This is a genomic window from Pseudomonas sp. DWP3-1-2 (assembly GCF_049896285.1).
Taxonomy (GTDB): domain Bacteria; phylum Pseudomonadota; class Gammaproteobacteria; order Pseudomonadales; family Pseudomonadaceae; genus Aquipseudomonas.
In genome coordinates, this window is the sequence record NZ_JAFCTZ010000005.1 from 1 (window position 1) to 228,390 (window position 228,390).

At 58.7% G+C, this 228,390-nt stretch carries 204 protein-coding genes, 1 tRNA gene, 1 other RNA gene and 4 pseudogenes (1 of these 210 only partly in view); 110 read left to right on the forward strand and 100 right to left on the reverse strand.

Going from position 1 to position 228,390, the window contains the following annotated elements; all coding sequences use genetic code 11:
- The first annotated feature begins 483 nt into the window (after window positions 1–483).
- Together rhtA and ACP7B0_RS13420 are read left to right on the forward strand one after the other, a co-directional pair.
- A complete protein-coding gene (gene rhtA / locus ACP7B0_RS13415) occupies window positions 484–1,371 on the forward strand; it encodes a threonine/homoserine exporter RhtA (protein ID WP_426141892.1) in 888 nt (295 codons plus the stop codon).
- A gap of 180 nt (window positions 1,372–1,551) precedes the next feature.
- A complete protein-coding gene (locus ACP7B0_RS13420) occupies window positions 1,552–1,836 on the forward strand; it encodes a hypothetical protein (protein ID WP_426141893.1) in 285 nt (94 codons plus the stop codon).
- Between the two features lie 60 nt (window positions 1,837–1,896).
- Here ACP7B0_RS13420 and ACP7B0_RS13425 read toward each other — a convergent pair whose 3' ends face one another.
- Window positions 1,897–3,705, reverse strand: a complete 1,809-nt coding sequence (locus tag ACP7B0_RS13425) for an aminopeptidase P family protein (RefSeq protein ID WP_426141894.1) — start codon at window positions 3,703–3,705, stop codon at window positions 1,897–1,899.
- Between the two features lie 967 nt (window positions 3,706–4,672).
- Between ACP7B0_RS13425 and ACP7B0_RS13430 the strand changes: the two genes are divergently transcribed.
- From ACP7B0_RS13430 to ACP7B0_RS13500, 15 genes are all read left to right on the forward strand, one after another.
- A complete protein-coding gene (locus ACP7B0_RS13430) occupies window positions 4,673–5,461 on the forward strand; it encodes a hypothetical protein (RefSeq protein ID WP_426141895.1) in 789 nt (262 codons plus the stop codon).
- Between the two features lie 65 nt (window positions 5,462–5,526).
- On the forward strand, window positions 5,527–6,648 hold the full coding sequence (locus tag ACP7B0_RS13435; protein ID WP_426141896.1) for a DegT/DnrJ/EryC1/StrS family aminotransferase: 1,122 nt from the start codon (window positions 5,527–5,529) through the stop codon (window positions 6,646–6,648).
- A gap of 5 nt (window positions 6,649–6,653) precedes the next feature.
- On the forward strand, window positions 6,654–8,168 hold the full coding sequence (locus ACP7B0_RS13440) for a lipopolysaccharide biosynthesis protein (protein WP_426141897.1): 1,515 nt from the start codon (window positions 6,654–6,656) through the stop codon (window positions 8,166–8,168).
- A 3-nt stretch (window positions 8,169–8,171) separates the two neighbouring features.
- Window positions 8,172–9,107, forward strand: a complete 936-nt coding sequence (locus tag ACP7B0_RS13445; protein WP_426141898.1) for a glycosyltransferase family 2 protein — start codon at window positions 8,172–8,174, stop codon at window positions 9,105–9,107.
- Window positions 9,097–9,549 (forward strand): low molecular weight protein-tyrosine-phosphatase, encoded by a 453-nt coding sequence (locus ACP7B0_RS13450; protein ID WP_426141899.1) that lies wholly within the window; start codon window positions 9,097–9,099, stop codon window positions 9,547–9,549. The genes ACP7B0_RS13445 and ACP7B0_RS13450 overlap by 11 nt, the downstream gene beginning before the upstream one ends.
- Entirely contained in the window at window positions 9,550–11,766 is a 2,217-nt protein-coding gene (locus ACP7B0_RS13455) for a polysaccharide biosynthesis tyrosine autokinase (protein WP_426141900.1), read from the forward strand.
- A 37-nt stretch (window positions 11,767–11,803) separates the two neighbouring features.
- The gene (locus ACP7B0_RS13460; RefSeq protein WP_426141901.1) at window positions 11,804–12,604 is read left to right on the forward strand and encodes a WbqC family protein; all 801 of its coding nucleotides are present in this window, start codon (window positions 11,804–11,806) and stop codon (window positions 12,602–12,604) included.
- 5 nt (window positions 12,605–12,609) lie between these two features.
- Window positions 12,610–13,125: a transcription/translation regulatory transformer protein RfaH gene (gene rfaH / locus ACP7B0_RS13465; RefSeq protein ID WP_426141902.1), complete on the forward strand. Its 516-nt coding sequence runs from the start codon at window positions 12,610–12,612 to the stop codon at window positions 13,123–13,125.
- 87 nt (window positions 13,126–13,212) lie between these two features.
- Window positions 13,213–14,214 (forward strand): glycosyltransferase, encoded by a 1,002-nt coding sequence (locus tag ACP7B0_RS13470; protein ID WP_426141903.1) that lies wholly within the window; start codon window positions 13,213–13,215, stop codon window positions 14,212–14,214.
- Window positions 14,211–15,458 (forward strand): glycosyltransferase family 4 protein, encoded by a 1,248-nt coding sequence (locus ACP7B0_RS13475; RefSeq protein WP_426141904.1) that lies wholly within the window; start codon window positions 14,211–14,213, stop codon window positions 15,456–15,458. The genes ACP7B0_RS13470 and ACP7B0_RS13475 overlap by 4 nt, the downstream gene beginning before the upstream one ends.
- Before the next feature lie 94 nt (window positions 15,459–15,552).
- A complete protein-coding gene (locus ACP7B0_RS13480) occupies window positions 15,553–16,863 on the forward strand; it encodes a hypothetical protein (protein ID WP_426141905.1) in 1,311 nt (436 codons plus the stop codon).
- A 107-nt stretch (window positions 16,864–16,970) separates the two neighbouring features.
- On the forward strand, window positions 16,971–18,089 hold the full coding sequence (locus ACP7B0_RS13485; RefSeq protein ID WP_426141906.1) for a glycosyltransferase family 4 protein: 1,119 nt from the start codon (window positions 16,971–16,973) through the stop codon (window positions 18,087–18,089).
- 136 nt (window positions 18,090–18,225) lie between these two features.
- Window positions 18,226–19,443, forward strand: a complete 1,218-nt coding sequence (locus ACP7B0_RS13490; protein WP_426141907.1) for a glycosyltransferase family 4 protein — start codon at window positions 18,226–18,228, stop codon at window positions 19,441–19,443.
- A gap of 13 nt (window positions 19,444–19,456) precedes the next feature.
- A complete protein-coding gene (locus tag ACP7B0_RS13495) occupies window positions 19,457–20,869 on the forward strand; it encodes an undecaprenyl-phosphate glucose phosphotransferase (protein ID WP_426141908.1) in 1,413 nt (470 codons plus the stop codon).
- 156 nt (window positions 20,870–21,025) lie between these two features.
- On the forward strand, window positions 21,026–22,114 hold the full coding sequence (locus tag ACP7B0_RS13500) for a polysaccharide biosynthesis/export family protein (RefSeq protein ID WP_426141909.1): 1,089 nt from the start codon (window positions 21,026–21,028) through the stop codon (window positions 22,112–22,114).
- A gap of 129 nt (window positions 22,115–22,243) precedes the next feature.
- Here ACP7B0_RS13500 and ACP7B0_RS13505 read toward each other — a convergent pair whose 3' ends face one another.
- From ACP7B0_RS13505 to ACP7B0_RS13515, 3 genes are all read right to left on the reverse strand, one after another.
- Complete coding sequence (locus ACP7B0_RS13505) at window positions 22,244–22,849, reverse strand: LysE family translocator (protein WP_426141910.1); 606 nt, start codon at window positions 22,847–22,849, stop codon at window positions 22,244–22,246.
- Between the two features lie 133 nt (window positions 22,850–22,982).
- A complete protein-coding gene (locus ACP7B0_RS13510) occupies window positions 22,983–23,258 on the reverse strand; it encodes a hypothetical protein (RefSeq protein ID WP_426141911.1) in 276 nt (91 codons plus the stop codon).
- Window positions 23,259–23,324: 66 nt separating this feature from the next.
- Window positions 23,325–24,254, reverse strand: a complete 930-nt coding sequence (locus tag ACP7B0_RS13515) for a LysR family transcriptional regulator (protein WP_426141912.1) — start codon at window positions 24,252–24,254, stop codon at window positions 23,325–23,327.
- A 128-nt stretch (window positions 24,255–24,382) separates the two neighbouring features.
- Between ACP7B0_RS13515 and ACP7B0_RS13520 the strand changes: the two genes are divergently transcribed.
- The 3 genes from ACP7B0_RS13520 (at window position 24,383) to ACP7B0_RS13530 (ending at window position 27,679) form a co-directional block, all read left to right on the forward strand.
- Complete coding sequence (locus ACP7B0_RS13520) at window positions 24,383–25,084, forward strand: CoA transferase subunit A (protein ID WP_065834703.1); 702 nt, start codon at window positions 24,383–24,385, stop codon at window positions 25,082–25,084.
- 71 nt (window positions 25,085–25,155) lie between these two features.
- On the forward strand, window positions 25,156–25,812 hold the full coding sequence (locus tag ACP7B0_RS13525) for a CoA transferase subunit B (RefSeq protein ID WP_426141913.1): 657 nt from the start codon (window positions 25,156–25,158) through the stop codon (window positions 25,810–25,812).
- 448 nt (window positions 25,813–26,260) lie between these two features.
- Window positions 26,261–27,679 (forward strand): short-chain fatty acid transporter, encoded by a 1,419-nt coding sequence (locus tag ACP7B0_RS13530; protein WP_426141914.1) that lies wholly within the window; start codon window positions 26,261–26,263, stop codon window positions 27,677–27,679.
- A gap of 69 nt (window positions 27,680–27,748) precedes the next feature.
- On the opposite strand, the gene ACP7B0_RS13535 is transcribed toward ACP7B0_RS13530, so the two are convergent.
- Window positions 27,749–28,315, reverse strand: a complete 567-nt coding sequence (locus ACP7B0_RS13535; RefSeq protein WP_426141915.1) for a YbhB/YbcL family Raf kinase inhibitor-like protein — start codon at window positions 28,313–28,315, stop codon at window positions 27,749–27,751.
- Between the two features lie 103 nt (window positions 28,316–28,418).
- The gene (locus ACP7B0_RS13540) at window positions 28,419–29,147 is read right to left on the reverse strand and encodes a CTP synthase C-terminal region-related (seleno)protein (RefSeq protein WP_426141916.1); all 729 of its coding nucleotides are present in this window, start codon (window positions 29,145–29,147) and stop codon (window positions 28,419–28,421) included.
- A gap of 52 nt (window positions 29,148–29,199) precedes the next feature.
- Here ACP7B0_RS13540 and ACP7B0_RS13545 point away from each other — a divergent pair, with 52 nt between their 5' ends.
- A complete protein-coding gene (locus ACP7B0_RS13545; protein WP_426141917.1) occupies window positions 29,200–30,126 on the forward strand; it encodes a LysR family transcriptional regulator in 927 nt (308 codons plus the stop codon).
- Window positions 30,127–30,153: 27 nt separating this feature from the next.
- Here ACP7B0_RS13545 and ACP7B0_RS13550 read toward each other — a convergent pair whose 3' ends face one another.
- Both ACP7B0_RS13550 and ACP7B0_RS13555 read right to left on the reverse strand, forming a co-directional pair.
- Window positions 30,154–31,089 (reverse strand): 2-hydroxyacid dehydrogenase, encoded by a 936-nt coding sequence (locus ACP7B0_RS13550; protein ID WP_426141918.1) that lies wholly within the window; start codon window positions 31,087–31,089, stop codon window positions 30,154–30,156.
- An 88-nt stretch (window positions 31,090–31,177) separates the two neighbouring features.
- Window positions 31,178–32,521: a diguanylate cyclase domain-containing protein gene (locus ACP7B0_RS13555; RefSeq protein ID WP_426141919.1), complete on the reverse strand. Its 1,344-nt coding sequence runs from the start codon at window positions 32,519–32,521 to the stop codon at window positions 31,178–31,180.
- Window positions 32,522–32,771: 250 nt separating this feature from the next.
- Between ACP7B0_RS13555 and ACP7B0_RS13560 the strand changes: the two genes are divergently transcribed.
- Complete coding sequence (locus ACP7B0_RS13560; protein ID WP_426142173.1) at window positions 32,772–33,926, forward strand: glycerophosphodiester phosphodiesterase; 1,155 nt, start codon at window positions 32,772–32,774, stop codon at window positions 33,924–33,926.
- A 95-nt stretch (window positions 33,927–34,021) separates the two neighbouring features.
- Window positions 34,022–35,365 (forward strand): CDP-diacylglycerol--serine O-phosphatidyltransferase, encoded by a 1,344-nt coding sequence (gene pssA / locus ACP7B0_RS13565; protein ID WP_426141920.1) that lies wholly within the window; start codon window positions 34,022–34,024, stop codon window positions 35,363–35,365.
- Window positions 35,366–35,457: 92 nt separating this feature from the next.
- Here pssA and ACP7B0_RS13570 read toward each other — a convergent pair whose 3' ends face one another.
- Both ACP7B0_RS13570 and ACP7B0_RS13575 read right to left on the reverse strand, forming a co-directional pair.
- A complete protein-coding gene (locus tag ACP7B0_RS13570) occupies window positions 35,458–39,033 on the reverse strand; it encodes a molybdopterin cofactor-binding domain-containing protein (RefSeq protein WP_426141921.1) in 3,576 nt (1,191 codons plus the stop codon).
- Window positions 39,030–39,536: a (2Fe-2S)-binding protein gene (locus ACP7B0_RS13575; protein WP_426141922.1), complete on the reverse strand. Its 507-nt coding sequence runs from the start codon at window positions 39,534–39,536 to the stop codon at window positions 39,030–39,032. Before ACP7B0_RS13575 ends, ACP7B0_RS13570 begins: the two co-directional genes overlap by 4 nt.
- Window positions 39,537–40,096: 560 nt before the next feature.
- Between ACP7B0_RS13575 and ACP7B0_RS13580 the strand changes: the two genes are divergently transcribed.
- The gene (locus ACP7B0_RS13580) at window positions 40,097–41,410 is read left to right on the forward strand and encodes an MFS transporter (protein ID WP_426141923.1); all 1,314 of its coding nucleotides are present in this window, start codon (window positions 40,097–40,099) and stop codon (window positions 41,408–41,410) included.
- Window positions 41,411–41,440: 30 nt separating this feature from the next.
- Here ACP7B0_RS13580 and ACP7B0_RS13585 read toward each other — a convergent pair whose 3' ends face one another.
- Together ACP7B0_RS13585 and ACP7B0_RS13590 are read right to left on the reverse strand one after the other, a co-directional pair.
- Window positions 41,441–42,415 carry an aldo/keto reductase gene (locus ACP7B0_RS13585; RefSeq protein ID WP_426141924.1) on the reverse strand — a complete coding sequence of 325 codons (975 nt, stop codon included), beginning with the start codon at window positions 42,413–42,415 and terminating at the stop codon, window positions 41,441–41,443.
- 10 nt (window positions 42,416–42,425) lie between these two features.
- A complete protein-coding gene (locus ACP7B0_RS13590) occupies window positions 42,426–43,694 on the reverse strand; it encodes an NTP/NDP exchange transporter (protein WP_426141925.1) in 1,269 nt (422 codons plus the stop codon).
- A gap of 193 nt (window positions 43,695–43,887) precedes the next feature.
- Here ACP7B0_RS13590 and ACP7B0_RS13595 point away from each other — a divergent pair, with 193 nt between their 5' ends.
- Window positions 43,888–44,232 carry a hypothetical protein gene (locus ACP7B0_RS13595; protein ID WP_426141926.1) on the forward strand — a complete coding sequence of 115 codons (345 nt, stop codon included), beginning with the start codon at window positions 43,888–43,890 and terminating at the stop codon, window positions 44,230–44,232.
- Between the two features lie 72 nt (window positions 44,233–44,304).
- Here ACP7B0_RS13595 and ligD read toward each other — a convergent pair whose 3' ends face one another.
- The 4 genes from ligD to ACP7B0_RS13615 all read right to left on the reverse strand — a co-directional run bounded on the left by ligD (window position 44,305) and on the right by ACP7B0_RS13615 (window position 49,556).
- Window positions 44,305–46,938 carry a DNA ligase D gene (gene ligD / locus ACP7B0_RS13600; protein ID WP_426141927.1) on the reverse strand — a complete coding sequence of 878 codons (2,634 nt, stop codon included), beginning with the start codon at window positions 46,936–46,938 and terminating at the stop codon, window positions 44,305–44,307.
- 26 nt (window positions 46,939–46,964) lie between these two features.
- Window positions 46,965–47,870, reverse strand: coding sequence for a Ku protein (locus ACP7B0_RS13605; RefSeq protein ID WP_426141928.1), 906 nt, complete (start codon window positions 47,868–47,870; stop codon window positions 46,965–46,967).
- Between the two features lie 94 nt (window positions 47,871–47,964).
- A complete protein-coding gene (locus ACP7B0_RS13610) occupies window positions 47,965–49,158 on the reverse strand; it encodes a CaiB/BaiF CoA transferase family protein (RefSeq protein ID WP_426141929.1) in 1,194 nt (397 codons plus the stop codon).
- Between the two features lie 50 nt (window positions 49,159–49,208).
- A complete protein-coding gene (locus ACP7B0_RS13615) occupies window positions 49,209–49,556 on the reverse strand; it encodes an antibiotic biosynthesis monooxygenase (RefSeq protein ID WP_426141930.1) in 348 nt (115 codons plus the stop codon).
- A gap of 93 nt (window positions 49,557–49,649) precedes the next feature.
- On the opposite strand from ACP7B0_RS13615, the gene soxR reads away from it, so the two are divergent.
- Window positions 49,650–50,111, forward strand: a complete 462-nt coding sequence (gene soxR / locus ACP7B0_RS13620) for a redox-sensitive transcriptional activator SoxR (protein ID WP_426141931.1) — start codon at window positions 49,650–49,652, stop codon at window positions 50,109–50,111.
- A gap of 342 nt (window positions 50,112–50,453) precedes the next feature.
- Here the strand turns inward: soxR and ACP7B0_RS13625 are convergent, their stop codons facing one another.
- Together ACP7B0_RS13625 and ACP7B0_RS13630 are read right to left on the reverse strand one after the other, a co-directional pair.
- Complete coding sequence (locus tag ACP7B0_RS13625; protein WP_426141932.1) at window positions 50,454–51,881, reverse strand: FAD/NAD(P)-binding protein; 1,428 nt, start codon at window positions 51,879–51,881, stop codon at window positions 50,454–50,456.
- A 181-nt stretch (window positions 51,882–52,062) separates the two neighbouring features.
- On the reverse strand, window positions 52,063–52,626 hold the full coding sequence (locus ACP7B0_RS13630; RefSeq protein WP_426141933.1) for a helix-turn-helix domain-containing protein: 564 nt from the start codon (window positions 52,624–52,626) through the stop codon (window positions 52,063–52,065).
- A 104-nt stretch (window positions 52,627–52,730) separates the two neighbouring features.
- On the opposite strand from ACP7B0_RS13630, the gene ACP7B0_RS13635 reads away from it, so the two are divergent.
- From ACP7B0_RS13635 to ACP7B0_RS13665, 7 genes are all read left to right on the forward strand, one after another.
- The gene (locus ACP7B0_RS13635) at window positions 52,731–53,654 is read left to right on the forward strand and encodes a DMT family transporter (protein WP_426141934.1); all 924 of its coding nucleotides are present in this window, start codon (window positions 52,731–52,733) and stop codon (window positions 53,652–53,654) included.
- Window positions 53,655–53,812: 158 nt separating this feature from the next.
- Entirely contained in the window at window positions 53,813–56,743 is a 2,931-nt protein-coding gene (locus ACP7B0_RS13640) for a monovalent cation/H+ antiporter subunit A (protein WP_426141935.1), read from the forward strand.
- On the forward strand, window positions 56,743–57,087 hold the full coding sequence (locus ACP7B0_RS13645) for a Na+/H+ antiporter subunit C (protein ID WP_426141936.1): 345 nt from the start codon (window positions 56,743–56,745) through the stop codon (window positions 57,085–57,087). Before ACP7B0_RS13640 ends, ACP7B0_RS13645 begins: the two co-directional genes overlap by 1 nt.
- Window positions 57,084–58,769 (forward strand): monovalent cation/H+ antiporter subunit D, encoded by a 1,686-nt coding sequence (locus ACP7B0_RS13650; RefSeq protein ID WP_426141937.1) that lies wholly within the window; start codon window positions 57,084–57,086, stop codon window positions 58,767–58,769. The genes ACP7B0_RS13645 and ACP7B0_RS13650 overlap by 4 nt, the downstream gene beginning before the upstream one ends.
- Window positions 58,766–59,254, forward strand: coding sequence for a Na+/H+ antiporter subunit E (locus ACP7B0_RS13655; RefSeq protein ID WP_426141938.1), 489 nt, complete (start codon window positions 58,766–58,768; stop codon window positions 59,252–59,254). Before ACP7B0_RS13650 ends, ACP7B0_RS13655 begins: the two co-directional genes overlap by 4 nt.
- Window positions 59,251–59,529 carry a K+/H+ antiporter subunit F gene (locus ACP7B0_RS13660; RefSeq protein WP_426141939.1) on the forward strand — a complete coding sequence of 93 codons (279 nt, stop codon included), beginning with the start codon at window positions 59,251–59,253 and terminating at the stop codon, window positions 59,527–59,529. Before ACP7B0_RS13655 ends, ACP7B0_RS13660 begins: the two co-directional genes overlap by 4 nt.
- A gap of 8 nt (window positions 59,530–59,537) precedes the next feature.
- Window positions 59,538–59,900: a Na+/H+ antiporter subunit G gene (locus ACP7B0_RS13665; protein ID WP_426141940.1), complete on the forward strand. Its 363-nt coding sequence runs from the start codon at window positions 59,538–59,540 to the stop codon at window positions 59,898–59,900.
- A gap of 40 nt (window positions 59,901–59,940) precedes the next feature.
- On the opposite strand, the gene ACP7B0_RS13670 is transcribed toward ACP7B0_RS13665, so the two are convergent.
- The gene (locus tag ACP7B0_RS13670) at window positions 59,941–60,408 is read right to left on the reverse strand and encodes a hypothetical protein (protein WP_426141941.1); all 468 of its coding nucleotides are present in this window, start codon (window positions 60,406–60,408) and stop codon (window positions 59,941–59,943) included.
- 482 nt (window positions 60,409–60,890) lie between these two features.
- Here ACP7B0_RS13670 and ACP7B0_RS13675 point away from each other — a divergent pair, with 482 nt between their 5' ends.
- On the forward strand, window positions 60,891–61,124 hold the full coding sequence (locus ACP7B0_RS13675) for a hypothetical protein (protein WP_426141942.1): 234 nt from the start codon (window positions 60,891–60,893) through the stop codon (window positions 61,122–61,124).
- A gap of 127 nt (window positions 61,125–61,251) precedes the next feature.
- Entirely contained in the window at window positions 61,252–61,488 is a 237-nt protein-coding gene (locus ACP7B0_RS13680) for a DUF2789 domain-containing protein (RefSeq protein ID WP_426141943.1), read from the forward strand.
- 150 nt (window positions 61,489–61,638) lie between these two features.
- Here ACP7B0_RS13680 and ACP7B0_RS13685 read toward each other — a convergent pair whose 3' ends face one another.
- Both ACP7B0_RS13685 and ACP7B0_RS13690 read right to left on the reverse strand, forming a co-directional pair.
- Window positions 61,639–63,120: a T6SS phospholipase effector Tle1-like catalytic domain-containing protein gene (locus tag ACP7B0_RS13685; RefSeq protein ID WP_426142174.1), complete on the reverse strand. Its 1,482-nt coding sequence runs from the start codon at window positions 63,118–63,120 to the stop codon at window positions 61,639–61,641.
- A gap of 323 nt (window positions 63,121–63,443) precedes the next feature.
- Entirely contained in the window at window positions 63,444–65,144 is a 1,701-nt protein-coding gene (locus ACP7B0_RS13690; protein ID WP_426141944.1) for a methyl-accepting chemotaxis protein, read from the reverse strand.
- 129 nt (window positions 65,145–65,273) lie between these two features.
- Between ACP7B0_RS13690 and ACP7B0_RS13695 the strand changes: the two genes are divergently transcribed.
- Window positions 65,274–67,619 carry an ATP-binding protein gene (locus ACP7B0_RS13695; protein ID WP_426141945.1) on the forward strand — a complete coding sequence of 782 codons (2,346 nt, stop codon included), beginning with the start codon at window positions 65,274–65,276 and terminating at the stop codon, window positions 67,617–67,619.
- A 22-nt stretch (window positions 67,620–67,641) separates the two neighbouring features.
- Here the strand turns inward: ACP7B0_RS13695 and ACP7B0_RS13700 are convergent, their stop codons facing one another.
- Window positions 67,642–68,046: a TraR/DksA family transcriptional regulator gene (locus ACP7B0_RS13700; RefSeq protein ID WP_426141946.1), complete on the reverse strand. Its 405-nt coding sequence runs from the start codon at window positions 68,044–68,046 to the stop codon at window positions 67,642–67,644.
- Between the two features lie 556 nt (window positions 68,047–68,602).
- Window positions 68,603–69,622 carry a Gfo/Idh/MocA family protein gene (locus ACP7B0_RS13705; RefSeq protein ID WP_426141947.1) on the reverse strand — a complete coding sequence of 340 codons (1,020 nt, stop codon included), beginning with the start codon at window positions 69,620–69,622 and terminating at the stop codon, window positions 68,603–68,605.
- A gap of 427 nt (window positions 69,623–70,049) precedes the next feature.
- Between ACP7B0_RS13705 and ACP7B0_RS13710 the strand changes: the two are divergent.
- Both ACP7B0_RS13710 and ACP7B0_RS13715 read left to right on the forward strand, forming a co-directional pair.
- Window positions 70,050–70,730: pseudogene (locus ACP7B0_RS13710) on the forward strand (PAS domain-containing protein); the annotation flags it as partial.
- Window positions 70,731–70,841: 111 nt separating this feature from the next.
- Window positions 70,842–71,276, forward strand: a pseudogene (locus ACP7B0_RS13715) (methyl-accepting chemotaxis protein); the annotation flags it as partial.
- A gap of 72 nt (window positions 71,277–71,348) precedes the next feature.
- On the opposite strand, the gene ACP7B0_RS13720 reads toward ACP7B0_RS13715, so the two are convergent.
- The 4 genes from ACP7B0_RS13720 to ACP7B0_RS13735 all read right to left on the reverse strand — a co-directional run bounded on the left by ACP7B0_RS13720 (window position 71,349) and on the right by ACP7B0_RS13735 (window position 75,344).
- A complete protein-coding gene (locus ACP7B0_RS13720; RefSeq protein WP_426141948.1) occupies window positions 71,349–72,365 on the reverse strand; it encodes a lysylphosphatidylglycerol synthase domain-containing protein in 1,017 nt (338 codons plus the stop codon).
- Window positions 72,362–73,648 (reverse strand): cardiolipin synthase ClsB, encoded by a 1,287-nt coding sequence (gene clsB, locus ACP7B0_RS13725; RefSeq protein ID WP_426141949.1) that lies wholly within the window; start codon window positions 73,646–73,648, stop codon window positions 72,362–72,364. The genes ACP7B0_RS13720 and clsB overlap by 4 nt, the downstream gene beginning before the upstream one ends.
- Complete coding sequence (locus ACP7B0_RS13730) at window positions 73,645–74,358, reverse strand: endonuclease/exonuclease/phosphatase family protein (protein ID WP_426142175.1); 714 nt, start codon at window positions 74,356–74,358, stop codon at window positions 73,645–73,647. Before ACP7B0_RS13730 ends, clsB begins: the two co-directional genes overlap by 4 nt.
- Window positions 74,359–74,426: 68 nt before the next feature.
- Window positions 74,427–75,344: a DUF72 domain-containing protein gene (locus ACP7B0_RS13735; protein WP_426141950.1), complete on the reverse strand. Its 918-nt coding sequence runs from the start codon at window positions 75,342–75,344 to the stop codon at window positions 74,427–74,429.
- A 350-nt stretch (window positions 75,345–75,694) separates the two neighbouring features.
- On the opposite strand from ACP7B0_RS13735, the gene ACP7B0_RS13740 reads away from it, so the two are divergent.
- On the forward strand, window positions 75,695–76,201 hold the full coding sequence (locus tag ACP7B0_RS13740) for a DUF4142 domain-containing protein (protein ID WP_426141951.1): 507 nt from the start codon (window positions 75,695–75,697) through the stop codon (window positions 76,199–76,201).
- A gap of 63 nt (window positions 76,202–76,264) precedes the next feature.
- Here ACP7B0_RS13740 and ACP7B0_RS13745 read toward each other — a convergent pair whose 3' ends face one another.
- The 10 genes from ACP7B0_RS13745 to ACP7B0_RS13790 all read right to left on the reverse strand — a co-directional run bounded on the left by ACP7B0_RS13745 (window position 76,265) and on the right by ACP7B0_RS13790 (window position 87,617).
- Window positions 76,265–76,894: a CGNR zinc finger domain-containing protein gene (locus ACP7B0_RS13745; RefSeq protein WP_426141952.1), complete on the reverse strand. Its 630-nt coding sequence runs from the start codon at window positions 76,892–76,894 to the stop codon at window positions 76,265–76,267.
- Between the two features lie 93 nt (window positions 76,895–76,987).
- The gene (gene bglX / locus ACP7B0_RS13750; RefSeq protein WP_426141953.1) at window positions 76,988–79,306 is read right to left on the reverse strand and encodes a beta-glucosidase BglX; all 2,319 of its coding nucleotides are present in this window, start codon (window positions 79,304–79,306) and stop codon (window positions 76,988–76,990) included.
- The gene (locus ACP7B0_RS13755) at window positions 79,299–80,909 is read right to left on the reverse strand and encodes a glucan biosynthesis protein (protein WP_426142176.1); all 1,611 of its coding nucleotides are present in this window, start codon (window positions 80,907–80,909) and stop codon (window positions 79,299–79,301) included. Before ACP7B0_RS13755 ends, bglX begins: the two co-directional genes overlap by 8 nt.
- Before the next feature lie 117 nt (window positions 80,910–81,026).
- On the reverse strand, window positions 81,027–81,668 hold the full coding sequence (gene cysC / locus ACP7B0_RS13760; RefSeq protein ID WP_426141954.1) for an adenylyl-sulfate kinase: 642 nt from the start codon (window positions 81,666–81,668) through the stop codon (window positions 81,027–81,029).
- Between the two features lie 26 nt (window positions 81,669–81,694).
- Entirely contained in the window at window positions 81,695–82,939 is a 1,245-nt protein-coding gene (locus ACP7B0_RS13765) for an MFS transporter (RefSeq protein WP_426141955.1), read from the reverse strand.
- Complete coding sequence (locus ACP7B0_RS13770; protein ID WP_426141956.1) at window positions 82,936–83,730, reverse strand: class I SAM-dependent methyltransferase; 795 nt, start codon at window positions 83,728–83,730, stop codon at window positions 82,936–82,938. The genes ACP7B0_RS13765 and ACP7B0_RS13770 overlap by 4 nt, the downstream gene beginning before the upstream one ends.
- The gene (locus ACP7B0_RS13775; protein WP_426141957.1) at window positions 83,711–84,877 is read right to left on the reverse strand and encodes a hypothetical protein; all 1,167 of its coding nucleotides are present in this window, start codon (window positions 84,875–84,877) and stop codon (window positions 83,711–83,713) included. Before ACP7B0_RS13775 ends, ACP7B0_RS13770 begins: the two co-directional genes overlap by 20 nt.
- A 54-nt stretch (window positions 84,878–84,931) precedes the next feature.
- Complete coding sequence (locus ACP7B0_RS13780; protein WP_426141958.1) at window positions 84,932–85,660, reverse strand: SDR family NAD(P)-dependent oxidoreductase; 729 nt, start codon at window positions 85,658–85,660, stop codon at window positions 84,932–84,934.
- Complete coding sequence (locus ACP7B0_RS13785) at window positions 85,657–86,400, reverse strand: sulfotransferase family protein (RefSeq protein WP_426141959.1); 744 nt, start codon at window positions 86,398–86,400, stop codon at window positions 85,657–85,659. Before ACP7B0_RS13785 ends, ACP7B0_RS13780 begins: the two co-directional genes overlap by 4 nt.
- Window positions 86,397–87,617 carry a transaldolase family protein gene (locus ACP7B0_RS13790; RefSeq protein WP_426141960.1) on the reverse strand — a complete coding sequence of 407 codons (1,221 nt, stop codon included), beginning with the start codon at window positions 87,615–87,617 and terminating at the stop codon, window positions 86,397–86,399. Before ACP7B0_RS13790 ends, ACP7B0_RS13785 begins: the two co-directional genes overlap by 4 nt.
- A 519-nt stretch (window positions 87,618–88,136) precedes the next feature.
- Between ACP7B0_RS13790 and ACP7B0_RS13795 the strand changes: the two genes are divergently transcribed.
- A complete protein-coding gene (locus ACP7B0_RS13795) occupies window positions 88,137–88,673 on the forward strand; it encodes a cytochrome b (protein ID WP_426141961.1) in 537 nt (178 codons plus the stop codon).
- A 63-nt stretch (window positions 88,674–88,736) separates the two neighbouring features.
- Here ACP7B0_RS13795 and ACP7B0_RS13800 read toward each other — a convergent pair whose 3' ends face one another.
- The gene (locus tag ACP7B0_RS13800) at window positions 88,737–89,309 is read right to left on the reverse strand and encodes a cysteine hydrolase family protein (protein ID WP_426141962.1); all 573 of its coding nucleotides are present in this window, start codon (window positions 89,307–89,309) and stop codon (window positions 88,737–88,739) included.
- A gap of 362 nt (window positions 89,310–89,671) precedes the next feature.
- On the opposite strand from ACP7B0_RS13800, the gene ACP7B0_RS13805 reads away from it, so the two are divergent.
- Window positions 89,672–89,761 (forward strand) — tRNA-Ser (locus ACP7B0_RS13805).
- 146 nt (window positions 89,762–89,907) lie between these two features.
- On the opposite strand, the gene ACP7B0_RS13810 is transcribed toward ACP7B0_RS13805, so the two are convergent.
- On the reverse strand, window positions 89,908–90,606 hold the full coding sequence (locus tag ACP7B0_RS13810; protein WP_426141963.1) for a pentapeptide repeat-containing protein: 699 nt from the start codon (window positions 90,604–90,606) through the stop codon (window positions 89,908–89,910).
- 674 nt (window positions 90,607–91,280) lie between these two features.
- Between ACP7B0_RS13810 and ACP7B0_RS13815 the strand changes: the two genes are divergently transcribed.
- From ACP7B0_RS13815 to ACP7B0_RS13830, 4 genes are all read left to right on the forward strand, one after another.
- Window positions 91,281–91,946, forward strand: coding sequence for a lipopolysaccharide kinase InaA family protein (locus ACP7B0_RS13815; protein WP_426141964.1), 666 nt, complete (start codon window positions 91,281–91,283; stop codon window positions 91,944–91,946).
- Window positions 91,947–92,104: 158 nt separating this feature from the next.
- Entirely contained in the window at window positions 92,105–92,398 is a 294-nt protein-coding gene (locus ACP7B0_RS13820) for a DUF6388 family protein (RefSeq protein ID WP_426141965.1), read from the forward strand.
- Between the two features lie 188 nt (window positions 92,399–92,586).
- The gene (locus ACP7B0_RS13825; protein ID WP_426141966.1) at window positions 92,587–93,276 is read left to right on the forward strand and encodes a crotonase/enoyl-CoA hydratase family protein; all 690 of its coding nucleotides are present in this window, start codon (window positions 92,587–92,589) and stop codon (window positions 93,274–93,276) included.
- Between the two features lie 142 nt (window positions 93,277–93,418).
- The gene (locus ACP7B0_RS13830) at window positions 93,419–94,390 is read left to right on the forward strand and encodes a magnesium and cobalt transport protein CorA (protein ID WP_426141967.1); all 972 of its coding nucleotides are present in this window, start codon (window positions 93,419–93,421) and stop codon (window positions 94,388–94,390) included.
- Between the two features lie 214 nt (window positions 94,391–94,604).
- Here ACP7B0_RS13830 and ACP7B0_RS13835 read toward each other — a convergent pair whose 3' ends face one another.
- The 3 genes from ACP7B0_RS13835 to ACP7B0_RS13845 form a co-directional block, all read right to left on the reverse strand.
- Window positions 94,605–95,324 (reverse strand): amidotransferase, encoded by a 720-nt coding sequence (locus ACP7B0_RS13835; RefSeq protein ID WP_426141968.1) that lies wholly within the window; start codon window positions 95,322–95,324, stop codon window positions 94,605–94,607.
- A gap of 154 nt (window positions 95,325–95,478) precedes the next feature.
- Window positions 95,479–97,623: a 3-hydroxyacyl-CoA dehydrogenase NAD-binding domain-containing protein gene (locus ACP7B0_RS13840; protein WP_426141969.1), complete on the reverse strand. Its 2,145-nt coding sequence runs from the start codon at window positions 97,621–97,623 to the stop codon at window positions 95,479–95,481.
- Window positions 97,624–97,668: 45 nt separating this feature from the next.
- Window positions 97,669–98,874 carry an acetyl-CoA C-acetyltransferase gene (locus ACP7B0_RS13845; protein ID WP_426141970.1) on the reverse strand — a complete coding sequence of 402 codons (1,206 nt, stop codon included), beginning with the start codon at window positions 98,872–98,874 and terminating at the stop codon, window positions 97,669–97,671.
- 642 nt (window positions 98,875–99,516) lie between these two features.
- Here ACP7B0_RS13845 and ACP7B0_RS13850 point away from each other — a divergent pair.
- Window positions 99,517–99,669: a hypothetical protein gene (locus ACP7B0_RS13850; protein WP_426141971.1), complete on the forward strand. Its 153-nt coding sequence runs from the start codon at window positions 99,517–99,519 to the stop codon at window positions 99,667–99,669.
- Window positions 99,666–100,490, forward strand: a complete 825-nt coding sequence (locus tag ACP7B0_RS13855) for a c-type cytochrome (RefSeq protein WP_426141972.1) — start codon at window positions 99,666–99,668, stop codon at window positions 100,488–100,490. The genes ACP7B0_RS13850 and ACP7B0_RS13855 overlap by 4 nt, the downstream gene beginning before the upstream one ends.
- 87 nt (window positions 100,491–100,577) lie before the next feature.
- On the opposite strand, the gene ACP7B0_RS13860 is transcribed toward ACP7B0_RS13855, so the two are convergent.
- The 8 genes from ACP7B0_RS13860 to ACP7B0_RS13895 form a co-directional block, all read right to left on the reverse strand.
- Window positions 100,578–101,396, reverse strand: coding sequence for a transglutaminase family protein (locus ACP7B0_RS13860; protein WP_426141973.1), 819 nt, complete (start codon window positions 101,394–101,396; stop codon window positions 100,578–100,580).
- Window positions 101,393–102,352, reverse strand: coding sequence for an alpha-E domain-containing protein (locus tag ACP7B0_RS13865; RefSeq protein ID WP_426141974.1), 960 nt, complete (start codon window positions 102,350–102,352; stop codon window positions 101,393–101,395). The genes ACP7B0_RS13860 and ACP7B0_RS13865 overlap by 4 nt, the downstream gene beginning before the upstream one ends.
- 12 nt (window positions 102,353–102,364) lie before the next feature.
- Window positions 102,365–103,774 carry a circularly permuted type 2 ATP-grasp protein gene (locus tag ACP7B0_RS13870; RefSeq protein ID WP_426141975.1) on the reverse strand — a complete coding sequence of 470 codons (1,410 nt, stop codon included), beginning with the start codon at window positions 103,772–103,774 and terminating at the stop codon, window positions 102,365–102,367.
- A gap of 460 nt (window positions 103,775–104,234) precedes the next feature.
- Window positions 104,235–104,573: a ribonuclease E inhibitor RraB gene (locus ACP7B0_RS13875; RefSeq protein ID WP_426141976.1), complete on the reverse strand. Its 339-nt coding sequence runs from the start codon at window positions 104,571–104,573 to the stop codon at window positions 104,235–104,237.
- A 245-nt stretch (window positions 104,574–104,818) separates the two neighbouring features.
- Window positions 104,819–105,055: a hypothetical protein gene (locus ACP7B0_RS13880; RefSeq protein ID WP_426141977.1), complete on the reverse strand. Its 237-nt coding sequence runs from the start codon at window positions 105,053–105,055 to the stop codon at window positions 104,819–104,821.
- A 180-nt stretch (window positions 105,056–105,235) separates the two neighbouring features.
- Window positions 105,236–107,317 carry an LTA synthase family protein gene (locus ACP7B0_RS13885; protein ID WP_426141978.1) on the reverse strand — a complete coding sequence of 694 codons (2,082 nt, stop codon included), beginning with the start codon at window positions 107,315–107,317 and terminating at the stop codon, window positions 105,236–105,238.
- 540 nt (window positions 107,318–107,857) lie between these two features.
- Window positions 107,858–108,718 carry a polyamine aminopropyltransferase gene (gene speE, locus ACP7B0_RS13890; protein ID WP_426141979.1) on the reverse strand — a complete coding sequence of 287 codons (861 nt, stop codon included), beginning with the start codon at window positions 108,716–108,718 and terminating at the stop codon, window positions 107,858–107,860.
- Between the two features lie 210 nt (window positions 108,719–108,928).
- Window positions 108,929–109,120 carry a PLDc N-terminal domain-containing protein gene (locus tag ACP7B0_RS13895; RefSeq protein WP_426141980.1) on the reverse strand — a complete coding sequence of 64 codons (192 nt, stop codon included), beginning with the start codon at window positions 109,118–109,120 and terminating at the stop codon, window positions 108,929–108,931.
- Window positions 109,121–109,278: 158 nt separating this feature from the next.
- On the opposite strand from ACP7B0_RS13895, the gene ACP7B0_RS13900 reads away from it, so the two are divergent.
- Window positions 109,279–110,205, forward strand: coding sequence for a ZIP family metal transporter (locus tag ACP7B0_RS13900; protein WP_426141981.1), 927 nt, complete (start codon window positions 109,279–109,281; stop codon window positions 110,203–110,205).
- Here ACP7B0_RS13900 and ACP7B0_RS13905 read toward each other — a convergent pair whose 3' ends face one another.
- Window positions 110,206–110,730, reverse strand: a complete 525-nt coding sequence (locus ACP7B0_RS13905; protein WP_426141982.1) for a hypothetical protein — start codon at window positions 110,728–110,730, stop codon at window positions 110,206–110,208.
- An 87-nt stretch (window positions 110,731–110,817) separates the two neighbouring features.
- Window positions 110,818–111,354 carry an ankyrin repeat domain-containing protein gene (locus tag ACP7B0_RS13910; protein ID WP_426141983.1) on the reverse strand — a complete coding sequence of 179 codons (537 nt, stop codon included), beginning with the start codon at window positions 111,352–111,354 and terminating at the stop codon, window positions 110,818–110,820.
- A gap of 493 nt (window positions 111,355–111,847) precedes the next feature.
- Between ACP7B0_RS13910 and ACP7B0_RS13915 the strand changes: the two genes are divergently transcribed.
- On the forward strand, window positions 111,848–112,126 hold the full coding sequence (locus tag ACP7B0_RS13915) for a DUF3509 domain-containing protein (protein ID WP_426141984.1): 279 nt from the start codon (window positions 111,848–111,850) through the stop codon (window positions 112,124–112,126).
- Between the two features lie 167 nt (window positions 112,127–112,293).
- On the opposite strand, the gene ACP7B0_RS13920 is transcribed toward ACP7B0_RS13915, so the two are convergent.
- The 6 genes from ACP7B0_RS13920 to aroC all read right to left on the reverse strand — a co-directional run bounded on the left by ACP7B0_RS13920 (window position 112,294) and on the right by aroC (window position 117,504).
- A complete protein-coding gene (locus ACP7B0_RS13920) occupies window positions 112,294–113,016 on the reverse strand; it encodes a helix-turn-helix transcriptional regulator (RefSeq protein WP_426141985.1) in 723 nt (240 codons plus the stop codon).
- A gap of 264 nt (window positions 113,017–113,280) precedes the next feature.
- Window positions 113,281–113,964 carry an acireductone synthase gene (gene mtnC / locus ACP7B0_RS13925; protein ID WP_426141986.1) on the reverse strand — a complete coding sequence of 228 codons (684 nt, stop codon included), beginning with the start codon at window positions 113,962–113,964 and terminating at the stop codon, window positions 113,281–113,283.
- A gap of 12 nt (window positions 113,965–113,976) precedes the next feature.
- On the reverse strand, window positions 113,977–114,525 hold the full coding sequence (locus tag ACP7B0_RS13930; protein ID WP_426141987.1) for a 1,2-dihydroxy-3-keto-5-methylthiopentene dioxygenase: 549 nt from the start codon (window positions 114,523–114,525) through the stop codon (window positions 113,977–113,979).
- A gap of 76 nt (window positions 114,526–114,601) precedes the next feature.
- Complete coding sequence (locus ACP7B0_RS13935) at window positions 114,602–115,216, reverse strand: methylthioribulose 1-phosphate dehydratase (RefSeq protein WP_426141988.1); 615 nt, start codon at window positions 115,214–115,216, stop codon at window positions 114,602–114,604.
- Complete coding sequence (locus ACP7B0_RS13940; protein ID WP_426141989.1) at window positions 115,213–116,373, reverse strand: MFS transporter; 1,161 nt, start codon at window positions 116,371–116,373, stop codon at window positions 115,213–115,215. Before ACP7B0_RS13940 ends, ACP7B0_RS13935 begins: the two co-directional genes overlap by 4 nt.
- Before the next feature lie 39 nt (window positions 116,374–116,412).
- Window positions 116,413–117,504 carry a chorismate synthase gene (gene aroC, locus ACP7B0_RS13945; protein WP_426141990.1) on the reverse strand — a complete coding sequence of 364 codons (1,092 nt, stop codon included), beginning with the start codon at window positions 117,502–117,504 and terminating at the stop codon, window positions 116,413–116,415.
- A gap of 142 nt (window positions 117,505–117,646) precedes the next feature.
- Here aroC and ACP7B0_RS13950 point away from each other — a divergent pair, with 142 nt between their 5' ends.
- Together ACP7B0_RS13950 and ACP7B0_RS13955 are read left to right on the forward strand one after the other, a co-directional pair.
- Complete coding sequence (locus ACP7B0_RS13950; RefSeq protein ID WP_426141991.1) at window positions 117,647–118,606, forward strand: alpha/beta hydrolase; 960 nt, start codon at window positions 117,647–117,649, stop codon at window positions 118,604–118,606.
- Between the two features lie 117 nt (window positions 118,607–118,723).
- Window positions 118,724–119,521, forward strand: coding sequence for a hypothetical protein (locus tag ACP7B0_RS13955; protein ID WP_426141992.1), 798 nt, complete (start codon window positions 118,724–118,726; stop codon window positions 119,519–119,521).
- A 147-nt stretch (window positions 119,522–119,668) separates the two neighbouring features.
- On the opposite strand, the gene prmB is transcribed toward ACP7B0_RS13955, so the two are convergent.
- Window positions 119,669–120,577, reverse strand: a complete 909-nt coding sequence (gene prmB / locus ACP7B0_RS13960; protein ID WP_426141993.1) for a 50S ribosomal protein L3 N(5)-glutamine methyltransferase — start codon at window positions 120,575–120,577, stop codon at window positions 119,669–119,671.
- 240 nt (window positions 120,578–120,817) lie between these two features.
- On the opposite strand from prmB, the gene ACP7B0_RS13965 reads away from it, so the two are divergent.
- The 5 genes from ACP7B0_RS13965 to ACP7B0_RS13985 all read left to right on the forward strand — a co-directional run bounded on the left by ACP7B0_RS13965 (window position 120,818) and on the right by ACP7B0_RS13985 (window position 124,024).
- Window positions 120,818–121,408 (forward strand): cysteine hydrolase family protein, encoded by a 591-nt coding sequence (locus ACP7B0_RS13965; RefSeq protein ID WP_426141994.1) that lies wholly within the window; start codon window positions 120,818–120,820, stop codon window positions 121,406–121,408.
- Window positions 121,409–121,635: 227 nt separating this feature from the next.
- Entirely contained in the window at window positions 121,636–121,956 is a 321-nt protein-coding gene (locus ACP7B0_RS13970) for a hypothetical protein (protein ID WP_426141995.1), read from the forward strand.
- Between the two features lie 72 nt (window positions 121,957–122,028).
- The gene (locus ACP7B0_RS13975; protein WP_426141996.1) at window positions 122,029–122,586 is read left to right on the forward strand and encodes a Smr/MutS family protein; all 558 of its coding nucleotides are present in this window, start codon (window positions 122,029–122,031) and stop codon (window positions 122,584–122,586) included.
- A gap of 444 nt (window positions 122,587–123,030) precedes the next feature.
- Window positions 123,031–123,576, forward strand: coding sequence for a GTP cyclohydrolase I FolE (folE, locus tag ACP7B0_RS13980; RefSeq protein ID WP_426141997.1), 546 nt, complete (start codon window positions 123,031–123,033; stop codon window positions 123,574–123,576).
- 76 nt (window positions 123,577–123,652) lie between these two features.
- On the forward strand, window positions 123,653–124,024 hold the full coding sequence (locus ACP7B0_RS13985) for a glutaredoxin family protein (RefSeq protein WP_426141998.1): 372 nt from the start codon (window positions 123,653–123,655) through the stop codon (window positions 124,022–124,024).
- 46 nt (window positions 124,025–124,070) lie between these two features.
- Here the strand turns inward: ACP7B0_RS13985 and ACP7B0_RS13990 are convergent, their stop codons facing one another.
- Genes ACP7B0_RS13990 through ACP7B0_RS14000 form a run of 3 tightly spaced genes read right to left on the reverse strand, consistent with a single transcriptional unit; the run spans window position 124,071 to window position 126,313 of the window.
- Window positions 124,071–124,463, reverse strand: a complete 393-nt coding sequence (locus ACP7B0_RS13990) for a lysozyme inhibitor LprI family protein (RefSeq protein WP_426141999.1) — start codon at window positions 124,461–124,463, stop codon at window positions 124,071–124,073.
- Window positions 124,464–124,508: 45 nt separating this feature from the next.
- Complete coding sequence (locus ACP7B0_RS13995) at window positions 124,509–125,111, reverse strand: glutathione S-transferase family protein (RefSeq protein WP_426142000.1); 603 nt, start codon at window positions 125,109–125,111, stop codon at window positions 124,509–124,511.
- A 35-nt stretch (window positions 125,112–125,146) separates the two neighbouring features.
- Entirely contained in the window at window positions 125,147–126,313 is a 1,167-nt protein-coding gene (locus tag ACP7B0_RS14000) for a PLP-dependent aminotransferase family protein (protein ID WP_426142001.1), read from the reverse strand.
- 82 nt (window positions 126,314–126,395) lie between these two features.
- Here ACP7B0_RS14000 and ACP7B0_RS14005 point away from each other — a divergent pair, with 82 nt between their 5' ends.
- Together ACP7B0_RS14005 and ACP7B0_RS14010 are read left to right on the forward strand one after the other, a co-directional pair.
- Window positions 126,396–126,875 (forward strand): MarR family winged helix-turn-helix transcriptional regulator, encoded by a 480-nt coding sequence (locus ACP7B0_RS14005; protein ID WP_426142002.1) that lies wholly within the window; start codon window positions 126,396–126,398, stop codon window positions 126,873–126,875.
- 154 nt (window positions 126,876–127,029) lie between these two features.
- A complete protein-coding gene (locus tag ACP7B0_RS14010) occupies window positions 127,030–128,220 on the forward strand; it encodes a benzoate/H(+) symporter BenE family transporter (protein ID WP_426142003.1) in 1,191 nt (396 codons plus the stop codon).
- Between the two features lie 77 nt (window positions 128,221–128,297).
- Here ACP7B0_RS14010 and ACP7B0_RS14015 read toward each other — a convergent pair whose 3' ends face one another.
- The 4 genes and pseudogenes from ACP7B0_RS14015 to ACP7B0_RS14030 form a co-directional block, all read right to left on the reverse strand.
- Window positions 128,298–129,179, reverse strand: coding sequence for a methyl-accepting chemotaxis protein (locus ACP7B0_RS14015; RefSeq protein WP_426142177.1), 882 nt, complete (start codon window positions 129,177–129,179; stop codon window positions 128,298–128,300).
- A pseudogene (locus tag ACP7B0_RS14020) lies at window positions 129,159–130,268 on the reverse strand (HAMP domain-containing protein); the annotation flags it as partial. The pseudogene ACP7B0_RS14020 and the gene ACP7B0_RS14015, both read right to left, overlap by 21 nt.
- Before the next feature lie 303 nt (window positions 130,269–130,571).
- Window positions 130,572–131,504, reverse strand: coding sequence for a S66 peptidase family protein (locus ACP7B0_RS14025; protein ID WP_426142004.1), 933 nt, complete (start codon window positions 131,502–131,504; stop codon window positions 130,572–130,574).
- A gap of 175 nt (window positions 131,505–131,679) precedes the next feature.
- Window positions 131,680–132,441 carry an SDR family oxidoreductase gene (locus ACP7B0_RS14030; protein ID WP_426142005.1) on the reverse strand — a complete coding sequence of 254 codons (762 nt, stop codon included), beginning with the start codon at window positions 132,439–132,441 and terminating at the stop codon, window positions 131,680–131,682.
- A gap of 228 nt (window positions 132,442–132,669) precedes the next feature.
- On the opposite strand from ACP7B0_RS14030, the gene ACP7B0_RS14035 reads away from it, so the two are divergent.
- Window positions 132,670–133,674 carry an NADP-dependent oxidoreductase gene (locus ACP7B0_RS14035; RefSeq protein ID WP_426142006.1) on the forward strand — a complete coding sequence of 335 codons (1,005 nt, stop codon included), beginning with the start codon at window positions 132,670–132,672 and terminating at the stop codon, window positions 133,672–133,674.
- Window positions 133,675–133,802: 128 nt separating this feature from the next.
- Here ACP7B0_RS14035 and pyrF read toward each other — a convergent pair whose 3' ends face one another.
- Window positions 133,803–134,510: an orotidine-5'-phosphate decarboxylase gene (gene pyrF / locus ACP7B0_RS14040; RefSeq protein WP_426142178.1), complete on the reverse strand. Its 708-nt coding sequence runs from the start codon at window positions 134,508–134,510 to the stop codon at window positions 133,803–133,805.
- Between the two features lie 282 nt (window positions 134,511–134,792).
- Between pyrF and eat the strand changes: the two genes are divergently transcribed.
- Together eat and ACP7B0_RS14050 are read left to right on the forward strand one after the other, a co-directional pair.
- On the forward strand, window positions 134,793–136,160 hold the full coding sequence (gene eat / locus ACP7B0_RS14045) for an ethanolamine permease (RefSeq protein WP_426142007.1): 1,368 nt from the start codon (window positions 134,793–134,795) through the stop codon (window positions 136,158–136,160).
- Window positions 136,161–136,247: 87 nt separating this feature from the next.
- Entirely contained in the window at window positions 136,248–136,415 is a 168-nt protein-coding gene (locus ACP7B0_RS14050; protein WP_426142008.1) for a DUF2897 family protein, read from the forward strand.
- Between the two features lie 52 nt (window positions 136,416–136,467).
- Here ACP7B0_RS14050 and ACP7B0_RS14055 read toward each other — a convergent pair whose 3' ends face one another.
- Both ACP7B0_RS14055 and ACP7B0_RS14060 read right to left on the reverse strand, forming a co-directional pair.
- Complete coding sequence (locus ACP7B0_RS14055; RefSeq protein WP_426142009.1) at window positions 136,468–137,265, reverse strand: substrate-binding periplasmic protein; 798 nt, start codon at window positions 137,263–137,265, stop codon at window positions 136,468–136,470.
- A 134-nt stretch (window positions 137,266–137,399) separates the two neighbouring features.
- A complete protein-coding gene (locus ACP7B0_RS14060; RefSeq protein WP_426142010.1) occupies window positions 137,400–138,029 on the reverse strand; it encodes a TetR/AcrR family transcriptional regulator in 630 nt (209 codons plus the stop codon).
- Between the two features lie 263 nt (window positions 138,030–138,292).
- On the opposite strand from ACP7B0_RS14060, the gene ACP7B0_RS14065 reads away from it, so the two are divergent.
- Both ACP7B0_RS14065 and ACP7B0_RS14070 read left to right on the forward strand, forming a co-directional pair.
- Window positions 138,293–138,835: an exonuclease domain-containing protein gene (locus ACP7B0_RS14065; protein ID WP_426142011.1), complete on the forward strand. Its 543-nt coding sequence runs from the start codon at window positions 138,293–138,295 to the stop codon at window positions 138,833–138,835.
- 90 nt (window positions 138,836–138,925) lie between these two features.
- Window positions 138,926–139,207 carry a pyrimidine/purine nucleoside phosphorylase gene (locus tag ACP7B0_RS14070; protein ID WP_426142012.1) on the forward strand — a complete coding sequence of 94 codons (282 nt, stop codon included), beginning with the start codon at window positions 138,926–138,928 and terminating at the stop codon, window positions 139,205–139,207.
- Between the two features lie 125 nt (window positions 139,208–139,332).
- Here the strand turns inward: ACP7B0_RS14070 and ACP7B0_RS14075 are convergent, their stop codons facing one another.
- Window positions 139,333–141,111, reverse strand: coding sequence for an ABC transporter transmembrane domain-containing protein (locus tag ACP7B0_RS14075; RefSeq protein WP_426142013.1), 1,779 nt, complete (start codon window positions 141,109–141,111; stop codon window positions 139,333–139,335).
- Window positions 141,112–141,397: 286 nt separating this feature from the next.
- Between ACP7B0_RS14075 and ACP7B0_RS14080 the strand changes: the two genes are divergently transcribed.
- Entirely contained in the window at window positions 141,398–141,574 is a 177-nt protein-coding gene (locus ACP7B0_RS14080) for a PA1571 family protein (protein ID WP_426142014.1), read from the forward strand.
- An 88-nt stretch (window positions 141,575–141,662) separates the two neighbouring features.
- Here ACP7B0_RS14080 and pdxB read toward each other — a convergent pair whose 3' ends face one another.
- From pdxB to rlmM, 3 genes are all read right to left on the reverse strand, one after another.
- Complete coding sequence (gene pdxB / locus ACP7B0_RS14085) at window positions 141,663–142,817, reverse strand: 4-phosphoerythronate dehydrogenase PdxB (protein WP_426142015.1); 1,155 nt, start codon at window positions 142,815–142,817, stop codon at window positions 141,663–141,665.
- Between the two features lie 82 nt (window positions 142,818–142,899).
- A complete protein-coding gene (tusA, locus tag ACP7B0_RS14090; protein ID WP_426142016.1) occupies window positions 142,900–143,154 on the reverse strand; it encodes a sulfurtransferase TusA in 255 nt (84 codons plus the stop codon).
- A 231-nt stretch (window positions 143,155–143,385) separates the two neighbouring features.
- Window positions 143,386–144,453 (reverse strand): 23S rRNA (cytidine(2498)-2'-O)-methyltransferase RlmM, encoded by a 1,068-nt coding sequence (gene rlmM, locus ACP7B0_RS14095; RefSeq protein WP_426142017.1) that lies wholly within the window; start codon window positions 144,451–144,453, stop codon window positions 143,386–143,388.
- Between the two features lie 266 nt (window positions 144,454–144,719).
- Between rlmM and acnA the strand changes: the two genes are divergently transcribed.
- The gene (acnA, locus tag ACP7B0_RS14100) at window positions 144,720–147,464 is read left to right on the forward strand and encodes an aconitate hydratase AcnA (RefSeq protein WP_426142018.1); all 2,745 of its coding nucleotides are present in this window, start codon (window positions 144,720–144,722) and stop codon (window positions 147,462–147,464) included.
- A 421-nt stretch (window positions 147,465–147,885) separates the two neighbouring features.
- Window positions 147,886–148,746, forward strand: coding sequence for a shikimate dehydrogenase (locus ACP7B0_RS14105; RefSeq protein ID WP_426142019.1), 861 nt, complete (start codon window positions 147,886–147,888; stop codon window positions 148,744–148,746).
- A 3-nt stretch (window positions 148,747–148,749) separates the two neighbouring features.
- Here ACP7B0_RS14105 and ACP7B0_RS14110 read toward each other — a convergent pair whose 3' ends face one another.
- Both ACP7B0_RS14110 and quiC read right to left on the reverse strand, forming a co-directional pair.
- Complete coding sequence (locus ACP7B0_RS14110) at window positions 148,750–149,421, reverse strand: TetR/AcrR family transcriptional regulator (RefSeq protein ID WP_426142020.1); 672 nt, start codon at window positions 149,419–149,421, stop codon at window positions 148,750–148,752.
- Between the two features lie 88 nt (window positions 149,422–149,509).
- Complete coding sequence (gene quiC / locus ACP7B0_RS14115) at window positions 149,510–151,417, reverse strand: 3-dehydroshikimate dehydratase QuiC (protein WP_426142021.1); 1,908 nt, start codon at window positions 151,415–151,417, stop codon at window positions 149,510–149,512.
- A gap of 613 nt (window positions 151,418–152,030) precedes the next feature.
- On the opposite strand from quiC, the gene ACP7B0_RS14120 reads away from it, so the two are divergent.
- The 3 genes from ACP7B0_RS14120 (at window position 152,031) to ACP7B0_RS14130 (ending at window position 156,020) form a co-directional block, all read left to right on the forward strand.
- Window positions 152,031–153,368, forward strand: coding sequence for an MFS transporter (locus ACP7B0_RS14120; RefSeq protein ID WP_426142022.1), 1,338 nt, complete (start codon window positions 152,031–152,033; stop codon window positions 153,366–153,368).
- A gap of 193 nt (window positions 153,369–153,561) precedes the next feature.
- Window positions 153,562–154,353, forward strand: a complete 792-nt coding sequence (locus tag ACP7B0_RS14125) for a CPBP family intramembrane glutamic endopeptidase (RefSeq protein WP_426142023.1) — start codon at window positions 153,562–153,564, stop codon at window positions 154,351–154,353.
- A 101-nt stretch (window positions 154,354–154,454) separates the two neighbouring features.
- Entirely contained in the window at window positions 154,455–156,020 is a 1,566-nt protein-coding gene (locus ACP7B0_RS14130; protein ID WP_426142024.1) for a methyl-accepting chemotaxis protein, read from the forward strand.
- Between the two features lie 226 nt (window positions 156,021–156,246).
- On the opposite strand, the gene ACP7B0_RS14135 is transcribed toward ACP7B0_RS14130, so the two are convergent.
- Window positions 156,247–156,471: a hypothetical protein gene (locus ACP7B0_RS14135; RefSeq protein WP_426142025.1), complete on the reverse strand. Its 225-nt coding sequence runs from the start codon at window positions 156,469–156,471 to the stop codon at window positions 156,247–156,249.
- A gap of 549 nt (window positions 156,472–157,020) precedes the next feature.
- Here ACP7B0_RS14135 and ACP7B0_RS14140 point away from each other — a divergent pair.
- The gene (locus tag ACP7B0_RS14140) at window positions 157,021–157,539 is read left to right on the forward strand and encodes a hypothetical protein (RefSeq protein ID WP_426142026.1); all 519 of its coding nucleotides are present in this window, start codon (window positions 157,021–157,023) and stop codon (window positions 157,537–157,539) included.
- A gap of 56 nt (window positions 157,540–157,595) precedes the next feature.
- On the opposite strand, the gene ACP7B0_RS14145 is transcribed toward ACP7B0_RS14140, so the two are convergent.
- Complete coding sequence (locus ACP7B0_RS14145; RefSeq protein ID WP_426142027.1) at window positions 157,596–159,188, reverse strand: autotransporter outer membrane beta-barrel domain-containing protein; 1,593 nt, start codon at window positions 159,186–159,188, stop codon at window positions 157,596–157,598.
- A gap of 1,210 nt (window positions 159,189–160,398) precedes the next feature.
- Between ACP7B0_RS14145 and ACP7B0_RS14150 the strand changes: the two genes are divergently transcribed.
- The 4 genes from ACP7B0_RS14150 (at window position 160,399) to ACP7B0_RS14165 (ending at window position 167,772) form a co-directional block, all read left to right on the forward strand.
- Complete coding sequence (locus ACP7B0_RS14150; protein ID WP_426142028.1) at window positions 160,399–162,063, forward strand: hypothetical protein; 1,665 nt, start codon at window positions 160,399–160,401, stop codon at window positions 162,061–162,063.
- A gap of 216 nt (window positions 162,064–162,279) precedes the next feature.
- A complete protein-coding gene (locus ACP7B0_RS14155; RefSeq protein ID WP_426142029.1) occupies window positions 162,280–164,142 on the forward strand; it encodes an addiction module component in 1,863 nt (620 codons plus the stop codon).
- Between the two features lie 80 nt (window positions 164,143–164,222).
- Window positions 164,223–167,195, forward strand: a complete 2,973-nt coding sequence (locus tag ACP7B0_RS14160) for a hypothetical protein (RefSeq protein ID WP_426142030.1) — start codon at window positions 164,223–164,225, stop codon at window positions 167,193–167,195.
- Window positions 167,196–167,313: 118 nt separating this feature from the next.
- On the forward strand, window positions 167,314–167,772 hold the full coding sequence (locus tag ACP7B0_RS14165; protein ID WP_426142031.1) for a hypothetical protein: 459 nt from the start codon (window positions 167,314–167,316) through the stop codon (window positions 167,770–167,772).
- A gap of 1 nt (window position 167,773) precedes the next feature.
- On the opposite strand, the gene ACP7B0_RS14170 is transcribed toward ACP7B0_RS14165, so the two are convergent.
- Complete coding sequence (locus ACP7B0_RS14170; RefSeq protein ID WP_426142032.1) at window positions 167,774–168,463, reverse strand: alpha/beta family hydrolase; 690 nt, start codon at window positions 168,461–168,463, stop codon at window positions 167,774–167,776.
- Window positions 168,464–168,553: 90 nt separating this feature from the next.
- Here ACP7B0_RS14170 and ccoN (ACP7B0_RS14175) point away from each other — a divergent pair, with 90 nt between their 5' ends.
- The 14 genes from ccoN (ACP7B0_RS14175) (at window position 168,554) to hemN (ending at window position 182,820) form a co-directional block, all read left to right on the forward strand.
- Window positions 168,554–169,978: a cytochrome-c oxidase, cbb3-type subunit I gene (ccoN, locus tag ACP7B0_RS14175; RefSeq protein WP_426142033.1), complete on the forward strand. Its 1,425-nt coding sequence runs from the start codon at window positions 168,554–168,556 to the stop codon at window positions 169,976–169,978.
- A 10-nt stretch (window positions 169,979–169,988) separates the two neighbouring features.
- On the forward strand, window positions 169,989–170,597 hold the full coding sequence (gene ccoO, locus ACP7B0_RS14180; protein WP_426142034.1) for a cytochrome-c oxidase, cbb3-type subunit II: 609 nt from the start codon (window positions 169,989–169,991) through the stop codon (window positions 170,595–170,597).
- A gap of 3 nt (window positions 170,598–170,600) precedes the next feature.
- Complete coding sequence (locus tag ACP7B0_RS14185; RefSeq protein WP_426142035.1) at window positions 170,601–170,819, forward strand: cbb3-type cytochrome oxidase subunit 3; 219 nt, start codon at window positions 170,601–170,603, stop codon at window positions 170,817–170,819.
- Entirely contained in the window at window positions 170,816–171,766 is a 951-nt protein-coding gene (gene ccoP / locus ACP7B0_RS14190; protein ID WP_426142036.1) for a cytochrome-c oxidase, cbb3-type subunit III, read from the forward strand. The genes ACP7B0_RS14185 and ccoP (ACP7B0_RS14190) overlap by 4 nt, the downstream gene beginning before the upstream one ends.
- A 490-nt stretch (window positions 171,767–172,256) precedes the next feature.
- A complete protein-coding gene (gene ccoN, locus ACP7B0_RS14195; RefSeq protein ID WP_426142037.1) occupies window positions 172,257–173,699 on the forward strand; it encodes a cytochrome-c oxidase, cbb3-type subunit I in 1,443 nt (480 codons plus the stop codon).
- A complete protein-coding gene (gene ccoO / locus ACP7B0_RS14200) occupies window positions 173,699–174,307 on the forward strand; it encodes a cytochrome-c oxidase, cbb3-type subunit II (protein ID WP_426142038.1) in 609 nt (202 codons plus the stop codon). The genes ccoN (ACP7B0_RS14195) and ccoO (ACP7B0_RS14200) overlap by 1 nt, the downstream gene beginning before the upstream one ends.
- A 5-nt stretch (window positions 174,308–174,312) precedes the next feature.
- The gene (locus ACP7B0_RS14205; protein WP_426142039.1) at window positions 174,313–174,501 is read left to right on the forward strand and encodes a cbb3-type cytochrome oxidase subunit 3; all 189 of its coding nucleotides are present in this window, start codon (window positions 174,313–174,315) and stop codon (window positions 174,499–174,501) included.
- The gene (gene ccoP / locus ACP7B0_RS14210) at window positions 174,498–175,475 is read left to right on the forward strand and encodes a cytochrome-c oxidase, cbb3-type subunit III (protein ID WP_426142040.1); all 978 of its coding nucleotides are present in this window, start codon (window positions 174,498–174,500) and stop codon (window positions 175,473–175,475) included. Before ACP7B0_RS14205 ends, ccoP (ACP7B0_RS14210) begins: the two co-directional genes overlap by 4 nt.
- Window positions 175,476–175,833: 358 nt before the next feature.
- Window positions 175,834–177,249, forward strand: a complete 1,416-nt coding sequence (gene ccoG, locus ACP7B0_RS14215; protein ID WP_426142041.1) for a cytochrome c oxidase accessory protein CcoG — start codon at window positions 175,834–175,836, stop codon at window positions 177,247–177,249.
- A gap of 12 nt (window positions 177,250–177,261) precedes the next feature.
- Window positions 177,262–177,801, forward strand: coding sequence for a FixH family protein (locus tag ACP7B0_RS14220; protein WP_426142042.1), 540 nt, complete (start codon window positions 177,262–177,264; stop codon window positions 177,799–177,801).
- Between the two features lie 163 nt (window positions 177,802–177,964).
- Window positions 177,965–180,412, forward strand: a complete 2,448-nt coding sequence (locus tag ACP7B0_RS14225) for a heavy metal translocating P-type ATPase (protein ID WP_426142043.1) — start codon at window positions 177,965–177,967, stop codon at window positions 180,410–180,412.
- A 25-nt stretch (window positions 180,413–180,437) separates the two neighbouring features.
- Window positions 180,438–180,653: a cbb3-type cytochrome oxidase assembly protein CcoS gene (gene ccoS / locus ACP7B0_RS14230; protein ID WP_426142044.1), complete on the forward strand. Its 216-nt coding sequence runs from the start codon at window positions 180,438–180,440 to the stop codon at window positions 180,651–180,653.
- Window positions 180,654–180,680: 27 nt separating this feature from the next.
- Entirely contained in the window at window positions 180,681–181,364 is a 684-nt protein-coding gene (locus tag ACP7B0_RS14235; RefSeq protein ID WP_426142045.1) for a sulfite exporter TauE/SafE family protein, read from the forward strand.
- A 73-nt stretch (window positions 181,365–181,437) separates the two neighbouring features.
- On the forward strand, window positions 181,438–182,820 hold the full coding sequence (gene hemN / locus ACP7B0_RS14240) for an oxygen-independent coproporphyrinogen III oxidase (RefSeq protein ID WP_426142046.1): 1,383 nt from the start codon (window positions 181,438–181,440) through the stop codon (window positions 182,818–182,820).
- 37 nt (window positions 182,821–182,857) lie between these two features.
- Here the strand turns inward: hemN and ACP7B0_RS14245 are convergent, their stop codons facing one another.
- On the reverse strand, window positions 182,858–183,337 hold the full coding sequence (locus ACP7B0_RS14245) for a chemotaxis protein (RefSeq protein ID WP_426142047.1): 480 nt from the start codon (window positions 183,335–183,337) through the stop codon (window positions 182,858–182,860).
- A 154-nt stretch (window positions 183,338–183,491) separates the two neighbouring features.
- Here ACP7B0_RS14245 and fnr point away from each other — a divergent pair, with 154 nt between their 5' ends.
- Window positions 183,492–184,226, forward strand: a complete 735-nt coding sequence (gene fnr, locus ACP7B0_RS14250; protein WP_426142048.1) for a fumarate/nitrate reduction transcriptional regulator Fnr — start codon at window positions 183,492–183,494, stop codon at window positions 184,224–184,226.
- A 66-nt stretch (window positions 184,227–184,292) separates the two neighbouring features.
- Complete coding sequence (locus ACP7B0_RS14255) at window positions 184,293–184,838, forward strand: adenine phosphoribosyltransferase (protein WP_426142049.1); 546 nt, start codon at window positions 184,293–184,295, stop codon at window positions 184,836–184,838.
- A gap of 53 nt (window positions 184,839–184,891) precedes the next feature.
- Here ACP7B0_RS14255 and recR read toward each other — a convergent pair whose 3' ends face one another.
- The 4 genes from recR to dnaX all read right to left on the reverse strand — a co-directional run bounded on the left by recR (window position 184,892) and on the right by dnaX (window position 189,289).
- A complete protein-coding gene (recR, locus tag ACP7B0_RS14260; RefSeq protein ID WP_426142050.1) occupies window positions 184,892–185,494 on the reverse strand; it encodes a recombination mediator RecR in 603 nt (200 codons plus the stop codon).
- 63 nt (window positions 185,495–185,557) lie between these two features.
- The gene (locus tag ACP7B0_RS14265; protein WP_426142051.1) at window positions 185,558–186,592 is read right to left on the reverse strand and encodes an NADP-dependent oxidoreductase; all 1,035 of its coding nucleotides are present in this window, start codon (window positions 186,590–186,592) and stop codon (window positions 185,558–185,560) included.
- A gap of 155 nt (window positions 186,593–186,747) precedes the next feature.
- Window positions 186,748–187,074 (reverse strand): YbaB/EbfC family nucleoid-associated protein, encoded by a 327-nt coding sequence (locus tag ACP7B0_RS14270; RefSeq protein ID WP_426142052.1) that lies wholly within the window; start codon window positions 187,072–187,074, stop codon window positions 186,748–186,750.
- A gap of 64 nt (window positions 187,075–187,138) precedes the next feature.
- Window positions 187,139–189,289, reverse strand: coding sequence for a DNA polymerase III subunit gamma/tau (dnaX, locus tag ACP7B0_RS14275; RefSeq protein ID WP_426142053.1), 2,151 nt, complete (start codon window positions 189,287–189,289; stop codon window positions 187,139–187,141).
- Between the two features lie 226 nt (window positions 189,290–189,515).
- Here dnaX and acpA point away from each other — a divergent pair, with 226 nt between their 5' ends.
- On the forward strand, window positions 189,516–191,192 hold the full coding sequence (gene acpA, locus ACP7B0_RS14280; protein WP_426142054.1) for an acid phosphatase: 1,677 nt from the start codon (window positions 189,516–189,518) through the stop codon (window positions 191,190–191,192).
- Between the two features lie 104 nt (window positions 191,193–191,296).
- A complete protein-coding gene (locus ACP7B0_RS14285) occupies window positions 191,297–191,797 on the forward strand; it encodes a peptidoglycan recognition protein family protein (RefSeq protein WP_426142055.1) in 501 nt (166 codons plus the stop codon).
- On the opposite strand, the gene ACP7B0_RS14290 is transcribed toward ACP7B0_RS14285, so the two are convergent.
- Together ACP7B0_RS14290 and ffs are read right to left on the reverse strand one after the other, a co-directional pair.
- Window positions 191,792–192,334 carry a DinB family protein gene (locus ACP7B0_RS14290; protein ID WP_426142056.1) on the reverse strand — a complete coding sequence of 181 codons (543 nt, stop codon included), beginning with the start codon at window positions 192,332–192,334 and terminating at the stop codon, window positions 191,792–191,794. The two genes, ACP7B0_RS14285 and ACP7B0_RS14290, sit on opposite strands and share 6 nt — an antisense overlap.
- 141 nt (window positions 192,335–192,475) lie before the next feature.
- Window positions 192,476–192,572, reverse strand: an RNA gene (gene ffs, locus ACP7B0_RS14295) — signal recognition particle sRNA small type.
- A gap of 185 nt (window positions 192,573–192,757) precedes the next feature.
- Here ffs and ACP7B0_RS14300 point away from each other — a divergent pair.
- A complete protein-coding gene (locus ACP7B0_RS14300; protein ID WP_426142057.1) occupies window positions 192,758–193,243 on the forward strand; it encodes a GNAT family N-acetyltransferase in 486 nt (161 codons plus the stop codon).
- 76 nt (window positions 193,244–193,319) lie between these two features.
- On the opposite strand, the gene ACP7B0_RS14305 is transcribed toward ACP7B0_RS14300, so the two are convergent.
- The 5 genes from ACP7B0_RS14305 to ACP7B0_RS14325 all read right to left on the reverse strand — a co-directional run bounded on the left by ACP7B0_RS14305 (window position 193,320) and on the right by ACP7B0_RS14325 (window position 202,421).
- Complete coding sequence (locus ACP7B0_RS14305) at window positions 193,320–194,486, reverse strand: zinc-binding metallopeptidase family protein (RefSeq protein ID WP_426142058.1); 1,167 nt, start codon at window positions 194,484–194,486, stop codon at window positions 193,320–193,322.
- 174 nt (window positions 194,487–194,660) lie between these two features.
- Window positions 194,661–197,024 (reverse strand): NAD-dependent DNA ligase LigA, encoded by a 2,364-nt coding sequence (ligA, locus tag ACP7B0_RS14310; protein ID WP_426142059.1) that lies wholly within the window; start codon window positions 197,022–197,024, stop codon window positions 194,661–194,663.
- 148 nt (window positions 197,025–197,172) lie between these two features.
- A complete protein-coding gene (zipA, locus tag ACP7B0_RS14315) occupies window positions 197,173–198,015 on the reverse strand; it encodes a cell division protein ZipA (protein WP_426142060.1) in 843 nt (280 codons plus the stop codon).
- A 253-nt stretch (window positions 198,016–198,268) separates the two neighbouring features.
- Complete coding sequence (gene smc, locus ACP7B0_RS14320) at window positions 198,269–201,757, reverse strand: chromosome segregation protein SMC (RefSeq protein ID WP_426142061.1); 3,489 nt, start codon at window positions 201,755–201,757, stop codon at window positions 198,269–198,271.
- Between the two features lie 4 nt (window positions 201,758–201,761).
- Window positions 201,762–202,421, reverse strand: coding sequence for a GntR family transcriptional regulator (locus ACP7B0_RS14325; RefSeq protein ID WP_426142062.1), 660 nt, complete (start codon window positions 202,419–202,421; stop codon window positions 201,762–201,764).
- A gap of 274 nt (window positions 202,422–202,695) precedes the next feature.
- On the opposite strand from ACP7B0_RS14325, the gene xdhA reads away from it, so the two are divergent.
- From xdhA to guaD, 4 genes are read left to right on the forward strand one after another with little or no spacing between them, the layout of a single operon-like run.
- The gene (xdhA, locus tag ACP7B0_RS14330) at window positions 202,696–204,150 is read left to right on the forward strand and encodes a xanthine dehydrogenase small subunit (RefSeq protein ID WP_426142063.1); all 1,455 of its coding nucleotides are present in this window, start codon (window positions 202,696–202,698) and stop codon (window positions 204,148–204,150) included.
- Window positions 204,143–206,608 (forward strand): xanthine dehydrogenase molybdopterin binding subunit, encoded by a 2,466-nt coding sequence (gene xdhB, locus ACP7B0_RS14335; RefSeq protein WP_426142064.1) that lies wholly within the window; start codon window positions 204,143–204,145, stop codon window positions 206,606–206,608. The genes xdhA and xdhB overlap by 8 nt, the downstream gene beginning before the upstream one ends.
- Before the next feature lie 12 nt (window positions 206,609–206,620).
- Window positions 206,621–207,460 carry a xanthine dehydrogenase accessory protein XdhC gene (xdhC, locus tag ACP7B0_RS14340; protein WP_426142065.1) on the forward strand — a complete coding sequence of 280 codons (840 nt, stop codon included), beginning with the start codon at window positions 206,621–206,623 and terminating at the stop codon, window positions 207,458–207,460.
- A gap of 10 nt (window positions 207,461–207,470) precedes the next feature.
- Window positions 207,471–208,790 (forward strand): guanine deaminase, encoded by a 1,320-nt coding sequence (guaD, locus tag ACP7B0_RS14345; protein ID WP_426142066.1) that lies wholly within the window; start codon window positions 207,471–207,473, stop codon window positions 208,788–208,790.
- A 797-nt stretch (window positions 208,791–209,587) separates the two neighbouring features.
- Here guaD and ACP7B0_RS14350 read toward each other — a convergent pair.
- Window positions 209,588–210,346, reverse strand: a complete 759-nt coding sequence (locus ACP7B0_RS14350; RefSeq protein ID WP_426142067.1) for a GntR family transcriptional regulator — start codon at window positions 210,344–210,346, stop codon at window positions 209,588–209,590.
- A 263-nt stretch (window positions 210,347–210,609) separates the two neighbouring features.
- Here ACP7B0_RS14350 and ACP7B0_RS14355 point away from each other — a divergent pair, with 263 nt between their 5' ends.
- A complete protein-coding gene (locus ACP7B0_RS14355; RefSeq protein ID WP_426142068.1) occupies window positions 210,610–211,236 on the forward strand; it encodes a LysE family translocator in 627 nt (208 codons plus the stop codon).
- A 160-nt stretch (window positions 211,237–211,396) separates the two neighbouring features.
- Here ACP7B0_RS14355 and uraH read toward each other — a convergent pair whose 3' ends face one another.
- On the reverse strand, window positions 211,397–211,750 hold the full coding sequence (gene uraH / locus ACP7B0_RS14360; protein WP_426142069.1) for a hydroxyisourate hydrolase: 354 nt from the start codon (window positions 211,748–211,750) through the stop codon (window positions 211,397–211,399).
- Window positions 211,751–212,132: 382 nt separating this feature from the next.
- On the opposite strand from uraH, the gene puuE reads away from it, so the two are divergent.
- From puuE to ACP7B0_RS14390, 6 genes are all read left to right on the forward strand, one after another.
- Window positions 212,133–213,068, forward strand: a complete 936-nt coding sequence (gene puuE, locus ACP7B0_RS14365) for an allantoinase PuuE (RefSeq protein ID WP_426142070.1) — start codon at window positions 212,133–212,135, stop codon at window positions 213,066–213,068.
- Entirely contained in the window at window positions 213,065–213,580 is a 516-nt protein-coding gene (gene uraD, locus ACP7B0_RS14370) for a 2-oxo-4-hydroxy-4-carboxy-5-ureidoimidazoline decarboxylase (RefSeq protein WP_426142071.1), read from the forward strand. The genes puuE and uraD overlap by 4 nt, the downstream gene beginning before the upstream one ends.
- 57 nt (window positions 213,581–213,637) lie before the next feature.
- Window positions 213,638–214,633 (forward strand): allantoicase, encoded by a 996-nt coding sequence (gene alc, locus ACP7B0_RS14375; protein ID WP_426142072.1) that lies wholly within the window; start codon window positions 213,638–213,640, stop codon window positions 214,631–214,633.
- Window positions 214,634–214,666: 33 nt separating this feature from the next.
- Window positions 214,667–215,170, forward strand: coding sequence for an ureidoglycolate lyase (locus tag ACP7B0_RS14380; protein WP_426142073.1), 504 nt, complete (start codon window positions 214,667–214,669; stop codon window positions 215,168–215,170).
- A 48-nt stretch (window positions 215,171–215,218) separates the two neighbouring features.
- Window positions 215,219–216,508 (forward strand): urate hydroxylase PuuD, encoded by a 1,290-nt coding sequence (locus ACP7B0_RS14385; protein ID WP_426142074.1) that lies wholly within the window; start codon window positions 215,219–215,221, stop codon window positions 216,506–216,508.
- 545 nt (window positions 216,509–217,053) lie between these two features.
- The gene (locus ACP7B0_RS14390; protein ID WP_426142075.1) at window positions 217,054–217,839 is read left to right on the forward strand and encodes an outer membrane protein OmpK; all 786 of its coding nucleotides are present in this window, start codon (window positions 217,054–217,056) and stop codon (window positions 217,837–217,839) included.
- A 110-nt stretch (window positions 217,840–217,949) separates the two neighbouring features.
- Here ACP7B0_RS14390 and ACP7B0_RS14395 read toward each other — a convergent pair whose 3' ends face one another.
- Both ACP7B0_RS14395 and ACP7B0_RS14400 read right to left on the reverse strand, forming a co-directional pair.
- The gene (locus ACP7B0_RS14395) at window positions 217,950–218,180 is read right to left on the reverse strand and encodes a hypothetical protein (protein WP_426142076.1); all 231 of its coding nucleotides are present in this window, start codon (window positions 218,178–218,180) and stop codon (window positions 217,950–217,952) included.
- An 18-nt stretch (window positions 218,181–218,198) separates the two neighbouring features.
- A complete protein-coding gene (locus ACP7B0_RS14400; protein WP_426142077.1) occupies window positions 218,199–219,107 on the reverse strand; it encodes a DUF808 domain-containing protein in 909 nt (302 codons plus the stop codon).
- 145 nt (window positions 219,108–219,252) lie between these two features.
- Between ACP7B0_RS14400 and ACP7B0_RS14405 the strand changes: the two genes are divergently transcribed.
- The 6 genes and pseudogenes from ACP7B0_RS14405 (at window position 219,253) to ACP7B0_RS14430 (ending at window position 224,977) form a co-directional block, all read left to right on the forward strand.
- Window positions 219,253–219,858 carry a TetR/AcrR family transcriptional regulator gene (locus tag ACP7B0_RS14405; protein ID WP_426142078.1) on the forward strand — a complete coding sequence of 202 codons (606 nt, stop codon included), beginning with the start codon at window positions 219,253–219,255 and terminating at the stop codon, window positions 219,856–219,858.
- Window positions 219,859–220,379: 521 nt separating this feature from the next.
- Window positions 220,380–221,066 (forward strand): annotated as a pseudogene (locus ACP7B0_RS14410) (cache domain-containing protein); the annotation flags it as partial.
- Between the two features lie 123 nt (window positions 221,067–221,189).
- Window positions 221,190–221,924 carry a methyl-accepting chemotaxis protein gene (locus ACP7B0_RS14415; protein WP_426142179.1) on the forward strand — a complete coding sequence of 245 codons (735 nt, stop codon included), beginning with the start codon at window positions 221,190–221,192 and terminating at the stop codon, window positions 221,922–221,924.
- A gap of 176 nt (window positions 221,925–222,100) precedes the next feature.
- On the forward strand, window positions 222,101–222,934 hold the full coding sequence (locus tag ACP7B0_RS14420; RefSeq protein ID WP_426142079.1) for an ion transporter: 834 nt from the start codon (window positions 222,101–222,103) through the stop codon (window positions 222,932–222,934).
- A gap of 118 nt (window positions 222,935–223,052) precedes the next feature.
- Window positions 223,053–224,051, forward strand: coding sequence for a sulfate ABC transporter substrate-binding protein (locus ACP7B0_RS14425; RefSeq protein ID WP_426142080.1), 999 nt, complete (start codon window positions 223,053–223,055; stop codon window positions 224,049–224,051).
- Window positions 224,052–224,230: 179 nt separating this feature from the next.
- The gene (locus ACP7B0_RS14430) at window positions 224,231–224,977 is read left to right on the forward strand and encodes a hypothetical protein (RefSeq protein WP_426142081.1); all 747 of its coding nucleotides are present in this window, start codon (window positions 224,231–224,233) and stop codon (window positions 224,975–224,977) included.
- 235 nt (window positions 224,978–225,212) lie between these two features.
- Here the strand turns inward: ACP7B0_RS14430 and ACP7B0_RS14435 are convergent, their stop codons facing one another.
- The 6 genes from ACP7B0_RS14435 to ACP7B0_RS14460 all read right to left on the reverse strand — a co-directional run.
- Window positions 225,213–225,458 carry a hypothetical protein gene (locus tag ACP7B0_RS14435; protein WP_426142082.1) on the reverse strand — a complete coding sequence of 82 codons (246 nt, stop codon included), beginning with the start codon at window positions 225,456–225,458 and terminating at the stop codon, window positions 225,213–225,215.
- Window positions 225,459–226,034 carry a hypothetical protein gene (locus ACP7B0_RS14440; RefSeq protein ID WP_426142083.1) on the reverse strand — a complete coding sequence of 192 codons (576 nt, stop codon included), beginning with the start codon at window positions 226,032–226,034 and terminating at the stop codon, window positions 225,459–225,461.
- A gap of 193 nt (window positions 226,035–226,227) precedes the next feature.
- Complete coding sequence (locus ACP7B0_RS14445; RefSeq protein WP_426142084.1) at window positions 226,228–226,623, reverse strand: hypothetical protein; 396 nt, start codon at window positions 226,621–226,623, stop codon at window positions 226,228–226,230.
- An 11-nt stretch (window positions 226,624–226,634) separates the two neighbouring features.
- On the reverse strand, window positions 226,635–227,840 hold the full coding sequence (gene ccmI, locus ACP7B0_RS14450) for a c-type cytochrome biogenesis protein CcmI (RefSeq protein WP_426142085.1): 1,206 nt from the start codon (window positions 227,838–227,840) through the stop codon (window positions 226,635–226,637).
- Window positions 227,837–228,307: a cytochrome c-type biogenesis protein gene (locus ACP7B0_RS14455; RefSeq protein WP_426142086.1), complete on the reverse strand. Its 471-nt coding sequence runs from the start codon at window positions 228,305–228,307 to the stop codon at window positions 227,837–227,839. The genes ccmI and ACP7B0_RS14455 overlap by 4 nt, the downstream gene beginning before the upstream one ends.
- Window positions 228,304–228,390: the 3' end of a DsbE family thiol:disulfide interchange protein gene (locus ACP7B0_RS14460; protein WP_426142087.1), read on the reverse strand. Its footprint extends 450 nt past the window's final position; 87 of the gene's 537 nt are visible here — the last part of the coding sequence; its start codon lies beyond the right edge, outside the window; it ends in the stop codon at window positions 228,304–228,306. The genes ACP7B0_RS14455 and ACP7B0_RS14460 overlap by 4 nt, the downstream gene beginning before the upstream one ends.

Consider the following 228,390-nt stretch of genomic DNA (forward strand, 5'->3'; position numbering starts at 1 on the left):
CGGTTGGTCAAGAGCTTTCGTCTCAACCGAGGCGCGCATTCTACGCTAACCTCTGTATCTGTCAAGCGGTTATTTTCTGAAGCTTTCAAAGTTTCCTTTGCAACTTCAACCACTTGCGCCTCGTTCAACTTGACGTTGCTCGTTAGCGGGAGGCGAATTCTACAGCGTTACAACCTGCTGTCAACTGCCTTTTTTCACCGCTTTCGATCAACGCATCGAAGCCTCTTCCTCGCCAACCAAACTGGCTAACCACTTGATTAACAAGAGGTTTTCCGTTTCGTCTGCTCCGGAAGAGGTGCGAATTATAGAGAGATTCGAGGGAGCGTCAACCGTTTATTCAGGCTTTTTAGCCAAAAGCATTTCAAGCGCGAAATCCGCTTTAATAAAGGGCAGCTATTGAGCACTATATTGCTCAATAGCGCTTTCTTAAGCATCATACGCGTCAATGCGCTACCTGCCTGATCACTGCGGACCCTTCTTCAAATGATTAACAACCCTCACAAGCTCTCCTCCATGCTTTTCCCCATCGGGTTGCTATTAATAGCCATGGCATCCATACAAACAGGTGCATCACTGGCCAAAAGCCTGTTCCCTATCGTCGGGGCTCAAGGCACCACCACCTTGCGGCTCGTTTTCGCCAGTGTGATTCTTCTGCTTGTCCTGCGACCATGGCGCGCGCGCTTCACGTCTAAATCCCTGCGCACGATCTTTGTCTACGGCATTGCGCTGGGCGGCATGAACTTCCTCTTCTATATGTCGCTGCGTAGCGTCCCGCTGGGTATCGCAGTCGCGCTGGAATTCACCGGACCGCTGGCTGTCGCGCTGTACTCATCACGTAAAGCGATAGATTTTGTATGGATTGCGCTGGCGGCCTGCGGTTTGTTGCTTTTGATCCCCATGGGGCAGACCAGTGCAAACCTTGATCTGGTCGGCGTCGCCTACGCTCTGGGCGCAGGTGTTTGCTGGGCCGCGTACATCCTGTTCGGGCAAAAGGCAGGAGAAGACAACGGTATTCAGACTGCCGCTCTGGGTGTCTTGATTGCGGCGATATTCATTGCCCCTATCGGGATGGTGCACGCAGGATCTGCGCTGCTCGATATCGGCCTGATCCCGACGGCCATTGGCGTGGCGATTCTGTCCACCGCGCTGCCCTACAGCCTGGAAATGGTCGCTCTGACGCGAATGCCTGCGCGTACGTTCGGCACCCTGGCGAGTATCGAGCCGGTATTCGGCGCCCTGTCCGGGATGCTTTTCCTCCATGAACACCTGACGCTTTTGCAGTGGCTTGCCATTGGCGCGATTATCCTTGCCTCAGCAGGGGCGACGTTGACGTCACAGCGCGCAACGTCGCAATTGGTGCCAGTTGATTGACGGATGTTTTGCCTGAAAATGAGATGTTGCTAGCATTTGTGACGTCGTTGAGCCATGTTTAGCGCAGGGTTATGTCTTTGCTGGATTTGAAATCAGGAAAGGCAGTACGCCGCCCTGCGGCAAGCAACTGAATTTCAGGCTGGGCGCCAGCGCTGATCGACGGCCAGGTTAAGGAAGGGAATGAAACACATTTTTATAGTGTTGGCGCTCTTGATAGCGACAGGATGCGTGGCCACATCAAAGCCGGTTAAGCAAACCAAGCGCGGGATTCACATTAACTGTTCCGGCCTCTCTTCTTCATGGGATAAGTGCTACGAGATGGCGCAGAGCTCGTGCTTATCGCAGAAATACAGGGTCATCGCAAAATCAGGAGAAGCCTCGAAAGAAGAAGGCGACTACCTTTTCGGGCTCAACCCGGCAGGCTATACAAGCCGCAGCATGATCATCATCTGCAAAAAACCCTGACCCCCCTGCGCAAATGCCTGCCGACTGCGCTTCGACCGAAACCGAAGCGCAGGCTGTCCGTCAAATGCTGGCCGTTCGAGTGTTGAGCCACTGCAGCGCCGCACCCTGCAATAAAGGTGTCAATCGCTGGCGCACCTCAGCGTGATAGTCGTTTAACCATGCACGCTCGTCTTCGGCCAACAGCGCGATATCCAGACAACGGGTATCGATCGGACACAACGTCAGCGTCTCGAACTTCAGAAACTCACCGAATTCGGTCTTGCCCGCCTGACGGTTGATCACCAGGTTTTCAATTCGAACCCCCCAACGACCTGGACGATAAGTACCCGGCTCGATCGACGTGATCATGCCTTCCAGCATCGCTGTCTGCGGTGTCGTCGGAGCCTGATAGGCGATGACTTGCGGGCCTTCATGCACATTCAGAAAGTAACCCACGCCGTGCCCGGTGCCATGACCATAATTAACGCCGCCCGCCCAGATTGGCGCTCGGGCAATGGAATCCAGCAGCGGTGACAGGATGCCTTTAGGGAAGCGCGCCCTGGACAACGCGATGACGCCCTTCAATACACGCGTGCAATCCTGCTTCTGCTCGGCGCTTGGCGTTCCCACCGGCACCATGCGTGTGATGTCGGTAGTGCCGCCCAGGTATTGCCCGCCTGAATCGATGAGCAATAACCCGTCGCCGGTGATTTCAGCAAACTCGGACTCAGTGGCCCGGTAATGGGGCATGGCGCCATTTGCATTGAATCCGGCAATGGTGGCAAAGCTGGCAGACACATACCCGGGACGCTGCTGACGCGCCTCACCGAGTTTTTCGTCAATGGTCAGCTCGCTCACAGTCTCGCGCCCCAGTGCCGACTCCAGCCAGCTGAAAAATTCGCACAACGCTGCGCCGTCTTGCTCCATGGCCTGGCGTATATGCCGAGTGTCAGCTTCGCTCTTCTGTGATTTGAACAACGTGGTGGGGTTCAAGCCTTCAACAAAGGTGACTTCGCTGTCCAGATAATCGAGTAGCCCACACGTCACCCGTGCCGGGTCAATCAACAGGCGGGAGTCCTTGGGTAATGCGCGCAATGCGGCACCGATCTGGGTGTATTCCAGCAAGGTCACGCCATCGGTCTCCAGACTGCGGCGTACCGCTATGTCGACTTTGGCGGAGTCAACAAAAAGACTGACGCTATTGGGGCCGATCAGCGCAAAGGAAATGAACACCGGGTTGTAGGAGACATCGGCACCACGAAGATTGAACAACCACGCAATGTCGTCCAGCGTTGCCAGAAAATGCCAGTCAGCGCCCCGCTCATTCATGACCTGGCGCAATCGAGCCAGCTTTTCGGCACGAGTCACCGATGCCTGGGGAGGCAGATGTTCGTAGATCGCATGGGTCGGTAACGCCGGGCGGTCTTGCCAAAGTTCAGTGAGCAAATCCAGATCAGTGCGCAACCTCGCTCCCCGATCATAGAGCTTGCTGGCCAGGGTTCGCGAGGATGCCACCGCCAGAACCGCACCATCCACTGCAACCACGCTTTCAGCTTTGGCTTGCTCGGCCAGCCACTCCAGGGGACCTTGCTGCCCGGGAACCAGTTTCACCAATTCGATGCCACTGCCCGACAGCTCTTTTGTGGCCTGCTCCCAGTAGCGGCTATCGGCCCAAAGCCCGGCGAAGTCCTGGGTAATGATGAGCGTCCCGACTGATCCCTGAAAACCGGAAAGCCATTGCCGCCCCTGCCAATAGCCAGGCAGGTATTCGGACAAATGCGGGTCAGCCGAAGGCACCAGATACGCATCAATACGCTCCCGGCTCATCAATGCACGTGTCTGTGCCAGACGTTCTGACACCACGCCGCTGGTTGTGGATTGCGTACTCATGGATTCTCCTGCTGTCCCGAAAAGTAATCGCTTGCGGGGCAGATAATGGAGCACCGCTGACGAGTGAGCAACCGCCTGGAACAGCGGTTGCACACATGAGGCTCTTGATCTGCGCGTGGCCATGATGGACATGGAGCACGTAAGCGGAGCAGCCCAATGATCGATCTCCCACCACCTTCTATGCCAAACGCACACTTAATAACGTCGTTCTATATGGAATACGGCGGCATCGCACACGTCTTGAGCCTCTGCGCTCGCTGTATATCAACATATACATCGAACGAGTGATAACGCCCCGCGGAGAAACACTCTTTTGAACACGGATAACCGTCACATGGGCTGAACACAACTCACTCATGCACTTGGCGACTATCTTCTGGCGTTAATAAAACGACTCAATGATGGCAAAAACATAATAATTCTCGCTCTGTAAATGTGACTAAAAAACGTCACCGCACCGTAGAGGTGCACGCGATGTTTTTTTGACTGCTATATAATTCAATGAGTTAGAAGAAATAAAAAACCGCTTATCAAAAAATTAACAGAAACTTGACGAAATAATTTGACAGAAAGGCCGACGCCGTCGATATATATGCCTGTCAGACATTTCCTAGCCAGTGCAGCACCGCCACAGAGCGATGCGCAGGACTGTTCGGCCGACACACGACATCTTCTGCCCAAGACATTAGTTATTCAGTACGGCGCGTTATTTGCGTCGGTGGGTGTCTTTTGACTCATGGAAATTGAATAAATACTGAGCTTGCTCGGTATGGCGGTAGCTTGGCCGGACGCCCTGCCCCGCACACCTGACTTCATTCAAGCACTTGCAAGCCTGTTGTCGATGTTGAACCGGTCCGGATTCATTGAGTTCGGGCGGTAGCGTGGCTGAGAGGGCGCCATTTGAGATGAACAAAACAGGCACGCCCCACGGCGAGCCTTTTACTTCGGACCCTCAAGGGTGTGGATCATGCCACTTTCATTGCCTATGGATGACCAGCAAGTAAAGCAACTGGCAGCGCAGATAAACGCCAATGGCTTTGCCCGGTTACGCGACGTCATCAGCCAGCCTGATTTGCAACAATTACGGGGCTTTACTGACGCCCATGCTCAGTTGCACCACGGCGAATACTTTGCCTATCACGGCGAGAAAGCGTTGTCGCAGAGCCTGCTCGGCAACATCTGGAGCGACCCCGGTTTCAAACGCCTGGTGAACGATCTTTACCGCGAAGCGGCTCACCAGGAGGCACCAAGTGACCGAATTTTCCCGGTGCTGCGCTGCGTGCAAGGCAACGTGGGACAGAAGGAGTCCAACTGCTTTCACTTTGACGCCAGCCTGGTCACGGCATTGGTGCCTATCTTCATTCCCGGTGAGGGCACTGAGCGCGGCGATCTGATGGTGTTCCCCAATCTGCGCAAAGTGCGCACCAGCGTGCTGCTGAACGTGATTGAAAAAGCACTGGTTCAGAACCGTCTGACGCGCAAGTTGATGACGCTGGCCATTGATCGCGGCTGGCTCAAGCCTCAGACCATCCCCCTGGTGCCCGGCGATATCTATCTGTTCTGGGGCTATCGCTCGTTGCACGCCAACAAAGCCTGCGGGGCAGGCATCAAGCGGGCGACCGCCATCTTTCATTTCGGAGATCCCCATGCAGGCAGTCTGGCCACCCGGCTGATTCTGCAGTTCAACCAGCGGCGCGCACGGCGGCTCAGCGACAAAACCGGCACGCCGCCTTCGGAGTCGACACTCGGCCAATAACCCCGGCCCCGCCGATTCCTGAGCAATTGCAATACCTGCGTTCAACGTGAGACATGGAGGCTTCGATGATCAACGTAACCAAGACTTATTTAGGCGACATCGGCAAGTTCAAAACCTACGTAGAAGGCATCTACGCACGGGGCTGGCTGACTAACCACGGGCCGCTGGCGACAGAACTGGAAGAACGCCTCAAGGATTATCTGGGCGTCAAACACATCATTCTTACCAACAACGGCACACTGGCCCTGCAGGTCGCTTATCGGGCGTTGAACCTGAGCGGAAGCGCCGTGACCACCCCCTTCAGCTTCGTGGCCACCAGCAGTTCGTTGCAGTGGGAAGGTATCAGGCCGATTTTCGCCGATATCGACCCGAACACCTGGAACATCTCCCCGGACACTATCGAAAGCCGCATCGCCCCCGACACGACTGCCATCGTTGGCACTCACGTGTTCGGCAATCCCTGTGCCGTAGAGCGCATCGAAGAGATCGCTCGCCGGCGTCATCTGAAAGTGGTCTACGACGGCGCCCATGCGTTCGCGGTGCGGCATGCCGGACAGTCCGTCCTGAACTGGGGTGACATCAGCACCCTGAGCTTCCACGCCACCAAGCTGTTTCACACCGTCGAAGGTGGGGCGATCATCACCAATGATGAAGACATCGCCAGGCGTGCCTATCTGCTCTGCAATTTCGGAATTGCAGACGTCGACAAAATCGACGGCATCGGCATCAACGCCAAGCTCAATGAGTTCTCGGCGGCCATGGGCCTGTGTGTGCTGGACGACATCGAGAACATTCTTGAAGAGCGCGCCGAAATCGCCTACCGCTATACCTCCCGGCTGGAAAACTATCTGGACCTGCAACTGGCGGAAGCCAACAGTCAGCTCAACCACAGCTATTACCCGGTGGGCTTGCGGGACGAACCGCAGTTGCTGCGTGTGCGCGCCGCACTCAATACCCGGGATATCAATCCTCGTCGTTACTTCTACCCTTCGCTGGACACCCTCGAGTACCTGCAACCACAAACCCCGCAAACAGAATCACGCAGCTTGAGTGAGCGTGTACTGTGCCTGCCGATTTATCCAGGCCTGCAACGAGCGGATCAAGACAAGGTGATCAATATCATCATTGACGAGTGCAGCTTCAGCAATGCGCATTACCAAAGCCCTGCGCTCGCCCAAGTCATGTAACGGCCATGCAAAAGAAAGCGTCCGTCATCCGCAATACTGCATTGAGCTATGCCGGGCAGGCCTACGTCTTGCTGGTCGGCATATTGATCATGCCGTTCTACCTCGGCCATCTGGGGGCCGAGGCTTACGGTCTGATCGGCTTCTTTGCCGTCATGCAGGCATGGCTGCAATTGCTCGACGCAGGGCTCTCGCCCAGCCTGGTGCGCGCTGTCGCCCACCAGCAGGGTACGCCTGCCAGCGAGCGAAATTCGGGACAGTTGCTGCGCTCATTCGAGATTATTTTCCTGCCGTTGACCCTGATGTGCTGCATCGCGATTTACCTGTGCAGCCCCTGGATCGCCGTGCATTGGCTCAATGCCAAAGAGCTGCAACCACAGACGCTGATTCATTGCATCAGCCTGATGGGTGTTGTGATCGCCCTGCGTCTTTATTCCACGCTCTACAAAAGCGGTATTCAGGGGCTGGAGCAACATGCCTGGCTCAACGCGGCCAATATCATCATTGCGACCCTGCGCTACTTTGGCGGTTTGCTGCTGGTCAGCGTCTATTCCCAGGACCCGACTGACTTCTTCAGGTTTCAGGTGGCAGTAGGACTGATCGAAACGTTGTTGTTTGCCGGGCGTGCCTATCAGCAAATGCCCACCCCACACTGGCTCACCGGGTTCAACTGGGGACTGGTCAAACCCGTTATTCCGTTTGCCGCAAGCATGTCGTTCACCGCGGTGCTGTGGATCGTCCTGACACAGATAGACAAAGTGCTGCTTTCGGAACAACTGCCTCTGGATCAGTACGGTTATTTCTCCCTGGTTGCCCTGATCACCACCGGCATCATGATGCTGACCAATCCACTGGTGCAGACATTACTGCCGCGCATGACGGTGCTGATGGCCGAAGGTCGTCGTGATGATATGCATGCGTTGTTTCTGGCGGCCAATCGCTTCGTGTGCACGTTTCTGTTTCCTCTGGCTGCGGTGATCGCCCTGCACGCGCAGCCTTTGGTTTACGCCTGGACCGGCGATCAGGCCGCAGCGCAATGGAGCCAATCAGTCTTGTGCTGGTATGCACTGGGCAGCGCGATCATGGCGGTCAGTGCCTTCCAGTTTTATCTGCAATATGCCTACGGCCAGATGCGCCTGCACGTCTGGTACAGCGTGGTATCCGCAGTGATTGCCGTTCCTTTGATGTTCCTGGCCATCGACTATCAGGGTGCCTACGGTGCCGCACTGGCATGGTTTTTCTTGCGGATCGTGTCGTTCTCGGTGTGGCCCATGATTGTCCACACCCGACTGGCGCCCGGCATCCACGGGACATGGGTGCGCGACATCCTGCGCATCAGCGTCATGACCGTCGTTGGCCTGGCAGTCAGCGAACCGCTGTTTCGCCTGTTCGCGACGGACAACCGTTTCAGCATTTTCCTTGGCCTGGCGGCCAGCGGCCTGATCACCCTGATTCTGGTCGCGGCAAGCTACAAGCCGCTGGCGGCGAGGATCTTCATTTTGTTCAGCAAACCGAGTACATGAGCCATGGATGACAAGCCAACCCCCACGTCCACTGTCCCGTCCCAGCCACCGCTAGTGAGCATCATCTGCCCTGCCTACAACCAGGAAGCGTTTATCGCACAGACACTGGACAGTTTTCTGGCACAACAGACCACGTTCAGTTTTGAAATCCTCATCAACGACGATGCCTCCACGGACGGCACCGCGCGCATCATCGCCGAGTACGCTGAGCGCTATCCGACGATCATCCGCCCGTTTTACCAGACAGTGAATCAGTTCCAGTTCGGCAAACCCTGCGTGCCGGGTTTGTTCGCCAAGGCACGAGGCCGTTACATCGCCTACTGCGAGGCCGATGATTACTGGACCGACCCGCGCAAGCTGCAAATCCAGGTGGATTTTCTGGAGAGCCATCCGGACTACGTCATCACCTATCACGACGCGATGGCGTTCGACAGCCAGGGCGAAAGAGGCATCCAGTTGCAGGGCAAACTGCGCAGCGATGCCACCGCCCTGCAATTACAGAAGGCGCGCCAGATTTCGACCCTTACGGTGTGTTTCCGCAATGTGTTCTGCGCCTTGCCGCCGGAACTGCTGATGCCCGTCGCCCCCCTGAATGACATGTGCTGGTGGTCGTTGCTGGGGGCTCATGGCAAAGGGAAATTTCTCCCCCAGATCAAGCCCGCCGCCTACCGCATGCACCCAGGCGGGATTTTTTCGATGCGTACCCATAAGCGAAAACTGCACATGAGCCTGCAAACCTCCAGCAGCCTGGCCAACTACTACAACCGTCAGGGTAACCAGGAACTGTACGAGTACTTCCTGATGCAGACCATCGGCCTGGCCATTGCCGCACTGGCGCCGATGAACAAGTTGCAAGCGTTGTTGATGGTGGCGCGCAACGCCTTCATCAACCTTGGCAAGCGGCTCACGCCTTCGATCAGTAAGGGCCATGTTCAGTAAGGTGCTGGTGATTTGCATCGGCAACATCTGCCGCAGTCCCATGGCTGAAGCGCTACTGCGCCAGCGGGTACTGGCGAGCGATGTGCAGATTACCTCGGCGGGCACACATGCCATGGTCGATTCGCCCATTGATGCGCTGGCCCAGGCGGTCTTGCAGATGCATCAGGTACCCATCCACCCGCATCGCGCCAGGCAAGTGGATCGCACGATGCTGCATCAGGCCGAGCTGATTCTCTTGATGCAAAGCGCCCAACTCACAAGCGTCTTGCGACTGGCCCCCGAAGTTCGCGGCAAGACCTTTCTGATCGGCAAATGGCAAGGCCAGCTGGAAATAGCCGACCCGTACCGGCGACCAAAATTAGCCTTTGAACAGACCTACGAGCAACTCTCGCGATGCGTCGACGACTGGCTACCTTATCTTCAGTCAGGAGAAACAAGATAAATGACCGCTATGAACCGTTCTTCCCTGGACTACTACCAGGACACCCGGATCGATCTGGCAACTATCTTGCGCACGTTATTCGACCACAAGGGCCTGATCCTCTGGATCGTCGGCCTGTTCTGCCTGGTCGGGCTGACCTACTCGATACTTGCGACACCGATTTACCAAGCCAACGCGATGATCCAGATCGAGCCGAAAAAAATCGGTATCGAAGGCACGCCGGAAGTTTCCAGCAAGCCTATGTCGGTGTCCCAGGCGACCACCGAAATCGAACTGATCAAGTCACGTGCGGTGCTGGGTAAAGTGGTTGATGAACTCAAGCTCAACATTGTCCAGAAGCCAGACTACTTCCCGGTGATCGGTGCCTACATGAGTCGCACGTTCAAGCCTGAGCGTGAGGGCGAATTCGCTGAGCCTCTGTTTGGCATGACCCAATACGCCTGGGGCGGCGAAAAGATTGACGTCTTCCAGCTGGAGGTCCCTGAAGAGCTGCTGGGCGAAAAACTGACGCTGGTGGCAGGCAAACCAGGCTTTTTCTCGCTGTATGACAAGGATCGCAAACTGATTCTGAGCGGTGCCACCCAGCAGACTGTCGAAGGCCGTGGCGCCAAAATCCAGATCGCAACGCTGGAAGCCCGGCCGGGAACCGAATTTACGGTATCCAAGCAGCGCACCCTGACCACCGCTCTGGATTATCAGGATCGCCTGAAAATCACTGAAGCGGGCAAAGACTCCGGGATTATCTATCTCGCGCTTCAGGATCAGGACCCGGAAAGGGCCAACCGCATCGTCGATGAGGTCAGCCGCTTGTATGTCCGTCAGAACGTCGAACGCAGTTCCGCCGAAGCAGCCCAGCGCCTGGAGTTCCTGCGTTCCCAACTGCCTGGCGTGCGCAAACAGCTGGAAGCCTCTGAAACGGCATTGAACAACTTCCAGACCAGCGCCAAGTCGGTGGATCTGAGCATCGAAACCAAGGGGGTCCTGGATCAGGTCGTGCAGCTTGATTCCATGCTGTCGGAGCTCAAGTTGCGCCGCGTCGAACTGGAGCGTTTGTATACCCGCGCGCACCCGAACTACCGCGCCCTGATGACCCAGATGGGCCAGCTGGAAGCGCAGAAACAGGGGCTGCTGAAAAAAATCGAGACGCTGCCTGAAACCCAGCAGGAATTGCTGCGGCTGACCCGGGACATGCAGGTTACCAGCCAGACCTACACCCTGATGCTGAACAAGAGCCAGGAACAGGACATCCTGCGCGCCGGCAGCATCGGCAACGTACGGATCATCGATAACGCTGACGCGAACGTCGAAGAACCGGTCAAACCGATGAAAAAACTCATCGTGCTCCTCGCGACATTGCTGGGTGCGCTGGTCGCCATTTCCACCGTGTTTGTTCGCCAGGCGTTCTATCGCGGCGTGGACAGCGCTGAAGTCATCGAAAACATTGGCATGCCGGTCTATGCCTCTCTGCCGTACTCGCGCCAACAGGAACGCCTGGAGAAGAACAGTCAAAGCCGCACGGGGACCAAGGAATCCAGGCTGCTGAGCGTGTCGGCGCCGACCGAGCTGGCCGTGGAATCCCTGCGCAGCCTGCGCACCAGCCTGCATTTCGCGATGCTCGAAGCGCGCAACAATGTGCTGATGATCTCCAGCCCGTCGCCGGGCGCCGGCAAGTCATTCGTTTCCAGCAACCTGGCCGTGATCATTGCCCAGACCGGCAAACGCGTGCTGCTCATTGATGCCGACATGCGCAAAGGCTACCTGCACAAGGCATTCGGCCTGCAACCCAAGCACGGTCTTTCCGACACCCTGGCGGCGCGCCTGAAAAGCAGCGAAGTGATTCATCACACCGAAGTGCGCAACCTGGACTTCATTTCCTGCGGCTTTGCGGCGCCGAACCCCTCGGAGCTGTTGATGCATGACAACTTCAACAAGCTGCTCACCGAACTGTCGCCGCTGTATGACCTGGTGCTGGTGGATACACCACCGATCCTGGCCGTGACCGATGCCACCCTCGTGGGTCGCCAGGCGGGTACTTGTCTGCTGGTCACTCGCTTCGGCCTGACCACCGTCAAAGAGATCGAAGCCTGCAAGCGCAGACTCGGTCAGAACGGCGTAGTGATCAAGGGCGCGATCTTCAATGGCGTACTGCGCAAGGCATCCACAGCCGACTACGACTGTGCGGCGTATGGATACAACTACAGTCCCGTACGCAAATAACGAACACCGATCCCCCGACACACATAAGGAGTGACGCATGGCCAGGACCATTGCAATGATGCAGCCCTATATCTTTCCCTACCTGGGATATTTTCAACTGATCGCCGCAGCCGATGTTTTTGTCTTGGGGGACGACCTGCAATACATCCGTTCCGGATGGGTCAATCGAAACCGCATCCTGAGCAATGGCGAGGCGAAGCTGGTCACGTTCCCGCTGAAAAAAGATCGCTTCGAGCTGCCGATCATGCAGCGCCAGTTCGTCGACACCTTCCTCGAAGAAGGTGAGCGCCTCATCAACCTGATCACTCAGAACTACCGCAAAGCGCCCTATTTCGAACAGGTAATGCCCTTGATCGCACGCCTGATCCGCTTCCCGCAGCAGAACCTTGCGCTGTATGCCGAGCATGTGATCCGCGAGCTGTGCGCGTACCTGCATATTGTGACGCCGATCCTGCGCGGCTCGGACCTGAAGCTGAACTCGTGCACCGACAAGCAGGACCGGGTGATCAATATCGCTCATACCTTTGCGGCCACGACCTTTCTGAACCCCATCGGCGGTGCCGAACTTTACGACAGAGATCATTTCGCCAGGCATGGCCTGCTGGTGCGTTTCTTCAAGATGGACGATGTCGTCTACCGGCAATTCACCAAACCGTTCGTACCCAATCTGTCGATCATCGATGTGTTGATGTTCAACTGCGTCGAACAGGTTCAGGTGATGCTTGATTGCTTCAGCATCAGCGATGGCATCACGCGCAACCCTGAAGGCCTGCTGGCTGAACTTGTCAGCCAGCCGGACGCGGCACAGCCCCCGCTTACCCACAACGCAGCGGAGTGAACCTCATGTCTCTGTTCAATAGCCCTGCCCGCTGGTACCTGATTCAGACCAAGCCTCGCCAGGAAGCGCGTGCCGAGGAACATTTGCAGCGCCAGAACTTCGAGTGCTACCGCCCCATGAAGGCGGGTGGGCCGAAGAAGCGCACACCTAAAGTGGCCAGTGAGGAGGAGTTGTTCCCGGGCTACCTGTTTATTCGCATGGATCAGGTGCATGACAACTGGTACCCGATTCGCTCGACCCGGGGCGTGGCACGCATCGTCACGTTCGGTGGGCACCCGGTTCCGGTACAGGACGAGTTGATCGACCAGATCCGCCAACGTCTGCGTGAACCGGTGGCTGAAGTCGACTTCAAGCAAGGCGAGCGCGTGATGATCAAGGCCGGTGAGCTCTGCGACATCGAGGCGATTTTCCTGGCGTCGGACGGCGCCGAACGCGCCGTCATTCTGCTGAATCTGCTGCAACGGGAACAGAAAGTAGTGTTACCCATGAGCAGCCTGTTGCGGATGGAGGTTCGGGTTTAAGGCCATGTTTCATAACGCCCCGGTTGCACCTGTTCGCCGGGGGCGGGACGCCCGATGACCTTCGCCCATTTCTGACGGAACCTCACCATGACTCAACTCACGACCTTGGTGACGCTCACCTATGGTGACCGTTTCAATTATTTGCATACGCTTGTCAGCCGCTCGCTGGAAAGCCCGCTGATTGACCGCGTGATCATTGTCAGCAACGCATCGGTAGCGCCACTGGAAAACCTTCGCACCCTTTGGCCGGGTCAGGTGGACGTCATTTATCTGGACAAGAACACCGGCTCGGCCAAAGGCTATTCGGTGGGCATCAAGGCCGCCCTGGATGCCGGTGCAGAGTACATCTGGCTGATGGACGACGATAACGCGCCGACCCACAACGCGGTGTCGGCCCTGCATGCTTGCCTGCGCCAACTGGAAGAAATCGACGGGCGCGACAAGTCTGCGGTGCTTGGCTTTCGTCCAACCCACCAGGCCGACATTGCAGCGGGCGTGCCCGGCCGGTTCGCCATTCAGCGCCGCTCCAGCTTCTTCGGGTTCCACATTGCGCAGTTGCCTTACAAGATCTGGCGTCGCTTGCCTTGGGTTCAAACCCCAGGCAAACATCACAAGATTCCCATCGTGCAGTTGCCCTTCGCAACGTACGGAGGCCTGCTTGCCCATCGCAGCCTGTATGAGCGGATCGGCCTGCCTCTGGATGCCTTGATGCTGTACGCCGATGACAGCGAATACACCTGGCGCATCACGGCGCGCGGCGGACGCATACTCCTGGTGCCTGAGGCCCTGCTGGACGACCTCGAAGATTCGTGGAACATCAAGGCTCGCACCAGCAACATTTACGAAAGTTTCCTGCTGGGCGGCTCGGACCTGAGGGCCTATTACGGAGCACGCAACCAGGCGTGGTTCGACAAAAATATCTGGGCATCGTCCTCCGTGCTGTACAGCCTGAACCGCTGGGTGTTTTTCCGCCTGTTGCGCCTGATCGCCAAACGCCGCGGCGCAGAGCAACGCCTGCACCTGATTGAAAAAGCCATTCAGGACGGCGAGTCCGGCGTGCTGGGTCTCCATCAGTCGTACCCGCTATGAAGCTGTTATTCATCAGCAGCCTGTACGCCCCCAACATTGGCGGCGGCGCGGAAATCATTCTGCAACGCACGGTGGAGGGCCTGCACAAGCGGGGCCACCTTGTTTCGGTACTGGCAACCGGGCCCGAACCCGGATTGAAAGAGGAGATGATCAATCAGATCAAGGTGTACCGTGCCGGGCTGCGTAATTTCTACTGGCACTTTACCGATCAGCGACCGGGCAAGCTGCTCCGGCTAGGCTGGCATCTTCGTGATCGGTACAACGGCGGCATGCGCGAATATGTCAAACGCGTGATCACCCTCGAACAGCCAGACCTGGTGGTCTGTCACAACCTCCCGGGCTGGTCGGTATCGGCCTGGGATGAAATCACCGCAGCCGGCAAACCCATCGTTCAGGTACTGCACGACCTGTACCTGTTGTGTCCCAGCAGCAGCATGTTCAAGAACGGCCAACGCTGTCGCAGTCAGTGCGGTCGTTGTGAACATTTTCGCAAAGGCCATGACGTCCGTTCGGAGCAGGTCAGTGCGGTGGTCGGGGTAAGCCGCTTCATGCTCGATACGTTGCAGGCCAAGGGGTATTTCCAGAACGCCCGTGGCTATGTCGTGCATAACGCGAGCCCTCGCCCGGCCGTGCCGGTTAACCCAAAAAACCAGAGCCCGGTACCCAACAAAACACCGCTGCGCTTTGGTTTCATGGGTTCACTGTCCGAGCCCAAAGGGGTTCGGTGGCTGATCCAGCAGTTCCAGGCACTGCCGTTTGATGCGACGCTGCACATCGCCGGTCGCGGGCAACTGGACGACGAAGCCCGCTTCAAGGCCTTGGCTAAAGATTCGCCCCGAATCACGTTTGTCGGCTATCAGACGCCCGAAGCGTTTTATCAACAGATCGATGTGGCGATCGTGCCGTCGATCTGGAATGAGCCGTTCGGCATGGTCGCTGTCGAGGCGTGCGCGTATGCCAAGCCGGTCATCGCCAGTCGTATGGGCGGTCTTCCGGAAATCATTCAGGATCCACTCAACGGCCTGCTGTGCGACCCTGATGACCCGGACTCCCTGGGGCTGGCCATGCTCAAGCTGCATCAGCAACCGGCGTTGCTGGCGCGTTTGAGTTCACAGGCCAGGGTCAGCGTTGCCTCACTGCTGGACCTGGACCTGATGCTTGATAGCTACCAGAGCATTTTCGCCCAGACCCTTCTGGACAAGATCGTGCGACACGATGAGCCTTCGCTTTCCGACCCCGGCTAGGTCATTCCCGCGCGACGCCAAGGCAGTGTTATCCATCGGCCCGTGACTCACCTGAGCAAGCGCTCCGGACCGTGCCTCTTTATTGAGACAGACTATGCCCAAGCCGCCCATGGCCCTATCGCGACTCTTGATGATGTGTGTGATTAGCCTGCTCACCAGTTGTCTGGCAGGGGCCGATGAGCGATTCATCATCGGCGTCGATACGCATCTGATGAACAAAAGCAGCTCCTCGGCCAAGGCATTGCAGTTACTCGAAGAAGCCGGGGTCGATTCGGTGCGCGACGATGCCTATTGGTCAACGGCCGAACCCCGGCGCGGCCTGTTACGCATCGACCCCGCCTGGCAGGCGTACCTGAGCAAGGCCCAGGAGCATCGACTGCGACCTTTGCTGGTATTGGGTTATGGCAATACGTACTACGGCAATTACGCCAAGCCCCGGTATCCGCTGGTCAAGGAAGGCTTTGGCAACTACGTGTCATTCGTGACCCGGGAGCTGGCCGACAGTGTCGACTTTTATGAAATCTGGAACGAGTGGGACAAAGAGAACCCGGTGGACCCGGGCTTCGCCAGGGACTACAGCCATCTGATCGAAGAAACCGCGCTGCGCATACGCCAGCAGAAAAAACCGGTGACGATTCTCGCCGGAGCGGTGACCAGTCAAGGTATGGACCTGGGCTTCGCGGATCGTCTGGTGGAGGCCGGCCTGCTCAACCATGTGGACGGCCTCTCGCTGCACCCTTACGTGCATTGCCGACATGAAGCACGGCATACCCCGGAACGCTGGATCGCCTGGCTGCGCTGGGTGGACGCGGACCTGCGGGCCTTGGCCGCACGGCCCGTGCCGTTGTACCTGACCGAGATGGGCTGGCCCAGCAATAACGGCAAATGCGGCGTGAGTGAAAAAACTCAGGCCGCCTATCTGGCGCGCAGTTTCTTCCTTGCCCAGACATTGCCGGATATCAAAGGACTTTGGTGGTATGACCTGTTCGACGATGGAACTGACCTCAATGATCCGGAACAGAATTTCGGGCTGCTCAAAGGGGATCTGACGCTGAAACCGTCGTACCTGACCCTCAAAGCAATCAGCCCTACCCTGCATGATTTCCGCTATGACGCCGAAAAAAGCCGCGAACTGGACGCCACTTATCTGCTGCGTTTCGCCAAAGGTTCTGAACAGGTGCTGGTGGCCTGGACGATTGGCGAGCGGCGTCTGATCCGGGTCGACGCCAGCAGCGTGCAGCAAGGCAACGTCCGGCTGATCGACAGCGGCCAGCCAGACAAAGGTTTGATCGATACCGGTATTACCTGGGAATGCAACGACAGCCGATGCTCCGCTCAAGTGCCCATCGACGACTTCCCGAAAATCATCAACCTGGGCACTAAGCCACCGTTATTTGCCCAATGACCTGCGGCGCACGGCGCCCAGGTATCGCGCAGTGCGAGCAGCCCTATCGGTCAAGGCCAGCTCCCGCGAACCCCAATCGACCCAAATCTCTTTTCAGGTCGCGTCCCATGATTGTTATCAATGCTCGTTTTCTGACACAGGAAATACGTGGAGTGCAGCGTTTTGCCGAGCAGACCTGCCTGGCCCTCAAGCAACTGCGTGATGACGTGGTTTTCGTCGCCCCCCGCAACATTAAAATGCACGAGAGCGCCAAGGCGCTGGACGTGCAATGTATCGGCCGCAACAGCGGGCACTTGTGGGAGCAACTGGACCTGCCGCTGCATCTTTACCGGCACGGCAGCCCATTGCTGGTGTCGTTGACCAGCACGGCGCCGATCCTGTACGGCAATCAGATCGCCACCCATCTGGACATCAATTACATCCGCTACCCGCAGAGTTATTCCCGAGCCTTTCGCACCGCCTATCGCGCCCTGACGCCGATTCTGCTGTCCCGACTCAAGGCGCTGATGACCGTGAGCCAGTTTTCCAAGGGCGAGATCTCAAGCTTCTATGGCTTCCCGGAAAACAGGATTTTCGTTATCCCGGCGGCGGTCAGCGATGCGTTCACCCCGGCACCATCGGCCCCCGATCAACCTGAGTATCTGTTGGCCGTTTCCTCACCCAGTGCGCACAAGAACTTCAATCGAATGATTCAGGCATTCCTGAGTCTGCGAGGCCATGAGGACGTGCAACTGCATATTGTCGGAGGTGGCAATGACGTCTTCGCGGATCCTGATCTGCACCGCCTGGCCTTGCGTGATCCGCGCATTCACTTTCTGGGACGGCTCAACGACGCTGAATTGATCGCGCAGTATCAGGGGGCGACTGCGTTTGTTTTCCCCTCGCTGTATGAAGGGTTCGGCATCCCGCCACTTGAAGCCCAGGCGTGCGGTTGCCCGGTGTTGGCGGCCAACGCGGCTTCGATTCCTGAAGTGCTGCAAGCCAGCGCGTTGTATTTCGACCCGCTGGACGTCAGCCACATGGCCGCCGCCATGGAGCGCATCCTGACCGACATGCCATTGCGTCAATCATTGCGACGCCGCGGCCTGACCAATGTCCGGCGCTTCTCCTGGGAAGAGTCGGCGCAGCGTGTATCCCAGCGCATCGACGCGCTGATGAAGCAGCAGGCAGGCCCCTCGCCTGCCTCTCGCGGTCGGGTCACGGATTCCTCCTCAAGCAAATCCTGAAGAACCAAGGGCAACGGCCAGTGTTTCGCTGAATCGATATCACCTGGCCCAACAGGGCAAACAACTCAACAAACGACACGCCCAGACGCAGCCTGCCCGCGTCTGAAGTGGAGCCTGCCAATAGAAGGGAAACCCCATGAGAATAGCTATAGTCCACGACTGGCTAGTGACTTACGCCGGAGCCGAGCGCGTTCTGGCCTCGCTGCTGCGCATCTGGCCCGAGGCCGATCTGTTTTCCGTGATTGACTTTCTCAGCGACCAGGATCGCGCACATCTGGGCGGCAAGGTCGCCAAAACCACGTTCATCCAGCGCCTGCCCAAAGCCCGGACTCACTACCAACGTTACCTGCCGCTGATGCCGCTGGCCATCGAACAACTGGATCTGTCGGGCTACGACCTGATCATCAGCAGCAGCCATGCCGTGGCCAAAGGCGTGCTCAGTGGCCCCGATCAGTTGCACATCAGCTACGTACACTCGCCGATCCGCTATGCCTGGGACCTGCAGCATCAATACTTGCTGGAGTCGGGCATGAGCACCGGTTTCAAGAGCAAAGTGGCGCGCATGGTCCTGCATTACATCCGCATGTGGGACCAACGCACCTCGGCCGGCGTGGACGATTTCATTGCCAACTCCTACTTCATCGGCGGGCGAATTTCCAAAGCCTATCGTCGCGAATCAACGGTGATTTACCCGCCGGTCGATACGGTCAATTTCACGCCTCAGGAGACCAAGAAGGATTACTACTTCACGGCGTCGCGAATGGTGCCCTACAAACGCATGCCCATGATCATCGAGGCGTTCGCGGCCATGCCGGAAAAACGTCTGATCGTGATCGGTGACGGCCCGGAAATGGCCCGGGCCAAGGCTATTCACGCGCCCAACGTCACACTGCTGGGGTATCAGCCTTTCACCGTGCTGTTGGAACACATGCGCAATGCCAAGGCATTTGTCTTCGCGGCCGAGGAGGATTTTGGCATCAGTCCGGTGGAGGCCCAGGCGTGCGGTACGCCCGTCATTGCGTTTGCCAAGGGCGGCGCTCTGGAAACCGTCTGCGGTCTGGACCACCCACAGCCGACCGGCGTGTTTTTTCACGAGCAGACGATGTCGGCGGTGGTGGCCGCCGTCGGGGAATTCGAATCCTCACAATCGCGCATCACGGTTCAAGCCTGCCGCGCGAATGCGGAACGTTTCTCCGGCGAGCGTTTCGAGCATGAGATCAAAAGTTTCGTCGAGAGCCGTCTGGCGGCGGCACGCCTGGCGCGTCAACCGATGCAATACCGCATGCCGCAAGCCACGCCGATTCTGGTCAACAGCGACGTGAGTGCACGTGTCGTTCCGATCAAATCCGTCTGAGCGAGCAACGTCTATGCGTACGCAAGTTCGGGGCATCCTTCATGCGCATCAATCCCTGCTGTCGGTTGCCCATCGTCTGCTGGATCTGAGCGTCATCGTGCTGGGCGGTTACTGGCAAAGCCATCAGGCCCCGTCGGTTTCCAGTGCAGAAGCCTGGCTGCTGATCCTGTTGGCAGTGCTGGTTTTTCACTGGCTCAGCGAGTTTCACCAACTGTACGGTTCATGGCGCGGCGAACGCATCCTTCGTGAGCTGACCAAGGTCTTCAATTACTGGGGCCTGACCTTTGTCATTCTGCTGTCGGTGGATTACCTGCTGCTCAATCATGTGCAGTTGCCCAATAACAGCCAGATGGCCTGGTTCGCCTCGGTGCTGGCGGTGCTGTGTGGCTATCGGCTGTTGATTCGCAGCGTCCTTCACGGCTTGCGTCGACGCGGTTTCAATACCCGAAGGGTGGCTATCGTCGGCACCGGCCAAGTGGGAGAGCGCCTGGCCGAGTCGATTTGCGGGGCGTCCTGGATGGGCCTGCAATTGCTCGGGTTTTACGATGTCCAGCCGTCACGGGCGCCAGCCAGCGGCCTCAGTCGGCAGATTCCGCTGCTGGGTGATCTTGACCAGTTGATCGAGGATGCTCGCCAGGGGCGTATCGACAAGATCTACATCACCCTCGGGCTCGACGGCCAGCCGCACTTGCATGAACTGGTGAAGGGGCTGAGCGATACCACGGCATCGGTGTACGTGATACCGGACGTGTTCATGTTCGAACTGCTGCACGCCCGCAGCGAAAGCATCAACGGGCTGGCGAGCATCAGCATCTTCGACTCCCCCATGGACGGCGCCTGGAGCCTGGTCAAACGCATCGAAGACATTCTGCTGTCGAGCGTGATCCTGTTGATGATTGCGCTGCCACTGGCGCTGATCGCCGTTGCGATCAAGTTGACATCCCCCGGCCCGGTGCTGTTTCGCCAACGCCGCTACGGGCTGGACGGCAAGCCGATCATGGTCTGGAAATTTCGCAGCATGAACGTCCAGGAAAACGGCGAGGTCGTTCGCCAGGCCACGCGCAATGACTCACGCATTACGCCATTGGGCGCATTCCTGCGGCGGACGTCTCTGGACGAACTGCCGCAGTTTTTCAACGTGCTGCGCGGCGACATGTCCATCGTCGGCCCGCGCCCGCACGCAGTGGCCCACAACGAGCAATACCGCAAACAGGTCAGCGGCTACATGTTGCGCCACAAGGTCAAGCCGGGCATCACTGGCTGGGCGCAGATCAACGGCTGGCGCGGCGAAACCGACACGCTGGACAAGATGCAGAAACGGGTCGAATACGACCTTGAATACATCGAGCACTGGTCGCTGTGGCTGGATCTGAAAATCATTCTGTTGACCGTGTTCAAGGGCTTTCTCAACAAGAACGCCTTCTGAACCCACTCATTCCCTGACAACAACGCTTCGGGGCCACAGGCCCCGCGGGAGGTGCGCGCATTCGAAAAAACACACATGAAGTCAATGTCGGTGTTGGTAAGGGACGCAATGAAATCACTGTGGTGCCAAAGCGCACCTTTAGGAAGGAAGAATTATATGAAGCTAACCCTAGCTGTTGTGCTGCTCTCCAGTCTGATTTTGCAAGGCTGCGCCTTCGCACCCGGGCAGCACATGACTCCAAGTGATGTTGAAAAGAAAGACCCGGACGGCCCGGATGTTCATCTGGTCAACATAACCCCCCAAACCCTCAAACAGCAGAGGCAGCAAGCAACGACTGCCGCCAGGACGCTGCCATCCGAGCTAGTGAACTACAAAACCCCCGAGTACATCGTGGGCCCGGGTGACACACTGCTGGTGATCGTGTTCGAACACCCGGAGTTGACCGCACCCGGCTCTCAGGATCAACTCGATGCCAACAGTCGGGAAGTATTGAGTGACGGTACACTCTACTTCCCTTATGTCGGCAGGATCCAGGCGGCCGGCAAGACGGTCGGACAGATCCGCGACCAATTGCGCATGGGCCTGTCGCCGCAGTACACCGAGGTCAAGGTCGACGTCAAAGTCCTGCGCTACAACAGCCAGCGTGTATTACTCTCCGGCGCCTTCAAAAACCCTGGCCCGCAATCGATCACCAATATCCCGCTAAGCCTGGTACAAGCCATCAGCATTGCGGGCCTTGACCTGGCGGACGCCAACCTCGCCGGCCTGACCCTGCGCCGCGACGGCAAGGATTACGTGCTCGACGTGGATGCCCTCAACCGCAAGGATTCGCAACTGAGCAAAATTTTCCTCAAGGACGGCGACTACCTGCACCTGAACAGCAACTCGAAAAACAAGATCTACGTGATGGGCGAAGTCCAGCGACCGCAGGTCATTTCCTTCGGTACCACCAGCGTGACGTTGCTCGAAGCCTTGGGTAATGCCGGTGGCCTGAGCCCGGACAGCGCGGATGGAGATGCCGTTTATGTGATTCGCGGCGCTGACAACCAGGCGAAAACAGGTGCCACGGTTTACCACCTCAATGCCGAAAAACCCACCGCCTACATTCTGGCCAAAGAGTTTGAACTCGCGGCACAGGACGTTGTGTTCGTAGGCCCGGCCAACATCACGCGCTGGAGCCGCTTCGTCAGCCAGTTGCTAGGTTCGGCCAACGTCATCCAGACCGGCGCTGCGTTCCGCAACTGATTGCCCGGCGCTTAAGCAACAAGCAACAAAACGTCCCCGCACAGACCGACTGCGGGGATTTTTTTGCCTGCGATTCAGGTGTGCGAAGCAGTCGCGGGGTTGCAGGAATGACGCGGGAGAATCCTTCAGTCAGCCTTCCAGCAGTGGATACAGCGACACCACCAGCAACGTTGCCATCACGCCGTTGAAAACCCGCAACCAAAAGGGGTCACGTAGCGCATTGCGCAACAGGCTGCCGCAGCCGGCCCAGACACAGACGCTCGGCGCGTTGATCAACGCAAACACGGTGGAAATCACGATGACGTTGGTGAAGTAGCCCTGCAAGGGTGTGTAAGTGCTGATCGCCCCCACCGCCATGACCCAGGCCTTGGGGTTGACCCATTGAAAAGCGGCTGCCTGCAGAAAGGTTTGTGGCGTTCCCTCAGGCCCATCCCCCTCTGAACCCGGACCGGACGTGGCGATTTTCCAGGCCAGATACAGCAAATAAGCCGCCCCAGCGTATCGCAACACGCTGTAGAGCAAAGGATAAGCCTTGAAGGCCGCACCCAGGCCAAGCCCCACCGCGAGCACCAGGCTGAAAAACCCGCTGCTGATGCCCAGAATATGCGGAACCGAACGGCTGAAGCCAAAGTTCACACCCGAGGCCAGCAGCATCATGTTGTTCGGACCCGGCGTAACGGAGGTGACAAACGCAAATAACGCGAAGGCCAGGAGCAAATCGAAAGAAAGGGTCATGACACCGTCCGCGGGGTTGAGATAAGGCATCAACCCTAACGGAGCGACCGCTCGAAACACACGAACAGCTGGGTAAAAATAAGACCGGTACAGTTTACGCTTGGTGCGAATTATCGAGGACTGTTATCCAGCCTCAACCCTGGCGATCCTGATGTGTCTCGGCGCGCTCGACGCTGAACTCACCGCGATCGTCAAATTCACGGGTCGCCTGCAAGGTGGGTTTGGCCATGAGCTGAGCCTTGCGAGCCTGATACTCGTCAAACGACAACCCGCGACGGTTCAGGTCTTCAAGGGCCAACTGATGGGTTTCCTCGGCCGTATAGGGACGCAATTCCACGGCGTGATGGGTTGAACAACCTGAAACAACGGCAACGCAAAGCAACAGGGCAACGGCGAGAATGCGGTTCATGGGAGTCTCCAGAATGACTCGTTCGGGAATGAGCCAAGGCTACGCCCGCCGCCGTTTACGCAAAAATCATCGCGCTTGATAGTCGTTATTGAGAACCGGGAGTTGAGGCCGCGGGCGTTGCGCGTACTCGATCAGCACATCCCGAAGCGCCTGTGCCGCAGCCGACAGCTTGTGATCGGCAAGCATCATCAGGCCGATGCGCCGCTCGATGCGCGGATCCACCAAGGCAATGCAGCGCGCACCCAATTCCTGCATTTGCGAAATGCACAGTGACGGTACGGCGCTCACCCCAAGCCCGCTGGCCACCATGCGTCCCACTGTCGCCAGTTGATGGCTTTCGAACGCCACCGACAATTTGCCGTGCTGCGCTGCCAGGCTCTGTTCCAGCAGCAATCGCACAGCAGAAGGTCGTTGCAAGGCGATAAAGTCTTCCTTGAGCAACTCATGCCAACTCAGCTCAGTGCGCTGGGCCAGCGGGGAATCCAGTGGCACCACGGCGACGAAACGGTCGGTATAGAACGGCGTGAACACCAGAGAATTACCTGACTCCGGCTCGAAGCCGATCCCCAGTTCGACCCGCCGGTGGCGAACCATCTCCAGAACTTCTTCGTTGATCAGATCGTGCACCGCCACGTTGACCCGGGGGTAGCGACTGCGAAACACCTTGAGCGCGCCGGGCAACAGATTGCCCGCAAAAGAAGGCATGGCCGCCACCGAGACCTTGCCCAATTGCAGGGTAAAGCGCTGGCGCAGCAGCTCTTCGGCGTTGTCCCAATCGGCGAGCAACTGCCGCGCCAGCGGCAACAGGGTTTCACCTTCCGGAGTGAGGCTGACGCTTCGCGTGGTGCGACTGAGCAACTGCCCGCCCAGGTCCTCTTCCAGACTCTTGATGGTCAGGCTCAGGGCCGGTTGTGAAAGGTGCAGCCGTTCCCCCGCCTGGGCGAAGCTCAGGTACTGCGCCACCGCGAGAAAAGCCCGAAGCTGCTTCACGTTCATTTATTTGTTTTCTTTATCAATTCATCAGAAAAACAAAATTAACAAAACATTGAGCCCGAGAGAAGATGCAGCGAACGCTCCTCCGACAGCCAGTCTGTCGGCCACAACTATAAAAAGGCGGATCAATCATGGCTGGACTCGACAAACGCGTTGCGACCTATCAAGAAGCCCTCGCCGGGCTAACCGACAACATGACCGTGCTGTCCGGTGGATTCGGCCTTTGCGGCATCCCGGAAAACCTCATCGCAGAAATCAAACGCATGGGCGTCAGGGGCCTGACCGTTGTGTCCAACAACTGCGGCGTGGACGGCTTTGGGCTGGGCATCCTGCTCGAAGACCGACAGATCCGTAAGATGATCGCGTCCTATGTCGGTGAAAACGCGTTGTTCGAACGCCAGTTGCTCAGCGGCGAACTGGAAGTCGAACTCACGCCTCAAGGCACCTTGGCCGAAAAGATGCGCGCCGGCGGAGCTGGCATTCCAGCCTTCTACACAGCCACCGGATACGGCACACCGGTGGCCGAAGGCAAGGAAACCCGCCAGTTCAATGGCCGCAATGTAATTCTTGAAGAAGCCATCACCGGTGACTTCGCCATCGTCAAAGGCTGGAAAGCCGATCACTTCGGCAACGTGGTCTATCGCCATACCGCACAGAACTTCAACCCGGTGGTCGCCACCGCTGGCAGGATCACCGTGGTGGAGGTTGAAGAAATCGTCGAGCCGGGCGTGCTGCTGCCTTCGGAAATTCATACCCCTGGCATCTATGTCAATCGAGTGATCCAGGGCACTTTCGAGAAGCGTATAGAACAGCGCACCGTGCGCAAGGCCTGAGGCCCTCGCTTTTGCGTTCTCCCGGCGCTTGCGTGTGCAGGCAGCGATAAAACAACAAGAGATTTCAGACCATGGCACTTTCCCGCGAACAAATGGCTCAACGCGTCGCACGCGAACTCAAAGACGGTTATTACGTGAACCTGGGCATCGGGATTCCAACCCTGGTTGCCAACTACGTGCCCGACGACATTGACGTGATGTTGCAATCGGAGAACGGCCTGCTGGGCATGGGGGCATTTCCTACCGAGGAAACCATCGACGCCGACATGATCAACGCAGGCAAACAAACCGTCACCGCACGCATCGGCGCTTCGATCTTCGACTCATCACAATCCTTCGCAATGATCCGTGGCGGCCACGTGGACCTCACCGTGCTGGGGGCCTTCGAAGTGGACGTGGAAGGCAACATCGCCTCGTGGATGATTCCGGGCAAGCTGGTCAAAGGCATGGGCGGTGCCATGGACCTGGTGGCCGGGGCTGACAACATCATTGTCACCATGACCCACGCATCCAAGGACGGCGAATCCAAGTTGCTGGACCGCTGCAGCTTGCCGCTGACTGGTGCCGGATGCATCCGCAAGGTGCTGACCGACCTGGCCTACCTGGAAATCGAAAACGGCGCGTTCATCCTGCGCGAACGTGCGCCCGGCGTGAGCATTGACGAAATCATTGCCAAGACGGCGGGCACGCTGATCGTGCCGGATGATGTGGTGGAGATGACGTTCTGATCGGCAACTCTGGTGTTGTTGGTAGTGGGTTTAGGTGTATATCCGGCAGCGGCGGTGACGCATAGTCACTTTTGCGCCCTTACGGCTGCCTATAAAACAAAAAGCCACTTTGTCTTGGCAAAGTAAAAACCGTCCGCTCATCTGTCCGGTTGCGCTTCTCGCAATTCCCGAACGCCGACATTGCTCCGTGGGTCGATTTACGCACATGCACAACGACCTTGTGGAACCGGCTTTAGCCGGGAGGGGGCCGGACGCCAGCACAAACGGTTTTCCCCCATTTTGCCGAAACAAAATGGGGTCGACCGTCAGGGCGAAACCTGGATGAGCAGCACCGCCAATGCTGTGGCCGCCACCCGATCGAAAAACGCGACACTAACAGGGCAATGATCGGTGGCGACACAGATATACAAGGTTGTAATCCCAATAATAAATACAAGAGGCAAGCCCCATGGCCACCGACATCGAAGAAAGCCGCTATGCCCGTTTTGCCCTGCGTTGCGCCAAGTGGGCGGAACGCTGGTTCCCTGATTCCTGGGTGTTTGCCGCCCTGGCCGTGGTCATCGTCACCGTCGCGACCCTGGCCATGGGCGCGCGCCCTGCCGAGGCTGCCAAGGCGTTCGGTGATGGCTTCTGGAGCCTGATCCCGTTCACCATGCAAATGGCGTTCGTGGTCATCGGCGGTTATGTGGTGGCCAGCTCGCCGCCAGCGGTCAAGCTTATCGACCGTCTGGCACGCCTCCCGAAAAACGGGCGCTCGGCGGTGGCATGGGTGGCGTTGATCTCCATGGTGGCATCGTTGCTGAACTGGGGTTTGTCGCTGGTCTTCGGCGGCTTGCTGGTACGCGCCCTCGCCCGCCGTACTGACTTGCGCATGGATTATCGGGCGGCAGGTGCTGCGGCTTATCTGGGCCTGGGTGCGGTCTGGGCGCTGGGGCTATCCTCGTCCGCTGCGCAACTGCAAGCCAACCCCGGCAGCCTGCCGCCGTCAATACTGGCCATCACAGGTGTCATCCCGTTCACCGACACGATTTTCCTCTGGCAGTCCGGTGTGTTGCTGGCAGCACTGGTGGTCGTCTCGCTGGTGGTTGCCTACGCCACCGCGCCGGGTCCGAACAGCGCCAAGGATGCCAAGGCTTGCGGCGTAGACCCGTCGTTCAGCCTCCCGGCGCTGCCTGCACGGACCCGCCCCGGCGAGTGGCTGGAATACAGCCCGTTGCTGATTATCCTGATGGTGTTACTGGCCTCGGGCTGGCTGTTCAACGAGTTCTCGACCAAACCGGCGATTACCGCGATCTCCGGGCTGAACACCTATAACTTCCTGTTCATCATGCTGGGCGCCCTGCTGCACTGGCGTCCGCGCAGTTTTCTGGATGCCGTGACCCGCGCCGTACCCACCACCACGGGTGTGTTGATCCAGTTCCCGTTGTACGGCTCGATTGCAGCGCTGATGACCACCGTCAAAGGCACTGACGCACAAACCCTGGCGCATCACATCTCGACGTTCTTCACCAGCATCGCCTCCCATGACACTTACGCGCTGCTGATGGGCGTTTACTCGGCCGTTCTGGGCTTCTTTATTCCTTCGGGCGGAGGCAAGTGGATCATCGAAGCGCCGTATGTGATGCAGGTCGCCAATGAACTTCAGTACCACCTGGGTTGGGCGGTGCAGATATATAACGCTGCCGAAGCATTGCCGAACCTGATCAACCCGTTCTACATGCTGCCGCTGCTGGGTGTACTGGGCTTGAAAGCCCGGGATCTGATCGGCTTCTCGTTCGTGCAATTGCTGGTGCATGCGCCTCTGGTGCTGTTCCTGCTGTGGGCGCTTGGCACGACCTTGAGCTACGTACCACCGATGATGCCCTGAACTCGAATGTGCCATGCCTGATGCATCAATCGCCCGCGTCTGGGTAAACGCGGGCAGACATCTGTCACTTCAAGGCCGCTCATGCACCCCGTCCAGCCGCCCTCGGCCGATGACCGTTCCCGCTATTGCCCTGAGCAATTGACTGCGATTGGGTGGGGTTTCGAAATACAACGAGCGATCCAGTGCCAGTAACTGAAAGCTGTAGCGGTGCGGCCCATGGCCGGGCAAGGGGCTCGGCCCGAAATAAGCCGTGTTGCCAAAACTGTTGCGGCCCAACATCACAAGGCCACGGGAGGCGCTGCTCAGGGCGCCCACCGGCAGGCCCTCCAGTTGCGGGGAGATGCCAACGGCGATGGCATGCACGAACGCGAACGGCAGCGCAGCGTCGCCGTCTTCAATGATCAGCGCCAACTCCTGAGTACCTGACGGCAGCCCGGCCCACTCAAGCGCCGGTGAGAGATTACCGCCCGCTGCCGACCCCACATGAGAGGCCGGAATCCGCTGCATCGACGCGAACGCCGGGCTGCGCAGGTCGATATTGACCGGCGCGAACGCGACCGTTTTATGATTCCAGATCAGCGTGTTTTCGGTGGCACTGCGTCCTCGCAACACTCGACCCAACAGACGACTCAGCATGTCACTACCTCGACTCATCGCAATACTCTGGAGACGACCATAGCCCTACGGCGCCATTTACAGAAGCGATGTTGCCTGATCGACCTTGGGTTGTGCAGCCCGACTAAGCGTTTCGAGGGGCGTCCACACAGGCGTTCAGGAATGCTGCAACGAGCAGCGGCAGACGCCCTTCAAGGGCCGCACGTTCGGGCTGAAACAGACTGGCGACAAAAAAAGGATGCCCTTGCAGTTCAATGGCACGGGTGTCGCCTTGGGTATCCGTGCCGCTGACCCGCAATGCCCCGGCAAAAAGCGCTTGATGCAGCTCCGGGCGAAGACCATAGCGGCATTGATAGCGCTCGGCGATTTCCAGTTTTCCATAGGTCTGGGCGATCAAGGAACCGGGGATCAACTGGATGTCGGCAATGACCTGCACCAGGGAGCAGCTCAACGGCGTGATGATCGCATTGGCCGATTCGGGCGCCGTTTCCCCGTGCTCGGCGTCGTGCCAGCCCAGAGCGTTGCGAGCGTATTCAATCAGCGCATGCTGAAACCCGCCGCAGGTGCCCAGAAACGGCACTGACTTTTCCCGGGCGTAGCGAATGGCGGTGAGCGCGCCACTCATGTCCAGATAAGGGCTGGCCGGTACACACCAGATACCGTCGAAGCGGGCCAGATCGGTACCGTCTTGCACGTCCGGCGTCGGCACCCAGGTGTAATTCACCCGCACGCCTGCGGCACTGGCGGCCATGTCCAGCGCAACCGGAATGGCCTGATGCGCCGGCACGTCCGGGCTGTAATCCCCCACCAAGGCAATGCTCACCGTTTCGCCCGCTTCAATCACCTGCTTCATGCCTGCTCCCCGAATGACAGCGATCTATTGTTGATCGCCTGTGCAGGACTATATGCTGGCGTTCACGCAAGCAAAATTGGCATTTACACAAGTGGTCAATGCACCCATGCACTATCGGCTTAATCATTCCGACCTCGCGTTGATCCTCGCCCTGGTCCGTGGCAAGACCCTTGCCCGCGCCGCCGAACTGCTCAAGGTTGACGTTTCCACGGCGTTCCGCTCAGTGCGACGACTTGAAGCGGCATTGGGCACTGCGCTGTTCGACAAGACCCGAACCGGGTATCGCCCCACCGGGGCAGCGCTGACACTGGCCAAGCAGGCAGAAGACGCCGAACAGGCATTGGAGCTGGCGCAAATCAGCCTGGAACAGGGCCGCGATGTGGTGAGCGGTACCGTGCGTCTGACCTGCACCGAAGCGGTGTTGCAAAGCCTGTTACTGCCCGCCCTGACCCGCTTCATGCCAGCTTACCCGGCGCTCAGGCTGGAGCTCAACACATCCAGCACCTTCGCCAACCTCAGCAGCAGGGACGCAGACATCGCGTTGCGCCTGACCACCAGCCCGCCGGAACACTTGGTCGGCAACCGCCTGGGAACGGTGTCCTACGTGCTCTGCGCCAGCCTGAGTTATCTGCAGCGCGTCGGCCCAGTCGAGCCTGCCCTCATGGACTGGATCGCCCCCGACGATTTTCTGCCCGACCACCCCACCGTCACCTGGCGACGCCAGCAACTGCCCAGCGTCAACCTCACCTACCGGTGCAGCTCGATGATGGCCGTGGCTGAACTGGTCCGGGCGGGAATGGGCGTTGCCGCGCTGCCGGATTTTCAGGTGGTCAACAGCCCTCAACTGCAAACCCTGGGCGAACCCCTGGCCGGCTACGACAGCGCACTGTGGCTGCTGACGCGGCCGGATTGCCGGGCACTGCGCTCGGTGTCGGCGCTGTTTACGGAGTTGACGCGAGGGATCGAGCTCGCGGGCTAAACCATCGAGGCTGGCCCCGCGCACCGGTCAGCCGCGCACCGGGGTCAACACCGGTTTGCCCGCGAAAAAGGCCAGCAAATTGTCCGCCACCAACTGCACCGTACCCCGGGACGCTTCAGGCGACAGGCCCGCCACATGAGGCGTGAGGACGACGTTGTTCAAGGTTTTGAGCGCATCGGGCACTTGCGGCTCGTCATCAAACACATCCAGTGCCGCGCCGGCAATCCACTGCTGCTGCAACGCCTGGATCAGTGCCTGGGTGTCAATGACACTGGCCCTGGCAATGTTGACGATGAAACCTTCCGGCCCCAACGCTTCGATCGCTGCACGGTCGATCAAATGCCGGGTGCCCGCCCCGCCTGGGGTGGCCACTATCAAAAAATCCGAGGCGCTGGCCAGTTCCAGCGGTGTCGCGCAATAGGTGTAATTCACATCCTGACGCGGCGTGCGGCTATGGTAATTCACCACCATATCGAAACCTGCCGCTCGCCGGGCGATGGCCATGCCGACCGCGCCGAGCCCCAGAATCCCCAGACGTTTGCCTTCGAACGACGGTCGGGTCAGCTTGCGCCATTCGCTGCGGCGCACCGACGCGTCCGCCTGGGGGATATCGCGCACGATGGACAACAGCAACGACATCGCATGATCGGCCACCGTCGGCGCATTCACCCCCGCCCCATTGGTGACGACGATGCCTCGGCTCCGGGCCGCAGGCAGGTCCACGCGCTCATAACCTGCACCGATCACACAGATGATTTTCAGGCCCGGCAGCGCATCCATCTCCTCGGCCTCGAACCCCAAAGGTCCACGGGTCAAAACGGCCGTGATCTCCCCGCCGCGCGTCGCAATTGCCTCGGCACGCATGGCCGGGGTTGGCGCAAGAATAAGCCGGAAACCGCTGGCCTCCAGAATCGGTAAATACTCGTTAACACTCTCGACCAACACCAGGACTGTCGTTGTCATGCAGGGCTCCAGAACATTCGTTGACAGGATGCAACAGTAACGCGACGTTACGCGCTTTGGGCAAGGTGCCCGGCTTGATCATTCTGGATCATGCCTGAAACCTGTTCCCGCCCTGCTTCTTCGCCAGATACATCGCCTCGTCGGCGTACTTGAACAGCTGCGCCAGGTCGTCGCCGTCCTGGGGAAAGTGGGCGACGCCAATGCTGGGCAAGATCGGCCAGTCAATGCCGTCAAAATTGATCGGCTGGTTGAGCGCCGCCAGAATCTTGTTGGCCACAAAATGGGCGTCTTCATCCTTGCTGATGCGGTCCAGCAACACGATAAACTCATCGCCGCCGATCCGGGCGACGGTGTCGGACTCTCGTACGCACTGCGTGAGGCGCCGGGCGACTTCCTGCAACAACTGATCGCCTGCGGCGTGACCGAGCGTATCGTTGACCAGCTTGAATTTGTCCAGATCCAGATAGAGCACCGCCAATCGCCCTTCGTTGAGCCGTGCGTGCTCGATCGCACCGAGCAACCGCTCATGCAACAACATTCGATTGGGCAAGTGAGTCAGCGCGTCGAATTGCGCCATGTGCTGCAGGCGCTCGTGCATCCGCTGCCGTTCAATGGCGGAGGTTGCCTGATTGGCGATGAACTGCAAAAGCTCCTGGTCCTGCTCGCTGTAATGCCCATCACCGCTATCGCCCTTGATCATCAATGCGCCAATGGTGCCGCTTTGCCCATTGAGCGGCACACCGAGCCAGCACGGTGAAGAGTCCTCCATCAAGCTGACCAGAGGACCGGGCAATGACGCTTTCTGATCACCGCAAAACAGGGCGGCCATCCCCGTGGCCGCGATTTCCAGGGCCAGGGTCTGGGCCACAGGACTTTGTCGCAACGGGTCCTGATGGTCCGCGTGATAAGGGAAATTCAGGTGCTTGCGCTGCGGGTCGAACAACGCGACGGAAAAATTCCGCGCGTGCAGCAACGTACCAATGATTTGATGCATGTGCCTGAAGAGACTGACCAGATCCACCGTTTTATGAGCGGCTTCGGAAATATCGAACAGCGCCAGGCGCACGGCTTCCGCACGCTTGAGTTCAGTGATGTCACGGGCCACAGCGATTCGCAAACGATCGACCTCCGACCAGCGGGCCGACCACATGATGTGAACCACGTGCCCGTCTTTATGGATGTAGCGATTCTCGAAGTGCAGCTTGGGCTGGCCGGCCATGATCTCCCGCGCCGCCGTCAGCGTTTTTTCCCGGTCATCGGGGTGGACCAGATCCAGCATCTGCTGGCCAATCAGCTCTGCGGGCGCGTAACCAAAGATTCGTTCGCACGCGGCACTGACATAGACATAACGACCTTGAGAGTCGACCACGCAAATGGCATCCATGAGCATATCAACGAATCCCACCAGCGCTGCGTACGTGTTTGTTTCCATAAAAAGACTGCCTGGAGAATTCTCGCGTTCACGCTGCGGACTCATTTGCCGCGCAAGCTGATACAAGCCGAACCCATAGTGCCCAAAAGCGTGGCAGTGAGCCACCACCCTCTTATCAACCCCGCATTTGAGTGCGACATAAACGAACCGGGAACGACAGGCGCCTTGCCGGTCCTGTCCGATACTGTTAAAGCTCTGCCCCGGATCAAGACAGTCTTCCATGACGATCAGAAGGAATGCCGAAACCATGTTGAAAGGAATGTCGAAAACCCCGTTGCGTAAAACGCCCATCGCCAGCCTGCTGGCCGCGACCTTGTTCAGTGGCCTGATGCTGTCGTCGACTCTGGCAACGGCTGCCGACGCGCCAGGCAAACTATTAAGTGAACAGGCTGGCCTGCCATGGCCGGCCGTCATTGCGCACCGCGGCGCCTCATTCGACGCCCCGGAAGAAACCATTCCGGCTTATACCCTGGCCCGTGAGTTGGGGGCGGACTATCTGGAAATGGATATCCAGCGCACCAAGGACGGCGTCTTGATCGCCTTTCATGACGACACACTGGAGCGGACCACCAACGTCGCGGCCGTTTTCCCCAAGCGTGCCGCTGATCCGATCAGCACCTTCACCCTGGCTGAACTCAAGCAACTGGACGCGGGTTCCTGGTTCAACAAGGCTTACCCCGACCGAGCCCGCAGCAGCTACACGGGCCTGCAAATCCTGACCCTGGATGAAGTGATCGACATCGCCGAAGGGGGCAGCAACAAGCCCGGTCTGTACATCGAAACCAAAGTCCCGGCGCAATTCCCAGGGATCGAAGCAGACCTTAAAAAGGCGTTGGACAAGCGCGACTGGCTGACCTCCCGACCGGCCGCCGGTGCAGGCCATGTGAACGTGGCAAGCATGCCGGGACGTGTCGTGTTGCAGACCTTCGAGAAGCCCAGCCTGGAATTGCTGCAACAGGAAATGCCACAGGTGCCGAAAGTGCTGCTGCTGTGGATCGGTAAAGGGTCTATCGAACCCAAATCCGATGTGGCCTACAAGGATTCAGGCTTCAAGGACAAGGCCAGCTATTACGGCGCGCAGGAAGTCAAATCCGAAACCGAGTTTGCCGCGTGGATGGACTGGGCCAAGGCTCATGGCGCAATTGGCACTGGCCCTTCGGCAAAACTGACCCACGGTGGCGATCAGAGCTATATGGACCTGGTTAAACCCTGGATGAACAAGATGGCCCACGACAAGGGGCTGGTGGTGCACCCTTACACCGTCGATGACGACGTGGACTTCAAGAAGATCAGCGAGGATGGCGTGGATGGCTTCTTCACCAATCGTACTTCGCAGTTGCTGACGTTCTACGGGCGGCCGGCGAAAGAGAGCATGGAGGAGATTTTGAAGCGCTATGGGTATTAGAGCGCTCCAGCTCGCTAACCGGTAGATCGCGTCACGACCTGAAGCTGACTCTGGTGTAAGCTCGTGCGCTGTTGGTTTACCCCTTCGAGAGGCTTATGCGGTCCAACTTCCGACGCTCTACCCTTGCAGCGCTGCGCGGTTTTTCCTTGCCTGGCGATGCACTTACGATTCTGCCCACTGCCGCCGATTACCGTCGCTGTCTGCTGGAGAAAATCGCATCGGCGACCCGACGCATCTACATCGTCGCGCTGTATTTGCAGCAGGACGAAGCCGGCCAGGAACTGCTCGACGCGTTATATGCCGCCAAGGCCGCGCGGCCCGAGCTGGATGTGGTGGTGCTGGTGGACTGGTTTCGGGCCCAGCGCGGCCTGATCGGCGCGGGGCGCCAGCCGGGTAATTCCACCTGGTATCAGGCACAGAATCTGGAATACGACGAAGAAGTGCCGATCTATGGCGTGCCGGTGCAAACCCGCGAGCTGTTTGGCGTGTTGCATTTGAAAGGTAGTGTGATTGATGACGCGGTGATCTACAGCGGCGCCAGCATCAATAACGTTTACCTGCACAAGCTCGACAAATACCGGCTGGATCGCTACCACGTGCTGGACAGCAAAGCGCTGGCGGACGCTTTTCAGACCATGGTGCAGCGCGACATTCTGCCATCCGGTGCGGTGCATCGCCTGGACCTGCCTTCGCCCCCAACATCCCGCAGCCTGCGCAGCGAGATCCGTGCGTTTCGCAGCCACCTCAAGCGCACGACGTACGACACGTCGGCCGGGGCTACCGACAATGGCGAGTTACGGGTAATCCCCTTGTTGGGGGTCGGCCCGCGAAATCCACTCAATCTCACGATCCTGGAGTTGATTGCGTCGAGCAAAACCCAACTGACCCTCTGCACGCCGTACTTCAACGTACCGCTGGCGGTGAAACGGGAGATAAACCGCGCCCTCAAGCGTGGCGTGACAGTCGACATCATCATCGGCGACAAAAAAGCGAATGACTTTTTTATCCCCCCCGAAGAGCCCTTCAAGGTCATCTCCGCACTGCCCTATCTCTACGAGATCAGTTTGCGGCGCTTCGCCCAGAAGCATAAAGCGGCCATTGCCCGCCATCAGTTGAACCTGCACTTGTGGAAAGAAGGCGATAACACGTTTCACCTCAAGGGCATGTGGATCGACGAGCGTTATACCTTGCTGACCGGCAACAATCTGAACCCCCGGGCCTTCAACCTTGACCTGGAAAACGCTTTGCTGATCGACGACCCGCAGGGCCAGTGGCTCAGCCCGCGCGAGGCGGAAATCGAACAATTGATGCGCAACACCCAGCGAGTCGGCAAGTACGACGAACTGGACACCCTCAACGAATACCCGGTCGCCGTCAGAACCTTCCTGCGTCGGGTCAGCCGGGTGCGTGCCGAGCGGTTGCTGTACCGCATTCTTTGATGGCCCGGTTAGGGATGACTCGGTAGAACCGGGTTTGCCCGACAACACGTCCGCTCGGGCAGTCGGGCAGTCGGGCAACGAACGTACGACGCTCAAGGGTTGTCCGGGCTCGCTCGCACACGGGCCACCTTTTTCGCAAGGTGCGACCAGGGTGGCTGATCTGGTGCAAAGCGATTACGCAGGTACGCCGTCAATTCGCTGATCTGGGTATCGGAAAGACTGTCCTTGAAGCCTGGCATGTACCCCAGGTCAGGCGTCGCCGGGTTGGCAATTCCGTGCAGGATGATCTTGAGCAGGTTGTCAGGCTGCTGGCTGTGCAGGTTAGTGTTGCTCGCCAACGACGGACTGACGCCGAACAGCGTCGGGCCCATCCCGTCAGCGTGGCAGCTTTGACAGGCGCCTTCGAAAATACGCTTGCCACGGTGCAGTGAACCAGGGTCGATGGGCGGCTCGGCCGTTGACGTGTCGTTGGCCGAGGCAGTCACCGATACCGACGCTGAACCGCTCAGAGAAGCCAGATAAACCGCCATGGCCCGAACATCAGCGGCAGGCAGCTTGGCCAACTCGGTGACCACAGGCCCCATCGGCCCGGCGGCCACCCCATGGGCAGCGCTGTAGCCGGTGCCCAGGTAAGCAAACAGTTGCTCCTCGGTCCAGGGCACTGGCGCAGTCGAAAGCGCGTTGAGCGCCGGGGCGTCCCAGCCATCAACCGTGCCGCCCGCCAGAAACCAGCGCCCACCTTTCAGCGCCCCCAGAACATTGCGCGGCGAGTGACACGCGGCGCAATGCCCTGCGCCGTTGACCAGATAAGCGCCACGATTCCATTGCTCGCTGCGCCCCGCCTGAATCTGATACTCACCCTTGCGCAAGAACAACGCATTCCACCCCGCCAACAGCGGGCGAAGGCTCCACGGAAACCGCAAATCATTGGCTTTGCCCGGTTGGATGACAGGGGGCTGCGCCATCAACCACGCATAAAGCGCCTGCATGTCGGCATCGTTGATGGTTCGGAACGCGGTGTAGGGAAACGCGGGGTACAGATGTTTGCCATCGCGACTGATGCCTTCGCGCATGGCGCGCTCAAACGCCGGATAGGACCAACCCCCGATACCGGTTTGCGGGTCCGGGGTGATGTTGCGGCTGTACAAGGAGCCAAACGGCGTTTGCAGCGCTCGCCCACCCGCATTTTCCGGCCCGTCAGGCGCGGTGTGGCAGACCACGCAGGCGCCCGCGGCTGCCAGCAGACGGCCGCGTTCCAGCGTCGCCGCAGACCAGGTGCCCGGGTCTGGCGGTGAAATGGGGGCTATTTGTGCACGCCAGGGCAAGGCGCTGACGGCCATGCCGAACAGCACGCCGCCTGCCAGCAAGATCGCGCCGAACCACCTGCTGCCGCGCTTTACTTTGACGGGCGCTGCGGGAGGTGATTTTTCTACATCGCCAGCACGCTTGAGCGCCGCCAGCACCCGCTCGGCAGTAAGGGGCAGTTCGCGAAACCGGATGCCGGTGGCGTCGTACACGGCGTTGGCAATGGCCGCTGCGCTGGGCACGGCCGCCGATTCGCCCGCCCCCAGCGGCGGCTCGTTCTGACGCGGCATCATCAATACGTCCACATCCGGCACCTGGGGGAACGTCAGGATGGGATAACCGCCCCACTCCTTGCTGGCGACCAGGGAGCCTTCGAACGCCACTTGTTCCTCGAGCACGCGACTGGTGGACTGAATGACGTTGCCGTGAATCTGATGCTGCACTCCGGCCGGGTTGATCATCATGCCCGCGTCGTGCCCCACCACCACACGCGTGACTGACACTTCGCCGCTGACCTTGTCCACCGTCACATCGGCGACCCATGCCGCCCACGCCGCGCCAGCACCGGGGAACTTGCTGTGCATGTACCGCGCGTAGGCAAAGCCGCGTCCGCGCAACAGAGCGTCCTGTCCCGGCGTTTGCATGGGTTCGGTGCGCGGCGTCCACCCAGCGCGGGCTGCCGTGGCCCTGATCAACTGCGCGCCGCGTTCGTCCTGCAGGTAACGCAGGCGATATTCCACAGGGTCCACCCCTGCCGCAAACGCCAGTTCGTCCATGTAGGACTCATGGGCGAAGGTGTTGGGGAGCGCCGACACGCCACGCATCCAGGACGCACGCACCAGCGGCAGCATGTCGTTGACGGTTACGCGCATGTGCTGGAAATCGTAAGGCGCGACCGAAGTGCGATCCCCCATTTCGAACATCGCCGCCACCGGATCGACGCGCCCGGTCAACAGCAAGGCCAGGGTCGGCGCGCCGTTGGACGGGTAGCAGGTCTGAAAGTCGTAACCGGCGACCCCGCCGTCGGCATTCAATCCGCCATCGACGTCCATCAGTTGCGCCGCACCCTTGGGTTCCCATACATGCTCCTGCTCCCGGGTCAGTTGCACGCGCACCGGCAGCCCCACTGCTCGGGACAGCAGAACGGCGTCGGCACATACGTCATCGGCGCAGTTGCGCCCGTAACAACCGGCCGCCTCCATGCGGATGATGTCGATGCGCTCTTCAGGGTATTCCAGCAGCCAGGCCAGGTCGGCCCGCAGCAGATGAGGATTCTGCGTGCCGGACCAGACCCGAACGGCATCCGGCCGATAATCCGCCAGCGCACAGGATGGGCCGATGGACCCGTGCATCTGATAGGGCCACACATAGCGACGCGGCATGCGTTGGCTGGCCTGATCGAGCGCCTGCTCGACGTTCCCTTTATCCAACAGGACCCGCTTGACACAGGGATTGTCGAGGATGGCCTGGGTAACATCGCTCAGGTCCGGCAACTTGTGCGTCCAGTCCTTCCAGGTGACTTTCAACAACTGCGCAGCCTTGGCGGCCTGCTCTTCGCGCAACGCGATGACGCCGACAAAATCGCGTATGACCACCACCCGAACCACGCCCGGGACATGGGCAATGGACGATTCGTCCACTGCCAGCAAGGTGTTGCCGACGAAATCACCGCTGTCCAGCCCCGCATAGGGCGGGCGAATCACGCGGCCATGAAGCATGTTGGGCAGGCGCATGTCATGCACATAGGTCAGTTGGCCAGTAGCTTTGCCGGGTATATCCACCCGCATGCTGTCCGTGCCCACCACGCGATACGCTTCGACGCGCTTGAGTGGCGCCGTGCCGCTGATGCACAGCTCGTCATGCTCACCGGTCACCAGCTCCGCAAAACTCAACGTACGGCCGTCTATCGCGCCAACCACACCCTGCTCGATTGTCAGGGATTGGACCGGCTCCCCCAAACGCCGGGCCGCACGTTGCAACAAAAAGCGGCGCGCCTCGGCGGCGGCATTGCGTAACGGGACCGCCGCAATCTGGAGGGTCGCGCTGGCAATCGTCGCCCCCTGATCCGGTACGCTGCCCGTATCGCCCAGGATCACGCACACCTGCTCCAGCGCGGTATCCAGCTCTTCGGCAACGATCTGCGCCAACGCTGTGCGAATCCCGGTGCCCAGGTCTACGTGCCCGTTGAAGGCGTAGACGCGCCCGTCATCGTTGATCGCCAGGTACAGCGCCTGCTCGATGGGTTTGGGTGCTGGCACGGCACCTTTGGCAAGCGGCCCGCAATCGGGCGCGATGCGATCAATGATCAGCAGCACGCCAGTCTTGGCCAGCAGTTGGTCACGGTTGAGCAAGGCTTGAGTCATGAAAGCGATCCGTCGAAGGCATTTTTTCGTGCGGCACGCCGTACCGCGCTGAGTATTTCCAGGTGGGTGCCGCAGCGGCAGAGATTCCCCGACAGCTCGTGGCGAATCTGCGCTTCCGTGGGCTCGGGGATTCGGTCGAGCAGGGCCTTGGCGGTCATGATCATGCCGTTCAGACAATAGCCACATTGCGCGGCTTGCTCGTCGATGAAGGCTTGCTGCACCGGGTGCGGATGCTGACGGCTGCCGATGCCTTCCAGGGTGACGATTTCCCGGCCCTGGGCACCGCTCAACGGGAAAATGCATGAGCGCGCCGCAATACCGTCAATGGTGACCGTGCAGGCCCCACACTCCCCCAGCCCGCAACCGTACTTCGGGCCGTTGAGCTGCAGGTCATTGCGCAACACCAGTAGCAACGGTGTATCGGCCATGGCGGTAACGGCGGCGGTTTGGCCGTTGACCCGTAATGTTACGGTCCTTTCAGGCGCCACAGCGGGCTCACCCATGGAACGCTCTCCCTTTCCTGAAAGCCATCCATGGCATGTGTCGAAGTGGTGACATCGATGAATATGAGCAGCACCAACCCCGGCTGAATCATCAGGCTGGGCGCTGAGGTGAACGCGAGCAAGGTCTGCTGTTGGCGATGTAGTGCAGGTCGCTATTTAAACGCAAATTACCCCACTCTTTTTTACGCCTGATGCCGGTTTGCCCGAGCATTTGCGCGGCGTGAACGCGTCAAGCCGCCATCCAAAGGGATTAGCAGTGTTGCTACAGACACTTCCTACTGTTTTTTGGGAAACTTCATTCAATAAGCTGGCAACTTTCCACTCACATTTGTTCAACTGTCCTTCTATCTTCGCGGCCTCACCGTGTTGCAATCGGCTGTTGTCATCGGTTTTGTGAGCTGAAAACACATTCCGGTCACGCGCAGCCGATGCATCACCTTGATGCCTGGCGCGGTGGACTGTGCTTGCAACACTCGCACATTCCGGCATCGCTGACGCGAACCCGTGGCCTGCCAGGCTTGAACCCTATTGATAAGCTTTGCAGTCGCCAGGACAGACCTATGCCCCTTGCAGATGTAAGACCCACGTCCCCGGACGTCAACGATCCCGTCAAAGCGCTGTACCGGAAGATCACCTGGAAGCTCATTCCATTTTTGTGTTTCTGTTATCTGGCGGCCTATCTCGACCGGATCAATATCGGCTTTGCCAAATTGCAGATGCTTGATCAACTGCATTTCAGCGAAACCGCGTTCGGCCTGGGGGCCGGGTTGTTTTTCGTCGGCTACATCCTGTTCGAAGTGCCGAGCAACCTGATCCTGGAAAAAGTCGGGGCGCGAATCTGGATCGCTCGAATCATGATCTCCTGGGGGCTGTTGTCGGCCTGCACCATGCTGGTCACGACGCCGACACAGTTCTATGTGCTGCGTTTTCTTCTGGGCGTTGCCGAAGCGGGTTTTCTGCCCGGCGTGTTGTTCTACCTGACGACGTGGTTTCCGACCCATCGACGCGGACGCATCATTGCCCTGTTCATGCTGGGCCTGCCGCTGTCGAGCATCATCGGCGGCCCGTTGTCGGGGTGGATCATGAGCCACTTCGACCACGCTGCCGGCCTGCGCGGCTGGCAGTGGCTGTTTCTGATCGAAGCCGTTCCAAGCGTGCTGTTGGGGGTTCTGACACTCTGGATGCTGCCGAATAACCCTCGCCAGGCCAGATGGCTGGATGACACCGAAACACGTTTGCTGGAAAACGAGCTGGGGCGGGATGCCGCCGATAGCAAGGGCAGCAAATACAGCTTCCGGGATGGCTTTTTCAACCTCAAAGTCTGGATGCTGGGGGGCATCGATTTTTCGATGCTGCTGAGCGCCTACGCCCTGGGCTTCTGGATGCCGACGTTCATCCGTAACGCCGGCGTGAGCGACACCTTTCACATTGGCGTGCTGACCGCCTTGCCCAGCATTGCCGCGCTGGTGGGGATGCTGATCATCGGCGCCAGCTCGGATCGTTATCGGGAGCGGCGCTGGCACATCATCGTGCCTTACCTGATTGGCGCCGCCGCCATGGCCGGCAGCACGTTTTTCACCCATGACGTGGTGGCGACGGTGCTGCTGTTCGCGATTGCTTCAGCGGGAATCTTCGGCGCGCTGCCGGCCTTCTTCAGCCTGCCCGCGACCTTCCTCAGAGGTCGCGCCGCTGCGACCGGATTCGCCCTGGCCTGCTCACTCGCCAACATTGCCGGACTGGTAAGCAATTCCCTGATGGGCATTGCCATGGACGTCACCGGCAGCAGCACCGGCGCCATGTGGTTCTTCGCCGGTTGCCTGGTCCTCAGCAGCCTGCTGGTGGTGGCGCTACCCGCAAAAGTCGTGAACCGCTAAACGCGCCGTGGTGTCCGGGCCGACGCGCCCCTACCCCACCAACGCAATGAGCTGTTGGCGCTGGGCATCGGTCAGCATCGGCCCGAAACCGGCGCCCGCGTTTTCAGCCATGTAACGCGGATTGCCGGTGCCGGGAATCACACAGGTCACGGCGGGATGGGCGAGCAGGAATTTGAGGGCCAGTTGTGCCCAACTGGTGACTTCGACCTGCGCCGCCCAGCCCGGCAGTGGTTTGCCCTTGAGTCGCCCCAGCAAGCCACCGCCGCCGAAGGGCCGATTGCAGATCACCGCCACGCCGCGCTCACGGCACAAGGGCAACAGCCGAGCCTCGGCGGCGCGGTCATCCAACGCATAGTTGATCTGCAAGAAATCCAGTGGCTCGGTCTTGAGCACCGCTTCGACCTCCGCATAGGCGGACGAGGTGTAATGGGTAATGCCGATGTAGCGGATGCGACCCTCGTCCTTCCATTGGCGCAATGTGGGCAAATGGGTTTTCCAGTCCAACAGATTATGGATCTGCATCAGGTCTATGCGCTGGGTGCGCAGCAGCCTGAACGACTCCTCCATCTGGGCGATGCCTTCCTTGCGCCCACGGGTCCACACTTTGGTGGCCAAAAACGCTGGCGAGCTGGGCTGGTGAATCGACAGCAATTCACCCGTGGTCTGTTCTGCGCGGCCGTACATGGGCGAGCTGTCGATCACGGTGCCCCCAGCCGTGAACAGCGCATCCACAACAGCGGGCAGACTTTTATAGGCGGCGCTCGAGGTGGCCACATCAAAACCGCGATAAGTCCCCAGGCCAACCATCGGCAGGGGTTCGTTACTGGAGGGAATGGCGCGAGTCAGCATTTTTCTGGCTCCTGCAGGCAAGGTCGAAGGTGATGTGGGCGAGGGAAGCGTCGGCGGCCCTGGCTCCCCGGTCGCCGTATCCAATGTAAAGGCCGCCGACAGGCCCGCCGCCAGTGTGAGAATTCTTCTGCGAGTGAAAACAACAGGGTCGGACATGAGATTCCCCTTATTTGTCGCTCGTGATGGCCTGCTGCGCCTGGCGCTTTGCCAGCCAGAAACACAGCCAGGCCCAAAGCCCGGCAAAGGGCACGATGAACATCGCCAGCAAACCGAAACCGGCACCCAACGCCGTCAACCACACGGACAGCCAGCCGCTGGCTGCGTCGCCACCGCGGTAGACCACGGTTTCAATGACATTCTTGGCCTTGTACTTTTCTTCCCGGCTCACCACGGTCCACAGCACTTCTCGGGCCGGCCGGACAAGGGCGAACTCCACGGCGCGCCGCAGCCCCTGGGCCAATGCGACGGTGGCGGGCACGGGTGCCAGAGCCATGGCGGTGAACGCAACCACCGTTGCCAATGGCAAGGCCACCAGCGCACCGCCGATACCCACGAGGCGAATCAGAGGTGCCGTCACCACCAGTTGCAGGATCAAGGTCAGCGCTGACACGATCAGGTCCACCGTCGCAAAAAACTGCGTACGGCTCGCCACATCAGCGTAGCTGTCGACCACGATCCGGCCCTGTTCGAAATACAACAGGGTCGCCGCGCTGGTGTGCAACAGCATGAACAGCACCAGCCCCAGCAGATACGGTGACCGCACAATCAGCGTCACCCCGGCGAGCATGCTGCCACCCAGGCGCTGTTCATCCTTGATCATGCCGTGACCTTGGGGCCGGGTGCGGCTCAGCAACGCGCGATAGCACTGCACGGCCGCTTCAAGCAGCAGCGCAGCCGCGACCGTCAAGGCAATAGGTCCGAGCCGGGTCGCCATGGTGGCCGCCAGCAATGGCCCGATGAAGGTGCCCAGCGTGCCGCCCGCCGCGATGAACCCGAACAGCCGACGCCCTTGCTCACTGGAAAACCGGTCCACCAGTACGCTCCAGAAAATGGAGACGATGAACAGGTTGTAGATACTGATCCAGACGAAGAACACCCGACTGACGGCCAACGGTGCGATGTGGTTGGCGATCAGCCCACCAAACACCAGCATCGACACCGCGATCAGTCGGTAGACCAAGGGCACAAAGCGGGTGGCGGGCAACCGGGAAACCAGGGCACCAAACAGCGGCACCATCACCAGCATGACCACAAAGGTGGCGGTAAACAGCCACTGCAACTGGTCGGCACCGCCTTCCAGACCGAGGGCATCCCGCAGGGGCCGTACCAGGTAATAGCTGGCCAGCACGCAGAAATGAAAGGCGAAACCCAACAGCAAAGCGTGCTTCTCTGACGGCTCAACCTTGACCCACTTCAACGGGCCGGTGGCGAGCATGGCACCGAACCGGGGTGTTTGAAGTGCACACGTCCATGGATCGACATCGCAACGCTCCCTTGCGGCTATTGATTGATCGACCGTGCCTGACCCGGTCGGTTCAAACCGCATTCGTCAGGATCCGCCCACGCGGTTGGAACGACTGCCCTGCCCGCACGTCAGACCTGCATCCAGCCATCAAGAGAGCACCCTTATGAGCAACGTCATCTCCACCGAGCAACTGGCCACGGTCGACCTGCGCATGATCAATGAAATCTGGCTGTCGTCCTCCCAGACACCGCAACCCGACAACGCGGCCCAGCCCAAGCTGTGCCTGTGGCGTGGTGAACAGCTTTTTACTCACGACATGATGAGTGAAGGCACCCATGGGCAAAACGTCAATCGACTCTGGGTGTGCGTCTCGGACATGGACGATCCGGACACACTGCGCACTGTCGAGGACGCCGTACGCCAACGACTGGCGCAGATGGACATGCAGGGCGAATTCTATCCGGCGGAGCGAGCCGACACCCAGGCGGAACATAGCCAGGCCCAGTGACCCTGCTCCGGCTGCGGGCGGCTGTTTGATCCATCAAAACCACGACGCTTCCGGTTTCAACTGCGGAGCCAATCAGCGCTTCTGGCCCAACTGAAGCCACATCTTCCTGGTGATCCGCTGGCGGTTCTGGTAGCCCGCCCATGGATCGGCTTTCAGCCTGCGCAGCCGCTCTTGAAGGTTGCCCACATTCCATTGTTGAGCTGACGCCAGGTGCGTCAGTTCATCGCGAGCGACCGGCACCGAGACCGGCAAACCCGGCCGCGCGCGTGCCGAATAGGCAACCACGGTGCTGGCACCCCGGCTATTGCGCAGGTAATCAATAAAGATTTTCCCCACCCGGTTTTTCGGCCCCATGGTCGCGGTAAAACGTTCGGGCAGTTGATGGCTGATGAACTCGGCGATGGCTTTGGCAAACCCTTTGACTGTATCCCAATCCGCCTGCCGGGCCAGGGGCACAATAATGTGCATGCCCTTGCCTCCGCTGGTCTTGATAAAGGCTTGCAGCCCGAGCTCATCCAGCACTGACAAGGTCATCTGCGTGGCTTCGATCATGCTGCGCCATGGCAGCTCGTCATCGGGATCAAGATCAAGGACCAGGTGATCCGGCGTTTCGATCCGGTCACTGGTGGCCCCCCAACGGTGCAACTCAATCGTGCCCATCTGCGCCGCGCCCACCAGGGCCTGTACCGTGTCGATTTCCATCAGCCGTGCATGGCCGGGGTCCAGACCGGGCTTGAGTTGCTTGATGTTGGGGATTTTCAGTCGCTCGGCGTGTTTCTGAAAGAACTGTTCACCCTCGACGCCTTCAGGGCAGCGCAGCAAGGCCACCGGCCTGCGAGCCAGATGGGGCAGAATCCAGTCGGCAACAGTCTCGTAGTAATGGGCCAGATCCACTTTGTGTGTTCCGCTTTGTGCATCAATCACTCGGTAGGGGTGACTGATGCTGACACCCGCCACTGCGATTCGGCCCCTCGCGGATTTAGCAGGTTTGTCAGGGACTTCACTGACGGCCTTCGCCGCCTTGGGCTTGAACGTGCCCTTGAGTTCGGTGGCTGCCCGGGGATGCTCGTGGATGACCTGGCTTGCCGGTTTATCCGAGCGCAGCGCAATGAACGCCGCCTGACGCACAATCCCTTCACGGGTCCATTCGGCAAACTCCACTTCGCACACCAGTCCCGGTTCGATCCAGTGCACGCCTCTGCCCTGGGAACTGGTCAGCTTTTTCACCAGCGGCGATGAACTGCGCTCAAGTGGCTTCATGCGCTCACTCAGTTGCCCAAGGGCGCTCTGGTTGAAGCCGGTACCCACCCTGCCCGCATACACCAGGCCGGGATTCTCCCCGTCTTCGTTGACCGCCAGAAGCATGGCCCCGAAACCGCTACGGCTGCCCTGAGGCTGAGTAAAGCCGACGATGACGAACTCCTGACGCAGTCGGCATTTGAGTTTGATCCAGTCGGGGCTGCGCTTACTGACGTAAGCACTGCCAGACCGCTTGCCGATGACACCTTCAAGTCCGATGGCGCTGGCGCTTTCGACAATATCCTTGTGGGTGGACTGGAAGGCCTCGGAAAAGCGCAGCACTTTGCTGCGGTGTCTGGCCAGCACCTGCTGCAACGCCCCGCGACGCTCCTCAACCGGCGTGTCGCGCAGGTCATGCCCGTTGAGACAAGGAACGTCAAACAGGTAATAAACAATGTCCTTGCTGCGGCCGCTGTCGAAGGCGTTCTGCAGTGCCTGAAAATCCGACAAACCCTGTTCGTTGAGCACGACCATTTCGCCGTCCAGCCAGCTGTCACTCAGTCCCAGCGCCGCCAAAGCCTTGGCTTGCAGCGGCAGGCGTTCAGTCCAGTCATGGCCGTTGCGACTGAACAGGCTCACCTGGCCATCCAGCACTCGCGTCAGAATGCGGTAACCGTCGAATTTGACTTCATATAACCACTGGCCTTCGGGGGGCGCATCCACCAGGGTCGCCAACTGCGGCGTCAGCTTCTCGGGGACGGCAGCGGTCTGTTTACGGAGCGCCGCTTTTTTGCGAGCAGGTTTGGGAGCGTCAGGTGTGTTCGCTGTATTTTTCGGGGATTCAACCGAGGGTTTGGGTTTAGCCCTGCCTGATTGACCCGGCGTAGTTTCCTTACCCACCAACGCCCCGCTCACTACACTTTGCGGCTGATCCTGAACAATGTCGTACGCCTTGCTCGAACGGGCAGCGTCGTCCTTTTCCTTGATCAGCAACCACTGCGGCTTGTCACTGCTGCCTTTTAGGCGAGTGAGAACCAGCGTCCAGTCTCCGGTCAGCTTTTCCCCGACGAGGGTGAACTTGAGCTTGCCCTCTTTGTAGCTGTCAGCGGGATCGCCATGGGGCTGCCAGATGCCACGGTCCCAAACGATCACGTCTCCGGCACCATACTGTCCCTTGGGGATGCTGCCCTCGAAACTGGCATATCTCAGCGGATGATCTTCAACCTGCACAGCCAGACGCTTGTTGGTCGGGTCCAGGCTCGGGCCTTTGGGCACCGCCCAGCTTTTCAGGGTGCCATCAAGCTCCAGGCGAAAATCGTAGTGCAGGTTGCGCGCATCGTGCTTGTGAATGACAAAACTCAAGGCTTTCCCGGCCCGCTTGCCCTTGGCCGGAGCGGGAGACTCCGCGGGCTCGCCGGTAATGTCGAAATTGCGCTTGCGGGCGTATTCACTTACCGGCTTGGCCATGGTCGATCCTCCGCTCAAGCGTGCTGTCAGGAAGCCTTGGTGGTTTTCTTGCGTGCAGGAGCACGACGTTTGGCGGGGGCTGCATTGGCACCTTTGCTGCTGGACTTGGCGGCCGGTTTTGCGGCACTTTTGCTGCTTGAGCCCTTGCCCGCCAGACTGCGTTTGAGCAATTCGGTGAGATCGATGACGTCCGCGCTTTTACGCTCGGTGTCCTCGGTTTGCGTTTCAACGGCTTCGATTTTCCCTTCCCGTGCCTTGGTTTCCACCAGGTGCATGATCTGATCCTGAAAGGTGTCGTGATAGTCCTCAGGCTGCCATTGGGCACTCATGTCCTCTACCAGGCGCTTGGCCATGTTCAGTTCGGCCTTGCTGAGCTTGACGTCGGTGACCGCGTCGGTCAGTTCCAGCGTCTCCAGCCCGCGCACCTCCGAAGGCCAACGCAGAATCACCAACACCATGGCGGACTCAAGGGGCATCACCGCCGCCAGATGCTGACGGGTGTGCAGCACCACATTGGCCAAGGCCACCTTTTTGGTCTCATTCAGGGTTTCGCGCAGCAAGGCGTAGACCTTCTCGCCCCGTTTGTCCGGCGCAAGGTAATAAGGCGTTTCGATGTGTTGCAGAGGGATCTGATCGCTGGAGACAAAGGCAAAAATTTCAATGGTCTGGGTGGACTTGGGGTGCGCGGCGCGAATTTCCTCTTCGCTCAGGACCACGTACTGGTCTTTCTCGTACTGCACGCCCTTGACGATGTTTTCCTTGGTCATCTCCTTGCCGGTGACTTTGTTGATGCGCTTGTACCCGACCCGCTCCATGCTGCGTTTGTCGAGCCAGTCGAAATCCACGCCCTGGGAAGACGTCGCCGACACCAGCGCGACAGGAATATGCACCAGCCCGAAACTGATCGCGCCTTTCCAGATTGCCCTTGCCATCGCCTGATTCCCTGTCTGAGGTGTTTAAGAGTGACAGGCGCGGCGCGGTAAAAGTTTCGGTTCAGTGACGGGCGTCACAAACAGCCCTTGGTGATTACCGAACCACCCCTTCCTGCTTGAGGCGTTGAATGTCGTCAGTCGTGATTCCCAGGCTCTGGAGCACGCTGTCGGTGTGCTGACCCAGGCTCGGGCCTTGCCAATTCACAGCGCCGGGGGTTTGCGAGAGTTTGGGAACGATGCCCGGCATCTTCACCGCCACGCCGTCAGGCAACCGGGCCTCAATGATCATCTCCCGCGCCTGGTAGTGCGGGTCGGCCACGATGTCGGCAACGTTGTAAATCCGCCCGGCAGGGACCTCGGCCTGTTCCAGCGCTTGCAGAACTGCGTCGATGGGCAGGCTCGCAGACCAGACGCTGATCGCCTCGTCCAGCAGCGTGCTTTGTGCCGCCCGGCCGTCGTTATGGGCAAATGCCGGATCGTCTGCCAGATCGCTGCGGCCGATGGCCTGCATCAAGCGCTTGAAGATCGGGTCGCTGTTGCCGGCGATGACCACCCAGGCCCCGTCAGCGGTGGGGTAGGTATTGGACGGCGCGATACCCGGCAGCGCGCCGCCGCTGCGTTCCCGGACATGCCCCATCATGTCGTACTCGGGCACCAGGCTTTCCATCACGTTGAACACGCTTTCGGTCAGGGACACATCGACAATCTGGCCATCTCCCTGCCCGGTCTTGACCCGCAGCAAGGCCATCAACGCGCCCATGACGGCATGCATCGACGCCAGCGAATCGCCAAGACTTACACCGACGCGGGCTGGCGGCGTGCCAGGCGTACCGGTGGTGTAGCGAATACCGCCCATGGCCTCGCCAATGGCACCGAAGCCTGGACGATCCCGATAAGGGCCGGTCTGGCCGTAGCCGGAGATACGCACCAGGGTCAGTTTGGGGTTCAGGGCGTGCAGCACGTCCCACCCCAGGCCAAGCTTTTCCAAGGCACCGGGGCGCAGGTTTTCGATCAGCACATCGGTGCTTTCGGCCAACTGCTTGACGATGGCAATGCCTTCGGGGGATTTGAGGTTAAGCGCCAGGGATTTTTTGTTGCGCGACTGCAAGTACCACCACAGGGACGTACCGTCATGAAGCTTTCGCCATTTGCGAAGCGGGTCGCCCTGCCCCATGGCTTCGATCTTGATGACTTCGGCGCCGAATTCGGCCATCAACCGGGCGGCGAACGGCGCGGCGATCAGTGTGCCGATTTCAATCACGCGAATGCCTTCAAGTGGGCCGGTCATGTTCATTACCTCTTTTTATTGATTGATGTCGGGCATTGGAAAGCAGCGCCCTATTTGAATGTCACCGCATCAGGGTGCGCAAGCGTTATCCCGCCTTGCACTTCGTAGGCGTGAAAATTGACGGCGGTCACCCGGTGCTCGCGCAGGAACGCGGTGAAGTGCTGGCCGGCATTTCGCCAGGCTTCTTCACTGGCACCTGTTGATTGCCACAACACTTGATTAAGCACGCGTCGCCCGTCACCACTGGCCTGGACGGTGGCGCTGATGAACCCCGGACAGGTACAGGTGAAACGCTCGACCTGCTCGAGCAGCGCCGCGACCAACGCCGGCTGCTGGCGAGGATAGGTTGTGAACTCCAGAAGCTGATTGACCGGGTGATGAGCCACAGGTTGCGTCATGTTATTTCTCCACTGTCTTGACCAGGATAGTTGCGAACCCAGGCCCCGAAGGGTAAAACCTCTAGCTAACTAGAGGTCAAGCGGCAAATAGCCATGAACGAAGCGAAAATAAAAACCCCTGATCGACAACTGACCGTTGGCCAACTGGCGACCCGTAGCGGCGTAGCCGTGACAGCGTTGCACTTTTACGAAAGCAAAGGCTTGATCAGCAGCCAACGCAACGCCGGCAACCAGCGGCGCTATCCCCGGGAGATGCTGCGACGCGTGGCCCTGATCAAAGTGGCCCAGCGCTTGGGCCTTCCGTTGGCCAGCATCCATGCGGCCCTGCAAACCCTGCCTGAAGGCCGCACGCCCACCGCCACCGATTGGCACAAGCTGTCCGCACAATGGAAAACCGAACTCGATGACCGGATCAATCGCCTGACCGCGTTACGGGACCAGCTCACCGGTTGCATCGGCTGTGGTTGCCTGTCCATGGACGCCTGCCCGCTGCGCAATTGGGGAGATGTGCTGGGCGAGCAAGGATCGGGGCCGCAGTTGCTTGAGGGGGAGTGAACTTTGAATGGCAGGGATACCCGGCAATGGCGGATTCACCCTTTGCGCGCTTACGGTAGTCACTTTGTCAGGCCACACGTCGCAATCGTGTCGCCTGGTCGATTTGCGTGCAGGCAAAAGGCATGCGAGATCTTTATGGCACTGGCTTTAACCAGGCAAATGTCCTGTGACATCGCTGTGGGACCGGCTTTAGCCGGAAAGAGGTCGGTAGGGTCCCGGCAGCTTTTTCGCCTGGCCTATCGCCTTCCCGGCTAAAGCCGGTCCCACGGGGCCTGCGATGCGATTTTGCAGACACCGCCAAACGCGCATCGGGAGGCTGAGCGCAGGTGTTTTCTGCCCACGTCACATACCGGCCAACCGCTCAGCCAACGCCTTGGCTTGCAGCGCCACGTCGGTCACCGCCGTGCTTTCCCACCACATCCCGCGCAACGGCGGGCCCATGGCGAACAGCCGTGAAGATACGCGGCCGTGGGCATCCAGCACGGCACCGCCAGGGTCGGCAGCGATGCCCAATGCCAGTGGACCTGGCTGTACCAGCCCGCGAGCAAGCAATTGCCTTGGCAGCGGGCGGTCGACTCGACGCCAGTCGTATTCGATGCCCGTGGAGTTGATCAACGCGTCCCCCGTGACCCGCGACGCTTGCTGCTCGCCGCGCCGACGAATGCGGATTTGCAATCGACCGGAGTCCAATGTTTCAACGCCTTGCAACGAAGCGGCCTGAATGGTCACTCGTCCCTCGCTGATCAGATGCGCCAACAGCGCGGCGCTGGGCGGTGGCGAGCGGTGATGATGGCTTTCCCACCAAGGCCGCACGTGACGCACGAACTGGCGACGCTGCACGTCGGACGCCTGGTTCCACAGCCGTCCGATATTGGCCCGGACCATATCCAGTGGCGCTTGCCAGTCGATGCCGTTCTCAATGGCCAGCTCACATTGCTCGCGCAGCGCGCGCACCAGTTGCCGGGGGCTGCGAATGCTGTGATCTTCGGCAAGAAAGTCCATCCAGGGCGGCGGCTGGCGGCGTACGTGAGGCAGCAACCCGTGGCGGGAAAATATGTCGATTGGGCCGCGATGACCGGCCTGCTGCAAGGAAACCACCGCATCCACCATGGTCAGGCCCGAACCGATGATCAATACCCGGGACTGGGGATCCAGCCGGCGCATGGCGCTGACATCCCAAGGGTCGACGGCCGCCGCGTTGAGCCCGCTGGATTGCCGTTGTGGCGTGCGGGCGGCCGCGTACATACCCGTCGCCAGCACGGCATGTCGGCCAGAGAGTGGCTGTCCATCGGCGAGTATCAGGGTCACTCCGGCGTCAGTGACGTGCAGATCCACCGCTTCGCCGCGCACGTGCTCCACTGACGAGCCCCGGCTCGCGCCCAGGGCTTCAGCCTGTGCCAGACGCTGCTGAACATACAGCCCGAAAACACCCCGGGGCGGAAATAACTCGGCAATGGGCACATGTTGCTCATCGGACTCAGGCCAGCCACCGGCGGCGATGAAATCCGTAAGCCAGTGCGTCAAATCGTCGGGATCGTCGGGATCGACGCTCATGCGCGCCGCATTGCCATTGAGGGTGTGTCCCAACTCGGTGGCACTGTAGGCCTCGCCCCGGCCGAGCTCGTCTCGCGGCTCGACGATCAGCAAGCGTCGTGTGCCCGGCAGGCGCAGCAACTGCACGGCGAGCATGCTGCCACTCAGGCCGCCGCCGACGATCAGAACGTCTACGGCTGGAGACGGGTCAACAGCATGATGAGTCGGTGAAATCATTCGGCGGCCACCTTTAATGAGCTCGAACCCGGGCCGACATGCACCCAGGTGCCCGTCAACCTCCCGCGTCTGACCTCAATTGCATGTTCAAGGAGATTAACCGGGCTGAAGAATTTGGAAACCCTCCGTTGGTACACATCCGCTTGATCGGCGGTATCAGGTCGAGGCTGCTATCCGGGCTTCACAGCACCACGTTACGTACAAAGCGCAACGTAGTCGCACCTTCGTTCCGATAACTGTGCGCCTGGTTACTGGCAAACATAAAGAACTCTCCAGCCCCCACCTGCCGAACCTCGTCTGCCAGCCCGATGGTCAGGCAGCCGTGCACCACATACACCTGTTCACTCCAGCCTTCGGGGTCGGCCTGGGACTCATAGACTTCGCCGGGCTCCAGTGAAAATTCCCACAGTTCCACTTCACGTTTCGCGGTGGCCTTGGCCAGCAACACTGCACGACTGCCGGGTATCGCCCCGGCCCAGGCCACTTCGTTGATGCGGCTGGGGTCGCGCACCTCGGGGGCCTGAATCAGATCGCTGAACGCAACACCCAACGCTTCGGCGACCCGATCCAGCGTGGCCAGGCTGACGTTCTTCTCCCCGGCTTCGATGGCCACCAGCATGCGCCGACTGACACCGGACTTTTCCGACAGCGCGGTCTGGCTGATGTCCAGGCTGTTGCGCAAGCGTCGCACATTCTGACTGACGTGTTGCAGCACGGGTGCACGCTGGGGATTGTCATCACTCACTTTTGATTGTTCTCTCAACCTGATTGGGCAGTATACTGCGCACTTTTTGACGCATGATGCGTTGTGCCCTTGCCGTACGCAAGGCGATCAAGCCCGGTGAAAACATGAAGTCTACCCTGATGAAGCCTCGATTCAGTAAAGCTGAAATGGTGCTGGTGCTGATCACGCTGATCTGGGGCGGGACGTTCCTGATCGTGCAGCATGCCATGACCGTCAGCGGCCCGATGTTTTTCGTCGGCCTGCGCTTTGCGGCCGCCGCGCTGTTCGTCGCGTGTTTCTCATTGAACGTGATGCGTGGGTTGACCCTGATCGAGCTCAAGGCCGGCATCGCCATCGGCGCTGCGATCATGCTCGGTTACGGGTTGCAGACCATGGGGCTGCAAACGATTCCCAGCAGCCAGTCAGCATTCATCACTGCACTTTATGTTCCGTTCGTGCCCCTGTTGCAATGGCTGGTACTGGGCCGACGCCCAGGACTGATGCCCAGCCTGGGCATCGCCCTGGCGTTTGCGGGTCTGATGCTGCTGTCAGGTCCTCAGGGCGCTTCGTTGCAGTTCAGTTCAGGCGAAATTGCCACCGTGGTAAGCGCCGTTGCGATTGCGGCCGAGATCATCATGATCAGCGCCTACGGGGGCAAGGTCGATGTGCGCCGCGTCACCGTGGTGCAACTGGGCACGGCGTCGCTGCTGTCGTTCCTGATGGTGATGCCCACCGGGGAGCGCCTGCCGGATTTCTCCTGGATGCTGGTGATCAGCGCCATCGGGTTGGGCGCCATGAGCGCGGTGATTCAAGTGGCCATGAATTGGGCCCAACGCACCGTCTCGCCCACTCGCGCCACGGTGATATACGCAGGCGAACCGGTGTGGGCCGGGATCTTCGGGCGGCTCGCCGGGGAACGCTTGCCCGGCATTGCCTTGCTCGGCGGGGCATTGATTGTCGCGGGGGTAATCGTCAGCGAACTCAAGGGCCGAAGCAAACCGGCTCTCACAGACCCTTGCGAAGCCGAACGGCTGAACGAAGCCGACTGAATGACTGTACTGTCTTCTGATCTCGAAAAACGGTTGACTGTGATGGCCACCATCAGCGGTTGACGACGTAATTTGTAGGATTCTGCGACACCTTGACGGTTGGTGATGCGTGCCCCAACACGTATGATCCTTGACATTTATCCGCAGATTAGAAGCCTATGTCCCTGATAGTTCTACTGCTTCTGCCATTTATTGGCAGCTGTCTGGCAGCACTTCTGCCGCACAATGCGCGTAATACTGAATCGATTCTCTCCGGAGTGGTTGCACTCACCGGCGCGATTCAGGTGGCCCTTTGGTATCCGCAAATCGTTGACGGCGGCGTTATTCGCCAAGAATTTTTCTGGCTGCCAAGCCTTGGCTTGAATTTCGTCCTGCGCATGGACGGTTTCGCCTGGTTGTTCTCGATGCTGGTGTTGGGCATCGGTACGCTGGTTTCGCTGTATGCCCGCTACTACATGTCACCGGATGATCCGGTGCCACGGTTTTTTGCGTTTTTCCTGGCGTTTATGGGCGCCATGCTCGGCCTGGTGATGTCGGGGAATCTGATTCAGATCGTGTTTTTCTGGGAATTGACCAGTGTCTTCTCGTTCCTGCTGATCGGCTATTGGCACCACCGCGCCGACGCGCGCCGGGGTGCCTATATGGCACTGATGGTCACGGGCGCAGGCGGGCTGGCGCTGTTGGTGGGCGTGATGCTGTTGGGCCATGTAGTGGGCAGCTATGACCTGGACCGTGTGCTGGCGTCCGGCGAAGCGATTCGCGCCCATGCCCTGTACCCGGTGTTGCTGACGTTGATTCTGATCGGCGCATTGAGCAAGAGCGCGCAATTTCCGTTTCATTTCTGGCTGCCCCACGCCATGGCCGCGCCGACGCCGGTTTCGGCGTATCTGCATTCGGCAACCATGGTCAAGGCGGGTGTCTTCCTGCTGGCGCGGTTCTGGCCGGCATTGTCCGGCACCGAGCAGTGGTTCTGGATGGTCAGCGGCGCGGGTGCCTGCACGCTGATTCTCGGCGCGTATTCCGCGATCTTTCAGAACGACCTCAAGGGCCTGCTGGCGTATTCGACCATCAGTCATCTGGGGCTGATCACTTTGCTGCTGGGCCTCAACAGCCCGCTGGCAGCGGTGGCCGCCGTGTTCCACATTCTCAACCACGCCACGTTCAAGGCTTCGTTGTTCATGGCGGCGGGCATTATCGACCACGAGAGCGGCACCCGGGATATACGCAGGCTGAGCGGCTTGATCACCCTGATCCCCTATACGGCGACCCTGGCCATGGTTGCCAGTGCGTCCATGGCCGGGGTTCCGTTGCTCAACGGTTTTCTGTCCAAGGAAATGTTCTTCGCTGAAACCGTGTTCATCTCTTCTTCGGCCTGGGTCGAAATGGCGTTGCCGGTGATCGCTACCCTCGCGGGTGCCTTCAGTGTGGCCTACTCGTTGCGGTTTACCGTGGATGTATTTTTCGGTCCCAAAGCCACAGACCTGCCGCATATCCCACACGAGCCGCCCCGCTGGATGCGGGCACCGGTAGAGTTTCTGGTTCTGGCCTGCCTGATCGTGGGGATCTTTCCGGCACATTCCGTGGGTCCGCTGCTCGCCGCAGCGGCGCAACCGGTGGTAGGCGGCACGCTCCCTGCCTATAGTCTGGCGATCTGGCACGGCTGGAATGCGCCAATGATCATGAGCCTGGTTGCCATGGCCGGCGGCATCGCCTTGTATCTGTTGCTGCGCCCGTCGTTCAAACAACACCGCTTCGCGGGCCCGCCGTTAGTCAATCGACTCAATGGCAAGCGTCTGTTCGAGCGTTCGCTGGTCTTGCTCACCCGCTGGGCGCGCCGGTTTGAGCGCCATATGAGTACCCGTCGCTTGCAACCGCAGTTGTTCCTGCTGGTACTGGCGGCGGTGGTCGGCGGCTTCATCCCCATGTATTTCAGCGGCCTCACCTGGGGCGATCGCCCGAAAATCCCCGGGTCGGGTGTCTTCGTCACGTTGTGGCTGATCGCAATCGCCTGCGCACTGGGCGCGGCATGGCAGGGTAAATATCACCGATTGGCGGCGGTGATCATGGTCAGCGTGTGCGGCCTGATGACGTGCATCACCTTTGTCTGGTTCTCCGCGCCGGACCTGGCGCTGACCCAACTGGTGGTGGAAGTGGTCACCTCAGTCCTGATCCTGCTGGGCCTGCGCTGGCTGCCACGTCGCAACGAAGATGTCGCGCCACTGGTCAGCAGTCGCACCCGTGCCAGGGCGCGCAGGGTCCGGGACCTGATCCTGTCCGCCATGGTGGGCTGCGGCATGGCGTTGTTGTCCTATGCGATGCTGACCCGCGCCACACCGAACGTCATTTCTTCCTTCTACCTGAGTCGCTCGCTGCCGGAAGGCGGTGGCACCAACGTGGTCAACGTCATGCTGGTGGACTTCCGCGCCTTCGATACCTTCGGCGAAATTACCGTACTGGCGGCCGTGGCCCTGACGGTTTTTGCTCTGCTACGCCGCTTTCGCCCGCCCAGGGAAAGCATTCCCCTGCCCTCCCAGCAGCGTCTGCTTGCCCGGGATGTGGTCACTGACCTGGTCAACCCGCGCAGCGCCAGCGATACCGCACTGGGTTTCATGATGGTGCCTGCCGTGTTGGTGCGCCTGTTGTTGCCCATCGCCTTCGTGGTGTCGATGTACCTGTTCATGCGTGGCCACAACCAGCCCGGTGGCGGTTTCGTCGCCGGGCTGGTGATGTCGGTGGCGTTCATCCTCCAGTACATGGTGGCTGGCACCCAGTGGGTCGAAGCCCAGATGCGCCTGCGGCCGTTGCGCTGGATGGGCACCGGATTATTGTTTGCGATCATCACCGGCATGGCCTCGATGGTGCTGGGCTATCCGTTCATGACCACCCACACGGCGCATCTGGAGTTACCGTGGCTGGGGGATATTCACGTGGCCAGCGCGCTGCTTTTCGACGTCGGGGTGTACGCCGTCGTGGTGGGTTCGACCTTGCTGATTCTCACCTCCCTGGCGCACCAGTCGGTGCGGAGCCATCGCCCGACGTCATTGCCCAAACCCATTCCTGCCCCCGTCGCTGAACAAGGAGCCGTCTGATGGAAGAAGTCATCGCAATTGCCATCGGCGTACTGGCCGCCTCCGGCGTCTGGCTGATCCTGCGCCCACGGACCTTCCAGGTGGTCATGGGCCTGTGCCTGCTGTCGTATGGCGTCAATCTGTTCATTTTCAGCATGGGCAGCCTGTTCATCGGTCGCGAACCGATCATCCGCAACGGCGTTCCCCAGGATTTGCTGCACTACACCGATCCACTGCCACAAGCCCTGGTGCTGACGGCCATTGTGATCAGCTTCGCCATGACCGCCCTGTTTCTGGTGCTGCTGCTGGCGTCCCGGGGCTTGACAGGCACCGACCATGTGGATGGCCGGGAGCCTAAAAAATGACGTGGATGAATCAACTGATCGTCGCACCGATCCTGCTGCCGGTGCTGACTGCGGCGATCATGCTCTGGCTGGGCGAAAAACACCGCCCGCTCAAGGCGCGCATCAATCTTCTGTCCACCGTGCTTGGCCTGGGAGTTTCCATTGCACTGTTTATCTGGGTGCAAAAGAGCGGCACCACAGGCGCGATCGGGGTTTACCTGCCGGGCAACTGGGAAGTCCCGTTCGGCATCGTGCTGGTGGTGGATCATCTGTCGGCGCTGATGCTGGTACTCACCGGCATCGTCGGCGTCTGCGCCCTGCTGTTCGCCCTGGCCCGCTGGGATCGGGCAGGCGCCAGTTTCCACGCGCTGTTCCAGATCCAGTTGATGGGCCTGTACGGTGCGTTCCTCACTGCGGACCTGTTCAACCTGTTCGTCTTTTTCGAGGTCCTGCTGGCAGCGTCTTATGGCTTGATGTTGCATGGCTCCGGACGGGCACGGGTTTCGGCGGGGCTGCATTACATTGCGATCAACCTGCTGGCGTCGTCGTTGTTCCTGATCGGTGCCGCGTTGATTTACGGCGTCACGGGGACCCTGAACATGGCGGACCTGGCGGTGAAAATCCCTCAGGTACCGGAAGCCGACCTGGGGCTGCTGCACGCCGGTGCCGCCATTCTGGCGGTGGCGTTTCTGGCCAAGGCCGGTATGTGGCCTTTGAATTTCTGGCTGGTTCCAGCCTACGCGGCCGCCAGTGCGCCCGTCGCGGCGATGTTCGCGATCATGACCAAGGTCGGCATCTACACCCTGTTACGCTTGTGGACGTTGTTGTTTTCCGGTCAGGCCGGCGCTTCAGCGTTGTTCGGGGGCGACTGGTTGATCTACGGTGGGATGGCGACGATTTTCACGGCGGCGGTGTCGATCATTGGTGCCCAGCGCCTGGAGCGCATGGCCGGCTTGAGTATTCTGGTGTCCGCCGGCATTTTGCTGGCGGCCATCGGCTTCGCCCAGCCGAGCCTGACGGCCGGCGCGCTGTTCTACCTGGTCAGCTCGACCCTGGCCCTGAGTGCGCTGTTCCTGCTGGCGGAGTTGATCGAACGTTCGCGTTCAGCCAATGAAATCCCGTTGGACGACGACGTCGACCAACTGCCGCGCACCATGGAATCGTTGCACCCGCCTCCGGGCACCAACCTGGACGACCAGCAAAAAGCGCTGGTCGGCCAGGTGATCCCCATGACAGTTGCGTTTCTGGGGCTGAGTTTTATTGTCTCGGCGCTGCTGATCATCGGCATGCCGCCGCTGTCAGGATTTATCGGAAAACTGGCGCTGCTCAGCGCGCTGCTCAACCCACTCGGGCTTGATGTGGCGCAGGATGAAGCGGTTGGCACACGGACCTGGGTATTCACCGGGCTGCTGATTTTTTCCGGGCTGGCCTCGTTGTTGGCGTTTTCCCGGGTCGGTATCCAGCGTTTCTGGACACCCCAAGAGCCCACGCCACCGCTGCTGCGTCGCATCGAATGCCTGCCCATCATGATTTTGCTCGGCCTCTGTGTCATCCTGACCTTCAAGGCCGAGCCACTGTTGCGGTACACACGCGACACGGCTGCGGCGCTGCATGAGCCCAAGCAATACATACAGTCGGTAATGGCCATCCGCGCGCTACGAGGCCCGGCCAGTGATACGGCGATATCGGCGGTGCAGCCATGAAGCGTTGGTTTCCGGCCCCGTGGTTTTCCGTGGCATTGGCCATCTTGTGGTTGGTGCTCAACCTGTCCGTCAGCCCTGGCAATTTGATACTGGCGGTGATTGTCGGCTTTCTCGCACCGTTGTTGATGGCGCCGCTGCGGCCATTGCCCGTGCACATCGGCAAGCCCGGCGTTGTCCTTAAACTGTTTGTGCTGGTGGGCTGGGACGTGCTGGTTTCAAATATTGAAGTGGCACTGACCCTCTGGAAAGCCAGACGACGGCCGCCACGCTCAGCCTTCGTCAAGGTGCCGCTGGACCTGCGTGACGCGAACGGCCTGGCTGCGTTGTCCATCATCGCCACGGTTATTCCCGGCACCGTCTGGTCCGAACTGGCGCTGGACCGCAGCGTATTACTGGTCCACGTTTTCGATCTGGAAGATGAAGCGAGCTTCATCGAACACTTCAAGACCACTTACGAGCGCCCGTTGATGGAGATTTTCCAATGAGTGCCCTGCTCGACTACGCCATTCTCGTCAGTCTGCTCATCTTTGCACTGGCCATGGTGCTGACCCTGATTCGCCTGCTCAAGGGGCCATCGGCGCAGGATCGGATCCTGGCGCTGGACTACCTGTACATCATTGCCATGCTCATGATGCTGGTACTCGGCATCCGCTACGCCAGCGACACCTATTTTGAAGCGGCACTGCTGATCGCGCTGTTCGGCTTCGTCGGTTCGTTCGCCCTGGCCAAGTTCCTGCTGCGTGGGGAGGTCATCGAATGACGCCTGCAATGGCTTTACCGTTTTGGGTCGAAGCCCTGACCGCCGCGCTGTTGATCGTCAGCAGCCTGTTAGCCCTGACGGGCGCACTGGGCCTGCTGCGCCTGAAAGACTTCTTCCAGCGCATGCACCCACCGGCCCTGGCATCGACGCTGGGAACCTGGTGCGTGGCGCTGGCTTCGATCATTTACTTCTCGGCGCTCAAGTCAGCACCCGTGATCCATGCCTGGCTGATCCCGATACTGCTGGCGATCACGATGCCGGTGACAACGCTGCTGCTGGCTCGCACGGCCCTGTTTCGCAAGCGCATGGCCAAGGAAGATGTGCCACCGGAAGTCAGCAGTGGTCAGTCAGGGGATTCGGGCGGTAGCTAAGCGGCCAGTGTCCGGCCGCCGGATGAAAGCCTGGTGCGCGTCACTCGCTGGGCTTGAACGTCAACTCGCCCTTGCGCCATTTGGCCGCCTTGTTGACGGCGGATTTCAGGATCTTGCTAATGCCGCCCTGAAGCTGTTCGTTGGCGGCGAACACCATCATCACGCCGTGGCCTTCCTTGAAGACGATGCCATGGCCTTCGGGAATGTCCACGTAGGCATATTCACCCAGGCCATAGACCGTCAGTTTGATATCACGAAACTTGAGTTCAAACTTGCCGCCTTCGCGACTGGGCAATACCGCCGCGCGAAAGTGATCACCCACCTTGAGTTCCAGCCGCGGTTTGTCGTCCACCACCAGAGCGCTTTCGGTATCGATCTCGGCAATATAAATCCCTTCGGCGGATTGCTCGGTGACATACACGAAACGAGATTGGAACAGCTTGACCAACTTCGCGCGCAGGTCACCCAGGACGAATAGAGCGTGCGTATCCAGACTAGTTACTGCCAATGTATAAACCCCCAACATGAAAATGATCCCGCCCAAGCAGAGTTGGGCGATTAAAAGGTACTCCCCTGTGTACCGCTATGACCGGCCCAATCCTTTGCGTCGCATCAAGGCAATCGCAAGCCCCCGGAGGCAAGAACGCCATCACGGAAGCTACGGGGCAGAAAAAAATCGACAATGCCGGACACGCTTTCAGCGTTGGCACGACAGGGATTCTACCGGCTCCGGACACCTGCGGGATATATCCCTTTCACCTTCAAACGCAACCTGGGTGATTTCCGACGCAACCAAGGCACAAATGGCATGGCTGGTGAGGACAATTCCTACTTTAAGACGTTGATCCGGGACAGGTCATTCGTCATTGCCACTATTTATAGCGCGCCGGTAAGGATCAACAACTGCCATACTCGCCTCCATAAAAAAATCAGACCTTGAGTCCAAACGCCTTGGTCGGCTGCGACTCGACATCCATGGGAAGGTAATACGTGACTGAATTTGATATTGGCGAGTTCTTTATCTGGGGCGAAGCCCGAGAAATAGAAGGTGAGTTTCAGGCCGTCATTGTAATGCGAGCAAAGGACGACAAGCAGGCGATCACCTGGCACCAGGTGGAAAAAGACCGCTGGTTCAAGACGTCCGAGGCTGCGGCACTCGCCGCCAGGGAAGCAGCGCAGGCGTTGAAATCAGCCGTCGACGAAGGCGCCTTGAGCATCCCGTAGTGATCTGCACCTGCCTGAGCCACCTGTACATCGCTTCGAACTCTTGCGCCGCGTCGGCACTCTGATGCATGACGAAGGCTCGAGAGAGCAATGACAATCAGGGTATTGCACCCGCCGAGGAGATGACATGGAACTGACCACACCGACACTGGAGACGCTGTTTGACCAACTGGGCCTGGATTCCGACCAGGCCAGTATTGACGCTTTCGTGGCCAGCCATCAGTTGCCTGAAGGCGTCAAGCTGTCCGAGGCAGACTTCTGGACGCAATCCCAAGGGCATTTCCTCAAGGAGGAATTACGTGAAGACGCTGAATGGGCTCCTATCGTTGATGAGTTGAACACATTGCTGCACGCGTCAAGGTAACGACGCTGCTCAAAAACAACGTGATCCGCTTATGAACCCGATACGGCGCACGTTGAACTTGCTCGCGATACCCGACGTTATATCAGTCGCTATTCAATTGACACGACGCCATCGCGAACAAGTTCATCCTACCGTTCCCTGTGCCATGGACTAGTGGGGATAACCCGGCATTTCGATGTTGGGATGAAGCACCCTGCCACCGTGTTGCGGCGCATGAACGAATAACGCTTCATTTAACTTTCCAGTGCCACGAATGGCAGAGTTCCAGTGCGCCGAACTGTGTATGTAGCGTCGACGCAACAGCTTTTCCTCTTGTTCATCCAGTGTGTAAGGCCCTCCGTTGGCATAGGCCATCAGCTTGTGGGAAATCCCTAGAAGTTCGGAAGGCAGACGAAACTCATCCGTGAAGGGAATCGTTTCGAACGGAACCCCTTCAGCGCATGCCAACCCGTGCATGACGCGCAAATGAACGCGGGAAAGATGACCGAAGACCTCGCGCTGCAAATAGACGGCCGCCATGACCGACTTGACACTGAGCCTGTTGCAGGACCTGATGAGCGGGGTCTGTTCGCACCCCACTGAAAGCGAGGCGCTGCTATCCAGCGGATCAATCAATTCGTCCCCGTCCATTGCCTGTAAGGCCTCGCAAGCCTCTCGCCATGCGCTGGTCAGCTCAGGTGGCGTATCGCAGCCCACAACACTCCAGCGCGGGCGAGTCAGCACTATCTGCTCCAGCATTTGCGGATGATAGCCACCGCCAATGTCTGAATGCACACCCGGCAGAACAATCTCCCGGTCCCAATGCGGAGCAACGCTGTTGAGCGCAAAATTGCGGCGCAACTCGTCACGGGCCACCAGATGCACGACGTGCTCGGCAGCGCCTGGCGGCAGATACACATTGACCCGTCGATTACTGGCATCCCTGACATTGCCCAGGTCCTTGAAGCCGCCAATGGCTGCCACCGTTTCGAACAGGCCCACGAATTTGACCCTGATGCTGTTGTTACGCCAGGCGAAGTCCGGGCCCAATGCAACACCGCGCCGATTGAGGACGGGTTCCACAAGACCTTTTTCCCGTTTGAGGACTTCGTTGATGAAATGCCTGGCCGCCGCCGCGCCGCGGCTGAAGCCGAACACGTCAAGCTCCAGCCCGCCGATCACACAGCCGGGATTGTCCTGCTGAAAGCTTTTCAGTCTCGCCCCGATTTTCTGTACGCCTCGGGCAACTTTTGCCACGACGCCGGTGGCACCACGACCAAATGACTGACCCGGCCATAACGAATCACGCCCACCGGAAATAGTGCCCGCGCCGCTGACATAGACCGGCCAATACACATTGAGCCCGTTGCCATCATTCACCGCTCTGGCCTGTAAACGATACAGTTCTGCCAGCCTGGCAATATTGCTGAAATCATTGGCATAACTGCTGCCGGGCTCATCATGGCGTCCTTTACATTCACGTATATGAGCATTGTTATTTATTTCAGACATGGCCCGACAATCCGCACCAATCTGAGTATTGACCCTGTTGTTACCTGTTCCATCAAAAAACACTCCAATACGGACCGTGACACTGAGCCTTGTCGTTCCGGGCGTATTGGACGATGTGTTTACATTCCATGTATTCATTATCGTGTACTCGCCTATTGACGCGACTGACATCAAGCCGCATGAATCAATAAAGATATTGATACAGTCAGCTTGCTCAGCAATGTTCAAGCGTCAAGTAGTCGAATTAACTTTCAGACTTATCCCACACAGACTATCGACTAAAATAAAACCCAGAACGCATATATCTTACTTATGCAAGTTCGCCACGCACATTTAAACCTTTAACCAGAGTGATCGACGTATGGCAAGTAGCGCTGCCAATAGCCTGTGATTTATTCGTTATGGCAGCCGAATAATGCTCGCCCGATCCCTTCAGGATCGGGCGACGCGTTCCGCGCTCAGCATCAAGAAGGCCGCAACGGCGGGCCTTCCGGCTTATAACCCAAACGCAGTCCACCCCAATGCCGCCCCTTGACCATGATGGGAACCGACAAATCGTGCATCAGCTCGCCGGTGTCCCGCGTGTACGTTTGCAACAATACCGCCTGCTGATGACTCCCGCAGCGAATGCCCGTGCGGTCATCGAACTTGCGCTTGGTGCGGTTGCGGACGGTGTCGACGGTGATATCCCCGGTCAACGGTTGATTGAACGCAGTGTTATGGGTGGGGACATAGCCTTGAGGCGTACAGGCAATGGCAAACACCAAGCCATCGTGGCGCTTGAGCAACGGTTCCTGAATATCGGGCAAGACCTGATCCGTGTAGCGATCGAACCGGGTCTGGAATTTCGCCGGGGAGGTTTTGGGGATAGGCTGGTAATTGCGGTCGAACAAATCATCAAGGCTGACGCGACCTTCATCAATGTCCTGTTCGAACTTCCGGGTGATCTGGCTGGCACCCTCCTTCGCCAGGTCATAGACGCGCTGGTGATAGTCGTCCAGGCCGACCTGCGCCAGGCGCTCGCTGATCGTTTCAGCCTGCCCCTCCATCTGCACGGCGGCATCAGCCAGCTTGCGGGTCTGTTCATCACTGATGGCCAGATCGCTGCGCATCTGTTGTACGGCCACAAACAGGCTGTCCAGTTGCGCCTGGTTGGTGTGGGCACCCGTGGAGATTTCGCTGACCTGCAGTTCTACAGCGCTGGTCAATCGCGCGATGTTTTCCAGATGCCGCCCGGTGAGTTCCACTTGCTCGACACCGCTGTCCAGGTCGGTGGACAACTGGCGTATCTGGTCGACCACCTGAACGGTGCGTTGCTGGATCTCGGCCACCATCTGACCCACTTCCTCGGTTGCGCTGGCGGTACGGCCGGCGAGGCCGCGCACTTCATCGGCAACCACGGCAAATCCCCGGCCATGCTCACCGGCACGTGCAGCCTCGATAGCCGCATTGAGGGCCAACAGATTGGTCTGGCTGGCGATAGACTGGATGACCAGCGTCACGCGCTGGATCTCTTCGCTACGCTGGCTCAATGCCTCGATGAGTTCCCGGCTACCAATGGCGCGCTTGCTGAGTAGATGCATACGGGAAATGGACTCGCCCAGCACGCTGCGACCGGCGTCGCTACTTTCCCGCGCCTCGCTGGAAGCGCTCAGGGCTTGCTGGCTGAGCTGCGCCGTCTGATGTTCGGTCGCGATCATGACGTCAGCACTGGTGACGATTTTTTCGGCGGCGACCAATTGGGACTGGACTTTGCTCGCCAGTTGCCTGACTGAAAACGCCACGCCCGCAGCCGACAGGGCGTTATGACTGGTGGTGCGGGACAGATCCTGCGTCAGGCGGCTGATATCGGCCTTGGCATCAGCGGGCGCTTGCACAGGCGGTTTGCCTCCCACCCAACGCGGCAACCAAATGAACAACAAAGCCAGTGGCACAGCGGCATAAATCGAGAGCCCGACAAAAGCCTGCGCCAGCAATAACACAACCAACGCGACGCTTTGAACACCGGGCACTCGCCAGCGAGCTGTCGGGGTCGATGGCGTGGCGATTGACTGATTATCCAGAGCAGCTTCCGTCAAGGATCCATTTGCGGCCATAGCCTTTACCCCGTTTGTGCTTATCGTTATTTTGTCGTTATTAAACGCCAGATAGCGGCTACATGCCATGAGTCGTTAGTTGTAAACCATCGTCGACAGAACTCTCCCCGTTTACCCCCGGTCGTATCTTCATACGCCGGGGCAACGGCAGGCGACGTGCTCGGTACATCTATTTACCTGACGAAGTTGAGGCCCGTCTTGAGCTCTGCACCCAACCCCGATTCTGCTGGTGTGTTCACCGGCCAGAGCATCATGGCGCAGCGCATGAGAGCCCATGACTGGGCTGCGACGGCGCTTGGCCCCGCAGAGCGCTGGCCTGAATCGCTGAAGACAGCCCTGCACATTCTGCTCACCTCGAAATTCGAGATGTGGGTGGGCTGGGGCGATCAGGTGCATTTTTTCTATAACGATGCCTATCGTCCCACCCTTGGGCAAAAAGATGCCCACGCACTGGGAATGCCGCTGCGTGAGCTATGGCCGGAAATATGGCTGGATATCAAACCGCGCATTGAAGCGGTGTATCAGCAAGGCGCTGCCACCTGGGATCAGTCACTGCTACTGATTCTGCACCGCAACTCGTTCCCGGAAGAAACCTACCACAGCTTTTCCTACAGCCCGTTGATGGACGACGAAGGCAGAATCCAGGGGCTGTTCTGCGCGGTGACCGAAGACACCGCCCGTGTCCTCAATGAGCGGCGTCTGGCCCTGCTTCGCGCCATCGCCAGCGGGTTGACCAGCACCCGTGATCGACGGGGCATATTCACCCATCTGGAAAGCGTACTGTCGGAGCAGCCGAGAGACTTGCCGTTCAGCCTGACCTTTATCCTCGATGAACATGGCGCCACTACGCTGTGCTGCAGCAGTGGGTTTGACCGACGCCACGAACCGGCGATTCAACAGCTTGTCCAGCTCGAACAGCAACAGAGGAACAGCCTTGGCCCGCAGCGGCCGGATGGCCTGGTCCTGCATGACCTGACACCGATTGCCACGAGTCTGCCTTGCGGCGCATGGGATCAGCCTCCGACGGTGATGGCCATGGCCCCGCTCAAAGGCGCCGATCCGCTCCAGCTTAACGGCTTCATGCTGATCGGTCTGAACCCTTACCGCCCTCATGATCAGGATTATTTGAGCTTCATCGAGCTGATTGCCGGACAAGTGGCGTCCAGCCTGACCCGGGTTGACGTCTACGAAGCCGAGCACCGACGCGCCGAAGCTCTGGCCGAGGCCTTGCAGATGCGCCAGGCGGCTGCCGATCTGCTGCATCAAGCCAACCAGCGACTGAGCGCCGAAGTCGAACAACGCAATCAGGCGCTGGAGCAGGCCCTGGCGCAACTCAAGAAAGAAGCCAGCGAGCGTGAAGCAATCCAGGAAGCCTTGCGCCAGTCGCAGAAAATGGAAGCCCTTGGGCAACTCACTGGAGGCATTGCCCATGACTTCAATAATCTGCTGACGGGCATCATCGGCTCTTTGGAAATGATCGGCCGCCGCAGTAACAGCGACAAGCCCGTGGCAACCCAGCGCTATATCGACGCCGCCACCCAGTCGGCCAATCGTGCAGCGACGCTCACCCATCGGCTGCTGGCCTTTTCCCGCCGTCAGCCATTGATCCCCCAGCCGACGGACGTCAATCAGTTGCTGCTGTCGATGGAGCAGATTCTTCGACGCTCCCTCAAAGAAAACATACGCATGCACCTGTTTGCCCATGACCAACTCTGGCAAACCCTGTGCGACCCGCACCAGTTGGAGAGCGCCCTGCTCAATCTGGTGATCAATGCCCGGGATGCCATGCCTCACGGCGGCCAGTTGACGGTCACTGTTTCCAATGCGTCCTTGCCCCACGATGCCCTTGCCATGCCGTTCGATGCCAAACCCGGAGACTATGTCTGCATCTGCATCCGGGACACCGGACTGGGCATGGCACCTCAGGTACTGGCCCACGCCTTCGAGCCGTTCTACACCACCAAGCCTCAGGGCCAGGGGACCGGCCTTGGGCTGTCCATGGTCTATGGCTTCGTTCGGCAATCGGGCGGTCACGTGCGCCTGGATTCATCCCTGGGCCAAGGCACGGACGTACGACTTTACCTGCCCCGCCATGACCGCGAAGAAGGGCCGCAGGACGCGCAAACCCCGGACTCGACCACGCCCGCAGTCACCGGCCTGACCGTTTTAGTGGTGGAGGATGAACCAACGGTCCGCGATCTGGTGCTGGAGGTGTTGCAGGAGTTCGATTGCGTGACGCTGCACGCCCTTGACGGGCTGGCAGGGCTGGCGATTCTGGAGAGTGAGCAAACCGTGGATCTGCTGATCAGTGATATCGGGCTGCCCGGCCTCAATGGCCGACAACTGGCGGACGCGGCACGGGTCAAGCGGCCCGGTTTGCCGATTCTGTTGATGACGGGTTATGCGGAAAACGCCGCGCTGGCGGGGGGATTTCTGGAACAAGGCATGCAATTGCTGACCAAGCCATTCACCCTCGCCGAATTGGCGAGGCGTATTCGGATGATGCTTGCACAACGCCAGATGCAAACGGCCGAGGAGCCATAACGACGCCTCGGCGCGAGCTTGATCAGGCTTGACGCTGGTGTTTGTCGATCTGCTCGTGACGCTCTTGGGCTTCGATGCAGTATTTGGTGGTCGGGCTGATCAGCAGGCGTTTGAGGCCAATAGCCTCGCCGCTGTCGTCGCACCAGCCAAAGCTGTCATCGGCAATGCGCGCCAACGCCATTTCAAGCTGTGGAAGCATGCGCTGATCACGGTCAATCACATTGACCAGCCAGTGACGCTCTTCCTCAACAGAGGCAGCATCCGCAGGATCGGCAGGCGTATCCAGACTTTCGATAGCGATGCGGCTCTGCTCGATGCGCTCGTGGATTTCCACCTTCATACCCTGCAACAGCTCGACGAAGAAAGCGTGCTGCTCGGCATTCATGTAGTCATCGGCCGGCATGGCCAGCAACTTTTCCTTTGTCATTGATTTCTCTATAAAAAAAACGTGCATTAAGGCGAATTAAGGAGCGGCTCAGCGTTGCCGTAAAAGCGCCATAGTCTCCAAGCGCCACCTGGCACTCAATTTACGAGGGGCGGCAGTCTAAGGCCGGCTTGGGCCGTCGGCAACATAATTGACGCGAATCGGTGTAACAAGTCCCGCAATGCCTTATTAAATGCGGGCTGAAGCGCCTGTCCGCTGGTCGCCGATTAGGTCGGGCCAGCCCCTGACAGAAAGCATTCGCGGACATGGCCACTTTAATAAACAGGCTCGAACGCCCATAAAAGTGGTCATGTCCGCGATTGACGATTCAAGGCCTGGCTTACGCCAGCGACCCACCTCTGACTGCCTTCAATCACATCGGTTCCGAATCGTTTCATGGCCATGGCCACCCGCGCGAACCCCGACAGCCGGGTATTTTTCTGACGCTGGAGGCACTCGCGATCGATCAACGTACAACCGGACCGAGCCTGACCTGAATGCGTTTCGGAATATACGCAGCAACAGTGACAAAGGTAAAGCCACTGGCCATCTCTCTACCCTACAAAACGACGATCCGTCTTTGCCTGGCACTCAAACGCGCCGCGTCCAGCACTCGTGTCGAGGCGACTGCCTCGCAGGGTTCTACCGGATTGGCCACAACGCCTGCAATGGCGTCCCGCAACTGCCGATAGAACTCAGGCCAGCAGCCGCGTTCCGAGGTTACCCGTTCGCGTTGTTCACCCTGTTCGAGCCAGCCCCAACGTTGAGGTGCTTCCATCCCCCAACGCTCGCCTTCCGAACAGGGCGTCAGGCCCGCCAGCAATGAGGCTTCCTGACCATCGAGCCCTTCGACGCTATAACAGCCCGCTGAACCGTTTACCCTGAAACGCGGACCGGGATGATTCTGCAAACAGCTCCCCCACAGATGGGAAACCACACCATTGCTGTGGGTCAGGCTGACAAAGAACCGGTAGTCGACCGCTTCGTCCAACGTGGGGAAACCCAGTTCGGCGTAGACGCGGGCGACGGGGCCGAACAACAGCATTGCCTGATCCACCAAATGGCTACCCAGATCCCGAAGCACCCCGCCACCGCTGACTTTGCCGACAGATGTCGGGGAATACCGCTCGATCCGGGATTCAAATCGGCTGACCTGGCCCAGATCGCCTTGATCAATCAGCCTGCGTACGGTCAGAAAATCAGAATCCCAGCGACGATTCTGATAGACGCTGAGCAGCACGCCCTTGCGTTCGGCTACATCCACCAGCGCCTGCGCCTGCTCGGCGTCAGCAGCAAAAGGTTTGTCGCTGACCACCGCCACGCCCAATTCGATGGCTTCACGTATCAATGCCTGACGTGTCGCCAGCGGCGTGGAAATAGTCACGGCATCGACACCGGCGGCGACCAGCTCGGCGAGACTGTCAAACGCCCGGACGTGCGGATGGTCCTGAGCCAGTAGCCCGCGACGTTCCGCCGAGCGCGTGACCACGCCAACGAAGGTGACGCCCGCCAGCCCTGCAATCAGCGGCGCATGAAAAAAACGCCCGCCTTTTCCATACCCTACCAACCCGATTCGCATGGCTCTTTCCTTTTATTCCCGACGGATTGAATCGCGGCTTGCGTCCACAAACCTGTTTTCCAGGCTCATAAGCATAAGGCCCGCTGATGCGTTGTACAGGTCTTATTAAGGCCGAGCGAGGGATCAACGGGTACACCCTTTTGGCGTTGTCTGGGATGCAAGGCCTCTCAAATGAAGTGATAACTTGTACAAAAATATCAATTTGTACAAGTTATTGTTTATTATTGTACAAAAAGACTATGATGGCTTTATGCAATGGATCGCATAACGAGCGCCCCTCGCCCCTGCTTGCCGTGGGCCTGGGCATCACCCCATGCACCCAACCGAGTCCGAAGCCATGCTATTCAACACCTACAAGAAAGAAATGCTCGACCTTCAGGAAGTCGTTGCCCGGCAGGCAGGCCTGTTGAAGGCTCTGGACCAGTCCATGGCCAGGGCGGAGTTCGACCTGAACACCACGCTCGTCGATGCCAACGACAACTTTCTGAAGGCCATGGGGTATCGGCGCGAGGACGCCATCGGGCAACCGCATAAACTGTTCTGCCACGCTGATTACAGCCGCAGCGCCGCCTACCAGCAGCTATGGTCGCGTCTGCGGGCCGGGGAGTTTGTCGCGACGACGTTTCAGAGGCTGACCGGTGACGGCCACGAAGTCTGGCTGGAAGCCAGCTACAACCCTATTCGGGACAGTACGGGCAAGGTGATCAAGGTCGTCAAGTACGCCATTGATGTGACTGAAAAGATGCAGGGCCAAAGCGAAGCCAGAAGCAAACTCGCGGCGCTGGACCGCGCCATGGCGGTGATCGAGTTTGATCTGGAGGGACGCATTCTGTGCGCCAACGACAATCTGACGCGTCTGTTGGGCTACAAGGAAACCGACCTGGTGGGTAAGAATCACCGTATGTTGTGTCCGCCTGAACTGATCAACAGCGACGAATACCGGGAGTTCTGGCAGCGCCTGAACAAAGGGGAGTTTTTCAATGGTCAGTTCAAACGACTAAGCCGTCAGGGCAACACTGTATGGCTCGAAGCCAGCTACAACCCGGTGTACAACGCCGACGGCAAACTGGTGAGAGTGGTGAAATTTGCCACCGACATCACCGCCCGCGTCGAACAGCACGCCCGTGATGCCCGCAGCGCGGCTCAGGCTTATCACATCTCGATCCAGACGCAGAAAGTCGCCGAGCAAGGCACGCAGGTTATCCAGCAGGCCGCCAGTGAAATGCGCCAGATTTCATCGAACATTGACACTTCATCTCAGATGATCGCCAGGCTGGGCGAGCGTTCGGACCAGATCACCGCCATCGTCAATACCATTCGCAGCATTGCCGACCAGACCAACCTGCTGGCGCTGAACGCGGCCATTGAAGCTGCCCGAGCGGGCGATCAAGGCCGAGGCTTCGCGGTGGTCGCTGACGAAGTCCGCCAACTGGCCGGACGCACCAGCCGTTCCACCACGGAAATTTCGCAAATGATCGGCGTGATTCAGACTGAAACCAAGGAAGCGATCACCAGCATGGACCATACCCGAGCCAATGCCAGCAAGGGCGTGCAACTGGCCGATCAAGCCGGGGCCGCCATCGTGCAGATCAGCGAAGGCACCAACAATGCGGTCGATGCGGTCAGGATGTTCGCTCAGGATTCAGCGCGGTAAGCCCCATCACCCTGATGACGTGGGAGAGGCGCTGTCCAGCCCCGCTCCCACTGATCACATTCAACTGACGAATCAGGGGTTGACTCCACTTTCGGACTCGGCCTGATTTCGCTCTCCCATCTTCTTGCTGCGCTTTTCCAGAACCAGATACACCACCACGGCAATCAGCAGCGGGAGCAGGAAGTAGAGGGCCCGGTAGCCAATCAACGCCGCCAGCAGGGTTCCTTTGGAAAACTCGTGCTGCATCAACGCGATGAACACCGTTTCCAGTACCCCCAGCCCTGCCGGGATATGGGTGATCACCCCGGCAATGCTGCTGATCAGCAACACCCCGAGAATGGCTGGGTAAAACGCTTTTTCCGGCAGGAGAACGTAGATCACCAGGGCCATCAGCGACCAGTTCAGTGCACCGAGACTGGCCTGGATCAGCGCCTGTTTCAGGGATGGCAGGTTGATCTCCTGTTTGCGGATCGTCCAGGTGCGACGCTTGGAAAAGCGGCACGCCAACAGATAACTGCTCGAGATAATCAACAGCACCCCGCCGATCACGCGCAAAGATGTCGTACCCACCGCCCAGTCCTTGGGCAGTTCCAGAAAGCCCATGGAGAACACCAGCCCCGCCAGCACCATGTAACCGAGCCAATTGGTAATCAGGCTGAGGCTCAGGATGCGGGTGATGGTGGGCACGTCCAGCCCGAGCCGAGAGTACAGGCGATAACGCAAGGCAATGCCGCCGACCCAGGAACTGAGGTTGAGGTTAAACGCGTAGCACACGAAGGCCACCGGCACGACCTGCTGGATCGACAGCTTGTGTCCGGTATAGAACCGCGCCAACACATCAAAGCAGCAATAAGTCAGGTAACTGGTCAAGGCAATGGCGAAACCCAGAGCCAACGTTCCGGGTTTGTACGACAGCAGGGCTTGTTTGACTTCCTGCCAGTCGAGGTTCTTCACCAGCAGGAACAGCAACACCGGGACGGCCACGAAGAAAAACACGTTGAACGCGCGCTTGGCCCACTTCCATTTGCTGCTCTTGCTGCCTTGTTCGTCGGCCGTGGGGCCGGAAGCTGCATCGGATGCCTGAGTCATGTGGACTTCTCCTGATCGGAATGCAGATTGACTCGCAAGTCATGGAGGTCACTGTCTTTTTGTTCCTGTTCGATGACCGCAGCCTCGGGAAGCACATCCGCGGCCCGTAAGGGTTTGAGCGTAGGGCCATGGGCAGGAAAAAGGCCGGCAATGGCCGGAAAATGCCGCAGGAAGTGAAAGCTGAGGAAAATCATCGGGGTTCGCCACCATTGCCCACGGGCGGCCCCCTTCAGGCTGATCTGCTGGCTGTGAGTGGTGGCCAGATCACGCAGATGTTCATGCAATTGCTGATTGAGCGCCTGATCACGAATGAACAGGTTCACTTCCAGATTCAGGGCCAGGCTCAACGGATCGAGATTGCTCGACCCCACGGTGGACCATTCGCGGTCAATCAACGCCACCTTGCCATGCAAGGCCCGTTGCTTGTATTCGTGAATGACCACGCCTTCACGCAGCAGGTAGGTGTAGGTCAGCCGGGAGCAGACGCGCACGAACGGCATATCAGGCTGGCCCTGGAGAATAAGGGTCACTTTGACCCCTCGCCGGGCCGCGTTGCGCAGTTCACGCAAGAACCGATAGCTGGGGAAGAAATACGCATTGGCAATGGTGATGCGGTGGGTCGCATTACGCATGGCCAGCAGGTATTGCTCTTCGATATCGGTGGTGTGCTTCCTGTTATCCCGTTCGCACAACAGCATGCGCGCAGCGCCGGCATGATGGGGTTCAATGCGCAGGGGTTTGAATCGGGAGCGCACGGCCTTACCCAGCATGCTCATGGCCGATGCATGAATATCACCCACGATGGGGCCGCGCACCATCACGGCGTAATCCTGCTTGGCCGTCACGCCGGTGTCGGTCATGTGATCAACGCTGTAGTTGATGCCGCCAATGAAACCGACCTCGCCATCCACCACCACGACCTTGCGATGCAGACGCCGGAACAGGTTGGTGCGCATGCCCAGCACGCGGGGCTGTGGGTCGAACAGCTGAATATGAACCCCGGCGGCGATCATGCGGCTGACGAAGGAGTTGCTCAGGTCCGAGGTGCCGTAATCGTCCACCGTGACCACCACCCGGGCGCCATTGGCGGCCGCCTGCAGCAACGCCTCTTGCAGGGCTTCGCCGACCCGGTCTTCGAAAATGATGAAGGTTTCCAGCAACACTTCCGTGCGCGCCGCCCGAATGCAGTCGAACACCCGTGTGAAGTAATCCTCGCCGTTGATCAACAACTCAACCGAATTGCCGTCGCGCCACTGTCCGGGGTGTTTCATGTGCTCGTTCATAAGGTCACCTTGACGGCCAGCGGTGCGTGATCGGATAAATGCGACCACGGCCTGTTGGCCAACACCCTGGGGCGGTCTGTCGTTGCGTTGCGTACATAGATCCGGTCCAGCGCCAGTAATGGCCAGCGTGCGGGAAAACTTTTCGCAGGCTTGCCCGATTCAGCCACGAACACCTCATGCAAACCGGTTCCGACCAGTTGTGCATCCGCCTTTTGCCGCCAATCGTTGAAATCCCCGGCGACGATCACCGGCGCCGCGTGCGGCAGGCGCGCCAGCAGTTCGGCGAGCAGTTTCAATTGCTGGCGTCGGTGCCCCTCGCGCAGCCCCAGGTGCACACAAATGGCATGCACCTGACCAAATTCCGGGACCTCCAGCACGCAATGCAGCAGCCCGCGCTCTTCAGTGCCGTGAATCGAGACATCCAGATTCTCGTGGTAGCTGATGGGGTATTTGGACAAAAGCGCATTGCCATGATCGCCATCGGGGTAAACAGCGTTACGCCCGTAGGCAAAGTCGCTCCACATGCTGTCGGCCAGAAACTCGTATTGCGAGGTCGTCGGCCAGTCCTTCACGCGCGCGGCGTGGCTTTGATGCTCGCCATGCACCTCCTGAAGAAAAACGACATCGGCCGAAACACTGCGCACGGCATCACGCAGCTCCGGCAAGATGAAGCGGCGATTGAAAATCCCGAAACCCATGTGCATGTTCATCGTCAGCACATTCAATGAAACACTGGCCGGGGTTGCCGTGCGCACGTCGCACGTAGCAATAGCACTGCTCAAAACTTCACTCCTTGCATGTCACCCGGTGCCACTTCCAATTCTTGAGTCAAGTCGAAGCGTTCCAGCAGTTGGCGGGCGTCATAGGGCGCCCGGACTTTGATGTCATTGTCGAAATAGCAAAATATATCCCGGGACTTACGCCTGGGTGCCGACTTGGCAACGATCAGGTGCGCGTCTGCAGGTTGTCCGCCGTTGCGCCAGTCCTCAATCCGGTCCCCCCAGCGTTCCAGGGCCTTGCGGGTATAACCACTGGCGTAGAGTTCTTTGTCGCCATGCAGACGCAGGTAAACGAAGTCAGCGGTCAGGTCTTCGATATACGGCCACTTGCCCGCCGTATCAGCGACCACCAACGCGACGTTGTACTTGCGCAACAGGGCAACAAATTCAGGGACCACAAAGCTGTCGTGACGTATTTCCATCGCATGGCGCAAACGGCCGGTTTTCGGCATGTCCAAATAACCGGGTTTTTCCATGCGCTCGTCGCACCCTTTGGCGCAAACCCTGGCCTGCGCCATATTCCGAGGCAGCAGCTCAAGAAAGTGCTCGATCCTTGCCGCATCAAATTTGAACGTCGGTGGAAACTGCCAGAGGATCGGTCCCAGCTTGTGCTTGAGGTGACAAATGCCCGAGGCGAAGAAATTGGCCAGGGGCTTTTCGATGTCCTTCAAACGCTTCACATGAGTGATAAAACGCGGTGCCTTGACGCTGAACACGAAATCGTCAGGCACATCGGCAAACCAGCCCGCGTAGAGCACCGGGGTTTTCAGGGAATAAAACGAACCGTTGATCTCGATACTGTTCACGGCACGAGAGGCAAACTTCAACTCGTTTTTCTGCGTCAGCTTCTCGGGATAGAAATCGCCCCGCCACGGGACGTAGCGCCACCCGGAAATGCCAATACGGATATCACTCATGCCATTCATCTCTGCTTGATAGGCCGTTCCGTGCATGGCGTTGCAATGCTCGTCGCAACGGCAAACGACCGCCCGTCTGGCCCGTTGCTGCGCGGTCAGCTGCAACCTTCAACTCATATGAAGCCGCTCCCTCCCACAGGTTCCCTGCCCGTGATGTGCTTCGACACCAGCGCCTGATCAGGGTAGGTCGGGCCAGCCTCTTCATCGGCGGATGACACGCTGAGTACCAGTCGTCGCCTCACTCGATGATTTAAAAAACTTTAGCCACGCGCCTTGTTTCTCAATAACAACACTCGGGTTATTGGGATCAATAACTAACCATCACTTACTTTTATTCCGGAGATTTACCGATGAAGCATTTCACCGCACTACTGCGCCCTGCCGTGATCACGCTGGCCCTGGGTTTTACAACGATGTCCGCACTCGCCGCCTCGCCAGCCGACTTCGTGGATGAGGCTTCTGCCAAAGGCCTTGCCGAAATTCAGACCAGCCAGTTGGCCCTGGAAAAAAGCCAGTCGTCTGATGTGAAGAAGTTTGCACAGATGATGATTGACGACCACACCAAGGCCAACAAGGAACTTGCTCAGGTGGCGAGCAAGTTGAATCTGAAAGTCGCGGACGAAGCAGCGCTCATGGAGAAGGCGAAAAAGATGATTCTTGAATACCGTGAAGAATCGTTCGACAAGTCCTACGCCAATAACCAGGTTGTCGCGCATGAGCAAACTATCGAACTGTTCGAGGAAGAGTTGAAATCGTCCTCCGCCAAGCCAGAGCTCAAGTCGTTTGCAGAGCAAACGCTGCCGAAGCTCAAGATGCATCTTGAGGACGCCAAAGCCCTCCAGGCCAAATACAAGTAACGCATGCAGCTTTGCCACTTGCGTCCTGGCTTCAATGGCCAAGGCGCTAGTGGCGCAGCGCTGTCAACACGCACTGCCCCTCTTGCGCGCTTTCTCGCGGCTGCCACAGATATTCATCTGACACCAACGCCTGCCACCATTTTTTGAGCTGTCGATAAACAGCCAGTCACAGTCCGGGGTAGCGCAGACTTTCAAACGCGACTGATCGGGCTCGGTCAGCAAGTTGGCCGCCTGAGTGGCCAGGCGTGAAATAAAGTTGTCCGTCAGGTCCTCCAGGCTCCGGGGAAAACGCCAACGCCAGACCACTTGCTGCCCCTGAATACCCAGTCCACGATGGCCTGCGGTAGCCACCAACGCCCGATTCAGATTGTCCAGGGCAACTGTCAGGGGCGGTAAACCCAGGGCCACCGGTAGCAATAACTGGTAGAGCTGCTCGCGAAACTCAACCAGACGATTGAACGAGGACGACGCCAGAGGCTGTTCGGCCAACCCCAGACAGTATTCAAACTCATCGTCATCAATCAGACGCGCACGATGAAACCAGCGCACCACATCTTCCAGCGTCGCCAGTTTGTCTACGATTTCACCAAGCCCACTGCCCGGTCTGCGTCCATTACAGGTATTAACGTAATCGAGAACTGCCAGACCGCCGACCAGCCGCAGTGAGCTGATCTTGAGTTGACTGATGAACATGATCAACCCCTTGTCTTGGTACGACCTTTAAAGCATGGCAGAGATCGGTAAAGAACCAAGTTTTATAAGGCACATCCTGTTGATCAGGTGGTATTACGGGTGGGGCGCTGTGTTCGAGGCATCCGCCACCCGTTCTCTGAGCATGCGCGGGATGGCGGAACCCGGCCCGGCGACCAGCGCGCCTGCCATCACCTCGAAACTGGCCTGATTGTCAGTGGCGGAACTGCCTCCGACGAAAACCGTAAATCGACCCGGCTCGACTCGTCGCACAAAGAAGTTATCCAGCAGCGCAAAATCTTCCTGGTCCAGCTGAAACGTCAGCGTTCTGGTTTCATCCGGGGCCAGCGTCACCCGTTGGAAACCGCGCAATAAGCGCACAGGCCGGGTAACGCTGGCCGTGTGTTGGCGCAAATACACCTGCACGACTTCGACGCCCTCACGATGCCCGGTGTTACTGACATCGACCTCCAGGGTCAGCGTCTGGCCGGGTGCAATCTGTCGGGCGCTGAGCCTGGGTGGCTGATAGGCGAACGTGGTGTAGCCCAGCCCGTAACCGAAGGGGTACAGCGGTGTCCAAGGCCCGTCGATGTATTTCGAGGTGCGCTCGACGTCACTACTCGGTGGGCGACCGGTGTTTTTGTGGGCGTAGTAAATGGGCAGTTGCCCGACTGCCCGAGGGAACGTGATGGGCAGCTTGCCACTGGGGTTCACATCACCAAACATGACGTCGGCCACGGCATGGCCCATCTCAGACCCGAGAAACCAGCATTCAAGCATCGCAGGCACCTGGTCCGTCATCGGGGGCAGCGTCAGCGGGCGACCGTTCATAAGCACCACCACCACAGGCCGGCCCGTTTCGACCAGCCCAGCCAGCAGCGCGTCCTGAGCGCCCGGTAAACCCAGCGACATCCGGCTACTGGCTTCGCCGCTCATTCGTACCGTTTCACCCAGCACCGCCACGATGACATCGGCATCGCGACTGGCGTGCAGTGCATCCTCGATGCCCGACCGATCAGGACTTTCAGCCGAGGCCCCCGGCACATAAGTGACCGTCGTCATGGGCGATACGGCTTTTTGTATACCTTCGAGCACCGTGATCGACTCGTCGGCACGACCAAACGCGGACCAGGGCCCCAGGGTGGCCTGGCCATCTGTGGCCAGAGCCCCCACGACCACCAGCTTCTTGAGATTCTTGCGCAGCGGCAGCACCGCCTTGTCATTTTTAAGTAATACGATCGACTTCTGCGCCGCCTCCCTCGCCAGGGCCAGCGTCTCCGGCATTCGTGTCCGCGCTTTTTCGCGGGAGGCATCACTGTAGCGGTAGGGATCTTCAAACAGGCCCAACCGCTGCTTGGCTCGCAGCACGCGCCGCACGGCATCATCCATGGCCTGATGATGAAGCTCGCCCTCACGAACCCGTGCGGGCAACTGCTGTAGATAGAGGCTGCTCATCATGTCGATGTCAACACCGGCGTGGAAAGCCAGCTGCGCGGCGGAGGTTTTTGTCGCCGCCACACCATGCGCGATCAGGTTGTCCACGCCATCCAGGTCGCTGATGACGAGGCCATCGAAGCCCCACTGGACGCGCAACCAATCGTGCAATAACCGGTGGTTGGCGTGCATCGGCGTCCCGGCGACTTCATGGTATCCCGGCATGACCGCATCGGCTCCCGCCTCCACAGCGGCATGAAAGGGCGGGGCATACACTTCCCTGAGCGTGCGTTCCGACAGGTCGGCAATGTTGTAATCACGTCCCGCCTGCGCTGCGCCATAGCCGACGAAATGCTTGGCTGTGGCCATCATTGCAGAGCCATCAGGCAGGCCGGCCCCCTTGAAACCTCGCACACGGGCCACGGCCAGGGCAGATCCCAGAAAAGGGTCTTCCCCCGCGCCTTCAACCACACGCCCCCAGCGTGGATCACGCGCGATATCAACCATCGGCGCATAGGTCCAGTGTATGCCGTGGGCCGCCGCTTCAATGGCCGCAGCCCTTGCCGTGCGCCGAGCCAGTTCAGGGTCCCAGGCAGAGGCTTCAGCAAGGGGAACGGGAAAAACGGTTCGAAAACCGTGGATCACGTCGAAGGCAAACAAGAGGGGAATGCGCAATCGGGACTCTTCGACAGCCAGGCGCTGAAGCGTGCGCGTAGTCTCGGCACCATAAGCCCCGAGCAGCGAGCCCACTTGCCCGCGACGAATGCTGTCGCTCCCCCCTATCTCGACGATGGGCCCAGAGGGCGATGCGCTCACGAAGTACTGGTTGAGCTGCCCGGCCTTCTCTTCAAGGGTCATCCGGCTGACTAGGGTTTCGATCAGATCATTGCTGTTCGGGTCCATGGCAGCGCTGGCGTCGAGCGGAGGGCGCGCGGTCAGTGCCGCCAACAAAAGCACGGTCAGCAAGCGACTATTAACCATGGCCGTCTCCTGCGCGTCCCTCTTCGCAGGCGCTAACCTCTCGTTCGCTGTACAACCCTGGTTCGGCAGCGAACGGGTGATACTGATAAAGCCAGGTCTCCGACAGTGCTTGATCGTCCAGGCGCAGAAACAGGCGCAGTTCGACCGGATCCTTGCCCTCGACACTCAAATCAAAATTCGCCCGCCAATGATCTCGCTTGCCGTCGGGAACAGGTTCCGTGTTCACATCTGAAAGCGTGCCGCGTGAGCAGGAAAGTACGGCCAGTGGAGTCATTCCGACGGGGATTTTGCTCAAGGAACCGCCCTTGAATTCAACGACAAACTTGCGCGCCCCTTCTGGCCGTGACATGCCGGGCCGCCCGCCACGGCCCAGACGCGTCGCCACACAACGCGCCAGCGACGGAGGATAAGGCTCGTCGGATAACCAGTGCAGGCGATATCTCAGGTGAAATTTCTGCGCGGCCCTGGCGGCCAGTTTCGGGACCCACATCGCAACGATATTGTCGTGAGTCTCGTCATCGGTGGGGATTTCCACCAACTGCACACTGCCCTCCCCCCAGTCACCTTGCGGTTCGACCCACAAGCCTGGGCGTCGCTCGTAATACACGTTGTCCTGGTATTGGTCGAAATTCCGCTCGCGCTGCAACAAGCCAAACCCTTTGGGATTGTTATCCGTGAAGGCCGATGCCATGACACGCGGGGCATTATTGAGCGGACGCCAGATGCGCTCGCCGCTGCCTGTCCAGATAGCCAGACCATCCGAGTCATGCACTTCCGGGCGCCAATCGGTGACGGTGGGCTTGGCGGTCTTGGAAAACCAGAACATTGATGTCAGCGGCGCAATACCCAAACGGTCCATGTCTTTGCGCAGGAACAGCGAAGCATCGATATCCATGATCACCCCTTCATCCCGATGCAGGACAAAACGGTAGGCGCCACACACACTGGGGCCATCCAGCAACGCGTATACCGTCACGGCACGGCTGTGTGGGTCCGAAGGGGTTTCAAACCAGATACGGGTAAAGCCGGGAAACTCTTCAGGCTGAGTCGCGTGCGCCACATTCACGGCAATCCCTCTCGCGGAAATACCGACCTGATACTGCTCACCCACAGCACGAAAATAGGAACCCCCAAGGAACGAGACCCAACTGTTGGTTTGCCAATCGAGGGTACGCTGATCGTCGAAACGGCTTTCCTGGAAACTGAAGCCCGCGAAATGATTACCGGGTGGCAACTGGTGGGCCGGGCTGTTTCGGGGCTTGTGGAAGTACGACTCGTCGAAAACGATTTCACGTGACACGCCCTTGTCTACGACATGCATGTTCACGGGCGAACGAAAGTAGGTGCCCAGGTAATAAAAGATGACAGGGTATTGCCCCGGCCCTTGCGCGAAAAGAGCTCGGTTCGTGTCAAATCTGATGGCCCGGTGCGCGTCATAATCGATCCTGGCGAGCACCTCGGCAGGGCCTGATCCGGGAGCAGACCAGGGTTTGAGGGACATTGATTCGGCCAATGCCTTCAAGCTGTCGAACGAAAACGGCTGGGGCTCGCCCAGCAACAATGTTGGCGTGTCGCGGGCCAATGCCGACGGCGATAAACCCATGGCTGCGAACGCGGCAGACAGTGATGAAAAGGCAAGAAGTGAGCGCCGGGTGAGCATGTTTATCCGTCCTTGATAGTCGCTACGTGATGGCCTGCCGCAGAGTGCGTCGTGGTCGCATCAATGTCCGTATAGAGGTTCAAGCGCAGCGCCGAGGCTGGGGTCTGCAAGGCTCAGCCAGGCGCAAATGTCTTCCACTGACTCACCGACACTCAGCAGATCGCTGCGCACATGCACCTCTGGAAAAACCGGCGTTTCGTAAGGGGCATCAATGCCGGTGAAGTTCTTCAGCTCGCCGTTTCGGGCCTTGCGGTACAACCCTTTGGGATCGCGCTGCTCAGCGACGGCCAGAGGCACGTCAACGAAAATTTCAACGAAGCGCTCACTCCCGACAATGGAGCGCGCGTGATGCCGCCCTGCACGCGTGGGTGAGATGAGCGCCACAATAACCGTCAGCCCCGCGTTCGCCATCAAGGCTGCAACCTCGGCCACGCGGCGGACATTCTCTTCGCGGTCAGCCACGCTGAAACCCAGGTCCCGGCACAATCCGTTGCGCAGAACATCGCCATCCAGCATGCAGGTCTTCAGGCCCTCGGCGCGCAATACAAAATCCACAGCATGGGCGATGGTGGTTTTGCCGGACGCGGACAGGCCGGTAAACCACAGGACGCGGCCCTGTTCCCGTGGGACCGTCGGCGATGGGCCCAAAGCATTGGCGAAATATTCATTGGCCACTTGATAGCCACCCACGAAGCTGTCCATAGCGTCTCTCTCATGGTTGTAAACAGTCAGACGCCCCGTCGGGTATCAGGCAGCAGGGCCACCACCAGCAACTGCACCAGTAACAATCCGGCGATGCACAGATAGAGCGGCGCGAAGGAGCCCACCAGTTCCTTGCTGGCACCGCCAAGAAAATTGCCCAGCATGCCGCCCAGGCCAATCAGGACGTTGGCGATACCGAAAGCGCGTGTCAGGCAGGCAAGGGGAACGATGTGTCCCAGATACGTGGGGACCAAACCGAATACCGGGTAAAACGCCAGCGCAAAGAGAAAACCGGCGAGATAAAAACTGCTGTCGGTGTCCAGGCCGTAGACGCACAGACTGGCCAGGCTGGCGCTGGCGAAACACAGCATCAATGCCTTGCGAGCCCCCACGTGATCGGCGATCCAGCCCACCAGAAACCCTGCCGCCATCCCCACGGCCCCGATGGTCGACCAGACGAGCCCGGTGGTGGCAATGGACTTTGAAAGCTCTTCACGCATGAAGGGCGCCAGATACGTTTGAAAAGGCAAGAGCGTCAGGCCGTTGAGAAACGCCACCAGCCAGATCAGGTACAACGGCCCGGACAACCAGCCCGACGTTCCGGACTCCGGCGACCGGTCCACACGGTTGTCTACCGCGTCCGGCGAATGACGCAGCAGGTACCAGGCCGCGATGCAGATCAGAATCGACAGCAGTCCCGCGACCAGCCAGATACTTCGCCAACCGCCATGCAACGTCAGCAGGCTGACCAGCAATCCATTGATGAACACGCCGTAACTGGTGCCGCTGGAGATCAGCCCCATGACGCGCGCGCGCCTGGACGCCGGGAAACGTGTCGCGACGATTTCCGCCAGCGGTATGTAGGCCGACGCCGAACAGCCTCCCAGTAGAATCAGCAACCCTGCGGATATTCCGATCGAATCACTGATGCTCAAGCCCAACAGCGCCAGCGCGGTTGCCAATGTCGAATACAGGCTGATTTTCCAACCCGGCACAACACGGCTGAGGTAGCCGGCCAGAAACGAAAATCCGAGAAACCCGACTTGCGCCCCGCCGGTAATCAGCCCCACCGTGGTGTAGTCGAAACCGATGTCCCGGCGCATATCGACAACCAGATTGGCGAACAGGTAGACACCAAACCCATAGGTGCAGGCGACAAAGCCGGTCAGGACAATCGCCAGCACCACGCCATTGACGGCCCGCCCGGATACCTCGGATACCCCTGTCAACACGGGGTCGACCAGCGGGTCGGTTGCGGGGGTCCTGCTCATTTGGCAATCGCCATGTGAATGATGAAGTCGCAATCCATCGGGTCGTAGACATGGCGAAAATCACCGAACGAACGCGGCCAGAAGAACCCGGCGTTAGCGATTTCACCTTTGAGCGCTTCAGGCAGAATCGGGTAGACCTGCAGTCGCCAGGAAGCGCCATCTGCGAACGTGTAAATAAACTCGCACAACTGATCGCTGACCTGCCCCAGACTCACTTCAGCGTTTCGCCCACAATAGTAATAACGCCCCGATGCCTTGTAGCGGCCCGCACGAATGGCGCGAAAGTTGCGCTGATCCACCAGCAACAGGCCGCCGGGCTTGAGAAGCTGCCTGAAGCGCCGCAATACCCGCTGACGTTCGCCCTGATCAAACACATGGCACAGCGAACTGCCCAGGCACAGCACCGCATCAAAAGTGCCTAGCCTGCGGTAATCCAGGTCCTGCCACTCACACTGCACAACCGGAATCTCCAGGTTCCTGGCTTTGACATTGCTGCGCGCCCGCTCGACCATGGTCGCGCTGCCATCGCACGCCAGCACGTTGAAGCCCGCCCGACGCAACTGCACCGCATGAAACCCGCTGCCTGTGGAAACATCAATGACCGTCTCGGCACCCCACTTGCGCAACAGATCGGTGAAGAAACTGCCCTCCCCCGCAGCACGCTTGTCCCAGTCGATCAACTCGTCCCAGCGACTGACAAAGTCGTGGGTGTATTGGGCTGCATAATCAGCGGCCTGGCCGTGTTCACCGACCGAATCACCCTCGCTGCCCTCACGCCGGATATAAGCCATGTCTGGCACTCCCTTGCTTGCCGATCGACTTCACGAACGCGTGATACCGGCGCCCCAGTTCAGCCGCATACTCGTGAACATCCTTAAGGTCCATACGGGACACGCTATAACCCAACAGCGTTTCCATGATCGCCATCTGCTCGAACTCGAACAGAACGCGACCGTCGGCACGGATTTCAGCAATGCCATCCTGCCGCTGACCGCGCTGATTAATGGCAATCGCCTCGGTACGGGTCAGACAGTAAGGCAATGACAGCCTTACCCCGCCCATTCCGACACTCACCGGGTAGCCGCCTGGCAGGCCGCCGGGACCGGGAGCATGGGTCAGTACTTCGTCTTCGCAGAACAGTTTTTCGATGACGCTGACTGCCGAAGTGGCGGTGAGAAACTGGCCGTCAATGCCACCCATACGGCGAAAATGCGTGCGCACCAGGTTGAAGATCAGCGCCTCGTCAAACTCCCCCGTGCACTCCACGCCATTGACGCGATAGTTCAGCGAATAATTGGCCACGGGGGGCAGCCCGCCACGCGGCACGTAGTGGCTGAAGTAATGCTGTGCGATCAGCCTGACCTGAACCATTTGAGGCGAACACAAGGCCAGGCGCGCAATGGCCATGCGGGTGGCCGGCACCAGATTGGCGACATTACCGATGCCGGTAGCCGGCGCCATGCCCACTTTGTCTAGCACCACGTTCACCGCATCAGGAAACGCGCTGTTGACGACAACAGCCTTGGCTCCCGAATGCCTGACGGCCCGCATCAACTCGTAAGCAGGCGCCAGATGCATGGGCAGCCAAGGGCCAAACTGTGCCTGGTCCAGCGCTTGATACAGGGCACCGGGCAACTGCGTGATCGCTCGCCAGGATTGCAGTGACGCGCAGTTGAGAATGACGTCAGGCCGGATGCGAGAGATGGCCATGGAGTTTTCTTCGACATTGCCCTCGCTCAAATCCATCGCAACGGGATAAATGGTGCAATACGTCCCCAGTTGCAGGCACGACAACTGGATAAGGTTGCAGCTCCTTACGACCTTTTCCAGGTCGCGACTGGCAACGTAAAAAATGAACGCATCGCGGGGTGCGAGTATCTTGAGAATCTGCAGACACAGATCCCCTCCACCCACGATCAGTAATTTTTTCTTTTCCATGACTGTCTCTCCCTGCCTATGAAAAATCGAGCTATGGATAAATAAAGTGTTGCGCTAACGGGGATAGGCGCCGTTATCAACGGCGATAACCTGCCCGGTCATGTGCCGACTTTTTTCTCCCAACAGAAACACGATCACATCGGCCACCGCCGACGGCTGGATCGGATCTTTAAGAATTTCCTGGCGTTCGTATTCCCGGCGTCGGTGCTCAGGAATACGGTCAAAGATCGAGGTATTTCGCACCAGCGCAGGCGACACCGCATTCACCCGGATTGACGGCGCGAAATTCCATGCATTGGCTTTCGTCAAACCAATAACGCCTGCTTTTGTTGCGCCATATAACGCATCGAAACTGCCCACCTCCCCGGCCACGGAAGTGATATTGACGATGCTGCGACTGCCCCCAGCGGACATCTCCCGCTGGGCAAATTCCCGAGACAGATAAACCAGTGACTTCAGGTTCACCGTACACATCTCGTCTATCTGCTCATCGCTGTAATCAAACACACTCTGACCACGATAAAGGCCCGCGTTGTTCACCAGCCCCCCTAGCGATTCGTGACGATAGTAAAGTTGCGGGATGAATGATTTCAGCGTTGAAATATCTGAGAAATCCGCCTCTATAATTTCCAGCTGTTGAGTGTCTGACTCGGCCAGTAATGATTGCAATCCGTTCCTGTCTTTGTCGGCAGCGATTACATAAAACCCCGCCTCCAGACAGGCCTTTGCGGTGGCTCTTCCAATACCATTGGCCGCTCCGGTTATAACAATCTTGTCTTTCATGTTAACCCCAACCCTTTAGTAAATTGATTCATGCGCTCGTAATAGGGTCGATGAAAACGGTAATACCCGATCAATCGTGAGTCACTGTTCACTACGGTGTCATTAATGGGCGAATGGTGCGTCGAATGAATGTGCGTGCTCTGCTCCGCCGCTTTATGCCAGCTGCGCCAGGGCAACCATTGTGTGGGACATTCCTGATTCCAGCTAAGTGCTTGCGGCATGAACGGTAGTTGCAGGTGATCGCACAGTTGCCGGACAGTGGTTTCCGGACTGTGCACAAGATCGTCTGCATTAATGACGTAAGGTATACGCCCGGTCAGCCGCGTCACCTCGCAGAACACTTCATACTGGGCTTTATGGCCAATGGCATCGCGGGGCATCTGCGGATAAATGGCAAAGTGTGAACGGATGGAACTCAAGGGTTCGCGGATAATAAATATATTGTCCTGCTCCAGAAGAAACGCTGGATCTGCTTTCAACTCCGCCAGACAGTGATAACACATATCTTTATGGAAGACGGCGTGCTGCTGGCGGGCTTCGCGCAACAATGCCTTGACCCCTTCATAGGTTGTCGGCAAGCCACACGCCAGGTTATCCGAAGGGATGGACGAATCCTGATTGAAAGCCACATGGGCAAAGGGTTCGTGAAAAACCTCGAAATCCTTGCGTTCGATGAATACCCGCTCCAGCACCGTCGATCTCGAGCGCGGATGGGCCCATAACGCCACCATCCGGTTCATGACCAGGCTCCCGTCTGCGCTTGCAGCATCGGCCTGCGCCCGACTGGCAAACGGGTTCGCACCGACTCGATAAACCCTTCCAGTTCCGGCCGTGCCTCGCAAGCGTATTGGTGGGCCGTTATGAACGCCGGATGTCGGGAGAACTGCACGGCATCAACGCCTCCCAACTCAAAGGCCTGAGTGAAATAGTCGATGAGTAACAGCTTGTCCAAGACCTGATTCGGGATTTGCAGGCTTCGGGCAGGCAAAACCGGCCGCCCCGCACGCTGACGTCGCAGCAAAAACTCGATGATGGGCGCTGGCAGGGTATAGAGGGTGGTTCGCTCACCGGTCCTTTCAAGATGCCAGCATTGCTCGCCCTCCTGGTCGTCCGGATCAAGCTTGATGCTGGAGAGCAGCAGACGGACAGGCGTTTGCCTGGATGCCAGTAACACCTGAATCGCGTCATAAATCGCCAACTCGGCCCAGCGCTTGTCTGCAGTGCTCAATAAGATCCCAAGGCTGTTAGCCTGACGATCGAACTCATCTTCGGCACCATAGCGCCCCATCATAAAGGTGATCACATAGCGGGCATGGGCAACGTTAATGCCGGCAAGAACCGCACGGGCGCGTCCACACTCGATGGCATCCAGCCCGGCGGAAAACTGAGAGACGGTAAAACAAAACGTGTTATTGACCGAACAGCCCTGAGCCACCAGTTGTTCGATAGCCCGATATCCAGCCTGACTACCGGGAACTTTAATCATGATATTCGGCGCCAGCCGGGATAGCTCAAGACCGTGTTCGACCATGGCCGAAACATCATCACTGTAGTGCGGATCAACCTGGGCGGATAACCAGCCGTAACGTTTAGCCGAATGCCGCCACATCGTTTCAAGTTCCGCGGCCCCTTCCAGCACAAGCTGGTTGTAAATTTCTCGGCGAAGCTGGGTTATATCGTTATTCCCATCCAGAGCCCTGATTCGTTCAGCCCAATGACAATCCCTCTCAAACAGCGCAGCATTGATCAATCGTGGATTTGTAGTAGCGCCGGTTATGCCGCAATAGTAATTAGACTGACTATTAGGCAGTAGCGGATCGATTTCACGTGCCCACTCTGGATAACGAGCCACCCTTGAAGCCTTAAAGGCCGTAAAGCAAACCGGCGAAGCATCCCACCACACTTCTGAATCCGGGTTTTCTTTTTTTAACAGACGAAAGTAGCCCACGCCGTTCATTAGAGGCTCCCGATGATCAGAAAACTTAAACTTTCAATGCCAGTAACTAAACGGTTCTCAACAACTTTCCGAATTTCGCTATATCCACTTTTTCGAGCGGTGAGGTAAAGATGGATCCCATCTTAAAACCTGTCAAACTCATGACGGTGGTTTACTGATCATCATTGGATATAAAAATATGCTGTTTTATTTCGATTAACATCTGATTTTGCAAATTCCCACACGCGTGAAACACAATCAGCCCGTCCTGCCCGGAAAATGTAACAGAGGCGATACAGGACTCAAGGAAATGCGTCCGGTCGCCCAGGTAGCGTGATTGTTTCAAAATGAAAAAAGTCCCGCTCGATCACACGTCGCACGTCACAACGTCATAACAGGGGAGTACGTCAGCCCTATTCTTCCCCTCGGGATATTGCTCGATGGCGTGACGGAGCGGATGCTCTGTCCGGCGGTCTGAGAGGAACAAACAAGGACGCAGAGCCTGAAGAATCGCAAAAATCACGAACCAAGGAAAACACCGTGAATACACCTTCCGAACGCTACACCTACAAAGCTCGCTGGTACCACTGGGCAATGGCAATCCTGATCGTGCTTGCCTATGCGCTGATCCTCAGCCGCACGCAGTTCGAACGAGGGTCGCCATCGCGAATATTCGTGGTGCAAACCCATTTCTGGGTGGGCATCCTGGTTCTGATCATGGCGTTTTTTCGGGTCTACGAGCGTCGTCGCAATACGCCGCCAGCCGTCACGCCCCCCATTGAAGGCATTTTGCGTACCGCCGCGACCCTGACCCATTACCTGCTGTATGCTTTTTTGTTCGTCCAGCCATTACTGGGGCTTTTCACGGTACTGATCGAAAAAGGCTCCCTGCCGATCCCGTTGACCCAGGTCCTGATCCCGTCACCTTTTCCGGTTTCCGAAGCGCTCGCCGAATCGCTGGAAGACCTCCACAAGCTGCTGGGAACAATTTTCTACTACGTCATTGGCCTGCATGTGGTGGCCGCGATCTGGCATCACTTTGTGCGTAAGGACAATACGGTCAGGCGGATGGTCTAGGCGCTCCAGCGCAGTAGTACTTCGTCAGCCACGATCAGGGTGGCTGACATCAATCCGTTACGGTCAGGCGTGCTCTGCCGCAACCCCTGCGAGAATGTCGTCGGCGGACAACACGGTGGCGTATTCGCCGTGCAGATTGCCCAATGACATGGCGTGGACTTCTTCCGCACTGTGGGGCGAGCCGAAGAAGTCAGCCTGATCGAAGGTAAAACACGCGTCATGGGCCACGATCACCTCAAAGCCCAGGTTTCCACCCGTACGCGCTGTGGACTCCACGGAATTATTGGTCGCGACCCCGACGATGACCATTTGACTAATGGAGTCGGCCCGCAACTGCTCTTGCAGCGCTGTCCCGCAGAAAGCGTCCGGCACCTGCTTTTGCAGCTCCGATTCACCCTCTACCGGCAAAAACGCCGGCTGGTATTCCACGCCCGACTGCCCCGGCCAGAACACGGAGGTTGGCGTTCGGGAAAAATGCCGCACATGAATCACCGGCCGTCGAGTGCTGCGCCACGCCTGCAACAGCTTGAGCATCTTCGCATCGGCCTCGGGATTGTTGCGACGCCCAAGCCTGGGATGCTGAATGCCCTGTTGCATGTCGATGATGATCAATACGGCGTTGGCATGAATATTCATAGGCGAAGGCTGCGCTCTGACATGAGATAAATGACGTTGGAGGGTGCTGAACACCTGGCCGGGTTATGCCGGGCAACCGGCTCGATCATGACCGGATCCCCGCATTGCGGGCAACGACGCCGGACACTGTATCAGCGTCCACCTGATCCTGAACCCTGGCTTCGCAATCGGGTTCGATGGATGCCACACAGCCGTCATTCCGCCCAACCCCACCGCATTCGCCCCCCACCCACAGCGTCAAACACCCCGCCGACACACGCTCACGACTTAAGCACATGAAAATTCTGAAAAAAACTTTTGCGTTCGGGAAAGCTTTCGACTACATTAGCGCGCCTCGACAGACCAACGGTGTGACGAGATTCGGTGAGGTGTCCGAGAGGCTTAAGGAGCACGCCTGGAAAGTGTGTATACAAGAAATTGTATCGAGGGTTCGAATCCCTCCCTCACCGCCATATTAGAAACAAGCCAAACCCCTGATATTCCTAGCGAATGTCAGGGGTTTTGTGTTTCCGGCGGTCCTGTCAGGACCGATGCACAGTCAAATTGTCGACACTCCCACTGTCAGTGCCGACAACACGCACTGCTGATGTCACCCCAATCAGTCAATCGTCAGTCCCAACCCGGCCAGCAACATACTGGCTTGATTACGAGAAATAATCGCACCTTTAAAGAGTTTGGCATCCACGAGCCGAAGCCCCTGCAAACTTGCTTCACGCAGGTCCGCGTCATCGAACCGCGCATTATTCACGCGCGCCATGGAAAGACTGCCACCGTCAACAAATACCGCTTTACGAAAGTCGCAATACGTCAGATCGGCTTCGCTGAAATCAATAGTGTTCAGTTGAGCCTTATAAAATGAAATACCTGAAAGCATCGCGCTATTAAGCAGGCAGTCATTGAAATTCAAACCCAATGCGGACGCATCACCAAAGTTGGCCCCTGTGAGTTTGCATCCTTGAAAACTCACATGAGCCACTTTGCTGCGTTGCCAGTTTGTGTTGTTCAGGTCACACCGTTCAAACGCTGCATCCGTCAGATCCGCAGACCGGAAAACGGCCTGCCCCGTACGACAGCCAAGCCATCGAGTGCCCGTGAGGTTGGCAGCGGTGAAGTCCGTTCCGCTCATGGTACAGCGCTCCAGATGAGCCCCGGCCAGGTTGATCCGTGCCAGATCCTGGCCGCTCAGGTCAATGCCCGTGCAACGCAATGGTAAGGCGTGACGCGCGACCAGTTCGGCCAGGGGGCACCCTTCAAGTTCTTCGGGACCAACATCGAAGTAATCAGTTTGAGCGTGCATTTCCTCTCCGGACGCAATGTCTGAAGGGAAGCATCTTCGGCTCAACACTCTACAAGATCAATATTGATCTTTTGCGCGGACTGTGTGCAACAATCTTCAGCCGTTACAGCTCAGTAAGTTGCAAGCGTCACCTGCTGATAACGCTTAATATCACGCCGCTGACTACGCCATGGCCGCTTGCGCCAGGCGTGGCTCTTTAAATCTGACGGTCGGTTCTTTGTTGATATAACACTGCCATTTGGCAAATGCGTGTTCTTGACGTGAACGAGCGACTCGCCACTTGCAACTTCCGACGTCGTCAATAGCAAACGACATCATGTCAGCCGTTGCGGCATTCAGATCATGGAGTAGATCACGGCTTCCTTCTGAAACGATTTTAGGATGAGGCATCTTAAGGGTCTTCCGAACTCGATCACTGTCTGACCACGATTTGTGAGATTGGCACCTTCTATTTCCCAATGACTGACGACCGGCCAGTCACAAAATGCATTCACACAGCCAGATTCCAACTTTTACCGTGCCGATGCCCATTGGTTCGCCAACTGACTGACAGGTTTCATGAAACAACGCACGTCATTGCGCTGACAACGTTTTACACATCGACGAAACTGTTAAACAAATGAGACTGTCACAAAATAATAATCAGGCCGGTATGAGTCATCAGGGAGGTTACTGTGCAGGACAATTTCGCGTATTGGTGGGGAACGCAGGGGCCGTGGGTTGAAGAACCCAATGTTCGCCGTAGCGGCACCAGCGGTGTTCAACGCGTTGATCACAACGGCACCATCGTTTATGTAAAGCGCCAGACAGGCCACCTCTACCGCAGCCCTCGCTATCCGTTCGGCAGGCCGACCGTCCTGCGCGAAGGCCATGCGCTGACCCGACTCGACCAGCTCGACGTGGCCGCACCCAAGCCGATCTTTTACGGCGCTCGCAAGGTCGACGGAGTCTGGCAGGGTGTTCTGGTCACACAGGACCTCAATGGGTTTCAGGATCTGGACTCCTGGTACGCCGAGGGTGCTCGCGAGCGCTATACGCCCGAAGAACACCTTCGGCTGTTCGAGCGGTTGGCATTTATGTTATCGCGCATGCACCTCGGCTACTGGCAACACAGTTGCATGCGGTCCAAACATATCTTTGTGAAAGTTGCCGCTTCCATTGACGGCCCGCAATTCGAACTGGCTTTGCTGGATCTGGAGAAATCCCATCGCCGGATGACATCCATAGGTGCTGCGCGTCACGACCTGCGTCAGTTACGACGCCATTGCCCGTGGAGCGATGCCGAATGGACGTACTTTCTCAAGGTGTATAACGCCGAGTTCGGACGAGCGATCGAGTGACGGGTTTGTCGGCCGTGCAAGCACGGCCTTACCCGCAAAGATGTCCGACTCGCACTGGAAGCCAAACGTCCTATCGCGCACAATCGCGCTTTGCCGTCGAGTCCGCCAGCGTGCGGCCCCGACCTCTTCGACTCGATCCAAACCTGCAGGAGTACCGCATGAACCTACTTGAATGGAACGACGTCGCACTGGCCAAATACCTCACCACCAACCCGACCCTCAAGGCCGAAATCCAGGCGCTGAGTGCCGAAGAGCAGAAGCAGCAGACGCAATGGGCGTTCGAGGATGAAGCCGAAGACCTCGGCATCGAACCCTGGGAGCTGGCGCTGCAACTGGTGGCCGAATCCCCTGAGCAACTCAAGTCCATGCGCCTTGAAGCTCACCATCAAGTCGCAGAAGCGTTGGGCATGGACTGGGATGAATACCGCGAATTGAACGACATCGACGAGTAAAACCCACACAACAGGCCTCGAGGGCAAACGACCTATGGCTCGCGACCTGCGTTGCATGCTGCAGTCCGCCGTTGCAGCGCGTGGGACGGTCTTTTTTTGCAGTTGCAAATTGACTCGCCAGTCATTGCTTTACCTCGTCGCCGACGGTGAGTAACGTCTGCTGACTTCAATAAAAAGGAAATCGTGACATGAGTGAGTTGATCTCGTACCACCTGGAAGACGGCATTGCCACGCTGACCTTGAGCAACGGCAAGGTCAACGCCATTTCCCCAGAAGTGGTCGCGGCATTCAACAGCGCGCTGGATCAGGCCGAAAAAGATTGCGCAGTGGTGATCATCACTGGCCAGCCAGGGATTCTTTCCGGCGGCTACGACCTGAAGGTCATGACCTCAAGCCCGGAAGCGGCGATCAACCTGGTCAAGCAGGGCTCCACCCTGTCCCGCCGCCTGCTCTCGCACCCCTTTCCTGTGGTCATCGCCTGCCCGGGCCATGCAGTTGCCAAAGGCGCTTTCCTGCTGCTGTCGGCCGATTACCGGATCGGCGTCGATGGCCCGTTCAGCATCGGCCTCAACGAAGTTCAGATCGGCATGACCATGCACCATGTCGGCATCGAACTGGCTCGCGATCGCTTGCGTAAGTCAGCCTTTCACCGCTCGGTTATCAACGGCGAGATGTTCGATCCCAAGGGCGCGGTGGATGCAGGTTTCCTCGACAAGCTGGTGAGCGTCGACGAGCTGCACGAAGCAGCCCGCACCGCAGCGCTGCAGTTGAAGAAGATCAACATGAATGCCCACAAGAACACTAAGCTCAAAGTGCGCAAGGCCCTGCTGGACACCCTGGACGCGGCTATCGTCACCGATCAGCAACATCCCCTGTAATCGGCGATGACGCAGTGAAAGCCCGCAGCTCAGACGATACTGCGGGCTTTTTTCGGGTGCCGAACTCGCAGCATCCTGCCGACTCTCATGCAGTGGAGCGCTCAGGCGCTAACAGACACAGACTATAAGAAGCGAAATCAACATGGGCCGAGTCGTCGCTGCCGCGGTTTACAGTGCAGGCAAGAAAGTCACCAATATCACCCTCGACGAAGGCGCAGCGTGGGCTGCAAAGCCTGGGCACTTCGTTTGGATCGGGTTGGAACAGCCTGATGCCAGCGAACTGACCAGCCTGAAAAAACAGTTCAACCTCCATGAACTGGCCCTCGAAGATGCCATGGAAGTTCACAGCCGACCGAAGCTGGAAACCTTTGGTGATGCCCTGTTCATCGTGACGTACGCGCCGGTGCGCGAAAACGGCAGGCTTGAATTCATCGAAACCCACATCTTTGCCGGCAAGGGTTACATCATCACCTCCCGCAACGGCCACTCGAAGTCTTACGGCGTGGTGCGCCAACGCTGCGAAGCCCGGCCCTTGCTGCTCGAACACGGCGAGGATTTCGTGCTGTATGCCCTGCTGGACTTCGTGACCGAGAACTACCAGCCGGTGACCGAGGCGATTCACGGTGAACTCGAAAACCTGGAACACAGCGTACTCACAGGCTCCTTGAAGGAATCCGATATCCAGCGCATTCACAGCCTGCGCCGTGATCTGCTGCGTCTATGGCGATACGTCGCGCCCATGGTAGAAGTCGGAGAGGAGTTGCAACGGCTGGACTTCCCGTTCATTGACAAGAACATGCGCCCGTACTTTCGGGACGTGGAAATCCATGTCAAACGCCAGATGGAAGACTTGGGTAACCTGCGGGATATCGCCAGCCAGACCATCGAGATCGGGCTGCTGCTGGAGTCTTCGCGACAAAGCATCGTGCAGCGCAAGTTTGCCGCCTGGGCGGCGATCCTGGCTTTCCCCACGGCCATTGCCGGGATCTACGGCATGAACTTTGAAAACATGCCGGAGCTGACCTGGCATTACGGCTACTTTGCCGTCCTGGGCATCATCGTGGGGGGTTGCACTGCCTTGTTTGCCAGCTTCAAGCGGTCGGGATGGCTCTGATAAAGCGGCAGGTTCAAGGTTCACGCTGCACGCCAGAACCCACTCCGCCTGCAGCGTGCAACATGCCGCTTGTAGAACCGGCTTTAGCCGGAAAGGCGTAGCGCCTGACGAAGCAGATGGGTTGCCTGTACCGGCCTCTTCCCGCCTGAAGCCGGTCCCACGAGGAGAACTGCGCCCCAAAGTCTGGAGAGGTGCCCAGCTTTTGGGGTTCGGTTCAGACCGCTGCTTTGTGCGCCACGAAGCGCATCATCCACTCGGCCACCGTTGTGCCGTTGTGCTCGTAGTCCAGGCTGGCAATCCCCTTCTGATAAATGTGTTCGCCCAGGCATTGCTGGCGAATATCCAGCAGGGTGCGCGAGTAATCGTGGATGAATTCCGGATGCCCCTGGAAGCACAGCACTTGATCATTGATGTGATAAGCGGCAAACGGGCAGAACTCGCTTGAAGCAATGACCGTGGCGTTTTCCGGCAATGCGGTGACCTGATCCTGATGGCTGATCAGCAAGGTCAGCTTCTCCATGGCGGGGCTCATCCACGGTGTTGCAGGTGCCAAGTCGTAATGATGAATGCCCACGCCCCAGCCCTGGGTCGCACGCTCACTCTTGCCCCCGAGCAACAAGGCCAGCAATTGATGCCCGAAACAGATCCCCAGCAATTTGTCGCCGCGTTGGTAGCGCTCAAGCAGATAGGTTTTGAGGGTTTGAATCCACGGATCGGTGCCGAACGAATCAGCCTTGCTGCCGGTCACCAGGTACGCGTCAAAACGCTCATCTTCAGGGGGGTAATTCCCCTGCATGACGTTGTAGACCGTGAACTCGGCGGTAATGGGTTGCTGCGCAAAAAGCCGTTCGAACATCCGTCCGTAACCCTGATATTGCTCGACCAGTTCAGGGCGAAGGACGTCGGTTTCCAGAATGCAAATGCGTAACGGCATAAGAAAAAGTACCTGAAGCGGTAAAGGCGGTAATGCACTGACAAAGCCTGCCTTGAACCGGCACCGTAAGGCAAGAGGCTATTTGCCTGCCTGTGCGTTATTACCTGAACCGCTCCTGTACTGATACGCATGCACCCGGACCGCCATGGCGTGTTTAAAACGTTTCACCCTTGAGCGCCATTTCAAGCAGCAGCGCAGGCGGCTCGAAACGCGGCCCATAGTGCCCGGCCAGGTGTCCCGCACGGGCAATGAACGCCATGACCCCGAACTGGTTGATGAACTGCAACGCACCGCCCGTCCAGCCCGGGAATCCGATGCCGAGAATCGATCCGATATTGGCGTCAGCCACGGAGTGCAGCACGCCCTCCTCCAGACAGCGAACCGTTTCGATGGCCTGAATGAACAGCAGCCGGTCGCGGATATCCTGCCCCGAAATCTGCGCATCCGGTCGCTCGAATCGGCCTTTGAGCTCCGGCCACAGTTGCTTGGGTGCGCCTTGAGGATAATCGTAGAACCCGGCACCCGCCGCCTTGCCTGCGCGGTTGTATTCATTCACCAGCAAGTCAATGACAGCATAAGCAGGATGCTGCGGGGCGGACTTGCCCTCAGTGGCCAGATCCTTGCGGGCTTGCTGACGGATATGGCTCATCAGGCTCAGTGACACCTCGTCGCTGACAGCCAAGGGGCCAACGGGCATTCCGGCCTTGCGCGCCTCGTTCTCGATCATCGCCGCGCAGACACCTTCGCCCAGCATGGCAATGCCTTCATGGGCGAAGGTCGCGAACACCCTTGAGGTAAAAAAGCCGCGACTGTCGGTCACTACAATAGGGATTTTTTTGATCTGCAGGACAACGTCGAAAGCCCGGGCCAGCGTGGCGTCGCTGGTGCGCTCCCCCTTGATGATCTCCACCAACTGCATCTTGTCCACCGGGCTGAAAAAATGCAGCCCTATAAAACGCTCCGGCCGGGAAATCGCCGTTGCCAGACCGGTAATCGGCAGTGTTGACGTATTGGAAGCAATCAAAGCGTTGGGTAGCGCGACCTGCTCGGCCGCTGCGCTGACCCTGGCCTTGAGTTCCCGGTCTTCAAACACCGCCTCAATGATCAGGTCGCAACCCTCCAGATCAGAATCACGCCCCGTGGGTTGGATACGCGCCAGAATCGCCTCGCGCAGGTGCGCCGCCATGCGCCCTGACGCCACCTGCTTGTCCAGCAGCCTGCCGGAATGGTCCTTGCCCTTTTGCGCTGCGGCAAAATTCACGTCCTTGAGCACCACCGCCATCCCTGCATTGGCGCAGACATAAGCAATGCCCGCGCCCATCATTCCGGCCCCCAGGATTCCGACCTTTTTCGTGCGGACCACGGCAAGACCTGTAGGTCGCGAACTGCCGGCATTGATTTCGTTGAGTTGAAACCAGAAGGTACCGATCATGTTCTTGGCGATTTGACCGGTGACCAGCTCGGTGAAATAGCGTGTCTCGATGACCAGCGCGGTATCGAAATCCACCTGCGCGCCCTCCACCGCCGCGCAGAGAATCTTCTCCGGAGCGGGATAACAGCCTTGGGTCTTGCTGCGCAACATCGCAGGTGCAAGGGTCAGCATTTGCGCGACTTTCGGCTGGGCGGGCGTACCGCCGGGAAGTTGATAACCCGGTGTATCCCAAGGTTGGCGAGGCGCCGGATTAGCCATGATCCATTCCCGCGCCATGCTCAGCATTTCATCGTGGTGGGTGGCGAGCTGATCGATCAGCCCCACCTCCAGGGCTTGCTGCGGGCCAAGCTTCCTGCCCTCAAGCAGATACGGCAGCGCCTTTTCCAGCCCCAGCATGCGCACCATACGCATCACACCACCACCTCCGGGCAACAGACCCAGGGTCACTTCCGGCAGGCCGATCCGAGCATCGCTTGAATCCAGCATGATGCGGTGATGGCAGGCCAGACAGATTTCCCAGCCGCCGCCCAACGCTGCGCCATTGATGGCTGCCACCACCGGCTTGCCCAGGGTTTCCAGGCTGCGCAGTTGCGCCTTGAGCTCGGTAACCATTGTCTGAAACCACTGGGCGCGGTCTTTGTCGACCTTGATCAGCTCATTCAAGTCGCCGCCCGCGAAGAACGTCGATTTGGCGGACGTGACAATCACGCCAGCAATCGACGCTTGTTCGTCCAGAAGCCTGGCGAGGGTGGCGGCCATGGCGTCACGATAAACCGCGTTCATGGTGTTGGCACTTTGGCCTGGCATGTCGATAGTCAGGATGACAATCCGGTCCTGGCCTTTTTCATAGCGAATGGCATCGGTCATAACGGGTGATCTCAACAAATCCAGAAGAAGGAAATCATCAACGGCTCAATAGCGCTCGATGATGGTCGCAATGCCCATGCCGCCGCCGACACACAGCGTGGCCAGGCCATAGCGCAATCGCCGCACTTCCAGCTCATCGAGCAAGGTGCCCAGAATCATGCAGCCGGTAGCGCCGAGGGGATGGCCCAGAGCGATGGACCCACCGTTGACGTTGACCTTGTCCGGGTCGATGGCCATGTCCTTGATAAACTTGAGCACCACTGACGCGAAGGCCTCGTTGACCTCGAACAGGTCAATGTCATCCGCCTTCAGCCCGGCCTTGGCCAGCGCCTTGCGCGTTGCCGGGCCGGGACCTGTAAGCATGATCGTGGGGTCAGTGCCGGTGACGGCGGTGGCCACAATCCGTGCCCGCGCACGCAACCCCAACGCCTTGCCCTTGGCCACCGAGCCTATGAGCATGGCCGCTGCACCGTCGACGATGCCGGAGCTGTTGCCGGGGGTGTGCACATGATTGATGCGTTCGACATGGCTGTAGACCCGCAGCGCGGTGGCATCGAACCCCATCTGACCGAGCATTTCGAAGCTGGGCCTGAGGCTGGCCAGCCCCTCAATCGTCGAGTCGGCGCGAATGAACTCGTCATGGTCCAGCAACAAGGTGCCGTTCTGATCACGAACGGGCACCAACGACTTGCCAAACGCCCCGGACTGACGCGCACGAGCGGCTTTTTGCTGCGACTGCAACGCGTAGGCATCCACATCCTGACGACTGAAACCTTCGAGGGTGGCGATCAGGTCCGCACCAATGCCTTGGGGCGTAAAGTGACAGTGAAGATGGGTCTGCGGGTCCAGCGCCCAGGCGCCGCCGTCACTGCCCATGGGCACCCGAGACATGGATTCCACGCCGCCCACCACCACCAGATCTTCATAGCCGGAGCGGATTTTCATCGCCCCCAGATTCACGGCCTCCAGACCCGAAGCGCAAAACCGATTGATTTGCACCCCCGCCACGCTGACATCCCAGTCAGCCACCAAGGCTGCGGTCTTGGCGATATCCGCACCCTGTTCACCCACCGGCGTGACACAGCCGAGCACGATGTCATCCACATGACGGGTATCCAGATCATTGCGTCGCTGTAACGCCTCCAGCAGCCCGGCCATCAGGTTCACAGGCTTGACACTGTGCAGTGCGCCATCGGGTTTGCCCTTGCCGCGCGGGGTGCGCACCGCATCGTAAATCAGCGCTTGGGTCATGGTGTTGTCAGGGCCTTTATTGTTGTCGGAATAAATACTGTGATGACACCTTAGCGTCACAGCATAGGTATTGAATGACGGAAGCGAGGGCGTTTTGGCCGAATGTAGGAATAATCCGACCCGGACGAACGGTCGCGTGGCGAGCGGGCAACGTTGGTCCGTCGAAAGGTGTCTAGTCAGGGAGCGTCCGCTGGCTTTACGCATCACATAGAAGTTTTTTAAACGAATGGTTGCAGGCTATATACGCAATAGTTCTAAGTGCCGCCGCACTTGGACTCTAAGGTTAAGTCTGTAGCAATAGGCGTACTAATAATCAAGTTCAGCGCCTTGGTTGACGGCTAGCTTGCCGCACCGGTTGCTCAATGAATTCACCTTTGCCAACTGCCCGATTATTCATCAATGAATTCGGTGGGCTTTTGCAGCTCAGGAATAACAAAAAAGGCAGACAGCCATGTTCAAGCATTCAAAGCTCCGTCAGGCCGGACTTATCGTCTTCGCCACCACACTTCTATTGATCGTACCGAATATGACCCGTCTATTCGGTTGATGGTCATCCTCTGCATCGGAACCCGCCGTTATCGATGCGCTTTCGAACAGGATGTATCTGTGCCAATCTCCCGCATCAAATGATGGGGAGCGGGTATGTGTAAAGGTTTATCGGTGGCGCTGATCGCGATAGGAAGTGCAGACAGCCCTCACCTGCCGTGTGCCCACGGTTTGGCGGTCATTCGTCACGCCAGCCACGAAGCGACCCACGACAGCGCCTCTCGTCCCGGCCGCGACCCCGCCCAATGATCTCGTTGCGCGCTGTCTTTTTACTGCCCGCCTTGCTTTGCTGTGTGACATTGCACGCAGCACAGCTGACGGTCGAACTGGCCAACGGCGTACACACGTGGGATACCGCGCAACTGCTGGCTCATCCGCAGGCCCGTGATGTGCTCATCGCCAATGACGTGGCGTATAAACGCGACATGACGTATCGCGCCCTACCCGTTGCAGCACTGCTCGACGCAGTCACCCCGCAGGATCATGTGCAAGCGGTGGCCACCGACGGCTTCGCCGCCGAACTTCCCGCCGCGCCGTTACTGCAAAGAACAGGCGCACACGCCTGGCTGGCCATTGAGGACCCGAGCCATCCATGGCCGAAGCTGGGCAATGGCAAGCAAAGTGCAGGGCCTTTTTATCTGGTCTGGACGGACCCGGCACAGAGCAGGATCAGCCCGGAACAATGGCCGTTTGGACTGGCGAAAATGCGTGTCCTGGCGCCCGTTGCCGAACGTTTTCCCGCGCTCATGCCTGATGCAGGGCTGGCTGCCGACGATCCTGTCAATGCAGGTTTCGCCCTGTTCCAGAAAAACTGTTTCGCGTGTCACCGACTCAACGGCGCCGGAGATTCGCAGCTGGGCCCCGACCTGAATCTGCCTCACAGCCCCACCGAGTACTTCGCCGCGGACTACCTGCGACTGTACATTCGCGACCCGCAGAAGCTACGGCATTGGCCACAGGCAAAGATGCCCGCCATCTCCACAAACGTGCTGTCGGATGCCGAACTGGATCAGGTCATCGGGTATTTGCAGCATATGGCTCAACAACGCAGGGCCGGGGAAGCCCATTAATATCAGCGTCTATCAGCGTTGCATCGCCGTCGCTCTGCCCCACGGAGCCCACCCGAAAAAGGTCGGCTCCATGGAAGCTGGCAAGGTTTACTGGTGCTGCGCCTGCATCAGGATTTTTGGCGCGTCGACGATCGGGGATACAAATACCTTGGCGTGCATCTGCTCGCTGCCGCCACCGCGCCGCATGCCGCGCACCGGGCACGCATCCAGATAATCCAGGCCCACGGCCAGTTTCAGGTGGCGCTCGGGAATGGCCAGTTGATTGGTCACGTCAAAGCTGTACCAGGCGTCATCAATCCACGCTTCGGCCCAGGCATGGCTGGCCAGATGTTCAGTGTCTTCGCTGTACAGATAACCCGACACATACCGCGCCGGAATGCCCAGGCTGCGCGCGCATGCCAGAAAAGCGTGCGTGTGGTCCTGACACACGCCGGTACGGCCAGCAAACGCCTGCACGGCACTGGTGTCGACTTCGGTAGAACCCGGTGTGAACGTGATGTGCTGATTCAGCGCGTGCATCAAGTCAATCAACGCACTGCGGTCCTTGCGTTTGCGGCACTGTTTGGCGGCGAAGGTGCGAATCGCATCGTCGGGCTCGGTCAGGCGCGTGAAGCGCAGAAAGGGCAAAGGCGACTGGCTTTCGTGCTCGGCTTCGCGCTTCTCGTCGATTTCGACCTGACCCCGGGCGCCGACAACAATGGCTTCATGCGGCTCGTCCATGGTCAGCACATGCAGAATATTGCCAAACGGATCGACTTGCGCCCGCACCGGACGCGGCAGGTTCAATTGCCAACTGAGCACTTGCTGCCGCTCGCTGTCGTGTGGCGTCAGACGCAAATACTGGATGCTGGCGCGTACCTGATCCTCATAGTGATAGGTCGTCTCGTGGCTAACTGAGAGTCTCATGCAGCCTCCAGGTAAGAAGTGTGTATGGCGTTGCCCAACTGGGCTACCAACGGAATGAATTCGTTCAACCACTCATGCAGCCCTTCGTCCAGGATTTCATCGATCCCGGTATAACGCAGGCGTGCATCCAGTTCCGCCGCCAGTCGCTGGGCGGGCCTACCGTTGGCCCCCGGTAGACTGGCGAGGATCTGATCCAGCTCTTCCAGACAGGCGCTCAGCGAACGCGGGATGTCGGGACGTAACAACAGCAGTTCGGCAACCTGGCGCGCGCCGGGGGCATCACGGTACAACTCGGTGTACGCCTCAAACGACGACAGCGCACGTAACAAAGCACTCCACTGGTAGTAACCGTGGGCAGAGCTGTCGGACACCTGATCGGTGTCGCGCCCACGCAGTTCGAGCATTTCGTAGCGTGCATCCAGCATGCGCAGGGTGTTGTCGGCGCGTTCGATGAACGTCCCCAGACGAATGAAACGGAACGCATCGTGACGCATGATGGTGCCGTACGTGGCGCCACGGAACAGGTGCGAGCGCTCTTTGACCCACTCGCAAAAACGGCTCATGCCATAGCGGCTCAGACCCTGTTCAGCGATGCCGCGAATTTCCAGCCAGGTGGAGTTGATGTTTTCCCACATGTCCGCCGTGATCCGCCCACGTACCGCATGGGCGCTCGCCCGGGCTGCACCCAGACAACTGTAGATGCTGGCGGGGTTGCTCGCATCCAGGGCAAAAAAATGCAGCAGGCGTTCGGCGTGCAGCTCCCCGTGGCGTTCAAGGTAATGGTCCAGCGTGCCCGTAATCAGCAACGGCATGGCCAGTTCGTCCAGGCCGTCGCCATGACCGTCTTGAGGCATCAGTGACAGCGAGTAGCTGACGTCCAGCATCCGGGCGAGATTCTCTGCTCGCTCCAGATAGCGCGACATCCAATATAAATCCGAGGCAGTTCTACTTAGCATTGGCAGGCATCCTTAATCCTCGACCACCCAGGTGTCTTTGGTTCCGCCACCTTGCGACGAGTTCACCACGAGCGAGCCTTCACGCAGCGCAACGCGAGTCAGCCCACCGGGCACAACACGGGTTTCACGGCCGGACAGGACAAATGGGCGCAAATCGATGTGTCGCGGGGCGATGCCGTTCTCGACAAACGTCGGACAGGTCGACAGGCACAGCGTGGGTTGTGCGATATAAGCGTTGGGCTTGGCTTTGATTCTGGCCCGGAACGATTCGATTTCCGCCGCGGTGGACGCAGGTCCCACCAGCATCCCGTAACCACCGGAACCCTGGGTTTCCTTCACCACCAGATCCCCGAGATTGGCCAGCACATGGGACAGCTCTTCGGGTTTGCGGCATTGCCAGGTCGGCACGTTCTTGAGGATCGGCTCTTCGTCCAGGTAGAACCGGATCATGTCGGTCACGTAAGGATAAACCGACTTGTCGTCCGCCACGCCAGTGCCGATGGCATTGGCCAGCACCACATTGCCTGAACGATAGGCCGACAACAGGCCCGGCACGCCCAGCATCGAATCCGGATTGAACGCCAGCGGATCGAGGAATGCATCGTCCAGACGGCGGTAAATCACGTCGACAGCCTTGGGCCCATCCGTAGTTCGCATGAACACACGATCATCGCGCACAAACAGATCCGCACCTTCGACCAGTTCCACGCCCATCTCACGCGCCAGGAAGGCGTGTTCAAAAAAGGCGCTGTTGAAACGACCGGGGGTCAGAACCACGACACTGGGGTTGTCGATAGGGCTGGAGCTCTTGAGCGTATCAAGCAGCAGGTTCGGATAATGGTCGATAGGCGCGATACGCTGAGCCGCGAACAGCTCGGGGAACAGACGCATCATCATCTTGCGGTCTTCGAGCATATAGCTCACGCCGCTCGGGGTCCGCAAGTTGTCTTCCAGCACGTAATACGTGCCGTCACCATCGCGCACCAGATCAACACCGGAAATATGCGAATAAAGATCGCGGTGCAGATTCAGGCCCTGCATCGCCAACTGATATTGCTCGTTGGCCAGAACCTGCTCGGCGGGAATTATCCCGGCCTTGATAATGCGTTGTTCGTGATAAAGGTCAGCCAGAAACATATTCAACGCTTTCACACGCTGAATGCAGCCTCTTTCCACCACCCGCCATTCAGTGGCGGGGATGCTACGTGGAATCGTATCGAAGGGGATCAAACGCTCTGTCCCCTGCTCATCACCGTACAGCGTGAAGGTGATCCCGGCTCGATGAAACAATAGATCGGCTTCGCGTCGACGCTGAGCCAGTAACTCAGGCGGCGTCTCGCCCAGCCAGCGGGCAAATTCCCGATAATGCGGGCGAACCAGGCCGCCTGCATCGTACATCTCATCATAAAAGGTGCGGATCATGCCGTACTCCTTGTCACCACGGACACCAAGGGCCTTCGCAAGGCCCGTGCCATCGGCATAAACGCTTAAATATCAACTGGTTATATAAATCCACGGAGATGAATGCACCATTCCTGTGCAATAACCTTCCTAACCAATTCTCCTACGCCTCATTCGGAAGCGTCTTTCAACTGTAAAAGCTATGACCAGCATAGCCAGAGTTGATTTCACGAGTCGATATTGTTTCTCGATAATCGTCTGCATTCCGGCAACCCAGCATCTGGATGCCCTGTTTCAAGTCGTTGTCGAAAAACACCGCAGCGTCTGTAACAACCGAGCTCTTCTCGAACTTCCCTTTGGGCCACTCCTTGGAGTGGCTTTTTTTTGCTCTTCATGAAGTGATGAGAACACCCAAACCAAAACCGGTCGATCCAGGGATCCCTGGATCGACCGGTCGCTCAACCCGCCAAACGAGGCTTCATCAGTGCAAGCCCCTGATCTCATGTTTGACGCCCCAGCCCTCGACTTCACCATCGAGCGCCTGGATTGCTGTCTGAAAGTCCTGCTCGAAATCACCGATACCGTCGTATGTGGCATACATGACTTTGCTCAACTGCAAATGCCACGCACCGTCATCTCCGGCGTTGATCTGGGTATTGAGGGATTCGCCACGAAATCGTTCTGCTGCCTGCCGAGCCCGCTCCTCATCCGGGAAAATGGCATAAAACTCGATGGGGTGGATACGTGCGAAATCGAAACCGCCTTCTTTCATGCGGCGCAGTACGTTACTGCTGATGTCCTCTTGATAGGCTGTGCTCATGAAACGTCCTCCTATGCAACGATAGATAGAGTTTCAACGCTCCCTGACGACGCTCCGATTGGAGGCCGTTCCACGACAGGTACTCCGCCGGGCGGGAATCAAGCATGTAGCTGACAAGGCCAAGCCTGCGAGGGCAGAAAAGGCATCGACACGAACGAGGCTGGAGAAACGCTTCACCAGCCTCATTTGCAGATTACCCCCATCGTTGACGTTATGACAATTGAGGGTGCGGGATATTTTTGCGATCAGCGCGCTTCATTGATGGAAATGATTTCCACCGCGTTCTGATCCTTCAACGATTTCACCGTAGGATCAGCCGTGCGGCCTTCCAGATCGTTAAGGTCCAATTCATCCGCTACAGGGAACAAGATCGGCCGAAGCCGACGAGCAACCTCCTCCTCGCTGGGACGCTGCTCGGCATCAAGATCCAGGCTCTGTTGCACACCATCCTTATCCAGATACGAAATGGTCCACTGTTTCATCAACGTCTCCTCAGCAACCGACAACGCGGCTTACGTGATCTTGACCTTTTTTCAAAGGCATTCGTTCAAATCGGTCAGGCGAAAACGTCAAGTATGACGGTCCCGGACGCAGCCGCAACCCATTGTCCCTGAAAACTCGAAAGCCCCTGAATCAGGGGCTTTCGTGAACGGGTGAAGCGATCAGTTTTTGTTCTTGCTCGCCTCTACGCCAGCGGTGTTGTCCAGAAGGCTCTTGGTCGCGGTTTGCAGGAAGCTGTCGAGCTTGTTACGCAGCTCCTGGGTATCCGGCGCGTTCGGGATCACTTCAGCGTGAGGTTTGCGTCCCAGCGTGTAAGACAGCACTTTGGGCTCCATGTCCTTGGGTTCGATCAGAATCCGGTCGCCGGTAATCAGGGCGACGGTCTGCTCACTGCCCGAAGGCTTGATCACGCCGAACCCCTTGTCGCCTTCCGGCAGGTTCAGCAGGTCACGGCCCCAGCACTGGTTGCGATTCTCACCGCCCAAACGGCCCATGATGGTCGGCACAACGTCGATCTGTGTGCCAACGATGCTGCTGCGCTGACCGAACTTTTGCTGCACGCCCGGACCGATCATCAGCATCGGCACGTTGAAACGGCCCAGGTCCATTTCGGTGATCTGCTGATTGTTGCCGAAGCCGTGGTCGCCCACGACGATGAACAGCGTTTCCTTGTAGTAAGGCTCTTTCCTGGCCTTCTCGAAGAACTGCCCAAGGGCCCAGTCGGAATAACGCATGGCAGTCATGTGCTCGTTCAGCGAGCCTTGATCCGTCACGCGTTCAACCGGCAGATCGGCGGGCAATGCGTACGGTGTGTGGTTAGACAGCGTCTGCAGCAACGCATAGAACGGTTTGCCGGCTTCCCCACGTGCTTTCAGCTCCTGAGCGCCACGATCAAACATGTCCTGATCGGAAACGCCCCAGGTCGGATCGGAGAACACCGGATTGACGAAGTCATTGCGACCGATGAAGGTGGTCATGCCCTGGTTACTGAAAAAACCGGACTGGTTATCCCAGGCAAAGTCGCCGTTGTACACATAGACGTCGTCATAACCACGAGCGCTGAGCAGCTGTGGCAGACCCGACAGCTTGTGACTGCCTTCCGGCGTCTGCATCAGGTACTCGAAACCCGGCAGGTTCGGGAAGCACCCCATGGTGGCGAACATGCCTTGGTGGGTGTGCGTGCCGTTGGAGAAGAAATGATCGAACAGCAGCCCCTCCTTGGACAGTTTGTCGAAGTACGGCGTGATATTCGCTTCATCGCCCAGTGCACCTACCGAGTGACCGGCAAAGCTTTCCATCAGGATCACGACGACGTTCTTGATGGGCAGCGTGTTTTCCACTGGCGGCAGGTTGTCGCGACGCACGGCCGCGATGCCCGGATCGACGAGCTTGTCGTGGGACGTCAGCAACATGTCACGCACGGTCTGCTGGGCCTGTGGCTGCGGCAGTGTCGCCTTCCAGATGTTGTCGCGATCTTCCGACATGCGGCTTTTGGCCGCGGCGATCAGGGTCAAGGTGCCGTTCAAGCCCAGGGTATTGGCGAAATTGGAATCAGTGGTGTAGGAATCGCCCCAACGCAGCGGTGGGCCTTGACGCAAGGTGCCACGGGCAGCGGCTACAGCGACCAACAGGCAAACCATGAAGACAGCGATGCGTGCATACCAGGGCGCAATCGCGCGACCGGCTTTACCACCGCCCTGAGGCCGGGTTACCCGATCAACACCCTTGAACACCAGACTCAGCAACCAGGTGACGAAAGCCCATGCCAGGAGGTAACGCACCACCGGGAAGCCGTACCACAGCATGCTCAGAACGGTCTTCGGATCTTCTTTCACGTACTGGAAGACCAGACCGTTCAAGCGTTGGTGAAATTCGCGATAGAAGTCCATTTCCATCAAACCGAAGAACATCGTCAAGCTGCCAACCAGGGTCAGCCAGAAACGAAACAGCCCGCGCTGGGCCATCGCCCACACGCTGAACAGCGACAGAAGCAGCGGAATGAGCAGGTAGACCGTCAGACGCAGGTCAAAACGCATGCCGTTGAGCATGGCCTCGACGAATGTGGAGGCCGGCGTATCGCCGATCATTTCGCGGTTATAAACCAGCAATGCAATACGCAGCAGCGTGTACAGCACCATCAGTACCAGGCCGCTTAACAGCGTGTATGCCAGGTGCGATTTGACGGTAGGTTGCAGCGAGCGCGACGAGGCGTGCTGATGACTCAGGGCGTCCGTTGTGGCCATGTCGTTCTGGGATCCGTTGGATTCAAAAGTTGGGTCGAAAATCTGTGCGCCTGGCGACGTAATCACATCGAGCAAACCGCGGGGGCGAATCTTACGTGATCATTCAGTGATAAACATCGACAGCAACAGGATCTTTCATTTCTAACTGTCGGACGTTGACCACTCTGACACGCTGGAATCGAGGTTCCAGTCATTGAAGCGCCATTAATCGCGAGGGATTTTCCGTGACAACACGTGAAAATTTCGTTGTTCACCACGCGCGGGTTCAGTTGAACGACTGCCGGTAAAGGATTACGCAGTACGGAACGACGCCGAAAACGGCGAGCGCATGGCAGGCGAGTAAGGTGTCGGGAGGCGTTCACACCGTGGGACCGGTCGGCGAGAACCGGCCATGAGCCGATCAGGCAGTCCGAGCCAGCGAGGCTCGGCGCCAGGTCGTCTGTTTTATGTAAGCAAGTGTGTGACGGATACCAACAGACGGTCACGCACGCATCACTTCAGAGCAGATGCCATGCCTGCGTAACCCTTTCCCGGCCTTGGTCAGTCGTTGCTGGGCTTATTGATTGCCTGCAACACGTATTGCGGCAACGCGAACGCGCCAATGTGGACTTCCGGGTTGTAGTAACGGGTCACGATGCCGCTGCCCGCGAAACGCTGACGCAAGGTTTCCAGTGGCAGTTTGCGATAGGACGTGTTGGTCGCGCCCCAGGCAAAGGTCATGGCGCCGCCAATATAGGTCGGAATCGCCGCCTGATAGAAATGCCAGTCAGCAAACAGGCCACGCATACGTCCGGCCGTGGTTTGCACGCCGCTCAACTGCATGAACGGTGTGCCGTTCTGGGTAACCAGAATGCCGCCTTCGTTCAGGCAGCGATGGCAAGCCTGATAGAAGTTTTCCGAAAACAGCACTTCACCGGGACCAATCGGGTCGGTGGAGTCAGAGATGATCACGTCGAATTTTTCTTCGGTGGTGGCGACAAAACGCATGCCGTCATCGATCACCAGATTCAGGCGGGGGTCATCGAACGCACCTTTGGAGTGGTTCGGCAGGAACTCCTTGCACATCTCGACGACGGTGCCGTCGATTTCAACCATCGTGATGTGCTCGACACTGCGGTGCTTGGCGACTTCGCGCAGCATGCCGCCGTCGCCGCCACCGATGATCAGTACCCGGCGTGCCGCGCCATGGGCCAGGATCGGCACGTGAGTCAGCATCTCGTGGTAGATAAACTCGTCGGCTTCGGTGGTCTGAATCACACCATCAAGGGCCATGACGCGCCCCATGCGCGGGTTCTGGAAAATCACCAGATGCTGATGCTCGGTACGCACCTCGTGAAGCAGCTTTTCCATGCGAAAACGCTGGCCATAACCTTCGTACAACGTTTCTTGATAATCGCTCATGGGTAAGTCCCTGATAAATGCAGATGGCAGGACGGTAAGCCGCCCATAAGAAAGGCGCGCATTCTACGTCGAGGAACATGACAGGTCGAACCTCTCTTGTCCTTGACCGCTATCGTCCAGCCGATGACGCTCACGCCTATCAAAACAAAAACGCCTGATTGCAAAGGTGCAATCAGGCGTGTTGGTGCGGCGCCGGATCAGCGTTAACGATCAGATACGCACATTACCGCGCGGACCGGCGATCGCCCAGATGATCAGACCCAACACCGGCAGCAGAGCGATCAGCAGTACCCAGAGGACTTTCATGCCAGTCTCGGCACCACTTTTCAGAACATTGATGATGGCCCAGATGTCGAGGGCCAGAATGATCAGCCCTATCAAACCATTGAACGTGGAACCCATGGTGTCGCTCCCGATTGTCGCGAATAAATATATGCCTGCTTAGGATAGTCGCCGTGTGAGAGGGTTCCGTTGAACCAACGGCATATTTTTGTGCTCCGACTTGATAAGACAGACGTAACGGCGCAAATTTTTAATTAATTCCGCAAAGGTCAGTACTCATGCAAACCCCCGCACAACCAAGAACGTTGTGGGCGACGTGGTTCGCTCAGGCCCAATCAACGCCCTTGATCAGCCTCAGTTTTATCGTGGCCTTGCTGGTAGTGCTGGGGCTGCTGATCGCCAGTGGTTACAACGCGATTTATGGCGCCAATCAGGACAACCTGCATTACGCCCTGCTCGGCGGTACTGCCGGCTTCGCCGCGACCGCGCTGGGGGCCGTAATGGCCGTTGCAATGCGCTCCATCACCCAGCGCACCCAGGACATCATGCTGGGATTCGCGGCGGGCATGATGCTCGCGGCCAGCTCATTTTCCCTGATCCTTCCCGGCCTCGCCGCCGCGCGGGAAATCACCGGAAGCGGGCCGTTTGCTGCAGCAACCGTGGTAGTGGGCCTGGGGCTCGGCGTGCTGTTGATGCTGGGCCTGGACAAATTCACCCCTCACGAACACGAAAGCGTGGGTCGTCAGGGGCCGCATTCCGAACGTATCAACCGGGTCTGGTTATTCGTTCTGGCGATCACCCTGCACAACCTTCCGGAAGGCATGGCCATTGGTGTCGGATTCGCCAATGGCGACATGAACGTCGGCCTGCCACTGGCCACCGCGATCTCCATTCAGGATATTCCGGAAGGTCTGGCGATTGCCCTGGCCTTGCGCGTCACCGGGCTTTCAGCCTTCAAAGCCATGCTGGTGGCCATTGGTTCAGGTCTGATGGAGCCCATTGGCGCGCTGATTGGCCTGGGAATTTCCAGCGGCTTCGCCATCGCATACCCGGTCAGCCTGGGACTGGCCGCAGGCGCCATGCTGTTTGTGGTGTCCCATGAAGTCATTCCCGAAACTCACCGCAACGGCCATCAAACCTCAGCGACCCTTGGTTTGATGGGCGGTTTCGCGGTCATGATGTTTCTGGATACCGCGCTGGGCTGATCAGCTGGAGGCTTTGAGCGTCTGCAATGCGGGCGCCGCCTGGATGCCCACAGCGGCACACAACTCAAGCACGCGGGCCTGATCGCATCCATAGACCAGCACTGTCTGAAGCTCGTCATCCAGCGGCTGGCTGAAGTTCATCAGCACATAGCCGCCCATTTCCTTGTTCATGGCGCCCAACTGAATCTGAATACGGTTGAGCGCGGTCAGTGGCTCGACTTTGGCCAACTGTTTGGGCTTGATGTTGAACGTGACGTCTTTGCCGAACGACTCGACGATCTGGGCAAACAAGTCCATGTAAGTGTCGGCCTGGAACAACACAGTCTCCGGCAAGCTGCCCACCACGACCCATTCGCCCAGTGAAATCGGGAACGTGTCGTCGTAGTTGATATCCGGGTTGGCGGCCAGAAATGCCTCGGGAGCGGCATACGCCTGGGCGGCTTCGTCGGCGATGCGTTCGACCTCCTGCTCGCCCATGCACCCCGAACTGATTTTGCCGATTAATTCGATGAGTTGATTTTTCATGGGGCAATCCTGATCACACGCAAAAATAAAGGCGCGAAGGATAACGGCAAATCCTTCACACCTCTATCGATACAGAACATGCCGCAGTCAGTGGGCGAGTTGGCTCAGTTGTGCAGCGGTATCGGCCGCACCCATGGTTTGCGCGGCGGCCAGCGGTGTTACGCCTTTGGCATCCTGCACATGAGGGTTGGCGCCCCTGCTGATGAGGTAGTCGACAATTTCAGTGCGGTTGAACATGGCGGCCATCATCAATGCCGTGCGGCCATCGGCTGAAGCACCTTCCACGTCAGCGCCGCCTTCGATGAGCAACTTGACCACCGCCAGATCACCCTTGAACGCTGCGCCCGCCACCGGGCTCTGTCCATTGTCGTTGCGGATCTCGGGATCAGCCTTGTGGCTGAGCAGCACCCGAACGGCCTCTTGATGGCCGTGATAGCTGGCCAGCATCAGCAAAGTGTCGCCCTTGTGATTGCGCAGGTCAGGCGTCAGGCCCTTCTCCAGCAGCCGGTCCAGCATCACGGCATCACCCCGGCGCGCGACATCAAATACCTGTTCGGCGAATTCAAGGGCCTCATCATCGGTCATCGGCACGGGTTCGGACGCCGTATGGGTTTGATCTGACATCAACTCTCTCCTGGAAGCGCTTTGCACGCGGACACATAAGGTTTCAGGGGTACAGCCCCGGAACGGACAACGTGCCGATCCCGGCAGGCTCCCGTTGTTAGCAATGACCGCAACTGTGCGCAGCCGTTCGAATGCGGTCAAGACACGGGCGTCTATCAAGGCCATTGAGCGAGGGAGAAAAAAAGATTGGCGACGGGCTCGAATAAGTGGAGGTGGACGCGGTCATAGCCTTCGGATGCGTTCGCGTCCTCTGGCAACGGCCCCCGGAACACGGGTTCAGGGTTAAGTTCCGCTCTAGTCCCGTGTAAACCTCAAAAAAACCCGCAAAATGCAGGATGCACGATAGGCATTCATGCAAATTGCACGAACCCCGAAAAGCAGAATATTCATAACCTACTGATTTATAACGTTTTTATTTATATCGAAATCCTGGCACAGTCACTGCACTAGTACTTCCAAGCTTGTTATCCCATGAGCAATGGAGCCGCTAGACATGACTTTTATCCAAGAAAAATTCGCATCCGTCTTTTCCGAATTTGACGTAACCACCCAGGCCCGCCCTGATGGTGGCGTACTTCTTTCTTTGCGTAACAGTGAAGGCAAGCAGATCCGTCGTTGCGTGTCCTACGCGCAGCTTCATACGCCGGTTCAACTGGAATGGGTAATCAGCGCCATCCGTCGAGACCTCGCGGCACAAGCCAGCGAACTGCCAGCCATCTCGATGCTGCAAAGCCAACACCGTTTTGACCTGCCGACTTATCACACCCGCTGATGGGTGGGCTAAGCCCCACATTACTGACTGTTTCACCGATACACCCGCTCTCTCATCCTTTGTTTTAGCCGCGACTGCTGAATAGCTTTCGCGGTTTTTTTTCGCCCGGGTTTTGGCGGCCGCCGCACTTCAGGCTAATCAGCTCCATGCTAAAAAAGAGTCTGCAACTATTGAATAATCCCTTGGCACAATGCCTCCCCCACTGCCTGGGCACGGTTGGAAACGCCTAATTTGTTATAGATGCTCTTGAGGTGATACTTCACGGTCGGCACCGATATCTGCTGGATGGAAGCAATCTCCCACGTCGTTTTTCCTTCCCGTGCCCACTCCAGTATGTCGACTTCTTTCTCGCTGAGCCCTTGAGCGCGCAACTTCGCGCCCCTGCCCACCATGTGCAGCACCGGCACCAGACTGGACAGCAGGTATTTATCCTCCGCTGTCAGCGAGCGCTTCAGCCCGTTGAGCGAGCAAATCGACGTCACGCCCTGAAAACCCGGTCCTTTGTGGCTGTAGCCGAAAGAGCAGCCGGGATTGAGCTGATGGCTGGCAACAGCCTCGCAAAAAGTGTTCGACGCCGGGTAGAGCGCAAAGGCCTGACGCCAGTCGAGAAACCCCAACTGCTCGCGGTAATACTTGACCACCGGATCTTCCAGGAGCATCCGACCGCGTCGATACAGCTGCCGCCAACCGTCATCCACATTGGACGTCACCAGCGTCAGCAGCATTGAACCTCGAAACTGATAGAACATGGCTCGCTCGCACTGGCACTCACGCCGCAGCCAGCCCAGTGCTTTTTCAATCGCATATTCGCTGTCCAGTTCAGTAATGCTGCTGACCATTTGCTGTATCAGCGGATTGAGGTCGGCATTTCGCGGTTTGGCAGTTTCCATAAGGGCGCGCTCCTGATCCGGCCCGATCCTGTTTGTGTGTGTGTTGAGCGATGACGGCGGGGGCTGGATGAGCAGGAAACTACACGATTCAAGGCATTGAAAAGCCACAGCGGAAACAAACAGTCTTCACCGACTTACAACCCGGCCCCTTCCCACAAAACAGCAGGAAAAGACTGACTCAAGTTCCGCTACGAGGTGGCGAGGGACGATGATTGTACTGACGGCAGTCGCGGCAAAAAACCGCGACTGGCCCGAGACGGCAACTCAGAACGTCGCCAGATCAATAACCGCAAAACTGGCAACGTTGCTGTGTCCGATCAGTTCTCCCCCGTTGCGGACCAGCCCGCAGGTCGGCATCCCGGCAGCCTGTGCAGCGTCCAGTTCCTCGACAATGTCCGAGAGGAACACAATCTCCTCGGCAGGCAAGCCGATGGCGGCAGTGATGGTCCGGTAGGACTGCGGATCACGTTTGGGCCCGGAGGTGGTGTCGAAATAGCCGCTGAACAGCCCGGACAGATCGCCTGCCTCGGAACAACCGAAAATCAACTGTTGAGCCTGAATGGACCCGGAGGAATACACGTACAGCGCGTAGCCTTCCTCATGCCAGCGCTTGAGCGCTTCCACGGCATCCGGGTAAACATGCCCCTTGAGCTGACCCGCCTTGTAGCCCTGCTCCCAGACCATGCCTTGCAGGGCCTTGAGTGGTGTGGCTTTGCGATCCTCGGCGATCCATTGCAGCAGAATCTCGATAGCCCGCTCCACATCAGCATCCGGCTCATTGCTCTCGGCGCGCACTGCATGCAACTGGGCGGCCACGGCGGGTTCGCTGGCGTGCTGGCGAACATATTCCGGCAGATGCTCCTTCGCAAACGGGAACAGCACCTCAAATACGAAACTCACCGCACTGGTGGTCCCTTCGATATCCGTCAGGACAGCTTTAATCGTCATCGGTATCCGGCCTTATAAATCGTCGAGCTGCGGAAACTGGCGGGCAATGCTTTCGCCGGTGAATTGGGCGACCCAGCCCTCGGGGTTATTGAACAGGCGGATGGCCACGAAATGCGGGTTCTCGCCCATGTCAAACCAGTGCCGGGTGCCCGCCGGAACGGAGATCAGGTCGTTCTTTTCGCACAACACGGCGTAGACATAGTCATCGATGTGCAGGGTAAAGAGCCCGCGGCCGGCGACGAAGAATCGTACTTCGTCTTCCCCATGGCGATGTTCGTCGAGGAATTTGGACCGCAGTTCGGCCTTCTGAGGGTGGTCGCTATTGAGGCTGATGACATCGACCGTCACGTAGCCGCGTTCAGTCATCAGAGTGTCGATCTGCGTCCGGTAGGCGCTGATCACCTCTTCCTGGCTGGCGCCGGGCGCCACGGGTGTCGCCGCCTGCCAACGATCAAAACCCACACCGTGCTCGGCCAGGGTGGACGCGATGTCTTCCACATGGGTCAGGACTTTATCGGGCTGCTCGGGGCTGGACTCGTGGTAAACGAACAGACTGCTCATTGGCAATTCCTCGGTTTTGGTGAACCCTGCGGCCGATTTTAATAATGAGAAAGCCAGGCCGCTGCGGGTAAATCTGTTATCGATTGAGTATCGCGAGGGTTTTCAGCTCGCACTCGAAGAGAAACTCGAACGCTTCGATCTGGCGCAACGCATCGCTCATCTTCGCGCCCCAGGTATACAGGCCATGACCGCGAATCAGATAGCCTGCACAATCCGGATGGGCATCCAGCCAGGGCTGGACGTTGGCGGCCAGACGGGCAATGTCCTGGTCATTGTCGAAGATCGGCACCACGACCCGGGATTCGTGGGTGACGACACCGCTGAACGCCTTTTGCAGTTCGTAGTCCTCAAACACCAGATGATCGACGGCCGTCAGACGCGACAATACCGTAGCGTTTACCGAGTGGGTGTGCAGCACCGCGCCGACGTCTGGCTTGCAGCTGTAAATCTGGGTGTGCAGCAAGGTTTCCGCCGAAGGCTTCTTGCCCGGTTCAAGGCTGTTACCGGCCAGATCAGTGGCCAGAACGTCGTCCATACCCAACTCGCCCTTGTGCCTGCCGGAGACGGTCAGCAGCACTTCGCTGGGCGAAAGCCGTGCGGAATAATTGCTGCTGGTGGCCGGAGACCAGCCTCGTGCATATAAAAATCGCCCGGCGTCGATAATCGCCTGGCTCAGCTGTTCGCGGCTCATGCGCGTTCCTCTTTCATTCGTAAACCTGTCATGACGGCAGCGGCCAGGGCCGCCACGCTGGCGATGCTGAAAGTCCAGCCCGGGCCCAGCAGATTCCAGCTATAGCCCGAATACAACGCGCCCAACGCGCCGCCGGTACCGGCCAGCGCGGCATAAAGCGCCTGGCCCTGACCCTGTTGTTGCGGGCCGAAACTACGTTGCACGAAATGGATGGCAGCCGCGTGAAAGCTGCCGAATGTCGCAGCGTGCATGAGCTGCGCAACGATCAGCACCCACAGATGTTCGGCAAAGCTACCCAGCAGCACCCAACGCAGGGCCGCGAGCAGAAAACTCACCAGCAGCACCTGGCGCACGGTGAAACGCTGCAGGACACGGCTCATGGCCATGAACATCAACACTTCGGCCACCACCCCGACTGCCCACAACAGGCCAATGAAACCCCGGCCGTAACCCAGGTTTTCAAGGTGCAGCGTGAGGAAGGTGTAATACGGGCCGTGGCTCAACTGCATCAAGCCGACGCTGACGTAAAAGGCCAGTACGCCGGGTCGCGTCAGTTGCCGAAAAAAACCACCGGCCCCCAGCCGCGCGCCCGATAGCACCGGTTGAGCATTGGGAACCCACCCACTGCTGACGACAATACCCAGCAGGATCAATAGTAACGCTTGAGGGTAAAAATCAAGACTCAGGCTTTCAAACAAGCGCCCCAGGCCGACCACCGTCAGAATGAAGCCCACCGATCCCCAGAGGCGAATCTGGCTATAGCGCGAGGTCTGCCCTTGCAAGTGCGTCAGGGTGATGACTTCGAACTGCGGCAGCACGGCGTGCCAGAAGAACGCATGCAGCGCCATGACCATCGCCAGCCAGGCATAGCTTTTGTCGAACAGAATCAGCGCGAAGGTCAGCAACGCACACACAGCGCCAAACCGCACGATGGTCAGACGCCGTCCGGTGTAATCCCCCAGCCAGCCCCAGATATTGGGGGCGATGCAACGCATGAGCATGGGGATCGCCACCAGCTCACCGATCCGCGCGCTGGAAAACCCCAGGTGATGAAAATACAGCGCCAGAAACGGTGCCGTTGAACCCAGCAACGCAAAATAGAACACGTAGAAGCTGGACAGCCGCCAATACGGCAGCTGCGAGGTAGCAGGCGGCATCACGCTAGCAGGCTGCGATGGCAGCGGTGCCGCCGGTCATTACAACTGACCCAGCACAGGCGTGTTGACCCGCACATTGGCGTTTTGCCCGCGATGGCGCAGCAGGTGATCCAGCAACACGATGGCCATCATTGCCTCGGCGATGGGCGTAGCGCGGATACCCACGCAGGGGTCATGACGGCCCTTGGTGATCACGTCCACCGGATGGCCGTTGACGTCGATGGAACGGCCCGGCGTGGTGATGCTGGACGTCGGTTTAAGCGCCAGGTGCGCGACAATCGGCTGACCAGAGGAAATGCCACCCAGAATGCCACCGGCATTGTTGGACAGAAAACCTTCAGGGGTCAGCTCATCGCGGTGCTCGGTACCGCGCTGGGCGACACAGGCAAAGCCCGCGCCGATCTCGACGCCCTTGACCGCATTGATGCTCATCAGCGCATGGGCCAGCTCGGCGTCCAGACGATCGAAAATCGGCTCGCCCAGGCCCGGCATGACGCCTTCAGCCACCACCGTGATCTTCGCGCCGACCGAATCCTGATCACGGCGCAACTGGTCCATGTAGGCTTCCAGCTCCGGGACCTTGTCAGGATCAGGGCAGAAAAAGGCGTTGTCTTCAACACAATCCCAGGTTTTGAACGGGATCTGGATCGGGCCTAGCTGGCTCATGTAGCCACGCACCAGGATGCCCATGCTCGCCAGGTATTTCTTGGCGATGGCACCGGCGGCCACGCGCATGGCGGTTTCCCGCGCGGAGCTGCGACCGCCGCCGCGATAATCGCGAATGCCGTATTTGTGGTGATAGGTGTAGTCGGCATGGGCCGGGCGAAACAGGTCCTGAATCGCTGAATAGTCCTTGGACTTCTGATCCGTATTACGAATCAACAGGCCAATGGACGCACCCGTGGTCTTGCCTTCGAAGACGCCGGAGAGGATTTCCACCTCGTCCGCTTCCTGACGCTGGGTGGTGTGGCGACTGGTGCCAGGCTTGCGGCGATCCAGGTCAACTTGCAGGTCTTGCAGCGACAGCTCAAGGCCCGGCGGGCAGCCGTCGACGACAGCAACCAGCGCCGGACCATGGCTTTCGCCGGCAGTGGTGACAGTGAACAGCTTGCCGAAAGTGTTGCCGGACATGCGGGTGCTCCGAGAGTCAGCGAAAAAATCAGATCAATAAAAGTAGGCGCGCCAGTATACGCAGGCTAGTCGTGTAGTTCATCCTCGAACCTTATTCGTCTGGCCGCGTCCAATCGGCACCCAAACAGATAGTGGCCCAACGATGTTACGAGTTATTGCCTTGATACTTCCCCTGCTCACCGGGCTTGCCTACGCGGGTCCGCCTACTGTCCTGCAACGACCGATCAGCCTGGATACCGGTACCGGCGAGTTGTTCGGCACCTTGTTGCTACCCAAGTCCGACGCGCCCGTGCCCGTGGTCCTCATCATTGCAGGCTCCGGTCCAACAGACCGCGATGGCAACAATCCCGATGGCGGGCGCAACGACAGCATGAAGCGCCTGGCGCGCATTCTCGCCAAACACAACATCGCCAGCGTGCGTTATGACAAGCGCGGGGTCGCCGAGAGCAAACCGGCGACGCCCGACGAGCGCCAATTGAGCATCGAAGCCTACGTGGCAGACGCTGAAGCCTGGGGCCAGAAGCTCAAGGCTGATCCGCGCCTGGGGCATTTGATTCTGCTGGGCCACAGTGAAGGTGCGATGGTCGCTTCCCTGGCTGCCGAGAAAGCCGGAGCCAGTGCAGTGATTTCCGTGGCGGGTACCGGACGCCCGGTGGATCAGGTGCTGCGCGAACAACTTCAATATCGCCTGCCGCCCCCACTGCTTGCGCGTGCCAATCAATTGATCGATGAAATCAAGGCCGGCAAGACAGACGACGATGTGCCCCCTGAGCTGGAAGTCGTGTTTCGTCCCAGCGTGCAGCCTTACCTGATCTCGCTTTTTCGCCAGGACCCGGCAGCGGCTTTCGGCAAGTTGCAGGTGCCGGCGCTGATTGTTCAGGGTCGCCATGATATTCAAGTGGGCGTGGGCGATGCGCAGCTCTTGCAGCAAGCCAAACCCGATGCCGAACTGGCCCTGATCGATGGCATGAATCATGTGCTGCGCATTGTGCCCAACGACATCAAGCGTCAGTTGGCGTCTTACAAGGACCCACAGTTGCCGCTGGCCAGCGAACTGACCACCCGCATTCTGCGCTTCATCAACGCTCTGCCTGCAGCATGACCCGGCTTTTTGATAGCGGCAGGTGCGTTGTACCCTTCAGGACTGGCGAAACCGGCCGATAGGATGCTGCTGACGCTGTGTTTGCCGCACAGGGTCGTGGACAGGATCGCGGTAAACATGACTGAAAAGAATGCTCCAAAACCTGGCGAAGAAGACGTTGCCGCAGCCAAAGCGCCTGCGGTGGTGCAGCCGTGGGAAGACGTTCAGCCCGAAACGTTTCTGCTGTTGCGTCTTGCACCGCTGCAAACTGACCGGGCAACGGGCGGCCGCCCTCTGCGTTTCGTCCAGTTTGGCCGGGCCGAGCGTCACAGCAAAGAGTTGAGCCTGTTGCGCCTGGCCATCCAGTTGCCGGGGCAAAAGGTCAGACGGGAACAGAATCATCTGGATGTCTGGGTGGACCACGACAAGCAACTGGTACGCCTGGGGCCTGATTCCGGTTTGCAGATCGAGCCGTGGAACCGCGGTGTCGGACGCTTCATAGCGGCCCAGGCCATTCTCTGGGCACAGAAAAGATGGTCAACCTACAAGATCGAAAGTGTTGCGCTGGCCAGCAAGGACGGTTTGAACGAAGACACTCGCCTGCGCCGGGATCACTTCCTGCGCTGCCAGGGCCTGGAAGTCGCCTACGCCGACGCGCAACACATGAAAGCCAGCGTCAAGGAGGTCCAGGTCGGCAACCTGCACAGCACCTGGAATACCGACAAGGTTCAGATCATCGAAATGCTCGACGCTGCGCACATGCTCGAGAATGCCGAGAAAAAGATGATCGGACAGGAAGTGCTGATACGCCAGCATGAAGACCGGGTGAGCAAGTACAAACGCGAGGACAGCAGCCTGCGCTTTACTATCGCGTGCCTAGTGGCATTCTCGGTATTTCAGGCAGGGTTACTGATCTGGATTGCCACGCACCGTTGAGTGCGGCCGATCAACCACGCCCGCGTGCTGAAAACCGCTGACGGGCCGCAAAAACGCCAGCCCGCCATAGCGTCATGTCAGCCAGAACAGCGGCTGACTGACTGTCCATCGCTCTATCGCGGGCACGCGCGCCTCTGCGACTCGCAATCAAACCCGCGATTCAAACAACGCCTGATGTTCGCGACACTGGGCGGCGGTGAGCATGAACACGCCATGGCCCCCACGCAGGAAATCCAGCCAGGCGAAGTCCACTTCCGGATACAACGCCTGCACATGCACCTGGCTATTGCCGACCTCGACGATCAGCAGGCCCTTGGGCGTCAAATGGTCAGCGGCCTGGCTGAGCATGCGCCGAACCAGATTCAACCCATCGCTGCCGCACGCCAGGGCAAGCTCCGGCTCGTGCTGGTACTCGTCGGGCATGTCTGCGAAATCTTCCGCATCCACGTACGGTGGATTGGACACGATCAAGTCAAAACGCTGCCCAGGCAAGCCGTCAAAGCCATCACCCTGCACCGTGTAGACCCGATTCTCCATCCCGTGACGCTCGATGTTCTGGTTGGCCACTTCCAGCGCTTCGAAAGACAGGTCCGCCAGCACCACTTCGGCCTCCGGGAACTCATCGGCACACGCGATGCCGATGCAGCCGGAGCCTGTGCACAGGTCGAGTATCCGCGCAGGATCGTCGGCCAGCCACGGCGCAAACCGGTTTTCAATCAGCTCGGCAATGGGTGAGCGCGGGATCAGAACACGCGCGTCCACAATGAAGGACATGCCGCAGAACCAGGCTTCGCCCAGCAGATAAGGTGTGGGCATGCGCTCGTCGATACGGCGTTTGATCAGGCGCTGCAGGTCCTCGATTTCATCGATTTCCAGTCGGCAATCAAGGTAGCTGTCCGCGATTTCCCAAGGCAGGTGTACGGCCCCCAGAACCAACTGCCGGGCTTCATCCCAGGCGTTATCGGTGCCATGCCCGAAAAACAGGTCTTCTTCGTGAAAGCGACTGACCGCCCAACGGATATGGTCGCGCAGCGTGCGCAAGCGGGATGTGATCACTTCAGACAACTCCTTGGGAAAACGACGGGGGATTCTAGCAGACGATGCCGGGAAGCCGTATCGCGCCATCAATGCCTGCTGCACTTTATGGATTTGGATCAAACAATCAAGGCATACTGCCATTACACAGCCGAAAACGGCCCTGCAGCCCGCCAAAACCGGTCGTTGTCATCGTTGCCATTCACAGAACCGCTCAGCCGGGGGAGAATGTCGCAAAAGCCCCACCTGAAGGAGCCCCAGATGTCAGATCCAAAGACCATGTTTCAACTCAGCGGCCGTGGTTATGCACCGGCCACCTTGAGTAATGCCACCCTGATCATCATTGATGCCCAGAAAGAATATGTCAGTGGCCCGCTGGCCCTCACCGGCATCAACGAGGCCGTCGCCAATATCGGCCTTCTGGTAGCGGCAGCGCGGGCCCGAAAGTGCCCGATCGTGCACATACGCCATCTCGGCACTGTAGGCGGCCTGTTTGACCCACAAGGCGAGCGCGGCGAATTCATGCCCTCCCTGGTGCCTCATGACGGTGAGCCCATCGTCGAAAAGCGCCTGCCCAATGCCTTCAATGGCACAGAACTGGCCGATCTGCTGCAGAAGCTCGGCCATCTTGACCTGATCGTGTGCGGCTTCATGAGCCATTCAAGCATCAGCACGACGGTGCGGGCCGCCAAGGATTATGGCTTCCGGTGCACCCTGGTTGACGACGCCTGCGCCACCCGCGACCTGCCAAGCCCTGACGGCGTGGTCAGCGCCCAGGTCGTGCATCGCACTGAAATGGCCATCATGAACGATAACTTCGCCACGCTGGCGCTGACCAAAGACTTGATCTAAGGCCCTTGAGCATCAGGAATCGATCGACCGTGCCCGTGCGCCATCGCTGCGCCGGAGCTTCTCCAGGCGGTTCCTGAAGCAAAACCGGCATCCCCCCTGCGATCCTGTGATCTACTTCACACTAACCGCCTATCCATTAACCACTCGCATTTGCCTTTGAACCCGCCTTTACTGGAACAACCGGTTCATATCCGGGTCAGAGCGCCGATACTCCTGGAGGAATCGGAATGAAAATATCCGATGGTTTCGATGCCCGTCGTCTGCGCCCCAAAGGGCAAGGCAATTGGCCTGTACGCATTGGCTGCGCCCTTGCCGCCTTGCTCGCTACATTGGGCGTGCTGCTGAGCATGGCAGGGGTGTCCAGCTTCGTGGGTCATCCCGAGACGCTGGGCGAGCTCAATGCCAGCCCCGTGGGCGCTGCGCTCATCATCGCCGCCGGCCTGCTGGTGCTTTATCTGGGTATCTGGTTGTGGCGCCGCTGCCGACTGAGCCTGCGCCGGGCCAGGGGCTTGAATATGTCACCTCACCTGATGAAAAAACACGACTGATTGATACCGCGATTTTTAGTCAACCCGAGCACCCCGCGACTTGGTTAAACTAGGCCGATTCGCGGAGGCACCATGCAAGACGACGATTTTTCCCTGTTCCGAAACGAGACGCGCGGCGTCAAGCCCATCAAGCATGAGCAGGCGGATGTGGGCAAACCCAAAGCCGACCGCAAACTTCTGGCCAGGCTTCGCCAATCGGCAACCGTGCGCACCGACTCGGTGACTGTTGACGGTCTTTCCGATCAATTCGTGATTGATGTAGGGCCTGAAGACGTACTGAGCTGGTCAAGGGATGGCGTTCAGGAAGGCCAGATGCGCAAACTGAAACTGGGGCAGATCAGCTTCGAGGGCAGCCTGGATTTGCACGGTATGAGTGTCGAAGTGGCCAGAGAAACGTTGTGGGCATTTCTGGCTGAAGCAACCCAGTTGGAGGTTCGCTGCGTGCGCGTCACTCACGGCAAGGCTGTACGCCTGGACGGCAAGCGGCCGATGATCAAAAGCCACGTCAATACCTGGCTGCGGCAACATTCACAGGTTCTGGGTTTTTGCTCATGCCTGGCCAAACACGGTGGGGCGGGGGCGGTGTATGTGATGCTCAAGCGCACCATGATGGAAGGCCGCGACGAGTAATCGTCACGGCCTGATTCAAGCCTTGCAGCCTGAAGCGACGCAGAGGTTACGGACGGCCGCCTGGGCCACCTGGACCGCCTGGGCCACCACCGCCTTGACTATGACCGCCACCACCGCCGCCACCGCCATGACCACCTGGGCCCCAGAATGGGAAGCACCCGGAAACAGTAGACAGCACAGCTACAACCATTGCGACTTTAACTATTCGAGCAAACATCTAATGCACTCTCTATGGGACAGGTATTTGTTACCTGTAGCCTCAGACAGCGCAAGGCCCGATATGTACGTAGCAGCTTGGTACGGTCTACGTAACGATGTTGATACACACCCCCAGGTACGCCGCCAGCGCCCTGACCGCGACTTGTCAGCCACAGGTAAGTTACTATGTGCGCCTTGGCGGGAAGCAAACCCGCGTTCATTGAATCCACACGGAAAAACAGCCCTGTGACACTGGAACAGAATTACACCGCGATCCTTGGCCAGCTGGGCGAAGACGTTTCCCGCGAAGGCCTGCTCGACACCCCCAAGCGCGCGGCCAAGGCGATGCAGTATCTGTGTCGCGGCTACGAGCAAACCCTTGAAGAAGTCACCAATGGCGCACTCTTCAGCTCCGATGCGAGCGAAATGGTAATGGTCAAGGACATCGAGCTGTATTCGTTGTGCGAGCACCATTTGTTGCCGTTCATTGGCAAGGCCCACGTCGCCTATATCCCTAACGGGAAAGTGCTGGGGCTTTCCAAGGTCGCACGCATCGTCGACATGTACGCCCGCCGCCTGCAGATCCAGGAAAACCTGAGCCGCCAGATCGCCGAAGCCGTCCAGAAGGTCACCGGTGCCCTGGGCGTGGCAGTGGTCATCGAAGCCAAGCACATGTGCATGATGATGCGCGGCGTCGAAAAGCAGAATTCCGCGATGATCACGTCGGTGATGCTGGGCGAGTTCCGCGAAAACGCCGCTACCCGCAGCGAGTTTCTCAGCCTGATCAAGTGATCACCGCCCTGCCCGATTGCTGACGATCGGGCCTCGGGCAATCTTCCCGCCTCGGTTTCCCACACAGGATTTCATCATGTTTATCAAGGCATTACGGGTTGGCCTGGGTCAATTGGTCATCTTCATCGATTTCCTGACCCGCCCAGGCAAGAAGCAACGCACGCCACACGCCCAGGCGTCAGTCGACGCGTCGGCACAAGGATTGACGCTGTATCAATTTCACGCGTGTCCATTCTGCGTCAAGACCCGCCGCACCCTGCGCCGCTTGAACGTGCCCGTGGCGCTGCGCGATGCCAAAAACAACGAGCAGGATCGCCAGACACTGCTGACAGAAGGCGGCAAGATCAAAGTGCCTTGCCTGCGCATCGAGGAAGGCGACAAGACCGTCTGGATGTATGAATCCAAGGTCATCATCGACTATCTGAACCAGCGCTTCGCCACGGTCTGAAATGTGCCGCAACTGGCGGATTTGCCGGGCCGGCAAATCCGCTGGATCAGTTGGGGCAACCGTCCTGACGACACGCAACGTATGCTTTCAATTGCTTGACCCGCAACTCGGTATGCCCGGCCAGGCATTGGGATTGCAGCAACGGCCAGATTGATCCTGAGTCCTCGGGTTTGCCCACTTGATACAAACAGTCTGCGTCGCGAAAAGCGATCCATTTGATCTGTGCATTCTTGAGCGCCTGCTGTTGGGCAGGGTCTTTCAAATAGCTCATTTGGGCCTTGTACTGTTTGTTCAGGTCGGCATCCAGCGCCGTCGACTGCTTGCCAGCGCATGCATTCATCTCGCTCTGGGTGCCATCGCAATCCTTAACCTGCGCCTGAGCCGAACAACCGATGCCCAGGGCCATAAAAGCCAGCACCGCCATCATTGAAAACCGCATCGTGAAACTCCTTATTACCCAGTGACTGAATAGGGCCTTGCAGGCTCAATCCAGCATTCCTACATACCCCGGTTGATCCTTCACGCGCGCCAACCACTGCACGATCCCCGGATATGCCGAGAGGTCGAAGCCGCCTTGGTGGGCCACATGAGTGTAAGCATAGAGGGCAATATCCGCGATGGAGAACCTGTCGCCCACCAGATACGGCGTGCGCTTGAGTTGTTGCTCCATCACCGCCAGCGCACGATAACCGGCTTTTTGAAGCGAGCGATATTCGGCAAGGCGCTCTTGAGGCAGACCCAGATAAAACTGGATAAAGCGCGCAACGGCGATGCAAGGCTCATGGCTGTATTGCTCAAAAAACTGCCACTGCAGCACCTGAGTACGCAAGCGCGGCTCGGCGGGCAGGAAATGGCTGCCGTCGGCCAGAAAATTGAGAATCGCATTGGACTCCCACAGGCAGGTGCCGTCCTCAAGCTCGAGGACCGGGATCTTGCCGTTGGGGTTCTTTTCCAGAAAGGCGGGCGTCTGGGTTTCGCCGTTGAGAATGTCGACGGCAATCCATTGATAGCTAATACCCAGCAGGCTGAGCATCAGCTTGATTTTGTAGCAGTTGCCCGAGTTGTAGTCGCCATAAACCTTATACATTGCTGTTCCCCTTTAGCTGCTAACGCTGAATACCCTTAAGCCACCTGTTGCATCTGCGCCTGTCGCACGACCGCCGCCAATCGTTTCAACCCTTCGCCCAGACGATCCGGGTCAATGTGGCTGAAGTTCAAACGCAGATACCCGTGATTGGCATCCGGGTCAGCAAAGAAGGGTTCGCCGGGCATGAACGCAACGTTCTGTTCCAATGCGGCGCTGAGCAGAGTGCGAGTATCCAACGGTTGCCTCAAGGTCAGCCAGAAGAACAATCCGCCTTGCGGACTGTTCCAGTCCGCCAGATCCCCGAAGTGTTCCTGCAAGGCCGCCTCGAATGCATCGCGACGCCCCCGATAAAAGTCCTGCAGTTGCAGCAGATGCTTGCGGTAGTGCGCGGTGCCGATCCATTGCAGCGCCTGCCATTGGCCCAGGCGATTGGTGTGCAGGTCGGCCGACTGTTTCAAACGCAGCAAATGAGGAAACAGATCCGGGCTGGCAATCAGGTAGCCGACGCGCAAGCCGGGCAGCAGGGTTTTCGATACGGTGCCGGTGTAGATCCAGCTGGCCTTTTTCAGGCGACTGGCGATAGGCCGCGCGCTGCCGCCATCGAAGGTCAGGTCACGATAGGGCTCGTCTTCGATCAGGGTCACGTCGAACTCGTCGAGCAATGCCGCCACCGCTTCACGGCTTGCCTCGCTGTAGCGCACTGCCGACGGGTTCTGAAAGGTCGGAATCAGATAAGCAAACGCTGGCGTGTGTTGCTCCAGTCGCTGACGCATGGCCACCAGATCCGGGCCGTCAGCGTGCAGCGGCACGGTCAGGCAATCAGCGCCGAACAGCTGAAATATTTGCAATGCAGCCAGATACGTCGGCGCTTCCAGAACAATTTTCGTGCCTTTGTCGATGTACAGCTTGGCGGCCAGATCCAGGGTTTGTTGCGAACCGCTGACGATCAACACCTGACTGGCCTCGCAAGGCAGGCCGATCGCTCGGGCTTCATCAGCCAGCGCTTCACGCAGCTCCGGCTCACCTTCACTCATCCCGTATTGACCCAGCGCCACCGGCATGTCCGCCCACTCCACCCTCGGCAGCATCGCTTCAGCGGGCAGCCCCCCCGCAAACGACATCACTTCCGGGCGCTGCGCTGCCGCGAGAATTTCACGGATCAAAGAGCTTTTCAGGCGGGAGACGCGTTCGGAGAATGCCATGGAGATCACCGGTAGCCGAAAGAAATGGAAATAAGTCAAACTGGTTGACTGAAACTACGATATCTCAACCGGATACGTCAACATGATTGACCTTAAAAACCCAGCCACTCAACAAGCCGCCATGGAAGCGTTTTTCTTCGGCTATCAGGCGTTCACTGCCAAGGCAGACGAAATGCTGGAGCGGCGCGGTTGTAGCCGTGTGCATCAACGCATCGTTTTTTTCATCGCGCGTTATCCCGGCTTGAGCGTGACCGAGTTGCTCGGTGTGCTGGGGGTCAGCAAGCAGGCGCTGAACGCCCCGTTGCGCCAGTTGGTCGCAATGGATCTCGTGCACAGTGCAGCGCCGGACAGCGACAAGCGCAAGCGGTTGCTGGCATTGACCGCCGAAGGCATGAAGTTTGAACAGGCTCTGCGGCGCGAACAGGTGAAGCTCCTGCAAAGGGTTTTTGCCGAAGCGGGCCGAGAGGCGGTGGACGGTTGGCTGGCGGTGAATCAGGCGCTGGGGCACACGTTGCCAAAGTCGGGAAAGGCGGCGCCAGCCACTGACGGCCCTCTTGAATGACCTCTGCATGAGCCGTTTTCAGCACGCCGGTACAACGCTTCATCTTAAGCAGGTTTTAACCAACTGTACTTGCATCTACGTGGCTGGCTGTATCGCAATGCCCTGTAACGTCTACGTTTAGGCTTGACGCCTGAATTCGTACAAGGAATGTCTGATGCCTCACACCACACACGCCCCGTTACGGCCGCTTGCGGACTCCTCAGCGTCAGCCATCGTGGCCGGTTTCATCGCCATGATGACGGGCTGCACCAGCTCGCTGGTCTTGATGTTCCAGGCCGGTCAGGCGGCGGGCCTGACCACGCCCCAGATTTCTTCCTGGATCTGGGCGCTGTTCATGGGCATGGCGGTGTGCAGCATTGGACTGTCGCTGCGATACCGCACGCCTATTACGGTCGCCTGGTCAACGCCCGGCGCGGCGTTGCTCGTCACCAGCCTGGGCGGTGTCGCGTACCCTGAAGCGATCGGTGCCTTTATCACCTGCGCCGTGCTGGTCATGATCTGCGGTTTGACGGGCAGCTTCGAACGGCTGGTCAGACGCTTGCCGGCCTCTCTGGCAGCCGCGTTGCTGGCAGGCATTCTGTTCAAGATCGGCAGTGAGATTTTCCTCGCCGCTCAGCACCGCACCGCCCTGGTGTTGGGCATGTTCTTCACCTATCTGATCGTCAAACGTCTTTCGCCGCGCTTTGCCGTACTGGGTGCGTTGCTGGTGGGCGTGGCGTTGGCGGGTGTTCTGGGCCTGCTGGATTTCAGCGGATTCGCGCTGGAAGTGGCGGTACCGGTCTGGACAACCCCTGAGTTCTCATTGGCAGCGACCATCAGCATCGGGATTCCACTGTTTGTGGTCGCCATGACTTCGCAGAACATGCCCGGCATTGCAGTGCTCCGGGCCGACGGCTATCAGGTACCCGCTTCGCCACTGATTTCCACCACGGGCATCGCCTCACTGCTCCTGGCGCCATTCGGCTCCCATGGAATCAACCTTGCGGCAATCAGTGCGGCGATCTGCACCGGTCCACATGCCCATGAAGACAAGGACAAACGCTATACAGCGGCACTCTGGTGCGGCATTTTTTACGGCATCGCCGGTATTTATGGCGCGACCCTGGCCGCCCTGTTCGCTGCATTTCCCAAGGAACTGGTGCTGTCCATCGCGGCACTGGCATTGTTTGGCTCGATCATCAACGGTTTGACCGTCGCCATGAACGAACCCAAGGAACGGGAAGCGGCGCTCATCACGTTCATGGTCACAGCATCAGGGCTGACGCTGTTTTCCATCGGTTCGGCATTCTGGGGAATTGTGGCGGGCGTGTTGACGCTGTTGATTCTGAATGGACGACGGGGCTGATGCTGTGACGGGCAAGCTCGCTGCGCAGCTAATCGTACTGCGCAGCGGGTACGGCAAGATGCGATTCACCTCGCTGACTACAGCTTGAAATGCCCCACCATTCCTTTCAATTCCGTACCCAACGATGCCAGTTCGATGCTTGAAGCAGCGTTGCCGCGCATCGCCAACGCCGATTGATCCGCGCTCGCACGGATGCTGGTCACGCTGCGGTTGATTTCTTCGGCTACGGACGTCTGCTCTTCGGCTGCAGCGGCGATTTGCTGATTCATCTGCTGGATCATCGACACCGCCGAGGCGATGCTGCCGAGAGCGCTTTCGGTTTGCAGCACATCGCTGACGGCCAGCTTGACCAACTCTCCACTGCTGCGGATCTGCGTCACCGATGCCTGCGCACCGCTTTGCAGGCTGCCCACCAGACGTTCGATTTCCTCTGTCGATTGCTGGGTACGCTTGGCCAGCGCCCTGACTTCGTCGGCCACCACCGCAAACCCTCGCCCTTGCTCACCCGCCCGTGCGGCTTCAATGGCCGCGTTCAAGGCCAGCAGGTTGGTTTGCTCGGCAACACTTTTGATCACGCCCAGCACCGTGCCGATGTTATGGATTTCCGCGCTCAGGCTTTCGATGCTGTTGCTGGCTGATTCCGAGGACGTGGCCAGTTGCTCAATGCGCTGCAAACTCTGGCGCACGACCAACTGACCGCTGTCGACCTTGTCGTCGGCTGTCTGGGCTGCCACCGCAGCCTCTTCAGCATTGCGCGCCACATCGTGAACCGTGGCGGTCATCTGATTCATCGCCGTTGCCACTTGCTCGGTTTCCTGCTGCTGGCTGCTGACTTCCCGATTGGTCTGTTCGGTCACGGCCGACAGGGAATGAGCAGAACTCGCCAACTGCTCGATGCCCGCTTGCAGGCCGCTGACGATGCTGCTCAGGCCCGCACCCATCTGCTGCATGGCAAGCATCAACTGGCCGATCTCATCGCGACGCTTGACCGTGACGCTGGCGGTCAGATCCCCCGCCGCGATGCGCTGTGCGAAAGCGATGACACTGCGCAGTGGCCCGACAATAAGCCGGGTGATAAGCCAGGATGCAAACAACCCCACCAGCAACGCGATGACGGATGAGCCGATGATCTGCATGGAGTTGGTCTTGAGTTGCGCCTGCATGGACTGGTCTTCAGCGGCGTAGGCCTGATTGACCTGATTCACGACTTGCCGGGCGTCGGCCGCCAGTTGCCTGGAAACCTGCGCTTCCCTGGCCAACAGTTCAGTGTATTCGTTGAGCTTGTCGGTGAAATTGACGATGTGAGTGCTGACTTCTCCCAGGACGGTGAGGTAACCGTCGTCCTTGATGACGCCCTTGAGTTCTTCGGCCAACGCCTGCGCCTGATCGGCCTGTTCAATCCTGCCGGTCTTCGCCTCCTCGCCCGAGCCGGTCTTGCGGCTTTTGTCCAGGCGCACCCGTGCTTCGTCCATGGCCTGCATCATCAGTTTGGACACCTGACTGACCTTATTGGCCTGCTCGATGAACTCGCCGCCCTGTTGGCCCTGGGAATCCTTCAGACCGTAAACGCCATCATCGGCAAGCCCGGCCTGCAGTACGTCAAGGTTGTTGGCAACGCTGGAGACTGACCAACTGGCCATTTCCAGCGCCAGATCCTTGCTTTGGCTGAGGTCGACGAACTGATCGAAGGTTTTCCGGTAGGTGGCCAGCCCTTGCTGGACCTGATTCATCATGACCTGGTTGGCAGGGGACTGGGTTTTGAGGTCTTCGGCCAGCAGGTTGAGGCGTTCAACCCCGGCATGCAACTCCTTGACGGTGTTCGCATCGCTGTGCAGCGCATAATCCTGTTCCAGCAGCCTGACGTTCAGCACGCCACTGTTCAACGCGGACATCTGCTTCAAGCCATCGAAATGCACGCTGATGCTCTTTAGCGACCAGACGCCGATGGCGGCAACCAGGACGGTCAATAGCAGGACCAGCGCGAAACCCACGCCCAGTTTGATCGCCATCCCAAGATTAGCGAAGCGTGCTTGCAAGGCCGAAATCATAGCGTTCTATCCCCTTTGAATAGCCTGGGCACTCTGGCCTTTGAATCAGGCCATTCAATAATCGTGCAGATTCGCAATGGATTACGACAGTTACAAGCGTTTGACGTCGTAATAATGGCAAATAGCTATGCCGACGTCGCTTTCAGAACGTTACAGATTCGCGCAAAAAAAACCGGCGCATCCCGATAGCTGACAAGGTGGAAAAACTGCCCCGATTCGAGCGCGAATTCAGGGATGCGAACTGATCGGGTGCGCGTCCCTGAAACCGAGGGTGGGATGTTCACTCTTTTGGTCAAATATCCCTCAACAAGCCGCTGCGTTGACCCACAACGTGCCCGCATCGGCATCCAGGCAGGCCTCGGTTCCCAACGGTACCGCAATATTCACGTTGCCGTGCCCGATAGGCAGCCCACCCAACAGGGGAATGCCCAATTTGCCCAGACGCTCAGTCAATACCTCAGACGGCGATACCGCGCTCAGCCCGTTGCCCGGAAGACTGAATTGCCCCACCGCGATGCCAGCCAGACGTTGCAGGATTCCACAGTTGAGCAAATAGGTCAGCATGCGATCAACCCGGTAGCTCGCCTCCCCCACGTCTTCAAGCAAAAGAATGGCACCGGTCAGATCAGGCATGAACGGGGTGCCGATAGACGTACTCAGCATGCTCAGATTGCCGCCCAGCAGTAAACCAGAGGCCCGCCCGTGGGTCCGGACACTGAATGTGGGTTCATCGGCAACGGCCTCGACCAGTACCGGCTCGGTGCTCATCAGCGTGTGCTTCATGCCGCTGGCAAAGGTACCGCCACGCTCAAGCTGCGTCGCCACAGGCCCATGCACCGTCGCTAACCGGGCCCCGGCCCACAGGGCAGCGTGCAAGGCCGTGATGTCCGAAAAGCCCACGACCAGCTTCGGATCGCGGCGCACGGCCTCCAGGTCCAGGTGGTTAATGATCCGCTGCACACCATAGCCACCGCGATTGCAGATGATCCCGCGGATTTCCGGGTCGGCAAACGCGTCGTTGAGATCACCCGCACGGTCTTCATCCCGGCCGGCGTAGAACGAGTATTGATCCAGCGCGTGGGGATAGACGCGGGGTCGCAATCCCCAGCCTTGCAATACCTTCACGGCTGATTCGATTTTTTCAGCGACCACGGGGCCGGCTGGCGAGACCAGGGCCACTGCGTCACCTGGGCGCAGCGCCCTGGGATGGCGCGTCTGAAGGGATAAGGAGGACATTCAACTGACTCAGGCTTGAAGTGAGAGCGCCAATGTAGAGCACTCTTCGCTGGCGATCTACATAACTATTTACCCGCACTTTTGCCAAATCTGTCCGGTTGCGCCGCTCTCGCGGGACCTGCAACCCCCGTGACGTCCCGGCCGTCCCTGGCGAGGACAGCCGATGTGCCTTGGGTCACATCGCCGTCACGCCGCCATCCACCGCCAGCGCCTGGCCGGTGGTGAAGGCAGCGCCGTCGCAGCACAGATAGAGCACTGCGGTGGCGATCTCTTCGACCTTGCCGATCCGACCGACTGGATGCATGGTGGCGGCGAATTCGCCTTTTTTGGGATCGGCTTCGTAAGCGCGACGGAACATGTCGGTGTCGATGACGGCCGGGCAAACGGCGTTGACGCGAATTTTCTTCTTCGCGTATTCGATGGCCGCGGACTTGGTCAGGCCGATCACCGCGTGCTTGGACGCGCTGTAAATGCTCATCTTCGGCGCGGCACCCAGCCCAGCGACCGAAGCCGCATTGACGATGGCGCCCCCGCCTTGGGCGAGCATCAGGGGCAGTTGATATTTCATGCACAACCAGACGCCTTTGACGTTGACCCCCATGATGGCGTCGAACTCGGCCTCGCTGCCCTCGGACAACCGTCCCTTCTCGATTTCGATCCCTGCGTTATTGAAGGCATAGTCGACTCGACCGTAGACCTCCACAGCACGTTCCATCAGCTGTCTGACTTCGCTTTCCTGAGTGACGTTACAGCGCACGAACAGCGCTTGCCCCCCAGCTTCCAGAATCAGGCGCACAGTACCCTCCCCGCCTTCGCTGTCCAGATCCGCCACCACCACTTTCAACCCTTGGGCGGCGAACGCCAGCGCAGTGGCGCGGCCAATGCCTGCGGCGGCGCCTGTCACCAGTGCCACTTGACCGGAAAACATCATGCTCATGGGAGTGTCCTATTATTGCGGATCGATACGGACACTGAGTCTAGCCACTGAACAACCCGCTCCGTCAGCATCATCAGGGGCTCGGTTGAGGCGTTATGAGTTACGGTGATACAAAGCAATTGCCCTCATCATCCTGATGGATCGGTTCGTATTCGCTGAAAACGCTTTGCTTGCCTCCACGTCCGCCAGCGACTTCACTCCTCTTTTTGCCCATCGCGAGGCCCTGCCATGACAACCCAGATCAATCGCCAGTTCCTGCTTGCCAAACGTCCGGTCGGCCCGGTGACCCGAGAAGACTTCACCTATCAGGAAGTCCCGTTAGGCGATATCGCGGCAGGGCAGATCCTGGTCAAAAACCAATACCTGTCCCTGGACCCGGCCATGCGCGGCTGGATGAACGAGGGCAAGTCGTACATCGCACCGGTCGGTTTGGGCGAGGTCATGCGCGCGCTCGGCGTGGGTGAAGTCATCGCCTCACAGAATGACAAGTTCGCGGTGGGTGATTTCGTACAGGGTGCGCTGGGCGTTCAGGATTATTTCCTCGGCGAGCCCAAGGGTTTCTACAAGGTTGATCCAGCGCTGGCACCGCTGCCCAGGTACCTTTCGGCACTGGGCATGACCGGCATGACGGCTTATTTCGCGCTGCTGGATGTCGGTACACCGCAAAGCGGCGACACCGTGGTGATTTCCGGTGCGGCAGGCGCGGTCGGCAGCGTCGCGGGGCAGATCGCCAAGATAAAAGGCTGCCGCGTGGTCGGCATTGCGGGCGGCAAACAGAAATGCGAGTCGCTGGTGGCAGAGCTGGGGTTCGATGGTGCTATCGACTACAAGAATGAAGACGTGCTGGCCGGGTTGAAACGCGAGTGCCCCAACGGGGTGAACGTGTATTTCGACAACGTCGGCGGCGATATCCTCGACGTCGTCCTTAGCCGCCTGGCACCCAAGGCTCGGGTGGTGATCTGCGGCGCCATCAGCCAGTACAACAACACCTCACCCGTGAAAGGCCCGAGCAATTATCTGTCACTGCTGGTCAATCGGGCGCGCATGGAAGGTTTTGTGGTGATGGACTATGCCGACCGCTTCGCCGCAGCCGGTCAGGAAATGGCCGGCTGGATCGCTCAGGGCAAGCTCAAGAGTCGGGAAGATATTGTCGAAGGTCTGGAAACCTTCCCGGAAACCTTGCTCAAGCTGTTCAAGGGCGAAAACTTCGGGAAGCTGGTGTTGAAAGTCTGAATTCTGACTCCGTTGGAGCGAGGCTTGCCCGCGAAGAGACCGTTACACTCACCCGAGTTTCCGAATCTGAAACACCGCCTTCGCGGGCAAGCCTCGCTCCAACAATACAGTGGCCCGCGAGTGAACAATCAGCCCGGTAGATTCAGCTCTGCCACCACGGCCGCCAGCGCCTTGGCCGGATCGGCGGCCTGGCTGATCGGGCGACCGATAACGAGGTAGTCGGAGCCTGCATCCAGGGCCTGACGCGGGGTCAGGATGCGGCGCTGGTCATCCTGGGCGCTTCCAGCAGGACGAATGCCCGGCGTAACCAGTTGCAGCGACGGGTGCGCCGCTTTCAAGGCATGGGCCTCCAGAGCAGAGCAGACCAGCCCGTCCATCCCGGCCTTTTCGGCCAGCGCCGCCAGGCGCAGCACCTGCACCTGCGGATCGACATCCAGACCGATGCCTGCCAGATCTTCACGCTCCATGCTGGTCAGCACGGTAACGCCGATCAACAGGGGCTGAGGTCCGCTGCGCTTATCCAGCACATCACGGCACGCCGCCATCATGCGCAGGCCGCCCGAGCAATGCACGTTGACCATCCAGACGCCCATTTCAGCGGCAGCCTTGACCGCCATCGCCGTGGTGTTGGGAATGTCATGGAATTTCAGGTCCAGAAACACTTCGAAGCCCTTGTCGCGCAGGGTTTCAACGATGTCCGAAGCACAGCTGGTGAACAGCTCCTTGCCGACCTTGACCCGGCACAGCCTGGGGTCAAGCTGGTCGGCCAGCTTCAAAGCGGCGTCACGGGTCGGGAAATCCAGGGCGACGATGACAGGAGTCTGGCAGGTGGGCATGAGCGGGCTCTCGGGTAGGTCGAAATCGGCGCGCATTGTAGCCGAACCTGTTCCGGGACGGGTAATCGAACCGGCGTGCGGAAACGATTCGGCCCCTTAAACACGCCCCAAAACCTGCCCCAGCCTCGCCCTTGGCGCACCAAACCTGCACCATCGTGCCAGCGTTGAACGTGAAGGGTTCTGCAAACGACGAATTTGGAACCAATGCGACAGCCCCTCCCGCGCTGGCATGGCGGGTGCAACAGGATGTTTCGGTGAATCGATGACCTCAGGGAGACGCAGATGACTACTACACAACTCAAGCCCACGCTAGGAACGCTGCATTTGTGGGGGATCGCCGTCGGTCTGGTGATTTCCGGTGAATATTTCGGTTGGAGTTACGGCTGGGGTGTGGCGGGCACGCTCGGGTTTCTCGTGACCTCATTGTTGGTCGCCGCAATGTACACCTGCTTTATTTTCAGTTTCACCGAACTGACCACCGCCATTCCCCATGCCGGAGGGCCATTTGCCTACAGTCGACGGGCGTTTGGCGAAAAGGGCGGTTTGATTGCCGGCCTGGCCACACTGATCGAGTTTGTCTTTGCCCCACCGGCCATTGCCCTGGCGATCGGCGCGTACCTGAATGTGCAGTTTCCGGCATTGGACCCCAAGCATGCGGCTGTCGGTGCTTACATCGTGTTCATGACCCTGAACATTCTCGGCGTGAAGCTGGCAGCCACCTTCGAGTTGGTCGTCTGCGTGCTGGCGGTCGGCGAATTGCTGGTGTTCATGGGCGTTGTCGCTCCCGCGTTCAGCTTCAGCAACTTCGCGCTCAATGGCTGGGCCGGGTCAGACACCTTCAGCGCCCCGGCGATTGCCGGAATGTTCGCGGCCATCCCTTTTGCAATCTGGTTTTTCCTGGCCATTGAAGGTGCCGCCATGGCCGCCGAAGAAGCCAAGGATCCCAAGCGAACCATCCCCAAAGCTTACATCAGCGGCATCATCACTCTGGTGCTTCTGGCCATGGGTGTGATGTTCTTTGCCGGTGGCGTGGGGGACTGGCGCACCCTGTCGAACATCAACGACCCGTTGCCCCAGGCGATGAAAACCGTGGTTGGCGAAAGCTCCGGCTGGCTGCACATGCTGGTTTGGATTGGTCTGTTCGGTCTGGTCGCCAGCTTCCATGGGATTATCCTGGGCTACTCGCGGCAGTTCTTCGCGTTGGCTCGTGCAGGTTATCTGCCTGCCTCCCTGGCCAAACTGTCACGCTTTCAAACGCCTCATCGGGCCATCATCGCGGGCGGCCTGATCGGTATTGCGGCGATATACAGCGATGGCCTGATCAATCTCGGCGGCATGACCCTGACCGCAGCCATGATCACCATGGCGGTGTTCGGCGCCATCGTCATGTATGTCATGAGCATGCTCAGCCTGTTCAAGCTGCGCAAGACCGAGCCGCTGCTGGAACGGACCTTTCGCGCGCCGGGCTATCCGATCGTACCCGGCATTGCGCTGTTCCTGGCTTTGGTGTGCCTGGTGGCCATGGCCTGGTTCAACGTGTTGATCGGGCTGATCTTCCTGGGCTTCATGGCCGCAGGCTTCATTTATTTCAGCCTGACCGCGCAATCGCGCGCCAACGCGCCGGCGGATGCGATGTTGACCGGCCTGTAAACAGGAGCAACTGACGGGGCATGGGGCTAGACTTGAACCATTGAGCAGCACCGCCGCTCAAACCGGTACCACAACAAGGAGAGCGCTATGCCCTGGTATGCCTGGTTAATTCTGGTCGTTGCAATCGGCTCGATCGTCGGGGGGTTGATGATGCTGCGCGATACGGCAAAAAAACTGCCGCTGACCGATGAACAACTCAAACGTGTCCATGAGCGCAATGCAGAAATGGATGCCAAGGAAGCCAAGGACCGCTAAGGGCTACAGCCTGACAGGGCGCTGCTCACCTGCATCGCCCTGCTGTCTGGCTCTAAGGCGTCTGGACGGGTTGATTCGCCTCCACCGTCTGCTCATCCGCAGGTGGCGCTGCCGTGACGGCAATGCGAAACGGCTGGAAAATCTTCAGCATCTGGCCGTTGTCCCGCAATTGCTGCAGCAACTGCTCAAACTGTCGGGCACTGATGGGCGCATTGGGCCGCAACAGTGCGTAATGCCGATAAATCTGGTCGATACGTTCTGAAACCAGCAGTTGCCGGGCTTCTTGTGGGTTGCGCGCCATAAAGTCACTCAGGTACGAACGGGTGACCAGGGCAATATCGGCGCGACCACGCAACACCATCAACAGGTTGCTGTCGTGGGAGTACGTAAGGGTCACGTCGAAGTTCTGTGCCAGATACCCAGGCGCAGCGTTGAACTGTGCAAATGCGTAGTGATAGCCGCTGAACAGCGCCAGACGCTTGCCGTGCAGATCATTGAAATAAGCCTGATCCCGCCCTTCCAGCTTACGCGCCACGAAAATCTCGGCGTCTTCAAGCTTCATGTCCACGGTCTGGTGAGGAATGTTTTCCCAGCCCCACTCGGGATTCTCAAAGATCGCCATATCAATGCGACCTTGTTCCAGATCCCGAAAACGGCGCGGGATGGAGGTGGGCACAAGAACAAACTCATAGTCGTGTTGCACAGCGTTCAAAGCTGCGGCCAGCTCCGGCAACAGACCCGTGTCAGCGCCCTTTTCCGGCCGAATGGTATACGGCGGAAAATGTGCGGCACCAATCTTCACCACCTCTGCCGCTGCCGCCTCCAACGACAACAATACCGGTGTGGCCATCAACACTGCCCGCGAAATCCATCGCACAGACAAATACATCAAGACTGCGCACCCCAGAGTAATAGACAAAACGAGTTAAATTAGGCGTTTTGACAAGTTTAAACAATTGCCTGAGAGGATGAATTTTCGTCACGCTATCGGGCGTTGTCTTTGAAAATCAGTGTCAGTGCCTCATCCGCCAACTGATTGAGGGTCATGCTGCCCTGAGGACGAAACCAGCTTGTCGTCCAGGACAACGCACCGGTAAGGAACCTGCGCGTGATGAACACGTCACCTTTTATGTGGCCCGCTTCCTTCGCCTCGCCCAACACCTGTAACCACAAGTCTTCATAAGTATTGCGCAGCGCCTTCACTTGCGCTTGCCCTTGCTGCGACAACGAACGCCATTCATACACCAGAACCGCCATGGCCTCACCGCCATCGCCCATGATCGACTGCAACTCACATCGAATTAACGCCCGAACACGTTCATGCACACTGCCCGCTTCAGCCAGGGCCGCGCGCATCAATGCGGTGTTGTAGACAATGGCCTGCTCCATCACCGAGCGCAGGATTTCGTCCTTGCTCTTGAAGTGATGAAAAATGCTCCCGGATTGAATCCCCACGGCGCTGGCCAGGTCGCGCACCGTGGTGCGCTCGTAACCTTTGTTGCGGAACAGATGCGCCGAAACCTGCAGCAGCCGGCCCCGCGCACTGTCGGGGTCGGTCATTTGACCGGTACTCACCAGGTCACGCATCACCCGCAGGGCATTTTGCTCATCCACCAAGGGTTCTCCAGAAAGATACGCGGCAGCGCAGGCAATTTATGCCTCCCGCCGCCACCAAGCAAGCGCTAGGCCGACAAGCCCACAGTAAATGTGTCGGGAGGATGGCCGCGCATTGACGCCGATTCGCCGGGCCAACTGCCCCCCATTCGATCAGGTCCGGGAACCACGGAAGTGACTGAAAATTGCACAATTGGACGTATCGTATTGAATATGACTACCCTCCAATGCATACACGTCGTATTCGATGGAAAGGAGCTCGCATGCCGCACTGGGTAGTGATTGATCTGGAAGCCACTACGGATGAAGGTGGTTGGCCCGTGGCAGAGATGGAAATCATCGAAATCGGTGCCACGCTCGTCAATGAGAGTGGACGCGAGCTGGATCACTTTGAACGCTTTGTACGGCCGGTGCGCCGCCCGCTGCTGACGAACTTCTGTCGAGAGCTGACCCATATCAGCCAGAGCAACATAGACAGCGCCGCGCCGCTCACGACGGTCTGGCCGCTGTTCGAACGCTGGCTGGCCAACCACGTGGCGAGTGTCGTGGGTTGGGCCAGTTGGGGCGATTATGACCGCCAGCAGCTGGAACTTGAATGGCGCCAGCAAGCGCTGAGCAGCGCGTTGAGCACACTGCCTCATGTCAACCTCAAGCAACGATTCGCCCAGGCACGTCAGTTACAGCGCCCGCTGGGCCTTAACAGCGCACTGCAACTGGCTGGCATGCAGTTCAGCGGGCAACAGCACCGAGCGTTGGTGGATGCGCGCAACACCGCTCGGCTGCTGCCGCTGATTCTGCCCGGCTGAACACGCTGCCGCGTTTAAAGCGAGTGACGGCCTTTTGTGCGTTGGGCATACTGGCCGCCCCTTTTTAACAGCCCTTTTCGAGGAATCGCCATGTTCAAAGTCAACGAATACTTCGACGGTACGGTCAAATCCATTGCGTTCAGCCAGACTGAAGGCCAGGCCACCATCGGCGTAATGGCAGCCGGCGAATACGAATTCGGCACGTCGCAACGGGAAATCATGCACGTCATTTCCGGCAAGCTGAGCGTCAAGCTTCCCGACAGCACTGACTGGGAAGATTTTGCCACCGGTAGCCAGTTCAACGTGCCAGCCAACAGCAAGTTCCAACTCAAGGTAGCGGTGGATACTGCTTACCTGTGCGAGTACCGCTAAACGCGCTGAGCCACCCGCATCATCCGTGCAGGAGTGGATCTACCCCCGAAGGCGAAAGGGCAGACGATGGATATCCGTCCATTGCCCCGGCGTATTCGCGGGTGAATTCACTCCTGCAAACGTCCTCACACCACCTCTTCCATCCGCGCATTGAACTGCAACGCGGCAAGCCTGGCGTACAGCGGATTGCTGGCAATCAGTTGCTGATGCGTGCCCACCGCCACCAGTCGCCCTTGATCAATGACCGCAATGCGGTCGGCGTTTTGCACCGTGGCCAATCGGTGGGCGATAACCAGCGTTGTGCGGCCTTCCATCAAGCTGGGTAGCGCCTCCTGAATCAAATGCTCGCTCTGGGCATCCAGGGCACTGGTGGCCTCGTCCAGCAGCAGAATCGGCGCATCCACCAGCAATGCGCGAGCAATCGCCAGACGCTGGCGCTGGCCCCCGGACAAACCCGATCCCCCCTCCCCCAGATGGGTTTGATAGCCGTCAGGCATTTGCAGGATGAATTCATGAGCATGGGCAATGCGCGCAGCGGCCTCGATCTGTTCGAGGGTCGCGCCGGGATTGCCGTAACGAATGTTGTCTGCAACGCTGCCGAAGAACAACGCAGGCGTCTGGGAAACCAATGCAAAGCACCGACGCAGGTCCATTGGATCAAGCTGCGCGATGGGCACACCGTCGAGCAGGATCGTTCCTTCTCCGGGGTCATAGAAACGCAGCAGCAGATCGAAAAGCGTCGATTTCCCCGCACCCGACGGGCCGACCAGCGCCAGGGTTTCACCGGCTTCGATGGTCAATGTCAGGCTGTCCACGGCGTTGCGTTCCGGCCGCGACGGGTACGCAAAGCTGACGTTCTGCAGTTCAAGTCGACCATTGACCCGCTCGGGCAGGCTCAGCAAATCCGTGGCTGGCGGCGTGATTTCGCTTTTCGCCCGGAGCAGTTCGGAAATGCGCTCGGCAGCACCCGCCGCCCTTTGCAACTCGCCAATCACTTCGCTCAACGTGCCGAAAGCGCTACCGACGATCAGGCTATAGAACACAAACGCCGCCAGTTCGCCGCTGGTAATCGTGCCCTTGATCACGTCCATTCCGCCGACCCACAGCATCACCGCGACAGCCCCCAATACCAGCACGATAACCAGCGTAATGAGCCACGAACGCTGCAAAATACGCTTGCGGGCCGTCTCAAAGGCGTCTTCGGCGGTGCGAGCAAAGCGTTCCTTGTCTTGCAACTGATGGTTGTAGGCCTGGACGGTCTTGATCTGCCCCAGCGCCTCGGCCACATAACTGCCGACATCGGCAACGCGATCCTGGCTTTCCCGGGACAAACGGCGCACCCGACGACCAAAGATCAGAATCGGCGCCACCACCAGGGGTAAGGCCACGACCACGATACTGGTGAGCTTGGGGTTGGTGATGAACAGCAGAATGACGCCGCCGATCACCATCAACGTGTTGCGCAAGAACATCGACAACGACGAGCCGATGACCGACTGCAACAGCGTGGTATCCGCCGTGAGTCGCGACTGAATCTCGGAGCTGCGGTTGTTTTCATAAAAGCCGGGGTGCAGGTTGATCAAATGATCGAAGACTTTCTTGCGCAGATCCGCCACCACCCGTTCACCGATCCAGGACACCAGATAGAAGCGCGTAAACGTACCGACGGCCAACCCCAGGATCAACAGCATGAACAAGCTGATCGACTGGTTGAGCAGATGCGGCGAACGGGTCATGAAGCCCTGATCGACCATCAACTTGATGCCCTGCCCCATGGACAAGGTAATGCCGGCCGTGACGATCAGCGCCAGCAAGGCACCGAAGGCCTGCCAGCGATACGGAGCGACAAACTGGGCCGCCAGGCGAATGGCCTGCCGCTGGCGGCTGGAAAGCAATGAAGCCATGAAAGTGAACCTGCAAAAAGGCTGAAGGCCCAGAGCGTACACCCCTGCGGGGCACCCTGGCTTGGGTTTACCGTACGGCGGCGTTAATGAACTCTGGTGATCCAGCCCAGTCAACGCTGTTATGACCGCTTTGCCGCACCGCTAGAGAGGATTGATCTAAGCGCAGGCTGGCGGTTTTCTGCCGAGTCTGGTGGAGTAGGAACGTGCTTGATGAATGAAGGGATGTCACAGCAAATTCATCTGGCACGGTTAGTTTAGGCGCAACACCTGATGAAGGAGACAGGCCATGAGCTTGCAAGAAAGCAGCAATCAAGTCCCGTTGGTTCGAGCTAATCCCGACTTGTATGTGGGTGGCTCAGTGCTCGATAAGGACGGACGCGAAATCCTGATTACTGAAGAAATGGTTCAGGCCGCGTGTCAGGAATGCGACAAAAACTGGGTAACACCTGAAAAACAAGATTGAGCCGTACCTCATTTTAAAACCCGACCTGGCGTCGGGTTTTTTCTGTCCGGGATTTGGCTTCAGCCGCTGATCGCAAGCAAGCTCGCTCCTACAGGTCGTTTGCTCCGGAACAGCGCGCACCTAATGCCCGCACCACCTGCTCCAATGCCTCGGATTCCCCCATGATTCGCACCACCAGCCCTTCAATCTCGCGACGCGGCGGGTAGTGTTTGCGCAGGGCATCGAAGGCGACAGGCTGGCTGACAGGCCCGACCAGGCTGCGGCGAAAATCGGCGTCGTCCCGTCGAGGGTCGTAGACACCCCGGCAAAGCATATTCAACGCCCAGGCCGGATCGGTCTGCGCATCAAGGGAGACCTGCGCCAGCCAGGGCTTGGGAAGCAGCTCGTCGAGGCTGATGGACGCCGGTTGATTCAGAAATGCACATAACGCCTGATAAATCTGCGCAGTGCCGCGTTGTCGGCCATCCAGGCTGTAACCGGCGATATGCGGGGTGGCGATGACGCAAAGATCGGCCAGCGCCGCATTCACCCGCGGCTCACCCTCCCAGACATCCAGCACGGCCTGCAGGTCTTCGCGCTCCAGGAGCACGTCGTACAGCGCGTCGTTGTCGATGACCGGGCCTCGGGCCGCGTTGATCAGCCAACTGCCCTCTCGCAGTTGCTGGAGGCGCGCATGGTCGAACAAATGCCAGGTCGGGTGCTCGCCGGTTTTATCCAGTGGCGTGTGCAGGCTGATGACGTCGCAGCGCTGCATGATCTCATCCAGGCTGACAAAATCGCCGCCTTCACGGGCCTGTCGAAGCGGGTCGCAGACCAGTACGTTCCAGCCCAGGCCCTTCAGGACGTTGACCAGACGTCCGCCCACCTGGCCGGCCCCCACCACACCGTAGGTGCGCTGGTTCAGGTCCACGCCTTCGATTTCCGCCAGGGTCAACAAACTGCCGAGCACATAATCCACTACGCCGCGAGCGTTGCAGCCCGGCGCGCTGGACCACTCAATGCCCGCTTCCTGGAAGTAATCCAGGTCCAGATGGTCGGTGCCAATGGTGCAGGTGCCGACGAATCGCACCGGGCTGCCCTCCAGCAACTCTCGAGTGACCGGCGTGACAGAGCGCACCAACAGAATGTCAGCATCGCAAACGGCAGCGCGGTCAATGGAGCGTCCCGGCAGACGCCGGATTTCGCCGAAATGGGCAAAAAAAGCGTCGAGCAGCGGAATATTTTCGTCAGCAACAATTCGCATGATGTACTCCCGGAAGTCGTCGGCAGTTTAGGCGCTGAGGGTTCCGATGGGCCAGCAAACAAATCGGCTAACAGTAAATAACTCAGTCGGCTTTCTTGCGAATCCAGTACAAAAAGGTACCGCCTTCCGCCTGTTGATCAACCAGTTCGTGATCAAGAAAAACACAGAATTTGGGAATATCGCGTCGGGTAGACGGATCGGTGGCAATGACCTTGAGCAAACCACCGGCGGGCAAGTCACGCACCTTCTGGTGCAGCATCATTACCGGTTCAGGACAGTTGAGACCGCTGGCATCGAGGATGGCGTCAACGGGCAGGGTTTCAATGGGTTCAGGCATAAAAGGCTCCAGAAGCTGGCGGGCATTGTCGCGCAATTCATTGAGCAGGGCCAACCGAGGGTGAGTCAGTCGTCCAGATGCCGCCCTGTCTCATGGCAAAAAAATCCGTTGGAGCAAGGCATGCCCGCGAATCGGAATGCCATGCGCTGTATTCATAGCCTGACATGACGCCTTCGCAGGCAAGCCTCCAACGAACTCCATTCCCATTCAAAAGGTTATTTTGAGGGCCTTTTACCCTTTACGTTTGCCATCCAGCCGACGCAGGTGGCAGGTCACTTCTTCCCGGTCGTGGTAGAGCTGTTTGCAGCCGATCTCGACCCGGATGCCTCGCGCTGCAAAACCCTCTTCAATGCGCTGCAACAGGCGCCGTACCTCGGCATAACGCTGCTTCATGGGCAACTTCAGGTTGACCACCGCTTCGCGGCACAGCCCTTCGCCGATCCAGGTTTCCAGCAAGGCGGCATTACGCGCCGGCTTCTCGACGATGTCGCACACCATCCAGTCCACCGGTTGACGCGGTTTGAAGGTAAAACCATCCGCCATCAAGTGCTGCACCAGACCGGTGTCCATAAGGCTTTCGGCCATCGGACCGTTGTCGATGGCGGTGACGAGCATGCCACGGCGCACCAATTGATAGGTCCAGCCGCCTGGGGCAGCGCCGAGGTCAACACCGGTCATGTCGCCGGACAGACGCTCGTCCCATTGGCCGCGCGGGATGAAGTGATGCCAGGCTTCTTCCAGCTTGAGCGTGGAGCGACTGGGCGCTTCACGGGGGAATTTCAGACGCGGGATGCCCATGGCCCACATGGCCGAGTTGTTGGCGTCGGCCAGACCGAGGAAAACCTCGCGGCCGCTCTTGAACGTCAGCAACAGGCGCGGTTTGCGCGGGTCGTCCACCAGCTTGCCAGCCTCGGTCAGGGCCTTGCGCAGCGGCGCTTCAAATTTGCGGCAGAAATTCGAAAGCTCCTTGCCATCATTGGTATCGACCACCTCCAGCCACAGGCTGCCGCAGGTCGCAAAGTCCGCCATGTGCGACAGAATCACGCTGATGCGATCCGTTTCCGGCAAGTCGAGAAACACCCCACGCGCCCATTGCCGAGGGAAGATCAATTGCGAAAAGCGCTGACCGTTCATCAAGCGCTCGGCGCCATCTTCTTCGGTGCAGACGAACTCGGCACAGGCCGCATTGGGCTTCGCCTTGGCATAGCCGGACACGTTCAGGCGCGCCGCATGCTCGGCGATTTCCGAGCAGACTTCGCCCTCGAAACCGGGACGACAGTGCATAAAAAGGGTGTTCATGGGTATCTCCTGGGCAGCGACCAGACACTTGGCCGCTACGTCGCCCCGGCCGCAAGCCAGGACCAGCTATACATGAGGGTTAACCTCAAGCACGCGAAAGCGGCGCATGATAGCTGAAACTTGAACCACTGGTTCATGCAAGAGGTCCGTACTACTCAAGTGGCTCGTAGCAAGCTGCAGCGATAACGCGAAGAAGGTGAACAGCCCGCCTGCAGCTGGATCATGGGTCAAGTCCGTTACCGTGTGCACGCGCAAGGAGTCATTTGATGCCCTCCCTCGATAGCCTGAAAAGCCTCAAAACCCTCGAAGTCGCCAACAAGACCTACCACTACTTCAGCCTGCCCGAAGCGGCCAAGTCGCTGGGTGAGCTGGACAAGCTGCCCATGTCCCTCAAGGTTCTGCTGGAAAACCTGTTGCGCTGGGAAGACGGCAAGACCGTCACCGGCGATGACCTCAAGGGGCTCGCGGCCTGGCTCGGCGAACGCCGCTCCAACCGGGAAATCCAGTACCGCCCCGCCCGGGTGTTGATGCAGGATTTCACCGGCGTGCCAGCCGTCGTGGATCTTGCCGCCATGCGCGCTGCCGTTGCCAAGGCCGGTGGCGATCCGCAGCGCATCAATCCACTGTCTCCGGTGGATCTGGTGATCGACCATTCGGTGATGGTCGACAAGTTCGGCGACGCCAGCGCCTTCGCCCAGAACGTCGACATCGAAATGCAGCGTAACGGCGAACGCTACGCTTTTCTGCGCTGGGGCCAGAGCGCTTTTGACAACTTCAGCGTCGTGCCGCCCGGCACTGGTATCTGCCATCAGGTCAATCTGGAATACCTGGGCCGCACGGTCTGGACCAAGGACGAAGACGGCCGTACTTACGCATTCCCGGACACCTTGGTCGGCACTGATTCTCACACCACGATGATCAACGGCCTCGGCGTTCTGGGCTGGGGTGTGGGCGGGATCGAAGCGGAGGCGGCCATGCTCGGTCAACCGGTGTCGATGCTGATCCCTGAAGTCATCGGCTTCAAGCTCACCGGCAAACTCAAGGAAGGCATCACGGCCACCGACCTGGTGTTGACCGTTACGCAAATGCTGCGCAAGAAAGGCGTGGTGGGTAAATTCGTCGAGTTCTACGGTGACGGTCTGGCAGACTTGCCATTGGCAGACCGGGCAACCATCGCCAACATGGCCCCGGAATATGGCGCGACCTGTGGTTTCTTTCCGGTGGACGACATTACGCTGGATTACCTGCGCCTGTCCGGTCGCCCGGACGAAACCGTGCAACTGGTGCAAGCCTATTGCAAGGCGCAAGGCCTGTGGCGCCTGCCGGGGCAGGAACCGGTGTTCACGGACAGCCTGGAGCTGGACATGAGCAGCGTCGAGGCCAGCCTGGCCGGCCCGAAACGTCCTCAGGATCGCGTCGCCTTGCCGGACGTCGCTCAGGCATTCAGCGACTTTCTCGGCCTGCAATTCAAACCCACCGTCAAGGAAGAAGGCCGCCTGGAAAGCGAGGGCGGCGGCGGGGTTGCCGTGGGCAATGCCGATCAGGTCAGTGATGAGGTGGAGTACGAGTACGAAGGCCACACCTATCGGTTGAAAAACGGCGCGGTGGTGATCGCTGCCATCACGTCCTGCACCAATACCTCCAACCCCAGCGTGATGATGGCCGCCGGGCTGGTCGCGAAAAAAGCCGTGGAGAAAGGCCTGAAAACCAAACCATGGGTGAAAACCTCACTGGCCCCAGGCTCCAAAGTCGTGACCGACTACTACAAGGCAGCGGGATTGACCCAATACCTGGACGCGCTGGGCTTCGATCTGGTGGGCTATGGCTGCACCACCTGCATCGGCAACTCCGGCCCGCTGCCAGAACCTATCGAAAAGGCCATTCAGCAATCGGACCTGACCGTCGCGTCCGTACTGTCCGGCAACCGCAACTTTGAAGGTCGGGTGCATCCACTGGTCAAGACCAACTGGCTGGCCTCCCCGCCTCTGGTGGTGGCCTATGCGCTGGCCGGTAGCGTGCGAATCGACATCAGCAGCGAACCCCTTGGCGAAGATGCGAGCGGCCAGCCGGTGTACTTGCGGGATATCTGGCCGAGCCAGAAGGAAATCGCCGAAGCCGTAGAGCAAGTCAATACCGGCATGTTTCACAAGGAGTACGCCGAGGTGTTCGCCGGTGACGCACAGTGGCAGGCGATCGAAGTGCCCCAGGCCGCAACCTATGTATGGCAAGAAGATTCCACGTACATCCAGCACCCTCCGTTCTTCGACGAGATCGCCGGACCGTTGCCTGTGATTGAAGACGTGAGAGGCGCGCGTGTGCTGGCCATGCTGGGTGATTCGGTGACCACTGACCACATTTCCCCAGCGGGCAACATCAAGGCCGACAGTCCCGCCGGTCGTTACCTGCGGCAAAAAGGCGTCGAACCTCGGGACTTCAACTCTTATGGCTCAAGACGTGGCAACCATCAGGTGATGATGCGCGGCACCTTCGCCAACATTCGCATCCGCAACGAGATGCTCGGTGGCGAAGAAGGCGGCTACACCCTGCACGTGCCCACTGACGAAAAACTTTCAATCTACGATGCCGCCATGCGCTATCAGGCAGAAGGCACGCCGCTGGTGGTGATTGCGGGCCAGGAATACGGCACGGGATCAAGTCGCGACTGGGCCGCAAAAGGCACCAATCTGCTGGGCGTCAAGGCAGTGATCGCCGAGAGTTTCGAACGTATCCACCGTTCCAATCTGGTGGGTATGGGCGTGCTGCCGCTGCAATTCAAACAGGGCCAGAGCCGTAAAACCCTGAACCTCAACGGCAAAGAGACCTTGAACATCGGTGGCCTGACCCACGCCAACCTGCGCCCCGGCATGGACCTGACTTTGCAGATCACCCGTGAAGACGGAAGCCAGGAAAGCGTTGATGTGCTGTGCCGGATCGATACGCTCAATGAAATCGAGTATTTCAAGGCCGGTGGTATTTTGCATTACGTGTTAAGGCAGTTGATTGCGGCTTGAACAGTGAAGGGCGCGGCAGGCCCCAAGTCGCCATCATGTCGTCTGGACGATTTGCTCACAGACACAACCACCTTGTGGGACCGGCTTTAGCCCGGAAGGCGGCATGTCTGACCGGGCTTGTGCATCGAGCTTACTGGCTTCTTCCCGGCTAAAGCCGGTCCCACGGTTACGAACTGCCCCCCCAAAAGTCTGGTAGGTGTCCAACTTTGGGGGTGCAGTTCATAACCAGTACCGATGTCTCGCCAACCAGTTGGCTCCGACAGTCATTCGATCTGCCCCATGAGCCAAGGGCGATAACCGAACGGATTATCGCCCTCCTTTGCTGTAGGCTCTTTCGCAAAACTAACCATCTGGTACATTTTGTGAAAACGGCGTTCGCCCAGACCGAACGCACTCATAACAAGAGTCGAGAGCCCATCGCATGACCTCATTCAAAACCCCTTCGATCCTTGCAGGGCTGATTGGCGCTAGCATACAGGCGTCCCGCACCCCGGCGCTGCACGAACAGGAAGGCGATGCCCAAGGCATGCGCTATCTCTACCGGCTGATTGACCTGGACGCGCTCAAGCTCGATATCAACGCCCTGCCGGATTTGGTGCAGGCGGCGCAGCGCATGAGCTTCACCGGATTGAACATTACCTTCCCGTGCAAACAAGCGGTGATCCCCCTGCTCGACGAGTTGTCTGACGAAGCTCGGGGCATCGGCGCAGTCAACACCGTGGTGTTCAAGGACGGCAAGCGGATCGGCCACAACACTGATTGCCTGGGGTTCGCTGAAGGCTTTCGTCGCGGTTTGCCGGACGTGCCGCGCCAGCGGGTGGTGCAACTGGGTGCGGGAGGCGCAGGGGCGGCGGTGGCCCATGCCCTGCTGATCGAAGGCGTTGAGCAACTGAGTATTTTCGAAGTGGACCCGGGGCGGGCGCAAAGCCTGGTGGACAACCTCAATGCTCACTTCGGGGCTTCGCGGGCGGTGGTCGGGCGGGATTTGCCCAGTGCCATGGCCAAGGCTGACGGCCTGGTTAACACCACTCCCGTGGGCATGAGCAAGTTACCCGGCACCCCACTGCCGCCCCAACTGCTGCACACTGCGCTGTGGGTGGCTGAAATCATCTACTTCCCGCTGGAAACCGAACTGCTCCAGCACGCTCGGGCGCTGGGTTGCCGGACCCTGGATGGCGGCACCATGGCGGTCTATCAGGCGGTCAAGGCCTTCGAGCTGTTCAGCGGCCAGCCCGCCGATGGCGAGCGCATGCAGGCGCACTTTCACAGCATGAATGACTGACCTTCAAGGTCGCAGGTAGCGCGTCACTGAATCACAAATCATTTCCTTGTGACGCTGCTTGACCGCTTCATCCACCAGCTCGATCTGGAAGATTTCCGAAAAGGTGTGGCGATTGGAAATCCGGTAGAAACAGAACGAGCTGATCATCAAGTGCAGATCAATGGCGTCTACCCCGTGCCGAAAGACGCCCTCGATTTCGCCACGGCGCAGCAGTTTGTCGAGGGTTTCGACGATGTTCTGGCTCAAGGCGCGGATCGTGGGTGACTGCTTGACGTTTTCGCCGTTATGGATGTTTTCGATGCAGACGATGCGCACGAAATCGACGTTCCGGTCGTGATGATCAAAGGTGAACGCCACCAGCCGCCGGATGGCCTCCATGGGCTCCAGGGCGTCCAGGTTCAGCCCGCTTTCGGTACGACGAATGTCACCGTAGAGCCTCTCCAGCACTTCGGCGTAAAGCTGCTCTTTGCTGTTGAAGTAGTAATAGATCATGCGCTTCGAGGTCTGCGTACGCTCAGCGATGGCATCCACTCGCGCACCGGACAGCCCCTGGGCGACAAACTCGGTAATGGCGGCCTGCAGGATGTTGTCTCGGGTCTTTTCCGGGTTGTTCTTGCGGCCTTTGACGGGCACTGGCAAGGGCCCCCCGACGAGGCTGTCTTTTATGGTTTTCATGGTTGATTCACGGTCCGGATAAACGAATTGGCCGCTCGCATTATGCAGATGACTGCGCCAAAGATCTCTCTGTGGCGCAGCCACTGAATCAAAGCCTGGCCTGGCGCGCCATGCCGCTGCGTGCCTTGGCCATCGCTGCCAGCCGCACCGCCACGTTGGCGGCGCCGTAACCGACGTAGCCATTCTTGCGCTGCAGAATTTCGAAGAAAAACCGATCATCAAACGGCTCGGTGTACACGTGGAACAGCTCGCCCCCTTGGGCATCACGGTCATAAAGCACGTTGTAGTAAGCCAGTTCGCTGAGAAATTCATCGTCGAAATCGAAGCGCGCCGCGAGATCGTCGTAGTAATTGAGCGGGATATCCAGCAGTTGCACACCCGCCTCCTTCGCCCTGCTGACCTGCGCGAAGATGTCCTCGCAGTCGAAGGCGATGTGATGCACACCGGAGCCGCGATAGCTGGACAGCGCGTGGGAGATCGCCGTGTTGCGGTTCTCAGAGATATTCAGCGGCAGCCGCACCGTGCTGCAACGGCTGCGCAATGCCCGGCTTTTCACCAACCCGTAGGGATCGGGGAGCACCACCTCGTCGTCAGCCTCGAAATCCAGCACGGTTTTATAGAACAGTACCCAACTGTCCAGACTATCGGCAGGCAGGGCCATGGCCATGTGGTCGATGCGTTGCAAACCACCGCCCTGTCCGGCGTCGGGGTTGATGATGAAATCACTGTCGTAGATCGACTGGCCTGGTTTAGCCGGCTCGACGAGGTAGATCAGGCTGCCATCCGGTGCACGGACAGCGGGAATTTCCCGCTCATTGGGACCCACCAGGCCGCGATAGGGCTGACCTTTGTAAACCCTGGCACGCTCCAGCGCAGCGGCACCGTTATCCACCCGCAACGCCGTGGCGCATAACGAAGGACCGTGGGCCTCGAAGAAGCTGTGGGCGAAGGAATAAGGCTCGGCGTTCAACACGATCTTGATGTCCCCCTGCCCCAGCAGGCTGACCGCTTTGGAGCGGTGCTGGCCCAATTGGACAAAGCCGAGGTTTTCCAGCCAGCCGGACAGCTTTGCCCCCTGGGCATCGTCCACGGCGAACTCCAGGAACTCGACGCCATTGTAGGCACTGGCCGGCGGCGGACTGAACAGCAAGTCTTGCGGCACGGGCGCGTGCTGCTGCTCAAGCAATAGCCGGGTTTTTTCTTCCAGGTACAACAACGAGCGCAGGCCATCGGCGGCGTTGGCCCGAGGCGGTGCGGCGCGAAAGCCGTCGTTGAAAATTTCCAGGGACAGCGGCCCCGTGTAACCGCTTTGCAGAATGGGTGCTAGAAACCCCGGCAGGTCGAATTCGCCCTGGCCCGGAAAACAACGGAAATGCCGGCTCCATTCCAGAACATCCATGGCCAGCAATGGCGCGTCGGCCATCTGCACGAAAAATATCTTGTCGCCGGGGATGTGTGCGATGGCGCTCGGATCGCCCTTGAGTGACAAGGTATGGAAGCTGTCCAGCAATACACCCAATGCCGGATGATCAACCTGGCGCACCAGATTCCACACCTGCTGCCAGGTGTTCACATGACGCCCCCAGGCCAGCGCTTCATAGCCCACCCGCAACTGGCGAGCACCGGCACGTTCGGCCAGCAGACTCAGGTCGTCACGCAGAATGTTCTCGTCGCCCAGGGAGTCAGCGGCGGCATTGCTGCACACCAGCACCAGATCGGTGCCCAGTTCCTGCATCAGATCGAACTTGCGCTCGGCGCGATCGAGGTTGCGTTGCAGGCGTTCCCGGCGACAGCCTTCGAAGTCTCGAAACGGCTGGAACAGCGTGATGGCGATGCCCAGGTCGGCACACAGCTGCCGCACATGGCGCGGGCTCCCGTCGTAATACAACAGGTCGTTTTCGAAAATTTCCACGCCATCGAAACCGGCTGCGGCGATGGCTTCGAGTTTTTCCGGCAGGGTCCCGCTCAAGGAAACGGTGGCAATCGAACGTTGCATGCATGCACTCCTTTGAGATCGCGACCTCTGCGGATCGCGTGTTGATGCTTCAGTGCCTGGCGCTCAGACGCGGCCGGCGACGGCGGCTGACACTGCAAGTGAACGGATTATTCGCCCGGAAAAGGCCTATCGCAAATTAAATGTACGAACCGGTTAGTTTTACGTTCGATAATCGCCCAAAACCCCTTTCAGCCAATTGACGGTGCGCGCAGGGATCCTCAAGATCAGCTTCACATTGTCGGACCCGGTCATCCCTGACGTCGTCATCGCCAATGTATGCAGCCCTTGAAGCTGCGTTGACACGCTTGGTTCAAACACGCCATAACAATTTCAATAAGACGGTCAATCGCCATGAACGCTCAGCACAAAAGCCCTTGCCTCCCTTCACCCGATCACTTGCCTCGTCGACCCAATCAGCCGAACGATTGTCCATTACCCGCCTTACGGGTATCGCAGCGCTCCACGCCTGATTAAAATCCAGCGCCCTCGAAGAGTGGCCCTTGCGCAATTGACGCCGCAAGGATCGCCCACGGCCCGTTAACGACCGTGATTCGAGTCGCCTTTTCAGTTCGATCGTCGCTCAGGCCACGGTCCTCGAACGGATGGCTAGACCATGCTTTCTACACATTCTTCAACACCAGCGGCCAAGACCGTCCACCCCCACGCTGGCATCGGCGAGAAAATCCGCGGAGCCATGGCGGTAGGCAAAACCCGCTGGGGCATGCTTGCGCTGGTGTTCTTCGCGACCACGCTCAACTACATCGACCGCGCCGCACTGGGGGTCATGCAGCCTGTATTGGCCAAGGAAATGGGCTGGACGGCGATGGACTACGCCAACATCAACTTCTGGTTTCAGGTTGGCTATGCCGCGGGTTTCCTGCTGCAAGGCCGGTTCATCGACAAAGTCGGCGTCAAGCGGGCGTTTTTCCTCGCGGTCTTGCTCTGGAGCGTCGCCACTGGCGCCCATGGTCTGGCCACATCGGCAGTCGGCTTCATGGTGTGTCGTTTCATTCTCGGCCTGACCGAAGCGGCCAATTATCCGGCCTGCGTGAAGACCACACGGCTGTGGTTCCCGGCCGGTGAGCGCGCCATTGCCACGGGCATTTTCAACGCCGGCACTAATGTAGGCGCCATGGTGACCCCCGCGCTGCTGCCGGTGATCCTGACCGTTTGGGGCTGGCAGGCTGCGTTTTTGTGCATGGGCTTGCTCGGTCTGGTCTGGGTCGTGACCTGGCGCTTGAAATACTACAATCCAGAGGAACACCCAACGGTCAGCCAGCGTGAGCTGGACTACATCAACCAGGGGGTTGAGCCTGAACCCGTCAAGGTGCCGTTCTCCCATATCCTGAAAATGCGCGGCACCTGGGCCTTCGCCCTGGCGTACTCACTGACTGCTCCCGTGTTCTGGTTTTACCTGTACTGGCTGCCGCCGTTTCTCAACCAGCAATACAATCTGGGGATCAGCGTCACACAGATGGGGATTCCGCTGATCCTTATCTGGCTGACGGCCGACTTTGGCAGCATTGGCGGCGGCATCCTGTCGTCCTGGTTGATCGGACGCGGCATGCGCCCCATCACCGCCCGCCTGCTTTCCATGCTGATCTTCGCGATTACCATCGTCAGCGTCATCTTTGCGGCCAATGCCAGCGGTCTCTGGGTGGCGGTGCTGGCCATCGCTTTGGCAGTGGGTGCGCATCAGGCCTGGACGGCTAACATCTGGAGCCTGGTAATGGACTACACGCCCAAGCATCTGATCAGCACAGTGTTTGGCTTTGGCGGCATGTGCGCAGCGATTGGCGGGATGTTCATGACGCAGATTGTGGGGGCCGTGCTGACCGCGACCCACAACAATTACAACGTGCTGTTCACCATGATCCCGGCCATGTATTTCATTGCCCTGATCTGGATGTACTTCATGGCACCTCGCCAGGTTCCGACCATCAAGAAGTAACCCGGCCCACACCCAACACGGCCGCTTGCTGCAAGCGGCCTTTTCTGTGGGCGACTGAAATGCCCGGGAATTTTCTGACAGCTTCTTCTTTCAGCTAAAGCGCACAAATAACTGGAGTTTTTTCCTTCCTGTCGGGAAGCTTGGTGTTGGCATTTGCCTCAAGTCACTGCAGCCGGAATTCCAGGAACCCCACATGTCTGCCACTCGCTGGACCAGCCTGACGCTGCTGGCCCTTGGTTATTGCCTCGCTGTCACCTACGGCTACCTCACCCTCCCCGTGGTTGTCACCGTTGCGCTGCTGGTCATGGCCGGGATTTGCGTCACGCAATTTCAACACCGAGCCGTGACCGGATTCGGCCACTGCCTGTTCATCGCGCTGGCCGTGGGACTGGCCAGCCACTGGCTACCGGGGTTTTTCAGTGAGCGGATCATCGCCGCGCAACGACTGACGCCTCAGTCTGCGCCCTTCTCCATGTACCTGAATCTGGATAAACCGTTGATCGGTTTCTGGATCCTGCTGGCTTGCCCGTGGCTCTTTCGAGACGTTGCTCCCGGACAAACCCTTAAAACCGTAGCCCTGACACTGCCTGGCACCGCGTTCGTCTGTATCAGCGCAGCCGTCGCCATGGGGCTCATCGGTTGGGACCCTAGCTGGCCGGCACAAAGCCCGCTCTGGCTGGCAAACAATCTGCTGTTGGTGACCCTGACCGAAGAGCTGCTGTTTCGCGTTTATATTCAGGGCGGCTTGCAGCATCTGTTCAAACCCCTGCGCTACGGGGCAACGCTGGCGCTCGGCTGCGCAGCGGTGCTTTTTGCGTTGGCGCACGTGGGCAGCGGCTGGCAATGGGGCCTGCTCGCGGGCCTGGCGGGTGTCGGATACGGCCTGGCCTACAGGTTCGGGGGGCTGCCAGCCGCCGTCGCTACCCATTTTGGCGTCAATCTGGTGCATTTCGGGCTTTTCACCTACCCGATGTTTGATCGATGAGGCCTTCGATAGTCAGCATCATTCGTCGGACATTTCGCTAATCAACTCAACCTATCGGTATTGGTGCCGATAGTATGCGAAAGCCTAGCGGACCGAAGCTCATGCGTAATAACCAGCCCATCACTCAACGCGAACGGACTTTTCCGGCCAATCAGCGATTGATCTCCACCACTGACGCCAAAGGCGTCATCACTTATTGCAACGACGCCTTCGTTGAAATCAGCGGCTTCTCCCGGGAGGAACTGCTCAGGGCGCCCCACAATACCGTGCGCCACCCTGACGTACCGGCGGCTGTTTTCGAGCACATGTGGACGACGCTCAAAAGCGGCCAGCCATGGATGGGTATCGTCAAGAACCGCAGCAAGAACGGTGATCATTACTGGGTCAACGCCTACGTAACCCCCATGTTTGAAAACCAGCAGGTAATCGGTTACGAATCCGTTCGAGTCAAACCCACCGCCGAGCAGGTTCAACGTGCCGAGTCGCTTTACGCGCGCATCAATAACGGCAAGTCGGCCATTCCCCGTCGTGACAAGTGGTTGCCCGTGCTGCAAGACTGGCTGCCCTTCATCATGGTCAGCCAACTAAGCTTCCTGATCGGCGTCTGGCTGAATTCCCACTGGGGTTTTGCGCTGGCTGCTGTGCTCTCGGTGCCCTTGGGCCTGCTGGGTCTGACCTGGCAACAACGGGGCATCAAGCGCTTGCTGCGCCTGGCAGAGCAAACCACATCCGACCCGCTGATCGCGCAGATGTACACCGACAGCCGTGGCCCACAGGCGCGTCTGGAGATGTCGATCCTCAGTCAGGAAGCGCGGATGAAAACCTGCCTGACCCGCCTGCAGGACACCGCCGAGCAACTCAATGGTCAGGCCCGCCAGTCCAACACCCTGGCCCACGCCAGCTCTACGGGCCTGGAACGTCAGCGCGTGGAAACCGAACAGGTGGCCACTGCCATCAACGAAATGGCGGCCACGACTCAGGAAGTCGCCAGCCATGTACAACGCACGGCTGACGCCACTCAGCAGGCCAACCTGCTGACGCGTCGCGGCCGTGACATCGCCGGGGAAACCCGTGAAGCCATCCAGCGCCTTTCCGCTGCCGTCGGGGCAACCGGCACGACGGTGACGCAACTGGCCAAAGACAGCGATGAAATCGGTGGCGTCGTCGATGTCATCAAAGGCATCGCCGATCAGACCAATCTGCTGGCGCTGAACGCCGCCATCGAAGCGGCCCGAGCGGGCGAAATGGGCCGTGGCTTTGCGGTAGTTGCCGATGAAGTTCGTCAACTGGCGCAGCGCACCACCGAATCCACGGGGCAGATCCACGGCCTGATCGCCAAGCTGCAACAAACCGCCAACGCCGCCGTGCAAACCATGAACGCGGGCCATCGCCAGGCCGAAGACGGTGTCGCCAAAGTGCTCGAAGCCGACCAGGCATTGATCGGTATCAGCGAAGCGGTGGCCAACATCACCGACATGACCACACAAATCGCGGCCGCCACTGAAGAGCAAAGCTCAGTGGCCGAAGAGATCAGCCGCAACATCGCCACCATCTCCCACCTGGCCGACCAGACCGCCGAAGAAGCCCAACGCTCGGCCACCCTGAGTGGCGAACTGACCAATACAGCTCACTCCCAGTATTCGTTGGTGGAGCGGTTTAACCGGTAGCACTCAACCGAGGCGAAACAACCCCATTAAACTTCGGTTTTCTGGGGTTTTTTATTGGGGATACTCGGTGGACTACACCGCCATGGAAGTTGGCCGTAGGTCAGTTCTGAAAGTAATTAGTTAGTGTGTTTTGTTGAGGAATGGGTGTTGACGGGGGTGTGGGAGTGCGATTAGTTGGGTTTCAGGTTGAGCAAGTGACTATTGACCAATAGCAGCGCGCTCAACCTCACACCAGACTTAATCGCGCAGCTGTTTCTGCACAGCCGAGCATCTGGAGAAAATAATGAACACGCTTAACCACGCTTCGACTTTTCTGCACCTTTCGTACCGGCTGCAGACCCTTTGGACGGGCGACGTTGTCCAAAGCTTCTGCAACAACGCTCTTGGGCCAAACTGTCAGGTTGAAAGCGTCCATCTGACAACGACACCCATGCAGATAACGTTCACTCATGATTTCCTCAATAGCCTGGAAAGCGACAACGTGACCATCACTTACCCTGTCACTGACCGAGCAGGCAACCGCTCTATTCTGGCCGAGCCCGTTGAATTGACCCTCAGATTCAAACCAAACTAACCATCCGTTTGCACCAAGCCCTATTCATCCTGCACGCACTTGAGTGTGGGATGAATAAGAGATTATTGAGTGAAATTTCCTAGGCCAGAAAAAACCTGGAATTTCGCCCTATTGATTAGCGCTTTCCAGGCAACAATTGTAGTCAATAGCCTACATACGTTTTGCCTAACTCCTAGGACCAAGGCCTGACAAGCAGCGCAAACCCCGAAAATACGTGAAGTACGTCCTACACGCCGGGGAAAACTTCTGACATTTTGTCTATTTTGAGTAAACCCTTGAACATCGCGAAACAGCGAAAACCTGCGAAAACCCGCGACTTGACGATCCAGCATCAACATCCTGTAATGCGCGCGCCATTAGTGGTTCTTACCGACACTTACGACACGCATACAAACACTGCTCACTTTATAAGAACAGGAAGACCCGATGAACGATAAGTTCTCCGATACCCCCCCTGCCAACAGCCTTCCAGAAGAAAAAAACGCTACTCCCGCGCAAGACCCGCAAACCGCAGCCGTGTTACCGGATATTTCCGATACGTTAAAGGCTCCTTTTTTGCCTCATGTAAATCCCGACGCGATCAGTTATGAACAGGCGCATGCCGGTGTCTGCGTTCATATTCCCGGATCCGCGTTAATGTCATCCGGCGACGAACTGGTGTTTTATTGGGGCATGAACAGTTCAACAACGCCTTTGCTTATCAGCGCGGCCACTGCCAACACCACCGTGCGCGTCCTGTGTATCACCTACAACTTCATTGAGTACGTCCAATACGGGCTGGTGGACGTCTACTACGAGATCTATCGGGACCAGTACCTGATCGGCACCTCCCCCGTGTTGATGGTCACCGTCAACCGCCACACGCCGGTGACTCCCAGGCAACGCGAACGCAAGCGCAGTATGACCCGCAAGTTCTCCAAAAAACCTGACCACAACCGCTTCTAAAACAAAACCCCCGGTGCTTGCGCGCCGGGGGTCTTGGGGTCACGGTGGGACGACGCTTAAAACGCCAGCTTCAACCCAATGTTGGCCCCCCACGGTTGCTCAACGTGTTTGCCTTTCATGTAATCAAAGTCGGCATGCAACTGCAGGCGCTCGGACAGCGACACCGAAATACCCGCCCCCAACTCGGCCCTTGAGCCGAACAGGTCGTTGTCGAAGCGCTTGTCATTGACCTTGACGTCGTTGCTGCGGGAGAACTCCTGAGCCAGGGCCACGCGCAGGTAAGGTTTCAACACGCCGCCATCCTTGAGGGCAATGCTGCGACCTGCGGACGTACCGACCTTGCCCAGTACCGATTGGGTGCGGTCGTTGTTGGCCTGCATGCCGTTGTCCAGACGATAGCTGTCGCCTTGCACCCAAACGCTGGACAGCTGCGCATAAGGTTCAAGGAAATACCCCTCGTCGAAGGTGATATGCCGACCCAGTTCCAGCGAACCGCCGATACCGGTGCTTTCGTAATCGCCCTTGGCCTTGGTGCCATCGCTCATGGCCACCTTCGACGCGTTGCGGAAACGGTTGAGTTTGAGCACGCCATCGACGTAGTAGCCATCGTCCAGCAGCCAGGTGCCGTAACCGCCGACATAGTAACTGTCGACATTGCCCGTAGTGCCACGGCTCAGGTTCAGGTCGTTTTTGCTGTAACCGGCCATCACCCCCAAAGACAGTTCCCCGGTGGCAACTTCCAGCGGCGCATCGACCCCCAGGGCAAATCCGCTTTGCTTCTGCTGATAGTCCACCCCGTCACCGGTCGACGCATTGAAACGGCTGCCATAGCTGCGCATCCATGCGCCGCCCAGCGGCTTGCCGCGTACTTCCCCCATGCGACTGCGCAAGGTGGTGAGCTCGCTGTTCCAGATGTTCGGCGCAGCGTTGAACAGCGCCAGCACACTTTGGGTTGACGGGCTGATGGTTTTGCCGGAACCGACAATAAACCAGTCATCGCCGCGCTGCTCCAGCTCATAGGAGTACACCCCCAAGTCCGCCTTGCCACCCAGCAACCCGAACTGCGCCTCGCCCCCTTCGGTGTCCACCACCAACAACGGCTCGACCTCCGGCGTGACCGACTCGACCCCGGTATTCTGCACCTTCAGCGTGTGAATGCCGCTGGCCAGACCGGTCACCTTGAGCAAATCCCCGGCGTGATTATCCAGGTTGATGCGCATGTCGAACACGCCGCTGCCGGACAACTCACCAAGGGTCAGCGTCTTGAAAGCCCCCTCCCCAAAACTCACCCGCCCGCCATCCATGGACAAAGACCGGGCGCTGCCATCGCCGACCATATTCCAGCTCGCGCCGGATTTGATCGCCAGCGTGTTGCTGTTGACGATATCGCCGGTGAGCTGAGCCTGGTTTTGCAGGATGACGTTTAGCGTGCTGGTGTCATCGGAGACGAGGTTACCGGTGAGGCGGCTGTCGTCGACGCTGAAGTTGGCGGTGCTGCCGCCGATGACTTCCAAAAGGTTGCCGTTGCCGCCATGGAGGGTTGAGTTGTTTTGGAGGGTGATGTTGGCGATGGCCGGGGTCGTAAACGTGTTGATAGCTTTGATAGCTGCTCCATTGACGCCATCTACCGAGGAGTTATCTATTACCACGTAACTTGGCTCTAACGAACTATCATCCTCTCCAGGCAACCCTAGTTCTGCCGCAATAAACATTCCGTTCACAGCACCTACTATCGAGCTTTTATCCCGAGCATAAACAGCTGCCCCGGCCAGTGCCACACCGGCCCCAGAACCGTATGACCCAGAGCCATATTGACCAACACCTTCCACTTTGGATTCATTGAGTTCCAGCACACCATTCCATCCGACAGATGCTCCGACTGTACCAATGACGGTGCTATTCAATAGAGTTGCTGAAGATGCAACATCAGATGACGAATATCTATTGACAACCAACCCTTGCTCAGAAAAAGTCTCAACATGCAGATGCTGAGCTTGCAGCGTGCTTGACATAAGAGAGACCCTCCCATAAACAGTCCCTGAGCTAACATTGACCGATGATACAGTAGCAAGAACGCTATTCACCTGACCATTGTTGATATTCAGCACACCTCCATGTCTCACATCATATTTATCAAGAGGGGTATTTTCATCCACATTAAAGGTAACCCCGTCAATCACTGCCCGGCCCTCTTCTCTCGGCAAATCACCAAGACTGAGAGTCTCAGCACTCAGGGTGGAACTGCACATCACGCCAAAAGAAATGCCCACCGCATTACGAAAAACACCTTTTATCACCCATAGGTCTTTAGCCTGATAAGACATCCTTTTTCTCCAAATGACAGGAAGGACGGATACTCGGCAATCTACTCACAACCTGCAGGCAGAACCCGCCCCAATACTTGTAGGACACTTCTGAAAACACTGGCATACCAGGGTGTAGGAACGGTTTTTAAGGGTAGCCAAGTTTTAAATTCAGCCAAAAAATATCCATATACGGGTTGACAGCCGCGCCAACTCTCTATTGGTTCAGCTATAGGTAGCACGCACTAACTATGCAGCACCCCAACATCGGGAAAACGCATCTACGTAAACTTTGAAAGTCAGACGTAAAAGGACAAGAGGAAAAACCATGAACAACCCTCACGACCAAAACAGCTTAACGGCAAAGCCTAAGAAAGGGCCTGGCTTGGCTCCCCCGACAGTCAAGCTCGCCGACCCTATTGACGGCCTGCTACAAGCGAAAGATACCCAACGCTCCATTACCGTTAGTTTTTCCACATGGGCTGACGCGGTAGAAAATGATTTTTACCAACTGAAATGGGGCGAATCCTTTATAGGCAAAAAAGCAATAATGCCCGTGAATCCAGTCCCCGGTTCCCCACTGACGCTGGATATCCCTTCTGATGTGCTAGCTGAATCCGCCGACGGCACGTACCAACTGAGCTACTTTTCAAGGCACTTCGTAGGCGGCACGCCCAACGAATCCCCCTCCATCCCCATCATCATCGACCGCACGCCCCCAGGTGGCGAGGCTCTTGCGCCGATGGTTTTCCCCACCGAAGCTCACGACAGCCTGAGTGCTGCCGAGCTGGTGAGCCTGGGCAATCAACTGGTGGGCGGTGTGCCGAGTTATTTCGATATCAAGTGGGGCGATGTTATTCGGACCTACTGGGGGGACCAGCCGGGGCCGGTGCATAGGGTGTTGGCCGAAGAAGTTGAACAACCGATGATCCCGGTGGCATTCGACCGGACCTTCCTCGACAACCTGGCCGACGGTCCGGTGGCCGTGACCTATACCGTCACCGACCGGGCGGGCAACCTGTCGGTGGTGTCGTCAGCAGCGCTGTTGGTGCTGCAACTGCACAACAACCCCGCCGACCTGCTCGCACCGCGAGTGCCTCAGGCCGCCGACGGGCTGGTCGACAACGCCGATGGGCGTCAAGGTGTGCGGGTCGACGTGCCAGCTTTTACTCATGCACAAGCGGGCGATGCCATTACGGTGTTATGGGGAGCGCTGCGCTTGCCGGAGCAGACGCTTGAGGAGTCGGTTTTAGGCCAGCCGGTGCTGTGCTCGGCCACGGTCGCTTATGCCAGCCTCGCCGCAGTGGGTGATGGCCCAATCGTCGTGCAGTATGAAGTGCATCGGGGCGGGAATCTGCTGGCCACTTCGCCGACGCTGACCGTGCGGGTGTTTCTGACCCTCCCCGGCCCGCAGGATGACTCGCCGCAGACCCTGGTCACCGAGGCCCTGGCCGCTCCGATCATCAAGGGCAAGAGCGACAACCCCAACCGCCAGGACAATGTGCTGGACGCCGACGATTACCTGCTGAGCGCCGATGCACTGATCGCCTGGCGCGAGCAGTTCCAGGCCTGCGACCAGATCAACCTGTTCTGGGGTTCGGGAAACGAGCCTGTGGTGCGGTTGATCAATCAGAACGATGTGCAAGCGGCCACAACGCTGGTGATCTCCGTGCCCAACTCACGAGTGATTGCGCAAGGTGCCTGTAAACCGGTGCCGGTGCATTACACCGTGACCCATGCGGGCAACCCCAACACCTCGTACTCGCCCTCGCAATGGGTGCAGCTTATTTCACCCTGCCACCTACCGGGCGGCGGGTATGGCTTGCCAGCACCGATTTTCACGCAGGTCAATGCCTGCAACACCCTTGAACCCTCGGGCAGCCCGGACGGCACGCAGGTGCAGGTCAAGCCCTACCGCGAGATGCACGTGGGCGATCAGGTGACCCTGAGCTTCAAGGGTTTTGATGCGTTGGCCGAAGGCGCTCCGATTACGGCTGCGACGTTCAGCCAGAGCATGACCGTGGATGATGACGCAATGCTCAAGGGTTGCCGCTTCAGGGTTGACGCCGCTGCCCTGCAGGCGATTCATCTGGGTCGGGCGGAAGCGCGCTATGAGGTGACCCATGCCAGCGGGCGCGTGATCTCGCAAAAGGCCGATGCCTACGTGGACATGCGCACGCCTGCCGCGAGTTGCCAGGCGTTTAACTATCCGAAAGGATAGGTATCTACCACCTTGTGTTGACAAATATTCGAAATTTCTATTACGTCAAAAGCGGGTAGAAATTCAAACTTCCACCTCATTTAAAACTTGAAACGTTATAGGCGAAAGCCTGTAACCCACCCCCAACTTTGAAAATCAAAGTTGCGGACGCTTACACCTCAAGTTTATCGATAGCTGTATTCATTGTCTTTAGCAAACTTAAAGGAAACCGCTCTAATGTGTAATTCAAAGAAAGTTGTAAAACGTCGCCATCGTAGCGGTCCGCGCGTGCTGGTCGAACCCACTGTGGTCGGCCTGCTGGAAGGCGGGCTCCTGCCTACTGCGCTGCAAAGCAATCCGGTACCCGTCACTTTCCCTGTCTGGGATGACGCCATTGATAACGACTTTTACCAATTGAAATGGGATGACACGTTGATTGGCGAGCAAGCCATGCTGCCAGGCAATCCGGCGCCGGGCACGCCGCTGGCGCTGGAAATTCCCGTTGATGTGCTCAACACCGCGCCCGACGGTGAACACAAGCTGTCGTACATATCGCGACGATTCGTAGGGGGTACGCCCAATGAATCACCTGCCGTCACCGTCATTCTGGATCGGGTCCAGCCTGGCGCAGGTTCGCTGATTGCGCCGTTGATTTTCCCCCGTCTGGTCAACGACGGCCTGAGCTCCGCGGAACTGACGGCCATGGGTGACGTATTGCTTGGGGAAGTGGTGGCTTACTTCGGTATTCAGGCGGGCGATGTCATCCAGACCTTCTGGGGAGAAACCCAAGGGCCGCAACACACCGTGAAGACCAACGAAGTTCCGGGGGGCGGGACTGCTCCGCAGCGCATCATGATCCCTTTCACCCGTGCCTTTCTGGAGTCATTGGGCGACGTCAATGAAGACGTTTACTACACGCTGGTGGACCGCGCAGGCAACGGCCCGGTGCAATCCGAGCCGGTGTCGTTCCAGTTATCGCTGAAAGAACCCGCACTGGACCTGCCCGCACCGATCATCGACCAGGCCGATGACGGGGTCATCAGTGAAACCGATGCCCGGATGACTGTCGAGGTGGATATTCCCGACTACGGCGATGTTCAGGTTGGCGACCTGGTCACCCTCTACTGGGGCGCGAACAGCCTGGCACCGATTCCGGTCGAAGCCGGTGACGAGACCGAAAACCCGATTTTCACGGTTCCCGTCTCCTACGGCACCATCGCCCTCACTCCGGATGGCAATGTTGATGTGCGTTATGAGGTGCAGCGAAGCGGCGCTTTGCTGGGCAGCTCCCAGGTCAAGACCGTCAGCGTTCTGCTGCAACTGCCTGGGCCTGTTGAGCCCGCAGCGCCGATTATCCGTGGCGGCAGCGACAATCCGGACAGCACCGACAATGTCATCGATGAAAACGATTACCTGCTGCCCGCCACGGCGCTTATCCCCTGGAAAGCGGGCTACATGCTGGGCGACGAGGTCAAGCTGTTCTGGGGTCATCAAGCCACGCCCGTTACGTATGTCATCAAAGCGTCGGACATCAGCGCTGGCCTGGATTTACTGCTGACCGTGCCTAACGCGCTGATCATCGGAGAAGGCACCGGGCAGGATATCCGTGTGTATTACGCCGTAACCCGCGCAGGTAACCCGAACACATTGACCTCCCCGCAACAAAGCGTGCAAGTGCGACGCCTGGGCGAGCTGCCGGGGGGTGAGGACGGCCTGAAAGCGCCGCAGTTCCTGAGGCTGACGGACCAGAACGGGATCGGCGCTATTCTTAACCCCGACGGTGCTTCGGTGGTCGTCGCGCCGTACCTGAATATTAAAGCGGGCGACGTATTGACCTTTAACTTCCTGGGCTGGAGTGGATTTGTGTCCGGCCCCCAAATTCCGGAAGCAAGTTATACATTCATTACAGAACCACTGACCGAAGAACAGATTACACAGGATTACGAGTTCACCGTACCCGATGCCAACTTGCGTTTGATTTGCGTTGGCCGCGCCGAGGCCACTTTCAAAGTGGACAGTATTAGCGGTCCGGCAACTTCGGCACCTGCGAAAGTACTCATTGATATGGTGACCCCTGGGGAAGGCTGCGAAAAACATTAATCAATAAACGTCGCGAGCTGGCGTCGGTCAGCTCGTGACACCGCAGCCATTAATTTTTATAACTGAACATGGGATAGATAATGAGCACACCACAAACAAGACTACTGGCAGCCCCCAAGTTGCACAACACCAATGACCCGGCGGGCATTGGTTATATGGATGCACTGGACCCGACCATTCCGGTCCTGCTGCGCGTCGGCCCCTATACGGGGATGATGGCCACTGACTTTATCCAACTGTTTTGGGACGATCTGGATGATCCGATTGCCAGCTATACGGTGCATGAAGAGGATATTGCCGAAGGCACAGGCTCGTTCGTACTGCTGCCAGTGGAGCAGCGATACATCGCTGTCGACCTCACTGCCAATAAAGTCGTCAATGCCTGGTACACCGTACGACGTGCAATAGGAGGCACCGTCAATGAATCCGAACGGTTGCCCATTACCATTAAACTGAATCTTCCGGGGGGCGTGGATCCCGACCCGGAAACCCCTTACCAAAACGAAACGCTTCAGAAGCCTACGATTTTTCCTGCCGGCATCATCACAAGTCCGGACGGCGTAAAAGCCATCGTCATGCCCTACCTGAACATGGAAGTCGGCGACAAGATCACCGTTTCCTGGAACGGCGAGTTTATCCTCCACATCATCGACTCTGCTGACCAGTTGGGCCATCCCGTTGTCGTGGAGGTGCCCCGTTCGATCATCGAAATGGCCGGTGATTCGGACATGCTGGAGGTGCGGTACGAGATTCGGGATATCGTGAACAATTGGTCGCGATGGTCGCTTCCCACGTTTGTAGAGGTAGAAGCCGGTCATTCCAGCCTGTCTGCGCCGGTGGTTCCCCAGGCGCCGAATATGGTGCTGGATCTGGATCGGTTGGCTGGCAATCCGGTTCAGGCTCTGGTGCTGACGTATCCGCAGATGGCGGGCAGTGACGAAATTACGCTGGTGGTGGAGCGCAATACCGCGGAAGGCATGGCGCTGGAGCCCTTTGTCATGACGAAAACGGTGCAGAACCCTTCGAGCTTCGTGGAGTTCTTTGTGCCGTTCGAGCAATTCCTGCCGATTACTCAGGGCCGGGCACGTCTCAAATATACGGTGGAGAAAGCCTCGGGCGGCATGCAGCGTTCCAAGAGCCTGTCGCTGACGATCATCGGCCAGGTCCAGTCGCTGCAAGCACCCAGCGTGCCGGCCGCACAGGATGGCGTGCTTGACCCGGCTTCGCGGCATGTCACAGCACAGGTGCCGCCGTACTACTTCATGGCGGATGGCAACGATGTGACGCTGGTCTGGGCCGGCAAGACGGCCAGCGGTGCCAATGTGCACTACGAAGAACTGCGCACCCTCAGTCGGGATGATGTCGGTAAAACGCTGGAGTACCCGATTCCTCGTGACAAGGTCAGCGCCCTGGCGGGCGGCACGGTGCAGGTCTATTACACCATCACCACGTTTGCCCGCGCCTTCTTCAAGTCGCCGGTGCTGGACTTGAGGGTCAGCCTTGACACCAGCCAGCCACTTCCTTCGCCTCGCGTGGATGGCGTCAGCGCCGACGGCGTACTGGATCCGGCAAATATTGGCCCGGAGGCCATAGTGCGTATCCAGCCTTACACCGGGATGGCAATTCGGGACAAGGTCACCGTGCACTGGGAGGGCCGCGCGCCGGAGGGCGTCTACAGCACTTACACCGTGCTCAACAGCGGCACGGTCGGTCGTGAAGTGGTGTTCCGCGTGCTCAAGAGCATTGTCGTCGCCAGCCTCAATGCTCAGGTCAATGTCTGGTACGAGGTTGAGCGTGCAGGTCAGACCTTTCGCTCTTCCAGGCTTGCGTTTGTGGTGGAAGAAACCGTACTGACACCGCTTCCGGTGCCGCAGGTGAAGGAAGCCAGAGGCGACACGCTTTACCTGGCAGACACGGCAAACGGGGCGACGGTGGTCGTACCCGCCAGCGCGAACCTCAAGCTCAATGATTGGGTCCGGATTGAAGTCAGGGGCACGAATTCCAGTGACAGCAAGGAGAAGATCGTTCAGGCAGGTGATGTCGGTAAAGAATTGTCGCTGGTGTTCGCCAGCGCGGTGATTGCCGCCAACGTCGGCCAGACCCTTGTCGTGAGCTACACCGTACAGCGCGCCTCCGGCATCGTGCAGTCCTCGCCCGCCCTGACGCTGAACGTGGTGGGCAGTCTCACCGAACTTCCCGCACCTGCCATGGATGAAGTCGGACCGGACGGTATTGTCGTGCCATCCCGAATTCCTGAGTCGGGCGCTACCGTGCGGGTGGCGTATCAAGGCATGCAAGCGACAGATAGCGTCATCGTCAACTGGAGGGGAGTCACGCCCTATGACACCGCGCCGCAGTCGGTGGGCAGTGCATCTCAACTGCAGTTCAACCTGCCTAAAGCGCTGATCAACGCCAACGTCGGCAAGCCCGCCACCGTCACATACGCCATGGCTCGCGCCGGCACAACGCTGGTGTCCGCCCCTCTGCAACTGGCGGTCAATTCGGCGCTGGAGTTTGATACCTCCCCCGTCACTCTGGCCGGAAAAATCTACCTGCTGCCGCACTATGCCGGGCTGCTCCCTGCATTCCCGGAGGGTACGACGGTGCAGCGCGTCGCCAGCGGAGGGCAGCCGCCTTATGTGTACAGCTCGAGTGACCCGCTGGTGGCTCAGGTGAGCGATGACGGGCAGGCTTCGGTGCGCGGCAATGGCACCGCCGTTATTTCGGTAACGGATGCCGCTGACCAGACACACAGTTACTCGGTTTCAGTGACCGGCGTGACTCATTGCATGGGTGTGGGCACGGGCAGTTTTTCCCAGGTGGCTGCCCGAGCGGCAGCTCAAGGGGCGAGGGTTCCGTCGATTGATGAACTGAATCAAATCCACGCGGCCTACGGCAATCGCTGGCCGATGGGCGACAGTTTCTATTGGTCGAGCACGGTGGCGAAGCAGAACCTGATCGGGGTGAAATGGTACTGGGTCAAATATCTGGTGACAGGTGAGAATATTCACATGCCGTATTACAACTCGAGTCTTGGCATCGCACTTCGCTGATTTGCGGCGCTAAAATTCGAACTCGGCATTCGAACATGTACTGACCGTCAGGGCGTCATCTGAAAAGTGTGGCGCCCTTTTAGTGAACTGCTAACTGCCCTTATTCAAGAGCACGATCATGAGCGACTCCGCAACGTCCACCCAGGGATCCATAACGCCTGCCCTTTGCGCGGGAAACTTTCAGGCCGTTGTCAATCAGCAGCCCATGAACGTCACCTCGCTGATTGCCCGGTTGACGCTTCGTCCGGAACTGGCCGAGGCACCGAGCCACTGGGTCTGGAAGGTCATCGCCGAAGGCAAGGTTGGCCAGAAGCGAACCAGCATTGGTTTGTTTTTCGACAGGGATCTGCCCATCGGTACTCACAACCTCGTCGCCAACGATCAGATCAAGGTGGTCTATAACGAAAATCCTCACTGGCAAAGCGTGATCTATCACTCGGCCCACTGGCAGACCGGCCAGCTCACCCTTATCGAAGTCGATGCCTCACGCCAGCGCATCAAGGGGCAGTTCAGTTTCGGCATGTCGGCCATTGATTTTGAAGTCAGCGAGGGCGCTTTCGATCTGCAATGCCAGTGATTCACGCCATCAGGAACTGCGCGACACGTTGTGCCGCTGTCTCCAGACACGCTTGATCCGTAATGCCGGATGCTTTCAGGGGTTTGAGGTCATGGTTGGCGGTGGGTAGCCACAACAGCTCGATCGCGTTCGATAACACGTAACCCTCAACCGCCTCACGATTGCCCAGCGCATCTCGCTCGCCCTGAACGATCAGGCTTGAGGTTTTAAGCTCAGCCAGATGCGCCACCCGTGGCTTTTCCGGTTTCCCCACCGCATAGAAGGGATAGCCCAGACACACCAGCGCATCAACGCCCAGTTCATCAACCACCAGACTGGCCATCCGACCGCCCATGGACTTGCCACCAATGGCCAGGCATCCAGTGACATGAGGTCGCAGGCTGGCATAGACGGTGCGCCAGCATTCAAGCAGTTGCGCCTGTTGATTGGGCGGCCGCTTGCGACCGTCAATGCGGCGCTGGGCCATGTAGGGAAACTCAAACCGCATCACGTTGACGCCTTGTGCCGACAGGCGCGATGCCATGTCATCCATGAAGGCGCTGTCCATGGGCGCCCCAGCACCGTGCGCCAGCATCAAGGTCGCGATTTTGCTGCCTGATTGCCCGTTTGCCCGGTTCCATAACCAGCCATTGTCCTTTGCCAGTTGCGCGCATTGATCTTCGTCAATACAGGCAATTTGCCCATTGCTCATGCTTGCCTCGCTTTTGATGAGTCTGCCAATAACCCGGAGCTATAACCGTGCGTGATGGCCCCGACCTAGCTGGATGGGAAATACACCTAAATGAACACTACTAACAGCACCGCCTATAACTATCAGGTGGTCCGCCAGTTCGTCATTATGACGGTGATCTGGGGGATCGTCGGGATGGGACTTGGCGTCTTCCTCGCCGCCCAACTGGTTTGGCCTGAACTTAACTTTGACCTACCGTGGACAAGCTTTGGTCGCTTGCGTCCACTTCATACCAACGCCGTGATCTTTGCATTCGGTGGCTGTGCATTGTTTGCCAGCTCCTATTACTCGGTTCAGCGCACCTGTCAGACCCAGCTGTTTCTTCCTAAATTGGCGGCCTTTACCTTTTGGGGCTGGCAATTGGTGATCCTGCTGGCGGCTATCAGTCTGCCACTGGGCTACACCAGTTCCAAGGAATACGCAGAACTGGAATGGCCGATCGATATCCTGATCGCTGTCGTCTGGGTGGCCTACGCCATCGTGTTCTTCGGCACATTGGCAAAACGCACCACCAAGCACATCTACGTGGGCAACTGGTTTTTCGGCGCATTCATTCTCACCGTTGCACTTCTGCACATCGTCAACAACCTGGAATTGCCCGTCAGTCTGACCAAATCCTACTCGCTGTACGGCGGCGCGACCGATGCCATGGTGCAGTGGTGGTATGGCCACAACGCGGTGGGCTTCTTCCTCACGGCGGGCTTCCTGGGGATGATGTACTACTTCGTACCCAAGCAGGCCGAACGTCCGGTTTACTCGTATCGGTTGTCCATTGTGCACTTCTGGGCACTGATCACCCTGTACATCTGGGCCGGCCCGCACCACCTGCACTACACCGCTCTGCCGGACTGGGCTCAGTCCCTGGGCATGGTGATGTCACTGATTCTGCTGGCGCCAAGCTGGGGCGGCATGATCAACGGCATGATGACCCTGTCGGGTGCCTGGCATAAGCTGCGCAGCGATCCGATCCTGCGCTTTCTGGTGGTGTCCCTGGCGTTCTATGGCATGTCGACCTTTGAAGGTCCGATGATGGCCATCAAGACCGTCAACTCTCTGTCTCACTACACCGACTGGACCATCGGCCACGTTCACGCTGGCGCATTGGGCTGGGTGGCGATGATCTCCATCGGCGCGCTGTACCACATGATTCCGAAAGTCTTCGGTCGACCACAGATGCACAGCATCGGCCTGATCAACGCGCACTTCTGGCTCGCCACGATCGGCACGGTGTTGTACATCGCTTCGATGTGGGTCAACGGCATTGCGCAAGGCCTGATGTGGCGTGCGGTGAACGAAGACGGCACCCTGACTTACTCCTTCGTTGAAACGCTGGTGGCCAGCCACCCTGGCTTCATCGTGCGGATGGTGGGCGGTGCGATCTTCCTCAGCGGCATGTTCCTGATGGCTTACAACACTTGGCGCACCGTGCGGGCTTCCAACCCTGTCGACGCTGCCGCCGCTGCGCAGATGGCCTGAGGAGTCCACCATGAAACATGAAGTCATTGAAAAAAACGTCGGCCTGCTGATGATCCTGATGGTACTGGCTGTCAGCATCGGTGGCCTGACCCAGATCGTCCCGCTGTTCTTCCAGGACGTCACCAATAAGCCGGTCGAAGGCATGAAGCCTTACACCGCTCTGCAACTGGAAGGTCGGGACATCTACATTCGCGAAGGCTGTGTAGGTTGCCACTCGCAGATGATTCGTCCATTCCGTGCCGAGACCGAACGTTACGGCCACTATTCGGTTGCCGGTGAGAGCGTTTGGGATCACCCGTTCCTGTGGGGCTCCAAGCGCACCGGTCCGGACCTTGCCCGGGTGGGCGCTCGCTACTCGGATGACTGGCACCGTGCGCACTTGTACAACCCGCGCAACGTGGTCCCTGAGTCGAAGATGCCTGCTTACCCTTGGCTGGTGACCCAGCCGGTGGACAGCAGCCATACCGAAGCCAAGATCAAGGCCATGCGCACCCTGGGCGTGCCTTACACCGACAGCGACATCACCGGCGCCGTAGCATCCCTCAAGGGCAAAACCGAGATGGACGCTCTGGTTTCTTATCTGCAAGTGCTCGGCACTTCGATCAAGAGCAAGAGGTAAGCCATGGATATCCAAGACTTGCGCGGCCTCGGCACGTTAGTGGTGGCAATCGCGTTTATCGGCCTGTCGCTCTGGGTCTTCAGCAGCAGACGCAACTCGGAATTTGCTGAAGCGCGTCTGGCGCCGTTCGCTGACGAACCCTTGCCGACACCCGTCAAAGAGCAACTTTCACAAGAGCGACTCTCCAAAGAGCAGTCTGTCGCCCGGAGTAACCACTCATGACCACCTTCTGGAGCACCTACATCTGCGTGCTGACCATTGGCAGCCTGATCGGCCTGACCTGGCTGTTGGTCGGTACCCGCAAGGGCGAAACCAAGGGCAGCACCGACCAGACAATGGGTCACAGCTTCGACGGCATCGAGGAATATGACAATCCGCTGCCACAGTGGTGGTTCATGTTGTTCGCCGCCACGCTGGTGTTTGCAGTCGGTTACCTGATCCTCTACCCGGGCCTGGGCAACTGGAAAGGCGTGCTGCCTGGCTACGAAAACGGCTGGACCGGCGTCAACGAATGGCAGAAGGAAATGGATAAGGCTGATGCCAAGTTCGGTCCTATCTTCGCCAAATTCGCCGCCATGCCGGTGGAAGAAGTCGCCAAGGACCCGCAGGCGCTGAAAATGGGCGGTCGCCTGTTTGCTTCCAACTGCTCGGTCTGCCACGGCTCGGACGCCAAGGGTGCCTATGGCTTCCCGAATCTGACCGACCAGAACTGGCGTTGGGGCGGTGCCGCTGACACCATCAAAACCACCATCATGGGTGGGCGCATGGCGGTCATGCCAGCCTGGGGCGCAGTCATCGGTGAGGAAGGCGTGAAAAACGTTGCAGCCTACGTTCGCCACTCTCTGGCCGGCTTGCCACTGGCCGCCGATGAAACGGCCAACCTTGAAGCCGGACAGCAAGTGTTCAGCTCCACCTGTGTAGCGTGTCATGGTGCTGCAGGTAAAGGCGTCGAAGCAATGGGCGCTCCGAACCTGACCCAGCCAGGCGGTTTCATCTATGGCACCAGCCTGGCGCAACTGCAACAGACCATTCGTCTCGGTCGCCAAGGTCATATGCCAGCTCAGGCCGATTTGCTGGGCAATGACAAAGTGCAGTTGTTGGCCGCTTATGTTTACAGCCTGTCCAAGGGTCCTGATCAACTCGCGGGCAAGGTAAACAAGGCGCAGTAACGATTCAGCAATAGGTTGAATCTCAAGAACGCCGCACCCTGCAACGGGGTGCGGCAGTTCCCCTTCTTTGCGCGACCAAGTGTCGCACCCCTCGTTGGTATGGCTTCCCACCCCAGCCTTTCAGGTCTAAGCTTGCCCGAATAGTGGACTGGCGATAGCTGGCCACAGGCCAAGTGAAAGGAATGTGTCCGACATTCATGCACGGTAAACGCTGGCAGACTGATTCATCGTCTGTTCGGGCCCTGCCGGGTATGTAGCCAACTGTCCGACACTCACGCGCCCTACCTCACAAGTCCTGTCTCCCCTGCCTTTTTCAGTCTGCTTGAGCACGTATATTCGTGCGCCTTGCGTTCGGGACCTGCCTGAAAGGGCCGTAGTTTCTGCTTCGGAGAGCATGTGCAACACGCCTGTCGTGCTGCACTGACCGCTGCTTTCCCCATACCTGCGCCCGTTAAAACTCTAATAAATATCCAAACCGTGGAACCTTAGAATGAGCACAGCAATCAGTCAGACTGCTTATAACTATAAGGTCGTTCGCCAGTTCGCCATCATGACGGTGGTCTGGGGAATCCTTGGCATGGGATTAGGTGTATTCATCGCCTCACAACTGGTGTGGCCTGACTTGAACTTCGGCCTTGAATGGACGACGTTCGGACGCCTGCGCCCGTTGCACACCAATCTGGTGATCTTCGCGTTCGGTGGCTGCGCCCTGTTCGCCACTTCCTACTACGTCGTGCAGCGGACCTGCCAGACGCGGCTGATTTCCGACAGCATGGCGGCCTTCACCTTCTGGGGATGGCAAGCCGTGATCGTCGGTGCGCTCATCACCTTGCCGCTGGGCTATACGACCACCAAGGAGTACGCCGAACTGGAATGGCCGATTGCTATTCTGCTGGCCATTGTCTGGGTGACTTACGGCGCTGTGTTCTTCGGCACAATCACCAAACGCAAGACTAAACATATTTACGTCGGCAACTGGTTCTACGGCGCGTTCATCGTGGTCACTGCGATGCTGCACATCGTCAACCACATGTCGCTGCCGGTCAGCCTGTTCAAGTCCTATTCGGCCTATGCCGGTGCGACGGACGCCATGATTCAGTGGTGGTACGGCCACAACGCGGTGGGGTTTTTCCTCACCACCGGCTTTCTGGGGATGATGTATTACTTCGTGCCCAAGCAGGCCGAGCGTCCGATCTACTCCTATCGCCTGTCCATCGTGCACTTCTGGGCACTGATCACCCTGTACATCTGGGCCGGTCCGCACCACCTGCACTACACCGCGCTGCCGGACTGGGCTCAATCCCTGGGCATGGCGATGTCGATCATCCTTCTGGCGCCAAGCTGGGGCGGGATGATCAACGGCATGATGACCCTGTCGGGCGCCTGGCATAAATTGCGCACCGACCCGATCCTGCGCTTCCTGGTGGTGTCCCTGGCGTTCTACGGCATGTCGACCTTTGAAGGTCCGATGATGGCCATCAAGACCGTCAACTCCCTCTCCCATTACACCGACTGGACCATCGGCCACGTTCACGCTGGCGCGTTGGGCTGGGTGGCGATGATCTCAATCGGCGCGCTGTATCACATGATCCCGAAAGTCTTCGGTCGGCCACAGATGCACAGCGTCGGCCTGATCAATGCCCACTTCTGGCTCGCGACCATCGGCACCGTGTTGTACATCGCGTCGATGTGGGTCAACGGCATCACTCAAGGCCTGATGTGGCGTGCGATCAACGATGACGGCACCTTGACCTATTCGTTCGTCGAAGCCCTGCAAGCCAGCCACCCGGGGTTCATCGTGCGCATGGTTGGGGGTGCGTTCTTCGCCAGCGGCATGCTGTTCATGGCCTACAACGTGTGGCGAACCGTTCGCGCCTCCGACCCGGCCGAAGCTGAAGCCGCTGCCCAGATCGCTGTTGCGGGAGCTCACTGATGAAGCATGAAGTCATCGAGAAGAATGTCGGCCTGCTGGCCTTCTTCATGGTCATTGCCGTGAGCATCGGCGGCCTGACCCAGATCGTGCCGCTGTTCTTTCAGGACGTGACCAATAAACCGGTCGAAGGCATGAAGCCGCGCACCGCACTGGAAGTCGAAGGTCGCGACGTTTACATCGCCAACGGCTGTGTCAGCTGCCACTCGCAGATGATCCGTCCGTTCCGTGCCGAGACCGAACGCTACGGCCACTATTCGGTTGCCGGGGAAAGCGTCTGGGACCACCCGTTCCTGTGGGGTTCCAAGCGCACCGGCCCGGACCTGGCCCGGGTGGGCGGCCGTTACTCCGACGACTGGCACCGCGCGCACTTGTACAACCCGCGCAACGTAGTGCCTGAGTCGAAAATGCCGTCGTACCCCTTCCTGGTCGAGAAAAAGCTCGATGGCAAGGAAACCGCGAAGAAACTGGAAGTCTTGCGCACGCTCGGCACGCCGTACACCGACGAAGACATCGCCGGTGCCCAGGCGGCCGTGAAAGGCAAGACGGAAATGGACGCACTGGTGGCCTACCTGCAAGGCCTTGGCACCATCATCAAAAGCAAACGGTGATTCTGATGGATATCGGGATGATTCGAGGCCTTGGCACCGTGGTGGTGATGGTGGCCTTTATCGGTCTGGCACTGTGGGTGTTCAGCCCCAAGCGCAAGTCAGAGTTTGAAGACGCGACCTTGCTGCCCTTCGCGGATGATCCCGAAGCCATCAAGCACGTCGAGCAAGCGAAAGCTTCCAGGAGCAACAAATGAGTACGTTTTGGAGTCTGTACGTCACAGTCCTCACCCTGGGTACGATCTTCGGGCTGACCTGGCTGCTGCTGTCCACCCGCAAGGGCCAGCGCGCCGAAGCCACTGAAGAAACCGTCGGTCACTCCTTCGATGGCATCGAGGAGTACGACAACCCGCTGCCCAAGTGGTGGTTCATGCTGTTCGTGGCCACCATCATCTTTTCGCTCGGCTATCTGGTCTTGTATCCGGGCCTGGGGAACTGGACGGGCATCCTGCCGGGTTACGCTTACCTGGATAACGATAAGAAAACCGAGTTTTCCGACGGTCAGGTCGGCTGGACCGGCGTCCACGAATGGGAAAAGGAACTGGTGCGTGCGGATGCCCGATTTGGCCCGATCTTCGCCAAGTTCGCCGCCATGCCCATTGAGGAGGTCGCCAAAGACCCGCAAGCGCTGAAAATGGGTGGCCGGTTGTTCGCCTCCAACTGCTCGGTCTGCCATGGTTCCGATGCCAAGGGAGCCTATGGCTTTCCTAACCTGACCGACGCCGACTGGCGCTGGGGTGGCGAGCCTGAAACCATCAAGACCAGCATCATGGGTGGTCGTCACGCGGTCATGCCGGGCTGGGGCGAAGTGGTCGGCGAACAGGGCGTGCGGGACGTGTCAGCCTACGTGCTGACCAAACTGGACGGTCGCACATTGCCGGCAGATGCCAAGGCTGATCCGGTGGCCGGTCAGAAGATATTTGCAGCCAACTGCGTAGCCTGCCACGGCCCTGAAGGTAAAGGCACCCCGGCAATGGGCGCGCCTGACCTGAGTCACCCCGGTGCGTTCATCTACGGTTCGAGCTTCGCTCAACTGCAACAGACCATCCGCTACGGTCGTCAGGGTCAGATGCCGGCCCAGGCAGCTATCCAGGGCAACGACAAAGTGCACCTGCTGGCGGCCTATGTGTACAGCCTTTCCCACGGTGAAAAAACCGAAGAAGCCAAGTAGCCTCACCGCGCACTTGCCAGACCAGACGGCCCCATCAACCGAGTTTGATGGGTCCGTTTTTTCGGACAACCGCTGAGCGCTGCACTTCACGACTGCCTCCATTGCGCCTGCCATTGTTCCTGACGATGCTGAAGCGCGGGTGCAGACCCAAATACCCTGCATCATTCAGCGCCTCACTTGACCTGCATCAATACCGCTAAAAATTTCCTACACTAAGAATCATTGCGACCCAACGCGACCAAAGGTCGCACCCTTGCAGAGCAGCGGGAGGCGTATCATTGACGCCATAACAGCGCACCTCTGACCCCCGTCGGCACGTACTGACCGGGGCATTTTTCCACTGCCGTGGGATGCACCGATGAGCAATCAGATTCCCGTACACAACGTCACCCCGCCACCGAAAAAAGATAACAGCACGGTGGACCTCTACGCTGCGCGAGAGAAAATCTACACCCGCGCCTTTACCGGTCTGTTTCGCAATCTGCGCATGGTCGGTGGTGGCCTGCTGTTCCTGGTGTATTTCGGGACCGTGTGGCTCAACTGGGGCGGGCATCAGGCCGTATGGTGGAACCTGCCGGAGCGCAAGTTCTACATTTTCGGGGCTACGTTCTGGCCTCAGGACTTCATTCTGTTGTCGGGTCTGCTGATCATCAGTGCCTTCGGCCTCTTCTTCATTACGGTCTATGCCGGGCGTGTCTGGTGCGGCTATACCTGCCCGCAAAGCGTCTGGACCTGGATTTTCATGTGGTGCGAGAAAGTCACCGAAGGTGATCGCAACCAGCGCATCAAACTCGACAAGGCACCCATGAGTGCCAACAAGCTCGTACGCAAGCTGGCCAAGCACAGTATGTGGCTATTGATCGGCTTCGTGACCGGCCTGACTTTTGTCGGTTACTTCGCGCCGATTCGTGACCTGACCCTGGAACTGTTCACCGGTCAGGCGGACGGCTGGGCTTATTTCTGGGTCGGCTTCTTCACTCTGGCCACGTATGGCAACGCCGGATGGCTGCGCGAGCAAGTGTGCATTTACATGTGTCCTTACGCCCGATTCCAGAGCGTGATGTTCGACAAGGACACGCTGATCGTGTCTTACGACCCACGTCGCGGCGAAAAACGCGGCACGCGTAAAAAAGACGCGGACTACAAGGCCCAGGGCCTTGGCGATTGCATTGACTGTACGATGTGCGTGCAGGTCTGCCCGACCGGTATCGACATCCGCGACGGCCTGCAAATCGAATGCATTGGTTGCGCCGCCTGTATCGACGCCTGCGACACCATCATGGACAAGATGAATTACCCTCGCGGCTTGATCAGTTACACCACCGAGCACAACCTGTCCGGCCAGGTCACCCACAAACTGCGGCCGCGCCTGATAGGCTACGCGCTGGTGTTGCTGTTGATGATCGGCTTGCTGGTGTCGGCGTTTGTCATGCGCTCGCTGGTGGGCTTCGACGTCAGCAAGGATCGCGTGCTGTACCGGGAAAACGCCGAAGGACGTATCGAAAACGTTTACAGTCTCAAGGTCATGAACAAGGATCAGGTGGACCACACCTACGTTCTGGATGCCACCGGCCTGCCGGATCTGAAACTGCAAGGGCGTCGCGAATTCAAGGTCGCGGCCGGCGAGATATTCACCATGCCGGTCGAACTGTCGAGCGCTCCGGAGATGCTGCCTTCAAGCACCAACGAGGTCACGTTCATCCTTCAGGATGCCGATAACGGCGGCACCCATGCCGAAACGAAGAGCCGGTTCATTGGCCCACAAGTACGATAAGAGAAGTCCGTCATGTCTGTCGCAACCGCTTCAAGCCCCTGGTACAAGCACCTTTGGCCATGGATCATCATCGGTATTCTGGCCTGCTCGGTGACGCTGACGCTGTCCATGGTGACTATTGCTGTAAACAACCCGGACAACCTCGTCAATGACAACTATTACGAGGCTGGCAAAGGCATCAACCGCTCGCTCAACCGTGAACGGCTGGCGCAGACCCTCAAGCTGCGCGCCACCGTGCACCTGGATGAACTGACCGGCGAAGCCGAGTTGCGCCTGAGCGGTGACAGCCAGCCCGACACCGTCGAGCTGAACCTGATTTCGCCAACGCAGCCAGAGAAGGATCGCAAAATCATCCTGACCCGCAGCCCGTCGGACGCCGGACGTTATATCGGCCAGTTGACCGATAAGGTCGAGGGCCGTCGCTTCGTCGAACTTCTGGGCGTACAGGAAGGCCAGACCTGGCGCCTGTTCGAAGAGGAACAGGTCAGTCACGACAAGGATCTGGCCCTGGGCGACGAACCCATTCAGGGTGCCGAAGACTTGAAGAACTGAAAAATTGACTTGAGCGTGGCGCGAACCCGCTGGAGCGAGGCTTGCCCACGAAGAGGCTGGTAAACTCAACACAGATTCGCGTGTCGAATATCGCCTTCGCGGGCAAGGTAGATCGCAACCCCGGCGCTCTAACAGCGCCAATGCTCACCATCCGGCTGTCTAAATGACCCAACCCACCCCCTGCTATCACTGCGCCCTGCCCGTTCCATCGGGCAGTCGCTTTACCGCTGTCGTGCTTGGGGAAACCCGAGAGATGTGCTGTCCCGGCTGCCAGGCGGTGGCCGAAGCCATCGTTGCCGGGGGTCTGGAAAGCTATTACAGCCACCGCAGCGAGGCATCCGCCAATCCCGAAACCCTGCCCGTGCAGTTGGTGGACGAACTGGCGCTCTATGACCGTGCTGACGTGCAGGCAACCTTTGTTCACCACGACGGCGAGCTGTCGGAAACCACGTTACTGATGGAAGGCATCAGTTGCGCAGCCTGCGGCTGGTTGATCGAAAAGCACCTGCGCCGCCTGCCGGCCGTGGCTGAGGCCAGCCTGAACCTGTCCAACCACCGTCTGCATGTGCGCTGGGCCGATAGCCAGTTGCCGTTAAGTCAATTGCTCAGCGAACTGCGCCATATCGGCTATGTCGCTCATCCCTACCAGGCTGATCGCGCGGCCGAACAACTGGCTGGCGAGAATCGACTGGCCCTGCGCCAGTTGGGAGTGGCCGGTCTGTTGTGGTTCCAGGCGATGATGGCGACCATGGCCACCTGGCCGGAATTCAACATCGACCTCAGTCCCGAGATGCACACCATCCTGCGCTGGGTCGCGATGTTCCTCACCACGCCCATTGTGTTCTACAGCTGCGCGCCTTTCTTTCGCGGCGCCATGCGCGACCTGCGCACCCGCCATCTCACCATGGACGTATCGGTGTCGCTGGCAATCGGTGGCGCCTACGTCGCCGGGATCTGGACGGCGGTTACCGGCCATGGCGAATTGTATTTCGACGCGGTGGGCATGTTTGCGCTATTCCTGCTGGCGGGCCGTTACCTTGAACGCCGTGCCCGGGAGCGCACGGCTGCGGCGACGGCGCAACTGGTCAATCTGCTGCCCGCCTCTTGCCTGCGCCTGAGTGCCGACGGACAAAGCGAGCGCATTCTGCTCAGCGAGCTGCGCACCGGCGATCATGTCCTTGTGCATCCAGGCTCGGTTCTGCCCGCGGATGGACGCATCATCGAAGGCCAGTCCAGCGTCGATGAGTCACTGTTGACGGGTGAATACCTGCCGCAACCTCGCCAGTCCGGCGATGCGGTGACGGCCGGTACGCTGAACGTCGAGGGCGCACTGACCGTTGAAGTCCTGGCCCTGGGCCATGAAACGCGGCTGTCGGCCATCGTTCGCCTGCTGGAGCGCGCCCAGGCAGACAAACCCCGCCTTGCGGAGATCGCCGATCGGGCGGCGCAGTGGTTCCTGCTGATTTCATTGATCCTGGCCGCCGCCATCGGCGTCCTGTGGTGGCAGATCGACGCGTCCCGGGCATTCTGGATCGTGCTGGCCATGCTGGTTGCCACCTGTCCGTGTGCCTTGTCACTGGCGACGCCGACAGCGCTGACGGCGGCAACCGGCACGTTGCATAAACTCGGGCTGCTGCTGACGCGCGGCCATGTACTCGAAGGCTTGAACCAGATCGACACGGTCATTTTCGACAAGACCGGGACCCTGACCGAAGGCCGTCTCGCCTTGCGTGCCATCAGACCGCTGGGGGCGCTGGATGCCGATACGTGTCTGGGCCTGGCGGCAGCGCTGGAAAACCGTTCCGAACACCCTATTGCCCGAGCCTTCGGCCGAGCCCCGATTGCGGCCGAAGATGTTCAGAGCCAGCCTGGCTCGGGCCTGGAAGGCGTGGTTGGCGAGCGAAAATTGCGCATTGGTCAGCCCGATTTTGTCTGTGCCTTGAGCGCCAGCAACCTTCCGCCGACGCCCGATGATGCGGGTCAGCATCTGTTGCTGGGCGACAGCCAGGGACCGCTGGCGTGGTTCATTCTGGATGACCGCCTGCGCGACGACGCCTTCGAACTGCTGCAAGCCTGCCGGGCCCGTGGCTGGAAAACCCTGCTGCTGTCGGGTGACAGCTCGCCCATGGTTGCCAGTGTCGCCGCCGAGCTGGGCATCGACGAAGCACGGGGCGGCCTGCGTCCGGACGACAAGCTGGCGGTGCTGAAACAACTGCATAGCCAGGGCCGCAAGGTGTTGATGCTGGGTGATGGGGTTAACGATGTGCCCGTGCTGGCAGCCGCCGATATCAGTGTGGCGATGGGTTGCGCCACCGATCTGGCAAAGACCAGCGCCGACGCGGTACTGCTGTCCAATCGTTTGCAGGCGCTGGTCCAGGCCTTCGGTCTGGCGCGCCGCACCCGCCGGGTAATCATCGAGAATCTGGTGTGGGCCGGGCTGTACAATGGCCTCATGTTGCCGTTCGCGGCGCTGGGCTGGATAACGCCGGTCTGGGCCGCTGTCGGCATGTCCGTCAGTTCGTTGATCGTTGTGCTCAATGCCTTGCGCCTCACGCGGATGCCAGGCGTCGAGTCATTAGCGGCACCCACTACCCGCCTGTTGCCGACATGACCCGGCAAGCGGCTTCGGAGGCTTTATGCCAGCGCTCTACATCATGATCCCTGCGGCACTGCTCATCGTGGCCGTCGCCATCTACGTCTTTTTCTGGGCGGTTGACAGCGGTCAGTACGACGATCTGGACAGCCCGGCCCATAGCATTCTGTTCGACGAACAGGATCCGAACCATCAGGCGGCAGTGGATGAGGCCATGCACAAAGGGCAGCAACCGCCCAGGAATGAACCCCATGCTTGATCTGCACCGCTGCCGGCCCCGGCTTTCATGATTGACCTGGCCCCGCTGCTGGTCTCGGCACTGATACTCGGCCTCTTGGGTGGCGGCCATTGCCTGGGCATGTGCGGCGGCTTGATGGGGGCGCTGACCCTGGCGATACCCAAAGAGCAGCGCAGCCAACGCTTTCGCCTGCTACTGGCTTATAACCTCGGCCGCATCCTGAGCTATGCAACGGCAGGTCTGTTGATCGGCCTGGCAGGCTGGGCGGTGGCCAACAGCCCGGCGGCAATGGTGCTGCGCATCATTGCCGCGCTGCTGTTGATCGCCATGGGTTTGTACCTTGCCGGCTGGTGGAGCGGCCTCACCCGTATTGAAAACCTGGGACGCGGCCTCTGGCGTCACATACAGCCAGTCGCCAGCAAGCTGCTGCCGGTGTCGAGCGTGCCCAAAGCAATGCTGCTGGGCGCCCTTTGGGGATGGCTGCCGTGCGGACTGGTCTACAGCACCTTGCTGTGGTCGGCCAGCCAGGGCAATGCACTGGACAGCGCCCTGCTGATGCTGGCGTTCGGTCTGGGAACCTGGCCCGTGCTGCTGGCGACCGGTCTGGCCGCCGAGCGCACGACGGCACTGTTGCGCAAACGTGGCGTGCGCATGGCGGGCGGTCTACTGGTGATTCTGTTCGGCATCTGGACCCTGCCCGGCCCGCACCAGCATTGGCTGATGGGGCATTGACCCACATCAACACCCCCGCTATCTGCCTTCCCTAGACTGACCAGCACTGCCAGCCTATCCGGGGAACGCCCGCATGCTCGACGCTATTCAATGGGATTCTGATCTGATACGCCGCTATGATCTGGCGGGACCGCGCTATACGTCCTACCCAACAGCCGTGCAATTTCAGACACAAGTAGGGGCCTTCGACTTACTCCACGCTCTGCGCGACAGCCGCAAGGCGATGCGCCCTTTGTCGCTGTATATCCATATCCCGTTCTGCGCGAACATCTGCTACTACTGCGCCTGTAACAAAGTCATCACCAAGGATCGCGGACGCGCCCAAGCCTACCTGCAACGTCTGGAGCATGAAATCCAGATGATCGCCTGCCACCTTGACCCCGGCCAGGTGGTGGAGCAACTGCACTTCGGTGGCGGCACGCCCACGTTCCTCAGTCATGATGAATTGCGCCAGCTCATGACCCAACTGCGCACGCATTTCAATCTGCTCGACGATGATTCCGGCGACTACGGCATCGAGATCGACCCACGGGAAGCCGACTGGTCGACCATGGGTCTGCTGCGAGAATTGGGTTTCAATCGGGTCAGTCTTGGTCTGCAAGACCTGGACCCACAAGTCCAGCGTGCGGTCAATCGCCTGCAAAGCCTTGAGGAAACCCAAGCCATCATCGAAGCCGCGCACACCTTGCAATTTCGCTCGGTGAATATCGACCTGATCTACGGGCTGCCCAAGCAGACACCCGAGGCTTTCGCGCACACTGTCGATGAGGTCATCGCGCTGCAGCCGGATCGGCTGTCGGTGTTCAACTACGCGCACCTGCCTGAACGTTTCATGCCGCAGCGCCGTATCGACGCCGCCGACCTGCCCTCGCCCGAAAACAAACTGTTGATGCTTGAGGGCACCATCAAACAACTGACCAAAGCGGGTTACCGATACATCGGCATGGATCACTTTGCCCTGCCGGATGACGAACTGGCCGTGGCCCAGGAAGAACTGACATTGCAGCGTAACTTTCAGGGCTACACCACTCACGGCCATTGCGACCTGATTGGCCTGGGCGTCTCAGCCATCAGTCAGATCGGTGATTTGTATAGCCAGAACAGCAGCGACCTCAGCGATTACCAGAGCCTGTTGGCCAGTGATCAACTGGCGACCAAACGCGGTTTGATCTGCACTGAGGACGATCGCGTGCGCCGTGCCGTGATCCAGCAGTTGATCTGCCATTTCAGCCTGGACTTCGTCGACATCGAAGAGGAATTCGAGATTGATTTTCGCGCTTACTTCAGCGAGCTTTGGCCCGAACTGGCGAAGATGGCCACTGACGGCCTGATCGAGCTGGACGCCAACGGCATACGCGTCCTGCCTGCCGGTCGCTTGTTGGTTCGGTCGGTGTGCATGGTGTTTGACGCCCACCTCTCACAGCAGAATCGACAGCGGTTTTCACGCGTCATTTGATCAGGCATGGCGCAAGGCGGGTTCAGCGCCTTGCGCACTACATCTTGGTCATGACCAACATGCTGGCTTTCAATTTGTCAGCTGAACTGAGCTTGAGTTTGCCCATGACCGATGATAAATCCGACGTGGTATTGCTGACCTGACGCTGATAGATGGCCGATACCGTTTGCAGCGCCGAGACTTTGGCCTGACGCATTTCAGGGGTCAGGTTCTTGTCCTTCATGGCCGCTTTCAACTCATTGGCCAGCCGGTCCATGCCTTTCTGGGATTCGCGCACGGACGTCAGGATTTTCTGGACGGAATCGGGCAGGCCACTCTGGGCGATGTCGGGATTGGAGGAACGCGACAGCATGGCCCGGGCCTGGCCAGCGGCCGACAAGGTGACCTGTGCGCTTTCGCTGGTTTTCGTCTGGCCGGTTGCCGCCTTGTCGGCGGTGGCCTCGGTCGAGGCGGGTTCCGAAGGCTTGTTGGTACGCAAAAATGCGTTACTGATGGCAGTAAGTGTTGGTGACCACATGAGTGACAACCCCTGTTCAGAAAGCCGTTTATTCCAAAGCTATCGGCCCGTTTCGGCAAAGCTTGATGAAAGCACGTTTAAAGGCACTGGCCGGAATCGCTGTCGGTGAGTTACCCTTACGACTTATGCGTGTTTTCCTACAAGGATTGAACTAATGTCTGAGCCAGTAAAGTTGCGTGCTCACACCCAGGCTCACTGCAAGGATTGCAGTCTGGCTCCTCTTTGCCTGCCCCTTTCCTTGAATCTCGAAGACATGGACGCCCTTGACCAAATCGTCAAGCGTGGTCGCCCGCTGAAGAAAGGAGAGTTCCTGTTCCGTCAGGGTGACATTTTCGGATCGGTATACGCTGTCCGCTCCGGCGCGCTTAAAACCTTCAATATCAGCGACAGTGGCGAAGAGCAATTGACCGGCTTCCACCTGCCCAGCGAACTGGTGGGCATGTCAGGCATGGATTCGGAGGCTTACCCGGTCTCGGCTCAGGCACTGGAAACCACCTCGGTCTGCGAAATTCCGTTCGAACGCCTGGATGAGTTGTCCGTACAGTTGCCCCAGCTGCGTCGCCAGTTGATGCGGGTCATGAGCCGGGAAATCCGTGATGACCAGCAAATGATGTTACTGCTGTCGAAGAAGACCGCCGACGAACGCATTGCGACATTCCTCGTCAACCTTTCAGCCCGTTTCCGGGCCCGTGGCTTCTCCGCCAATCAGTTCCGCCTGAGCATGTCCCGTAACGAAATCGGCAACCATCTGGGGCTGGCCGTGGAAACGGTTTCTCGGGTATTCACGCGCTTCCAGCAGAACGAGCTGATTGCCGCCGAAGGCAAGGAAATCCAGATTCTCGACCCTATCCAGCTCTGCGCGCTGGCCGGTGGTGCGATCGAAAGCTGAGGGTGCGATCCAGAGCGGGCCGCTTTAGACTAGGCGTGCAATTCACTCCTGCCCTGGATCACCTTTATGATTGTCGACGAATTCTGCTTCAAATCCCTGATCCGCCCGGTTGTGGACTTCCCAAAGCCGGGGGTTATTTTCCGGGATATCACCCCGCTCTTCCAATCGCCCAAAGCCACTCGCCTGATCATGGACAGCTTCGTGCAGCGCTACATTGACGCCGACTTTTCCCATATCGGCGCGATGGACGCACGCGGTTTTCTGATCGGCTCGATCATCGCTTATGAGCTGAACAAACCGCTGATCCTGTTCCGCAAGCAAGGCAAGCTGCCCGCCGATGTCCTCTCCGAAGCGTACCAGACCGAATACGGCCAGGCGTATCTGGAGGTTCATGCCGACAGCTTGTGTGAAGGCGACTCAGTGGTGATGTTCGATGACCTGATCGCCACCGGTGGCACCTTGATCGCCGCGGCCAACCTGATCCGGCGCATGGGCGCTCACATCCATGAAGCCGCCGCAATCATCGATCTTCCTGAACTGGGTGGTTCCAGGCGCTTGCAGGACATGCAGATCCCGACGTTCTGCCTGACTGATTTCGGCCTGACCGAATAACGAAGGGATACCGTTGGAGCGCTGCCCGCTCGCTCCAACGGATCAGGGACGAATCACAACGCGATCGGCTTGCGCCCCGCGAACGAATGCGCCAACGTCCCGCCGTCCACCAGCTCCAGCTCGCCACCTAACGGCACGCCGTGAGCGATGCGTGAGGTGATCAACCCTTTGTTGGTCAGCAACTGCGCGATGTAGTGCGCAGTTGCCTCACCCTCGACCGTGGGATTGGTGGCGAGGATGACCTCGGTGAAGGTGCCCTGCTCGGTGATCCTCGTCAGCAGTTGCGGAATGCCGATGGCTTCAGGCCCCAGGCCATCCAGAGGCGAGAGGTGGCCCTTGAGGACGAAATAGCGCCCGCGATAGCCTGTCTGTTCCACGGCATAGACGTCCATAGGCCCTTCGACCACACACAGCAGCGTGTCATCCCGACGCGGATCGGCGCATTGCGGGCAAAGGTCGTCTTCGGTCAAGGTCCGACACAAACGGCAGTGGCCGACGCCCTCCATGGCCTGGCTCAGCGCCAACGCAAGGCGCGAGCCGCCACTGCGATCACGCTCAAGCAGCTGCAGCGCCATACGTTGCGCGGTCTTCTGACCCACCCCTGGCAAAGTGCGCAAGGCATCGATCAACTGGCGAATCAGGGGGCTGAAGCTCATGGAGAAAGGTCCGACAAAAACACAAGACGCGGTTTATACCCGCGCCTCGTAGGCAGCGTCAATTCACGCGTTCGAAACCTTGACCACCAACTTGCCGAAGTTGCGGCCTTCGAGCAAACCGATGAAGGCTTCGGGGGCCTGTTCCAGACCGTCCACCACGTCCTCGCGAAACTTCACTTTGCCGTCAGTCACCAGGGGCAGCATTTCGGTGATGAACTCGTCGCAACGATGACCGTACGCCTCATAGACGATAAAACCCTGGATCAACGCGCGTTTGGTCAGCAGCGTGCGCATTAGAAGCGGAAGTTTATTTTCACCTTCTGCGGCACCCTGGGCATTGTATTGGGCGATCACGCCGCACAATGGAATGCGGGCGCGCGCATTGAGCAGGGGCAACACGGCATCGAACACCTTGCCGCCGACCAGCTCGAAGTAGATGTCGATCCCGCCGCCGCAGGCTTGTTTGAGCTCGTCAGCGAAGTGCTCGCCTTTGTGATCGATACAGGCATCGAAGCCCAATTCGTCCACCACGTAGCGGCACTTGTCGGCGCCACCGGCGATGCCCACGACCCGTAGCCCTTGCAACTTCGCCACCTGACCGACCACAGAGCCCACTGCACCGGATGCCGCAGCCACCACCAGGGTTTCCCCGGCCTTTGGCTTGCCGATGTCCATCAGCCCCATGTAGGCGGTCATGCCGGGCATACCCAGCACACCCACGGCCATGGACTCGCTGGGCAAGCCCTTGGGCACCGATTGCAGCAACGTGCCGTCGCTGATGCTGTGGGTCTGCCAGCCGGTTTGCCCCACCACCAGATCGCCCGGCGCGAAACGCGGGTTACGCGATTGCTCGACAACGCTCACCGCGCCACCTTCCATGACCGCGTCGATGGCAACGGGATCGGCGTAGGACGGTGCGTCGCTCATGCGGCCACGCATGTACGGATCAAGGGACAGATACAGCGTGCGCAGTTGCACTTCACCCTCTTCCAGATCGGCCAATGCCTCGCGTTCCAGACGAAAGTTTTCAGGGGTGGGCGCACCGTTGGGGCGCGAGGCCAGAACGATTCGCTGATTAAGGATGAGTTCTTGGGTCATCGCAGGGACTCCTTGAAGATGATTTCCACGGGTATGCAAAACAGACCTTCATGCACCACAGCCGTTCGGTTGAATGTGCGGGCTCGATACCGGTGGGCGCCACCCAAAAAAAATGCCAGACACGAGGTCTGGCATTTTCGGAACGCTGTGCTGGATCAGAACGGCAGTTTCATACCCGGCGGCAACTGCATGCCCGCGGTCATGCTGGCGGTCTTTTCCTGGCTGGCCTGATCGATCTTGCGCACCGCGTCGTTAACGGCGGCGGCGATCAGGTCTTCGAGCACTTCCTTGTCTTCCTGCATCAGGCTGTCATCCAGATTGATGCGTTTGACATCGTGACGACCGGTCATGACGACGCTCACCAGGCCTGCACCCGATTGCCCCGTCACTTCGGCATTGGCCAGTTCTTCCTGCATCTTGGCCATTTTTTCCTGCATCTGCTGTGCCTGCTTCATCAGGCCGGCCATGCCACCTTTCATCATGGGATATCTCCTCGCAAATCAATGTGGTTATCTGACGCTGCGCCCTGAAGCACCGCGCCGTTCGTTAATGAGTCTGGGTAACCGGAGCGTCTACAGGTTTAATCGTATCCTCCCGGATCACCGCGCCAAACTGTTGCAGCATCTGCTGGATGAACGGATCGCCGTGGATCGACGCCTCGGCCTGCCGCTGACGCTCGGCGCGCATGCGCGAAGCGGCCTGGGCCGGGGTTTCCTGCTCGGGCTTGATCAGCTCGACACGCAAATTGATGGTTCGGCCTTTGAATTGATTGAGCGCGTCATTCAGGCGGCGCTGCTGGGTCGGGTTGAACAGCGCACTGTGCGCCGGGTCCAGATGCAGCAGCCAATTATCACCGTCCACTGCGATCAGCGTGCAGTTGGCGGCAATACTGCCCGTCATGCCCGAAATCGGCAGTTCTTGAAACATTTCCAGCCATTCCAGCGCCAGACCGGTGGCAGGCATCAACGCCGGGGCCGGTTCTGCTTCGACCTCTTCTGCCACGCTTTCGTGCGCCAGCTCGTCCAGATAACTGTAGGACGCCGGATCAATATCGACGTCAGGCTCGACATAGTCATCATCCATGGGCGGTTCGTCGTCGCGGTCCATGGGCGCTGGCACGTAGGCATTGTCTGGAACGGCTTCACGCATCGCCGGGGCCACGTCCTGAGCGACGGTGTCTTCTGACGGCGGGATTTCGACCTCTGGCGCATCCGGTACCGGCGTCGCGGGTGCCGGGTGGGGCATCGGCGTCAGCTCCGGCTGTTCGGCCACGGTATCGAGTACAGGCTCCGGCACAGGTTCGACCACGGGCGCGCTTTCAGGCTCCGCCTCTTCCACGTGCGGCGCAGCGTCAAGCGTTGGCGCAGATGCCTTGGGTTCGTTCCACGGCAGATCAACCTCAGGCTCAGGCGGCGCTTGAATCGCCGCCGGGGCTGGCTTTTCGACGACTGGCGCACTCACCGGTTCAACACTGACCGGAGTTGGAGTGCGGACCGAAGAATCGGTTGTTACCGGTGCGACAGGTTGCGCCCCGGCCACTGTTTGTCGGGAATCAACTGTGGCCTGATTGATCCCCACTGTCTTTAACGGCTGTCTGGGCGCATCCGTACTGTCTGCGGGCCGGAAAGCCAGCATTCGCAGCAGGACCATTTCGAACCCGCCACGGGGATCGGGGGCCAGCGGCAGGTCACGACGACCGATCAGCCCCATCTGGTAATAAAACTGAACGTCTTCGGCAGGCAGCGCCTGGGCCAGTGCAAGCACGCGATCCCGATCGCCATGGCCGTTGTCCACGCCTTCGGGTAATGCCTGAGCGATCGCCACGCGGTGCAGCACATTGAGGATTTCCGACAGCACACCGTTCCAGTCCGGCCCCTGCTCGGAAAGGTGACGCACGGCCTCCAGCAGACTGCGAGCGTCGCCTTCGATCAACGCAGTCAAGACGTCGAATACCTGACCGTGATCCAGCGTCCCCAGCATGGCACGCACGTCGGCAGCGAGAACTTTGCCTTCCCCGAACGCAATCGCCTGGTCGGTCAGGCTCATGGCATCGCGCATCGATCCATCAGCGGCACGTCCCAGCAACCAGAGCGCGTCGTCTTCAAAAGGAACGTTCTCGACACCCAGCACGTGACTCAGATGCTCAACCACGCGTTCAGGGGTCATGTTCTTCAACGAGAACTGCAGGCAGCGGGAGAGGATGGTCGCCGGAAGCTTCTGCGGATCGGTGGTTGCCAGGATGAACTTGACGTATGGCGGCGGCTCTTCAAGGGTCTTGAGCAACGCATTGAACGAGTGGCTGGACAGCATGTGCACTTCGTCGATCAGATAGACCTTGAAGCGTCCGCGACTGGGCGCGTACTGCACGTTATCCAGCAACTCGCGGGTGTCCTCGACCTTGGTACGGCTCGCGGCGTCGATCTCGATCAGGTCGACAAACCGGCCTTCGTCGATTTCACGGCACACCGAACAGCTACCACACGGCGTCGATGTGATGCCGGTCTCGCAATTAAGGCATTTGGCTATGATGCGGGCGATGGTGGTTTTGCCCACCCCGCGCGTGCCCGTAAACAGATAGGCATGGTGCAATCGCTGACTGTCCAGCGCATTGATCAGAGCCTTCAGCACATGAGTCTGGCCGACCATTTCGCGGAACGAGCGCGGACGCCATTTACGTGCAAGAACCTGATAACTCATCGATAACCGTCGCAACTGGGAAGCGGAAGACCGCTAATGCTAGCGGAGCAAGGGCAAAATTGCATCCGGTCTCATTTCTAATCTGTCGCAGCTATCCAAATGAGTGCGAACGGAGCCTCAATACTTCACCCGATCAGGACGGGTTCGCTGTCGCAATACCGTCACATAGCCTCGCTAGGCTTCTGCGAAACATAATGTAACAATTTCGCAGCGAGCAGACGTCAGCATGAGCGACCAACCGGATGACAGCACCCAACCCGATGTCAGCAGACGTCGTTTCCTCGGCGGCGTAGCGGTATTGGGCGCGAGCGCGACCCTGGGCAGCTACGTAAAGGCCAGCGAGCAATCACCCGTGAAAACAACCGCTCCACTGAGCGGCGCTGCGCTGGACAAGGCGTTGAGCGACAACGTGAAAACCGTGGTCGTGATCTATGCCGAGAATCGCAGCTTTGCGAATCTGTTCGGCAACTTTCCAGGGGTGGAAAAGCCTCTTGATTCACTGAACCCTGAGGACTATCAACAGCGCGACCGCGACGGCACGCTGCTGAAAAGCCTGCCACCGGCCTGGGGCGGCGTATTGCAACTGGGGCCGCAAACCGTTGACGGCGTCACCTATCCGGTAAGCGGCCAATTTCAGGAAAACCTGCCCAACGCGCCCTATCCGCTCAAGGGCCTGGATGGCGAGGACTTGCCGTTTGGCCTGGTGACCCGTGACTTGTGGCACGTGTTCTATCAGAACCAGATGCAGATCAACGGTGGCAAGAACGACCGGTTTGTGGCCTGGGCAGACTCTGGCGGATTGACCATGGGCCATTACGCCCAGAGCCAGTATTCGTTGCGTCTGTGGGACGTCGCCAAGGAGTTCGTACTCTGCGACAACTTCTTTCAAGGCGCTTTCGGCGGCTCATTCCTGAACCACCAGTACCTGATCGCCGCCACGGCGCCGTTTTATCCGAATGCGGCTTCGTCGGTCGCGAAGTCACAGATCGCCACGCTGGAAAGTGACAATCCCCGTGATACACGGCTCAAACCCTTGGAAAAATCCCCCGCCAGCGCCATGACCGGGCCACCGCAATTCGGCCCCAGCGCCCTGACCCCGGACGGTTTCGCGGTCAATACCCTGGCCCCGCCCTATTGGCCGACCTGGCTGCGGGACCCTGAAAAACCGGATTACTCCAAGCCGGACCTGCCCAATGTGCTGGTACCGCAAACTCACGAACACATCGGCGACAAGTTGACTAAAAAGAATGTCGACTGGGCCTGGTATGCAGGCGCCTGGCAGGTCACGCTCGACCAATTCAAGGATTCCACCGGCATCCCGAAGATCCCCAACTTTCAGTATCACCACCAGCCTTTCAACTATTTCGTCCAGCAAGGCCCGCAACACCCTGCCGAGCGCGCCAGGCGTTTGCGTGACGGCGGCCTTGGGGATGAATCAAGCACCAATAAGTTTCTCGCTGACGCCCAGGCGGGAAAATTGCCGGCCGTTACCTTTTACAAACCCCAAGGCAATCTGAACATGCACGCCGGCTACGCCGATATTGCCGCTGGAGATCGGCACATCGACCGCGTTATCAAGGTGCTGCGCGAAAGCCCTCAATGGCAGAACATGGTCATCGTGATCACCGTCGATGAAAACGGCGGTTGGTGGGACCCGGTTGCGCCACCGCTGGGTGACCGTTGGGGGCCCGGCTCACGGGTGCCGGCGCTGGTGGTCTCGCCGTTCGCCCGCAAGGGCACCGTGGATCACACCGTGTACGACACCGCCTCCATCTTGCGTCTGATTACTCGCATTCATGGCCTGGAAAAACTCGACGGCCTCAAGGAGCGCGACAGTGCAATGATCGCGCGCGGCCAAGTGCCCATGGGCGATCTGACCAACGCACTGCAATTTCCTACATGAATGGCTGAAAGCACTGTCGGCCGCTGGCTCAAGCGGTCGACTTGTGACCCCGTTGCCCGGCGTGTTCCTTACAAGGTTCCAAAAACCTTGCAAGGAATGCAGCCATGAACCAAGCAACAGCGACACCCTCGACCCCAACGTTCAAGGACCGTGACAGCACCGACTTGATCGTCGTCCACTGCTCCGCGACGAAAACCAGCGCCGACATTGGCGTAAGGGACATCACCCAATGGCACATCCAGCGCGGCTTCGACACCGTGGGCTACCACTATGTCATCCGCCGCAATGGCGAACTGGAAACCGGTCGCCCGGAAAGCGCAATCGGCGCCCACGTCAGGGGCCATAACAGCAACTCCATCGGCATCTGTCTGGCCGGTGGCGTAGATGCCAACAACACACCCGAGAACAACTTCACCCCGGCACAATTCGCCACCCTCAAGGTGTTGTTGGACAAGCTCAACGCGCGGTATCCGCAGGCAAAGATTCTTGGGCACCGCGACCTGTCACCCGACAAGAACGGGGACGGCAAAATCACCCCGAACGAATTCATCAAAGCGTGTCCGTCGTTTGATGTGGGGCAATGGCTGGCGGGACACGCTCTATAAGACGATCTCTTCAGGCACCAGCCCCAACAAATCCGTGGAGCCGACATCGACGCCTGCTTGCGAGAGCAACGTCGTTGTCTGCCCGCGATGATGCGTCTGGTGATTGAAAAAGTGCGTCAACAGGCCGTAGAAATTCCTGTGAGCTTCAAGACCCGCCATATTGCGGTAGGACAGAACGGCATCCAGATCGGATTCGGACAATTGCGCAGTCCACTCGATAATCACCTGATCCAGCATCTGCCGCCGCGCTTCAAGCGCGCTTAACTCTGGACACAGCACCTGATCAAGGGCCAACGGATCGTCAAGGACCTTGACGGGCTCAAGGGCCTGATGGCCCGCTGGATGACGGGCAAAGCGCTTGAGCCAGACAGTATCGCCGACAACCAGATGATTCAGCGTGCCGATAATCGAGCCAAAAAACGCTTTGCGGTCGGCGTGCAACTGCTCCCCGGAAAGCCCGGCCGCCGCTTGATAGACTTTTTGGTTCATCCACTGGTTATAGGCAGCCATCAATTGCAGGTGCTGAATACGGTCCACGGCAGGATCCCCATGACGAAGCGCTTTATGCGAGACGCTAAAGAGTCTGAACCATGATGTCCATGACATTGCCAGCAGAGGGGATGATTGGGGGCACAACGGAACGGGATTGAGGTATTGCGAAGGACGTTATGGAGGCAACCCCACCAGCCACACCCCGGCACACAATGTTCCCGCTGTGGCTGCTTCCTTCCGGATCTGACCAGGTTCACGGGTAATCGTTGCGGGGGGACCGATGAGGTCACCATAACGACGCTGGCCTCTCGGCAAGCCGCGCCATTGTACCGGTCTGGCGCGAAGTTACAACCGTTGGTTTGGATAAAAAATCCGAGGTCGCTCAAGCACTTGGATTTTTTTGTGAGGCGATCCCGGGATTCCCCTGTAATCTGCCTGCCCTCCCCCAAACCGCTGCACAGGCTCATCATGCACACTCAACTGGTCAGTTATGAAGTCTTGACCCCGATCCAGCGCGAACAACTTGAACAATTGAAAATCCTGTCGCATCAGTTGCCCTATTCAGGGGATATCGACACGGCCTTGAACACCTTGTTGGTCAGAGCCACACCTGACATTCAGGGTTTCGTCTTGCTGGCAGACGATCATGCCGTCGGCTTTTTCATGCTCAAACGCGGCGCTTTTTTGCCCCATTGGGCGACCGGCGACACCGCGACCCTGCACGCCTTGCAGATCGATCACCGGATGCAGGGGCGTGGATTGGGCAAAGCATGCCTGCAAGCCTTGCCTCAAGCGGTCAAGGCGAAGTGGCCGGATATCAAGCACGTGATGCTTTCGGTGGACGCCGAAAACCAGGCCGCGCAAAACCTCTACCTGAGTCAAGGCTGGGTAGATACCGGCGAAGCCTATAAAGGGCGGATCGGGTTTGAACGGCGTTTGTCGTTGACTCTGTAGGCACCAACTCGTTGGCGAGACGGTGATCCTGCGTGATCAGGAATAACGTCTCGCGAACAAGCTCACTCCTCGGCGATCATTGCGCCTGCAACACCTCGTCTGCTTTACCGCCCGCGTCCTGGATCACCAGATGAATGAAGTGAAGCTTGGTAATGACTGCGGGTGACAGCACGAAGGGGTAGAAGTCCGGCTGGCCCATGCTGCGCGACAGCTCGTTAAGCATACCGGCCAGTTCAATCCAGGCATTGACGAACGACAGGAACGCCGGACCTCCTGGATGCTGCGGGTCGTACAGTGTTTCCAGAGGGAATGGCCGGTAGTCCAGGTCCATATCCCGCGCACTCATGCCAAAACCCAGCGCAGTGTCCACCGCATCCATCATGTGCAGGTAGTGGGCCCAGGTTTCCGCCCAGTCCTCCCAGGGATGCATGGTGGCGTAGGCGCTGACGAAACCCTGTTGCCAGTCTGCCGGGGCGCCGTTCCGGTAGTGATGATCCAGGGCATCGGCATAACTGGCCCGATCATCACCGAACAGGTGGCGAAAGCCATCCTGCCAGTACGTGTCGGCGATTAAACGATCCCAATAGTAGTGCCCGACTTCATGTCGGAAATGTCCCAACAGCGTTCGATAGGGTTCGAGCATCTGCACCCGAACCTTCTCGCGATGATCGTCGTCGGCCTCCTTGATATCCAGGGTAACCAGCCCGTTGGCATGGCCAGTGGTGGGCAATTTACCTTCCAGATCCACGCCGACGAAATCGAACGCCAGACCTCGTTCTTCATCCCGTGTTTTAGGGATGACGTGCAGGCCCAATGAGATCAGCTGCGCCACCAGTCGGCGCTTCGCGGTTTCGACCTTACACCAGCGCTCGCCGTTTTCCGGGATCGAAAGGTCAGGAATCGTCCGGTTAAGGCTGCAGGCGACGCAGAATTTTCCGGCGTTATGCTCGGGAAACAGCCAGTTGCAAGCCGCTGGCGTATTGAGGTTGGCACAACGCCGATACAACCCGGCACCGGGCTCGTCGCTCAAGCGCCAGGTGCTATCTTCCGGGCCGGGCTCCAGCGCGCTGAGGCGTCCCTGTTCTGGCAAATAACCCAGCGCTGCAGAGCAGGCCAGGCACTGGGTATTGGGAAAGAAGATCGACTGACCGCAACGGCACTGCCAGACCTTGCTGTTGCGTTTGGTTTCAACGGCGAACGGCGCCGAGATACGTGAACTGAGTTGTTCGAAAAACCGGTACATGACGATCTCCTTGTGAGCCTGCAAGCACTAGATCATCGGCGGTTATGGTCGTTCCGTGGATTTGATGAAGCACAGATCCCGTTGGAGCGAGGCTTGCCCGCGAAGGTGTCGTTTCAGGCGATAAAGGTATTGTCTGAAAATGCAATTCGCGGGCAAGCCTCGCTCCAACAGGGACTACTCCACCGCGACGCCCTGTTTTTTCAGAAACGCCACAAACGCGTCCTCATCCAGCACCTTCAACCCCAGCTCATTGGCCTTGGTCAGTTTCGAGCCAGCGCCCGGACCGGCCACGACGGTGTGGGTCTTGGCCGAAACCGAGCCGGACACCTTGGCGCCTAGACTTTCGAGTTTTTCCTTGGCGATGTCACGACTCATCAGCTCCAGCGAACCGGTCAACACCCAGGTCTGCCCGGCCAACGGCAGGCCTTCGACAGCCTTTTTCTCGCTCTGCCAGTGCATGCCGAATTCTTTGAGCTGCGCTTCGATGGCAAGACCGCGCGCGGCGTGTTGGCTATTGTCAAAGAAGTCCCGGACGGCCTTGGCCTGCTTCTCCGGCAACGCCTGGCGCATGTCCAGCCAGTCAGCCTGAATCACCGCTTGCAGCGAACCGAACTTGTCGGCCAGCTTTTGCGCGGCACCAGGCCCGACCGAAGGGATGTTCAATTTGTCGATCAGGCCACCCAGGGTCGCACTGGCGGCAAATTCGGCTCCCAGCTCGCCCTCATCCTGCAATTGCAGGCCGCGCTCGCCCAGCAGCGCGTCGATGACGTTGCGGTTGTGCTCGTCTTCGAAAAAGCTGTGGATCTCGTGCGCCACTTCCAGGCCCACATCCGGCAGGTAGGTCAACACTTCCGGCAGGGCCTGCTTGACCCGCTCAAGGGACGCCAGCGAGCGCGCCAGCACCTTGGCTGTCTCCTCCCCCACATCGGGAATGCCCAGCGCATAGATGAAGCGCGCCAGTGTCGGGCGCTTGCTGTCTTCGATGGCCTTGAGCAACTTGTGGCTGGAGATTTCCGCAAAGCCTTCCAGGTCGACGATCTGCTCGAATTTCAAGCCGTAAAGATCCGCCGCCGAACCGATCAGCTTTTCGTCCACCAATTGCTCGATGGTCTTGTCGCCCAACCCTTCGATGTCCATCGCACGTCGCGAGACATAGTGAATGATCGCCTGCTTGAGCTGCGCGCCGCAGGCCAGACGCCCGACACAGCGGTAAACCGCACCTTCGCTGACGGTCTCCTTGCCCTTGCTGCGCTTGATCAACTGCGTGCGCTCCACATGAGAGCCGCACACCGGGCACGTCTGGGGAATCTCCACCGGCCGGGCATTTTCCGGACGCCGTTCGAGCACCACTTGCACGACCTGCGGAATCACATCGCCAGCCCGGCGAATGATCACCGTATCGCCAATCATCAGGCCCAGGCGTGCAACTTCGTCCATGTTATGCAGCGTGGCGTTGGCGACGGTGACGCCAGCGACCTTGACCGGTTTCAGGCGGGCAACGGGGGTCACGGCGCCCGTCCGGCCCACCTGGAACTCGACGTCCAGCAGTTCGGTGAGTTCTTCCATGGCCGGGAATTTATGGGCAATGGCCCAGCGCGGCTCACGGGCACGGAAACCCAGTTCGCGCTGCGCCGCCAGGCTATTGACCTTGAACACCACGCCGTCGATTTCGTAGGTCAACGACAGGCGACGCTCGCCGATGTCGTGGTAATACGCCAGACACTCCTCAATACCGTTCGCCAGCTTCAGCTCCCGGCTGACCGGCATGCCCCATTCCTTGAGTCTGTTCAGATTGCCGATGTGCGTGTCGGCAAACTCGGCGGACACCTGACCCAGACCATAGGCGCAGAATTCCAGCGGGCGGTTGGCGGTGATTTTCGAATCCAGCTGACGAAGGCTGCCAGCGGCAGCATTACGCGGGTTGGCGAAGGTCTTGCCGCCCACTTCAAGCTGACTGGCGTTAAGCCGCTCGAAGCCCGCCTTGGACATGAACACTTCGCCACGCACTTCCAGGGTCTGTGGCCAACCGCTGCCGTGCAACTTGAGGGGGATGTTGCGCACCGTCCGCACGTTGACGCTGATGTCTTCGCCGGTTGTGCCGTCACCACGGGTAGCGCCGCGCACTAACGCGCCGTCGCGATACAGCAGACTGACCGCCAGGCCATCGAGTTTCGGCTCGCAGCTGTACTGCACCTTGGCCCCGGCATCCAGTAGATCAACCGCCGGCAAATCCAGGCCTTCGGTGACACGGCGGTCGAATTCGCGCATGTCGTTTTCTTCGAAGGCGTTGCCCAGGCTGAGCATCGGGACTTCATGACGCACTTGAGTGAACGCAGAAAGCGCTTCGCTACCGACCCGCTGGGTCGGCGAGTCCGGCGTGACCAGATGGGGGTTCTGCGCTTCAAGGGCCTTGAGCTCGTGAAACAGCCGGTCGTATTCGACGTCCGGAATGCTCGGCTCGTCGAGCACGTGGTAGCGGTAGTTGTGCTGGTCCAGTTCTGCGCGCAGCTCCAGGATTCGGGTTTCGGCGGCTTTCATTCGGTGTTCTCTTGAAATGCAAAAGAGCAGCCGGGGCTGCTCAAATGGTGATGCGTTTTGGCTACATCTGTGGGAGCCTGCTTGTTGGCGGTTGACTTGAAACCGCCTCGCCAACAAGTTGGCTTCTACAGAATTTGCATCGCCTTGATCAACGACGCTGAGTCAGCGCACGACGCTCGAATTCCACGATGCGCTGGCGATAATGCTCAATCGTCTGCGCAGTCATGACGCTGCGCTGGTCATCTTTCAATTCACCGTTGAGCTCATGGGCCAGCTTGCGAGCCGCAGCGACCATGACATCAAAGGCCTGTTTGGGATGACGCGGCCCCGGCAAGCCGAGGAAGAAGCTCACGGCACGGGTGCTGAAATGGTCGATATCGTCCAGATCGAACACCCCCGGCTTGACCGCGTTGGCCATGGAAAACAGCACTTCACCGTTACCCGTCATGCTCTCGTGACGATGGAAGATGTCCATTTCGCCAAATCGCAGGCCGCTCTCAAGAATGTTCTGCAGCAACGCCGGGCCCTTGAAGCCGCTCTCGTCACGGGAAATCACGCTGATCACCAGGACTTCTTCCACCGGTGGCAGGTCCTTGTCTTCGGTGATGCGCTGCTTGGGCTTGTCTTCCGGGAACTCATCGTCGCGTCCGGTGAACAGGCTCGGGCCATCCAGATCGAGGTTCAGGTCACCCTGTTGTGGCTCGTCCTTGCGCTTGTTGTTGCGTTTTTTGTTGTCACGCGGGCTGGCACTCATCGACGGCAAATCATGCTCGTCGAGCTGGGGCTCCTTGTGAGTGTCCAGCACACGCGGCGGACCCAGCAACTCGGCGGACGACGTATCATCGTCGTCCGGCAGATTGGAGAAGCTTCGGTCGAGCCTGAATTTCAACTTGCCTTTGCCGCCGCGCATACGGCGCCAGCCATCGAAAAGAATACCGGCAATGACAATAATGCCGATGACGATCAGCCACTCGCGCAGACCGATTTCCATGTAATCCAGTGCCTCTAATAAAGAATGCTGAAAAATAAGGGCCTAAACCCCTTTAAAACGTGGTGCCAAGTCCATGTTCTGACTGGCAATTTGCCCACGCGAAAAGAAAAAGTGGACATTAAGCTAGCACGACCAAAGGCAACTTTACACCGTCTCTTACATATGACTTGCGCCAGAAGCGGTAACTGCCTCACAGACTGCGGCACAGCGCGCTATTAAATAGCCACTTCCCGTGCTGCGAACGGAGCAAAAATCAGGCATCCACCAACGCCATCGCCTCCTCAACGTCCACGGCCACCAACCGCGAGCACCCCGGCTCGTGCATGGTGACACCCATCAACTGATCCGCCATTTCCATGGCGATCTTGTTGTGAGTGATGTAAATGAACTGAACTGTCTCAGACATCTCCTTGACCAGTCGGGCGTAGCGTCCGACGTTGGCATCGTCCAGTGGCGCGTCAACTTCGTCGAGCATGCAAAACGGCGCTGGATTGAGTTTGAAAATCGCAAAAACCAGTGCCAATGCGGTCAGGGCTTTTTCGCCACCGGACAGCAAATGAATGGTGCTGTTCTTCTTGCCCGGAGGACGCGCCATGATTGTTACCCCTGTATCGAGTAAATCTTCGCCCGTCAGTTCCAAATAAGCAGAGCCACCACCGAAAACTTTAGGAAAAAGTGCCTGAATTCCGCTGTTTATCTGATCGAAGGTCTCCTTGAAGCGGTTGCGCGTCTCTTTGTCGATCTTGCGGATGACATTTTCAAGGGTGTCCAGCGCCTCCACCAGATCGGCGTTTTGCGCGTCCAGATAACGCTTACGTTCAGACTGCTGCTGATATTCGTCAATGGCCGCGAGATTAATGGCACCCAGGCGCTGAATACGGGCGGCGATGCGCTCCAGCTCTTCTTCAGCGTCCTTTTCGTTGGCCTCGGGCGTGAGTATGGCGAGCACGCCGTGCAGGTCATAGCCATCTTCGAGCAATTGGTCTTGCAACGTCTTGCGTCGCACGGTCAGGGACTGCCATTCCATGCGCTGCTGTTCCAGTTGGCCGCGCAGCAATTGCGACTGCTGTTCGGCCTGGGTACGGCGCTTCTCGGCGTCACGCAACTCACGATCAGCGTCTTCCAGAGCGATTTTCGCGGTACGCATTTCGTCGTCGACCACCATGCGCCGCTCAAGCAGTTCCTCTAGCTTGAGCCGCAGCTCCTCCAGAGGCGCTTCACCCTCCTCCAGATTCAGGTTCAGTTGTTCACGTTTCTCGGTCAGACGCTCGGACTGCATTTCCAGACGCTCCAGCGCCTGGCGCGTGGAGTCATGTTGCGCCCTCAGCGAGCCCAACCGCACGGCCAACTGATGGGCGTGATCCTTGTGCTGACGGGCTTCCTGACGCACACGATCAAGGCGTTCGCGCAGGCTATCGCGTTGAGCCTGGAGCAATTCTCGCTGTTCGGTGTCCAGTGCCATGGCGTCCAGCGCGTCCTGCAATTGCAGGCGCGACTCGCCAAGGCTTTCGTGTTCGATAGCCCGTTGCTCACCCAGCTCAGCCAACTCTTCGTCCAGGCGCGTCCGGCGCAACGTCAGTTGCTCGACCTTGGCTTTGGCCGCCGAGAGCTGCGCGGTCAGTTCGCTCTGTTGCCGGGTTTCGTCCTGCACGCGGCGGCGCACCTGCTCCCGGGCTTGCTCCTGCAACGACTGTTGTTCGCCCAGGGTCAGCAGTTGTTCTTCGAGAGCCGCCAGGGTCGCCTCGCGCTCTTCGCGTTCCAGGCCCAGACGCTGCAGTTCCTGACCGCGCGCCAGCACGCCGCTTTGCGCTTCGCTGGCGCGGCGGACCCGCAGGAAATGTCGACCGACCCAATAACCGTCGCGGCTGATCAGGCTTTGCCCGGCGGCCAGATTGACGCGCTGGGCCAAGGCATCATCAAGGGTTTCCACAGGTTTGACCTGCCCCAGCCACATGGACAAGTCCAGGTCGCTGTCGACTTTTTCCAGCAGGCTGCCTGGCATGCGCACCGCGTCGGCCGACGGGTTGACCAGACGCAAGTCACCCTGTTGAAAGCCTGCCAGATCAAGCCCGTCGAAGTCATCGACCAGCACCGCCTGCAAATCGGCACCCAGCACGGTTTCCACTGCCAGCTCCCAGCCCGCCTCGACCTGCAAGCCTTCCGCCAACCGTGGCCGCTCGGCCAGATCGTGTTCGCGCAGCCATTGCGCGGTGCCGGTGTCAGGGTCCAGCGCTGCCTGCTGCAAGGCTTCCAGGGACGCCAATCGGCCATTGAGACGCTGCAATTCGCCCTGCGCCTGCTGCTGCGCCTGATTGGCCTGTTGCAGCTCGCTGCGCAGTTGTTCGACACGCTCCACGGCCTGCTCTTCGCTGACGTGCAGCGCTTCGAGGGTCATTTCCAGCGTGGCGAGGTCTTCGCCGAGTTCGAGAATCACCGCATCTTCAGGGGCGGCGGCCAGTAACTGTCGCTCTTCGCCAAGGCGACGCTGGCGCTCGCCAAGACGCTCCATGCTTTGTTCCAGTTGCTGGATACGCGACTGCTGCACTTCAGCCTGACGCCGGGGTTCGGCGGATTGCTGATTGAAGGTGTCCCATTGCTCTTGCCAGCCGTGCATCGCGGTTTCCGCATCTTCCAGAGACGCGGCGGACTCTTCGGCGGCGGCGCTGGTCATTTCCTGCTCGGGCTCGAGCATTTCCAGCTCTTCGCCCAGCGTGGCCAACAGGGTTCGGTCGTGCCCCAAATGGGACTCGGTTTCCAGCCGCGCGCGCTCAGCTTCGCGCAGGTCGTCCTGCAATTGGCGCAGACGCTGCTGACCGTGCTGAATGCTCTGTTCAATCCGGGCAATGTCGCCGCCCACGGAATAGAAGCGCCCCTGCACCAGATTGAAGCGCTCGGACAGGTCGTGGTGCCCGTCTCGCAGGCGTTCGATGCTGGCATCGGCGCTGCGCTGGTCAGCCACCAACGCCTCGAAACCCACTTCCTGATTACCGATCACGGCTTCGCGCTGACCGACCTGTTCATTCAGCGCCTGCCAGCGCAAGGCCGACAGTTGCGCCTTGAGCTGGCGCTCTTCGCCTTTGTATTCCTGATACTTCTCGGCGGCCTGGGCCTGGCGATGCAAGCGCTCGAGCTGGCGCTCCAGCTCTTCGCGCAGGTCCGTCAGGCGGGCGAGGTTTTCATGGGTGCGGCGAATGCGGTTTTCGGTCTCGCGGCGGCGCTCCTTGTACTTGGAGATGCCCGCCGCTTCTTCAATAAAATTACGCAGATCTTCAGGCTTGGCTTCGATCAGCTTGGAGATCATGCCCTGCTCGATGATCGAGTAGCTGCGCGGCCCCAGGCCCGTGCCCAGAAAGATATCGGTGATGTCCCGCCGACGGCATTTGGTGCCGTTGAGGTAATAGCTGTTCTGGCTGTCGCGGGTCACTTTGCGGCGAATGGAAATTTCCGCGTAGCTGGCGTATTCACCCACCAGCGTGCCATCGGAGTTGTCGAACACCAGTTCGATACTGGCCTGACTCACCGGTTTGCGGCTGGTGGAGCCATTGAAGATGACGTCAGTCATCGACTCGCCGCGCAGGTTCTTGGCCGAGCTTTCGCCCATGACCCAGCGCACGGCGTCGATGATATTGGATTTGCCGCAGCCGTTAGGGCCTACGACTGCCGCCATGTTGCTGGGGAAGTTCACCGTGGTGGGGTCGACGAAGGATTTGAACCCCGCCAGCTTGATGCACTTCAGGCGCATGAGGTCAGTTTGCTCCCAGCGCCGACAGCACCAGTTGGCAGCTGCGCTGGCCATAGCGGGTCAATACCGCGCGAATCTGCACGGCGTCGCGGGCCAGCACGGCTTCGAGCAACTGGGCGAACAGCGTCAGGTATTCGCTCATATCGGCCTTGCGTTGCTCCAGGGCCAGATAGTAACTGCGGCTCATGGACGGCTGGAGGTTCTCCACCGTTTCCTGCAGGTACGGGTTGTCCGCAAACGGAAAGGCCGCGCGCATGACATTGAAGCTGTCCTCGACGAACACCTTGACGTCCTGGCGTTCGAAACTGGCGATCAGGCGCTGCTGGATTTGCAGGAACGGCGCCAGATCGGTCGGTTCCTTCCAACGATCGGCCACTGCCAGGGCCAGCAAAATGTACAGCTCGCTCATGAGCGTGCAGAGGCTCTGCACGTTATGCGCATTGAGCGCGGTCACCTGTGCCCCACGGCGCGGCAAGATCGCCACCAGATGGCGGCGTTCGAGAATCAGCAGTGCTTCGCGCACCGAGCCACGGCTGACGTTCAACGCCTGCGTGACCTTTTGTTCCTGGATGCGCTCCCCGGGCTTGAGTTCGCCACGGATGATTCGCTCGGCAAGATGATGAGCGATTTGCTCGGCGAGGCTATCCGGTGCCTTGAACGTCATGACTATCCCAAATACTCGTTAAAACCAAGCCGCGCAGTGTATCCCAACCCAAGCCTGAGGCGCAGGGCCATGGGGGTGGAAACTGGCATGAAATAAGCAAAACTTTGAACATCGTCGTATCCGTTTATTGCGACCGGCGCACGCCGTTAATCGGCAAATGACAGAAAATCACTCTTTCCTGACTGCGAGGTCAGAATTTTATTGACCGTCAAGTCTGAACTGATAGATTCGGCGTCATGTTCGATGACAAAAAAAGACGTGCAGAGGGCCTTCCGTGATCCAATTCCTTTTAAACACCGAGCTGCGCACCGAGCATGCTCTGGACCCGAACCTGACGGTCCTTAATTACCTGCGCGAGCATCTGCACAAACCCGGCACCAAGGAAGGCTGCGCCAGTGGCGATTGCGGCGCCTGCACGGTGGTGGTCGGTGAACTCGCCAGCGATGAACAAGGCCAGCAAAGCCTGCGCTACCGCAGCGTGAATTCGTGCCTGACTTTCGTGGCCTCGTTGCACGGCAAACAACTGATCAGCGTCGAGGACCTCAAGCACCAGGGGCAATTGCACAGCGTTCAGCAGGCCATGGTCGATTGTCACGGCTCCCAATGCGGGTTTTGCACCCCCGGTTTTGTCATGTCGTTGTTTGCCCTGCAAAAGAACAGCACCCAGGCCGACGCCCATCAGGCCCATGAAGCCCTGGCGGGCAACCTCTGCCGCTGCACGGGCTATCGACCTATCCTCGCCGCCGCCGAGCAATCGTGTGCCCAGCGTCAACCCGACCAGTTCGATCAGCGCGAAGCCGAAACCATCGCCCGCCTGCATGCCATTGCGCCCAGGGAAACCGGCGAGCTGAACAGCGGCGACAAGCGTTGTCTGGTGCCGCTGACGGTGGCGGATCTGGCCCGGTTATACGAATCCCACCCACAGGCGCGCCTACTGGCGGGCGGAACCGACCTGGCGCTGGAAGTCACCCAGTTTCACCGACCGTTGCCAGTGATGATTTACGTGGGCAACGTCACGGAGATGAAGCGTATCGAGTCGTTCGAGGATCGGCTGGAGATCGGCGCCGCCGCCTCGCTGACCGATTGCTACGCCGCGCTGAGCGCCGAGTACCCGGATTTCGGTGGGCTGCTCCAGCGCTTCGCCTCCTTGCAGATCCGCAATCAAGGCACCCTGGGCGGCAATATCGGCAACGCGTCGCCCATCGGTGACTCCCCGCCGCTGCTGATCGCCCTGGGCGCACGCATTGTTTTGCGCAAGGGCGACACCCGCCGCACCCTGGCACTGGAAGACTATTTCATTGATTACCGGGTCACGGCGCGTCAGGAGAGTGAGTTTATCGAAAAGATCGTGGTGCCCAAGGCCAGCGCCACACAGGCTTTTCGTGCCTATAAAGTGTCCAAGCGGCTGGATGACGATATCTCCGCGGTGTGCGCCGCCTTTCGTCTACACATTGAAAACGAGGTGGTTGTCGAGGCGCGGGTCGCGTTCGGCGGCATGGCAGCCATCCCGAAACGCGCTGCAGCCTGCGAACAAGCGCTGATCGGCGCGCCCTGGACCAACGCCACTGTCGAGCGCGCCTGCGCCGCATTGGCCGAGGATTTCACGCCGCTGTCGGACTTTCGCGCCAGCAAGGAATACCGGTTGCTCAGTGCGCAGAACCTGCTGCGAAAATACTTTATTGAGCTGCAAACACCCAATATCGAAACGCGGGTGACCGACTATGTCTAACCCTTCAGCGCCAAACAGCCAGTCACAGATGATCGCCTTGTTCGAGCAGGGTTTGACCACCGGCGTGGGCCGCAGCGTCAAGCATGACAGCGCCGACAAGCACGTTACCGGCGAAGCCGTGTACATCGATGATCGCCTGGAATTCCCCAACCAGCTTCATGTGTACGCGCGCCTGTCCGACCGCGCCCATGCGCGCATCATCAGCGTCGACACCGCGCCCTGCTACGCCTTCGACGGCGTACGCATTGTCATTACCCACGAAGACATTCCCGGCCTGAAAGACATCGGCCCGTTGCTGCCGGGCGATCCATTGCTGGCCATCGACACGGTGGAATTTGTCGGTCAACCGGTGATTGCCGTGGCGGCGCGCAGCCTGGAGATTGCGCGTCAGGCAGCGATGGCGGCCGTCATCGAGTATGAAGACCTCGAACCGGTACTGGATGTGGTCCAGGCGCTGCGCAAAAAACATTTCGTGCTGGACAGCCACACCCACCAACGGGGTGATTCGGCGGGCGCGCTGGCCACTGCGCCCCATCGCCTTCAGGGCAATCTGCACATCGGCGGCCAGGAGCACTTCTATCTGGAAACCCAGATTTCCTCGGTGATGCCCACCGAAGATGGCGGCATGATCGTTTATTGCTCGACCCAGAACCCGACGGAAGTGCAGAAGCTGGTCGCGGAAGTCCTTGCCGTGCCCATGAACAAGATCGTCGTCGACATGCGCCGCATGGGCGGCGGTTTTGGCGGCAAGGAAACCCAGGCCGCCAGCCCGGCGTGCCTGTGCGCCGTGGTGGCGCGTTTGACCGGGCAGCCCACCAAAATGCGCCTGCCTAGGGTCGAAGACATGCTGATGACCGGCAAGCGTCACCCGTTTTATATCGAGTACGACGTCGGCTTTGATGACACCGGCCGCTTGCACGGCATCCAGCTGGAGCTGGCCGGCAACTGCGGCTATTCGCCGGACCTGTCGGCGTCCATTGTCGACCGGGCCATGTTCCATGCGGACAACTCGTACTACTTGGGCGACGCCACCGTCAATGGCCATCGCTGCAAGACCAACACCGCATCGAACACCGCTTACCGTGGCTTTGGCGGCCCACAAGGTATGGTCGCCATCGAGGAAGTGATGGATACCATCGCCCGGTATCTGAGCAAAGACCCGCTGGACGTGCGCAAGACCAATTACTACGGCAAGACCGAACGCAACGTCACGCACTATTACCAGACCGTCGAGCACAACCTGCTCGACGAAATGACCGCCGAACTGGAAGAAAGCAGCCAGTACGCGGCGCGGCGCGAAGCCATTGGCGAGTTCAACGCCAACAGCCCGATCCTCAAGAAAGGCCTGGCGCTGACGCCGGTCAAATTCGGTATTTCGTTCACCGCCAGCTTTTTGAATCAGGCCGGTGCGCTGATCCATATCTATACCGACGGCAGCATTCACCTGAACCACGGCGGCACGGAAATGGGCCAGGGCTTGAACATCAAGGTCGCGCAAGTCGTGGCCGAGGTGTTTCAGGTGGAGATCGACCGCATCCAGATCACCGCCACCAACACCGACAAAGTGCCCAACACCTCCCCCACTGCCGCTTCCAGCGGTACCGACCTCAATGGCAAGGCAGCGCAGAACGCGGCGGAAATCCTCAAGCAGCGTCTGGTGGCGTTCGCCGCCCGGCACTTCAGCGTCAATGAAGCGGATGTCGAATTCCGCAATGGCCATGTGCGTGCAGGAGAACAACTGCTGTCGTTCGCATCCCTGGCGCAGTTGGCGTGGATGGGTCAGGTGTCGTTGTCCAGCACCGGCTATTACAAGACGCCGAAGATTTTCTATGACCGCAGCCAGGCCCGTGGTCGGCCGTTCTATTACTTCGCCTTTGGCGCGGCCTGCACTGAAGTCATCGTCGATACCCTGACCGGCGAGTACAAAATGCTGCGCACCGACATCCTGCATGACGTGGGCGCGTCGCTGAACCCCGCCATCGACATCGGTCAGGTGGAAGGCGGCTATATTCAAGGCATGGGCTGGCTGACCACCGAGGAACTGGTCTGGAATGAAAAAGGCAAACTGATGACCAACGGCCCGGCGGGCTACAAGATCCCGGCGGTGTCGGACATGCCGCTGGACCTTCGCGTCAAACTGGTGGAAAACCGCAAGAACCCGGAAGACACGGTGTTCCATTCCAAGGCCGTGGGCGAACCGCCGTTCATGCTCGGCATCGCCGCGTGGTGTGCGATCAAGGATGCCGTCGCAAGCCTTGGCGATTATCGTCATCAGCCAGACATCGACGCGCCCGCCACACCGGAACGCGTGTTGTGGGGATGCGAGCAGATGCGCCGGTTGAAGGTCGCGTCTGATCTACCCGTGGGAGCGGATTCATCCGCGAAGGCGTTGGCACAGCCAACCGTTTCGGCGTCTGACACACCGCATTCGCACATAAATTCGCTCCCACAGGATTGAGGAGTTTCCGGGATGAACAACTGGATCAGCGCCCTCGCCGAACTGCAAGACCAGGGCAAAGCCTGCGTGTTGGTGACCATCATCGAAGAACGCGGCTCGACGCCGCGCAACGCCGGTTCGAAGATGGTCGTCAGCGCTGAACGGATTTTCGACACCATTGGTGGCGGGCATCTGGAATACAAAGCCATGGAGATCGCCCGCGACATGCTGGCCAGCGGCAGCCAGCACACCCGTCTGGAGCGCTTCAACCTGGGCGCGAGCCTGGGCCAGTGCTGCGGCGGCGTGAATGTGCTGCTGTTCGAACCCATGGGCCAGCCTCAGGCGCAGATCGCCGTGTTTGGCGCGGGCCACGTGGGCCGAGCGTTGGTGCCTCTGTTGGCCAGCCTGCCATGCCGAGTGCGCTGGATCGACTCCCGGGAGCAGGAGTTTCCGCCGCAGATGCCCAGCGGGGTGCGTAAAATCGTCACCGAAGACCCTCTGGATGAGATCGACGCGTTGCCCCCAGGCAGTTACTGCATCGTCATGACCCACAATCACCCATTGGACCTTGAGTTGACCGCGGCGATTCTCAAACGGGGCGATTTCGCCTATTTCGGCCTGATCGGCTCCCGGACCAAACGGGTCAAGTTCGAACACCGGCTGCGTGATCGCGGCTTCGACGCGGCGCTGCTGCAACGCATGCGTTGCCCCATGGGCCTGGGCGAAGTGAAGGGCAAGCTGCCCATGGAAATCGCTGTGTCCATCGCGGCCGAGGTGATCGCCACCTACAACGTCAATTTCGGTCAACACCTTTCAAGTGCCGAACCTATCGCCAAGCTGCTGCCGGTGTCTCGCCGCAGCCTGACTCAATGAGATTTTGCTGATGTCCACCCAGAAAGCCTATCGCGCCGCCATCCTTCACAGCCTCGGTGATCCTGCCGACGTCGGGATTGAGGCGTCCTACGAATATTTTGCCGACGGCCTGATGCTGGTCGAAGACGGCAAGATTTCCGCCCTCGGCCCGGCGGCTGAATGGCTTGGCACGCTCGGCCCTGACGTACAGGTGATCGAATACAAAGACGCGCTGATCACATCCGGTTTCATCGACACTCATATCCATTTGCCACAGACCGGCATGGTCGGTTCCTACGGCGAGCAACTGCTGGACTGGCTCAACACTTACACCTTCCCCTGCGAAAAACAGTTCGCCGACCCGGCCCATGCCGCCGAGGTCGCGGACGTCTTCCTCAAGGAACTGCTGCGCAACGGCACCACCACCGCGCTGGTGTTCGGCAGCGTGCACAAAGAGTCCGTGGAAGCGTTTTTTCAGGCGGCTGAAAAGCTCGACCTGCGCATGATCGCCGGCAAGGTAATGATGGATCGCAATGCGCCGGATTATCTCACTGACACACCGGAATCGGGCTACGCCGACAGCAAGGCGCTGATCGAACGCTGGCACGGCAAGGGTCGCCTGCACTACGCCGTCACCCCGCGTTTTGCCCCCACCAGCACGCCGGAACAACTGACGCTCGCGGGTCAATTGCTCACCGAATACCCGGATCTGTACATGCAGACCCACATCAGCGAAAACCTTCAGGAAATCGAGTGGGTCAAGGCGTTGTTCCCCGAGCGCAGCGGTTATCTGGACGTGTACGACCATTTCAAGCTGCTGGGCGAGCGCTCGGTGTTCGCCCACGGCGTGCATCTGTGCGACGCCGAATGCGCCCGGCTGGCTGAAACCGGCTCGGCGATCTCGTTCTGCCCGACTTCAAACCTGTTCCTGGGCAGCGGTCTGTTTAATCTGCCGATGGCCGAGAAACACAACGTCAACGTCGGCATGGGCACCGATGTCGGCGGCGGCACCAGCTTCTCGATCCTGCAAACCCTCAACGAAGCTTACAAGGTCATGCAGTTGCAGGGCGCGAAACTCAGCCCGTTCAAATCGCTGTATCTGGCCACCCTGGGCGGGGCACGTGCGCTACGCCTGGAAGACAGGATCGGCAGCCTGAAACCGGGCAACGAGGCGGACTTCCTGGTGCTGGACTATCACGCCACGCCGCTGCTGTCGTATCGCCTGAAACAAGCGAAAAACATTGAAGAAATCCTGTTCGTGCTAATGACGCTGGGAGATGACCGAACCGTGCAGGAAACCTATTCGGCGGGGAAACGGGTGCACAGCAGGGATCAGCTGGGCGTGGCATGACGTATCGCCTGCTCACCCCGTTCGAAGGGTAGGAACGACCCAGGTAGCAATCCATCTTGCTCGCGATTCGATACTCAGCCATAGACGATATTGACTGCCCCGCCGCCATCGCGAGCAAGCTCGGCGCCTACAGTTCATCATCCTGTAGATCCTCACGTGTTCCAACTGTTGGAGCTCACGAGCAACGCGAGGCAGCGATTGTGGTAGACGGATAAAAGCGTATCCCCTGACCTGCCACGCGTTCTGTAGGAGCGAGCTTGCTCGCGATCCGATGTTTGAGACACAGACGAGGGTGACTGATCTGCCGCCATCGCGAGCAAGCTCGGCGCCTACAGTTCATCACCCCGTAGATCCTCACGTGCTCCAACTGTTGGAGCTCACGAGCAACGCGAGGCAGCGATTGTGGTAGACGGATAAAGGCGTATCCCCTGACCTGCCACGCGTTCTGCAGGAGCGAGCTTGCTCGCGATCCGATGTTTGAGACACAGACGAGGGTGACTGATCTGCCGCCATCGCGAGCAAGCTCGGCGCCTACAGTTCATCATCCTGTAGATCCTACGTGTTCCAACTGTTGGAGCTCACGAGCAACGCGAGGCCGCGATTGTGGTATGACGGATAAAGGCGTATCCCCTGACCTGCCACGCGTTCTGTAGGAGCGAGCTTGCTCGCGATCCGATGTTTGAGACACAGACGAGGGTGACTGATCTGCCGCCATCGCGAGCAAGCTCGGCTCCTACAGGCCACATGATGTAGATCAATAGTCGTTTCTGTAGGCGTCCCGGGTTAACGCCCTGCGCTCAATCCGTCCGCCCCGGTTTTTTCTTGCCCAGCATCAGGTGTGAAAACACCGCGTGCAGATCGTCCGAGGCGTTGTCTTCGTCCAGGTTCAATTTGCTGTCGATATGGTCCATGTGGTGCATCATCAGCTCCACGGCCCGTTTGGCATCCCGCGCCTCGATGGCGTCGATCAATTGGGTGTGCTCGTCATAGGAACAATGGGAGCGGTTGCCGCTTTCGTATTGGGCAATGATCAATGACGTTTGGGACACCAGACTGCGCTGGAAGCTGATCAGCGGCGCGTTCCTGGCCGCCACTGCCAACTGCAAGTGAAACTCCCCGGACAAACGAATCCCGGCCCCTCGATCACCTTTGGCAAAACTGTCCCGCTCGTCGCTGACCATCTGCCGAAGCTCCGCAAGCTGCCCGGATGTCGCGTGCTCCACGGCCAACTCGGTGATGGCTTTTTCGACCAGACGGCGCGCGTAAAACACCTGTCGGGCTTCCTCGACACTGGGACTGGCCACCACGGCACCGCGATTGGGGCGCAGCAAGACAACGCCTTCATGGGCCAGGCGCGACAATGCGCGCCGGATGATCGTACGGCTGACCCCGAAAATCTCACCCAGGGCTTCCTCGCTCAGCTTGGTCCCCGGCGCCAGACGCTGCTCGAGGATTGCCTCGAAGATATGCGCATAGACGATGTCGTCCTGGGTACCCGTGCGACCGGACCGGAGCGCGCGCGGCTGTTTTGTGAGGGGTTGCAACGGTTCGTTCATGAGTGCTCGTGGCGGTGAGTCGGTGCTGAAAGGATGGCCGCATTGTACACACGCGCAGGGTGGTTGAATCTCGGGCAAACAGGATCGACCACCTCGACGCCCGACAACCCTCCACTGCGTTGCAGGGTTTTGTAAGCCGGGGCGATGTGTTTTGCGCCGCAGGCTGGCATGATTCGCGCCTCTCTCGCGGTGACTACCGTGGCCTTGGAAAACGTTTGGCCAGGGCTCGTCAACTCACGCATCGACACACAGGAGCAAACCCCATGACGTTGGAAACCTGGCTGTTGTTCAGTGGTGCCGCTCTGGTGGTGATTCTGATACCGGGGCCCTTGTCCCTGCTGATGATCAGCAACAGCCTGAATTACGGCCTGCTGCGCTCGTATCCGGCGTTTCTCGGCGGCGTGCTCGCTTCGGTATGCCTGCTCAGCGCATCGGCGTTGGGGCTTGGCGCGTTGCTGTTGGCGTCAGAACACCTGTTCAGCGCCTTGAAGGTCGTCGGTGCCTTGTATTTGTTCTATCTGGCCTGGCAAAGCTGGAAGCAGTCGCGTCAACCGGCAAAGGCCGCCGAGGTCCCGACGGCCCAACGTAATCCACGGTTTGGCTCACTGTTCTGGCGCGCCTTCGTGCTGGGGGCCAGCAATCCGAAGGACATCCTGTTTTTCGCCGCTTTTTTACCGCAATTCCTCAATGCCGAGCAGCCGTTTCTCAATCAGTTGCTGATCATGATCGCCACCTGGACCGTGCTGGACCTGTCCTGCAAGCTGTTCTACGGCCTGAGCGCTCACGGCGCGGCGCGTTATCTGCGCAGTGGCAAGGGGCAAACCTGGTTCAACCGCATCAGTGCCGGTTTGTTCGGTACGGCGGGGGCGGCTTCATTGTTGAGTCGGTGAACCGACGAATCCGTAAGGGAGGCTCTGGATTGCGCCAGCTGCAAAATCTGCAGACGAAAAAAAGCCCGCAGTGTGAGCGGGCAAGATCAGCGTTGATCCGTCGCGGCGTGCAGCGCTCTGCACGAAAAGTCGGCGAACGCAGTCACTTTTCGTACAGAACCTAGCTGCCGCGATAGGTCGAATAGCTGTAGGGCGAGAGTAACAGCGGCACATGATAGTGTTCCTGACCGGAGTCAATGCCGAAGCGCAACACCACCACGTCGAGAAACGCCGGGTCAGGCAATGACGTTCCCCGGGCGCGGTAATAGTCCCCGACCTTGAATTGCAGCTGATACACACCCGAGCGGTAATCATCACCCTGCAGTAATGGCGCATCGCAACGGCCGTCGCTGTTGGTCACGGTGCTGGCAATCCGGGTCAGACGTTCACCTTCGACCCGATAGAGTTCGACGGTGATAGCGCTGCCGGGGCAACCCTGTGCAGCGTCCAGTACATGCGTCGTTAATTTCCCCATTGTCGGCCTGTGCCTCATCTGAAATAAAGGTGCTGGCCCGCACTGTTTTAGTGCCTCAAGAGTGCGAGCGATGGATGATTAAGACACTTTTACAAAAAGCTGTACACAATAAAAACGCCTTACCTGCTCCGCCGACCCGAGGGCATCCGCCCAGGACCGATTTATCGGGGGCTAAGGATATTGTTAGGTTTTTTCAGTAGAAGCTGACCAATCAGGCAAGTTTCTTGCACTAAAAATCCTTAACGGAAATCCTGATCAGAAAGAAAAACCCAGAGTTACAAAATGGAAATGCATTTGTATACAATCCGAGCACCGCAGTGAAAACAGGCGACGTTTTTGGCGCCTGCGAGCACCTGACACTACTTACATGAGGATGACGGCAGTGAGCGCTGACTACCCACGCGACCTGATCGGATATGGCAGCAACCCGCCCCACCCCCATTGGCCGGGCAATGCACGTATTGCATTGTCATTTGTGCTCAATTACGAGGAAGGCGGCGAGCGAAATATCCTGCACGGTGACAAAGAGTCCGAGGCTTTCCTGTCCGAAATGGTCTCCGCGCAACCCTTGCAGGGCCAGCGCAACATGAGCATGGAATCGCTCTACGAGTACGGCAGTCGTGCGGGCGTGTGGCGCATCCTCAAGCTGTTCAAGGCATTCGATATCCCCCTGACGATTTTTGCCGTGGCCATGGCCGCCCAACGTCATCCGGATGTGATCCGTGCCATGGTCGCCGCTGGCCATGAAATCTGCAGCCATGGCTACCGCTGGATTGACTATCAGTACATGGACGAGGCCCAGGAACGCCAGCACATGCTTGAAGCGATCCGCATCCTCACGGACATCACCGGCCAACGCCCCCTGGGCTGGTACACCGGTCGCACCGGCCCGAACACCCGAAGGCTGGTCATGGAAGAAGGCGGCTTTCTCTATGACTGCGACACCTATGACGACGACCTGCCGTACTGGGAACCGAACAACCCCACCGGCAAGGCGCATCTGGTGATCCCTTACACGCTGGACACCAATGACATGCGCTTCACCCAGGTGCAGGGGTTCAATAATGGCGAGCAGTTTTTTCAGTACCTCAAGGACGCATTCGATGTGCTGTACGCCGAAGGTGCCGACGCGCCGAAGATGCTGTCCATCGGCTTGCACTGCCGCTTGATCGGCCGCCCTGCCCGCCTTGCCGCGCTCCAGCGTTTTCTTGAATATGCCAAAAGTCATGAGCAGGTCTGGTTCACGCGCCGCGTCGACATCGCCCGGCACTGGCATGCGCAACACCCGTTCAAACCCCAAGCGGAGGGTGCGCTGTGAGCCACTTCAAGACCGTGACACCCTCGACAATGAGCCGCCAAGCCTTCGTCGAGGCATTTGCCGACATCTACGAACACTCGCCCTGGGTGGCTGAGCAGGCCTACGACAGAAGCCAAGCCGCTGACCTGGACGATATCCAGACGCTGCATGCGCAGATGAGCGAGGTCCTGTTGAAGGCTGATCGGGCCGCGCAACTGGCGCTGATCAACGCGCACCCGGACCTTGCGGGCAAGGCCGCCGTACAGGGCCAACTGACTGAAGCCAGCACAAACGAGCAGGCGGGCGCCGGCATCCATCAGTGCACGGCTGAAGAGTTCCAGCGGTTCACTCAATTGAACGACGCCTACAAAGCAAAGTTTTCCTTCCCCTTTATCATGGCGGTCAAGGGCAGCAACCGGCATCAGATCCTCGCAGCCTTCGAGACGCGCATCCATAACCCGGTGGATACCGAATTCGCCTGCGCCCTGGCAGAGATCAACAAGATCGCTCTGTTTCGCCTGCAAGCGCTGTAACTGAACCTTGTGATCGACTTTTCCTGAGCCTCCGACTGAAAAAGGCAGACAAAACGAATGAAAGCTTACGCCGCACCCTTCGAAAAGTTCGTCAACCTGGCCGATGCGCGCCTGGGCACTAAAATCATTGCTGTCACCGACGATTGGTTCGCTGACGCCAACCGCTTGTTCCAGCCCACCCCGGCGGTGTGGAAGGAAGGCGTGTTCGATGACAACGGCAAGTGGATGGACGGCTGGGAGTCGCGCCGCAAACGCTTTGAAGGTTACGACAGCGCGGTGATCCGCCTGGGCGTGGCAGGTTCGATCAAGGGCGTGGACATCGACACCTCGTTTTTCACGGGCAACTACCCGCCTTCGGCGTCGCTGGAAGCCTGCTTCCTGACCTCCGGCGAACCGGACGAGCACACTCAGTGGACCGAAATCCTGTCGGCTGTGGAGCTGAACGGCGACAGCCATCACTACCACGAAATCAACCACAGTCAGGCTTTCAGCCACTTGCGTTTCAACATCTATCCGGATGGCGGCATCGCCCGGCTGCGGGTCTATGGCATCCCCTTCCGTGACTGGTCCGCCGTGGGCGAGAACGAGCTGATCGATCTGGCGTCGGCCCTGAACGGCGGTCGTGCGCTGGCCTGCTCAGACGAGCACTACGGCAGCATGAGCAACATTCTCAACCCCGGCCGTGGCGTGAACATGGGCGATGGCTGGGAAACCGCACGTCGCCGCACGCCGGGTAACGACTGGGTGATCATCGCCCTGGGGCATGCCGGGGAAGTGGAAAAGGTTGTCGTCGACACCCTGCACTTCAAAGGCAACTACCCGGACAGCTGCTCGATTCAGGGCGCGTTCGTCAAAGGCGGTACGGACAGCCAGATCGAAACCCAGAGCTTGTTCTGGCGCGAACTGCTGCCCAGCCAGAAGCTGCAAATGCACGCCGAGCACGAGTTTGCCGAACAGATCAAGGCGCTCGGCCCGATCACTCATATCCGTTTGAACGTGTTCCCGGACGGTGGCGTGAGCCGGTTGCGGGTTCTCGGCAAGGTCTCGAAATAAACACTCATTGAATCTGAAAACAGAAGACCCAGCATGCGCACACTGATCATCGAACCATTGACCAAAGAAGCCTTCGCCCCTTTCGGTGACGTCATCGAGACCGACGGCAGCGATCACTTCCTGATCAACAACGGTTCGACCCAGCGTTTTCATCGCCTGGCCGAGGTGCAAACTGCCACGCCGGATGACAAGGCGATTATCAGCATCTTCCGCGCCCAGGCGCTGGAAATGCCGCTGACCGTCTGCATGCTGGAGCGACATCCGCTGGGCAGCCAGGCATTCGTGCCGCTGCTCGGCAACCCTTTTCTGATCGTGGTCGCGCCACTTGGCGATGTACCTGAATCAGAGTGTGTCCGCGCCTTCATTTCCAATGGCAGGCAGGGCGTTAATTACCATCGCGGCGTCTGGCACCATCCGGTGCTGACGATCGAAAAGCGGGATGACTTCCTGGTGGTTGATCGCAGTGGAGCAGGCAACAACTGCGATGAGCATTTCTTCACCGAGGACCAGAAGCTGGTTCTCGACCCCCACCGATAAGAGAAGTCCCTGAGCGTCCGCCAGTGACGACAGGCAAGAGGTAAAACTGTGGAAGCACATCTGATGGAATGGCTGAATCTGAGCGTGCGCTGGATTCACATGATTGTCGGGATTGCCTGGATCGGCGCGTCGTTCTATTTCGTATGGCTGGAGAACAACCTCAACCGGGTCAACCCCCGGGACGGACTGTCCGGGGATTTGTGGGCCATTCACGGTGGCGGCATTTACCACCTGGAAAAATACAAGCTCGCGCCACCGACCATGCCGGACAATCTGCACTGGTTCAAATGGGAGGCGTATTTCACCTGGATTTCCGGCGTCGCGCTGTTGTGTGTCGTGTTCTACGCCAACCCGACCCTGTATTTGCTGGCACCGGGCAGCAGCCTGTCAGGCCTGGAAGGCGTCGCTCTCGGCCTGGGTTCACTGTTCGTCGGCTGGTTTGTGTACAGCGTTCTCTGTGACTCGGCGTTGGGAAAACGCCCCGCCCTGCTGGGTTTTATCCTGTTCGTCCTGCTGATCGCCGCGGCCTACGGTTTCAGCAAAGTGTTCAGCGGGCGCGGCGCTTACCTGCACGTGGGCGCGATCATCGGCACCATCATGGTCGGCAACGTGTTCCGCATTATCATGCCGGCCCAGCGAGCACTCGTGGCGGCTATTGCCGAGAACCGCACGCCGGATCCGTCCCTGCCCGCCAAAGGGCTGCTGCGTTCTCGGCACAATAACTATTTCACCCTGCCGGTGCTGTTCATCATGATCAGCAACCACTTCCCGAGCACCTATGGCAGCTCGTACAACTGGTTGATCCTGGCAGGGATCGCCGTCCTGGCGGTGCTGGTTCGACACTACTTCAACACCCGGCACAACAGCCATAAATTCGCCTGGACCCTGCCGGTCTCGGCGCTTGGCATGTTGTGCCTGGCCTACGTGACCGGCCCGGTGCAAATGCCAAACGCGCCTCAGGTGGCGAAGACCCAGTATCAACCGCTGCCGGGCACTGCCATTGGCGGTTATCGCCACGACGAAGCCAGGCCAACACCCGCGCCGGAGCCTGCCGAGGTCGCCGAGGCCAGCCCTCCTGTGGATTTCGATAAGGTCCACCGCGTGATCCAGGAACGTTGCACGGTGTGTCATTCGGCCAATCCCACCACCACCCTGTTCAGCACCGCGCCGGCCGGGATCATGTTCGACACGCCGCAGCAGATCCAGCAAATGGCACCGCGTATCCAGGCCCAGGCCGTCACGTCGCACATCATGCCCTTGGGCAACATCACCCAGATGACTCAGCAGGAACGGGATTTGATTGGCGCGTGGGTAACCCGTGGCGCACAAACCCACTGACATCAACATGGCATTCGCGGGGCCGACTTAGCCGGGGAAATCCGCTCTACGGGCGTCATCCTGCGATGACGTCTTCCCGGCTAAAGCCGGTCCCACGGTGCGAACGCCTGCACCCAGCCGGGAGCTGCCTGACAAGACCGTCCAACTTTGAAGGGCACTTCAGCGTTCGCACCGCGACACCGAAGTGATCTCCCCCACGATACGCACACTGCTAGACCACAACCCCCTCCTTCTGCCCCGTCCCAGAGCACTTGCATCACCCACCGGCAACTCATATCCTCCGCCGCCGCCGTAAACCCGCCTTGTTTCAATGCTGACCGAACGGACAACTACCTGACCAACCGGTCAACTGGCGGGTTTCGAACAAAAAAATCTCAATCAACCGCAAAACGCCTGGCAAATAGCACTTTCGTGCGATTTTTCAGGGGGATTGGCTCAGCTTTTGCTATGTAGACAAAGCTGACCAAACAGACATGTTTTAGCGGCGGAAAAAGTGCCCACGAAGAGCACAAATAGAACTTATATTTCCATCAGGGGAACAATGAATGAACCGTATTATTTCCAGCACGCTCGTTGCCGGCAGTCTTCTGGCATCCGGGCAGACCATGGCCGACGACCTTCTGCAATGGCAAAGCAACAGTCTGACGTATCTCAATGGTCGGGACTTTGCTGTCAATCCGTCAAATCAACAAACGTTTACGTTCGAACATGCTGACGGCTGGAAATACGGCGATAACTTCCTCTTCGTTGACAAGATTTTCTATAACGGCAAAGGCGATTCCACGAACGGGGATAACACTTACTACGGCGAGTTTTCTCCACGCTTGTCCCTGGGCAAGATACTCGGCCAGAAGATTGAATTTGGCCCAATCTCCGACGTCTTGATTGCGGGCACTTACGAATTCGGTGAGGGCGACAGCGAGTCTTACCTGATCGGCCCAGGCTTCGACCTGAAAATCCCGGGCTTCGATTATTTCCAGCTGAACTTCTACAAGCGCTACAACGATGGACATCGCGCAGGCTATGGCGCCTGGCAGGTGACCCCGGTCTGGTCCTACACCATCCCCGTGGGCAAATCCGATATTCTCATTGACGGCTACATGGACTGGGTCGTGGATAACAAATCCGACCACAATGGCGAATACAAATCCAACGTACACTTTAACCCGCAAATCAAATACGACCTGGGCAAAGCGCTGAACCTGCCGGACCGCCAACTGTATGTCGGTATCGAGTACGACTACTGGAGCGACAAGTACGGCATCGAAGACACAAGGTATTTTGACACCAACCAGAATACGGCGAGTTTGTTGGTGAAAGTGTTTTTCTGATTCAGAACCACTGCAGGAGCGAACGGTCCACGAAGTTATATCCCTGTTCACACAGGGCTAACCCTTGTCGACACGTTTGCTCCTACAGGTTAACGCTCTACTTGAAGCTTTTATGTGCCAGGGGGACTTTCCCACGGCAACGGCCTACCCGCCCGAATAGCCGAATTGATCGAGCGCAGCAGTTCCAGAGGGTCGCGATCCGTGCGCGCATGGCTTTGTTCGTCGACCCAGTTCGTGACCTGCTTGCGTTCCAGGTTGGGCCGCAGATGAAGTATCTCTACAAGCTGGCGTTCGCACTGCTGGGCATAGGCGACCACGCTGGAAAACAAGGGGCTATTCATTGAGTCGAACCTCGCTATTCAGGCCCTGATACGTTTCCAGATTTTCCCGGCCACAGTGACCAGCAGCACCAGAAGTGCGCCCGCTACCAGACCCGCGACGGCGTCGATCACCGTAGGAACAACCATTGAAAAACCACCCACCGACTCCGCCGCACGCTGGGTGATGCTCTCACTCCAATGGTGAGCAAATGGCAGGCCATGGGTGAGGATACCGCCGCCGACCATGAACATGGCTGCAGTGCCAACAATGGACAGCACTTTCATCAGTACCGGTGCCAGCCAGAGCAGTGCACTGCCCAACGCCTGCAAGGCCGAATTGGCGCCCTTTTTCAGATACAGCCCCATGTCATCAAGCTTGACGATACCCGCCACCAATCCATAAACGCCCACGGTGATCAACACCGCCACGATCACCAGCACGCCGACTTGATCCATGAACGGCCGGGTGGACACTACGCCCAGCGCCAGCACGATGATCTCCGCCGACAGAATGAAGTCGGTGCGAATCGCGCCTTTGATGCGGTCCTTTTCGAAAGCCACCATGTCGACATCCTGGCTGGCGGCGGCCTGCTTGCGCTGTTGACGTTCCTGAGCGGTTTCGGGATGCAGCCATTTGTGCGCGATCTTTTCAAACCCTTCGAAGCACAGGAAGGCGCCGCCAATCATCAGCAGCGGCAAAATACCCCAGGGGGCAAAAGCACTGATGAGCAAAGCGGCCGGTACCAGAATCGCCTTGTTGAGCAGCGAACCTTTGGCCACCGCCCAGACCACCGGCAATTCCCGGTCAGCGCTGACACCGGTAACTTGCTGGGCGTTGAGCGCCAGGTCGTCACCCAGCACACCGGCGGTTTTTTTTGCAGCGAGGGAGACATCGTCAAGCAGCGTCGCAATGTCATCCAGAAGGGTTAGCAAGCTTCCAGCAGCCACGGGCAATTTCCTTAAAACATTCGTTGAAGACTCAATGGGCGCTATTGAAACATAGCCATGCCGGGCGCGTGGCGCGATCTTGAGGCTGGCCTGAGGGCGGTGCTACCATGCGCCTCCGCTGAACGGGCAAGGAAACCTCTGGTTTATGAGCAGTATTCGCGAGCGCAATAAAGAACTGATCCTGCGCGCAGCCAGTGAAGAGTTCGCCGACAAAGGGTTCGCCGCCACCAAGACCAGCGACATTGCCGCCAAGGCCGGGCTGCCCAAACCCAACGTCTATTACTACTTCAAGTCCAAGGAAAACCTCTATCGCGAGGTGCTCGAGAGCATCATCGAGCCCATCTTGCGTGCCTCGACGCCCTTCAATCGTGACGGCGTACCGGCTGAGGTGCTCAGCGCCTACATTCGCTCAAAGATTCGTATTTCCCGCGAGTTGCCGTTTGCCTCGAAAGTATTCGCCAGCGAGATCATGCATGGCGCGCCGCATCTGACACCGGAGCAGGTCGAGCAACTTAACGGCCAGGCCCGACACAACATCGAATGCATTCAAGCGTGGATCGACAGCGGGCAAATCTCCGGGATTGACGCCCATCACTTGATGTTCACCATCTGGGCAGCGACTCAAACCTACGCCGATTTCGACTGGCAGATTTCGACGGTCACCGGCAAGACAAGACTCGATGACGCGGACTACGAGGCCGCTGCGCAGACCATCATTCGCCTGGTGCTCAAAGGTTGTGAGCCGGACTGAGGGCTTATGGCTCCGTTCAGGGGTGGCCTTTTTCACGGCTAAAGCCGGTCCCACGTTATAACCAGACAACAAAAAACCCGCCGAAGCGGGTTTTTTGTTTGACCATTCCGACATCCTGTCAGTAGCCGTCCTGGCAATGGTCGATCATCCGTGATCCCGTAGCGCATCCTTTGCTGCGGTGTTGGATCCAATCTTAGGCCGCCGCCTCTGTCAACACCAGAGCGATTTTCCCTACTTCGTGTAAGCCTTTCGCTATACAGATTTGCCCTACAGAAAAATGTGAACCACCTCTCATGTTTGGACGACGCAGGCCGATACGCTGAAGAGGACAATCAGGACCGGACGCCCGAAACAGCTGTCACTCACCCTAATGCTCGCCCCCTACGCTGTTATGGCGCGGCTTGCGACACAATAAAAAATACGGAGTCATGACCATGAGTATGCGCAACTTATCGATCAGCCGACGGCTCTGGCTGATCCTCATTGTGTCCGTATTGATGCTCTGCACCCTCACGACCGCAATGCTCAATCAGGTTCACACCGACCTGTACGATGCCAAAGCGCAGAAAACCATGCACGTGGTGCAGACTGCCAGCGGCATTCTTGAGTACTACCATGGGCTGGAAACCGCTGGAACACTCAGCCAGCAACAGGCTCAGGAGCAGGCGCTCAATGTCATGCGTAACCTGCGCTATAACCAGAGCGATTATTTCTGGATCAACGATTTGCGACCTGTGATGGTCATGCATCCGGTCAGCGTGAAACTGGTGGGCCAGGACTTGTCAGCCATCAAGGACCCGGACGGCTTCGCACTCTTTAACGAAATGGTTGCCGTGGCAAAGGCCAAGGGTGCTGGCATGATCAGTTACCGCTGGCCAAAACCGGGCGCCAGCGAGCCGGTGCCGAAAATTTCCTATGTGCAGCTTTTTGCGCCCTGGGGCTGGATTCTGGGTTCCGGCGTCTATGTCGACGATGTCTCCGCCGAGTTCCAGCAGCAAGTCTGGCGCGCCGTACTGTTCAGTCTTGCCATTGTGGTGATCATGGCGTTGCTGGTCCTGTTGATCGGCCGCAGCATCGTGCGTCCGTTGCGTGAAACCGTGCAGGCGATGTCCGACATCGCCAGTGGCGAGAGCGACCTGACTCGCACACTGCAAACCCAGGGCAATGACGAAGTCACCCAACTGGCGAGGCATTTCAATGCATTCGTTGCCAAGCTGCGGGGTGTGGTGAGTCAGCTGCAAATCTCCGCCAACGGCCTGGAACAAGCGTCCACTGATCTTGGCAACAACGCCGAGCAGGCACAGGCGCGCAGTCAGCAGCAATCCCAGCAGATGGAATTGGTGGCGACGGCCGTCAACGAAGTGACCTACGGCGTTCAGGACGTCGCCAAGAACGCCGAGCACGCGGCGCATGAAATGCGCGACGCCGAAGCTCAGGCTCTTCAGGGCCAGGTCAACATTGACAGCAGCCTGCGCCAGATTGATCACCTCTCCGGCACGATCAATCAGGCGGTGGGCGTCATCCGCACCCTGGCGGAAGAAAGCACGCAAATCGGCGGGGTGCTGGAAGTCATCAGTTCCATCGCCGAACAGACCAATCTGCTGGCCCTCAATGCCGCCATTGAAGCCGCCCGCGCCGGGGAGCAAGGCCGTGGGTTTGCGGTGGTGGCCGACGAAGTGCGTTTGCTGGCCCAGCGTACACAAAAATCCACGGCAGAAATCCAGGCCATGATCGAGCGCCTGCAAACTCACTCCAATGCGGCAGTGAAAGTTATCGCCGACAGCAGTCGTTCGTCCGAGCTGACCATCGAGCAAGCCCATCAGGCGGGCCAGAGCCTGACCTCCATCAGCCAGGCACTGCGCAACCTCAACAGCCTCAATGCATCCATTGCCAGCGCGACCCTGCAACAATCCCACGTTGTGGAAGACATCAACCAAAACGTGACCCAGGCGGCGCAGTTGTCACAGACCACCGCCATCGCCGCCGAGCAATCCAGCGGCGCCAGCCTGCACCTGCGCACCCTGAGCGAGCAACTGAACAGTCTGCTCAAACAATTCCGCGTCTGAATAGCCACGGTCGGGAAAGCAACTTCCCGACCGTGCGCCCCCTACCCATCCCACTGCGCGTGCCAGTCCGGCATCAACCGACCCAACCTGCCTGCCTGCCTGCCAGAGCCAACTACGCTTGCGTTGTCTGAGGTAATACTCATAGGCTCGTCCGACTTTTGATTCGGAATACATTCATGGACAGCAACATCACCCGGCGCGAACAGCTGCGCATCATCATTTTCCAGACCGACACCCCTGCGGGGCGGCGCTTCGACCAGACCTTGCTGGCCGTCATCCTGTGCAGCCTGATCGTGGTGGTCCTGGACAGCATCCCGGCGATTCACGCCAACTACTCAAACTGGCTGGCCTATATCGAATGGGGCTTCACGGCGGTCTTTCTGGTCGAATACCTGCTGCGTCTGTATTGCTCGCCTCGACCGTTGAAATACGCCTTCAGCTTTTACGGGCTGGTTGATCTGCTGGCCATCGTGCCGGGCATCCTGGCGCTTTATTACAGCGATGCCCAATACCTGCTGATCGTGCGGATCATCCGCATGCTGCGCATTTTCCGGGTGCTCAAGCTGAGCCCTTATCTGAACCAGGCCAATTATTTGCTGGCAGCACTGCGCGGCAGCAAACAGAAAATCATCGTATTTCTGGTCAGCGTTTCAACCCTGGTCATCGTATTTGGCACCCTGATGTATGTGATTGAAGGACCGGAGCATGGTTTTACCAGTATCCCCACCGGGATTTACTGGGCCATCGTAACGCTGACCACCGTGGGCTTCGGCGACATCGTGCCCAAGACGCCGCTGGGGCAAATACTGTCCTCGTTGGTGATGATCACCGGTTACTCGATCATCGCCGTACCCACCGGGATCTTCACCGCTGAGCTGGCCAATGCCATGCGCGGCGAACAACAGCAACACGATTGTCCGGTGTGCGCCAAGAAGAACCATGAACCCGGCGCGGCTTTCTGTTCGCGCTGCGGCAACGCGCTGTTTCCACGGGTCAACAATAAGGAATAAGTCCATAATTTTTTAATCTATAAACGCCTAAGGCAGTGCAGTTATAGTTCTTGGCATTGCGCCATCAGCGTTGAATGGTTCGACGGCCCCCTTCGAGATCTATAAAAAGGAATATGCAGTGAACAAACTCTTCGCCGCCTCTCTACTGGCTGCAGGCTTGGCTTTGAGCGGTGCCGCCCAGGCCGCTCCTACGCTGTTGAACGTCTCGTATGACGTGATGCGTGACTTCTACAAAGACTACAACGCAGCCTTTCAGAAACACTGGAAAGCCGATCATCAGGAAGACATCGCGGTGCAGATGTCATTCGGCGGATCAAGCAAACAGGCGCGCTCCGTAATCGATGGACTGCCCGCTGATGTCATCACCATGAACATGGCCACCGACATCAATGCCCTGGCCGACAACGGCAAGCTGGTGCCGGACAACTGGGTCACGCGTCTGCCAGACAACAGTGCGCCGTTTACGTCCGCCACGGTGTTTATCGTACGCAAGGGTAACCCCAAGGCCGTGAAGGACTGGCCGGACTTGATCAAGAACGGTGTGGAAGTGATTGTGCCCAACCCGAAAACCTCGGGTAACGGCCGGTATACCTACCTCTCGGCATGGGGCTACACGCTTAAAAATGGCGGCGACGAAGCCGCTGCCAAAGCGTTTGTCGGTCAGTTGTTCAGCCACGTCCCTGTTCTCGACACAGGCGGACGCGGCGCCACCACCACGTTTATGACCAACCAGATCGGCGACGTGTTGATCACCTTTGAAAACGAAGCGGAAATGATCGCTCGGGAATTCGGTCGCGACCAGTTCGAAGTGGTGTATCCAAGCGTTTCAGCCGAGGCCGAACCGCCAGTGAGTATCGTCGATAAAGTCGTCGACAAGAAAGGCAGCCGCGCCGCCGCCGAGGAATACCTTAAATATCTGTGGTCCCCTGAAGGCCAGGAAATCGCTGCCGCCAACTACCTCCGACCACGGGACCCGGCCGTGCTGGCTAAATACACCGACCGCTTCCCGAAGGTTGACTTCCTGTCGGTCGAGAAAACCTTCGGCGACTGGCGCACCGTGCAAAAAACCCATTTCAACGATGGCGGTGTGTTTGATCAGATTTACCCAGCCAAGTAACAGACTGGCGGTCTCCGCTGGGGTGGCCTGGGAGCGACTAAGTTGGCTCTCGCCGCCCCACCCTGACATTAAGTTACAAGTCCTGTTCCTCGCCTGCCGATACCTTCTGCCTACACCAGTAAAGATTTCCGACACGTCGCCGATAAACTTCTTACACCAAACGTTCATGGAGTGACGACATGGAAATCTCTTTAACGGCCGGCAGTACCTTGGCATCCACGATGCGCCTTACCCAGGCCAGCCAGACACTGACCGCCAAGACCATCACCGAAGATCAAAAAACCGCGTTCAACAACGCCACGCCGGCGGCGATTTATCATCCCAGTGAAGAAGCCGTGGCGCTGAGTCAGACCGTGTCGACCCAGCCCATGGTCGTCGTAAACACCTACGGTCGTACTCAGTCTGCCGATTTCCCGACAATAGCCAAGGTGCAGGAACGCGCTCGCGATGGGTTGAAGACCTCGTTCGATGAATTCAAGTCCGCTCTTGCCTCCGCTTTCCCGGACCTCGCCGACAAGAAATTCGGCTTCACCATCGAGGCCGACGGCAAACTCAAGGCGCTCAACTCAGCGGGCGAGCTCAGTACTTCCGATATGGATCAACTGGATAAACTGTTGAACGCCTCCAGCTCGCTGAAAAGCGCTGCCAGCACCTACCGAGATGCTTCCATCGATCTGGTGGCGGCCGACGGCAACTGGGGTGGCTCTTATCTCGGCGATTACCAGCTGGACAAGGACAACTTCGCCAGCACCATTGATCTGGGGGCGCTGTTTATACCCCAAGGCAAAACACCTGATCCTGAAGCGATGGCGGGTTGGTTTTCGCACCAGCTGTGGAGCAAAGGTGAACTCGCAACGCCGGAATCGCATGCAGCCATCCTGGCGGCACGCGACGCAAAGAAAGCGGCTGAAACGGCAAAGGGCTGAACGTGATGCGGTGGAATACAACCGTATGACCGGACTTGAGCGATGCAAAACGGCGACCGAATGGTCGCCGTTATTGTTTCGATAACCCACCACCTGATGTGCAGGAGCGAATTCATTAGCGAAGCGGGCATGACCAATAAATGGATGCTTGAACTACAACCCCATTGCAGCGAGCGCAACCTCGGATTTATAACCCAAAATCGTAGCCCTTGCACAACTCAGATAAACATGTGAGTTATCCCGCAAAATACCCAGTATTTTTTTTCAGGTATCCCTGAGCCAGTTGGGAATATGGATTTCCAAATGTCATGGGTGTCGGAACGAGATGCATGGCAGCAGTGCAACTTTGCATTTCACCCACCATCTTCAACACGACACGCAATACAGCATCATTCATATCCCAAGTATTCGCCTGCGGCCCATACCAGTTTACTAAAACCTCGCGCAGTACCTCTTTGTCTCTGCAGTCCATTTCAGCCATCTACAACCTCCGCTTGATACTACCGACAACTTGCAATGCCACTTCTCTTCTGCCACGTACAGTAATGAGTTCGACGTTATTGCCATCCAACACCATAATCTTATGAAAATCGGCACTGTCTGCTGCTCCGTGAAAAATGATCTGAATATTGTCTCGGTCAAAGAAAACAGTGTCAGACTTACAGTCAAGCTTCAGCAGACTACGCTGCAAGCTCAGCTCCTGGGGATTAGCGCTGGCCTCCAGCGGCGTAGAAACGCCGTAAATCAAACGATAAAAATCAGCAACACTTGTTAACCCCTTAGCCAACCGAGGCAGAGACTCGGCCATCTGGACGGGATCCAGATGCTGCACACCGATATAGCCTTTCTCCGGGTAAGCCGCGACAAAGCTGTCACCACTTAAAAAGGCGAAGGGTACTCCTGGGAGATCGAGTTGATAACCGGAAAAAAAGACGGGGAGAAAAGCCCCTTTTTGATAGGCAAGAGATCTGACTTCGGGTGCGGAATATTCGCAAACACTTGCAAATGAAGTTGCCGAGCAACAAACAGCAAGAAAAACACCTGCCAGATATCTCATTATGTATCCCTTTCTAACCATCAACACTGCAAAGCGGTGACAAATCAGCAGAGATTTTTATACATCAGGGGTGCTATGTATATAGAAAAAAAGTAGGAAGCGGCTGAATACCGTGTAGGTTCTTTTTTATTAGCGCTGATACGAAAAACGGCACCCTTGGGGCGCCGTTGTCGGTGGTGAAGATCCTGCCCACTCAATTCCCGAACTGTCGACCCAACCCCGCGGGCACGCCGCTGGAATCCGTTTCCTGCCACGGACCATTGGGCGTGGTAGACCAGCTCCAACCGTTGTTCCAGCGGTAGTAGGTGCGCTGCCGGTAGAAGGTGTCGGGTTGGTCATCCAGAACGTGGACGCCCAGCTTTGCATCCCAATGGCTGTTGCCACCCGGTGGCGGCGCGAAGTTGGCCGAGGTTTTCGGGCCTGCGGACGGCGCCTTGGGCGTTTGCGGAGCGCCTGGTTTACTCGGCCCCGAGGGTTTGCCGGGCAAACTCTGGATCGGCTCCTGGCTGCGTGGGCCGGTGGGCTGGACGGCACAGGCGCTCAGGCCAAGGACCATACCCAACAAGGTGATACGTGCGGCGCGGTACATAAGCGGGTTCTCTACTGATCCGGACTGTCGATGGTGAGCGTCTGCAGCGTCGTAACACTGCTGGCCAGCGGCTTGCTACGGCCGATCCACTCGCCTTTGGTCGGCTGACCTGCACGGGATACCCGCGCCACCAGTTGGACTTCCGGGAAGTTCGACAGTTTCAGTTGCGGCATCATCGCATCGGCGTCAGCCAGTTCGATTTCTGCGGGCAGCTCCGCAACCGTCACGCGCTTGACCGCCAAGGGTGCCGGAGGGCCTTTGATCGCGCGGGCAAAGATGAACACGCTGTCACCCGGCGCGACCTTGGCCTTGAGCTCAGGAGCCAGATCCACCCGCACCTTGATCAGCGCAGTCCTGGCAGCCGCCACCACAGGCGTCTGGACAACTTCACCGCGCTCCGTCAGTTTCTCGCTGGCCCGGGCAATGCCGCCTTCCAGGGCCGAGCGTGATGGATCCTGGGGGGGCAGAACCGCCAACAATTGTTTCCAGTAGTCCATGGCTTGCTGATAGCGCTCGGCTTCAAACGCGGCGATGCCCAACAGCCCCAGACTGGTGACTTCTTTTGGATCAGCCTTCAAGGCTTCATCAGTCAGCGCCTGGACTTGCGGGGTGAACTTCTTGTCCCCGGCAAAGTACAGGGCCTGCGCCCATTGCCCGAGCAACTCCGGCTGGCGACCTGCCACGGCCACCGCGCGCTCGAACATCGCGGCGGCGTCTGCCGGACGATCCTGGGCCATGTAAGTACGCGCCAGGAAATAAATACCTTCGGCCGAATCAGGCTGGGCTTTTACGGCACGTTCCAGACGGCTGGTCATTTCTTCCAGAGAGCCGGGTGGCTGAGCAAACTCGCGGGTCAGTTCGACCTTGTCACTGGCACCGAAATGCAGATACAACGCCAGCCCCAGCACCGGTACCAGCAGCGCCGCCAGCAAGGGCAACGGCTTGCCCAGACGCGAGGTGCGCAGCGGCTCGACACCCTCGGTGTCGGCCAGCAACTCCCGCGCAGCTTCAGCCCGGCCATTGTCCATTTGCACCGAGGACAACACGCCCTCCTCTTGCTGACTTTGCAACTCAGCCACGCGTTCCTGGTAAAGGGCGACGTTCAGCGCCGTGCGATCTTCTTCGCTCTGAGCGCGACGGCCACGCAGGACGGGGATCAACAGAAAACTCAGGGCCACCAGCAACAGCAGGCCGGCAGCTAGCCAGAAATCAATCATTCGCGGTTTTTATCCAGCAGGTGGGCGAGGCGCTGACGCTCCTCGTCGGAAAGGGTGTCGCTCTCAACGCGACCCTGGCCACGGCGGCGCACAACAATGACCCCGATAACCAGCAGGCCGCCGATCAGCAGTCCCGCAGGACCGAACCAGAGCAGCCAGGTGCGGGAGCTGAGGACCGGTTTATAGCGCACGAAATCGCCGTAGCGATCGACCATGAAGTCGATGATCTGCTGATTGCTTTGTCCTTCCCCGAGCATGCGGAAAATTTCCTTGCGCAGGTCGGCGGCAATCGGCGCATTGGAGTCGGCAATGTCCTGGTTCTGACACTTGGGGCAGCGCAGTTCCTTGGTCAGTTCGGCGTACCGCGCCCGCTCGGCATCATCGCGAAATTCGTAAGCGTCGATGGCGGCGTTAGCGATCGTGACCAGCCCCAGGCTGAGAACGGCGGCGGCAAGAAAACGCTTCATCGGGACGCCTCGTCAACCAGCCCCTGATACAGGCCTGCCAGTTGTTCGCGCCACACGGTTTCGTCGATCACCCCGACGTATTT

Excerpts from the sequence above, each read along its gene's own strand:
- ACP7B0_RS13420 (WP_426141893.1), top strand. The coding sequence starts at position 1,552 with ATGAAACACATTTTTATAGTGTTGGCGCTCTTGATAGCGACAGGATGC.
- ACP7B0_RS14245 (WP_426142047.1), bottom strand. The coding sequence starts at position 183,337 with ATGTGGTCACCAACACTTACTGCCATCAGTAACGCATTTTTGCGTACC.
- ACP7B0_RS13645 (WP_426141936.1), top strand. The coding sequence starts at position 56,743 with ATGGAAGAAGTCATCGCAATTGCCATCGGCGTACTGGCCGCCTCCGGC.
- ccoN (WP_426142037.1), top strand. The coding sequence starts at position 172,257 with ATGAGCACAGCAATCAGTCAGACTGCTTATAACTATAAGGTCGTTCGC.
- ACP7B0_RS14265 (WP_426142051.1), bottom strand. The coding sequence starts at position 186,592 with ATGACCCAAGAACTCATCCTTAATCAGCGAATCGTTCTGGCCTCGCGC.
- ACP7B0_RS13625 (WP_426141932.1), bottom strand. The coding sequence starts at position 51,881 with ATGATTTCACCGACTCATCATGCTGTTGACCCGTCTCCAGCCGTAGAC.
- ACP7B0_RS13540 (WP_426141916.1), bottom strand. The coding sequence starts at position 29,147 with ATGAAGCAGGTGATTGAAGCGGGCGAAACGGTGAGCATTGCCTTGGTG.
- ACP7B0_RS13880 (WP_426141977.1), bottom strand. The coding sequence starts at position 105,055 with ATGAAACAGTGGACCATTTCGTATCTGGATAAGGATGGTGTGCAACAG.
- ACP7B0_RS13740 (WP_426141951.1), top strand. The coding sequence starts at position 75,695 with ATGAAGCATTTCACCGCACTACTGCGCCCTGCCGTGATCACGCTGGCC.
- ACP7B0_RS13830 (WP_426141967.1), top strand. The coding sequence starts at position 93,419 with ATGGGCCGAGTCGTCGCTGCCGCGGTTTACAGTGCAGGCAAGAAAGTC.
- ACP7B0_RS13590 (WP_426141925.1), bottom strand. The coding sequence starts at position 43,694 with ATGCTCGCCACCGGCCCGTTGAAGTGGGTCAAGGTTGAGCCGTCAGAG.
- ACP7B0_RS13770 (WP_426141956.1), bottom strand. The coding sequence starts at position 83,730 with ATGGCTTATATCCGGCGTGAGGGCAGCGAGGGTGATTCGGTCGGTGAA.
- ACP7B0_RS13875 (WP_426141976.1), bottom strand. The coding sequence starts at position 104,573 with ATGAGCACAGCCTATCAAGAGGACATCAGCAGTAACGTACTGCGCCGC.
- ACP7B0_RS13665 (WP_426141940.1), top strand. The coding sequence starts at position 59,538 with ATGGCTTTACCGTTTTGGGTCGAAGCCCTGACCGCCGCGCTGTTGATC.
- ACP7B0_RS13910 (WP_426141983.1), bottom strand. The coding sequence starts at position 111,354 with ATGTCAGATCAAACCCATACGGCGTCCGAACCCGTGCCGATGACCGAT.
- ACP7B0_RS14120 (WP_426142022.1), top strand. The coding sequence starts at position 152,031 with ATGCTTTCTACACATTCTTCAACACCAGCGGCCAAGACCGTCCACCCC.
- ACP7B0_RS14405 (WP_426142078.1), top strand. The coding sequence starts at position 219,253 with ATGAGCAGTATTCGCGAGCGCAATAAAGAACTGATCCTGCGCGCAGCC.
- smc (WP_426142061.1), bottom strand. The coding sequence starts at position 201,757 with ATGCGCCTGAAGTGCATCAAGCTGGCGGGGTTCAAATCCTTCGTCGAC.
- ACP7B0_RS13885 (WP_426141978.1), bottom strand. The coding sequence starts at position 107,317 with ATGGCCACAACGGACGCCCTGAGTCATCAGCACGCCTCGTCGCGCTCG.
- zipA (WP_426142060.1), bottom strand. The coding sequence starts at position 198,015 with ATGGAAATCGGTCTGCGCGAGTGGCTGATCGTCATCGGCATTATTGTC.
- ACP7B0_RS13990 (WP_426141999.1), bottom strand. The coding sequence starts at position 124,463 with ATGCGGTTTTCAATGATGGCGGTGCTGGCTTTTATGGCCCTGGGCATC.
- ACP7B0_RS13995 (WP_426142000.1), bottom strand. The coding sequence starts at position 125,111 with ATGTATAAGGTTTATGGCGACTACAACTCGGGCAACTGCTACAAAATC.
- ACP7B0_RS14445 (WP_426142084.1), bottom strand. The coding sequence starts at position 226,623 with ATGTACCGCGCCGCACGTATCACCTTGTTGGGTATGGTCCTTGGCCTG.
- ACP7B0_RS13510 (WP_426141911.1), bottom strand. The coding sequence starts at position 23,258 with ATGAACCGCATTCTCGCCGTTGCCCTGTTGCTTTGCGTTGCCGTTGTT.
- ccoG (WP_426142041.1), top strand. The coding sequence starts at position 175,834 with ATGAGCAATCAGATTCCCGTACACAACGTCACCCCGCCACCGAAAAAA.
- ACP7B0_RS14140 (WP_426142026.1), top strand. The coding sequence starts at position 157,021 with ATGAACGATAAGTTCTCCGATACCCCCCCTGCCAACAGCCTTCCAGAA.
- ccoS (WP_426142044.1), top strand. The coding sequence starts at position 180,438 with ATGCCAGCGCTCTACATCATGATCCCTGCGGCACTGCTCATCGTGGCC.
- ACP7B0_RS14185 (WP_426142035.1), top strand. The coding sequence starts at position 170,601 with ATGGATATCCAAGACTTGCGCGGCCTCGGCACGTTAGTGGTGGCAATC.
- ACP7B0_RS14225 (WP_426142043.1), top strand. The coding sequence starts at position 177,965 with ATGACCCAACCCACCCCCTGCTATCACTGCGCCCTGCCCGTTCCATCG.
- ccoN (WP_426142033.1), top strand. The coding sequence starts at position 168,554 with ATGAACACTACTAACAGCACCGCCTATAACTATCAGGTGGTCCGCCAG.
- ACP7B0_RS13975 (WP_426141996.1), top strand. The coding sequence starts at position 122,029 with ATGCAAGACGACGATTTTTCCCTGTTCCGAAACGAGACGCGCGGCGTC.
- ACP7B0_RS13525 (WP_426141913.1), top strand. The coding sequence starts at position 25,156 with ATGGCACTTTCCCGCGAACAAATGGCTCAACGCGTCGCACGCGAACTC.
- ACP7B0_RS13720 (WP_426141948.1), bottom strand. The coding sequence starts at position 72,365 with ATGACTCAGGCATCCGATGCAGCTTCCGGCCCCACGGCCGACGAACAA.
- ligA (WP_426142059.1), bottom strand. The coding sequence starts at position 197,024 with ATGAAAGCCGCCGAAACCCGAATCCTGGAGCTGCGCGCAGAACTGGAC.
- ACP7B0_RS13790 (WP_426141960.1), bottom strand. The coding sequence starts at position 87,617 with ATGAACGGCGTGGGCTACTTTCGTCTGTTAAAAAAAGAAAACCCGGAT.
- ACP7B0_RS14380 (WP_426142073.1), top strand. The coding sequence starts at position 214,667 with ATGCGCACACTGATCATCGAACCATTGACCAAAGAAGCCTTCGCCCCT.
- ACP7B0_RS13475 (WP_426141904.1), top strand. The coding sequence starts at position 14,211 with ATGAAGCTGTTATTCATCAGCAGCCTGTACGCCCCCAACATTGGCGGC.
- ACP7B0_RS14285 (WP_426142055.1), top strand. The coding sequence starts at position 191,297 with ATGAACCAAGCAACAGCGACACCCTCGACCCCAACGTTCAAGGACCGT.
- ACP7B0_RS13545 (WP_426141917.1), top strand. The coding sequence starts at position 29,200 with ATGCTGGCGTTCACGCAAGCAAAATTGGCATTTACACAAGTGGTCAAT.
- ACP7B0_RS13440 (WP_426141897.1), top strand. The coding sequence starts at position 6,654 with ATGCAAAAGAAAGCGTCCGTCATCCGCAATACTGCATTGAGCTATGCC.
- ACP7B0_RS13845 (WP_426141970.1), bottom strand. The coding sequence starts at position 98,874 with ATGACCCAAGCGCTGATTTACGATGCGGTGCGCACCCCGCGCGGCAAG.
- ACP7B0_RS13575 (WP_426141922.1), bottom strand. The coding sequence starts at position 39,536 with ATGGGTGAGCCCGCTGTGGCGCCTGAAAGGACCGTAACATTACGGGTC.
- ACP7B0_RS13495 (WP_426141908.1), top strand. The coding sequence starts at position 19,457 with ATGCGTACGCAAGTTCGGGGCATCCTTCATGCGCATCAATCCCTGCTG.
- ACP7B0_RS13835 (WP_426141968.1), bottom strand. The coding sequence starts at position 95,324 with ATGCCGTTACGCATTTGCATTCTGGAAACCGACGTCCTTCGCCCTGAA.
- ACP7B0_RS14255 (WP_426142049.1), top strand. The coding sequence starts at position 184,293 with ATGATTGTCGACGAATTCTGCTTCAAATCCCTGATCCGCCCGGTTGTG.
- guaD (WP_426142066.1), top strand. The coding sequence starts at position 207,471 with ATGTCCACCCAGAAAGCCTATCGCGCCGCCATCCTTCACAGCCTCGGT.
- ACP7B0_RS14170 (WP_426142032.1), bottom strand. The coding sequence starts at position 168,463 with ATGAGCAATGGGCAAATTGCCTGTATTGACGAAGATCAATGCGCGCAA.
- ACP7B0_RS13775 (WP_426141957.1), bottom strand. The coding sequence starts at position 84,877 with ATGGAAAAGAAAAAATTACTGATCGTGGGTGGAGGGGATCTGTGTCTG.
- ACP7B0_RS14000 (WP_426142001.1), bottom strand. The coding sequence starts at position 126,313 with ATGGCATTCTCCGAACGCGTCTCCCGCCTGAAAAGCTCTTTGATCCGT.
- ACP7B0_RS14025 (WP_426142004.1), bottom strand. The coding sequence starts at position 131,504 with ATGTCCTCCTTATCCCTTCAGACGCGCCATCCCAGGGCGCTGCGCCCA.
- bglX (WP_426141953.1), bottom strand. The coding sequence starts at position 79,306 with ATGGTTAATAGTCGCTTGCTGACCGTGCTTTTGTTGGCGGCACTGACC.
- ACP7B0_RS14010 (WP_426142003.1), top strand. The coding sequence starts at position 127,030 with ATGCCTCACACCACACACGCCCCGTTACGGCCGCTTGCGGACTCCTCA.
- ACP7B0_RS13555 (WP_426141919.1), bottom strand. The coding sequence starts at position 32,521 with ATGGAAACAAACACGTACGCAGCGCTGGTGGGATTCGTTGATATGCTC.
- ACP7B0_RS14205 (WP_426142039.1), top strand. The coding sequence starts at position 174,313 with ATGGATATCGGGATGATTCGAGGCCTTGGCACCGTGGTGGTGATGGTG.
- ACP7B0_RS14015 (WP_426142177.1), bottom strand. The coding sequence starts at position 129,179 with ATGCTTGCCATGCAGCAGATGGGTGCGGGCCTGAGCAGCATCGTCAGC.
- ACP7B0_RS13580 (WP_426141923.1), top strand. The coding sequence starts at position 40,097 with ATGCCCCTTGCAGATGTAAGACCCACGTCCCCGGACGTCAACGATCCC.
- ACP7B0_RS14125 (WP_426142023.1), top strand. The coding sequence starts at position 153,562 with ATGTCTGCCACTCGCTGGACCAGCCTGACGCTGCTGGCCCTTGGTTAT.
- ACP7B0_RS13915 (WP_426141984.1), top strand. The coding sequence starts at position 111,848 with ATGACTTTTATCCAAGAAAAATTCGCATCCGTCTTTTCCGAATTTGAC.
- ACP7B0_RS13840 (WP_426141969.1), bottom strand. The coding sequence starts at position 97,623 with ATGACCGATGCCATTCGCTATGAAAAAGGCCAGGACCGGATTGTCATC.
- ACP7B0_RS13800 (WP_426141962.1), bottom strand. The coding sequence starts at position 89,309 with ATGAATATTCATGCCAACGCCGTATTGATCATCATCGACATGCAACAG.
- pyrF (WP_426142178.1), bottom strand. The coding sequence starts at position 134,510 with ATGCCCACCTGCCAGACTCCTGTCATCGTCGCCCTGGATTTCCCGACC.
- ACP7B0_RS13435 (WP_426141896.1), top strand. The coding sequence starts at position 5,527 with ATGATCAACGTAACCAAGACTTATTTAGGCGACATCGGCAAGTTCAAA.
- ACP7B0_RS14155 (WP_426142029.1), top strand. The coding sequence starts at position 162,280 with ATGTGTAATTCAAAGAAAGTTGTAAAACGTCGCCATCGTAGCGGTCCG.
- ACP7B0_RS13595 (WP_426141926.1), top strand. The coding sequence starts at position 43,888 with ATGAGCAACGTCATCTCCACCGAGCAACTGGCCACGGTCGACCTGCGC.
- ACP7B0_RS13730 (WP_426142175.1), bottom strand. The coding sequence starts at position 74,358 with ATGAACATGCACATGGGTTTCGGGATTTTCAATCGCCGCTTCATCTTG.
- ACP7B0_RS14325 (WP_426142062.1), bottom strand. The coding sequence starts at position 202,421 with ATGACGTTCAAGGCACCGGATAGCCTCGCCGAGCAAATCGCTCATCAT.
- ACP7B0_RS14080 (WP_426142014.1), top strand. The coding sequence starts at position 141,398 with ATGAGCTTGCAAGAAAGCAGCAATCAAGTCCCGTTGGTTCGAGCTAAT.
- rlmM (WP_426142017.1), bottom strand. The coding sequence starts at position 144,453 with ATGAACACCCTTTTTATGCACTGTCGTCCCGGTTTCGAGGGCGAAGTC.
- recR (WP_426142050.1), bottom strand. The coding sequence starts at position 185,494 with ATGAGCTTCAGCCCCCTGATTCGCCAGTTGATCGATGCCTTGCGCACT.
- rfaH (WP_426141902.1), top strand. The coding sequence starts at position 12,610 with ATGTCTCTGTTCAATAGCCCTGCCCGCTGGTACCTGATTCAGACCAAG.
- acpA (WP_426142054.1), top strand. The coding sequence starts at position 189,516 with ATGAGCGACCAACCGGATGACAGCACCCAACCCGATGTCAGCAGACGT.
- clsB (WP_426141949.1), bottom strand. The coding sequence starts at position 73,648 with ATGAACGAGCACATGAAACACCCCGGACAGTGGCGCGACGGCAATTCG.
- alc (WP_426142072.1), top strand. The coding sequence starts at position 213,638 with ATGAAAGCTTACGCCGCACCCTTCGAAAAGTTCGTCAACCTGGCCGAT.
- ACP7B0_RS14105 (WP_426142019.1), top strand. The coding sequence starts at position 147,886 with ATGACCTCATTCAAAACCCCTTCGATCCTTGCAGGGCTGATTGGCGCT.
- ACP7B0_RS13425 (WP_426141894.1), bottom strand. The coding sequence starts at position 3,705 with ATGAGTACGCAATCCACAACCAGCGGCGTGGTGTCAGAACGTCTGGCA.
- hemN (WP_426142046.1), top strand. The coding sequence starts at position 181,438 with ATGCTCGACGCTATTCAATGGGATTCTGATCTGATACGCCGCTATGAT.
- soxR (WP_426141931.1), top strand. The coding sequence starts at position 49,650 with ATGAACGAAGCGAAAATAAAAACCCCTGATCGACAACTGACCGTTGGC.
- ACP7B0_RS14305 (WP_426142058.1), bottom strand. The coding sequence starts at position 194,486 with ATGTACCGGTTTTTCGAACAACTCAGTTCACGTATCTCGGCGCCGTTC.
- ACP7B0_RS13985 (WP_426141998.1), top strand. The coding sequence starts at position 123,653 with ATGTTTATCAAGGCATTACGGGTTGGCCTGGGTCAATTGGTCATCTTC.
- ACP7B0_RS13895 (WP_426141980.1), bottom strand. The coding sequence starts at position 109,120 with ATGGGTTCCACGTTCAATGGTTTGATAGGGCTGATCATTCTGGCCCTC.
- ACP7B0_RS13870 (WP_426141975.1), bottom strand. The coding sequence starts at position 103,774 with ATGATCCGCACCTTTTATGATGAGATGTACGATGCAGGCGGCCTGGTT.
- ACP7B0_RS14075 (WP_426142013.1), bottom strand. The coding sequence starts at position 141,111 with ATGGCTTCATTGCTTTCCAGCCGCCAGCGGCAGGCCATTCGCCTGGCG.
- ACP7B0_RS13965 (WP_426141994.1), top strand. The coding sequence starts at position 120,818 with ATGTCAGATCCAAAGACCATGTTTCAACTCAGCGGCCGTGGTTATGCA.
- ccoP (WP_426142036.1), top strand. The coding sequence starts at position 170,816 with ATGACCACCTTCTGGAGCACCTACATCTGCGTGCTGACCATTGGCAGC.
- ACP7B0_RS13570 (WP_426141921.1), bottom strand. The coding sequence starts at position 39,033 with ATGACTCAAGCCTTGCTCAACCGTGACCAACTGCTGGCCAAGACTGGC.
- ACP7B0_RS13490 (WP_426141907.1), top strand. The coding sequence starts at position 18,226 with ATGAGAATAGCTATAGTCCACGACTGGCTAGTGACTTACGCCGGAGCC.
- ACP7B0_RS13745 (WP_426141952.1), bottom strand. The coding sequence starts at position 76,894 with ATGTTCATCAGTCAACTCAAGATCAGCTCACTGCGGCTGGTCGGCGGT.
- ligD (WP_426141927.1), bottom strand. The coding sequence starts at position 46,938 with ATGGCCAAGCCGGTAAGTGAATACGCCCGCAAGCGCAATTTCGACATT.
- ccoP (WP_426142040.1), top strand. The coding sequence starts at position 174,498 with ATGAGTACGTTTTGGAGTCTGTACGTCACAGTCCTCACCCTGGGTACG.
- ACP7B0_RS14355 (WP_426142068.1), top strand. The coding sequence starts at position 210,610 with ATGACGTTGGAAACCTGGCTGTTGTTCAGTGGTGCCGCTCTGGTGGTG.
- fnr (WP_426142048.1), top strand. The coding sequence starts at position 183,492 with ATGTCTGAGCCAGTAAAGTTGCGTGCTCACACCCAGGCTCACTGCAAG.
- ACP7B0_RS14350 (WP_426142067.1), bottom strand. The coding sequence starts at position 210,346 with ATGAACGAACCGTTGCAACCCCTCACAAAACAGCCGCGCGCGCTCCGG.
- ACP7B0_RS13530 (WP_426141914.1), top strand. The coding sequence starts at position 26,261 with ATGGCCACCGACATCGAAGAAAGCCGCTATGCCCGTTTTGCCCTGCGT.
- ACP7B0_RS14435 (WP_426142082.1), bottom strand. The coding sequence starts at position 225,458 with ATGGCTGAAATGGACTGCAGAGACAAAGAGGTACTGCGCGAGGTTTTA.
- ACP7B0_RS13865 (WP_426141974.1), bottom strand. The coding sequence starts at position 102,352 with ATGCTAAGTAGAACTGCCTCGGATTTATATTGGATGTCGCGCTATCTG.
- ACP7B0_RS14220 (WP_426142042.1), top strand. The coding sequence starts at position 177,262 with ATGTCTGTCGCAACCGCTTCAAGCCCCTGGTACAAGCACCTTTGGCCA.
- aroC (WP_426141990.1), bottom strand. The coding sequence starts at position 117,504 with ATGTCCGGCAACACTTTCGGCAAGCTGTTCACTGTCACCACTGCCGGC.
- ACP7B0_RS13615 (WP_426141930.1), bottom strand. The coding sequence starts at position 49,556 with ATGACGCAACCTGTGGCTCATCACCCGGTCAATCAGCTTCTGGAGTTC.
- ACP7B0_RS14005 (WP_426142002.1), top strand. The coding sequence starts at position 126,396 with ATGATTGACCTTAAAAACCCAGCCACTCAACAAGCCGCCATGGAAGCG.
- ACP7B0_RS13755 (WP_426142176.1), bottom strand. The coding sequence starts at position 80,909 with ATGGGTTTATCGCCGTCGGCATTGGCCCGCGACACGCCAACATTGTTG.
- ACP7B0_RS13920 (WP_426141985.1), bottom strand. The coding sequence starts at position 113,016 with ATGGAAACTGCCAAACCGCGAAATGCCGACCTCAATCCGCTGATACAG.
- pdxB (WP_426142015.1), bottom strand. The coding sequence starts at position 142,817 with ATGCGAATTGTTGCTGACGAAAATATTCCGCTGCTCGACGCTTTTTTT.
- ACP7B0_RS13480 (WP_426141905.1), top strand. The coding sequence starts at position 15,553 with ATGCCCAAGCCGCCCATGGCCCTATCGCGACTCTTGATGATGTGTGTG.
- ccoO (WP_426142038.1), top strand. The coding sequence starts at position 173,699 with ATGAAGCATGAAGTCATCGAGAAGAATGTCGGCCTGCTGGCCTTCTTC.
- ACP7B0_RS13820 (WP_426141965.1), top strand. The coding sequence starts at position 92,105 with ATGAACCTACTTGAATGGAACGACGTCGCACTGGCCAAATACCTCACC.
- mtnC (WP_426141986.1), bottom strand. The coding sequence starts at position 113,964 with ATGACGATTAAAGCTGTCCTGACGGATATCGAAGGGACCACCAGTGCG.
- ACP7B0_RS14165 (WP_426142031.1), top strand. The coding sequence starts at position 167,314 with ATGAGCGACTCCGCAACGTCCACCCAGGGATCCATAACGCCTGCCCTT.
- ACP7B0_RS13520 (WP_065834703.1), top strand. The coding sequence starts at position 24,383 with ATGGCTGGACTCGACAAACGCGTTGCGACCTATCAAGAAGCCCTCGCC.
- ACP7B0_RS14130 (WP_426142024.1), top strand. The coding sequence starts at position 154,455 with ATGCGTAATAACCAGCCCATCACTCAACGCGAACGGACTTTTCCGGCC.
- ACP7B0_RS13505 (WP_426141910.1), bottom strand. The coding sequence starts at position 22,849 with ATGACCCTTTCTTTCGATTTGCTCCTGGCCTTCGCGTTATTTGCGTTT.
- ACP7B0_RS14135 (WP_426142025.1), bottom strand. The coding sequence starts at position 156,471 with ATGAGTGAACGTTATCTGCATGGGTGTCGTTGTCAGATGGACGCTTTC.
- ACP7B0_RS13855 (WP_426141972.1), top strand. The coding sequence starts at position 99,666 with ATGATCTCGTTGCGCGCTGTCTTTTTACTGCCCGCCTTGCTTTGCTGT.
- ACP7B0_RS13485 (WP_426141906.1), top strand. The coding sequence starts at position 16,971 with ATGATTGTTATCAATGCTCGTTTTCTGACACAGGAAATACGTGGAGTG.
- ACP7B0_RS13585 (WP_426141924.1), bottom strand. The coding sequence starts at position 42,415 with ATGTCCGACCCTGTTGTTTTCACTCGCAGAAGAATTCTCACACTGGCG.
- rhtA (WP_426141892.1), top strand. The coding sequence starts at position 484 with ATGATTAACAACCCTCACAAGCTCTCCTCCATGCTTTTCCCCATCGGG.
- ACP7B0_RS13930 (WP_426141987.1), bottom strand. The coding sequence starts at position 114,525 with ATGAGCAGTCTGTTCGTTTACCACGAGTCCAGCCCCGAGCAGCCCGAT.
- ACP7B0_RS13535 (WP_426141915.1), bottom strand. The coding sequence starts at position 28,315 with ATGCTGAGTCGTCTGTTGGGTCGAGTGTTGCGAGGACGCAGTGCCACC.
- dnaX (WP_426142053.1), bottom strand. The coding sequence starts at position 189,289 with ATGAGTTATCAGGTTCTTGCACGTAAATGGCGTCCGCGCTCGTTCCGC.
- ACP7B0_RS13640 (WP_426141935.1), top strand. The coding sequence starts at position 53,813 with ATGTCCCTGATAGTTCTACTGCTTCTGCCATTTATTGGCAGCTGTCTG.
- ACP7B0_RS13635 (WP_426141934.1), top strand. The coding sequence starts at position 52,731 with ATGAAGTCTACCCTGATGAAGCCTCGATTCAGTAAAGCTGAAATGGTG.
- ccmI (WP_426142085.1), bottom strand. The coding sequence starts at position 227,840 with ATGATTGATTTCTGGCTAGCTGCCGGCCTGCTGTTGCTGGTGGCCCTG.
- ACP7B0_RS13660 (WP_426141939.1), top strand. The coding sequence starts at position 59,251 with ATGAGTGCCCTGCTCGACTACGCCATTCTCGTCAGTCTGCTCATCTTT.
- ACP7B0_RS13785 (WP_426141959.1), bottom strand. The coding sequence starts at position 86,400 with ATGAACCGGATGGTGGCGTTATGGGCCCATCCGCGCTCGAGATCGACG.
- xdhB (WP_426142064.1), top strand. The coding sequence starts at position 204,143 with ATGTCTAACCCTTCAGCGCCAAACAGCCAGTCACAGATGATCGCCTTG.
- ACP7B0_RS13705 (WP_426141947.1), bottom strand. The coding sequence starts at position 69,622 with ATGCGAATCGGGTTGGTAGGGTATGGAAAAGGCGGGCGTTTTTTTCAT.
- ACP7B0_RS14160 (WP_426142030.1), top strand. The coding sequence starts at position 164,223 with ATGAGCACACCACAAACAAGACTACTGGCAGCCCCCAAGTTGCACAAC.
- ACP7B0_RS13680 (WP_426141943.1), top strand. The coding sequence starts at position 61,252 with ATGGAACTGACCACACCGACACTGGAGACGCTGTTTGACCAACTGGGC.
- ACP7B0_RS14055 (WP_426142009.1), bottom strand. The coding sequence starts at position 137,265 with ATGGCCACACCGGTATTGTTGTCGTTGGAGGCGGCAGCGGCAGAGGTG.
- ACP7B0_RS13955 (WP_426141992.1), top strand. The coding sequence starts at position 118,724 with ATGACTGAAAAGAATGCTCCAAAACCTGGCGAAGAAGACGTTGCCGCA.
- ACP7B0_RS14070 (WP_426142012.1), top strand. The coding sequence starts at position 138,926 with ATGTTCAAAGTCAACGAATACTTCGACGGTACGGTCAAATCCATTGCG.
- ACP7B0_RS13810 (WP_426141963.1), bottom strand. The coding sequence starts at position 90,606 with ATGCACGCTCAAACTGATTACTTCGATGTTGGTCCCGAAGAACTTGAA.
- xdhC (WP_426142065.1), top strand. The coding sequence starts at position 206,621 with ATGAACAACTGGATCAGCGCCCTCGCCGAACTGCAAGACCAGGGCAAA.
- ACP7B0_RS13445 (WP_426141898.1), top strand. The coding sequence starts at position 8,172 with ATGGATGACAAGCCAACCCCCACGTCCACTGTCCCGTCCCAGCCACCG.
- ACP7B0_RS14420 (WP_426142079.1), top strand. The coding sequence starts at position 222,101 with ATGGACAGCAACATCACCCGGCGCGAACAGCTGCGCATCATCATTTTC.
- ACP7B0_RS13430 (WP_426141895.1), top strand. The coding sequence starts at position 4,673 with ATGCCACTTTCATTGCCTATGGATGACCAGCAAGTAAAGCAACTGGCA.
- ACP7B0_RS13970 (WP_426141995.1), top strand. The coding sequence starts at position 121,636 with ATGAAAATATCCGATGGTTTCGATGCCCGTCGTCTGCGCCCCAAAGGG.
- ACP7B0_RS13780 (WP_426141958.1), bottom strand. The coding sequence starts at position 85,660 with ATGAAAGACAAGATTGTTATAACCGGAGCGGCCAATGGTATTGGAAGA.
- ACP7B0_RS13650 (WP_426141937.1), top strand. The coding sequence starts at position 57,084 with ATGACGTGGATGAATCAACTGATCGTCGCACCGATCCTGCTGCCGGTG.
- ACP7B0_RS13905 (WP_426141982.1), bottom strand. The coding sequence starts at position 110,730 with ATGAAAAATCAACTCATCGAATTAATCGGCAAAATCAGTTCGGGGTGC.
- ACP7B0_RS13935 (WP_426141988.1), bottom strand. The coding sequence starts at position 115,216 with ATGAGCCGCGAACAGCTGAGCCAGGCGATTATCGACGCCGGGCGATTT.
- ACP7B0_RS13470 (WP_426141903.1), top strand. The coding sequence starts at position 13,213 with ATGACTCAACTCACGACCTTGGTGACGCTCACCTATGGTGACCGTTTC.
- ACP7B0_RS14110 (WP_426142020.1), bottom strand. The coding sequence starts at position 149,421 with ATGAAAACCATAAAAGACAGCCTCGTCGGGGGGCCCTTGCCAGTGCCC.
- speE (WP_426141979.1), bottom strand. The coding sequence starts at position 108,718 with ATGAGCGATTATCAAGAAACGTTGTACGAAGGTTATGGCCAGCGTTTT.
- ACP7B0_RS13550 (WP_426141918.1), bottom strand. The coding sequence starts at position 31,089 with ATGACAACGACAGTCCTGGTGTTGGTCGAGAGTGTTAACGAGTATTTA.
- pssA (WP_426141920.1), top strand. The coding sequence starts at position 34,022 with ATGCGGTCCAACTTCCGACGCTCTACCCTTGCAGCGCTGCGCGGTTTT.
- ACP7B0_RS13610 (WP_426141929.1), bottom strand. The coding sequence starts at position 49,158 with ATGACCGGCCCACTTGAAGGCATTCGCGTGATTGAAATCGGCACACTG.
- ACP7B0_RS14415 (WP_426142179.1), top strand. The coding sequence starts at position 221,190 with ATGGAATTGGTGGCGACGGCCGTCAACGAAGTGACCTACGGCGTTCAG.
- ccoO (WP_426142034.1), top strand. The coding sequence starts at position 169,989 with ATGAAACATGAAGTCATTGAAAAAAACGTCGGCCTGCTGATGATCCTG.
- ACP7B0_RS14455 (WP_426142086.1), bottom strand. The coding sequence starts at position 228,307 with ATGAAGCGTTTTCTTGCCGCCGCCGTTCTCAGCCTGGGGCTGGTCACG.
- ACP7B0_RS13940 (WP_426141989.1), bottom strand. The coding sequence starts at position 116,373 with ATGCCGCCTGCTACCTCGCAGCTGCCGTATTGGCGGCTGTCCAGCTTC.
- ACP7B0_RS14390 (WP_426142075.1), top strand. The coding sequence starts at position 217,054 with ATGAACCGTATTATTTCCAGCACGCTCGTTGCCGGCAGTCTTCTGGCA.
- ACP7B0_RS14065 (WP_426142011.1), top strand. The coding sequence starts at position 138,293 with ATGCCGCACTGGGTAGTGATTGATCTGGAAGCCACTACGGATGAAGGT.
- ACP7B0_RS13455 (WP_426141900.1), top strand. The coding sequence starts at position 9,550 with ATGACCGCTATGAACCGTTCTTCCCTGGACTACTACCAGGACACCCGG.
- ACP7B0_RS13850 (WP_426141971.1), top strand. The coding sequence starts at position 99,517 with ATGTGTAAAGGTTTATCGGTGGCGCTGATCGCGATAGGAAGTGCAGAC.
- ACP7B0_RS14430 (WP_426142081.1), top strand. The coding sequence starts at position 224,231 with ATGGAAATCTCTTTAACGGCCGGCAGTACCTTGGCATCCACGATGCGC.
- ACP7B0_RS13860 (WP_426141973.1), bottom strand. The coding sequence starts at position 101,396 with ATGAGACTCTCAGTTAGCCACGAGACGACCTATCACTATGAGGATCAG.
- ACP7B0_RS14050 (WP_426142008.1), top strand. The coding sequence starts at position 136,248 with ATGCCCTGGTATGCCTGGTTAATTCTGGTCGTTGCAATCGGCTCGATC.
- ACP7B0_RS13605 (WP_426141928.1), bottom strand. The coding sequence starts at position 47,870 with ATGGCAAGGGCAATCTGGAAAGGCGCGATCAGTTTCGGGCTGGTGCAT.
- tusA (WP_426142016.1), bottom strand. The coding sequence starts at position 143,154 with ATGCCTGAACCCATTGAAACCCTGCCCGTTGACGCCATCCTCGATGCC.
- acnA (WP_426142018.1), top strand. The coding sequence starts at position 144,720 with ATGCCCTCCCTCGATAGCCTGAAAAGCCTCAAAACCCTCGAAGTCGCC.
- ACP7B0_RS13460 (WP_426141901.1), top strand. The coding sequence starts at position 11,804 with ATGGCCAGGACCATTGCAATGATGCAGCCCTATATCTTTCCCTACCTG.
- uraH (WP_426142069.1), bottom strand. The coding sequence starts at position 211,750 with ATGGGGAAATTAACGACGCATGTACTGGACGCTGCACAGGGTTGCCCC.
- ACP7B0_RS13500 (WP_426141909.1), top strand. The coding sequence starts at position 21,026 with ATGAAGCTAACCCTAGCTGTTGTGCTGCTCTCCAGTCTGATTTTGCAA.
- ACP7B0_RS13700 (WP_426141946.1), bottom strand. The coding sequence starts at position 68,046 with ATGACAAAGGAAAAGTTGCTGGCCATGCCGGCCGATGACTACATGAAT.
- ACP7B0_RS13450 (WP_426141899.1), top strand. The coding sequence starts at position 9,097 with ATGTTCAGTAAGGTGCTGGTGATTTGCATCGGCAACATCTGCCGCAGT.
- ACP7B0_RS13950 (WP_426141991.1), top strand. The coding sequence starts at position 117,647 with ATGTTACGAGTTATTGCCTTGATACTTCCCCTGCTCACCGGGCTTGCC.
- ACP7B0_RS13515 (WP_426141912.1), bottom strand. The coding sequence starts at position 24,254 with ATGAACGTGAAGCAGCTTCGGGCTTTTCTCGCGGTGGCGCAGTACCTG.
- ACP7B0_RS14035 (WP_426142006.1), top strand. The coding sequence starts at position 132,670 with ATGACAACCCAGATCAATCGCCAGTTCCTGCTTGCCAAACGTCCGGTC.
- eat (WP_426142007.1), top strand. The coding sequence starts at position 134,793 with ATGACTACTACACAACTCAAGCCCACGCTAGGAACGCTGCATTTGTGG.
- ACP7B0_RS14440 (WP_426142083.1), bottom strand. The coding sequence starts at position 226,034 with ATGAGATATCTGGCAGGTGTTTTTCTTGCTGTTTGTTGCTCGGCAACT.
- quiC (WP_426142021.1), bottom strand. The coding sequence starts at position 151,417 with ATGCAACGTTCGATTGCCACCGTTTCCTTGAGCGGGACCCTGCCGGAA.
- cysC (WP_426141954.1), bottom strand. The coding sequence starts at position 81,668 with ATGGACAGCTTCGTGGGTGGCTATCAAGTGGCCAATGAATATTTCGCC.
- ACP7B0_RS14235 (WP_426142045.1), top strand. The coding sequence starts at position 180,681 with ATGATTGACCTGGCCCCGCTGCTGGTCTCGGCACTGATACTCGGCCTC.
- ACP7B0_RS14300 (WP_426142057.1), top strand. The coding sequence starts at position 192,758 with ATGCACACTCAACTGGTCAGTTATGAAGTCTTGACCCCGATCCAGCGC.
- ACP7B0_RS14270 (WP_426142052.1), bottom strand. The coding sequence starts at position 187,074 with ATGATGAAAGGTGGCATGGCCGGCCTGATGAAGCAGGCACAGCAGATG.
- ACP7B0_RS13735 (WP_426141950.1), bottom strand. The coding sequence starts at position 75,344 with ATGAGTGATATCCGTATTGGCATTTCCGGGTGGCGCTACGTCCCGTGG.
- ACP7B0_RS13825 (WP_426141966.1), top strand. The coding sequence starts at position 92,587 with ATGAGTGAGTTGATCTCGTACCACCTGGAAGACGGCATTGCCACGCTG.
- ACP7B0_RS14030 (WP_426142005.1), bottom strand. The coding sequence starts at position 132,441 with ATGAGCATGATGTTTTCCGGTCAAGTGGCACTGGTGACAGGCGCCGCC.
- ACP7B0_RS13765 (WP_426141955.1), bottom strand. The coding sequence starts at position 82,939 with ATGAGCAGGACCCCCGCAACCGACCCGCTGGTCGACCCCGTGTTGACA.
- ACP7B0_RS13900 (WP_426141981.1), top strand. The coding sequence starts at position 109,279 with ATGCAAACCCCCGCACAACCAAGAACGTTGTGGGCGACGTGGTTCGCT.
- ACP7B0_RS13690 (WP_426141944.1), bottom strand. The coding sequence starts at position 65,144 with ATGGCATGTAGCCGCTATCTGGCGTTTAATAACGACAAAATAACGATA.
- ACP7B0_RS13655 (WP_426141938.1), top strand. The coding sequence starts at position 58,766 with ATGAAGCGTTGGTTTCCGGCCCCGTGGTTTTCCGTGGCATTGGCCATC.
- ACP7B0_RS14395 (WP_426142076.1), bottom strand. The coding sequence starts at position 218,180 with ATGAATAGCCCCTTGTTTTCCAGCGTGGTCGCCTATGCCCAGCAGTGC.